Source organism: Sutcliffiella sp. NC1 (genome assembly GCF_027594365.1).
GTDB lineage: Bacteria > Bacillota > Bacilli > Bacillales > Bacillaceae_I > Sutcliffiella > Sutcliffiella cohnii.
This window is the reverse complement of sequence record NZ_CP115153.1, coordinates 4,295,250-4,525,935: the sequence shown is the minus strand read 5'-3', so window position 1 is coordinate 4,525,935 and position 230,686 is coordinate 4,295,250. Positions and strand designations below refer to the sequence as shown.

General features: G+C 36.5%; 186 protein-coding genes, 1 pseudogene and 2 riboswitches (1 of these 189 running past the window's edge). Of the genes and pseudogenes, 154 read left to right on the top strand and 33 right to left on the bottom strand.

Going from position 1 to position 230,686, the window contains the following annotated elements:
* Nucleotides 1-153 precede the first annotated feature (153 nt).
* Together O1A01_RS23240 and O1A01_RS23235 are read right to left on the bottom strand one after the other, a co-directional pair.
* On the bottom strand, nucleotides 154-840 hold the full coding sequence (locus O1A01_RS23240) for a hypothetical protein (protein WP_066415117.1): 687 nt from the start codon (nucleotides 838-840) through the stop codon (nucleotides 154-156).
* Nucleotides 841-1,807: 967 nt separating this feature from the next.
* Entirely contained in the window at nucleotides 1,808-2,392 is a 585-nt protein-coding gene (locus O1A01_RS23235) for a diguanylate cyclase domain-containing protein (protein WP_066415114.1), read from the bottom strand.
* A gap of 462 nt (nucleotides 2,393-2,854) precedes the next feature.
* Here O1A01_RS23235 and O1A01_RS23230 point away from each other — a divergent pair, with 462 nt between their 5' ends.
* The 12 genes from O1A01_RS23230 (at nucleotide 2,855) to O1A01_RS23175 (ending at nucleotide 15,713) form a co-directional block, all read left to right on the top strand.
* On the top strand, nucleotides 2,855-3,784 hold the full coding sequence (locus tag O1A01_RS23230) for a GNAT family N-acetyltransferase (protein WP_066415111.1): 930 nt from the start codon (nucleotides 2,855-2,857) through the stop codon (nucleotides 3,782-3,784).
* Between the two features lie 10 nt (nucleotides 3,785-3,794).
* Nucleotides 3,795-5,003, top strand: a complete 1,209-nt coding sequence (locus O1A01_RS23225) for a nucleotidyltransferase family protein (RefSeq protein ID WP_066415108.1) — start codon at nucleotides 3,795-3,797, stop codon at nucleotides 5,001-5,003.
* Entirely contained in the window at nucleotides 4,960-6,198 is a 1,239-nt protein-coding gene (locus tag O1A01_RS23220; RefSeq protein WP_066415105.1) for an MFS transporter, read from the top strand. The genes O1A01_RS23225 and O1A01_RS23220 overlap by 44 nt, the downstream gene beginning before the upstream one ends.
* Nucleotides 6,199-6,306: 108 nt before the next feature.
* A complete protein-coding gene (locus O1A01_RS23215) occupies nucleotides 6,307-7,380 on the top strand; it encodes a radical SAM family protein (protein ID WP_066415102.1) in 1,074 nt (357 codons plus the stop codon).
* A gap of 95 nt (nucleotides 7,381-7,475) precedes the next feature.
* The gene (locus O1A01_RS23210) at nucleotides 7,476-8,141 is read left to right on the top strand and encodes a hypothetical protein (RefSeq protein ID WP_066415099.1); all 666 of its coding nucleotides are present in this window, start codon (nucleotides 7,476-7,478) and stop codon (nucleotides 8,139-8,141) included.
* Nucleotides 8,117-8,752 (top strand): dTMP kinase, encoded by a 636-nt coding sequence (tmk, locus tag O1A01_RS23205; RefSeq protein WP_066415097.1) that lies wholly within the window; start codon nucleotides 8,117-8,119, stop codon nucleotides 8,750-8,752. Before O1A01_RS23210 ends, tmk begins: the two co-directional genes overlap by 25 nt.
* Nucleotides 8,736-10,448: a (d)CMP kinase gene (locus O1A01_RS23200; protein ID WP_066415095.1), complete on the top strand. Its 1,713-nt coding sequence runs from the start codon at nucleotides 8,736-8,738 to the stop codon at nucleotides 10,446-10,448. Before tmk ends, O1A01_RS23200 begins: the two co-directional genes overlap by 17 nt.
* A gap of 12 nt (nucleotides 10,449-10,460) precedes the next feature.
* The gene (locus O1A01_RS23195; protein WP_066415093.1) at nucleotides 10,461-11,165 is read left to right on the top strand and encodes an alpha/beta hydrolase; all 705 of its coding nucleotides are present in this window, start codon (nucleotides 10,461-10,463) and stop codon (nucleotides 11,163-11,165) included.
* A 10-nt stretch (nucleotides 11,166-11,175) separates the two neighbouring features.
* Nucleotides 11,176-12,321, top strand: a complete 1,146-nt coding sequence (locus O1A01_RS23190) for a glycosyltransferase (protein ID WP_270065134.1) — start codon at nucleotides 11,176-11,178, stop codon at nucleotides 12,319-12,321.
* Nucleotides 12,322-12,367: 46 nt separating this feature from the next.
* On the top strand, nucleotides 12,368-13,666 hold the full coding sequence (gene ptsP / locus O1A01_RS23185) for a phosphoenolpyruvate--protein phosphotransferase (RefSeq protein ID WP_157729296.1): 1,299 nt from the start codon (nucleotides 12,368-12,370) through the stop codon (nucleotides 13,664-13,666).
* A 93-nt stretch (nucleotides 13,667-13,759) separates the two neighbouring features.
* On the top strand, nucleotides 13,760-14,224 hold the full coding sequence (locus tag O1A01_RS23180; RefSeq protein ID WP_066415171.1) for an NUDIX domain-containing protein: 465 nt from the start codon (nucleotides 13,760-13,762) through the stop codon (nucleotides 14,222-14,224).
* A gap of 589 nt (nucleotides 14,225-14,813) precedes the next feature.
* Complete coding sequence (locus O1A01_RS23175) at nucleotides 14,814-15,713, top strand: helix-turn-helix domain-containing protein (RefSeq protein ID WP_270065133.1); 900 nt, start codon at nucleotides 14,814-14,816, stop codon at nucleotides 15,711-15,713.
* Between the two features lie 245 nt (nucleotides 15,714-15,958).
* Here the strand turns inward: O1A01_RS23175 and O1A01_RS23170 are convergent, their stop codons facing one another.
* The 5 genes from O1A01_RS23170 to O1A01_RS23150 all read right to left on the bottom strand — a co-directional run bounded on the left by O1A01_RS23170 (nucleotide 15,959) and on the right by O1A01_RS23150 (nucleotide 20,597).
* Entirely contained in the window at nucleotides 15,959-16,471 is a 513-nt protein-coding gene (locus tag O1A01_RS23170) for a hypothetical protein (RefSeq protein WP_066415085.1), read from the bottom strand.
* A 218-nt stretch (nucleotides 16,472-16,689) separates the two neighbouring features.
* The gene (locus tag O1A01_RS23165; protein WP_066415079.1) at nucleotides 16,690-16,953 is read right to left on the bottom strand and encodes a helix-turn-helix domain-containing protein; all 264 of its coding nucleotides are present in this window, start codon (nucleotides 16,951-16,953) and stop codon (nucleotides 16,690-16,692) included.
* A gap of 156 nt (nucleotides 16,954-17,109) precedes the next feature.
* Entirely contained in the window at nucleotides 17,110-17,628 is a 519-nt protein-coding gene (locus tag O1A01_RS23160) for a competence protein ComK (RefSeq protein WP_270065132.1), read from the bottom strand.
* A 603-nt stretch (nucleotides 17,629-18,231) separates the two neighbouring features.
* The gene (locus O1A01_RS23155; RefSeq protein ID WP_270065131.1) at nucleotides 18,232-19,632 is read right to left on the bottom strand and encodes a sodium/glutamate symporter; all 1,401 of its coding nucleotides are present in this window, start codon (nucleotides 19,630-19,632) and stop codon (nucleotides 18,232-18,234) included.
* Between the two features lie 125 nt (nucleotides 19,633-19,757).
* Nucleotides 19,758-20,597 carry an ornithine cyclodeaminase family protein gene (locus tag O1A01_RS23150; protein WP_443081817.1) on the bottom strand — a complete coding sequence of 280 codons (840 nt, stop codon included), beginning with the start codon at nucleotides 20,595-20,597 and terminating at the stop codon, nucleotides 19,758-19,760.
* A gap of 293 nt (nucleotides 20,598-20,890) precedes the next feature.
* On the opposite strand from O1A01_RS23150, the gene O1A01_RS23145 reads away from it, so the two are divergent.
* From O1A01_RS23145 to O1A01_RS23125, 5 genes are all read left to right on the top strand, one after another.
* On the top strand, nucleotides 20,891-21,973 hold the full coding sequence (locus O1A01_RS23145) for an NAD/NADP octopine/nopaline dehydrogenase family protein (RefSeq protein WP_270065129.1): 1,083 nt from the start codon (nucleotides 20,891-20,893) through the stop codon (nucleotides 21,971-21,973).
* A 23-nt stretch (nucleotides 21,974-21,996) separates the two neighbouring features.
* The gene (locus O1A01_RS23140; protein ID WP_270065128.1) at nucleotides 21,997-22,848 is read left to right on the top strand and encodes a MurR/RpiR family transcriptional regulator; all 852 of its coding nucleotides are present in this window, start codon (nucleotides 21,997-21,999) and stop codon (nucleotides 22,846-22,848) included.
* Between the two features lie 283 nt (nucleotides 22,849-23,131).
* The gene (locus O1A01_RS23135) at nucleotides 23,132-23,458 is read left to right on the top strand and encodes a DUF3139 domain-containing protein (RefSeq protein ID WP_066415067.1); all 327 of its coding nucleotides are present in this window, start codon (nucleotides 23,132-23,134) and stop codon (nucleotides 23,456-23,458) included.
* Nucleotides 23,459-23,622: 164 nt separating this feature from the next.
* On the top strand, nucleotides 23,623-24,024 hold the full coding sequence (locus O1A01_RS23130) for a hypothetical protein (RefSeq protein WP_094366213.1): 402 nt from the start codon (nucleotides 23,623-23,625) through the stop codon (nucleotides 24,022-24,024).
* 69 nt (nucleotides 24,025-24,093) lie between these two features.
* A complete protein-coding gene (locus O1A01_RS23125; protein ID WP_066421928.1) occupies nucleotides 24,094-24,564 on the top strand; it encodes an antitoxin YezG family protein in 471 nt (156 codons plus the stop codon).
* Nucleotides 24,565-24,958: 394 nt separating this feature from the next.
* Here the strand turns inward: O1A01_RS23125 and O1A01_RS23120 are convergent, their stop codons facing one another.
* A complete protein-coding gene (locus tag O1A01_RS23120; RefSeq protein WP_094366217.1) occupies nucleotides 24,959-26,362 on the bottom strand; it encodes an IS110 family RNA-guided transposase in 1,404 nt (467 codons plus the stop codon).
* 789 nt (nucleotides 26,363-27,151) lie between these two features.
* On the opposite strand from O1A01_RS23120, the gene O1A01_RS23115 reads away from it, so the two are divergent.
* From O1A01_RS23115 to O1A01_RS23105, 4 genes and pseudogenes are all read left to right on the top strand, one after another.
* Entirely contained in the window at nucleotides 27,152-27,622 is a 471-nt protein-coding gene (locus tag O1A01_RS23115; RefSeq protein WP_066421925.1) for an SMI1/KNR4 family protein, read from the top strand.
* A 49-nt stretch (nucleotides 27,623-27,671) separates the two neighbouring features.
* Nucleotides 27,672-27,848: pseudogene (locus tag O1A01_RS25375) on the top strand (DUF4274 domain-containing protein); the annotation flags it as partial.
* 448 nt (nucleotides 27,849-28,296) lie between these two features.
* Complete coding sequence (locus O1A01_RS23110; RefSeq protein ID WP_066421922.1) at nucleotides 28,297-28,830, top strand: DUF6932 family protein; 534 nt, start codon at nucleotides 28,297-28,299, stop codon at nucleotides 28,828-28,830.
* 59 nt (nucleotides 28,831-28,889) lie between these two features.
* Nucleotides 28,890-29,327: a helix-turn-helix domain-containing protein gene (locus O1A01_RS23105; RefSeq protein WP_066421919.1), complete on the top strand. Its 438-nt coding sequence runs from the start codon at nucleotides 28,890-28,892 to the stop codon at nucleotides 29,325-29,327.
* A gap of 111 nt (nucleotides 29,328-29,438) precedes the next feature.
* Here O1A01_RS23105 and O1A01_RS23100 read toward each other — a convergent pair whose 3' ends face one another.
* Nucleotides 29,439-30,260 carry a Cof-type HAD-IIB family hydrolase gene (locus tag O1A01_RS23100; RefSeq protein WP_270065127.1) on the bottom strand — a complete coding sequence of 274 codons (822 nt, stop codon included), beginning with the start codon at nucleotides 30,258-30,260 and terminating at the stop codon, nucleotides 29,439-29,441.
* 242 nt (nucleotides 30,261-30,502) lie between these two features.
* Nucleotides 30,503-31,696, bottom strand: coding sequence for an IS4 family transposase (locus O1A01_RS23095; protein WP_094366211.1), 1,194 nt, complete (start codon nucleotides 31,694-31,696; stop codon nucleotides 30,503-30,505).
* 376 nt (nucleotides 31,697-32,072) lie between these two features.
* On the opposite strand from O1A01_RS23095, the gene O1A01_RS23090 reads away from it, so the two are divergent.
* The 4 genes from O1A01_RS23090 to pdxA all read left to right on the top strand — a co-directional run bounded on the left by O1A01_RS23090 (nucleotide 32,073) and on the right by pdxA (nucleotide 37,396).
* Nucleotides 32,073-33,806 carry a sigma-54-dependent Fis family transcriptional regulator gene (locus tag O1A01_RS23090; RefSeq protein WP_066420882.1) on the top strand — a complete coding sequence of 578 codons (1,734 nt, stop codon included), beginning with the start codon at nucleotides 32,073-32,075 and terminating at the stop codon, nucleotides 33,804-33,806.
* 241 nt (nucleotides 33,807-34,047) lie between these two features.
* Nucleotides 34,048-35,025, top strand: coding sequence for a 2-keto-3-deoxygluconate permease (locus O1A01_RS23085; RefSeq protein WP_066420886.1), 978 nt, complete (start codon nucleotides 34,048-34,050; stop codon nucleotides 35,023-35,025).
* Between the two features lie 83 nt (nucleotides 35,026-35,108).
* Nucleotides 35,109-36,401, top strand: coding sequence for a four-carbon acid sugar kinase family protein (locus tag O1A01_RS23080; RefSeq protein ID WP_066420887.1), 1,293 nt, complete (start codon nucleotides 35,109-35,111; stop codon nucleotides 36,399-36,401).
* Entirely contained in the window at nucleotides 36,401-37,396 is a 996-nt protein-coding gene (pdxA, locus tag O1A01_RS23075) for a 4-hydroxythreonine-4-phosphate dehydrogenase PdxA (RefSeq protein ID WP_066420888.1), read from the top strand. The genes O1A01_RS23080 and pdxA overlap by 1 nt, the downstream gene beginning before the upstream one ends.
* Nucleotides 37,397-37,601: 205 nt before the next feature.
* Here pdxA and O1A01_RS23070 read toward each other — a convergent pair whose 3' ends face one another.
* The 3 genes from O1A01_RS23070 to O1A01_RS23060 form a co-directional block, all read right to left on the bottom strand.
* On the bottom strand, nucleotides 37,602-37,805 hold the full coding sequence (locus O1A01_RS23070) for a DUF3951 domain-containing protein (RefSeq protein WP_066420889.1): 204 nt from the start codon (nucleotides 37,803-37,805) through the stop codon (nucleotides 37,602-37,604).
* Nucleotides 37,806-37,942: 137 nt separating this feature from the next.
* The gene (helD, locus tag O1A01_RS23065) at nucleotides 37,943-40,282 is read right to left on the bottom strand and encodes an RNA polymerase recycling motor HelD (protein ID WP_270066457.1); all 2,340 of its coding nucleotides are present in this window, start codon (nucleotides 40,280-40,282) and stop codon (nucleotides 37,943-37,945) included.
* A gap of 494 nt (nucleotides 40,283-40,776) precedes the next feature.
* Nucleotides 40,777-41,181, bottom strand: a complete 405-nt coding sequence (locus O1A01_RS23060; RefSeq protein WP_066420890.1) for a hypothetical protein — start codon at nucleotides 41,179-41,181, stop codon at nucleotides 40,777-40,779.
* A 262-nt stretch (nucleotides 41,182-41,443) separates the two neighbouring features.
* Here O1A01_RS23060 and lspA point away from each other — a divergent pair, with 262 nt between their 5' ends.
* The 3 genes from lspA to O1A01_RS23045 all read left to right on the top strand — a co-directional run bounded on the left by lspA (nucleotide 41,444) and on the right by O1A01_RS23045 (nucleotide 44,054).
* The gene (lspA, locus tag O1A01_RS23055) at nucleotides 41,444-41,926 is read left to right on the top strand and encodes a signal peptidase II (RefSeq protein WP_066420892.1); all 483 of its coding nucleotides are present in this window, start codon (nucleotides 41,444-41,446) and stop codon (nucleotides 41,924-41,926) included.
* 129 nt (nucleotides 41,927-42,055) lie between these two features.
* A riboswitch (SAM riboswitch) is annotated at nucleotides 42,056-42,156 on the top strand.
* 115 nt (nucleotides 42,157-42,271) lie between these two features.
* The gene (locus tag O1A01_RS23050; RefSeq protein ID WP_066420894.1) at nucleotides 42,272-42,460 is read left to right on the top strand and encodes a YezD family protein; all 189 of its coding nucleotides are present in this window, start codon (nucleotides 42,272-42,274) and stop codon (nucleotides 42,458-42,460) included.
* Nucleotides 42,461-42,653: 193 nt separating this feature from the next.
* Entirely contained in the window at nucleotides 42,654-44,054 is a 1,401-nt protein-coding gene (locus O1A01_RS23045; protein ID WP_066420896.1) for an LLM class flavin-dependent oxidoreductase, read from the top strand.
* Nucleotides 44,055-44,081: 27 nt separating this feature from the next.
* On the opposite strand, the gene O1A01_RS23040 is transcribed toward O1A01_RS23045, so the two are convergent.
* A complete protein-coding gene (locus O1A01_RS23040) occupies nucleotides 44,082-44,891 on the bottom strand; it encodes an IS3 family transposase (RefSeq protein WP_094366209.1) in 810 nt (269 codons plus the stop codon).
* A 17-nt stretch (nucleotides 44,892-44,908) separates the two neighbouring features.
* Entirely contained in the window at nucleotides 44,909-45,454 is a 546-nt protein-coding gene (locus O1A01_RS23035) for a helix-turn-helix domain-containing protein (protein ID WP_244905121.1), read from the bottom strand.
* A gap of 383 nt (nucleotides 45,455-45,837) precedes the next feature.
* On the opposite strand from O1A01_RS23035, the gene coaA reads away from it, so the two are divergent.
* The 4 genes from coaA (at nucleotide 45,838) to O1A01_RS23015 (ending at nucleotide 50,142) form a co-directional block, all read left to right on the top strand.
* Nucleotides 45,838-46,761 (top strand): type I pantothenate kinase, encoded by a 924-nt coding sequence (coaA, locus tag O1A01_RS23030; protein ID WP_211290345.1) that lies wholly within the window; start codon nucleotides 45,838-45,840, stop codon nucleotides 46,759-46,761.
* A 99-nt stretch (nucleotides 46,762-46,860) separates the two neighbouring features.
* The gene (gene speE, locus O1A01_RS23025) at nucleotides 46,861-47,718 is read left to right on the top strand and encodes a polyamine aminopropyltransferase (protein ID WP_443081816.1); all 858 of its coding nucleotides are present in this window, start codon (nucleotides 46,861-46,863) and stop codon (nucleotides 47,716-47,718) included.
* Between the two features lie 464 nt (nucleotides 47,719-48,182).
* The gene (locus O1A01_RS23020; RefSeq protein ID WP_270065125.1) at nucleotides 48,183-48,971 is read left to right on the top strand and encodes a DUF2935 domain-containing protein; all 789 of its coding nucleotides are present in this window, start codon (nucleotides 48,183-48,185) and stop codon (nucleotides 48,969-48,971) included.
* Nucleotides 48,972-49,386: 415 nt separating this feature from the next.
* Nucleotides 49,387-50,142 (top strand): transposase, encoded by a 756-nt coding sequence (locus tag O1A01_RS23015; protein ID WP_270065124.1) that lies wholly within the window; start codon nucleotides 49,387-49,389, stop codon nucleotides 50,140-50,142.
* Nucleotides 50,143-50,369: 227 nt separating this feature from the next.
* Here the strand turns inward: O1A01_RS23015 and O1A01_RS23010 are convergent, their stop codons facing one another.
* Nucleotides 50,370-50,759: a hypothetical protein gene (locus O1A01_RS23010; RefSeq protein ID WP_270065123.1), complete on the bottom strand. Its 390-nt coding sequence runs from the start codon at nucleotides 50,757-50,759 to the stop codon at nucleotides 50,370-50,372.
* Between the two features lie 296 nt (nucleotides 50,760-51,055).
* Here O1A01_RS23010 and O1A01_RS23005 point away from each other — a divergent pair, with 296 nt between their 5' ends.
* The 6 genes from O1A01_RS23005 (at nucleotide 51,056) to O1A01_RS22980 (ending at nucleotide 57,785) form a co-directional block, all read left to right on the top strand.
* Complete coding sequence (locus O1A01_RS23005; RefSeq protein ID WP_270065122.1) at nucleotides 51,056-52,549, top strand: N-acetylmuramoyl-L-alanine amidase; 1,494 nt, start codon at nucleotides 51,056-51,058, stop codon at nucleotides 52,547-52,549.
* A 280-nt stretch (nucleotides 52,550-52,829) separates the two neighbouring features.
* Nucleotides 52,830-53,357 carry a signal peptidase I gene (locus O1A01_RS23000; protein WP_270065121.1) on the top strand — a complete coding sequence of 176 codons (528 nt, stop codon included), beginning with the start codon at nucleotides 52,830-52,832 and terminating at the stop codon, nucleotides 53,355-53,357.
* 63 nt (nucleotides 53,358-53,420) lie between these two features.
* On the top strand, nucleotides 53,421-53,939 hold the full coding sequence (locus O1A01_RS22995) for a hypothetical protein (RefSeq protein ID WP_270065120.1): 519 nt from the start codon (nucleotides 53,421-53,423) through the stop codon (nucleotides 53,937-53,939).
* 67 nt (nucleotides 53,940-54,006) lie between these two features.
* Entirely contained in the window at nucleotides 54,007-54,927 is a 921-nt protein-coding gene (locus O1A01_RS22990; protein ID WP_270065119.1) for a hypothetical protein, read from the top strand.
* Between the two features lie 400 nt (nucleotides 54,928-55,327).
* A complete protein-coding gene (gene nhaC / locus O1A01_RS22985) occupies nucleotides 55,328-56,767 on the top strand; it encodes a Na+/H+ antiporter NhaC (protein WP_084380514.1) in 1,440 nt (479 codons plus the stop codon).
* Nucleotides 56,768-57,302: 535 nt separating this feature from the next.
* Nucleotides 57,303-57,785 (top strand): hypothetical protein, encoded by a 483-nt coding sequence (locus O1A01_RS22980; RefSeq protein ID WP_066417921.1) that lies wholly within the window; start codon nucleotides 57,303-57,305, stop codon nucleotides 57,783-57,785.
* 260 nt (nucleotides 57,786-58,045) lie between these two features.
* On the opposite strand, the gene O1A01_RS22975 is transcribed toward O1A01_RS22980, so the two are convergent.
* Nucleotides 58,046-58,924 (bottom strand): helix-turn-helix domain-containing protein, encoded by an 879-nt coding sequence (locus O1A01_RS22975; RefSeq protein WP_066417923.1) that lies wholly within the window; start codon nucleotides 58,922-58,924, stop codon nucleotides 58,046-58,048.
* A gap of 179 nt (nucleotides 58,925-59,103) precedes the next feature.
* Here O1A01_RS22975 and O1A01_RS22970 point away from each other — a divergent pair, with 179 nt between their 5' ends.
* The 16 genes from O1A01_RS22970 to O1A01_RS22895 all read left to right on the top strand — a co-directional run bounded on the left by O1A01_RS22970 (nucleotide 59,104) and on the right by O1A01_RS22895 (nucleotide 75,765).
* Nucleotides 59,104-59,256, top strand: coding sequence for a hypothetical protein (locus O1A01_RS22970; protein ID WP_157076670.1), 153 nt, complete (start codon nucleotides 59,104-59,106; stop codon nucleotides 59,254-59,256).
* A gap of 96 nt (nucleotides 59,257-59,352) precedes the next feature.
* Nucleotides 59,353-60,033, top strand: coding sequence for an ABC transporter ATP-binding protein (locus O1A01_RS22965; RefSeq protein WP_066417925.1), 681 nt, complete (start codon nucleotides 59,353-59,355; stop codon nucleotides 60,031-60,033).
* 15 nt (nucleotides 60,034-60,048) lie between these two features.
* Nucleotides 60,049-60,792, top strand: coding sequence for an ABC transporter permease (locus tag O1A01_RS22960; protein ID WP_066417927.1), 744 nt, complete (start codon nucleotides 60,049-60,051; stop codon nucleotides 60,790-60,792).
* Between the two features lie 47 nt (nucleotides 60,793-60,839).
* Nucleotides 60,840-63,482, top strand: coding sequence for a lantibiotic dehydratase (locus O1A01_RS22955; RefSeq protein ID WP_270065118.1), 2,643 nt, complete (start codon nucleotides 60,840-60,842; stop codon nucleotides 63,480-63,482).
* Nucleotides 63,482-64,660, top strand: a complete 1,179-nt coding sequence (locus O1A01_RS22950; RefSeq protein ID WP_066417934.1) for a hypothetical protein — start codon at nucleotides 63,482-63,484, stop codon at nucleotides 64,658-64,660. Before O1A01_RS22955 ends, O1A01_RS22950 begins: the two co-directional genes overlap by 1 nt.
* A 12-nt stretch (nucleotides 64,661-64,672) precedes the next feature.
* Nucleotides 64,673-66,139: a hypothetical protein gene (locus tag O1A01_RS22945; protein WP_066417937.1), complete on the top strand. Its 1,467-nt coding sequence runs from the start codon at nucleotides 64,673-64,675 to the stop codon at nucleotides 66,137-66,139.
* A gap of 28 nt (nucleotides 66,140-66,167) precedes the next feature.
* The gene (locus O1A01_RS22940) at nucleotides 66,168-68,123 is read left to right on the top strand and encodes a TOMM precursor leader peptide-binding protein (RefSeq protein ID WP_066417939.1); all 1,956 of its coding nucleotides are present in this window, start codon (nucleotides 66,168-66,170) and stop codon (nucleotides 68,121-68,123) included.
* An 11-nt stretch (nucleotides 68,124-68,134) separates the two neighbouring features.
* Nucleotides 68,135-69,052, top strand: a complete 918-nt coding sequence (locus O1A01_RS22935) for a thiopeptide-type bacteriocin biosynthesis protein (protein WP_066417941.1) — start codon at nucleotides 68,135-68,137, stop codon at nucleotides 69,050-69,052.
* On the top strand, nucleotides 69,030-69,857 hold the full coding sequence (locus O1A01_RS22930; RefSeq protein WP_066417943.1) for a SagB family peptide dehydrogenase: 828 nt from the start codon (nucleotides 69,030-69,032) through the stop codon (nucleotides 69,855-69,857). The genes O1A01_RS22935 and O1A01_RS22930 overlap by 23 nt, the downstream gene beginning before the upstream one ends.
* A 24-nt stretch (nucleotides 69,858-69,881) precedes the next feature.
* Entirely contained in the window at nucleotides 69,882-70,778 is an 897-nt protein-coding gene (locus tag O1A01_RS22925; protein WP_270065117.1) for a hypothetical protein, read from the top strand.
* 26 nt (nucleotides 70,779-70,804) lie between these two features.
* Nucleotides 70,805-70,960 carry a thiazolylpeptide-type bacteriocin gene (locus O1A01_RS22920; RefSeq protein ID WP_084380520.1) on the top strand — a complete coding sequence of 52 codons (156 nt, stop codon included), beginning with the start codon at nucleotides 70,805-70,807 and terminating at the stop codon, nucleotides 70,958-70,960.
* 42 nt (nucleotides 70,961-71,002) lie between these two features.
* Complete coding sequence (locus tag O1A01_RS22915) at nucleotides 71,003-71,158, top strand: thiazolylpeptide-type bacteriocin (RefSeq protein WP_084380520.1); 156 nt, start codon at nucleotides 71,003-71,005, stop codon at nucleotides 71,156-71,158.
* Nucleotides 71,159-71,415: 257 nt separating this feature from the next.
* Nucleotides 71,416-72,861 (top strand): hypothetical protein, encoded by a 1,446-nt coding sequence (locus O1A01_RS22910; protein WP_066417950.1) that lies wholly within the window; start codon nucleotides 71,416-71,418, stop codon nucleotides 72,859-72,861.
* Between the two features lie 22 nt (nucleotides 72,862-72,883).
* Nucleotides 72,884-74,173: an aminotransferase family protein gene (locus tag O1A01_RS22905; RefSeq protein ID WP_157729295.1), complete on the top strand. Its 1,290-nt coding sequence runs from the start codon at nucleotides 72,884-72,886 to the stop codon at nucleotides 74,171-74,173.
* Between the two features lie 2 nt (nucleotides 74,174-74,175).
* A complete protein-coding gene (locus O1A01_RS22900) occupies nucleotides 74,176-74,925 on the top strand; it encodes an SDR family NAD(P)-dependent oxidoreductase (RefSeq protein WP_066417955.1) in 750 nt (249 codons plus the stop codon).
* 21 nt (nucleotides 74,926-74,946) lie between these two features.
* Nucleotides 74,947-75,765 (top strand): DUF4097 family beta strand repeat-containing protein, encoded by an 819-nt coding sequence (locus O1A01_RS22895; protein WP_084380522.1) that lies wholly within the window; start codon nucleotides 74,947-74,949, stop codon nucleotides 75,763-75,765.
* A 370-nt stretch (nucleotides 75,766-76,135) separates the two neighbouring features.
* Here the strand turns inward: O1A01_RS22895 and O1A01_RS22890 are convergent, their stop codons facing one another.
* The 6 genes from O1A01_RS22890 to O1A01_RS22865 all read right to left on the bottom strand — a co-directional run bounded on the left by O1A01_RS22890 (nucleotide 76,136) and on the right by O1A01_RS22865 (nucleotide 85,116).
* Nucleotides 76,136-77,626, bottom strand: a complete 1,491-nt coding sequence (locus O1A01_RS22890) for an AbgT family transporter (RefSeq protein ID WP_066417975.1) — start codon at nucleotides 77,624-77,626, stop codon at nucleotides 76,136-76,138.
* A 228-nt stretch (nucleotides 77,627-77,854) separates the two neighbouring features.
* Nucleotides 77,855-79,162, bottom strand: coding sequence for a helix-turn-helix domain-containing protein (locus O1A01_RS22885; RefSeq protein WP_235858181.1), 1,308 nt, complete (start codon nucleotides 79,160-79,162; stop codon nucleotides 77,855-77,857).
* A complete protein-coding gene (locus O1A01_RS22880; RefSeq protein ID WP_066417966.1) occupies nucleotides 79,131-80,396 on the bottom strand; it encodes a M20 family metallo-hydrolase in 1,266 nt (421 codons plus the stop codon). The genes O1A01_RS22885 and O1A01_RS22880 overlap by 32 nt, the downstream gene beginning before the upstream one ends.
* Before the next feature lie 37 nt (nucleotides 80,397-80,433).
* On the bottom strand, nucleotides 80,434-81,732 hold the full coding sequence (locus tag O1A01_RS22875) for an amidohydrolase (protein ID WP_066417971.1): 1,299 nt from the start codon (nucleotides 81,730-81,732) through the stop codon (nucleotides 80,434-80,436).
* Complete coding sequence (locus O1A01_RS22870) at nucleotides 81,733-82,929, bottom strand: M20 metallopeptidase family protein (protein WP_066417973.1); 1,197 nt, start codon at nucleotides 82,927-82,929, stop codon at nucleotides 81,733-81,735. It lies immediately after the preceding gene.
* 339 nt (nucleotides 82,930-83,268) lie between these two features.
* Entirely contained in the window at nucleotides 83,269-85,116 is a 1,848-nt protein-coding gene (locus O1A01_RS22865) for a histidine kinase dimerization/phosphoacceptor domain -containing protein (protein ID WP_270065116.1), read from the bottom strand.
* A 289-nt stretch (nucleotides 85,117-85,405) separates the two neighbouring features.
* Here O1A01_RS22865 and O1A01_RS22860 point away from each other — a divergent pair, with 289 nt between their 5' ends.
* From O1A01_RS22860 to nagB, 16 genes are all read left to right on the top strand, one after another.
* A complete protein-coding gene (locus O1A01_RS22860; RefSeq protein WP_270065115.1) occupies nucleotides 85,406-85,996 on the top strand; it encodes an ANTAR domain-containing response regulator in 591 nt (196 codons plus the stop codon).
* Between the two features lie 390 nt (nucleotides 85,997-86,386).
* The gene (locus O1A01_RS22855) at nucleotides 86,387-87,337 is read left to right on the top strand and encodes an ABC transporter substrate-binding protein (protein ID WP_270065114.1); all 951 of its coding nucleotides are present in this window, start codon (nucleotides 86,387-86,389) and stop codon (nucleotides 87,335-87,337) included.
* Between the two features lie 86 nt (nucleotides 87,338-87,423).
* Nucleotides 87,424-88,920, top strand: a complete 1,497-nt coding sequence (locus O1A01_RS22850) for a sugar ABC transporter ATP-binding protein (protein WP_270065113.1) — start codon at nucleotides 87,424-87,426, stop codon at nucleotides 88,918-88,920.
* On the top strand, nucleotides 88,917-89,879 hold the full coding sequence (locus tag O1A01_RS22845; protein ID WP_270065112.1) for an ABC transporter permease: 963 nt from the start codon (nucleotides 88,917-88,919) through the stop codon (nucleotides 89,877-89,879). Before O1A01_RS22850 ends, O1A01_RS22845 begins: the two co-directional genes overlap by 4 nt.
* Before the next feature lie 50 nt (nucleotides 89,880-89,929).
* On the top strand, nucleotides 89,930-91,006 hold the full coding sequence (locus O1A01_RS22840; protein ID WP_066420783.1) for an alcohol dehydrogenase catalytic domain-containing protein: 1,077 nt from the start codon (nucleotides 89,930-89,932) through the stop codon (nucleotides 91,004-91,006).
* A gap of 65 nt (nucleotides 91,007-91,071) precedes the next feature.
* Nucleotides 91,072-92,613: an FGGY-family carbohydrate kinase gene (locus O1A01_RS22835; RefSeq protein ID WP_270065111.1), complete on the top strand. Its 1,542-nt coding sequence runs from the start codon at nucleotides 91,072-91,074 to the stop codon at nucleotides 92,611-92,613.
* A gap of 137 nt (nucleotides 92,614-92,750) precedes the next feature.
* Complete coding sequence (locus O1A01_RS22830; protein ID WP_066420793.1) at nucleotides 92,751-93,458, top strand: L-ribulose-5-phosphate 4-epimerase; 708 nt, start codon at nucleotides 92,751-92,753, stop codon at nucleotides 93,456-93,458.
* 18 nt (nucleotides 93,459-93,476) lie between these two features.
* The gene (locus tag O1A01_RS22825) at nucleotides 93,477-94,268 is read left to right on the top strand and encodes a Cof-type HAD-IIB family hydrolase (RefSeq protein ID WP_270065110.1); all 792 of its coding nucleotides are present in this window, start codon (nucleotides 93,477-93,479) and stop codon (nucleotides 94,266-94,268) included.
* A 217-nt stretch (nucleotides 94,269-94,485) separates the two neighbouring features.
* Nucleotides 94,486-94,974, top strand: coding sequence for a GNAT family N-acetyltransferase (locus tag O1A01_RS22820; protein WP_066420780.1), 489 nt, complete (start codon nucleotides 94,486-94,488; stop codon nucleotides 94,972-94,974).
* A 311-nt stretch (nucleotides 94,975-95,285) separates the two neighbouring features.
* Entirely contained in the window at nucleotides 95,286-95,780 is a 495-nt protein-coding gene (locus O1A01_RS22815) for a PTS sugar transporter subunit IIA (RefSeq protein WP_270065109.1), read from the top strand.
* A gap of 403 nt (nucleotides 95,781-96,183) precedes the next feature.
* Entirely contained in the window at nucleotides 96,184-97,629 is a 1,446-nt protein-coding gene (gene nagE, locus O1A01_RS22810; protein ID WP_270065108.1) for an N-acetylglucosamine-specific PTS transporter subunit IIBC, read from the top strand.
* A 96-nt stretch (nucleotides 97,630-97,725) separates the two neighbouring features.
* Complete coding sequence (locus tag O1A01_RS22805; protein ID WP_270065107.1) at nucleotides 97,726-98,448, top strand: GntR family transcriptional regulator; 723 nt, start codon at nucleotides 97,726-97,728, stop codon at nucleotides 98,446-98,448.
* Between the two features lie 31 nt (nucleotides 98,449-98,479).
* On the top strand, nucleotides 98,480-99,397 hold the full coding sequence (locus O1A01_RS22800; protein WP_270065106.1) for a DUF7916 family protein: 918 nt from the start codon (nucleotides 98,480-98,482) through the stop codon (nucleotides 99,395-99,397).
* A gap of 110 nt (nucleotides 99,398-99,507) precedes the next feature.
* Nucleotides 99,508-100,200: a copper homeostasis protein CutC gene (locus O1A01_RS22795; RefSeq protein WP_270065105.1), complete on the top strand. Its 693-nt coding sequence runs from the start codon at nucleotides 99,508-99,510 to the stop codon at nucleotides 100,198-100,200.
* A 58-nt stretch (nucleotides 100,201-100,258) separates the two neighbouring features.
* Nucleotides 100,259-101,419, top strand: a complete 1,161-nt coding sequence (gene nagA, locus O1A01_RS22790; RefSeq protein ID WP_270065104.1) for an N-acetylglucosamine-6-phosphate deacetylase — start codon at nucleotides 100,259-100,261, stop codon at nucleotides 101,417-101,419.
* Between the two features lie 5 nt (nucleotides 101,420-101,424).
* Nucleotides 101,425-102,144 carry a glucosamine-6-phosphate deaminase gene (nagB, locus tag O1A01_RS22785; protein WP_270065103.1) on the top strand — a complete coding sequence of 240 codons (720 nt, stop codon included), beginning with the start codon at nucleotides 101,425-101,427 and terminating at the stop codon, nucleotides 102,142-102,144.
* 397 nt (nucleotides 102,145-102,541) lie between these two features.
* On the opposite strand, the gene O1A01_RS22780 is transcribed toward nagB, so the two are convergent.
* Nucleotides 102,542-103,522 (bottom strand): glycerophosphodiester phosphodiesterase family protein, encoded by a 981-nt coding sequence (locus O1A01_RS22780; RefSeq protein WP_270065102.1) that lies wholly within the window; start codon nucleotides 103,520-103,522, stop codon nucleotides 102,542-102,544.
* 557 nt (nucleotides 103,523-104,079) lie between these two features.
* Here O1A01_RS22780 and O1A01_RS22775 point away from each other — a divergent pair.
* The 33 genes from O1A01_RS22775 (at nucleotide 104,080) to O1A01_RS22615 (ending at nucleotide 153,863) form a co-directional block, all read left to right on the top strand.
* A complete protein-coding gene (locus tag O1A01_RS22775) occupies nucleotides 104,080-105,015 on the top strand; it encodes a TraB/GumN family protein (protein ID WP_270065101.1) in 936 nt (311 codons plus the stop codon).
* A gap of 118 nt (nucleotides 105,016-105,133) precedes the next feature.
* A complete protein-coding gene (locus O1A01_RS22770; protein ID WP_443081791.1) occupies nucleotides 105,134-106,117 on the top strand; it encodes a formylglycine-generating enzyme family protein in 984 nt (327 codons plus the stop codon).
* A gap of 234 nt (nucleotides 106,118-106,351) precedes the next feature.
* A complete protein-coding gene (locus tag O1A01_RS22765; protein WP_270065100.1) occupies nucleotides 106,352-107,323 on the top strand; it encodes a LacI family DNA-binding transcriptional regulator in 972 nt (323 codons plus the stop codon).
* Between the two features lie 240 nt (nucleotides 107,324-107,563).
* A complete protein-coding gene (locus O1A01_RS22760) occupies nucleotides 107,564-108,955 on the top strand; it encodes an ABC transporter substrate-binding protein (protein ID WP_270065099.1) in 1,392 nt (463 codons plus the stop codon).
* Between the two features lie 138 nt (nucleotides 108,956-109,093).
* On the top strand, nucleotides 109,094-112,030 hold the full coding sequence (locus tag O1A01_RS22755) for an extracellular solute-binding protein (protein ID WP_270065098.1): 2,937 nt from the start codon (nucleotides 109,094-109,096) through the stop codon (nucleotides 112,028-112,030).
* Nucleotides 112,020-112,907, top strand: coding sequence for a carbohydrate ABC transporter permease (locus tag O1A01_RS22750; RefSeq protein WP_270065097.1), 888 nt, complete (start codon nucleotides 112,020-112,022; stop codon nucleotides 112,905-112,907). The genes O1A01_RS22755 and O1A01_RS22750 overlap by 11 nt, the downstream gene beginning before the upstream one ends.
* A gap of 45 nt (nucleotides 112,908-112,952) precedes the next feature.
* Nucleotides 112,953-113,828 carry a carbohydrate ABC transporter permease gene (locus tag O1A01_RS22745; RefSeq protein WP_270065096.1) on the top strand — a complete coding sequence of 292 codons (876 nt, stop codon included), beginning with the start codon at nucleotides 112,953-112,955 and terminating at the stop codon, nucleotides 113,826-113,828.
* 17 nt (nucleotides 113,829-113,845) lie between these two features.
* Nucleotides 113,846-115,867: a YIP1 family protein gene (locus O1A01_RS22740; RefSeq protein WP_270065095.1), complete on the top strand. Its 2,022-nt coding sequence runs from the start codon at nucleotides 113,846-113,848 to the stop codon at nucleotides 115,865-115,867.
* On the top strand, nucleotides 115,860-118,130 hold the full coding sequence (locus tag O1A01_RS22735) for a DUF5696 domain-containing protein (RefSeq protein WP_270065094.1): 2,271 nt from the start codon (nucleotides 115,860-115,862) through the stop codon (nucleotides 118,128-118,130). The genes O1A01_RS22740 and O1A01_RS22735 overlap by 8 nt, the downstream gene beginning before the upstream one ends.
* Complete coding sequence (locus O1A01_RS22730; RefSeq protein ID WP_270065093.1) at nucleotides 118,127-118,993, top strand: carbohydrate ABC transporter permease; 867 nt, start codon at nucleotides 118,127-118,129, stop codon at nucleotides 118,991-118,993. The genes O1A01_RS22735 and O1A01_RS22730 overlap by 4 nt, the downstream gene beginning before the upstream one ends.
* 12 nt (nucleotides 118,994-119,005) lie before the next feature.
* Entirely contained in the window at nucleotides 119,006-119,962 is a 957-nt protein-coding gene (locus O1A01_RS22725; RefSeq protein ID WP_270065092.1) for a carbohydrate ABC transporter permease, read from the top strand.
* Between the two features lie 140 nt (nucleotides 119,963-120,102).
* A complete protein-coding gene (locus O1A01_RS22720; protein WP_270065091.1) occupies nucleotides 120,103-121,431 on the top strand; it encodes a glucoamylase family protein in 1,329 nt (442 codons plus the stop codon).
* 16 nt (nucleotides 121,432-121,447) lie between these two features.
* Nucleotides 121,448-123,799 carry a beta-galactosidase gene (locus tag O1A01_RS22715; protein ID WP_270065090.1) on the top strand — a complete coding sequence of 784 codons (2,352 nt, stop codon included), beginning with the start codon at nucleotides 121,448-121,450 and terminating at the stop codon, nucleotides 123,797-123,799.
* 39 nt (nucleotides 123,800-123,838) lie between these two features.
* Nucleotides 123,839-126,253, top strand: coding sequence for a beta-galactosidase (locus tag O1A01_RS22710; protein WP_270065089.1), 2,415 nt, complete (start codon nucleotides 123,839-123,841; stop codon nucleotides 126,251-126,253).
* A gap of 283 nt (nucleotides 126,254-126,536) precedes the next feature.
* Nucleotides 126,537-128,723 (top strand): ABC transporter ATP-binding protein, encoded by a 2,187-nt coding sequence (locus O1A01_RS22705; protein ID WP_270065088.1) that lies wholly within the window; start codon nucleotides 126,537-126,539, stop codon nucleotides 128,721-128,723.
* A complete protein-coding gene (locus O1A01_RS22700) occupies nucleotides 128,720-129,217 on the top strand; it encodes a DUF1854 domain-containing protein (RefSeq protein ID WP_270065087.1) in 498 nt (165 codons plus the stop codon). Before O1A01_RS22705 ends, O1A01_RS22700 begins: the two co-directional genes overlap by 4 nt.
* 310 nt (nucleotides 129,218-129,527) lie before the next feature.
* A complete protein-coding gene (locus tag O1A01_RS22695) occupies nucleotides 129,528-130,805 on the top strand; it encodes a hypothetical protein (protein ID WP_270065086.1) in 1,278 nt (425 codons plus the stop codon).
* 1 nt (nucleotide 130,806) lies between these two features.
* Nucleotides 130,807-131,619, top strand: a complete 813-nt coding sequence (locus tag O1A01_RS22690) for an endonuclease/exonuclease/phosphatase family protein (protein ID WP_270065085.1) — start codon at nucleotides 130,807-130,809, stop codon at nucleotides 131,617-131,619.
* A 16-nt stretch (nucleotides 131,620-131,635) separates the two neighbouring features.
* Entirely contained in the window at nucleotides 131,636-133,099 is a 1,464-nt protein-coding gene (locus tag O1A01_RS22685) for a sulfatase family protein (RefSeq protein WP_270065084.1), read from the top strand.
* Nucleotides 133,100-133,499: 400 nt separating this feature from the next.
* Nucleotides 133,500-135,653: a glycoside hydrolase family 3 N-terminal domain-containing protein gene (locus O1A01_RS22680; RefSeq protein WP_270065083.1), complete on the top strand. Its 2,154-nt coding sequence runs from the start codon at nucleotides 133,500-133,502 to the stop codon at nucleotides 135,651-135,653.
* A 132-nt stretch (nucleotides 135,654-135,785) separates the two neighbouring features.
* On the top strand, nucleotides 135,786-139,130 hold the full coding sequence (locus O1A01_RS22675) for a GH36-type glycosyl hydrolase domain-containing protein (RefSeq protein ID WP_270065082.1): 3,345 nt from the start codon (nucleotides 135,786-135,788) through the stop codon (nucleotides 139,128-139,130).
* Between the two features lie 88 nt (nucleotides 139,131-139,218).
* Nucleotides 139,219-139,998 (top strand): alpha/beta hydrolase, encoded by a 780-nt coding sequence (locus O1A01_RS22670; RefSeq protein ID WP_270065081.1) that lies wholly within the window; start codon nucleotides 139,219-139,221, stop codon nucleotides 139,996-139,998.
* A 155-nt stretch (nucleotides 139,999-140,153) separates the two neighbouring features.
* A complete protein-coding gene (gloA2, locus tag O1A01_RS22665; RefSeq protein ID WP_270065080.1) occupies nucleotides 140,154-140,540 on the top strand; it encodes an SMU1112c/YaeR family gloxylase I-like metalloprotein in 387 nt (128 codons plus the stop codon).
* 1,043 nt (nucleotides 140,541-141,583) lie between these two features.
* Complete coding sequence (locus O1A01_RS22660; protein WP_270065079.1) at nucleotides 141,584-142,630, top strand: lactonase family protein; 1,047 nt, start codon at nucleotides 141,584-141,586, stop codon at nucleotides 142,628-142,630.
* Between the two features lie 217 nt (nucleotides 142,631-142,847).
* Nucleotides 142,848-143,822 carry a LacI family DNA-binding transcriptional regulator gene (locus tag O1A01_RS22655; protein ID WP_270065078.1) on the top strand — a complete coding sequence of 325 codons (975 nt, stop codon included), beginning with the start codon at nucleotides 142,848-142,850 and terminating at the stop codon, nucleotides 143,820-143,822.
* An 11-nt stretch (nucleotides 143,823-143,833) separates the two neighbouring features.
* A complete protein-coding gene (gene rbsK, locus O1A01_RS22650) occupies nucleotides 143,834-144,727 on the top strand; it encodes a ribokinase (protein ID WP_270065077.1) in 894 nt (297 codons plus the stop codon).
* A gap of 76 nt (nucleotides 144,728-144,803) precedes the next feature.
* The gene (locus O1A01_RS22645) at nucleotides 144,804-146,048 is read left to right on the top strand and encodes a NupC/NupG family nucleoside CNT transporter (RefSeq protein ID WP_270065076.1); all 1,245 of its coding nucleotides are present in this window, start codon (nucleotides 144,804-144,806) and stop codon (nucleotides 146,046-146,048) included.
* 36 nt (nucleotides 146,049-146,084) lie between these two features.
* Complete coding sequence (locus tag O1A01_RS22640) at nucleotides 146,085-147,023, top strand: nucleoside hydrolase (RefSeq protein ID WP_270065075.1); 939 nt, start codon at nucleotides 146,085-146,087, stop codon at nucleotides 147,021-147,023.
* A 165-nt stretch (nucleotides 147,024-147,188) separates the two neighbouring features.
* The gene (locus tag O1A01_RS22635; protein ID WP_270065074.1) at nucleotides 147,189-148,550 is read left to right on the top strand and encodes a hypothetical protein; all 1,362 of its coding nucleotides are present in this window, start codon (nucleotides 147,189-147,191) and stop codon (nucleotides 148,548-148,550) included.
* Between the two features lie 478 nt (nucleotides 148,551-149,028).
* Nucleotides 149,029-151,425, top strand: a complete 2,397-nt coding sequence (locus tag O1A01_RS22630) for a M14 family metallopeptidase (RefSeq protein ID WP_270065073.1) — start codon at nucleotides 149,029-149,031, stop codon at nucleotides 151,423-151,425.
* 168 nt (nucleotides 151,426-151,593) lie between these two features.
* Nucleotides 151,594-152,049, top strand: coding sequence for a GNAT family N-acetyltransferase (locus O1A01_RS22625; RefSeq protein WP_270065072.1), 456 nt, complete (start codon nucleotides 151,594-151,596; stop codon nucleotides 152,047-152,049).
* Between the two features lie 14 nt (nucleotides 152,050-152,063).
* Nucleotides 152,064-152,900: an arylamine N-acetyltransferase gene (locus tag O1A01_RS22620; protein WP_270065071.1), complete on the top strand. Its 837-nt coding sequence runs from the start codon at nucleotides 152,064-152,066 to the stop codon at nucleotides 152,898-152,900.
* A gap of 114 nt (nucleotides 152,901-153,014) precedes the next feature.
* On the top strand, nucleotides 153,015-153,863 hold the full coding sequence (locus O1A01_RS22615) for an NERD domain-containing protein (RefSeq protein WP_066420423.1): 849 nt from the start codon (nucleotides 153,015-153,017) through the stop codon (nucleotides 153,861-153,863).
* 24 nt (nucleotides 153,864-153,887) lie between these two features.
* Here O1A01_RS22615 and O1A01_RS22610 read toward each other — a convergent pair whose 3' ends face one another.
* A complete protein-coding gene (locus tag O1A01_RS22610; protein ID WP_066420428.1) occupies nucleotides 153,888-154,181 on the bottom strand; it encodes a hypothetical protein in 294 nt (97 codons plus the stop codon).
* A 440-nt stretch (nucleotides 154,182-154,621) separates the two neighbouring features.
* Nucleotides 154,622-156,043, bottom strand: coding sequence for an LVIVD repeat-containing protein (locus O1A01_RS22605; protein ID WP_270065070.1), 1,422 nt, complete (start codon nucleotides 156,041-156,043; stop codon nucleotides 154,622-154,624).
* Nucleotides 156,044-156,446: 403 nt separating this feature from the next.
* Between O1A01_RS22605 and O1A01_RS22600 the strand changes: the two genes are divergently transcribed.
* The 8 genes from O1A01_RS22600 (at nucleotide 156,447) to O1A01_RS22565 (ending at nucleotide 165,512) form a co-directional block, all read left to right on the top strand.
* Nucleotides 156,447-157,508 (top strand): C39 family peptidase, encoded by a 1,062-nt coding sequence (locus O1A01_RS22600; RefSeq protein ID WP_066420600.1) that lies wholly within the window; start codon nucleotides 156,447-156,449, stop codon nucleotides 157,506-157,508.
* Nucleotides 157,509-157,815: 307 nt separating this feature from the next.
* Nucleotides 157,816-158,307 (top strand): CBO0543 family protein, encoded by a 492-nt coding sequence (locus O1A01_RS22595; RefSeq protein WP_066420590.1) that lies wholly within the window; start codon nucleotides 157,816-157,818, stop codon nucleotides 158,305-158,307.
* Nucleotides 158,297-158,758 (top strand): CBO0543 family protein, encoded by a 462-nt coding sequence (locus tag O1A01_RS22590; protein ID WP_066420588.1) that lies wholly within the window; start codon nucleotides 158,297-158,299, stop codon nucleotides 158,756-158,758. The genes O1A01_RS22595 and O1A01_RS22590 overlap by 11 nt, the downstream gene beginning before the upstream one ends.
* A gap of 151 nt (nucleotides 158,759-158,909) precedes the next feature.
* Nucleotides 158,910-160,937 (top strand): prolyl oligopeptidase family serine peptidase, encoded by a 2,028-nt coding sequence (locus tag O1A01_RS22585; protein ID WP_270065069.1) that lies wholly within the window; start codon nucleotides 158,910-158,912, stop codon nucleotides 160,935-160,937.
* Between the two features lie 403 nt (nucleotides 160,938-161,340).
* Nucleotides 161,341-162,480 (top strand): YibE/F family protein, encoded by a 1,140-nt coding sequence (locus tag O1A01_RS22580; RefSeq protein ID WP_270065068.1) that lies wholly within the window; start codon nucleotides 161,341-161,343, stop codon nucleotides 162,478-162,480.
* Nucleotides 162,477-163,235 (top strand): YibE/F family protein, encoded by a 759-nt coding sequence (locus O1A01_RS22575; RefSeq protein ID WP_270065067.1) that lies wholly within the window; start codon nucleotides 162,477-162,479, stop codon nucleotides 163,233-163,235. The genes O1A01_RS22580 and O1A01_RS22575 overlap by 4 nt, the downstream gene beginning before the upstream one ends.
* Nucleotides 163,236-163,444: 209 nt before the next feature.
* Nucleotides 163,445-164,659, top strand: coding sequence for a S8 family peptidase (locus O1A01_RS22570; RefSeq protein WP_270065066.1), 1,215 nt, complete (start codon nucleotides 163,445-163,447; stop codon nucleotides 164,657-164,659).
* Between the two features lie 322 nt (nucleotides 164,660-164,981).
* On the top strand, nucleotides 164,982-165,512 hold the full coding sequence (locus O1A01_RS22565; protein WP_270065065.1) for a DUF5381 family protein: 531 nt from the start codon (nucleotides 164,982-164,984) through the stop codon (nucleotides 165,510-165,512).
* 182 nt (nucleotides 165,513-165,694) lie between these two features.
* Here O1A01_RS22565 and O1A01_RS22560 read toward each other — a convergent pair whose 3' ends face one another.
* The 7 genes from O1A01_RS22560 to O1A01_RS22530 form a co-directional block, all read right to left on the bottom strand.
* Nucleotides 165,695-166,156 (bottom strand): DUF5085 family protein, encoded by a 462-nt coding sequence (locus O1A01_RS22560; protein WP_066419970.1) that lies wholly within the window; start codon nucleotides 166,154-166,156, stop codon nucleotides 165,695-165,697.
* Between the two features lie 2 nt (nucleotides 166,157-166,158).
* The gene (locus O1A01_RS22555; protein ID WP_270065064.1) at nucleotides 166,159-166,617 is read right to left on the bottom strand and encodes a DUF5085 family protein; all 459 of its coding nucleotides are present in this window, start codon (nucleotides 166,615-166,617) and stop codon (nucleotides 166,159-166,161) included.
* A 57-nt stretch (nucleotides 166,618-166,674) separates the two neighbouring features.
* Entirely contained in the window at nucleotides 166,675-167,439 is a 765-nt protein-coding gene (locus O1A01_RS22550) for a hypothetical protein (RefSeq protein ID WP_066419972.1), read from the bottom strand.
* 41 nt (nucleotides 167,440-167,480) lie between these two features.
* On the bottom strand, nucleotides 167,481-168,230 hold the full coding sequence (locus O1A01_RS22545) for a hypothetical protein (protein WP_066419973.1): 750 nt from the start codon (nucleotides 168,228-168,230) through the stop codon (nucleotides 167,481-167,483).
* 9 nt (nucleotides 168,231-168,239) lie between these two features.
* Entirely contained in the window at nucleotides 168,240-169,463 is a 1,224-nt protein-coding gene (locus tag O1A01_RS22540; RefSeq protein ID WP_066419974.1) for a hypothetical protein, read from the bottom strand.
* 110 nt (nucleotides 169,464-169,573) lie between these two features.
* Nucleotides 169,574-169,894, bottom strand: a complete 321-nt coding sequence (locus O1A01_RS22535; protein ID WP_270065063.1) for a hypothetical protein — start codon at nucleotides 169,892-169,894, stop codon at nucleotides 169,574-169,576.
* Nucleotides 169,895-169,922: 28 nt separating this feature from the next.
* On the bottom strand, nucleotides 169,923-170,225 hold the full coding sequence (locus tag O1A01_RS22530) for a WXG100 family type VII secretion target (protein WP_066419977.1): 303 nt from the start codon (nucleotides 170,223-170,225) through the stop codon (nucleotides 169,923-169,925).
* 388 nt (nucleotides 170,226-170,613) lie between these two features.
* Between O1A01_RS22530 and essC the strand changes: the two genes are divergently transcribed.
* The 43 genes from essC to O1A01_RS22315 all read left to right on the top strand — a co-directional run.
* On the top strand, nucleotides 170,614-175,215 hold the full coding sequence (gene essC, locus O1A01_RS22525) for a type VII secretion protein EssC (protein ID WP_270065062.1): 4,602 nt from the start codon (nucleotides 170,614-170,616) through the stop codon (nucleotides 175,213-175,215).
* On the top strand, nucleotides 175,196-175,459 hold the full coding sequence (locus O1A01_RS22520) for a methyltransferase (protein ID WP_157076701.1): 264 nt from the start codon (nucleotides 175,196-175,198) through the stop codon (nucleotides 175,457-175,459). Before essC ends, O1A01_RS22520 begins: the two co-directional genes overlap by 20 nt.
* Nucleotides 175,460-175,486: 27 nt before the next feature.
* Complete coding sequence (locus O1A01_RS22515) at nucleotides 175,487-175,789, top strand: WXG100 family type VII secretion target (protein WP_066419981.1); 303 nt, start codon at nucleotides 175,487-175,489, stop codon at nucleotides 175,787-175,789.
* 26 nt (nucleotides 175,790-175,815) lie between these two features.
* Nucleotides 175,816-176,121 carry a WXG100 family type VII secretion target gene (locus O1A01_RS22510; RefSeq protein WP_066419982.1) on the top strand — a complete coding sequence of 102 codons (306 nt, stop codon included), beginning with the start codon at nucleotides 175,816-175,818 and terminating at the stop codon, nucleotides 176,119-176,121.
* An 88-nt stretch (nucleotides 176,122-176,209) separates the two neighbouring features.
* Nucleotides 176,210-176,473: a hypothetical protein gene (locus O1A01_RS22505; protein ID WP_270065061.1), complete on the top strand. Its 264-nt coding sequence runs from the start codon at nucleotides 176,210-176,212 to the stop codon at nucleotides 176,471-176,473.
* On the top strand, nucleotides 176,466-176,939 hold the full coding sequence (locus O1A01_RS22500) for a hypothetical protein (RefSeq protein WP_270065060.1): 474 nt from the start codon (nucleotides 176,466-176,468) through the stop codon (nucleotides 176,937-176,939). Before O1A01_RS22505 ends, O1A01_RS22500 begins: the two co-directional genes overlap by 8 nt.
* 219 nt (nucleotides 176,940-177,158) lie before the next feature.
* Nucleotides 177,159-177,875, top strand: coding sequence for a BTB/POZ domain-containing protein (locus O1A01_RS22495; protein ID WP_270065059.1), 717 nt, complete (start codon nucleotides 177,159-177,161; stop codon nucleotides 177,873-177,875).
* 12 nt (nucleotides 177,876-177,887) lie between these two features.
* Nucleotides 177,888-178,538, top strand: a complete 651-nt coding sequence (locus O1A01_RS22490) for an Mbeg1-like protein (RefSeq protein WP_270065058.1) — start codon at nucleotides 177,888-177,890, stop codon at nucleotides 178,536-178,538.
* An 18-nt stretch (nucleotides 178,539-178,556) separates the two neighbouring features.
* Complete coding sequence (locus O1A01_RS22485; protein WP_270065057.1) at nucleotides 178,557-179,453, top strand: hypothetical protein; 897 nt, start codon at nucleotides 178,557-178,559, stop codon at nucleotides 179,451-179,453.
* A gap of 15 nt (nucleotides 179,454-179,468) precedes the next feature.
* Nucleotides 179,469-179,690, top strand: a complete 222-nt coding sequence (locus tag O1A01_RS22480; RefSeq protein WP_270065056.1) for a hypothetical protein — start codon at nucleotides 179,469-179,471, stop codon at nucleotides 179,688-179,690.
* A 45-nt stretch (nucleotides 179,691-179,735) separates the two neighbouring features.
* Nucleotides 179,736-180,038 carry a WXG100 family type VII secretion target gene (locus O1A01_RS22475; RefSeq protein WP_270065055.1) on the top strand — a complete coding sequence of 101 codons (303 nt, stop codon included), beginning with the start codon at nucleotides 179,736-179,738 and terminating at the stop codon, nucleotides 180,036-180,038.
* Between the two features lie 12 nt (nucleotides 180,039-180,050).
* Nucleotides 180,051-180,356 carry a WXG100 family type VII secretion target gene (locus tag O1A01_RS22470; protein ID WP_270065054.1) on the top strand — a complete coding sequence of 102 codons (306 nt, stop codon included), beginning with the start codon at nucleotides 180,051-180,053 and terminating at the stop codon, nucleotides 180,354-180,356.
* A gap of 26 nt (nucleotides 180,357-180,382) precedes the next feature.
* Nucleotides 180,383-181,777 carry an FHA domain-containing protein gene (locus O1A01_RS22465; protein ID WP_270065053.1) on the top strand — a complete coding sequence of 465 codons (1,395 nt, stop codon included), beginning with the start codon at nucleotides 180,383-180,385 and terminating at the stop codon, nucleotides 181,775-181,777.
* A 61-nt stretch (nucleotides 181,778-181,838) separates the two neighbouring features.
* The gene (locus tag O1A01_RS22460) at nucleotides 181,839-182,609 is read left to right on the top strand and encodes a PP2C family protein-serine/threonine phosphatase (protein ID WP_270065052.1); all 771 of its coding nucleotides are present in this window, start codon (nucleotides 181,839-181,841) and stop codon (nucleotides 182,607-182,609) included.
* Nucleotides 182,610-182,624: 15 nt separating this feature from the next.
* Nucleotides 182,625-184,310, top strand: coding sequence for a serine/threonine protein kinase (locus tag O1A01_RS22455; RefSeq protein ID WP_270065051.1), 1,686 nt, complete (start codon nucleotides 182,625-182,627; stop codon nucleotides 184,308-184,310).
* A gap of 11 nt (nucleotides 184,311-184,321) precedes the next feature.
* The gene (locus O1A01_RS22450; protein WP_270065050.1) at nucleotides 184,322-184,942 is read left to right on the top strand and encodes a hypothetical protein; all 621 of its coding nucleotides are present in this window, start codon (nucleotides 184,322-184,324) and stop codon (nucleotides 184,940-184,942) included.
* Nucleotides 184,943-184,958: 16 nt separating this feature from the next.
* Complete coding sequence (locus O1A01_RS22445; protein ID WP_270065049.1) at nucleotides 184,959-192,287, top strand: Ig-like domain-containing protein; 7,329 nt, start codon at nucleotides 184,959-184,961, stop codon at nucleotides 192,285-192,287.
* Between the two features lie 14 nt (nucleotides 192,288-192,301).
* Nucleotides 192,302-192,556 carry a hypothetical protein gene (locus tag O1A01_RS22440; protein ID WP_270065048.1) on the top strand — a complete coding sequence of 85 codons (255 nt, stop codon included), beginning with the start codon at nucleotides 192,302-192,304 and terminating at the stop codon, nucleotides 192,554-192,556.
* Between the two features lie 206 nt (nucleotides 192,557-192,762).
* The gene (locus O1A01_RS22435; protein WP_270065047.1) at nucleotides 192,763-196,089 is read left to right on the top strand and encodes an Ig-like domain-containing protein; all 3,327 of its coding nucleotides are present in this window, start codon (nucleotides 192,763-192,765) and stop codon (nucleotides 196,087-196,089) included.
* A gap of 246 nt (nucleotides 196,090-196,335) precedes the next feature.
* Entirely contained in the window at nucleotides 196,336-196,848 is a 513-nt protein-coding gene (locus tag O1A01_RS22430; RefSeq protein ID WP_270065046.1) for a sigma-70 family RNA polymerase sigma factor, read from the top strand.
* 237 nt (nucleotides 196,849-197,085) lie between these two features.
* Entirely contained in the window at nucleotides 197,086-198,363 is a 1,278-nt protein-coding gene (locus tag O1A01_RS22425; protein WP_270065045.1) for an extracellular solute-binding protein, read from the top strand.
* 72 nt (nucleotides 198,364-198,435) lie between these two features.
* Nucleotides 198,436-199,395: a carbohydrate ABC transporter permease gene (locus O1A01_RS22420; RefSeq protein WP_066415477.1), complete on the top strand. Its 960-nt coding sequence runs from the start codon at nucleotides 198,436-198,438 to the stop codon at nucleotides 199,393-199,395.
* Between the two features lie 18 nt (nucleotides 199,396-199,413).
* On the top strand, nucleotides 199,414-200,247 hold the full coding sequence (locus tag O1A01_RS22415) for a carbohydrate ABC transporter permease (RefSeq protein ID WP_066415479.1): 834 nt from the start codon (nucleotides 199,414-199,416) through the stop codon (nucleotides 200,245-200,247).
* A complete protein-coding gene (locus tag O1A01_RS22410) occupies nucleotides 200,244-202,031 on the top strand; it encodes a glycoside hydrolase family 66 protein (RefSeq protein ID WP_270065044.1) in 1,788 nt (595 codons plus the stop codon). Before O1A01_RS22415 ends, O1A01_RS22410 begins: the two co-directional genes overlap by 4 nt.
* Before the next feature lie 74 nt (nucleotides 202,032-202,105).
* Nucleotides 202,106-203,896, top strand: a complete 1,791-nt coding sequence (locus O1A01_RS22405) for a sensor histidine kinase (RefSeq protein ID WP_084380391.1) — start codon at nucleotides 202,106-202,108, stop codon at nucleotides 203,894-203,896.
* A complete protein-coding gene (locus tag O1A01_RS22400; RefSeq protein WP_270065043.1) occupies nucleotides 203,889-205,415 on the top strand; it encodes a response regulator in 1,527 nt (508 codons plus the stop codon). Before O1A01_RS22405 ends, O1A01_RS22400 begins: the two co-directional genes overlap by 8 nt.
* Nucleotides 205,416-205,430: 15 nt before the next feature.
* Entirely contained in the window at nucleotides 205,431-206,705 is a 1,275-nt protein-coding gene (locus tag O1A01_RS22395; RefSeq protein WP_270065042.1) for an extracellular solute-binding protein, read from the top strand.
* 5 nt (nucleotides 206,706-206,710) lie between these two features.
* Nucleotides 206,711-208,378 carry a glycoside hydrolase family 13 protein gene (locus O1A01_RS22390; RefSeq protein WP_270066455.1) on the top strand — a complete coding sequence of 556 codons (1,668 nt, stop codon included), beginning with the start codon at nucleotides 206,711-206,713 and terminating at the stop codon, nucleotides 208,376-208,378.
* Between the two features lie 103 nt (nucleotides 208,379-208,481).
* The gene (locus O1A01_RS22385) at nucleotides 208,482-209,537 is read left to right on the top strand and encodes a Gfo/Idh/MocA family protein (RefSeq protein WP_270065041.1); all 1,056 of its coding nucleotides are present in this window, start codon (nucleotides 208,482-208,484) and stop codon (nucleotides 209,535-209,537) included.
* A gap of 4 nt (nucleotides 209,538-209,541) precedes the next feature.
* The gene (locus tag O1A01_RS22380) at nucleotides 209,542-210,633 is read left to right on the top strand and encodes a Gfo/Idh/MocA family protein (RefSeq protein ID WP_270065040.1); all 1,092 of its coding nucleotides are present in this window, start codon (nucleotides 209,542-209,544) and stop codon (nucleotides 210,631-210,633) included.
* 295 nt (nucleotides 210,634-210,928) lie between these two features.
* The gene (gene wecB, locus O1A01_RS22375; RefSeq protein WP_270065039.1) at nucleotides 210,929-212,080 is read left to right on the top strand and encodes a non-hydrolyzing UDP-N-acetylglucosamine 2-epimerase; all 1,152 of its coding nucleotides are present in this window, start codon (nucleotides 210,929-210,931) and stop codon (nucleotides 212,078-212,080) included.
* Nucleotides 212,081-212,458: 378 nt separating this feature from the next.
* Nucleotides 212,459-216,313 (top strand): S8 family serine peptidase, encoded by a 3,855-nt coding sequence (locus tag O1A01_RS22370; RefSeq protein ID WP_270065038.1) that lies wholly within the window; start codon nucleotides 212,459-212,461, stop codon nucleotides 216,311-216,313.
* Between the two features lie 130 nt (nucleotides 216,314-216,443).
* On the top strand, nucleotides 216,444-217,724 hold the full coding sequence (locus O1A01_RS22365; protein ID WP_270065037.1) for a glycosyltransferase family 2 protein: 1,281 nt from the start codon (nucleotides 216,444-216,446) through the stop codon (nucleotides 217,722-217,724).
* 21 nt (nucleotides 217,725-217,745) lie between these two features.
* Nucleotides 217,746-218,525 (top strand): WecB/TagA/CpsF family glycosyltransferase, encoded by a 780-nt coding sequence (locus tag O1A01_RS22360; protein WP_270065036.1) that lies wholly within the window; start codon nucleotides 217,746-217,748, stop codon nucleotides 218,523-218,525.
* A 166-nt stretch (nucleotides 218,526-218,691) separates the two neighbouring features.
* Nucleotides 218,692-219,858 (top strand): nucleotide sugar dehydrogenase, encoded by a 1,167-nt coding sequence (locus O1A01_RS22355; protein ID WP_270065035.1) that lies wholly within the window; start codon nucleotides 218,692-218,694, stop codon nucleotides 219,856-219,858.
* Nucleotides 219,859-220,086: 228 nt separating this feature from the next.
* Complete coding sequence (locus tag O1A01_RS22350; RefSeq protein WP_270065034.1) at nucleotides 220,087-223,212, top strand: M14 family metallopeptidase; 3,126 nt, start codon at nucleotides 220,087-220,089, stop codon at nucleotides 223,210-223,212.
* 197 nt (nucleotides 223,213-223,409) lie between these two features.
* Entirely contained in the window at nucleotides 223,410-224,399 is a 990-nt protein-coding gene (locus O1A01_RS22345) for a Gfo/Idh/MocA family protein (protein ID WP_066415504.1), read from the top strand.
* Nucleotides 224,400-224,579: 180 nt separating this feature from the next.
* A riboswitch (cyclic di-GMP riboswitch) is annotated at nucleotides 224,580-224,661 on the top strand.
* Nucleotides 224,662-224,699: 38 nt separating this feature from the next.
* Nucleotides 224,700-224,825 (top strand): hypothetical protein, encoded by a 126-nt coding sequence (locus tag O1A01_RS22340; RefSeq protein ID WP_268874270.1) that lies wholly within the window; start codon nucleotides 224,700-224,702, stop codon nucleotides 224,823-224,825.
* Between the two features lie 163 nt (nucleotides 224,826-224,988).
* A complete protein-coding gene (locus O1A01_RS22335; protein WP_066415511.1) occupies nucleotides 224,989-225,930 on the top strand; it encodes a carbohydrate ABC transporter permease in 942 nt (313 codons plus the stop codon).
* Nucleotides 225,930-226,754 carry a carbohydrate ABC transporter permease gene (locus O1A01_RS22330; protein ID WP_066415512.1) on the top strand — a complete coding sequence of 275 codons (825 nt, stop codon included), beginning with the start codon at nucleotides 225,930-225,932 and terminating at the stop codon, nucleotides 226,752-226,754. The genes O1A01_RS22335 and O1A01_RS22330 overlap by 1 nt, the downstream gene beginning before the upstream one ends.
* Nucleotides 226,755-226,836: 82 nt before the next feature.
* On the top strand, nucleotides 226,837-228,105 hold the full coding sequence (locus O1A01_RS22325) for an ABC transporter substrate-binding protein (RefSeq protein ID WP_066415513.1): 1,269 nt from the start codon (nucleotides 226,837-226,839) through the stop codon (nucleotides 228,103-228,105).
* Between the two features lie 162 nt (nucleotides 228,106-228,267).
* Nucleotides 228,268-230,043 (top strand): sensor histidine kinase, encoded by a 1,776-nt coding sequence (locus O1A01_RS22320; RefSeq protein WP_270065033.1) that lies wholly within the window; start codon nucleotides 228,268-228,270, stop codon nucleotides 230,041-230,043.
* Nucleotides 230,040-230,686 carry the 5' portion of a response regulator transcription factor gene (locus O1A01_RS22315; protein ID WP_270065032.1) on the top strand. It continues 79 nt past the right edge of the window, so only the first 647 of its 726 coding nucleotides appear in the window; its start codon is at nucleotides 230,040-230,042; its stop codon lies beyond the right edge, outside the window. The genes O1A01_RS22320 and O1A01_RS22315 overlap by 4 nt, the downstream gene beginning before the upstream one ends.

Sequence of the window (230,686 nt, the reverse complement as noted above, 5' to 3'; positions counted from 1 at the left end):
TTTTGAGTAGAAGTTGCTCAACTTTAAATTTTCATTCTGATTCACTTATAAGTTACCATATACAATAAAATTAAGAAGTTGAATTATAGGAATGTACATAAACATATATTGTTAAAACGAGACACCTTTTTCAGTGTCTCGTTTCAGCCTCTTTTATATATGGTAAGTAAAGTAAATATCAGTAGGTCTCTCGTATACTGTTCCAATTCCTTCTATGAAAATTACATACCCAACTGTTCCTTCAGCCCAAGTATATGCAGATTGCCCGTTTGAAGCGATATTTACACCTTTATTCGTTTCTGTCCATGAAAGTCCCACTGTAAAACCTGAGAATCTTGTAGAAGCACTTCCTTCAGTAATTGATCTAAATGAATTGTAAGAATAGATATTATAAGTTCCAGTTAAAGTTAATGTTGCACCCATCCAAGTACTAGAACTATATGAATGAGTCCTTGTCATGTTAGAGCCCGCAGCAATTCCAATTTGGTCATTATTCTTTAATAATTGATATTTTGCATCTAAAAAAATATCTCCATGTATTTCTGCTGGTTGAGATTCAGCTTCAATTAAAAATTTATGGAAGTCTTCTTTACTTTCAAAATTTAATACTCCTACTTCGGATGATAATTCAGCAAACTCACTTTCATCTAATACTTCAAGTTCATAGTTATCAAATATCTCTTCTAAACTTAAATTCTTATCAATTTGAATCTCATCATTTACTAAGCTACTACCATCAACTTCTTTTTTGGTTAATTCTTGAGCACCAACAGAATTACCACCTACAATTACACATAAAAACATAAAACTAATTGACAATAAAAATGTTAATTTCTTCATTTACTTTCCCTCCTTGTTTTTAAGTACATGAAAATATTACCATATGTATTTAATAATTAAGTATTAATATAGGAATATTCAGATATTAGTATTTGCAATAACTTGAGGTGAATATTTCATTAACGTAAAATAGATTTAGATAAAGGGGGTACTTATTAAATGAATGCAATGGATGGAATATGGCAGTTAATCGTGGTAATTGGATTATTTTCTTTGATGTATTTAGTGTTTAGATTCCTAAAAAAGAAGAAATAGAAATTGAATTGTATAATAAAGACAAAAATAGAACGAGAATATAGATTCTAATTGGTCTATTCGAGTGTGTCTCAGCATGTGTAGAACGAGGTGGCAAAAAGTCGTTCGAGGTAGCCGCCAAGGCTGAAAATAAAATAGAGTGAAGGTTTTCGTCATTAGTTTACCAGATTGGGTGACTATAATGAAAGACGGGGTGACAAGAAATTCATTTACATAAAATCTGGAAATAAGAAATACCATTTCAGTAATTAATCAAAATTTCAACAACCGATTAAAATTTTACCTTCCCCGATCGGAAAAACTCCAAAAACATCACTTGGAACAAGGGGACAGGAATTCACACATATATTGGGAATTAGTAATGGAAGTGATAGTGGATTGCAGCGACCCTCCACGTAATCTAGCCCAAAAGGGCGTTTTTTCAGTATTGTTTGAAGGAAGCTTTTAAATATAGTTCTAATGAAATCGTTAGCCTGCTGCAGCATAAATAGATGTGCCAGCAGGCTTTTTATTTAGTGAAAGCATTTGTTTAATGAAGGGGGGGAACAGGCAACGTTGTTCATATGAATGCGTGCCTGTTTTCTACCCGATATTCCTACGATTCTCAACATAATCATTACACTGGGTCGTTAATCTTTTTCGTAATAAAACATAGAAAGTGTGCCTTGGTGTGTGTGTGTATGTATAGATTTTAAATCACTAGATTCAAAATTTACATATTTCTATCAAGATATTCATCTAGGGATTTTCGTATAATCAAAGCTTCCGACATTTTCTCATTTTTACAATATAATGCTAATCTCTCAAGCTGGGATTTTCTAAGGTAGAATGACTTTAGTTTCATATTCTGCTCATTTGCAATCTCTATATTATTACTACCTTCTTTTTTTGAAGTAAAAAGAGCATCATAAATGCTTGCTATTTTATCATATAGGACTTTTATATCGTTATTAACAATCCCTATTCCCATACAAAATGTAAGTTTTAAATTGGTTCGTTTAGATATTTCGATTTGCAATTGATCTTTCTTTTTTGCAAGTTTTAATAAATTCCCCTCTTTTATAACAAATGCAAAGGTGTCACGTCCAACTCTAAATGCCATATCAGTATTATATATATTTTTTATTGCTAACAATATAACATCTATAATTTCACTCTTAATTACTTCCCCAAAATACTTTCTACTATTATCAATATCTATTAAAACCATGGAGATCTTATCATGTGTTGTTTTTGTGCAATAATCTTTTACAATTTCTTCAATTTCCACTCGAGAGTAAATTTTGTAAGAATTCATTTAACAGCCTCCATATTAATAATAATCTTATTATATCATTTTTTTCTAATTAAATAATTGGATCGTATAATAGTATGAATTTCTTCAAAGAACACAGGTAACAACTGATACTCAATATTAATATCGGAATATTTTAAATATATTGTTGATTTATTAATCTTTTGTTATACAATTTAAGTATACATACATTCATGTATATATATCAATGTATGTATATAGAATTCTGTGAAGGAGGGGATATTTATGTCAGAAAGACAACACGTTGTACGAGTAACTCAAAAAATAAAAAAAATCACTAGACGATAATTTTGAGCGAATTGTAAAAGAAGAGGAGAAATGTTTTCTAATATTTCTCCTTATTTGCGTAGTGCCTTTCTTTTACAACACTATGTTCTGATTAATGTTGGAAAATCCTTATTCCCTAAGATTGTTGTAGTACATAAATAAGAGGGAGGACTATCAATGACTCTATCGTTATCTAGCTTTCAAATAGATAATTTTTTATTGGATAATTATAGAAATGAAATTATATACCATCAAGGTCTTACTAAAATACTAGACGGCAAGGTTATTCCAATTTTAAATAATGATGGATTGGCTTTTTGTTACTTTGGAGAGAATGGCATCTTTGGCCAAAGAGAGGCATATCTAATTGTGTTTATTAATGGAAACTATTCAATGAAGAATATAATTCAAGAGCTTAGTAAAGCATTGGAACAAATGCATTCCATTTCTTTTTCTAATGAAATTGAAATTTTATTTTTAGAAATTTATACAGATGATAAAGACTTAATAGAAAAGCTTTCTGAAATGAAGGAATTTCTAGATATGAGCCGTTACTCTATTAAAATAAGAAAAAAAATAACGGAAAGAACAATGCCATCAAATGTTATTTTAAGTGAACCTTATTCAATTAGGAGAATCTCTAATGAAGATGAATTATTAGTGGAAGAAACTATCGATCTTATTACGAAGGCATTAATAAATGGCTATAAGCTGTTAACTGATAAACCGGTTAATCTAATAAATGTAAAAGAAAATGTAGAAGCAAGTTACTATCCGCTTATTACTGAGAACAGAATCAGCTTATCAGCATTAAATAAACAAGAGTTATGTGGTCATGCAACAGTTGAGATAGATGAAGTGGGTGAGGGCCCAGTACACCGTGAAGCAAATTTACTAGATATTTATATTAAACAACCATTTATGAATCATGGGTTGTCTTCGTATTTATTAAATCAAATTGAGCAAATTTGTTTACAAAATGATATTAGTTTTCTAAACGCGACTGTTGAAGAAAACGATGACGTTAAGCTACAACGGTTATTGTCTATGCTTGATGATAAAGGATACTACAAAAGATCCGTTACATATTACAAATGGAATAATTAGGAGGATAATGTTGTTACTATCAAACTCATTTCTATTTAATTTTTTAACAAAGGAATCGCCGAAAAAAAAAGCGGATTTTAATCCAGATGTTTTAGAACATTGCTATCAACAAAGAGTATTAGACCCAATTATTTTGCTGACGGGTTTCTCTCATAAGGAAAGAAGCAGAGTTAGTATTCAAAAGAAAAATAACGTTAAAAATGAATGCTTAAAACAGTTTCTATTAAAACTAAACGAAACCGATGTCGATTATGTCTGTTTAAAGGGCCTTGCCATGAAGAAGTACTATCCAAAAATGAGTAATAGACAAAGTAATGATTATGACTTTTTGGTTAAGGATATAAATGATTTTTTCAAATGTTATTCAATATTAACCAAGCAAGGTTATACCTTTTATCACTATCCAGTATTTACACGATTTAATAATAAATTAGTAGGTACTGTGAAGTTTACAAAGGTTACCCATGATATAGAAACATTACTAGAAATAAATATAGGTGGTTTTACTATTAGTCAACTAACTTGGATAACGGATGATGACTTATGGGAGCAAAAGCAGTTACTTAAACTAGAAGAGTATTCATATTATGTACCTTCAGATAATAATAACCTATTAATATTTTTAGCGGAGACATCTGGTAGGCTCCCTTCTATATTGAGAGATCATGTCGATTTTTATTATATGTATCAATATATAGGTCCAAAGAAAATAGAGAAACTTCTCAATAATATGAATGATAAACATTTAAAAAATTTATTATCAGAATTTATTAAGTTAGATAAAGGGATGGGTAAGGAATACAAAAATATAAACAAAAAAAACATGGAATGGAAATATAACATCCCAAAGTTTATCTATAGAAGTCCTACAACATTGTTGTTATATTACTTTACAAGAATAGGAAACTACTATGTAGATAACGATAAGAAGTTAAAGTTAATGAAAAAGATGGATGATTTTGTTTCAATCAAATGGCGCTTTGAAAAAGGAATTCCAATCACTTTTATTCCGATTAGCGAGTCAGTTATCCATAGTAAAATAAATTGGTTAAATCTAAAGGGACATAAATTAGCGGTTACCCCAATAGGTACATTTCTACTTAGTGGTTTTTGTATAGTATATGATGATGAGTTCGATCAAATAACAAAATTAGTTGAAGAAGGTGATTTTGCAAATGTCAAATATAGCGACAACTCCAATAAAAACACAGCAAGTTAGCAGTAATGTTCTCAAAAATAAAAATTTTTTATTGTTATGGCTTGGTAGTACGTTGAACTATTTAACGTTTAATATTTTTACCCTTTCATTACCCTTAATGATTTATGATTTAACTCAATCTACATTAGCAATGAGTTCGATGAGAGCGATAGAGTTTTTACCAAATATTCTACTTGCTGTATTTATAGGGGTATTATCAGATCGATATAGTAGAAAAAAAGTAATGTTAAGTGCAGTTGTGATAAAAACATTGTCAATAGGAACAATCTTAACGTTGATTTTATTTACGGATATTAGTATATGGATGTTATATATAATAGGGTTTGTCCTTTATACGTCTACCTACACTTTTGGAAATGCATATCATAGCATAATGCCACTAGTCGTAAAAAAAGATCAACTAACAGAAGTAAACTCCTATTTAAGTTTTACGAGGGAATTGATTAGTATTATAGGTCCAGCAATTGCCGGGTTAATTTTACTTGTAACTACCTACCAATATGGGATTACGATTACATTAGTCGGTTTATTAGTACTCTTAATTGCTGTAAGTTTATTAAACGTTCCAAATGAAGATAAAGTTCCAAAGAAGCGTGAAGGTCTATTTAAGGAAATTAGTGCTGGTTGGGATTGTTTAATTGAAAATAAAATGTTGTGGTCCTTAACTTTAATAGTTTGTATAAGTAATGTTGCTTCTGCAATGACTATTGCAGTTTTTATTTTTTACGCATTGAAATATTTTGGCATCTCAGAATTTTATTTAGGAATAGTTCTTTCTAGTGCAGCGGTTGGGGGATTGTTGGCCGCATCCATAGCTAAGAAATTACGTAAATGGTTCTATAGAGGCCATATGATTACTTTTAGTTTGATATTATCAGCTATTGGTTACTTTATATTGTTCGCTTCAGTGTATTGGGTGTTTTTAGCAGTTGGGATTTTCTTGATTGGATTTAGCGGCACTATTATCGGTATTCATTATTCTACTTTAAGACAAGAATCTACTCCCAATCACTTATTAGGTAGAGTGGCTGGAACGTCTTCTACTATTATGAAATTAGCTACTCCGTTAGCATTTTTGATTGCTGGGTTGTTAGGGGAACTCATAACTGTAAATTATTTATTTTTAATATCTGTATTCATCATTTTTGTTACACTATTTTATTTGTATTATAGCAAAGCATACAAATTAGAATAATTAAATGTTGTTAATATCGCAAAAAATGTCTAAATATTCCGATATTAATTTTACTTATAAATTCTAATTCTATAAAATTATTTATAAATTGATTAGGAGGTTTTAATTATGTCATTACAAATTGTGGAAGAAGAAAATAAAGTACTAGAAAGGATTAATGATTGGTATGACCATATACCTATGTCTGTCAATGATACATATGGAGATCCTTTCATTATTGAGCAGGTAGATAATACTATTAAGAAGCTAAAAATACTATGGAACCATAAAGCACCGATTGCTATCTTTACAAAAGCACCATTTAATCCAGAGGTTATTGAAAAACTTAAAGAAATTAAAAACCATCCCCAGGTTATTGTTATGTATTCTCTAACTGGGTTAAATGAGGCGGGATATTCTTTTGAGAATCGAGTAAATTTTATTAAGGAACTAAAAGAGATTTTTAATGATATTGTCATCCTTACACGCCCTATTATAAAAGGTAGAAATGACGATGAAGAAACTTTACAAAAAATCGTACAAGTTGCAAAAGAACATTGCGGCTATTTAGTTTTAGGTGGACTACATGACCCTTATAAAAATAAGAAGATTGAATCTACCGTTGAAGAAAGGCTAATTGAAATGTGTGATATGGCAGGAGTTAAATCATTCCATAAATCTAGTTGTTGTGCAGCGTATATAAAAGGGGTCTCTTGTTGGATGCATGATTTAAATGAGCCAATAAATTTGGATGTAGCTAGGGCACTTGGATATGAATTTGAAATAGTAAATAATAGTATCGTTTTAAATAGTGGTTCTACTGGTGACTTGAACTTTTTAAGAATGTTAACCAGAGCCAACATTTATAGTAAAGAAATTATTAGTAACTATAATCTATTAACAATAAAAACTGGTACTCAAAAATATGAAAGCACTTCTAGTTGGTATGCTTGGGCAGAAAATATCGAAACTTGTTTAGACTGTGACTATTGTATCATTAAGCAAATAGAATATTTAAAGAAAATGAGGGTGCAAATAGGTACACACCCTAGGGATATGTTAAAACTTGTGGCAGAAAATAATTATGGTCAGAATTTTGAAGAGTTCAAAAGGACGAAAATCAAAAAAGACCGTGATTTAAGTAACCTTAATAGCTATGCTGATGTACGTATTACAAAACCTTGTTTCGCTAAGAGGTATTAGGGGGAAGCCTCATTTTACCAGTCATTAAGCAACTCTCACTAGATTCTAAGAAATTTCATATATTATTATACGAACAATCAGCAAAAAAGGATGTTGTGTTATTTATACATGGTTTAGGTGAAGATCGTACAGGCATTAATTATTTTTTTGCTTCTGAAGCAAAAAAGTTATATAGAATGGGTTACTCTACATGTCAATTTAATTTAATAGGACTTGGAGATGAGAACGGCATTCCGAACTTAGAAACATGGGTGAATCAATTAGATTTAGTGTTGCGCTTCCTTACCTCGAGTTTTCCGAATATATTAATAATAGCAAGGGGTATTTGTAGAGTTTTATTTTCTACAAGTACCTATAACGGAAAAATAATACTACTAGGTCACAGTAATAAAAACGATTATGATCTATCGTATATCAACCGATATATTGATAATGATTGGGTTAAAGTACCTCAAAACGATGTTTATAGTACTAAAGAAGAAAAATTTTGGTTGAATTTGGCAGTTGAGACAAGCTCGATTGGAGGACTACATTTACCACTATCATTGTTTCAACAATTAGAAAGTAAACTAACTAAAAAGTGTTATGTTGACTATTTATTCAGTTTAGGTGATGAGAAAAAAGATAGTACTTTGTTTTATAGGAATTCAATTTCTTTTCCAAATGTAGATCCGTTATTAAGGAAAGAGGTAGAAAGGGAAATTGTAAGTCAGAAAATTAGTGAGGTGTTAATGGAGTGGAAAAGGAAAAAGGGAGATTAATTGTCGTTTGCGGTATTGATGGAACAGGCAAGACAACGATTGTGAATTATATTAACAAACTTATAGAAGAATTAGGGTTTCCTTGTAATAAAATACACTCCATTACAGCTGGGGATAATGCTGGTGAAGTATTTAACTTTATAAGGGAGAAGGTAGATGCAGACTTCGGTAAAATTGAGCAGGCTATTGGAGATTTCCTTTTTATTAACTTTCTATTTCGTTATAAAACAATGATACAACCATCAATTAGCGAGGGAATAAATGTCGTGTGTGATAGGTATTTATATTCTCATATTGCTAATCAAAAGACGTTTGGAGTAAATACAGGACTTTATGAGTCTATTGAAAATGCAATAGAACCGGACTTAATAATTTATTTAGCAAATGATGTTCAAACATCAATTAGTAGAGTTGCATCTAGGTCTAATAAGGATTCGTTGGATAGAAACATAATATTACTAAGCAAAATTAAAAGCAACCTAGAAGAAATGTTAAAAGATAAAAAGGTTGTTAAAATCGATTCTTCAATGAATATAGAAAACGTTAAGTTAAAAGTGCGAGAAAATATTATCAAATTGTTTGAGGTGAATCTAATTGATCATTACAGTTGATGGAACATCAGGAGCGGGAAAGAGTGCTTTTGCAAATGAATTAGCCAATAGTTTAGGAATAAAGCATATAAGTTTAGGCTTTATATTCCGTGCTATCGCTTGGTGTCTCATAAATGACAATTCAGAGAATAAGCTTAGTGTATCTTATACAAATAATTATAACTCTTACCCAACTATAATGTTTGATGGAAAAAATATAACTAGGGAAATTCAAGGGAACTTAGCAATAGAAAAGATAGTATCAAGTGTTGGGGCACAGAAAAGATATGAAGAAATAGCTTATTCTATAATTAAAAAGCACTTGGGTTCAGAATCTGCAGTAATAGAAGGAAGAAATACACATGGCTTTTTCCCAAATGCAATACTTAATATAATTTTAGATGCAAAAAGAGATGAACGGTTTAATAGAAATCGTCGGGAATTGGAAAGGACAAATAAAATTAAAGATATAGAGGAATTCCTTTATTACAATAAAAAAAGAGATGAAAATGATCAAAAACGAAGTGTTGGTTCCTTGCAAGTTACGGAAGATATGTTTTATATAGATACAACTAACACAAGTTTAGAGGAAAATGTAAAAATGGTTATGGACAAGATTGAATGTATAGAAAAAAGAGAAAGAATTTTGGCTTCCGTCATTATTCCAGCATACAATAGATCAAATCATTTAAAAGAGTGTTTGCATTACTTGGAAAAACAAAATATTTCGAGTGTAAAGTATGAGATTATCGTAGTAGACGACCAATCTACAGACGATACTCGTGAAGTGGTAGCAACCTTCCCAGGTGTACGCTACATTCAGAACAATGGAAAAAGAGGCCCTGGAAGTGCAAGGAATAAAGGGGTAGCTATAGCAAGAGGAGAAGTTATAATTTTTTTAGATAGTGATATATTAGTTCAAGAAGATTTTATCTTAACTCACATTGACTATCATAACAAATCTAGTAGAACGGTTGTTTTAGGTGCGAGAAGGCATTTACCTGAGCATATTGATTATATTCCGAAAAATAAAATAAAAATGGAAAGTAGAGAAGTCTTAATAAGTAAGTATTCACAAGATATTAATTATCTAATGCACCCATGGAGTTTATGCTATACGTGTATAGTGTCTTTGCCCTCTTTTCTAGCAAAGAGTACTACTTTTAATGAAGATTTTAAAGGTTGGGGAATGGAAGATATTGAATGGGGTTATCGCCTCCATAATAACAATGTTAGGTGGTTATTTTCTAATAGGTCTATAGGCTATCATCTATATCATGATAGAAATATGAATGACAAAAAATTTAATCAGTGGAAGCTTAATTTAGAACATTTTTTACAGTTACATAGGGGTGAAGATGCTAAAAAATTTGAAATGTTTTCTTCTGTTTTCGATCCCAATATTAAAGCGAATTATATGGAGATTTATGAGGAGTTTAATCCACGAGAAGAATATGGCGAAGTAAAAATACTGAATATTCAAAATGATGCCAATGATAATTTTTTCAACTATATACAAAAGAAGTTCCTTTTAATAAAGGAGGAAGTGGAATTAGTTATTTTGGTAGTGCCTAGTCATCATTTGAATACTATATTAATATATTCCCAGTTTTTGAATAACATTATTCCATTCATAGTATTTACGGTTAATCAGTGGGAGGAAAATAAGGAAACGATATTAGAATCAATAAAGAACAAAATCAATATCCAGTGGTAATGGAGGAGTTGCATGTTTCAACAAGAAGTAATCATCCCACATAGAAATAAAAATGAATGGATTGCTTCTATATTAACAATTCCTGAAAAAGTAGAAGCTATACTAATTATTTGTCACGGTTTAACGGGAAATAAAACTGGGCCACAAAAACTCCAGACTATACTAGCAAATAATTTAGTGGTGGATAATATTCTAACTGTCAGGTTTGACTTTAGGGGTGCGGGTGATTCTAGCGGAAACTTCTTTAGTACTACATTTAGTCAAATGATAGAGGATACGGAACTAGTAATGAAGTATATTATGCAGCTATATCCAGAAAAGGAGATATTTTTTTTAGGTTTAAGTATAGGGGCTATTGTTTCTAGCGTTGTTGCAGTGAAACATAGGAGTCCTGGAAATATAATTATAAGTAGTGATTTGGCTGAAAACCTTAAGTTCTCCGGACAATTATCCATAAGAAGTGGAGAATTCCACCTAAACGATAAGTTTTCTGAAGAAAGATCTAAAATCTTTATAAGGAAATTGATTAAAGAATCAGGTATTAATTGTATCCTTTATTTTGGGAACAAAGACTATAAAGTGCAGAAAGCTGCAGATGAAGTTAGTACTTTTATAAAAATAAAAGGTTATAAAGAAATGGACCATCTGTTTGGCAACTATGAAGTAAGGCAACAGCTATCAAGAGATATATCGAAGTTTATAAAAGAAGTAAAGTAGGAGGATGAAAATGCAAACCCAAACAATTTCACTTTGTTTAATGGTAAAAAATGAGGAGACTTTTTTAAGAAAATGCATAGAAAGTGTCCAAGCAACTGTTAATGAAATTATCATATTAGATACTGGCTCTACAGATAAAACTATCGAGATTGCAACGGAATACACAGACCAAGTAAAATATAAGGTTTTTAATGGGGACTTTAGTGCTATGCGCAATGAAGTGCTAAAGTACGTGCAAACGGATTGGGTACTATTCCTTGATGCGGATGAATTTTTTGATGAAACGGAAATTCCCAAAATAAAGGAAGCTATTAATAAAGTTTCAAGCGATGTGGGGGGGATTCGGTTTTATAGATATAACTTTTTTGCTTCCGGAGGTTGGTATTCTAATAAAGTACTAAAGTTATTTAGGAATAATCCAGAATATAAATACGCTAAGAAAGTAAATGAATCTATTGATACCTCTATTATTCAATCAGGTTATTTAATAGAAGACTCTGACATCGTACTAAACCATATCGGTCATACTCGGTCAAGAGAAGATAGAGATGCAAAAAGTAAAAAGTATATACAGTTGATGAAAGAGCAATTAGAAGAAACACCGAATGACCCTGTTCTACATGGATATATTGGACTTATATCCCGCACATTAGGTGATTTTGATTATGCAATTAACAAGACAACTCATGCATTAAACATTAATCCCAATTCTTCCACTTTACATATGTTTCATGGACACGTGCTTCGTTCCGTAAATAAAAATTTGGAAGCACTTGATACATATAAAAAGGCATTAGAATTACGACCAAATGATGCAGGTGTTCTAAATATGATTGGTGTTATGTATATGACTCTGGGGAATTTGGCGGAGGCAGAAGAGTATTTTGGCAAGGCCTTTGAATCGAATCCTGCCCTAATTCATTCTTTATTAAATAAAGGTATTGTGAGGTTTTACCAAAAAGATTATTTATCAGCATATGAGTATTTTAGTAAGGTGATTGAACGGAACAAATCTTTCCTCTATAAAGATATTTTTGGAATCCTGGAATGTGACCCTTATAAATCGTTTTATTATGAAACATATATGGAATATAGTGGTTTAGAATCATACATTGCTATATGTGAAAGTAAAATGAAGGAGGTGCTTAATTATTAATTATTTTTGTAATGTCCTCGTGGACGGTATTGCTGTGGGTTTCACAGTGAACCTTGAATATGTAAAAAGAAATATCGATGATAAAAGAAGTTTAATTTTGGCAGTAGATGATTTAACCCCCAATGATACTATAAATTTACCACTAGAAAGTGTAGTTGGTATTTTAATAAGAGATGCTTGTCCAACCTCACACGCGGTAATAGTTGCAAAAAATTTAGGGATTCCTGTCTTGATGACAACTAATGTTGAAAAGATGTTAAATAAACTTGTAATATTAGACGGCCTTACTGGTTTTTGTAAAGTGGAACCGGATGAAGTTGAACAAAAAGATGCAAATGACAGGCTTAATGAATACCGAAGAAACCAAAAGGAAATGAAAGAAAGCGTTAAGTCCGTTCAGAAAACACGTGACGGTAAAGAGATTCAGGTGATGGCGAATGTTGGTAGTTTAACTGATGTAGTAAATTTAGATGGTATTGCAGATGGAATAGGGGTTTTTAGAACAGAACTTTTATTCATGAATAGGTTAATGCCGCCTAGTGAAGAAGATCATTTCAATACATATTTTGATGTTTTGAAAAACGTTAAAAAGCCAGTAGTTATTCGGACTTTTGATATTGGTGGAGATAAGCCTACAAAATTCTTTAATCATCCAATAGAGGAAAATCCCTCTTTAGGTTATCGAGCTAGCAGAATTATTAGTAATGATATGGGAAGAAAGCTTTTTAAAGATCAAGTAAAGGGAATATTGCGAGCTGCTATATTTGGAGAAGTATCAATTATGATACCTATGATTTCACACATAGAGCAATTTCTATATGCAAAAAAATTAATAGAGGAGGTTAGGCAGGAATTAATTTCAAAAGCTACCCCATTTAAAATGGTAGATGTCGGGATTATGATAGAAATTCCTAGTAGTTGCTTAATAGCCGAGCATCTAGCGGAAGTCGCGGATTTTTTCAGTATTGGAACAAATGACTTAACACAATACACGTTAGCTGTGGACCGTCAAAACATACATGTTAAATCTTTATATAGTGAATTACACCCTGCTTTATTAAAACTAATTAAAATGACAGTCGATGCTGCACAACTTTATAATAAACCGGTTAGTGTATGTGGAGAACTGGCATCGAACCCAATTGCTCTTTCGTATCTGGTTGGTTTAGGTATTGACAGGCTAAGTATGAATTCTCATTCTGTTCCGATTATCAAAAATGAGATAAAAGGTTTATCTTATAATGAATGTAAAAAAAACCTAGATGTCCTCTACGGGTACTCAAACTTAGAAGATGCTATCAATTTTCTAGAAAACAGAAAAGTATGCTATGAAAGTATAGTTTAAGTACCTAAAAGCACGTACCTATAGGTCGTGCTTTTATTAATAGATAAATTTTGCTTCTAGGGCTAGAAAATATGGTGTTGTGAGGTGTTGAAAATAATTAGAAATGCGGTAGGTGCCATTGTTTATAAAGGAGAAAAATTTTTATTGGTTCATAAGACTAAAATAAATACTAAAGAGGGTAAGGAAAATATTAAAGGAGAGTGGGACTTTATTAAAGGTGGAGTTAAAGAGGAAGATAATGGTCTACAAGATTCGATTATAAGAGAATTAGATGAAGAAACAGGTTCTAAAGACTATACTATTATAAAACAATTTCATGAAAAAATAACCTTTTCTTTCCCTATTGAAATTCGAAAGAAGATAGGTTTTAATAAGCAAGAAACTACAATGTTCTTAGTAGAATATTTCGGTGAATTAGAAACATTAAAACAAAAAGATGACGAGATTGATGAAATTGTATTTATAAACAAAAATAATGTTATGGACCTATTAACGCACCCTGACACAAAAGAGTTTTTTTTAAGAAATATACTGGACGGAAAATTACGAGTAGAATAAAAGGTAGTTGAAATGATTTTCGCAGGAATCTATGGTTGGACCTCACTCTAAGGCAAAACAATAACGAAATTATTTATTTTTGGTCACATCATAAATCTAATAGTAGAAGTACGATCATAAAAATTGAAACTCATAAATTGAAGTTATTTTATTATTATCATTTTATGGATAAGCTCTTTAAAGAGAGGTGGGCATGTGTAGGTTGCCCACCTCATTTTTAATTGTAGGTTTGGGTAAACCACAACTCAAGAAATTGAATAAAAATGGCTTAATCTCCAGTTGCTAAATACATTTCTATTACTCTTTTATTAATTTTCGTAAGGTAGTTCAGTTGGTACGATAGGTACATTATTATCCGCTAAAGTACTGGTGGTAAATCCAAGTATAGAACAGAATAATGTTAAACACATTGTCATCTTAAAAAACCCCTTCACAATCCTCACTCCTTTCTGCATAATATAAATAGGGGAATATTGGAACTATTAATTCCCTGAATTTTTTAATACTTTAAGTCTATTTTACTCTAAGTATGTCGTTTTGTCTTATGAATATAGGAATATTGAACTGGGTTGGGGGGTTTGGAGAAGAGATGAGTGGTAATTTAGTAGGGAAAGAGATTCGTCGTTTACGACTTCATTTAGGTTTAACTCAAGAAGAAGTAAGCAAAGATATATGTAATCAATCAATGCTTAGCAAAATTGAAAAGGGTGAAACATATCCATCTGCAAATATACTCTATCAACTCTCGCAACGTCTAAATGTTGATATGGAACATTTTTTTCTTTTTGCTAATATACAAGATGTTTCTTATATGAAAAAAATTCAATCTTCGCTTCGAGAAGCGGTGAGAAGAAAAGACTATGCAGAGGTTAAGAATATAGTCTTGAAGGAAGAAAACGATTTCAAAAGTGACGATTCTTTGGAATGGAGACAATTTTTGTTGTGGCATAAAGGTATGGCGTATTATTATGCTGACGGCAATCCGGATAAAGCGATTGAAACAATAAAAAGAGCATTAGAAATTAGGGAGAAAATAAAAAAGGTAGAGTTATTTTCTGAGCAAGAGTTAAGTATTTTAAATACAATGGGGGTCATTTATGCAGAATTAAAGGAGCATAAAAAGGCGTATGAAATCTACCTGACTTGTATTGAAGAACTAGAGAAACGTGAGTTATTAAAGGACCTAACAATATACATTAGAGTTCTGTATAATTTTAGTAAAGTCTTAACTCATTTAGGTGAATATGATCATTCAATTACAGTTTGTAAAAATGGGTTAGACCAATGTATCAAAGGAGAATTTCTGTATTTATATGGAGAGTTTGTTTATCATATCGGTTACAATTATGAACTTCAAAACGAGGTTCATCAAGCGATAAAGCAATACAAACAAGCAGTTCATATTTTTAATTTACAAAATAATTTGAAAAATACGGAGTTTATTAGTAAAAAGATTAAAGAATTATCTAATTTAGCAGAATCAAAATAGACGGAAATCCGTAAATTCCTATTTTTGTTAGGGGTAGTAAGATAAGCAAGGTAATGAAAAGATAGTAATCACCTAGAAATATCTCTGAAAAAGTCAAAATCAAAAATATACATAATTTTTACTTTAGAAAAAAACTCAAATGAGCTGGAAATACTTGTAGTGAAAAGTTTTTTAATATAGGTTAAAAGTTTTTTAGGGATGGTTGAAAGATTCTAATAAAAAGAGTTTATAGTTTAATTTAACTTCTAGCTAATTATTATTTTCTTTGAACTTTTGTGCGATCTGGGAAAGTTTTGAAGAGTAATCACGATGGGGAGTTGAATAGGTATTGGAAAAAGTGCCCCTTTCACTAAAGGAAAGAAAGAGAAGGGTTCATTCGTTTGTTGGATGTTTGCTTTCAGCGATAAAATTGAAAACGTTAAAATGGCTAAAACAAAAATAGCTGTAAGAAAACTAATACCAATAAAAGGATTACTTGCTTCCAACATTGCGTTATATTCCGGATCCACACTTCGAAACATGGAGATTACTAGGGAAGGGATAGTAAGAACAGAAAATATAAGACCATAAATGATTGCAAAAACCGGCACCCATTTCCACCTCACACACAATAGAACAATCGCAAAACCTCCAGCAAGTATTGCATTGATCGTATGAATAGGTGGAAAATGCCTTAATATAAACAACCCAGCTATTAAAATTGTTACCACATTCAACACGAGCAACGTTGCGGTAAACCTTGTATAGCTATTAATCATGGCTTTGCTCCTTTCTTCCTATTAAATACGTAATAATGTATTCGGCTACTGGAATTTTTATGATATTAAATTATAGGGAGAAAGGGGAGGAAGGATCTTTCGCGTTTGGCTCGCAAATAGAAAGAAGATGATAACATAGAATCAGTTGTTATCATCTTCTTTAATATGTATAGGCTTGTCCGACAAGGTTACACTAGGGTGTCCCGGGGTTAATGTTGCTATTCGTCTTCATTTTGGTTTTGCTTTTCTTCTTCTTTTTGATAGTCATGGAAAAGTTGTGTAATGTCCATTTTTGCTTCAATGCAGAATTTATATAGAGTCATCGTTTCTGGTATTTGTATGCCGCGTTCTAATCTAGATACTGTTTTTTCATCAATTCCAGTATCTTCAGCAACTTTCCTTTGCGTGATATTCTGCTCTTTTCTCCACTTATATATAAGTTCCCCTAATATTTTCCCATCGAGGTTTTCTCTTTTAGTCAAAGAAAAACACTCCTTTTAGGAACATTATCTAAAGGGGCTAGGAGTAATCACACGTCGAGCTCGTCACCTTTTGTGAATAAATTAAAACTTTTTTCGTGGCAGCCAATTGTGGATTTAATTTTCCCAAATAGAAACAAGCCTGGCTCTTAACCAGGCTTACTTTTCTTCCTTCTTCCTTTTCTTTCTCTTTTTCGGATCCATCATAAAACTAAAGTTAATTTTCTGGTCTGTACAGAAAAGGTTATAAATGACAGCAGCTTTTTGCATTTGTTGTCGCATGACGGCTGCTGATATAGTTAAATCTACTTTTACATTGTTATGAAATAGAATAGTACAGCCTGTACCATTCGGAATAACCTTATGTATATGGTGATACATCAACCAAGCGCAATACATATGATCCGGAGAATGCGTTGGAATCATGATCATTCCTTGCGCCTCCGATATTATCATCGGTGTCTTTTGCTTAAAATTTGTTCTATGTACGATTGATTTCTTTCTTCCTTCGTAAGATGCCCCGTAATGTAAGCAGCTGTTACTAATCGCATCCAACGGCTTATCCTCGATGTAAAACTCCCCATCCCAATCTAACGTTTTAGTTTGCAACCACGGATGGAAGTTAGGAAAAAGACCAACAGTAGCGGAAGTAATAAGATACTCTTCCATCATATCCATTCTAACAAGTCCCCCTTATAAAGATAATTATTTATAGAAAAGAAGACGGAGTTAAGTTAGATAATATTAATAGAAGAAATATGTTTTCTTGATGTTAGTGCAAATGTCAAAGAGGGGATGAAAACATATTCGCCTTCATTACCGTCTTCAAATTCACAATAAAATATGTAGAAATTCTACCCTTCAAGAATATGAACCTACTCCAAAAGTTACCACCCTATCTAAGTAAAAAGACCCCTTTTCCAATATTATCTAAACAAAAAGAAACAAATAAAACGTCGACCTCGCCACCTTCTGAGAAATATTGTAAATTGTGGACGGAGGGACAGGTCCCTCGTCCACACATTTTTTGGAAATTAGTAATAACCTTGCAGCGTTGCTGCAAGGTAAAGAGCGTTGTACGAACTCTATTCCAACCACTTTTATTTTAGTTGACTTAGTATAACTAAAGGTTCAAACAAGATATTAAATTACGCAATGCTAATTGATGGTAATCATCTAAATTTCTTCTCATAGAAACCCGTCGAATCAAAAACTCCAATAGAATAACCTTCTATTGGAGTCTTGTCTATACAATTATGAAGTTATTAAATTTATTATTACCTACGCTCCGACTTTCGTACTTCCTTTATCCATTGTCTTGCTTTGTAAACTGAACAAACCTAATACTTTTGCAACGAGTAGAAGTACGATTAAAATTGCTAGCGCTCCTAGGCCGACTAATCCAGCGCTATACTCAATTACAAGTACTGGTACTAAAGCTGTTAAAAGTCCTCCACCTAAGAACGGACTATAGAATGGGGACCTTAACGCATAAGCTTTCCCTGCATCTGTCTTCATTTCTGGGTCTGCTGTTCTTAGTAACATTAGACCAACAGCTGCTACTCCAGTATAAGATCCATAATGCACAATCGCATTTTCGAACCAGTCTTCATTAAAGATACGCTTTCCTAAGAAGTAGAAATACCATAACATAAATGCCATTGTAGCCGCGATGATAATTAGTAGTGGTAACCAGTACTCCATAACTATTGGAACTTTAATAGAAGCTACTGCTCCGATAATTAAGAAATCTAGGGCAATACCTTGAATTCTTTTGAACGTATTGACATCAATCATGTCAAAGTATTTCGTTCTTGAAATTACTGCATTTACAATTAAACCACCGATCATAGCTAGAGGGAATAACGGTACTCCACTAATATAATCTGCAATGAATTTTTGCATAAACCAACCGATTAGCACAGCAATGGCGATGAGTCCCATGTGGAAAGCGAATCCTTCTACCATATCTGAGTTGACTGTACCAACAGAACTTGATTTTTGCTTTCCGGATGGAATCATATCATCTTCTTTAGTGGAGGTAATTTGGTCTCTATTTTTTAATACGGATGTGTAGCCTTTTTTCACTCCATGATTAATCATGATAATACCAGAGAGAATACCGAGTACGATCCCGATAGTGGCACTCGTAACACCTAATGAAGCTCCATCTTCCCAACCAAGGTTTACATAGGCTTCTGTCATACCAGCGGCAGTACCGTGGCCACCAGCCCAACCTACCTCAACAATTGTACCGAATAATGGATTTAAGCCAAATAGTGGAGCTAATAAAACAGCTACTAGTAAAAGTGGGATGGCTATTTGTAGTAAGCTACCTGTGTAACTATAAATTAAATGTCTAGCTACAAGTTTAGAAGTTTTCCCTTTTTCGCTTTTATTTGATTTCATTCCTATTAGCATAGGGGCAAAAACGATAGTAATTAAAATTCCAGCGATAGAACCCCATGTACCTACCATTTCCTCAGAAAAAACTTTTACACCATATGGCCCAAAAACTAATCCAACAAAGCCGGCAATTAATGATGCAGGTATAAAATATTTTCTAAAAATTCCAACTTTTAAACGTAGAAAAACACCAATAATTAATAAAAGACCTAAAACACCAAAATAAAATAGAAGTGCATTTAACGTGCCGGATGAAATTACCTCATTTGGTAACATCGAAACCCTCCCTAGTTATATTGTGGAATCGCTTACAAAATATGTGTGCATTTGTTTTTATAAAAGTAAGCTGTATATAATACAGCTTACCTGATATATTGATTATTTATGGACTTTTGTATATTTTAAACAAAGGCTGGAACATCACATAGTGAAAGTTTTGTTCCTATTCCTTTTTCTAACGCATTTTTATATATTATAGATGATAAGGCAACATCTTGAATACCTAGGCCAACGCTATTAAAATAAATAATTTCGTTGTCATTTTCTCTACCAGCTTTTTTCCCACTTACTAGTTCCCCAAGGTTTGCGTGTATTTTGGATCCGTCATAGATTCCTTGTGCATACATGATGGAGATTGTTTCTACACCACGGTGTTTTAGTTCTTCCCAATCGTCTACTACAACTTTATCTGCTTCTTCAATTACATCGAATTCACACTCATGGCTACCAACGTGTAAGTATAATGAACCTTTTTCAATCCATTCCCTTTTTACTATTGGCTTTTTCGTAACCGTCGCTGTGACGAAAATGTCAGAACCTCTAACTGCTTCTTCCGCATTCGGAACAACTTGAATGAGGTGTCCTGTCATTTCACTCATTTCTTTAGCGAACTTATTTGCTCTTTCTGCATCTAAATCACAAACTTTAATAGTTTGAATATTTTCCATTACTTCTAATAATGCAAGAAGTTGTGTTCTATTTTGTACTCCTGCGCCAATTAGACCGATTGTTTTTGAATCTTTTTTAGCTAAGTACTTAGCAGCAACACCAGAGTTTGCTCCAGTTCTCATTGCACTTAATAATGTTCCATCCATTACTGAAATAGGAATTAATGTATCTGGATCATTTAAAACAGTAAGGCCATTTGCTCTAGGTAATCCGTAAACTTGTGGATTTTTTGGAGAACTAGCAATCCACTTAATTCCTACAGCTTTAAAGTCCCCACCAATATAAGCTGGCATAGAATTTATTCTTCCAATAGTACTCTCACTATCAAGATCTCCCCATCTTAGAACACTTTTATTAGGAAGAACATAATCCCCTTCATGATGTAGAGCAAATACTTTTTCCATTGTATTAACCGCTAAACCAATATCTTCTCCACCACAATCAATAATGTCTTGTTGACTTAAAAATAAAATTTCAAGACTTGAACTCAAAACTGCTTCCCCCTTTGTCTGAATTGCTATATAATTCAGTATAAAGCAATAATTCTTGCTTATCAACAATAATTTCTTCTTTGGGAGTGGTTTTTTTGAAGGTTACAGTAATTGGGGCGGGGAATGGCGGTTTAGCACTTGGGGGAGTTCTTTCAAATCTTGGCATAGAAGTGAAGCTTTACGATAAATTTAACGAGGTAATTGAGCCAATTAAGAATAATGGAAACAGTATAAAAGTGATTACTGATTATCAAACTTTTACAAGCCAATTTAATATAGTAACTACTAACCTAGCATCTGCTATTGAAGGCTCAAACTATTTATTAGTTGTCACACCTGCTTTTGCTCATAGGGAGCTAGCACAAGAACTTACTACATGTATTAAAGAAGACCAAAGAATTATATTAATTCCAGGAAGAACAGGGGGAGCAATCGAGGTTAGGAACATATTAAGCAAGCAAAATAAACATAATATTGTAGCAGAAACGGATACATTATTTTACGCATGCAGAAAAACAAACCCGACAACGGTTCAAATATATGGGATTAAACGTAATGTTGGAATTGGTTCTATTCCTGCAAGTGCCATAAAAAATATTGTAGATGATTTTTCACATTATTTACCTTATTTGAAGCCGTATGAGAATGTTCTATACTCAAGTCTTAATAATATCGGTGCTATTTTTCATCCAACACCTTTTTTATTAAACATAGGTAATGTGGACAGAAAGCATGAATTCACATATTATCACCAAGGAATTACCCCATTTATTGCAAGCTTTTTAGAAGAAATGGATAAGGAAAGGATAGCAATTGCATCTGCTCTTTCAATTCAACTACCTACTGCAATAGATTGGGTAAAGGAGAATTATAATGTAATAGGGAAAACGATGTATGAAGTAATTCAGGCAAATAAAAATTATGGAGATATTTTAGCTCCAACCGACGTTTTTTCTAGATATACGTTAGAGGACATACCAATGAGTTTAGTTCCGTTGACAGAGATTGCGAAACTTTTAGAAGTGAAAACACCTTACATGAATGATATTATTAATTTAGGATCAAGACTTTATAAAAAGGATTTCCGTAGCGAGGGAAGAAATTTACAACTCTTCGGTATTAATTCAAAAACGGAACTAACAAATATAATTGAGGGTAAATTCATGCCTACGAATTAGCATTGCGTTATAGGGGGAAATTTATGTTATTTGAGAAAATTCAAAGTCAATTACCACATTTATCGGAAGCAAAAAAGAACGTTGCCCATTATTTATTAGATAATTGGCTAGAAGCGTTATTTTTACCCGCTTCCAAAGTTGCAAGACAAGCAAAAGTTAGTGAATCTGTTGTAGTCCGTTTTGCTCAAGATTTAGGTTACTCAGGCTTTCCTGAACTACAACAAGCATTACAAGACATACTGAAAACAAGATTAGTAGGCGCTTCGATGAACACTCCACCTTCAGAAGGAATAGTTTTAAATCAGGATGAAAGCTACCAAAATGTACTTGATTTATCCATGAATAATTTACGTACCACTTTTAATCATAATGAAGTTTCTACATACGAACAGTTTGTAGATAATATTTTTAAGGCGAGAAGAATTGTCATACTAGCTAGAAACAATTCGCTCGGTCCAGCATACTTACTTAATGTTCATTTAAACGAAGTTTTCTCCAATGCTCAAGTGTTAAACGGTGAAAGTGCCGAAACGATTGATATTATAAAAGGATTATCAAAAGAAGATTTAATTATAAATATCTCTATACCTAGATACTCCAAGCGTATGTTGATGATTTCCAACTTCGCGAAAGAAAGAAACATTCCGCAAATCAGTATTACAAATTCTAATAATAATTCATTTGCAAAAAACTCAGAGGCTGTCTTAATAACTTCTGTTAGTTCACTATCCTATTCAAACTCACATCTAGCAACCATATTCATCATAGATTACATCCTGCACCTAATTACAACAAAGGGCCAAGGAAAAACACTTAAATCACTAGAAGAACTAGAGGTCCTAGGCCAAAGATTCGGTTTTAGTACAAACGAGTAGTGGGGGCAGTTTCACTTTCATACTTGAGTTTATGGTATGGGACTGAGGGATAGGAAGTCGTCCACACATATTTTGGGAATTTACTAATGAATTTCTTAAACTTATATATTTTGCATCTAGCTTTAGTGCTCTATGCCTTTAAACCTCGCAGCGGTGCTGCGAGGTTTTTTAGCCCGAGAGGGCGTTCCCACCTAAGGTTTTGAGATAATTGCAGACCATTGTAGGAATGGAAGCTTCTTTCGAGAATATATTAAAATGACTCTTTTTTAAAGGATTGATGTGGATGCTTCGACGATTCAGGTTTAAAGTGCTTCTCATTGTCATTATTATTTCTGTTGTTTTGCTTCCGTTTATTTTTGTAAGTAGCAAACTAAGCTCTCTTGAAAAAGAGGTGGTTGTCTATTTAATGGAACAAAGGGGTTATGGGGATGAAGAGATCGGTAAAACGGAAACAGCTTTTAGGAAACTACCAACCTATTCGGTGTGGGTAACGTTTGCTGATGAACCACAGTTTAAATACCAATATATTAAAAGTGGAGATAAGGTGATGCAGTTGTCTTATACGGTTACGAATATCGGGAGGAATGCAGGGATAGATGTGTTTGAGTAGGATGAGGGGGAGTTGAAGCATTTAGAGTGAACGGATTTATTTGGATTCACAAGGGAAAAATAGGAAGTTAGACCTGCTTTTCTAGTGTTTCATTAACAAATACTTCCTTTTTACCATTTATCTTCCTGTAGGAAAGTATTATTATCAACTACAGGAGGTGTTCCATGCAGAGAATCCAGATAAAACCTGATGTTGTCATGAATTCTAGCAAACTATTACCAACTTCCTCTGTAGCAAATATTCAAGATGATCTCACAAGGGTCCGGGCGAGATTGGACCATCGTATTCGAAGTAGACATAATATAGGCGGTAGGCTGAATAAAGTCATCCGAGAAATAGACGATATAGAAAGAAAAATGCGCAAGATAAAAAACTTCACACAACAATCGATGGAACGGTATACTCAAGTTGAAAGGGATTTAGCGAAATATGTATCTAGGATGGAAAGACTACAAAAACCAATTTCGGTTGCAAATAACAACTGGTGGGAACGGTTTTTATCGAATGTACAAAAGACGAAGGATAAGATAAGGGGAATTCCCAACGCCCAGAAAGTTTTAATATAAAGTATAAAATTGGTGATGACGAATGGGAAATTAGACGATTTGATAATGTACCGGGAGGGTGACAGTTTGATGAATGAAGAACAATTAGATAGCTTATATCAGCAGATTGCTGAGGTTGTTGTAGAAACTATTCCAGAAGAATGGTCTAAGGTATATTTATATGGTGAGGTTGTTCAAGGATCTCAGACTGCTTACTTTTATTATTATCCGGAACGAAGTGATAAAGTAATTTACAGTCATGAAATAACTGAACTATATACAGTTAGTGAACTTGAATACACAGAAAAATGGCATCGATTAGTGGAGCGTATTCAGGAATTGTGGAATACGTTTAATGATAATGGTCAAGAGACTTGGACAAATTTTACTATGGTTTTTGATAAGCAAGGAAAGTTTAACATAGATTTTAATTACGATGATCTTTCAAAAATTGACTCTCATGAAAGAAAAACGATTTGGAAGTATAAGCATCTTGGCATTATACCTAAAAGTAATTCAGGGAAAAAACATTTAGAAAAATATCTCTCTACACTGGAATAATGTCTAATTGTAGTTAAGGTGAGGAAATCAAGAGTGGGACGAGGGGACAGCGTATAATGGCAAATAAGTCAATCACAATTTTTCACTTAAAAAAGGCCGACTTTAAGTAAAACCTCACATTTCCATTTTTTTGAAGGTTCAACTATCACAAAACTTATATAGAACTTCTCTAGGGCGTGAAAGGATCTTGCTTTTTTCATCCTACATTGATACCGCCTAGTGAATATAAACTTAGATTTCACGTATTATTCGTACTTATAGGACAAGATCCATAACGCTGTCCCGCGAGGTCTCTTTGCCTCAGGAAATTAATTCAATGTGATCTAACGTCCTAGAGAAGTTCCATGTTCGAAAATTAACTATCCCGCTATAAATATATTTTCTCTACAAATAATTAACTAGCGCATTTAATGGATGAGACATGTGTTTCAAAGAATTTTTTTACATTCGTTTTACGGATTTTTTTACTAATCTCTTCGAGAAGGACATATTTTTTATCCTCTGTTTGATAGAGAGTACGGTTACGAATCATAGCGAACGCAAGTCTAATCATTCTGTTACCTAAAGCAATATATGCTTGACGCGAATGTTTTCCTCTTTCCCTCAATTTCTGGTACCGTTGGTGCATCTCAGGGTTATTAACAGCTAAGGACCTTCCAACTTGATATACAATATTTCTAAAAGATCGCCTACCTTGTTTGGAAACTCCGTAATAAGATGGTCTGTTATCTCCTGACTGCTTGACGATAGGATTTGTACCAGCCAATTTAATCAGTTGTCCAGACTCATCAAAATCAGAGAGTTCTCCCATTTCCGCCACTAATTCTGCACCTGTTACTAATCCAATTCCTTGTACAGAAAGAACAACTGCGCCATCCATCACTACAAATAAATCTTCTATCTTGCGTTCTAAAATCTTTATTTGATTGTCTACAAAATCAAGCCTATCTAATTTTTGAATAAGCAAGAAAATATCAGCATCTAGCTGTTCCTTAGGAAGGGAGATGGAACCTTCTGCAAATTCTAACAAGAGTTTAATAGATTTATCTCGGAGTTTTAAGTTCTCACGTATTGATAAGTCTCTTAATCCTTCTTCCCCTAACTTTAAGATGTCGGAGGGATGAGGATAGTGCCTCATTAAATATCTAGCTGCTTTACCAAATACATTAGTCAAAGGTTTAGCAAAGCTTTTTTTCCCATTAACCCATACTGTTTTCCCCTGGTACTCTCGAAAGATATGATCCATATGCATTAGGATGAGGTTCTTCGTTTTAGTTCTCTCTGAAATTAGTTCTCTCCTGGCTCTTGTTAACTTTCGGAGTTGAAGTATCTCCCCTGTAGGTAACTCGTTAGAGGTACCCCTACCATGAATGATAGATTGAACAATCGCCATTAAGTCCAGATTATCCGTCTTAGACCAATTCAATAATGCATCTCTTTCTTTGGCAGTAGTAGCTGCATTTATTGTTCGTACATGATACCCCTCAAGGTGACATTTAAAGACTAAATGTTCGTAGTAATGTCCAGTAGTTTCAATGCCGACCACCACTCGCGTATTAGCTCTTACTTTATGTCTTCCAATAAGAGTTTTTAGCTTAGTAAAACCAGACATAGAAGCATCTATATCAAATGGTTTTTCTAATATTTCTCCATAAAACGAAGCAATCATAGCTTTGGGAGTATATTTAGCTGCATCAATCGCTACAATTAAAATATTCTCTACTCCAGTCTCTCTCACAAATTGCGCCCATCGACTTCCAATCTTACCTTGAATATGATTTAATGTTGAATATACCATCGTTTTCATCTCCTTTGGTAGGGAATGTAGTTTGGAAGTTCTGTGATAGGTACTTCTATTTTACAATGAAAACGGTGGTTTTTTATTGTAATTAACTATTTACTATACTAGGAAATGTGCACACGTTTATTGGAAATTAGGAATAGCCCGAAAGGGCGTTCACTGTTGATCTCTCTCAAAGAAAACCATACGAAATCAAAAGCGCATAATAAAAACAAGCAATGTTCTTATTAGGCGCTTTTTTCTTCTCTTTCCATGGCTACAAAAGACATTCCAGCGGCATTTTGGTCTTCTTTATCCAATCGGGCCGGCTCTCTTTCAATAAATGAATCAACCCTAACAGTCCGCGAGATGTTGGCTTTTCTGATGTTGAAAAACAGTCCTTTAATCAAAGATCAATGGAAAAAATAAGTAATGATATAGGAGGATAGTATAATCAATTTTGAGCATATTCTTCTTATTATTGAATTTATGGGACCAGTTCAGTAATGTACGAGGGTATAGGAAAGTGTTCACGTAGGTACTGTAGTTATCGCTATTTAACCAACAAACAAACGATATAGTACATAGAAAGCCCATTCAAAATCAAAAAGACTCCAATAGGACAAGAACTATTGTTCTATTGAAGTCTTTCTATATAATTATGTGTTTTGCCTTACCTACGACCCGGTTGCTTTTTCTAAATAAAGATTAGACCATCCTAGTAAGGAATGAGCCGCTTGTTGTTAATATAAGTGAAGTACTGTAAGCTCGAGATTATGTTTTTTTATGTGAAAATGGAGGCTGAAAATGAGTTTAGCAACATATCAAAAAGCAAAGGAAATTATTCTGAATGAAGATGAAATTGCTGATTTTGTGGGTGGTCATACAGATGATTTGATAAGTTTAGCTGAAGAAAAGTTAGGACTAAAATTTACTGGTTTATATTTAGATTATTTAAAGACATTTGGAGCAGGTAATTTTGGAGCACAAGAGATTTACGGAATTATAAATGCGGATTTTGAAAATTCATCAGTTCCAGATGCTATTTGGTACACATTAACAGAACGAAAAGAAATTAATCTACCTAATAACCTTCTAGTTATATATGATACTGGGAGTGACGAACTATTTTGTTTAGACTATAACCAAAATGATGAAAATGGGGAACCAAAAGTAGTATCTTTTGTGCCTGGAGTTGACTTAGAAGGTCAAACATATGAAATAATTGCTAACGACTTTGGTGATTTTTTAGTAAGTTTAGTGAAGCGAGAAGTATAGGATGTATACCTGCAAAGCCGAAATATAGGAGGATGCTTAACTATGAGACTTTTTGAGTAAAGTTTATAATAAAATAACAAAATTAGAATTTAAAACACAGAATATCTCCTTTGACCCTGAATTATCAAAAATTCAAAAGTATAAGTTGAAAAAAAATAACCCTAACGTTCCTGATATTCTTATTAGTAAATCTCCAGGTGAAGTAATTGATTTACCTAAAATATAACCTGATTTCTTTTAAATCATGACTAGTTAAGTGCTTTTTAAGGTAAGTCATCTACACATCACCCCTTATAGAGGAGACCGGGGCAAAAATGGTAGCATATAAAGCGATGAGCATGATATTGCATTTTGGTATGTTGATCATATCGTTAATACCAGTGATTGTACAATAATCATAATTGCCATACATAGAAAAAAGAAATAATAACTTGACTAGCCGCTCTTCATGCGGCATGCTTCTGCGCTGGCGGAGTGTTGTTGCACTCGGTCTTTTAAGTATGTTCTTAACAAAAAAATAACATTTTATCGATTGTCAAAGTCCACACAGATACTAGAATAAGAAGGATTGAAAAAATAATTATTAATAGCTATAATAAAGTTAACGATATTGTTAACTTAACTTATATGTTAAGTTTTTTCTGTGTAATTACATTTTAAGGGGATGCAAAAGAGTGGAGTTTAATGATTTTGGTTTATTGCCACCAGGAGATTATAAACTTACTATTGAACAATTAAAAAATTCTTTATTGGTTATTGGTCCTCAAGATGGTACTATTTGGGACGCTGAATGGAGGGCTTTTTTAGTAGACCAGTTAGAACTAATGGTTAAGCAGCTTTGGAGTGTAGGTGTAAATGATATATTTATAGACGGTTCATTTGTAGAAAATAAAGCCCATCCTAATGATATTGACGGTTATTTTGAATGTGATGTTAAAGACCTTCAAACATTGGTACGGGAATTAAATATCCAAGAGCCAGATAAAATATGGACTTGGGATAGTAAATCACGAAAGCCCTATAAGGGATATACAAAAAAGCAACTCCCTATGTGGCATAAGTATCGTGTAGAACTATATCCCCATTACGGTTTTGGACCCGGGACAGGAATTCTTGATAAGTATGGAAATAACTTATTATTTCCATCTGCATTTAGACAAACAAGAGATACTTTTCAGCCCAAAGGAATAGTGAAAATTGTTAAGTAATATTAACTGTGTAAAAAATATAATAGAACGACTAAAGAAAATTTAAGTGAGGGGTTCATATGATTAAAACAGAAAGTGCTTATAGAGAAGCAGTAGAAAAGTTAAATCAGGATAAAGAATTTATAGAGCTCGAAAAAAAGAAATTCGTAGAAATGGGCCTAGATAAAGAACATATTGAGCTGGCTATACAACCTTATGTTTCTTTTCATGAACAGCTAAAAGAAGAAGTAGAGTATTACGAGAGGACAAAACGTGGAGAATTTGATACTGTAATAAATTTACGCACATTAGGTAGAACGCTAATAGCATATAGAATATATATTGGTATGTCTCAACAAGAACTAGCTGAAAAATTAGGTGTTTCTGCATCTCAAGTTTCTCGAGATGAAAGAAACGAATATTATGGAGCGACTATCGAACGTATTCAACAAATAATGGATGCATTGAATATGGTTTCTGTTACAAAAATAAACCCTTCGGATGTTGTATCGGCATAACGGAAATAAAGGATGAAAAGACTCGAATCGGAGTCTTTTCATTTGTTTATTTCTCTTAATAACAATTATTGCACGCACAAACTTCCTTCACCCATCCGTGCAGTTTTCCAATTAAACGTTAACGAAATTCTTCAACACAAACTCTTCCACTACTTTCGCTACACCGTCATTCATATTCGTGTCCGTTACATGGTCAGCGATTTTCTTTATATCGTCAGGAGCATTCCCCATTGCAACGCCAAGTCCAGCGAATTCGATCATTTCTTGGTCATTATAACTATCGCCCATCGCAATCACTTCTTCTCTTTTAATCCCTAAATGTTGGATTAATTGGTTTAAGCTTGTCCCTTTTGTTACTCCTTTTTCCGTGAATTCTAGGAAGAAAGGTTTGGAACGCATCACACTAAACTCTTCCGCTAATTCGACCTGAAGCCTTTCGGTAATGCTCTTCATCTTGTCAGGGTCACCAACCATTAACACTTTCACCACTTCTTCTTGGACACCTTCTACAAAACTATTAACGAAATGAATCGGTAATCTAGTTAAATCAGATTCTATTCTAGTATAGGGGTTATCGGACTCAGCAATAATCTCATCGCCCACATACGTATGAATATCAACACCTTCACGTTGGCTTAATTCATACAGCTTTTTAATCACTGGTAAGGGAAGGGTGCTACTAAACATTTCCTCTTTTGTTTCATAATTAATAATTTTTCCACCGTTAAAGGAGAGGATGAAGCTGCCATATTTATCTAGATCAAGTTCATCCGCAATTGGTAGCATGCCATACGTCGGTCGCCCAGAAGCCAACACAACTTTAACACCATTCTCCTGCGCCTTCATTAAAGCTTCCTTCGTACGAACCGAAATCGTATGATCATCCCAAAGCAACGTATCATCCAAATCTAACACAATCATTTTATATGCCATATCTATTATCTCCTTCTAAGTTGTAACATTCCTCTTATTCTACTATTGGTTGTTAGAACTGTCACGTTTTGTGGACATCGGGACACATACCGTGGACGGAGGGGCAGGTCCCACTAGCCTTGCGTGTTTGTTGGTAAATTGAATTTATGTAATTTTTTTTGAGTTGCTTTTATCCTGATAGAGAAAAAAGGGAAACGAGGTTGCATTCGACCTTGTTCCCTTTTTTTACAATTGTGAATTAGTTATCTTCGTTTTCTTTTTTTAATTCCCTTTTTATCCATAGCTACATTACCAAGTTCCGGTGTCAACTTTTGTCTTCCTTTGGACGTTCTTTTCTTTTTGATATTTAGAGCTTTTTCAAATGAGTTAACTGTTTTAAACAGATAGGTTTGTAGTAGTCTAAAGAATTCCCAAGGTGTCTTTTTAGAGTTAGTTTGGAGTTTAACGATTAAAGTTAACCCATATGCAATCAAGGCTAAAAACATTTGATTCCATATTCCTTGCGGCTTTGTACTCCATATTTTTGTAAATCTTAAGTGCTGTTTGATCCATTTAAAGAACAACTCTATCGTCCATCTTGCTCGATATAATTCCATTATTTGTTGATCTGTGAGGTCAAATCTATTCGTTAGAATTCTATACGTTCTTTGTTTTTCATCGATGAATTCTACGTACCGAACTGGTGGTTGAGAAACAGTATAGGATACTTTTGCGTCTTGAACCACGGATGAGTGGGTAGGTGTATATTCTTCCAAGATACCCAATCGCAGTGACTTGGATACCCGTGCTACAAACGATATCTCCTTCGCTTGCCAGGATTGCAGATTCTCTCTTGAAGGGTAGCCACGGTCCATTATATAGATATAGTCTGATTCTTCTATCATTACATCCGAACTTTCAAAATCACTTAACCTTCCGGAAGATGGTACAATCTTGTCTGCATATACAACATCGGGTGACGCAACCATTAGTCTTGTATGCATTTTAACGCCAGTTTTCTTCTTCGAAATCTTTGCCCAGTCACATAAATTATGAGGTAACTTTATTTCAGTAGAATCAATAATTCGTAACCTACCTAACCCATTTGGAAGTCCCTTTAACCCTTTAGTAAGTTGAGAGAGTTTCTCTACAACTTTTATACATAGTTTTTGTACTAGTTCAGTTGGCAGTTCGTTAATTTTACGGCTTAACTGTGATCTACTAATTTCCTCTATCCCAATTTCCATACGAAGCTCTGGATAAGCCCCAAGCTTTTCTTCCATATGGCTATAGGAACTCCAATGATCCAGTTGAGCAGCTACAAAAGTTTTAACCAATGATTTAGTTGAAAGTTTATAGTTACTATAATCCAATAATGGACAATCAAAATCCTCAGTAGGAAGAAGTGATAAACATTGACAAATAAGCATTTCACGTTCTATACTATCTTTATTCATTTTTAAAGCTCCTTTGTAGATGACTTGTTTGTTTAAGGGAACAAAACAAGGTCACACATTCTACAATAGGAGTTTTTTTATTAAATGTAAATCCATAATTATTGAAATTATGGATTTTTTTGAAAGTCATGCAACGCTAGTGGACAGGTCTCGTGTCCGCGCAAATAATGGAAATTAATTAAGGGGAAGTGTAGTCGCACTTCTCTTTTTTATATTCGCTAAATTTAGATGGGGATGGGAAGGATTCGAAGCATTAGAATGTGTAATTTCCAAAAAATGTGTGGACAGCGTGACGCATACAGTGGACGAGGGACCTGTCCCCGCGTCCCATTGTGGTATAATGGGTGTAACAAAATGCAACAGAGGAGCAATTTTTATGGGAATTAGGACGCTTTTTATCGCACCTTATCGTGGGTTGAAGGAATTGGCAACAGTTTTAGGGAAGCAGCAGTCGGATTTGGAGCTTTTAATAGAAGAAGCGGATTTGAGTGCTGCTATCCCTGTTCTGAATGCGTATAAGGATCAAGGGATACAGTTCATTATTAGTCGTGGTGGTACGGCGAAAATCATTAAGCAGTATACAGACATTCCGGTCGTCGAAGTTCATTTGTCTGGTTACGATATGTTACGAACGTTAACGCTTATTAAAGATTACAAAATGAAAGTGCATTTAATCGGTTTCCCGAATCTGTGCAACGGTATTTTGTCTGTCGCTAATTTACTTAACATTCATTTAGAATATACGATGATAGAACAGGAAGCGGAAGTGAAAAATGCCGTGAAGGAAGCGTATGAAAATGGTGCACAAGTAATTTTAGGTGACACCATTACTGTAAATACGGCGGAATCATTCGGTTTGCAAGGGATGATTATGACTTCTGGAAGGGAAGCTGTTCTAGAGGCTTTTCAACAAGTGAAGCACTTGCATTGGGCGGTAGAGCAAACAAAACGTAATCATTCGATTTATCAAGCTTTACTAAACGACATAAATGATGGCATTGCTATTTTCCTGGAAAGTGGAGAAATTACGTATGCCAATAGCGCTTTTTCACAAGCAGTTTATTCAGATAAAAGACCGGTAATTGGTACCTCTATTTTTCAATTACCTAAGGAGTTTGGTCTTGATGCTTTTGATTTTCATCCATCTCATAGAGACTTGGTCATACAAGGGGAGAGCTACCATTTAACAACGGACCAATTCGGACATTTAGGAATTACTTATTACTATATAAAGCTTTCGAAAGTAATAACGGATGAAAGTAGTGTGAAAGTGTCGAGCGACCAGGCTCCTAATACATCATTTGCTCAATTTGTCACTCATAGTGAACAGATGAAATTATTAATTGGCCAAGCAAAATCATTATCACAAACGAATGAGCCTATCATCATAAGTGGAGAAAAAGGAGTAGGAAAAACATTTCTAGCCTCTACTATCCACCGAGAAAGAGAGAAAGGCCCTCACTCTTTTTTACATGTAACGATAGTAGAAGAGTCCGATCATACGGTTTCTGAAATAAGCTCTTCTCTTCAACAGATTGAAAAAGGAACGGTATATATAAAAGGTTTAGAATTGCTTTCCGATCCCGTCCAAAAAAATGTATGGAATCTAATAGAGGTGAACAGGGGAATAAGGTTTATTTTTGGATTTGACCTCGACCGACACGCTCTGGAAACAAAACTATTAGATGACTTTCAAGACGTTAACTTCCTTAACATACCGCCGTTAAGGGAACGAACGGAAGATTTAGAAGAGCTAATAAGAATCTTTATTATGCAATACAATACTCGCTATGGAAAACAACTTGTTGGGATAAAGGAAGACTTTTTACAACAGTTCTTTTCGTATGATTGGCCAGGTAACGTTACGGAGTTAAAAGCAGTCGTGAAGAAAATGGTAAATGCATCGGAAGGAGACTTTATCGATTATCATTTACAAAGATTTCTCCCAGTAGGCACAGGAAAAGCAACTAGCATAGATTTCACCAAAACATTAGAAGAAATTGAAAAGGACATTATTCTTCAAGTGTTAAAAGAAGAAAACATGAACCAAACTGCAGCAGCTAAAAGATTAGGAATTAATCGAACAACATTATGGCGAAAGATTAAATAATGTTGCAATTTGCAACGTTATTTATTTTTTTGTTTTTTATTTGTAATTATGTATTGCTTTTTCAAACAATGAGTTTATAATCAGTAAATGTAAGCGTATTAAAAAATGAATATAAAACAAATTGTTGCATTATTAAACGCATTTTTATTTTTTTACCTAATATTTTATACGCTTTCATTTATTTACAATTTCACACGGACACAATTTGTCCTCAATTTAAATACTTTAAGGGGGTTTCACCATGAAGATCAAACAAACATTAGATAGAATTCCTGGTGGTATGATGGTTGTTCCATTACTATTAGCTGCAACAATCAATACATTTGCACCAGACTTACTACGTATCGGAAACTTTACAGAGGCATTATTTGTAAACGGTGCCAGCACGTTAATTGCTCTATTCTTACTATGTGCAGGTGCTCAAATTAACGTTCGAAACATCGGTGTTTCTGTTGGGAAAGGTGCAACATTATTATTTGTTAAATGGCTTGTTGGTGCCGCAATCGGTTTACTAGCATTCGCAATGGCAGGAAATGACGGACTTTTTTATGGATTAGTACCAATCGCTATTATTGCCGCAATGACGAACAGTAACGGCGGATTATATATGGCATTAGTTGGACAGTACGGTAAAGCAGATGACAAAGCAGCATATTCGGTTCTTGCATTAAACGACGGACCATTTTTAACAATGGTAGCATTATCTATTTTCGGAGCAATGGGATTCGTTGACGGAATGTTCTCGTTAACTTCTTTCATCTCGGTTTTACTTCCAATCGTAATTGGATTTGTTCTTGGTAACTTAGATGGTGAAATGAGAGATTTCTTAAGTAAAGGTAGTGACATGTTAATTCCTTTCTTCGCTTTCGCATTAGGCATGGGAATTAACTATCAAGCAATCATTAACGGTGGATTATCTGGAGTTATAATCGGTATTATGACAGTGCTCGTTACTGGTTCGGCAGCATATTTCGTATTCAAACTGTTCAACTGGAATCCAATCGTTGGTGCAGCAGAAGGGTCTACGGCAGGAAATGCGGTTGCTACACCGGCAGCAATTGCAGCAGCATCACCAGCTTTTGCCGCGAATGCAGAATTAGCAACAGTTCAAGTAGCAGCGAGTGTCGTAACAACAGCTATTCTTTTACCAATCTTCGTTGCTTTCCTTGTTAAACGTTTAGAAAAGCAAGGGAAAACATTGAAAACTGATTTTAAGTAAGATTACTAAAAAATACAAGAAAGTCCATTCATGCCTATGAATGGCTTTCTCTATTATTACGATTTACGTTAGGAGTGACATCTATGAAATTAGCCATCATTGCAGATGATTTAACAGGAGCAAATGACAGTGGCGTCCAACTAGCAAAATACGGCTTAAAAACTTCTGTTTTATTTGGTCAGGACGAAGAAGCTGTTCAACAATCAGAGGTAGTCATTTTTGATACAGATAGCCGTTCTATAAATAAAGAAGATGCGTATAAAAGAACGTTCGAAGTTTCGCAATTACTAAAAAGTCAAGGAATTACTAATATTTTCAAAAAAATCGATTCCACAATGAGAGGCAATATTGGGGCGGAAGTGGAAGCGATATATGATTCCGTTCAACCTGATTTTGTTTTTATTGCACCTGGGTATCCTAAAAACGGCAGGAAAGTAGTTAATGGATATCACTACTTAAATGATGTGCTTTTACACGAAACGGAAATCGCGAATGATCCAAAAACACCTGTAACTGAATCACATATACCTACGCTTTTACAAAACCAAACGAATAAGCAAATTGGTTTAATCGACAAAGAAATATTAACAAGTGGTTTAGAAGCTATTCAAAACGCTTTACGTCAATATGCAGAGCAACAGATTGCTTACATTGTTGTCGATTCAGAAAAGGAAGAAGACTTAGAACTTATTTTATCCTATACGAAGCAACTAACTTACAACATTACTTGGGTAGGATCGGCTGGAATTGCAAACTATTTACCTGCGTATTTTGATTTAGATAATAAAGAACAGGCTTTTTCGATTTCTAAACAAGAAAAACCGGTGTTAACTGTTGTCGGTAGCGTTAATATTAATTCTAGAAAACAGCTAAAAAGAGTACTTCAAAAAGACGGTGTTTTCAGTATTAAAGCTGATTCATATAAAGCGGTATCTGATGAAACAATAAGAACAGCTGAAATCGAAAGAGTTATAAAAGAAGCAAAAGAAGCAGCGCAAAAAGGATTCGACGTGATTGTTTACTCTTCTGGAGAGCAAGAAGATGTTAATCAAGCTCGTGAAGTTGGGAGTAGGAACGGTTTTGATTTTACCGAAACGAGTAATGAAATTGTAAAAATGCTCGGTGAGATGGTAGCTCAATTAATGGAAGAAAATCTTTTCTGCGGTATCGTGATGACAGGTGGAGATACGGCAAAGCAAGTGTGTGAACTATGGGGCGTTAAAGGTTTTTACCTTTATGATGAATTAGAAATTGGCGTACCTATCTCTAAATTTATTGGCCATGATAATATGTATGTTATTACAAAAGCTGGTGGATTCGGAAAAGAGACAGTGTTTGTTCATGCGATTGATAAGTTAAAAGGAGTGTTAAACTAATGAAACCAGTAATCGGAATCACTATGGGGGACGCAGCAGGTATCGGTCCGGAAATAATCGTGAAGTCATTAACAGATAAAGATATTTATGATAGATGTCAGCCAATCGTCATCGGTGACGCTAAAATGTTAGAAAGAGTAAAGCCGATTGTACAAGCTGATGTTGAAATTAACGTTATTACTGAAGTTTCTCAAGCGAAAAATGAAGTTGGCGTCATTGATTGTATCGACTTAAATCTATTGCCAAGTGACTTGCCGTTCGGAGAAGTTTCTGGTGAAGCAGGAAATGCAGCGTATCAATATGTGGCAAAAGCGGTGGAACTCGCAAAAGAGAAGAAAATTAACGCGATTTGTACAGCTCCACTAAATAAAGAAGCAATGCATAAGGGTGGACATTTGTATCCGGGTCATACAGAAATTTTAGCAACGTTAACGGAAACGGAAGATTTCTCGATGATGTTAACGGCTCCTAACTTGAAAGTGATTCATTTAACGACTCATGTTGGTTTAATTAAAGCGATTGAGATGATTAATCCAGAGAGAACGTATCGAGTAATTAAGCTTGCGCACGACACGCTAACACGTGCAGGTATTGAAAATCCAAGTGTTGCTGTTTGTGGTATTAACCCACACGCAGGTGAAAATGGGTTATTCGGAAATGGGGAAGAAGAAGAAAAACTAATTCCTGGTATCGAAAGAGCGAAAAGTGAAGGGATAGACGCTTCTGGTCCGCACCCAGCAGACACATTATTTTTCCGTGCAGCAAGAGGAGACTTTGATATCGTCGTAGCTTGCTACCATGACCAAGGCCATGCACCGATTAAAGTAATGGGAATCGAAGACGGCGTTAACATCACAGTCGGTCTCAAAGGTGGAATCGTTCGCACATCCGTTGACCACGGAACGGCATTCGACATCGCCGGCAAAAACATCGCCGACTCCCGAAGCATGAAAGCAGCCATCAACTCCGCCATCGAACTAGCACCAAGAGACTAACAGCAGAGCGGACGAAGCGTGAACAGCGGGACAGATACCTTGGACATAGGGACTATACTAGGTCCCTCGTCCACACAGAAATTGCAAGTTAAGTGATGGTGTATTTAGATATTGAGGTATACCCTTGTAGTAGAAGTTACAAAGTTATTTTTTGATATCCTACATCCGAATTGATGACCGCGCAAGCCAAACAGACCAAAACATCTCATTTACTATCTTTTCTTTCCTCATATTCAACCCGATGTTTCGTATCTTGAATAGGTTCATCTCGCTTTACATCACTCTTGTTTCCCATCGTTATATCATCAAATGGGGTAAATCGGTTAGATGGTGCTGATTTTCTTTTAAACATTTTATAACAAACAAATCCGATAACTGATACAATCACTAAAGTATAAACGTAGCCCATTTAACGAAAACCTCCTTTTAATAGATATATTCTATTAATGGACGAGAATTCCTTTAATCCGGATGGATGTAACGTAAAATCCATCATCCTCACCACAAAAAAGAGCTTCATTTCGAAGCCCTCTCTCAAAAATCTACTCAATTTCCAAAAAAATGTGTGGACGAGGGACCCCCCGTGTCCACGAGTGGGGTAAGTTTACCTACGCTGTATAGTTGTAGGTGGTGCATTGCTCTTGTGCAGGCGGTGTAGAATGTTCTTAGGAGGCTCTCGTCTCTGTAAACTTCCGCAGATGCGTTATAAATGATGACCGCATCGAACTCAATTCCTTTCGCTAAATAGGATGGGATGACGACAACTCCTTGTTCGTATTCTATTGAGTTATTTCTCAAAAGCTTAAGACCTTCGATGTCAGACAGTGCTTCGTATGCGCGCTTACTTTCCTTGGCTGATTTGCATATAATTGCAATGCTATGGTAGCCGAGACCTTTCCATTCAGTAATCTTGGAAGTAATCGCCTGATGCAATTCTGTATGATTCTCGACTTCTGTTAGTGCTGGGCGCTCACCGTCACGTTCGAAAGGGATAATCTGTTTGCCGTTCGGAATGAGACTCCGGGTAAATTCAATAATCGGTTTTGTAGATCGATAACTACGGGTCATGTTAATTACTTCCGTCTTTTCCTCCCCGTACAAACTCATAAGGATACGAAAATCATTCATTTCGCTCGCGTGTGCAAATATTGCCTGGTTAAAATCACCGAGAACCGTCATTCTAGCCATTGGGAATAAACGTTTTAGAAACTCAAATTGAAACGGCGAGTAATCTTGCGCCTCGTCCACGACTACGTGCTTTATTGCGTTATTCATCTGAAAGCCTAAAATTAGCTCTTTTAAAAGTAAAAACGGGGTGGCATCTTCGTAAAACAGCTTTTCTTCGCCAAGCATTTTCACCGTCGCTTCACACATCTCCGTCCACTTTGCTGGTGTTTCCCCAATTAACTGAGCGAGCTTCAAGGGATCTGCAAAAAGCTGCTCGTAAATAGCATTTATGTCAACAAACTGAAACGCTCGGATTCGTTTTCGCACTGCCTTCAATTTTTGATGGACAATTAATTGGGCAAGCACGACTGGCTCCACCTCGTAATCAGCGATATCTTCTTTCTTGTAGCCTCGTTTTTTTGCTAAAAATGTACGTGCTTTATGATACTCCTCATTACTAAGTAGCTCTATTTCCTCCTGGACCCACGGTTTTCTCCGTTCCATCCTTTCGACCTCTTTTAATTGAACCAAAAGCCATTCCTTTAACTTTTCCAACCTATTAAAGAATTTGAGAGAAGTGTCAGTGGAATAAAACCTTTCTTGTATTTGTTCAGCAGTTACAATTGGCTTCCCTCTAAAGATAATACTCTTGAATTGCATCCCGGCTTCTTCAAGCGACTTTCTGTAGGACTGGATAGCCTCAAAAAATTGAGTGGACGCTTTGTATCGAATGCTGGCAACCCTTGTGCGATAAGTAGGGGTATCATCAGCTGTTAATATATATTCCAATTGGTCGTACGGATTTTCTACATGAAACTCGTCGCTTAGTCGATGGTCTAAATATTCCTGAAAAGTGACCTGCTGCATATTTTCTTCGCCAAGTTCCGGTAGTACGTTAGATACGTAACTATTAAACATCGTATTTGGAGAAAATAAAATAATTTGGTCGGCATTGAGATTTTCTCGATATTTGTAAAGTATATACGCAATTCGTTGAAGGGCAGCTGAAGTTTTTCCACTACCTGCAGCACCGTGAACGATGAGAAGTCTTCCGCGATCATGACGGATAATGCGGTTTTGCTCCTGTTGAATCGTCGCTACGATACTGTGCATATGTTTGTCAGTACCTTTTCCGAGCACTTGCTGGAGGATTTCGTCTCCAATCGTAAGACTCGTATCAAACATCGATTGAAGGGTGCCGTTTTTGATTAAGTATTGCCACTTTTTCTCTAAAACGCCTTCAATCTCGCCACCAGGTGTAACGTACTGAGCGGGACCGGGTTGGCAATCATAATACACACTCGCGATCGGCGCTCTCCAGTCGTAAACGAGAAAATTATCGCCAGTTTCATCTGTAAGGGTGGAAATACCTATATATACTTGCTCTGAAGCGGGCGAGTCGTCTTCTTTAAAATCAATCCTTCCGAAGTAAGGAGATTTCTGCATACGACGTAAAGTGTTGAGCCGCTTCGATGCATGCCGATGTGTGCTTTGACTAACAGCGAGCGCTTGAGCCTCTTGGCGCAAACCGATAATTGTCTCCAAGTAATCATCGAACGAATCCGTATTCACTTTCACCTCATCCCAAAAATGTTTACGAATATGAATCACTTCGTCCCGATGCTGAGAAGTCCTTTCCTCCAACCGACCAACTTGCTCTCTTATCATTTCTATCACACGTCTCAATCGATCTTGCTCCAGTTGAAACTCTGAATTCATCATACACATACACTCCTTCAATAAACGTGGACGAAGGACAGGTTCCTCGTCCACACAGATATTGGAAATTTCGGACGAGGAAACAAGTCTTTCGTCCATGAAAATAAAATTTTTAAGTATTATTGCTTACTGTAATTAACGAACCTCATATGTTGACTTGCGTGATCAAGTAAAGCTTCTCCTTAATATTATCTGTAAATGTTTGTATTCATTCCTACTCTACAAAAACTGAAAATTTATCTTACACACTCACTCCTTAAAAAAGTTTTAAAAAAGAGTTGACTAAAGAATAAATTACATTGTATAATTATAGTAGGGTAATTACGCTTAGTTGAATAATCTTGAGTCTATCTATACTAATTTAACATAAATAAACCGTCCGTTCAATGGATTAGAAATAAAAAAAGCAGTATTTAACGTTTTAAATGTTAAATACTGCTTTTTTGTGAGTGGAGAAAACTTTTCTACTTTTTCTCTAAATTGGAACGCTACTTTTAGCAGCTTGAAGATTTAACTTTTTTCCATTTCACGAAATTTATTAGTTGGATAATCCATATTAAAAGAACAATAACGACAAAAAGGTAACTTACGATTAGCCCCCACAATGGAACTGTATATGTCCCATAAACTAAATGATCCAAAACGATACTTCCAATTATAATAAAACCACAATAGGTGAACGAGTTTTTTAGTAGTTTAGCAGAACTTTTCCATGAATCCTTTAGAAATGTGGCCACTACTTGGATTCCTCCGCAAATAGAAACGATGGCAAACGCCAATTTAAAGAGAAAACGTTCTTCTCCGTTAACGAGGATAAAGAAGCCTAAGCCAAATAATATTAGTCCAGCTATAAAATATATGTACTTCTTAAATCCTTCACTTTCTAAAAAACCTTTCATGATTGCCTCCTAATTGTGGGCAGTGGATAGGTTTACTATCCGTGTATTTAAGCGCCCATAATAATAATACACCCTATATTTTAACAAAGTTGATGGTCAGGATGAGAGGAGGAAATAGTGAATTTTCCAAAAAAAGTGTGGACGAGGGACCTGTCCCTGTGTCCACCTCCCTGTGTCCACCTTGAAGCATCATCTTTGTATTGAAAGCGAGTTTTTCATTATACTGACAGGTAGAGTGCTAATTTCGGAAAGTAGGGTAAAAATGCTATTTTACATAACAGCGATCCTCGTTATTTTGCTTGACCAGCTTTCTAAAAATTTTGTTCGGGCCTACGTAGAACTCCATGAAAGATTTACTATCTGGGGAATACAGTTTACGCATATCGAAAATAGTGGGATGGCAGGAGGGTTGTTTCCGGGTAATGCGCGGCTTTTTGGAGTTGTAGCAGTGTTGTTTGTCATATTTGTTTTATACCTTCGTAAAACGGAAGACATGAAGGGACTGCTTATTGATTTGAGTTTTGGATTTCTCGTCGGTGGGGCAATCGGAAATGCGATTGATCGATTTTTGTTTGGAACGGTAACAGACTTTATTGTTCGTTCTGGCGGGGTTCTGAATATAGCCGACCATGCGATTGAGCTGGGGGTGATTCTGCTTATTATACATTTTGTTGTTAGTTGGTTGAGGCAGAAGGGGAAAGCATCCTCATCTCCAAGCACTCAAAAAGAAAGTGTTGACAAATAATAGAACTTCATGTAAATTAATTTTATTCAGAATATTCAACTATTCCAATACGGATTCCTTCGGATATTCACGAATACAAATTGCACCAACGAATATAATTAATTAATAACAATTAAATAACTATTTTTATTCTTATCCAGAGAGGTGGAGGGACTGGCCCGACGATACCTCGGCAACAGACAGATTGTACTGTGCCAATTCCAGCAAGCTATATGCTTGAAAGATAAGAAGAGAGTATTGAACTATTTACATTTGCCCTCTTCTTTTTTTAGAAGAGGGTTTTTATTTTAGCCAAAATGAACCGAGAACTCATTAGCAACCTATTAATAAACAAGGGGAGATTATATGGCAAAACTTGAAGAGTCAAAAGTGAAACATATTTTATCAACTTTGGAGAGCTTGGAATTTGGAACGATTGAAGTTACCGTCCATAATGGGCAAATTACTCAAATCGATACGACGGAAAAGAAGCGTTTTTCATTGCAACAAACGACACCTAGTAAAAGTGAGAGAACCTATAAAAATAGTAAATAGTTTGCCGATTAGACGACTAAAGGCATCTTTATTTTCAAAGCGTTTTAAAAATAACGTTTTGGATAAAGATGTCTTTTTTTATGAAATTTTTGAATAGAGGAAAGGAGGCGGACAGCGAAAAGAAAGGATGATTAAGGTAGTTTTAGTCAGGTAGATTTAAAAGCAAAAATACTCGAAAAGGGAGCGAATTATTATGACAAAGAAAAGAATTTATTTAAACGCATTTGATATGAACTGTGTAGGGCATCAGTCACCAGGTTTATGGACTCATCCGGAAGATCAATCTCACCGTTATAAGGACAGCGAATATTGGATTGAACTTGCGAAAATTTTAGAAAAGGGTCGGTTTGATGCTATTTTTCTAGCAGATGTATTAGGTACGTATGATGTGTATCAAGGTTCTAGAGATGCTGCTATCCGTCAAGGTACACAAACTCCTGTTAACGACCCATCTCTTGTTGTCCCGTTAATGTCAGCGGTAACGAAGCATTTAGGGTTCGGGGTTACTGCGTCGGTAACCCATGAGCATCCTTACACATTTGCTCGTAGAATGTCGACGCTAGATCATATTACAAAAGGTCGAGTTGGTTGGAATATTGTAACGTCTTATTTAAAAAGTGCGGCTGTTAATATCGGATTAGAGGATCAAATTAATCATGATGAGCGATACGATATCGCTGAGGAATATTTACAAGTTTGCTATAAATTATGGGAAGCTAGCTGGGAGGACGACGCAGTTTTACGAGATAAGGTGAATCGGATTTTTGCTGACCCAAGTAAGGTTCACGATATTAACCATGAAGGAAAGTATTATAAAGTTCCTGGTGCACACTTATGTGAACCGTCGCCACAAAGAACACCGGTGCTTTACCAAGCAGGGACTTCGACTAAGGGAAGAGCTTTCGCTGGGAAACATGCCGAGTTAGTCTTTATTGGTTCACCGACAAAGAACGCAGCTAAACAGTCTGTAAAGAAACTACGTGAAGAGGCAATTCGCTCCGGCAGAGCACCTGAGGAAATAAAAATACTTGCTTGTATTACTCCAATTGTTGGCCGAACGGAGGAAGAGGCTTTTGAAAAATTAAGAGAGTACAAAAATCATATAAGCGATGAAGGTGCACTGGCGCTTCTTGGTGGCTGGACCGGAATTGATTTTTCAGAGTATGGTCCCAATGAGAATCTTAAATATGTAAAAAATGATGCCATACAATCTACGGTGGAAAACTTTACGAAAATAGATTCAGATATTAATTGGACGATAGATGAAATTAAAAAATACACCGGAATTGGAGGGTTAGGACCAGTTACAGTTGGAAGTCCAAAACAGGTAGCAGATGACTTGGAGCACTGGGTGGAAGAAACCGGAGTAGATGGGTTTAACATCGCCTACGCGATTACTCCAGGCACCTTCGTGGACTTCGTAGAGCTAGTTGTCCCAATCCTACAAGAAAGAGGAGTAGTCCGAAAAGAATACGAAGGCGACACATTAAGAGAAAACCTATTCGGCAAAGGCGATCAACTACCACCACACCACCCTGGAAAACAAGTGGGTGGACAGAGGGACACATACCATGGACGGAGGGACAGGTCCTGATGCGACCCCCAAAAGTTAGAGTTTTTATTATGCAGCTAATTGGCTGGTATGGATGCGGAATTGAACCGGACTCATGCCATCCAATTTTTGCTTAATGCGTTTATTGTTATAGTAATCTATATATATATCAATCTTCTCTTTTAATTCTTCAAACGAACACAACGGCTCTCCGTGATACATTTCTTGTTTTAGTATGCCAAAGAAGTTCTCCATTGGAGAATTATCCAAACAATTCCCTTTTCGAGACATACTTTGAAATATCTTATTTTCTTTTAGTGTTTTAACCCACTTTTTGTGTTGATATTGACATCCTTGATCAGAGTGAATAGTAGTTCGATACTTTGAATCTTTTACTATGTTTATTGCCTTCAAAAGAGGCTTCAACGTAAGGTCTAATGTTGGACTAGCTCCTATCTCGTAGGAGAGAATTTCCCCATTAAATAAGTCCATGATAGGGCTAAGATAAAGTTTAACACCATTCGTACATTTAAATTCCGTAATATCAGTAGCCAATTTTTGATGGCATACACTTGTTTTAAATCGTCGATTTAAACGATTTTTAGCTACCTTTCCAACATTCCCCTTGTAGGAGTTGTACTTTCTAGTCTTTCTACTAAACTTTATACACTTAATCCCTAACTTGTTCATGATACGCTGTACAGCCTTATGATTAACCTTATATCCTTTGTTACGTAATTCTAATCGAACACGACGGTACCCAAAATTACCCCCATGCTCATTGAATATGGATAGAATCAAATCCTCTAGTTCCTGCTTTGGATTTTCCTTTTCCATTGCTTTTATATGATAATGGTAAGTGGATTCTGGAATACCCACTCTTACTAAAACATCTTTTAATTAGGTTTCTTTGAGTTCGAATGATAACGCTGCTTGTGCTTTTCGAGATAGCCTTCCGGATCCATCTGAAAAGCTCTTAACTTTTTTAGATATTCTACCTCTAAACGTAGTAGTTCGTTCTCTCTTTCTAACCTTTGTTCATTCGTCATTTCTTCTTGTTTTTTCTTATTTTTAGACATGGGAGGCCGTCCTTTTAGTTTATTCAGGCCTTCCAATCCACCTCCAACAGTGACAGCTCTCATCCACCTAGATACGGTAGTTGAATTAGTAATACCAAAGTGAAGGGCGGTTTCCATAGCTGAAGAACCTGTTCTCTTCATAAAGCTTAATACATCTAGCTTGAATTGAACAGTATATGTTTCTGTATTCTTTCTATTTACTAAACCTTTTTCACCAAATTTTTCATAGGACTTAATCCACCTATGGATCAATGATTTTGATTTAATGCCATACTTATTTGCCAGAGGTCGGATTCCGAGTTTACCTTCTTGATACTCCTTAACAACCATTTTCTTTAAATTTTCACTATATTTCCTTGTCAACCGACTCACCCCAAAGGTTAGATTTTGACTCTAACTTTTGGGGTTCACCACATCCCACGTCCACACAAATATTGGAAAAAAACCATGTACTGTACTCGATTATGCCGACGAACATCATCAAATATATATGCTAAAAAGACCTTGTAGCGCGGCTGCGGGGTCTTTTTTTTGCACATAAGTAAACAGTAGCGAGATAAATGCCTATGTTCCGCGATTCCGACGCGCTAGCTGACCGGAGATAATATCATAAAAGCGACTACACGATAACCTAGATAGAGCTTTAAAACTCCTAAAATGTGAGCGCTTTAAAAATTGTTTTCTAAAACTAGCAGCAATTTGTTAAAATGAACAATGAACGTAAATCCAAATTAGAGGTAATTGCTATGAAACCTTTTACAAACTATATCCAATTTAATAGAGACAAATGGGCTGAACTACGTAATAAAACACCATTGCTGCTATCAGAGGAAGAATTAGAGAGTATACGAGGGATAAATGAAGAAATCTCCCTTCAAGAAGTGGAAGAAATTTATTTACCGTTGACACGTTTAATTAATTTAAAAGTAAAAGCGTCTCAGCAATTGCAAGGAGCAACTAATTCATTTTTAGACTATAAAGCGAAAAAAATTCCTTTTATTATTGGAATCGCAGGCAGTGTTGCGGTTGGAAAAAGTACCGGGGCGAGGGTAATTCAAACTCTACTATCACGTTGGGACAATCATAAAGAAGTCGGTTTAGTGACAACGGATGGTTTTTTGTATCCGAATGCTACGTTAGAAAGCAAAGGATGGATGAGTCGTAAAGGGTTTCCCGAAAGCTATGATACTCAAAGATTAATAAAATTTTTGATGGATGTGAAATCTGGTAAACCGAGAGTCGAGGCGCCGTTATACTCACATCTAACGTATGACGTACTGTCTGATAAAGTAGAGATTATTAATAATCCAGATATATTAATTGTAGAAGGAATCAACGTTTTGCAAGTTAGTAAATCACATTCTGTTTTTGTTAGTGATTTTTTTGATTTCTCCATTTATATAGATGCGGATGTACGGAATATAAAAAAATGGTACATTGAAAGATTTTTAACGTTACAAAAAACAGCTTTTCAGGATCCGATGTCGTACTTTCACCGATATATTTCATTATCGGAAGAAGAGGCCGTTCAAACAGCAACGAGCATTTGGGAAAGCATTAATGCGAAAAACTTACGAGAAAACATTTTGCCAACACGACAACGAGCGGACATCGTATTTAAAAAAGGTCCGGACCATCTAATGGAGAAAGTGTATTTGAAAAAGTTCTAAATTACACTAGAGTGCTTTACAAATCACTTCTCTGGACAAGCCTCCTATCCTCTTCTATCCTTATATATATATAGAAATAGTAGATTAGAATGGGGGATGATGATGGACCTAAATAAACCATACTTATCAAGAAAAAACGGAGACCTATGGCTTACTGAAGATGAATACGATAATCTGAAAGTGAGCTACCGGATAAAAGATGTCATTTATGATCAAAAATCATCTTGCCAGGATGTTATGATTTTAGATTCCTATAATTTTAGAAGAATGCTAGTGTTAGATGGTGTTGTTCAAACGACATCGGTTGACGGGCATATTTATAATGAAATGATTTCGCATGTGCCAATGTCGATTCACCCAAATCCACAAAAAGTACTAATCATTGGCGGTGGAGATTGTGGTGTTGCGAAGGAAGTTACCAGGTATGAAGGTGTCGAACATATTGATATGGTTGAAATAGATGAGCTTGTTGTAAAAGCTTGTATCGAGCATTTACCTGAAGTGTCTGGTCGTCTAGCGGACCCACGTGTTCATTATATTTTCGATGATGGCGTTAAATTCGCAGCTAGTAAGAAAAAGGAATATGATCTCATTATCGTTGATTCATCTGATCCAATTGGGCCGGCAAAAGTATTGTTTGAACAAAGCTTTTATGAGAGCTTGCATGAGGCATTAAAAGACGATGGAATGATGGTTTGCCAAAGCCAATCACCAATCTTTCATGCAGATGTGATGAAGCAATCCTATACACGGATTTCAGGGCTTTTCCCGGAGGTCAAAATGTACACAGCAGTAGTCCCAACGTATCCTGGAGGGCTATGGAGCTTCACCATCGGGTCAAAACAACATATAAAGCCTAACCCAAGTAAAGTTACCAACAAAAATACAAAATACGTAAACGAACAAATCGTGGAAAGCTGCTTTTCACTACCACAGTTCATAAAAGAAATCTTATAAAATGAGGACACGGGGACAGATACCGTGGACGGAGGGACAGGTCCCTCGTCCACACAAATATTGGAAAAATGAAACCTTGCATCCGGAACAGGCTGCAAGGTTTTTTAAATAAATTAGATAGAAAAGATGACAGACTACAAGCGTTCCGTCCCAACCAATACACATAGACTTCGCAAATTCAACATTATATGAAAAAACTTGTACATTTTTTAGCACACAAAACTGGCACAACTTATTAAACTTTCAAGTTCTGCAATGTTCAACCCTCCACCATATTTCCTCATTTACATCCCGATCTACATACACTTATTGATGTTAAGTTTAATCATTTGGAATAACGTATTCTTAATAAACAAGTACCAGGCAACCGAATTCTGAGCTAAATGTAAAATGTTAGAATTAGGACATATTGCTACTACATACTTATATATATGGATGGGGATAAAAATAAGGGGAGTGTCTAGATGGCTAATCCAATTGTTGCTAGGTCATTAGATGAAATCCGATTTTGGTCTAGAATTATGAAAGAACATGCGTTGTTTTTAAGCTTAGGATTTACTTACGAACAAAAGCAATTGATTGACGAAGCAAACCAATTTATTACGCTTTTTGAACGAATAGAAGAAAAGTTATCAAAGTTCTCGGTGAATTCGGATCCAAGGCAAGTTCAAGCATTTAATAGTGAGGTATATCAAGCTGCAGCAGCAATTTGGGGGTATAAAAGAAAAGTATTAGGATTAACTTTACGGTGTGAAATCCGTTCTAACAATTTTGCCTTATTAATTGACCATACTAGTAGGGAAGCCGCTTATTTTGCCAATCGAATAAAAGAACTGAATGAAGGAAAGCTTGCTCCAAGTCCGGATACTATTATTGAGGAGAACGTATTCTTCCTAAAGATAATGGCCGATCACGCTAAGTTCATTGGACATCTTTTAGATCCTTCAGAAAGAAAATTGGTAGAGCAGGCAAGAGAGTTTAGTCATGATTTTGACCAGCTGATGTTCCAAGCAGTTGATTTAGATTCTATGCGCCCACAATCAGAAACAAAACCAATGCTTAGCCAATTTTTAAATCAAAATAAAGTGTCTGTTGCTTCACTACGTGATTTTAAGAAAACAGCTAGAGAGTTAATTGAAGCGTGTCGTATAAAAAGTAACATTCATCCCCTTTTGGCTGACCATACATTTAGAGAAGCTGAACGATTTTTAGAAATTATCGATATGTTTGAAGCGAGTTTGATAAGAAATTAATATTGTATTGTGGGTGCGATTGTTTATTTAGGACAATCGCTTTTTTGTGTTTATTGAAGGGAGGCAGCCCGCAGATAGAATGGAGAAAACCTCCTAAATATTTCTATAAAAGGTATTGACTAAACTAAACGAATCTTATATTATTACGGTGTAGAACGAGTGTTCTAACTTCATTTCTCCCCAACTGCGAACTCCATTTTCTATTACTTCTCTTTTCATTTTCATTACTAAAAAATAGGAGGGTAATGCATTACCGTGAGTAAGTCTATTTTATTCCAATTTTTAAAAGCCTCTGCAAAAAACACCGTTAAGAATCTGCCTTTCCAATACCTTTCGAGTAAAAACTTTTCCGTAATTATTTTTAACCTTTTTTCATTAAATGATCGCCAGTATGTGCAAGGTTGGTGAACGAATCATGCCTAGAACTAGAAGAGAAAAAAGTAGAAGTGGTATTTACCACATTATGATGCGAGGAATTAATCAACAAACGATCTTTGAAGATGACGAAGATAAAACTCAGTTTTTATATACGTTAAAAAAATTTAAAGAAGTCAGTAAGTACGAGCTTTATGGTTATTGCTTGATGGATAACCATGTGCATCTACGAGAAACGGAGGAATCACTTTCGCTAGCGATAAAAAGAATAAGTTCGAGCTATGTGTACTGGTATAACGAGAAATACAATCGTTGCGGACACTTGTTTCAGGAAAGGTTTAAAAGTGAAAAAGTAGAAGATGGTAGGTATTTCTTAACCGCACTCCGTTACATTCACCAAAACCCACTTAAAGCTGGTATTGTAAAAAGTATATTTGAAAGCGAATGGACTAGTTTAAGAGAATATACTTGGAAAGAAAAGCTAGTGGACACGGAGTTAGCGTTAAGTCAGTTTGCTACTAATAAGAAAGCTGCGGTTGATTTATTTCTTAAATATATGATGGAGGAAAATAACGATAAATGTCTGGAATACGAAGTAATAGTAAAGCCAACAGACGATGAGGTAAGAGAGTATTTAAAAAATTTAGGAGTGGAAAGCAGTTCGAGTCTTCAAAAAATGGCAACGGCTAAAAGAAATGAAATACTAAGCAAGCTAAAAAAGCAAAAAGGTGTATCAGTAAGACAAGCTTCCAGAATTACTGGAATATCGAAAAGTTTAATACAGCGGATAAAATAAATGGGACAGAGGGACAGGACAGTGTACGTGGGACATAGGGACATTCCTTGTCCGCTCAAATATTGGAAAGATGGTTTTCTTTAAAAAAACACCGAAATATTCTAGAAAGGTAAACCATTTTTAAGAAAAAACCTACAATCGTTTGTAGGTTTTTTTGCATGAGACGAAGTTAGTGGGAGGCAAGACCTGTCCCTCTGTCCATGGAACGTGTCCCTCTGTCCACATGCTTACTCATTAAAAGAACTTGCATTATCCTGTGCTTGTTGTAGCATTTGTTGTGCTAATTCGACATCTTCTTGTTCTTGTCTTACTTGTTGTTGCGCTTGCAGTAACTCATGTTGTTTCGTTTGAACGAGTTGCTGCGCCTGTAATAATTGTTGCTGCTCCATCTGCAATTGCTGAAATGCTTGTTGAACATCTTGCTGCGCTTGTTCCAGCATTTTTTGTGCTTGCGGAGTAGAAGGTACGATGGTTTGTAATTGGTTTTGTACTTGTTGAATCGTTTCGTGCGCTAGTGCCATTTGAGCCAAGTTTGCACTAGCTGTTGCGTCTTTCACAACTTGTTGTGCTTCTTGAACAGACTCTTCAAGTACCATTAGCTCGTTTTTTTGTGTCATAAAGAAAGCCTCCGATAATGATTATTTTGTGAAAAAATATCCTACATTTATCGTGCGCTATTTTACTATTTCTATCCCAAGTGGGACGGAGGGACAGGTCCTTTGTCCATCCATTTTTTGGTGGGACGCGGAACCTGTCCCTCCGTCCACGGTATGTGTCCCTCTGTCCACATGTTCCATCCTGGTTTTAGGTAAAAAGTAGTAGAAATGTGGTTTAGTTTGACATAAAATAGAATTCGTGTGCATTTTAATTAGTTCGTCTTTACTACTTTAGTCAACTTAGAAGGAGCGTTAAAATGAATCGGTATTTTCAATTGTTTGTCCTTATAGGAATTTTTTTATTTTTTTTAGCAGGTTGCCAAGCGTCCAATGCGGGTGCACCTGATGAAATGATGGTCGATGAAGAAGAGTTACTTTTATCAGAAGAGGTAGAGGTAGTGACACCTTTTGTTGATGTTGCTTTTAATCATTGGGCCGTTGAAGCAATTTTGTCTTTAAACTACGATGGTTTAATAAAGGGATATGAGGATAGTTCATTTAAACCGGACGAGCCGTTGACGGAAGGACAATTCCTTTTATTTGTTTTGTCATTCTATGATGCGTTTGGTTTAGAAGAAATTCCAGTTGAACCGTTAGACCAACATATGCTCGATAACTTGTATGAGAAGGTGGACGATTACAACTTTCCGTTACAAGGATTCAGCAGCAAAGAAAAGATGGAAGAGCCTATAAATATAGAAGCCATTAATGAAACTTTTGCATTGTTGTATAACGATGATATGAAAGATGTTTTAGATCAAGCCTTAGCAAGTTCTTTTGAAAAAAATAAGGTGGTAACTCGTGCTGCCTTTGTGAACTTTTTATATGAAATGAAGAAAAATGAACTACATACTTCAGTTACTACTGATAAGTTATACACTTTAACAAATACATATCTGCTCGAACAGAAAGAGGAAGAGGAACGAGAACAGCGTGAACGTGAGGAAAAGTTAAAAAAAGAACAAGAAGAGCGGGAACAACGTGAATTAGAGGAAGAGTTAAAAAAAGAACAACGTGAATTAGAAGAAAAGTTAAAAAAGGAAGCAGCACAACAAAAACAGCAAAACGACGCGAAAACTAAGACAGAAACGTTCGGTCAAAGTCATAGTGCAGAGAAAGAGAAAGATGAGCCTATACAAGATGTAAAAACGGTCGCTGCCAAACCCAATACACCACCAACTTCCTACAATGCGGGGATTAGCATGACAGACTCGTTACTTCCGTCAGCTAATTCTAGAGAAAGAACTACAGATGTTACGCACGTTATGGTTCATTTTATGAGTAACGGTCTTAATAAGCCTAATGATCCGTTTCATATTCAAGATATTCGTTCTCTTTTTACAAGTTACGGAGTGTCGGCTCATTACGTTATTGATCGAAATGGGGCTGTATATAGATTTGTTCCGGAAGACCGTGTGGCGTTTCATGCGGGAAAGGGGAATCTTAAAGGGTTTCCAGCGTACAAGGACAAAATGAATGATTATTCCATTGGAATTGAACTTTTGGCAATTGGCACGAAACAAGAAATGCTTTCGATGATACCGAATTTCCCATATGATTCAATTGATCCTGCTCATATAGGATATACAGAAGCACAATATGCATCACTCAACAATTTATTGAACGATATTTACAGTCGCTATCCAACGATTTCAAAAAGTAGAAAACATGTAATTGGTCACGACGAATACGCACCTGGGCGAAAAACAGATCCGGGCACTCTATTTAATTGGAGTCGAATCGGCTTCTAATGAAGTGGGACACATGGATGGGACAGAGGGACAGGTCCTTTGTTCATCCATTTTTTGGTGGGACGCGGGACCTGTCCCTCCGTCCACAAAGTAGATGGACGAAGGAACACACTTCCTCGTCCATCTTTTTTTGTAAAAAATGTAGAGAACAAAACATGTCTCCCGCCGTCATATCCGTCTAGATTAAAATATCTTCGTCCGAAAATGGTTGTATTTAAAAATTTATTTTTGTATACTAGGTATAAAGTTGTTCTTTATTAAGAACTAAGAGGTGGGAATTATGCAAAAAGTCCTGCAAAGGTTGGGGAACGTTCTATTAATTTTAATATTAATAATTAGTTTATTAGTATTAGTATCTGTCGTCACAGCAGAACGTGAAATAGACAAACCGCCGTCTATTTTAGGCTATAGTTTTCTCATTGTGCTTACAGGAAGTATGGAACCGCATCTTAGCGTTGGTGATTTGACGATAGTAAAGAAGGTTCCATTTGAAAAGGTTTTAGAAGAAGATGTTGTTACCTTTCGTATGAACAATAGTCAAACCTTTGTGACGCACAGGGTAGAAAGAATTGTTGATAACAGTGCCTTAGAAACGAAGGGTGATGCTAATAATGTTATAGATGATGAATTAGTAACAGAAGAGCAGTTAGTTGGGAAAGTGATGTTTATTGTACCAAAAGCTGGATATATTTTAAACGTCATAAAAAACCCGTATACTATTGCTATTTTAATTTCTGTCGGTGTAGCGGTAATTGTTACTAACTTTGTTAGAGTAATTTTACGGAAAAGGATAGTACAAGAGAGATGAACTACTTATAAGGGGGTGGTTATATAGATAGAAAGGACAAGCATATTAGAGGGGGTGAATAATATGAAAAAATGGATGATAAGTTTATTTGGACTGGCATTCATTATGATTGTTGTAGTGAGTACAATGGCGTACTTTTCTAAAAGTTTCACGAGTGCGAGCAATTCTTTAACTGCAGCAACATTTTCAGTAGATGCAGTTGGACCAGATGGTATTTCTATAGGAGATGCACAATTTGATTTAGCCGGAGATTTTTATCCGGGAATAACTAACAAAGAAGTGTACAGCTTCCAAGTGCGCAATAATGATTCGTCAGTACCTGTAGAGTATATCGTGAACTTTTTAAAAAGTGGAGGTTTATTCCCAGAAAATCACCGCTCACCAATACTAATTACGTTAGAGAAATTAGTAGGGGAGAAATGGGTTGAGCAAGATTACAATAAGCCGATAACGCCAAATAGTGATGTAGAAACATATAGAGTGTTAGTGAGTTGGCTTCATAGCGGCAATGATATTAACTTTCAAGGAAAAACGGGGAAAATTGATTTTGAACTTATAGTCAAACAGGCAGATTTAAAATAATGCACGAGATTTATTTTTTTTGAAATGAACGTTCTTTATTAAGAATTGTATTGGGGGAGATGAATATATGTTAACAAACAAAAAGTTATTATTAGGATTATCTGCGTTATTTTTAATTGTTGCTGTTACTGTTTTTGGAACTATTGCTTATTTTAGTAAAAGTTTCACTAGCTCAAACAATGTGGTAACTGCAGCAACGTTTAATGTTGATGTTGTAAATGCTGATGGACAAACAATAAAAGATGGTGAGTTTCATTTAGATGGAAACCTTTTTCCTGGAATGGAGCCGCTAGAAGCTTATACTTTTCATATAAATAAGAATGAGACGAATGTTCCAGTAGAATATAGTGTGAGTTTAACCCCAACTGGTGAACTGTTAGTAAATGACGAATCTCCATTAAACCTTACATTACAACGTTTAATGAATGATGAATGGGTAACAGTGGATTATGCGGCGACATTTAGACCAGAAAGAGATGTTGAAAAATATCGCGTTATGGTAGATTGGCCTCATGGCAATAATGATATCGCGTTCCAAGGTAAATCTGGCAACGTAAAAATTGAAGTAGTAGCAACTCAAGTTGATCCTGAAGAAGAACCGACAGAACCAGAAGGACCTCCTTACTACACTGGGGAAGTGAAATTTAAAGCAACACATAACGGTAGTACTAGAACGACGACAAATAAAGAAGTTGTTTTCTACACGAATGATAATGGAATGAGAGTAGTAGAAATTCTGATGGGAGACGGAAATGGAGACTTTGAAACGAGAGTCGGAAAAGTAACTGTAACAGAAGAATTGCACAACGGAATTATGTATTTCAGAGTCGTAACGGAAAATGAATATTATGCTAGTCCAACACAAGCATGGAGATCTAGAGTGGACCGACTTGATTTATCAGTTGAGGGCGTTGTCAACTTCCCGGCAACATTATCACCATACCTGTCTATTGAATCAGAAGCACTATACAACTGGTTCCAAAATTAATAAATTATATTAAAAAGGATTGCTATGGCGGTCCTTTTTTTGTTCTACTTGTGTCGCGTACATCCAGTTTTTGGTGGGACGCGGGACCTGTCCCTCCGTCCACGGTATGTGTCCCGCTGTCCATAATGGTGATTATTTTGGATTATATGAGAGGGATTGTATGAGATTTACATCATATAGGGTGGTTAATTCCGTTCTGTTCGAGTATATCGCGTTATACGGAGGATTAACTGAATTTACAGAAAATAGTTTTGCCGTTACCATTAATATATACCTCTTAATCATTTAGAAAAACGCAAGTCTTACGGATCATGCAGTGTACATTCACAATAATGAGCTTTAATTCACTATAATATATCCTAAATGATTGTAGGCTAGAAAAATTTAAAGGAGTGGTTAGTTGGAAGCCGATACGATTATTAAACCGTCGTTTAAGTATTCACTATTGATGTTAATTTCCGCGATAGCAATTATTTCTGTAGGGTTGTTAGTTTTTGGTGCTCCGATTCAAATTCTGATGTTTATAAGTATGCTTGTGATGATTCCATTTATGATGAGACTAGGTTTTTCCTATAAGCAAGTAGAGAAGTCGATGATGAAATCGATGGCAAGGGCGTTACAGCCTGGACTTATTTTATTAACCGTCGGGATTTTAATCGGTGCATGGATTGCGTCAGGTACCGTACCTACTTTAATTTATTACGGTATTGAGGCAGTGTCCCCACAATATTTTTTAGTTACTACGTTAGTATTTTGTTCATTAGTGTCCATGTCGACCGGTACATCATGGGGAACGATCGGTACGGCAGGAATTGCGATGATGGGAGTCGGAACAAGTCTTGGTATTCCAGCTCCAATTACGGCAGGTGCTATTATTAGTGGTGCGTATTTTGGAGATAAAATATCACCTCTATCCGATTCAACAAACTTAGCACCAGCTGTTACAGGTGGAGAGCTATTCACTCATATTAAGCATATGCTTTGGACGACAGTTCCAGCGTATATTATTACGGCCATTATTTTCACAGTGATGGGGTTACAATATAATGCTAGTACGGTAGATGCAACGAGCGTAAGCGCTCTTACCACTTATTTGTCCGAAACATTTAACTTAGGAATTGTTTCGCTTATTCCAATAGTTGTTTTAATTACATTATTAGTATGGAAAAAACCACCGATTCCTTCTATATTTATTGCTTCTGCTGTAGGTGGCATCGTAGCAGTTGCTTACCAAGGATTCGGTTTTGCAGAAACACTAACGATTTTTTATGAAGGCTATAGTGTAACTACAGGAATTGAAGTAGTTGATAGTTTACTTGTTCGTGGTGGATTAGCAAGTATGCTCGGTCTGATTGCGCTATTTATTTTTGCGCTTGGACTAGGTGGAATGCTTGCGGAATCTGGAGCTTTAGAAGCGCTACTTGCCTCGTTTGTATATAAAATTCAACATACAGGCTTGTTAGTTTTCGTAACGATTCTTGTGAGTTACTTTACGTTAGCGATCGGAGGTGCCATTTATTTCTCTACCGTTATGGGTGGAACGTTAATGAGACCAGTCTTTGAAAAGCTCAATTTAAAGCCAGAAAATCTTTCAAGAATTTTAGAGGACACCGGTACACAAGGTGGAGCACTCGTTCCGTGGACGGGAAGTGGAATGTACACCGCCGCAACATTAGGCGTTGCAACAGGCGCGTATCTGCCATTCTGTTTCTTAGCTCTCATTACACCACTAGTATCCTTGTTCTACGGAATAACAGGGTTAACGATGACGAAATACGATGAATCCGAACGTAAAGATAAAGATAGAAAAAGCAACAAACCACGCCCAGTAGAAGCATAATAAGTGGACACCGGGACACACACCGTGGACGGAGGGACAGGTCCCTTGTCCCACCATTTAATGGGAAAATAAATATGATAAATGTATAAATGGGCCGGTAGAGTAGAGTTCCAATATCTCCACCGGCCCAAATTAACTTATAAAACAGAAACTGCTCCTACATATCCACATCCCCGAAAGATATAAAATATCTCAAACAGGAAGTGCCTTCGTCTTTTCCACACAAAACTGTGACTTACTCTAATGTTATTAACAAAAATCGTGCATAACTTGAAATATCCACAGTCATTTTTTAAAAATAAAAGTTATTTTGAAAAATTATCCACAAGTAGCGAAAATCGTCGTATAATGAATTTGTAGAAGGGTGTGTGGACGAAGATGGACGGGGGACAGGATGTTTGTCCCGCCATTTACGGGAACGGACGAAATGTAAATGGAAAACAAAATCGAGGCAGGTATAATGTCTTGCATTGTATTTCTCCATTTTAGATCACTACCTGGTAATACAATTTTTTTATAAAGGGAGCTACATAGAATGAAAAAGCCATTAAAAGCTCTATTAGGTATTATTCCGTTGTTAGTTGTAGGTTACTTTTTTCTACCACATATAAATGGAAATTCCGATGCGATGATGACATACCTAGAAGAGACAGACAAATTTGCAATCAGCTACAACGAGATTATCGAGCAAGAATGGGCAATAGAAGATGAAGAAGAATTACTAGTTTTTACACAAGAGGTTTCGATTCCTAAAATGGAGGAATTGCTAACTGACGCAGAAACGTATGGGCAAGGGATATCGAAAAACAAGTTGAAAGCTGTGCACGATATTTATAACAGTAGCATAAGTAAGCGAATTGAAGCAGACAAAGCTTGGGTAAATGGAGATTTAGCTGATATAGAAGCGTTATATGAAGAAGCGGATTCTTTATATGTTCAATACGAAGAAGAGTTAGAAAAGCTCGCTAATAAATGGGCGGTTGAGATTGTTTGGGAAGATATAAGTGAGAATGAATGATATAAATTGTATTAGCTACCTCTGTTGTCGTTGAGAGGTAGTTTTTTAGTTTTATAGGAGAATAATTAGATGAACTAACGTAATGTAAAAATGGAAATGAAAGATTGGAGTATAGATAGTTTTTACGCTAGGGTACAATCACTCAGGCCACTCTATCGAACTGTAAGGAAGTTATTACCTTTTTATACTTCTATATACCTATACGAAAGTATAGTATATTTAACCTATAAACATTACGCAAAGAAGAAATGGACATGTTGTTAATTTTCTAAATGAGCTAAGTATGTTTCTACATATTTTACATGTATCGAATGGTCTAAAAATTCATAAAAAAACTTTGCTTGTTCAAAATATTGTTTCGTACGTGCCTTATCTTCATTTAGTTGAAAATAGCATAATGCAATTTGGAATAAGAGGTTACCGACGGCGGACATATCTTCTACTTTTTTGGAGTAATGAATTCCTTGTTGAGCAGTTTCAACTGCCAAATGGTATTCTTCATCTTCTACATATAATCTTGTTAAATTATAAAAAACTTTTAATTTTAACTTATTGTATTCTTGTGTATCAACATCATATTGTAGTAATTCTTGATAAATTTGCTTTGCCTTTTCATGCTGTTTATTCTCTGCTAATACGTTCGCCAATACATTTTTAATGCGCAAATCTTGCAACTTAGGGATTTCTTTCTTCTGATGGTTCGTTAAGTTGTTAAGTTCTTCGACGCACTTCTCCCATGAAACTACACCTATGTATTGGGCAGATCGCCAATATTGCCAATGAATATATTGAATATATTTATGGGGGAAAATAGTATATTTCATATTTTTTCTTTCGGCTGCTGTTAACTCATAAACCTCTTCATACCTTTTCTCTTTCGTTAATTTTTCAATCATCGCGACTGTACTATTCGTGTAAATGTTTTGTTCTTCTTCTAATGTGCGAAAAAAGTAATCAATCGTAACTCCTAATCTAGCAGCAATGTAATACATAATGTCGATGCTAGGGAAAACCTTCCCTTTTTCTAAATAACTAATCGTCGTTTGACAACAAATACCGTTTGCTAGTTCTTTCTGCGTAATATTCCTTTCTTTTCTAATCTTTTTCACGATTGCTCCTAATTCTTCATTACTAATCACAACAGCACCTCCGGAAAATATGAAAAATTTCTTATTTTCTGTAAAAAGATTATGTATTAGTAGTAAATGTTACCATAATGACCGTATATTGGCCTATAGGAAAGTTATATGGGTTTCGCTTTTTTTATAACCTTTACTATTATTATACTAGATTAAACAAAATTTGGAGGGAAATAACTATGAAAAAATTACTAATTATTCTAACAATGGGCCTTTTTGTACTATCAGCAGGAATAACAGTAGGTGCTACACCTAATTTAGAAAATAATGAGAATGGTAGTGTCGGAATTTTTGGCGGACCACCATTTGGTAATATTCCAACAGAAGATTAATTTCAAGCCTTTATAGAAAACGCGCTACATTGGCTTGCTAGTAAACATCATTCCATAAAATTCAGAAGAAAGAGTAAGTGAGGTGTAGAGGTTTTGATGTTGGAGATCGTTGATATAAAGAAAAGTTATGGAAAAAAAGAAGTTCTAAAAGGTGTTTCTTTTACAGTAGAGAAAGGGGACTTTTTAGCGATAATCGGGAAAAATGGTGTTGGAAAAACTACACTGACCAATATTATATGTCAGCTCGTCAAGCAAGATAGTGGGAAAGTGAAATATGGCTTTCAAGAAAAAGATATTTATTCTAAGATCGGGGTTCAGACTCAATCTGGTGATTTTGATGATCGTTTAAAAGTGGATGATATGTGTACACTTTGGAGGAAGATTTATAACGTAGACGCGACAAAAGTCGATCAATTATTAGAGCGGTTTGATTTAACTGGTGTTAGAAAACAATACATTAAAACACTGTCAGGTGGCCAAAAGCAAAAATTAAATATTCTATTAAGTTTATTAAATGACCCTGAACTTTTAATATTGGATGAGCTTACAACGTCATTAGATGCTATTAGCAGACATGAAATGAGAAAATATTTAAAGCAACTGAATGAGCAAGGGAAAACAATAGTTATGATTAGTCATTACATGGACGAGGTGGAGGACCTTTGTAATAAAGTAGTTGTTTTGAAAGATGGAGAAGTAGAACAAACAACTAGCCCTAGAGCTTTAATAGGATCCAAATATAATAGCTTACAACAATATTTTGTAGAGTGTGTGTAATAAGGGGAGGAAATCATGAATACAGTTAATGCTCTATTTGAGTTAGAAGTAAAAAAGCTGCTAAGAACATGGATCATATTAGGATTTGGGATTGTCGCTCCTCTTTTTTTCTTAGTCATGCAAACAGAGATTAGTAACAACTCATTAGAATTATATGGTATGGAAATAGCTCCAATTGATTTTACGTTTCCAATGTTTGCTTTCCTCAGTGTCGTCGTCCTCGCGATTGGTAACGTTGGAATTGGATTTTCTTATATGAGAAGTATTTACTTTTTTAGAAGATTACGATTAGCCTCTGTGAAAAGTATTCAATTTATATCAGCAAACTTCCTTGTACAACTATTATGTGCCATTTTTACGATTGTGTTATTAGTAGTAGTAGCAGCAACTAGGTACAATTTAAGTTTTGAAGGAAAAAGCTTCCTCACATTCGGGTCCATTTTATTTCTTTCCTTTATGATGTGCTACTTTATTGGCGTATTTATCGGAAATTTAACAACCGATCCAAAAACATCCCAGACACTATCAATGGCAGTATATTTTGTCATTATCTTTTTAGGTGGCGTAACATTTCCGACGGAATTGATGCCTTCTTTCATGCAAAATATCGCGTCGATCCTTCCAACAACACATGCGGTTAAAGTACTACAAATCTCCTGGAATGGCGGAGATATATGGGAGTCGTACCATTTGCTTTATGTTATTGGAACAACGATTATCACAGGTATTTTATCCATTCGATTTTTTAAATATGACTAATAATAAATCGAATAAAGGTGGGTTGGCGCCAATCTATAGGAGTTGTTATGATGGAAAACAAGCTACCATTATTTTTAGTTAGAAAAAACAATATCCCATTTACGTATACGTTAGAATTCGGGTCTGGGGAACTTTATGAAAAAGTTAGTAACTATCATATCGTTCTTCAAGAACGCTCGGAGAGTATAGATGAACTCATTCGTAATATGGAAGGCAAGATTAAAGAAGTTCAAGATGACCAAGAGCGGAAAAAGCTAATTAATTTAAAACGAGATATCTTTAATCTTCGCCCAAGGCTAGTTAATAGCGTTGATAAGTGTGAGGAAGTACTAGCTCGTTACCGTTTACTAGACGATGCAAAGGCTGTTAAAGCTGTTTACGTGCACTCAAGAAAACTAAAAGAAGAGCTCGAAGAAATCTATGAACATACTCGTTTAAAAGAACGTTCACATCTTCATGATACGTTCGTTAGAGAAGATTCCTTAATGAATGCTTTGAAGTTTATCCAATCTACGATTATGGAAAAGGCTAGAAGTTATTTTAATACACCAATTGAAAAACATGGAGTAAAACAGCGGAAATTAGATAATACGTTGTTGAAAGTGTTAACGAGAGCCACTCATAAAACGAGTCCATTTAGTACGTTAACGAAAGTAGGCGTCGGCGAGTTTACGGACGAAATAGAGGATGCACCACTTTTAAGAGAAGGGGAGCAATATACAATTACGAACATTAACGTTGCTTTTCTCCTTCGAGCATTCGAAAAAGTATTACTTCGTCCGTCTGTCATTACAAAAATGAAATTCCGCTTTAACGAAACGCTTACCATTTTAGAGGATCGATTTTATTGGACAACGTTGGCAGACCAGCCTCAAAAGCGGAAAAAAATATTCCGTACTGCCGATACATTAATGAAAATTAAATATAATCAACTACTTGGAAGTTTGTATGAAACGTTGAAGTCCGAAGAGCCATTCACGTATGAAAAATTAGAGCATGTCTTTCTACAAGTTGGATTGGATAAGACAAAAGCGTTGCAGTACACAATCTCGCTTATAAAGAATGATTTTATTCAGCCGACGAGAGCGTTACGAGAGCAAAGTAACGAGACAATCCCGAATTTTCTAAGCCATTTAGAAGAGTTAGAAGTCATCGAAGAAGATGAAGTAATCAAAAGCGTCTATCAAAATTTAACAGAGATACAATTACAGTTAGATAAGTTTGACCGCCTTAGCGTGAAGGATAGTTTTATTAGTTATCAAAAAATTGTCCGGTTGTTCCGCGAAATTTCCGTACATTTAGAACTGCCAGAGTTGGACGAAAAGCTATTAATCTACCAAGACTTTTTAACGATGGAAAAACGTTATGAAAAGCAAAGTGATTGGCAAGAAGTGGATCAATCTCTTCAAACTTTCCAACATTTATCCGTTATATTTGATGCAGTGTTACGCCTACAATATATTTTAGGAAAATTTGTAGTAAATAAATACGGTAATAAGAAAGTTTCGTTCCAAGATAATGAGCAGGAGGATGTTATTGAAGTTATTCTAAATGCCATTTTGGAAAATGCCGGCCACTTATGGGGAAGTCAGTTTAGTGAAACAGAGTTAACTGATGATGTTGAAGAAATAAAACAATTAGATGCGGCTAAAAATAAATTTATTCAGTTTTTGAAAGAAAAAGCGACGACCAGAGATAGAGAAGATATTGTTATAACTACTGAGTATGTTCAAGAACTATTACAACCATTGTCACATATGTTAAGCGGGTACGTTCAGTCGAATAGCTTTTTCGTACAAGCAAATCCAGATGGAAAAGTCGTACTAAACGATATGTATGGTGGTTACCTCGCCTATTTTTTACGATTTTTCTACAACATGAAAGATGTATTAGAAAACCCAAAATTAGAGAAATACATAAGTGAGACGATCCATTCTAGAAATGTCGTCGATATATATAAATCTTATGGCTTTAATGCAAATGTCCGACCGGCAATTACTAGAAATAGTGTGAATGTACCTAATAGCCGCATTGCTGATTCGGAACATTTCGACCGTATTATTAGCTGGGAAGATTTAGAGATTCAATATAACGAGAATTCAAAGAAAGTAGATGTGTTTGCAAAAGGAGAACAAGTAAATATTTTATTTTTAGGCTCACTCATGACCCGTCTCATCCCGTCGATAAGTGCCATGCTACACGCACTATCTGCTAACGGAGTGTTGTTTAGAGATATAGGCTCTATTCTAATGGATGACTTTCTGCTAAATATGAAAGATGATTTTATCGTCCAACACTTTCCGAGAATAATGCTAAATGACAATCTCGTGCTAAGTAGACGTTGCTGGGTTGTGTCAACGAAAATATTTACAGAATATTCCGACGTTGAATTAGATGCATTTATACATTTTCATCGTTTTTTAGAAGAACAAAAAATCCCGACCAGACTATTTTTGCAAAGCTTAAAGGGACAAGCTTCGGAAGAGGAAAATGCAGAAAAGCTAGAAGGTGTATTTGATAAACCACAATATATCGATTTCACGAGTCCGCTTTTATGGAATTTGTTCAAAAAGGAAATCGAGAATACCCCTTACTTTTTGCTAACAGAAATATTTCCTGACTTCGAAGGATCGGAGAAAAAATATGTGGATGAATATTTAATGGAGTTTACATCCAAAGGAGTTAAGTGATGAACAAAAACGAATTTCATCTATTAAAGGTATTTCTTTATGATACGAAACAGTTAAGGTTGTTCTTTTATGACATGCTGCATATCGTCCGTAAAGAAGTGGTTGAAATAACGGATTGCATGATTCAAAAAAATTGGGTAAAAGGACCTCACATCGCACTATATTTCAAAATCCTTGGAGAAAAGAATGAAAAGGAAGTTCTTGCTAAGCTTGAATCTTGCATTCAGGAAAAGCTGTCGTCCTTTGAAAATTCTGTTACGAACGCTGATTATGAAAAATATGAGCAGCTGTCACAACGTTTAGCTCGTGCAGAACGTTATCCGGGTGATCTTGTTCCGTTAAAAGAAAATAAGACTATCGATTTTTCATTATTTAATCTATCAGACATAAAAACAGTGTATGATGTGTCGCTATATAGAGAGATAGAAGTTGCAAAGACGAAATTTTTCCTAGAGCATTACCCGTTATTAAAGAAAATGACTGAAGAGGAAAAAGAGCTACTTAGTACGAAATTGATGTTAATCGTCGCAAAACAATATTTTATCGAGTTCGATCAGGAAGTATTGAAAGGGATTAAGTATGGATATATGTCTTTTAAATCGCATTATGAAGGATTTAACATGCAATTACTACGTATGGACCCATCAAAACGAACACTCATTGAACAGAAAATAAATGAGCAATCGGACTTGATGCAGCAATTTTTAGCCGATTTTGGAAGCTTTGTTCAGCAAATTGATGATAGTTTCATCCAATATTACGAAAACGATAAAGCTCTGTTGGTAGAGTGGAAGAATGTGACAAGTCGGTTAGATGAGCTGTTTAAGGAAGGATTGCAAAACAAGCAAATCCAATTTGAAGAATATCATGACATCTCATCCTTTGTTCAAAGTTCCAATAAAATGAGTGAATTTCATAACGAGTTTGTGGATGGTGACGGCTTTGCTCAATTTTCTAAATCAATCGGATTTTTAAAATATCGATTATTAGTTAATTTTTTATATAGCGTTTTTCCGTTGTTAAATATTTCACCGTTACAAAAAAACAAGCTTTGTAAAATAATTAGTGATGCATCGGAATCTTATTTTCAATTCTCTTGGAAAGACTTGAAAGCTTTAAGAGGAGACACATACGACGGTGATGATATTTATGAAAAAATAGGAACGAATAGAAGTTAGGAGAAGAAAAATATGATACAACAACTTATTAAAGGAGACGTTTGGTTATCGTATTTAGAAAATAAAATCATCATTAAAACCGCGACTAAAAGATATCAAATAAAAGATGACGATGCTGTCCAAACTTTACTTACGCTCATACCGGCGTTAAAAACGGGTCATGTCTCTTCCGATGAAGTTGGACGGTTAAATATTCCAAAATTAAATGCGTTATTGAATAAATATGCTACAAATCGACCGAGTGAGCAAACTGGAAAAACTCCTTATACGTTTATATCCTTTTTAGAGGATAAAACGATAGACAACATGAAATTAATCGACCTTATTGAAAGCTACAAGGATGAAAAGCTAGTAGTCGCCTTGCCGGTAAATACCGTTCCATATTTGTTTATCGGATTCGCAGACCAAATTGAAAACTTTCTTTTTATCAATAAAATAGATATTCAACATAATATACCGGGTGAACACTTCATAGATGAGCATCTGTTGAAGCAATCAGTCCATTATAGTTTAGCTTCCGATATTCATACCGTTGGGTTGAAAATATATATGTTAAATCGAGATGCTATTGAACGTTTTACACCTGTACATCCGTTGCTAAACTTGCTAGCGACGAGTGAACGGCTGGATGTTCACGACCTTTCTTTCATGCAACCAGAATATTACCATGAACCGATTAATATATTTAAAAAATTCGTAACCGAAACACCATATATTTTTGAGCAATTCGGATATGGAGATCTCAAGCAAATACCGTTTAAAATCGCTTCATTAACTTATAAACTCGAAGACAAACCGGTAGCTGTGCATAAAAGTGATGACCATCCATTAAAAGCGTTATACGAAGTGTTGAAAGATGGACTTTCCTCCTTATTAAATGATCGAGAAAGTAATAACGATGTTACTTGGGTATGCTGCTCTTCCTACGATGAGTTATATGGAAAATCTGTGTTACCAAAAGTTTTTGAATATATTAAAAATCACGAAGGTGATAATATTGCTCGGTTTTGTTCACCGTTATCGAAGCAAACGATTCAATCTTCCTTAATGGATAAGTTACTACAGATTAGCCGTAACAATGCTTTAGAGCAAGTGGAACTAGTTGTGGAACAAATTAAAGGTACAAACTTATATGCTATTTTTATCGTGATGAATGGGAATATACAAGTAGAACAATATGGTCTAAATTTTGATCGTTTAATAGAAGATTCGATTCAACAATTTTATGCCATCTATATACAAAATAAGCAAGCTTTTAACATAGAAAAACCATTTGAAAAAGGAAGTGGAGAGGAAGTTTCCTCGTTAGGTGAGCTAATTTATATTTCCCATAGTAATGAGTTAAAAGAAGAAGTGGACAAGCAGTTAAGAACGTTAGGTATGTCTATTCGCATCTGGAATTGGGAACATAATACGTTATTAGCTGATACAGGAACTAGTTGTTACAAAATTGCACTGGAAAAACTGGAAGAAGTGTAAGTGATTACATGAAAAAGGGGGGAGAGTAATGAAGGTCTTTGTACTAAATCGTCAGACACAATTACAAAACGTATGGCAAAGGCTACATACAAGCTTACCTATCCAAATAGAAGTAGTAGATTCCTATAAAGAGGTAACAGAGAGATCACTAATCGTCGGACTATATGACTTTTTTGATTCCTCTTATGAGAAAGAAGTGGTTTCCCATTGTAGAGAATATAATATTAGCTACATGCGGGCAAATCTTCTATTTGAAACGGCAATTGTTGGACCGCTTTATTCGGGTAAAACGAGTAGCTGTATTGACTGTTTTTATGAGCGAGTTTCTGTAAACCAACCTGAAGAATCGATTGTTTTGTATCGAGACTATAACTATGTAGAAACGAGCAAAGGTTCTTCTTTATGGAAAGATCAATTTCTTGAATTTGTATGCCAGGAAGTGCTAGCGTGGGTGAATCTTTCTGTAAGTGGTAGGTTAGCATTTATCGAAAATAAAGTAATTGTTATAAATGATGACAAAAAAAGTATTCATGAGCATCCTGTTTATAAACATGAATATTGTCCGTCTTGTGGTGAATTACCGGAAGATAGTGAGGAACTAGCGACAATTCATTTTGTACGTCGAGAAAAACCTTCAAGAACTATTCATCGTTTAAAAACTGATTTAGATCCAGAACCATTTAAAAAGAAAATGGTTGATTTGAAAACAGGGAAAACGAAGCATAGCTATTTCGAAGTGGAATCAAAATATGTACCGATGGTTGGAACAGAAAACTATATCGAGAGCGATAAAAACGAAGGTGCATTCGGTCGTACGTTTGATTTTAAAAGCTCGGAAGTTTCTGCGTATTTAGAAGGGTTGGAACGTTATTCGAACGTTTATAACCGAAAATCGAATAGTACCATTTTTGCCTCCTATAATGAAGTAAAGGAATTTGCTATTGATCCGCATGAGCTCACTCTGCACGATGAAAAGCTTATGAACGAACATTTTCGACTTCATCAGTATTCAGAAGATATGAAGTTTCATTGGGTGTGGGGATATTCGTTAAAAAAGAAAAAACCGATTCTTATTCCAGAGCAAATGGTCTTTTACAAAGATGAGATGGTGAGAGATAAATCTAGAAGATTTGTCTATGAAACTTCGAACGGATGTGCATTAGGCTCGACTATTGAGGAAGCGGTTCTTTACGGATTATTTGAAGTGATTGAAAGAGATAATTTCCTCGTGTCTTGGTATAACCGATTACAATTAGTAGAAATCGATATTGACGATTTAGGAGAAGACTTCCGAATATTAAATGAAGTCATTAAAGCCGATGGATACGAAGTTAAGTTCTTTGATACGACAATGGAATTAGGGGTACCGACAGTTTGGGCACTGATGGTTAATACGAATGCCGATGCGGTTGTAAAAACTTACTCTGCAGCTGGGTGCCATTTTAACCCTGAAAAAGCATTAATGAGTGCGTTTATTGAAGTAGTATCTTCTGTGCCTGTCTATAACAAAGTATTCGGGGAAGAGCATTTAGTCCAACGGAAAAATACCATTTTTGAAGATGGAGATAAAGCGACGGAGTTCCAAGATCACGTCCTACTTTACTCTCATCCAGATGCTCTAGAAAGGTTAGACTTTCTGACAAATACGAAGGAAAAGAAAACGTTAAAAGAGCTACATCCTGAGTGGTATGAAACAAACGCATTTAAAAGCTGGGATTTAACGGAAGATTTAGAAACACTCCTTCATAGAATGTATGAGCATTATGATGATGTATATGTTGTGGACATAACGGGAGACTTCATAAAATCATTTGACCTTAGCTGTGTAAAAGTACTCGTGCCAGGAATGTTAACGATGACTTTTGGGCATCAACATCGTCGATTGGATATGGATCGAATTTTGAATGGCCCTGTTATAGCGAACCGTCTACAGCAGCCGATAGAAGAAAAAAATATTAATCCGTTTCCACATCCTTTCCCTTAGGAGGTAAAAGAATGGAAAAGTGGATATCATTGCATATTTTTCACCACAACATGAGAAATTACGATGAATTAATCGTTATACTAAATCAAGTTATGACGGATTTAGAAAACGAGAACGAAGTAAATAAGTGGTTCTACATTCGGTATTGGGAAGGTGGTCCCCATGTACGGCTAAGATTTCTAACTGTAAACGAGAAAAAAACTATCCAAACAATAAGTGAAAAAATACAAGCTTTTTGGAAGGACGCCGAACCGATTGAGTCTTTAACGAAAGAACAATATTACCGTGACCATAAATTTGATGGACAAGCACTACCGTTTGAGAAATTGCCGTGGTATGGTGACCGCAGAATTCAACCTATACCGTATGTACCAGAGATAGAGCGATATGGTGGAAAAGATGTTATACAAAACTCTGAAGCAATGTTTCATAGCTCTAGTAAGCTAGTGTGCTTTATCCTTGAAAAGCTTGGACTAGATCCAGCTAAACGTTTTATTGTTGGTTTAACATTAACTAGACTACTAATGGAGCAGTTACTGGAATTTGATGATATGGAAGATAATATTCAATTTACATCTTTCTACAAAGAGTATTGGGAGTCGTTCGTTGCAGGGAATGAAACAGATGAATTAGTTTTGTTGTTCAAAGCGAATGAAAAAAGTATTAGGAAGTTTTATTCGATGTTAAAGGATAATCCTTTCGTTACCGATCAATTGCTGCGTATGAAAAATGAACTACATGTAGTGAGAGATACCGTTCAAGATGAGTTATACATTCATCGAATTGTAGCATCTCATATTCATATGACAAACAATCGGTTAGGAGTTTCGCCGTTCGTTGAATATTACATTTCAGATTATTTATGTACCTTTTTTGAAGAAATTCACAAAAATGGGGTAGTTACGATTGAAGAAGCTTCGCGAGTATAAAGAAAAAATAAACTATTCGTTTTTTGATCCGAAAACATTACTAAAAATGAAGGAAGAAACGAGAATAATAGGAGATTTATGGGAGGAGCAACGACCGTCCAACCTTTTTGACTTTCCATCAGAGTCTCTTTCTGAGAACAGTGAGTCGATGGAAATTCCGAGGCTCAGTGGGCAAAGTATGTCTGAAAGTGCCCAGCTTTTTTTAAACCGGCGGTCTTATCCTTTACCTGAATTCGATAGTACTTGGTCTAAAGAGGAATTATTTACTTGGATTAGTTTATCTTTTGGTGTTTCAAGTAAAAAAGACATTCCTTACGTAGACAAAAAAGGTGCTATTCAACAAAAAAAATTAAAAGTAAGGACGTATCCTTCAGGGGGCTCCATGTTTTCAGTCGATATTTATTTATATATTACCAATATCGAAGAAGTAACAGACGGGCTATACAAGTTTAAAGGTGAACATCATGTGCTGGAACGAAAAAGAGAGAAAGTGGAATTGGATTGTTTACATTCCTTATCTCCACTAACAATTCCCCAAAACGTATATGGCGAATCGTTTAATAATACGAACATTTTAACCTTTTTAGTTGCTAATTATGATCGTGCATTTGAAAAGTATGGGCTGTTAACAGAAAGGCTTGCCGCTTTAGAGGCTGGCCATATCGGACAAAATATACAATTAAGCTGTACGATGCTTGGGAAGAAATCATTACCAATGTGTGCCTTTTACGATGATAAAGTGGAAGCATTTTTATCACTTGAGAATGAAATGACAAGGTGTATTTATATGGTGGCATTGGGCTAAGATTCGCTAAACAGGAGGATCAGAATGGGTATTCTTCAACAATTAGATGTATATCGTTACACCAGAATAGACCCTTACTACTACTTACAAGTAAAAGACAACCATTTACTTGTAATGAATAAAATGTCGAACGCTCCTAAATACCAAATACATATAAGGGAGAACAATATAGAAAGCTATATTAGTAAGTATAACGAAAAGCTTATTGTAGAAAACGATATTAGAATGCTCGTTGAGTCAGAAGAAGGTTCTTACTTCGTTCATATCATCTATAAGCTAAGAGAAAACATTTTTATAACAGAGGAAATGTTCACTTTAAGAGAATGGATGTTTAATAATCTTGCTAATGTGGATGGAATTAGTCCAAGAGATCACTATCACTTATATCACTACCTCGTTTCAAAGGTGGCGCAGAATACGTTTTTATTTGTTGTAACAGATTCAACTTTAAAGGTTGATAGTATTCTGAAGCCATTTAGTAGAACTATTTTTCTAGACAATTTTCAAGAAAGTACGGAAAAATGGATCATCGTTTTAAGTGATCACGAGTTAAGCTTTGCGGAAAAAGAAAAGCTGTATAGAGCGGTCGGGAGTGACTGTTACGTTCTATTTTTCTTACAAGATATAAAAAACGGCGTGATGAAACTCGGTCCTCGACTCCAATTCCCTGGTCATGGCTGTTTACAGTGCGAAACTCTAGCAGAGGAAAGATTAATTGAACACGATTTACAGTTAGAAAAAGACCCGCGAGACTTTTACGAAATGGTAGATGAGGAGATTTTTCATCTTCTAATAGATGATTATTTTCAACATACAAGGCATTTCTCATCAATCACTAGTAAGCAGTATATATTTGATTTTCAAGAGAATACGGTACTGTTTAAACAAATTAGAAAAAATCCGAACTGTGAAATTTGTTAACCATTACTTGAAAGGAGGTGAAATAAATGGAAAAGAATCTGAACTTAGAATTAGATTTCGAAGTGATCGAGCTTGATGATGTAACTGCTCTTCCAGAAACAGCTGCATCTAGTGGAAGCTCAGGCGACAATGTATATTCTACTTGTGGCTCAAGCTCTTGCTGTTCTTCTTGCTGTACGTAATGAAGAATGTAAATGGATGAACAAAAAAAGGAGGAAATTAAAATGGAAAAAAACTTAAACTTAGAATTAGATTTCGAAGTAATCGAACTTGATGATGTAACTGCCCTTCCAGAAACAGCTGCATCTAGTGGAAGCTCAGGCGACAACGTATATTCTACTTGTGGCTCAAGCTCTTGTTGCTCTTCTTGCTGTACTTGATCAGTTATTAAAAAAAGACTGGCCAATGAACACCCACATGTTCATTGGTCAGTCCCGTAATGAGAATTACATAACTGCCCTTCCAGAAACAGTTGCATTCTAACTTGTTACAGTATACGCAAAATGAAGACCATTTATTCGTATCTGTACACAAAATAGATTGTTACTCTCATTCTCTTAATCTTATCACTGCGAGTTGTCATATGTAAATATTCCATAAGGTTTAGTTTAACTAAGAAGATTGGAGAAAATAGTTCATGAGTACTTATTCTTATGTAGTCGACATTATCGAAAATAATAATAATTTATTAGATGTAATAGTGGAAGTGCAAGGAAATGCCCCAGAAAGTATATTAAACGATATTCCTGTTATACAAACATATAAACAATTACTTTCATTTATTAAAAAGCATCCATTTCATTCCATTCTATTTGTGAAAAGGAAATCGAATGAATTAATAGTCAAACGGATTATCGAGTTATTAAACGAGTATGAAGTGACTAGTAACATAACTGTTCTAGAAGGTATGGAAGATGCAGATACTAACAAGGAAGCGTACGTTACGTTTTTCAATGGAGTAAAAACGTTTATTACTGGTATGTATCCGCAACATTTTCATCATACAAAAATGAAACATTTATTAGTAAAGGATCAATCGGAAATATCCCACGATTTAAAAACCCGATTATTATACTCAAGTAATATTAATTCTTCACTCCTTTTACCGGAAGCTCCGACAGCGCTTGAAGAGTTAGAAAGTTGGTTTGGACTAGCTCAAATAAGCCTCCAAGAAAAAGAGAATCAGCATTACAACGTCGTTATAAAAGAGAAGGCCAATATTCATACGAAGGAAGTTGTTGTCTTATCCTTTCATACATTTACGGAAAACCCATCTGTAAAGGAAGGGGACAATGAAATATTCTTAACGATAGATACGGTGGATGATTATCTTTCTTTTTCAGCTACTGTTAGGCATACAGAGCTAACTGGTACCCTTCGCATTATGCACATACTCCCTCACATAAAAGATGAATGTATGTGGTCCCATAAATCGGTTTGTTCATTAAGAAGTGGGACCCGATTAGCAGTCGGGCAACCTAATGTGTTACAATCTCCCGTCTGCTACTCAATTGGTAAAGAAGAGCTTACGAATAAACCGATTGCTTCTGTTTTTGATAGGGAATTTTCAAAAGCATTTATTTTATCTGGCTGTCATACATGTCGTGCATTGCCTGACTGTCCGAGTTGTATTAAAATGGCCCCACAAACGGAGGAAAAGAAACACTATTGTTCCATTCGGCAAACGCTCCCGTTCGTAACTGAATTTATTACGATACGAAACATTTTAAAGAGCTTTTTTTATGGGCAACAACGTTTCGTTTCACCATCAGAGACTGTTGCTTTTTCAACGAAAGTGAAGAAATTATTTTACGATAAAGAATCGACACGAGAAAAAGCTCTCTCTTCCCAACTATATTTTTTATTTAGTTGGAAGGAGGATGTTTATTTATACATTAAACGGACTATGAAGTTTTATAAAATTAACAACCTACTAGCAACTTATCTAGAAGGGAAAATGTTAGGAGAAACAGAGAAGGAGATACAAGCGTACATACAGGACAAGCACAATTGGAGCTTGGAAATATACGAGCAATTTAACGAGAAGGCAACTTTATTTACTCAAAAGGTAGGATTGTCGTGAAATGAGAGGAGGAGTTTTAAAAGTGAGAAATCATAAAGTAATACACCCTATTTTACCGAGAAGTGAATACGACAACATGATTAATGTTAGAAAAGCTAAAGGTGTTACGATTTACGATGAAAATAAAAGCTATTTAGATGGTATTAGTGGCTTATGGAATGGTATTTTAGGTCATTCAAATGAAGAAATAAATCAAGCGATTTTACAGCAAATGAACGAAGTAAGTTATGTCAATCCGTGGACAAGCTCTACTAATATTGTATATGAATTAGCAGATAAGCTAATTTCTTTTACAGATGATAATTTTGATAAAGTGATGTTCACTTGTACTGGTTCAGAAGCAGTAGAACTTGCGATTAAATTAGTGAGAAGACATCAGTCAGCAAAAGGACACTATGAGAAAAAATATATCGGAGTTTTTGAAACATCCTATCATGGTACACATTATGGTTCGATGACCGCGACGGGAGTAGATAGGGAGTTTTATAAACCGTATGGTCCGATGCTACAAGGGTTTGCGTACTTGCCTATCCCATTTGAAGAGAAAGGAACATTGGATGAAGCTATTCAATCATTAGAAAAATTTTTCGAAGCTTACGGTGATAAAATTGGTGGCTTTATAATGGAACCAATTCTTGGCGTTTCAGGAGTAGTAAAGTTACCGGATACGTATTTAAGAAGAATGAAAGAGTTAAGCAAACAGTACGATGTGCTACTCGTATTCGACGAAATTAGTACTGGTTTTTACCGAACCGGACCGAAGTTTGCTTACGAGGAAACTCCAATCATTCCAGATATTTTATGTTTATCGAAAGGGATAAATAATGGTGTACTACCATTAGGAGCAGTACTTATTGGAGAAAGCGTAACGAAAATGATTAAGGATCATGATTTTATCAATCATTTTTCTACACAAAACGCAAATCCGCTTTGTTGTGCAGCTGCTTTGAAAACATTAGAGCTTCTTGGACGAGATGATTATTGCAAGATTATCGAGACAAAAGGGGATTTTTTTTATCGTCAGCTTTTATTATTAAAAGAGGAGCTTCCATTTGTGAAGAGTATTCGCGCCCACGGTTTAATGATAGGTGTGGAAGTTGATATCGATAACGATTTCAATAAAGTGCTACAATTCTCTAACCTTTTAAAAGAACGTGGCCTTCTTGTTTATCCTTATGCTAATAAATATTCGTCGGGTGTAATGCTAATGCCTGCATATGTAATGGAGTACGAAAACTTAAGTAAGGTTTCATCTATATTAAGAAATTCTATAATTGAATACGTGAACAACCGATATGTTGGGAGTTTGTGAGAATGGAAAAAACAGTACTAATAACTGGGGCAGCGAGCGAAATTGGTCAAGCAATATTAAGGAGATTTTTGGTGAATGGCTATCAAGTAATAGCGACCGAAGTAGAGTTTCAACGAAAAACATTAGAGGATTGTATTCGAAGTATGTCGATAGACGACCAACAAATGATAAAATTTTATTCGCTAGACTTAGAGAAAGATGAAGAAGTGTTGCAGTTCTCGGAGTATTTGAAGGATACGTATACAATCTCAGCGCTTGTTAACATTGCAGGAATAAATATTTTGAAAAACTTTTTTGACTGGAATGTGGAAGAATTACGCAAAGTAGTGGACATAAATTGGATTGGAACCTTTTTATTAACAAAAGCTGTTGCAGAAAGCATGGTAGCAAAATCGATTGCAGGCACCATTACGACCATCTCATCTCAACATGGTATTGTCGTGAATAAAGAAAGAGTTCCATATTGTATTAGCAAAGCGAGCCTTATTCATTTAACGAAAGTACTAGGATTAGAGCTAGCGCCGTATAACATTCGAGTAAACTGTGTTTCGCCAACGTATGTTAAAACAGATAAAAATAGTCATATTTTAAACAGTAACAGGTATATAGATGAAGAATTAGTCAAAATTCCATTAAATCGCTATGCAATACCGGATGATGTGGCAGACGCGGTTGAATTTTTAACGTCACCGGCATCAAAGATGATCACTGGACATAATTTAGTTGTAGATGGAGGATGGACGATTCAATAAAGAGATAGGGAGAAGTTAGTTATGAAGCGATATACCTTTTTTACATTATTGATCTGTTTGTTCTTACTAGCAAGTTGTCAACCGTCAGAGGGAGAAGAGATGAACGTTTTATATGAATTTGATGAAGGTGTAGAACGAGTAGATACGATTTTTATTGCAGCTCCTAGTACAAAATTATTCGTTGAAACAAGCGAAGCTGAAAAAATAACTGTTGAGTTAAAGGGAGTATTTAGTGGAACAGATAAGGAAAAGGAAAACCTATTGAAGACAGAATTGATAGGCGAAGTATTCCAAACTAAAATAAATCCACCTGTAAGCAAAAAATGGGTGGAGGAAGATCTAGAGTTACATATAACAATTCCAGATAAATACTATGAGCAAATAAAAGTAGAGGTAACGAGCAAGCCGATGGAGCTTGGCAAGTTAAATGCTAAGCTATTTCAATTAAATTCCACCTCTGGGGACCATTTTATGAGCGGAATTAACGCTGAGAGCTTCCAAATTGAGGCTACTTCTGGAGATATAGAAATACTTGATTTTACTGGTAAAGGTAATATTGAGATGACTTCGGGTGATGTATTTTTGAACATGCAAGAAATAACGGAACCAATTTCAATTTCTAACACTTCTGGTGATATACTTTTGAATGTGGCGAGCGATGCTGCATTTTTCTTAAACACTAATATTCGCAAAAATAGAACCGAAGTTGAAGGAGGAATTGCAACAAGGTGGAGAGATGATACGAAAAATAATGGTGAAATTAATAATCCACCAACTTCAGGTCCAACCATTCACATCACGACCAATTCGGGAAGGTTGTTAATAGGAAAGATGGAGTGATTGTTGTTCGACCTCTGTTATATTGAAAAATAGGGGAACAAAGTGACGAAATTTAATTAGATGGGGATTTAGTTGAAATAGAAGCGTTATATGAAGAAGCGGATTCTTTATATGTTCAATACGAAGAAGAGTTAGAAAAGCACGCTAATAAAAGGGCGGTTGAGATTGTTTGGGAAGATAAAGTGCGAATGAATAAATGAAACATAAAGAAAACTACCTCTAAAAAGTGTGAGGTAGTTTTTTGTTTTATTGAAAATTGGTTTTGCAAGACAGTTTAGATAACAAGTTCATTGCTCTTCTATATGTATGCAAAGAGTCCTGTTTTTCCAAAAAATGTGTGGACGAGGGACCTGTCCCTCTGTCCACGATTTTATAGGTACATATGCACGCCTGGGCCGAATGGGATGCCTAGTAGGGCGAATGCGATTAGCATGATGATCCATACGGTTAAGAAGATGATGCTGTATGGTAGCATTAAGGCGATTAATGTACCGAGTCCAGCTTTTTTATCATAATCTTTCATGAATGCAAGGACGATTAAAATATATGGATTTAACGGTGTAATAATGTTTGTTGATGAATCTGCGATACGGTATGCTGCTTGGATGAATGCTGGGTGATAGTCAAGAAGCATAAACATTGGGATGAAGATTGGTGCTTCTAAAGCCCATTGTGCAGATCCACTAAAAATTACTAAGTTCAATAAAGCTGTTAATAGGGTGAATCCGATAACGACTGGTAAACCTGTTAATTCCATAGATGTTAAAACCTCTGCTCCGTTCACGGCAATCCACGTACCTAAGTTACTCCAGTTAAAATACGCGATAAATTGGGAAGCGGCAAAGATTAGTACGATGTAAGCGGACATATCTTTCATTGCTTCGCTCATGAATCTTGGAATGTCCTTTGTGCTCGTAATCTTTTTTACTGTCACACCGTAAGCAGTACCTACTGTTAGGAAGAAGAATAACACAATTGGAATGATTCCAGATAAGAATGGGGAAGGAATAATTCCGCCTTCTTCGTTACGTAACGGAGATTCTGGCCAAAATAATACTAAACTAATAAGTCCGATATACGCTAAACCTGCCAATAAACTATTACGTAAACCTTTATTTTCTATTTCATTTACTTCCTCTAGCTTACGATTAGCCTTATCTCCTGTATATTTACCAAGTCTCGGTTCAATTAGTCTTTCTGTTATTATTCCGCCAATAATTGCAAGTACCACTACTGAAGTTGACATGAAATACCAGTTGTCAACCGGTGTCACTAGGAAGTTTTCATCAATTGCTTTTGCTGCTTCTGTCGAGATACCTGCTAATAAAGCATCAGTACCAGCGATAATGAAGTTTGCCGTAAAACCTGCTCCTACTCCTGCAAATCCTGCAGCTAATCCTGCTAATGGATGACGTCCAACCGTTAAGAAAACCATTGCAGCTAGAGGTGGAATTAGAACGAAGGCTGCGTCAGACGCGATGTTACCTAAAATTCCGATGAAAATAACTGCATACGTTACTAACGGTTTTGGTGCATTTAAAATCGATTTTTTGATTGCACTTTCTAATAATCCAACCTTCTCAGCTAGTCCAATCCCTAGCATCATTGCTAACACTAATCCGAGTGGAGCAAAGCCAGTGAAGTTTGTTAGCATCGACGTTAAAATGTACTGCAATCCTTCTCCAGATACTAAACTTTTAATAGGTAGTTCTTCTCCTGAACCAGGATGTACAACTGTTACTCCCATGCTGTTAACTAGCCATGATAAAGCGATTACAAATAATGCTAAATAAATAAACAAGAAAAATGGATCAGGCAGTTTGTTCCCAATTTTCTCAATCCCATTTAAAAACTTCGTCATGGCACCATTTTTTTTCGGTGTATCGTTTGTTTGTAACTGCGCCAATTTAATCACGCTCCCCTTAAAAATTTATATATGTTAACGGAATTATTCCGTTAATATTCCGTTATTAGCTATAAGTATTCTACATAATTAGTCAAAAACCTTTTTAATTTTCAAAAAGTTATGTTAGATTATCTCACATTGTTTAAAAGTTGCATAGTAGATTGAGAAAATTTCCTCAATCTACTAAAGGTTAAACATCAGTTTATATATTTTTCTAGGGCGACCGCGTTGTCCGGATTCTTCACCTGTGACGACCGCTAGATTAGCTTTTTCCAGTTCGGATAAAATTCTCCGTGCGTTTCGTTCGGTGCTTTTTAACCAACGAGATAAATCTTGAGAGGTTAACGTTTCTTTATTGTAATGGTTGGCTAATGACATAATCTTGGAAACGACAGAGGAACTAATATGTGCGTCTTTTATATGATTTTCCCACATATCCCCAACTGATTGAGTTTGAAAACTTAATTGATCTGTTGGGTTTAAACTTACAAGTACTTCTTTCTCTTCAGTAACTTCAATTACAACCGCTTCATCGTACGTTCTTGCATGGTCAAACGCCATTCGAACATTTTGTTCAGCTTCAAGTACCGTTATGCCGTACCCGACTCCGATTCGCGTTTGGAGATTGCTGTTCACGTTAATCTCTTTCATTACTTCATGCAACGAACGGTTCGCTTGGAAGTATTCTAATTCACCTCTTGTTGTGTAAATGAAGTGAAGGTCGTCACCAATTTTTACGATAGAGCCGTTAATATTTTCCGTAAAATCAAGCAGCACTCTTTTTAACTCTAATTCTTGATGCTTTAATTTAAAAGAGTAGTAATTATCTTGTAATCTAGTTGTGTGCATTACTTCGATACCTAATATAACGAGCTGTGACTTTTTATAAAGGCTCACTTGTCCTTTTTCTCTTACTTGTTCTAACGCTTGATGTGTAGCGTACTCTCTCTGAATAACACGGTACACTGGTATTTGTAAGGCTTTCAGCTCATTATAGACGGAGCGGATGCATGTAAAAGCAATTTCGCTTTTTCCTTGCTCATATAGTCGTTGATGGAACTCAATAATATCGTCAGAAGGGATGTACCCATCATACGAATGACATTGAATGGTGAGTCCGTTATTTAACAGCGAAGGCATTGATTGATCAATTTCATTTACTTGAATCGTGTCTAAGCTAATGTTGGAATGTATTTTTCCTTCTTGTAAAAATGCTTCTAAAAGTGTTGTTAAAAAGCTAGATCCGTGTAACGGTATATAACTAGCATTTTCTTCCGTAATAATTCCTTTATTTAAAGCGTAATAATACGGTGATTGACCAGAGAAAAACCACTGATCAACGGAGGTACTATTTTTTGCAATAATATCTTCTGTTTCTTCCGTTTTTTCATAAACAAAAGGGATCAAGTGTAGATCAGGAAAATGCTGGCCTACCTTCATCATTTCTATTAAGGAGTCTTCAGGACCTACTACTCCTACGCGAATGTTCATCTCGTTCACCCGTTTCTATTCTTAAAAATTGGGCTACTATTTCTACCCCTATGTACAAGTCTTCTATCGATGCATACTCTTTTGGGTGATGACTTAACCCGTCTCGACAAGGAATAAAAATTAAGCCTGATGGACATAGTTGCTGCATGTTCATTACATCGTGTCCAGCACCACTGTCCATTAATAAATTAGTATATCCTAAATGGTCCCCGGCTTGTAGTAGTTTCTTTTGTATAGATTCGTCTAAAAGAATAGAAGGGTTGTGAACGAGAACGTCGATTTCGATCGAGCAATTCAATTCTTTCTCGATAGTAAGACATTTGTTGCGAATTTCGTCAGCCACTTTACTTTTTAGCGAATCGTCCACACTTCGAATATCAATTCCTAATTCAACTACGCCAGGTATTACATTCATTGCATTCGGTTTACATTCAATCGTACTAACTGTAGCAACGACTGGTAATTCGCTTGTAGCATTAAGCTTGATCGCAGTTTCTGATACGAACGGGATAAGGTGAGAAGCTGCAAGTAATGCATCTTGTCGTTTATTCATCGGAGTTGTTCCAGTATGACCTGCTTTTCCTTGCACTTTTACTTTTAAACGGATTGGACAAGCTACCCCTCTAACAACCCCGTACTGTTTTCCTGCATCCTCAATAACGGTCCCTTGTTCGATGTGTAACTCTACGAAACTTTTAATGTCGGTTCTTTTTGCTTGGGAAAAATCTTCCCATTGATAGCCGAGTGCTTCCACTGCTTCTTTTATCGAAATTCCATCTGCGTCGGTTACACTGCCGATAGACGGATCAAGGATCCCGGAGATCGCTTTACTCCCAACTGTAGAAATGCCAAATCTTGAAGATTCTTCCGAACGAAAAACGATAACATCGATTGGGTGAGTAGGGGTAAACCCTTCCTCTTTTAAGAGCTTAATAGCCCCTAGCGAGACTAGCACACCAGCTGTTCCGTCATACCCACCACCGTTAGTAACAGTATCAACATGGGATCCAATTGCCACCTTTTCCTCGACACCGTTATTCGTTTCCCAACGAGCAATCACATTACCAGCGGCATCTTCTATAATGTACAAACCTAGCTCCTTCGCAATGGTGATAAAAGCTTGTAGAGACTCGTTTTCTTCCTCTGTATACCCTAATCTAGTAAATCCAGTTGGCTGTTCCATCGTTTCTACTAAATTTAACTGTTTTAATGTAGCGTCAAGCCATTGTTTCATCAAAAATACCCCTTTCTTTTCCCTTAATTAAATCCCCTTATTTATTAATGTGAAGCACTAATCGTGAAATGGCGTCAATTGCAGTTGGTAGCACTTTTTCCTCAAAATCGAATTTTGGATGATGATGACCAGCAGGTAGGGGAGAGCAAAATACCATGTATGTTGCAAGACCACCTTTTTCTCTCACGCGGTTCATCATATACGTTGCGTCTTCAGAAGCACCCATCGACATTTCATCAATTACGTTCGTAACGAGTGAACTATCGGCACTGCTTTCCTTCACAAGTGGTATCCATTCTTCGTCACACGTTGCATTCGGTGCAGAGCCAACAAATGTAATCTCTTCTTCGACATCGAAAAGGTTTGCGGAAGCTTTAATAATTCGAATCGCTTCCTTTACCATATACTCCTCGTTCAATTCCGTTGTAGCGCCTCGTGTTTCTAGTTGCATTTTCGCCAAGTCGGCCACAATATTTCTTCCACTACCAGCTTCGAGTGTTCCGATGTTAATTCTCGTTGCTCCGTCCGCGTGGCGAGTAATTCCATTTAAATGGAGAGCTGCCGATGCTGCTGCGAGTAGGGCGTTTCTACCTTTGTTCGGCTCTAGTCCGGCATGGGCAGATTTTCCGAGATAAGTCACGTCTATTTTGGAACTTGCTAAAAAGTTGTTGGCAGTTGCTGCAATTGTCCCGACTGGATAAGATTGGATTCCGATATGCCCACTTATAAAATAATCTGCATCATCGAGCCAGCCTTTTGCGACAATTGGCTTTGCTCCTCGTCCGCCTTCTTCAGCTGGTTGAAAAATAACGGTAAATCTACCTGTAAGCTCGTCTGTAAATTGATATAAAAATTGAGCGATACCAAGACCGATTGCGGCGTGTCCATCATGGGCACAAGAATGCATCACTCCAGCGCGTTTAGAATGAAATTTTTGTTGAAAAGGAATATGGTTTTCTTCCTCTGCTTCTAAAATCGGTAGTGCATCAATGTCAAAGCGGAAGGCAGTATGTTTGCCAGGCTTTTCAGTATCAAATTGTGCAATAACACCTGTATGACCATTTTTCATTTTTTCAATAAAGGAGGAGGGAACACCCATCTCCATTGCACGTGCTTCATTTTCGGAAATGTCTGTTTGAGAAGGTAAGCCGATTCGTTCCTCTGTAACAAAAATTTCATTCCCGAAATGAATCGTACAGTTTAATTTTTCTAACTCTTTAATAATCTTGTACGACGTCACATACTCCGTCCATGCGACTTCTGGATGTTCGTGAAACTCTCGTCGTTTTTCGATGACATACGGAGTTATTTCCTCTATAAAATTATGAATATCCATCTATTCAGTCTCCTTTTTTAGAAGTTGGTTTAACGTATCGATTGTTACTTCAGTCATAAATTCGATTCCAAGCGGTATTGCTCGTTCGTCTAGCTTGAACTCGGGGTCATGTAACGGTTTTTGTCCTTCTCCAATAGAAGCACCTAACCAATAATACGCTCCAGGATATTTTTGTAGAAAGCGAGAGAAATCTTCTCCACCCATACTTGGTGGTACATCTGGTGCACTTTCTTTTCCGTATAATCTCGTCGCTGTTTGCTTAATACGATTACTCCATTCTGGTGTATTAACGGTAGCTGGATAGCCGTCTAAATATTCAATGTCGATCTCTGCATTCATTGCTTCGGCAAGCCCGTTCAAAATTTTGAAGAATCGCTCTCTCACAACGTTTTTCGTTTCATTGGAAGTTGTACGAATCGATCCTTCTAACGTTACACGATCAGCAATAACGTTATATCGATACCCCCCAGAAATTTTACCAATCGTAAGCACAGCAGGGTTTATCGGGTCTACGTTTCTACTAACAATTGTTTGTAATGTCGTAATAACTTGATTGGCGATAATAATAGCATCGTTCGTTTGATGTGGCATTGACGCGTGTCCGCCAGAACCTTTCACGACAATAGTAAAACGATCGGAGTTCCCCATAATAGGGCCAGGGCGTACACCAAATTGTCCTACCGGTAAATCTGGCCATACGTGCTGTCCTAAAATAACATCTGGTGGGAATTCATCAAACACTCCATCATCCATCATTCGTTGCGCACCGCCAACTGGTGAATTTTCTTCCGCCGGTTGGAATACGAGTAGCACGGTTCCAGCTAAATTTTCTTTTTGCTCATGAAGTAAAATGCCAGCCCCTAACAACATGGCAGTATGCGCATCATGTCCGCAAGCATGCATTTTTCCATCAACTGTTGAAGAGTATTCTACACCAGATTGCTCCTGAATCGGCAACGCATCAATATCGGCACGTAACGCAACTGTCTTACCAGGTTTTGCCCCTTTAATAATTCCAAGTACACCAGTTTTCGCAAACCCAGTTTTAAATGGAATTCCATGCTCCGTTAACTTTTGTTGAATTTTCTTCGAAGTCTCAAATTCCTCCCCACTTAACTCAGGGTTTAAATGTAAATCTCTTCTAAACGCTAAAATTTCCTTTATTAAAGCTTCATTATTTAATGTTGTTTTTGTCATAGTAGCATCCCATCCTCATTAAAGGAAAAATTCCTTATTTATTCCGTTAATATATATACTACTACAAAACTCTGAAAATTCCTCTAAAAAATTGTGGACGGAGGGACAGGTTCCGTGTCCACACAGTTTTTTCCAGTTTGAAATATGTTTCTCGTAGATGCAGATTTCTTTGTCTACCCCCATAATGGTAGGTTGATTGTTTTCAAGAGATATTAGGAGGAAAACGCAAGAAAGAATAGTATCGTAAAAATGAAGCAGGAGACACACGTAAATATAATTTCGTTTAACATAAAAAAAGCTCGCACCAAAATGTTGCGAGCTTTCCTATTTGCACAGTTGTTAGCTATGCAAAAATATCCGATCAGTTGGTAGTTTAATTTCCACTCTGCTACCATCTTTTTCACCGAAGTTTATTTCCCCTTGAAAGTCACTTGTCACGATGCCGTTCAAGATAGACAACCCTAAACTATCGGCTTTCGTAATATCAAAATCCTCAGGAAACCCCCGTCCGTTATCTTGTACAGATAGGAAAATATAGTCATCCATTCTTTTACAGCTAATTTCAATAATTCCAGAATCTTTATCAGTAAAAGCATGTTTATAACAGTTCATTACGAGTTCGTTAATAATAAGAGCAATAGAAGTTGCTTTGTTATAAGGGATGAGAATATCATCTAAATCGAGATGAATTTGAATATCTGGATTACTGTTCATTAGCTCCATTATTTCCTTAATAATTAATTTAACATTAATAATACTTCTTCCTAATTTGTCTTTAGACAAGAGGTTATGAACGGAAGCAATACTTTTAATCCGACTAATAATACTATCTAATAGGTCATCAATCGTTAAATCGGGAGTCTTTTGTACGAACATTTTTTGTAATGTAATTAGACCGACGATCGATTGGAGATTGTTTTTAATTCGATGGTGGCTCTCTTGTAATAAAGTAGACCTACCGAGTAACCTAGTATCTTCGATTGCGATCGCGGCATGACGGGCCAATGCAGCTATATATTTAGATTCTTCTTTTGAATACACATAATATTGTTCGTATGAAATCTGAATGATGCCAGTAACTTCTGATCTTATTAAAACAGGTACACAAATAATTGTTTTTACATTTTCAATGTTTTCAAACATAGACTCGAATTCTTTATTCTTTTTATTGACATAAAAGATATCGCTCTCTTTGGCAATTTTTAAAATGGATTCTTTCGTTAATTGTGCTTTTATTCTTTTGTTTTCATTGTATTCAAAGTCATCTATAATACTTGACGTATTTTCGTCGATTAATTTAATGGAACATCCATCTGCGTTCATAATACGGGTTACTTCTTTTGCCAACAGCATTAGTACATCTTTTAGTTCATATTCAGATGTTAAAAATTCAGCAGCTTTCAAGACAGCATCCAATACGTTTTTTGTGTCGTTTTCGTTATAAAATTCGGTGTCTTTAAAATTATATTCCTCGGAGTCTACTATCAATCTCCGTGGGTCATTTTTAGCTTCGTCTGCTAACATCTCATCTGTAATGGACCCGTTAGATAGTATAGATATCCTGTCTGCAAGCTTTAACGCCTCTTCCCATTGCTTTGTCACATAAAGGATGCTGCCACCGTCTTCTTTAAATTGTTTCATAATATTATATAGCTTTGAGGCATTCTTTGCTGAAAGTCCTTCCATCGGCTCATGCATAATCATCATTTTTGGATTTTGTAAAAATTCGCTTGCTAAATAGACAATTCGTTTTTCTTCATCCGACAAATTGTACACTTTCTTTTTATGATCTATTTCAAAATCTAATTTATTTAAAATATCCTTTGAGCTTCTTTTTATTTTTCTCCAATTGATAAAAGGTAGGAATCGAATTGTTGGAATGTTTACTAAATTAAGATTTTCTGCAACGGAAAAATTGCTTATTAAAAGTGGTTTTTGATGTAACAGACCTATTCTGTAACTTTTCCGAGAAGGATGAAACGGCTTGCTTTCGACTAAAATCTCTCCAGGTATCGTTTGCTCTTCTAGTAAATTTTTAATAGATTCAATAAATACTTTTTGTTCTGAACTATTTTTAACAATCAAGGCATGAATTTCAGAATAACCGACCTGTAAACTAATATTATTAATAAAACCGTTAGGGCTATTATTCGTTACATTTCGACATTCAAATAAGAATTTTGACAAAGTAAAACCTCCACCACTATACAAATAGTTATCATAAGAATAGATTACTTGTTATATAAATATATTAAATTAAATAAAATATAACAAACTACTATTTTTGCCTTTTTGCATTAATTGGAAATGAATTAGTGGACTTCCAAAACGATAAAAAATGCTATATACTCTTTACTAATTAGTACTGGTATGAAGGAAGGTACTATACTGAGTATAATGACAGGAATTAATTTTTTACACAATAAAAAGATAGCGCTTACACCAAAAAGGGAAATCAAAGGGGTGATAATGTTCTATGTCGAAGTCATTGCGAATTCTAATTGCAGAAGATGAGTTTTTAGTGTTAATGGGAACTAAATCGTATGTGGAGAAGCTGGGGCATCAAGTTATTGCGACTGCTACTGATGGAGAAAAGGCGGTAGAACTAGCATTAAAAGAAAAACCTGACCTTGTTATTATGGATATTAATATGCCAAAACTTGACGGGATTGATGCTATTAAGCAAATAAATGATACATACTATATTCCAAGTATCATTGTTAGCGGTTATCATGATGAAAAGCTAATAAAGAGAGCGACTGATGAGGGAGTTCTATATTATTTGCTAAAGCCAATCGATATAGAAGAATTAAAAATAGCCATTAACATTAGTCTAGCAAAGTATGAAGAAATTAAAAGTTTAAAAGAAGAGTTAAATACAACAAAAAATGCGTTAGAAGCTAGAAAACATATTGAAAAGGCAAAAGGAATTCTCATGGAAAGAATGAATTTAAAAGAGCCAGAGGCCATGAAATATTTGCAGAAGGTAAGTAGAGATAAAAATAAGAAGCTAGTCGTTGTAGCGAAAGAAATGATAGAAGCGGATGCTCTATTTCACTCCAAATAATGGATGATAAAAAATATTTAGAAAACTACTTGACTAATAATTATTAGGTAAATATAATAAAGCTAATTAAATCTTCAATAATATCAATTTAATAAAATAAATTTTATACTTACGGCTGGTATAAAATTTAATGGCTATGGGTGCCTTATTTACGTAAAATTATTGCGTTCCTTTTATGGATTGTAATGGTTTGCGTATATAAGGCACCTTTCTGTTTATTTTTGAAGATTGCAAGCGTATTCAAACGTGTTTTTGAAAGAGGTGATTTTGAAAAAGACTTCATTACTTAAGTTGTAATAGAAGAGTATCAATACATTTCTATAAAATGTAAACGCTTTATATCCACTCTTCTTTATATAGCAAAATATTAAAAAAACAGGGGGAAGAAAAATGAAAAGGCTATCAAAGAAATTTTTAGTTGTTGTATTAGCATCCATTCTACTTATCGCTGCTGGCTGTTCAAGTCAAAGTAGCGGATCAGGAGATGCTGCTGCTGAAGGAAAAAGTATAAAGATTGGTATGTCGTTCCAAGAAATGAATAACCCTTATTTTATCTCCATGAAGGAAGCTCTTGAAGAGGCAGCAAAGCAAATTGGCGCAGAGGTTATTATTGCAGATGCGCAGCATGATGTAGCAAAGCAAATTAATGACATTGACGATATGATTCAAAAAGGAATTGATATTTTATTAATCAATCCTACAGATAGTGAAGGAGCAGAAGCAGCGGTAATTGCTGCAAAAGATGCTGGTGTAATTGTTGTTGCGGTTGATGCGCAAGCAAAAGGCCCTCTTGATTCATTTGTTGGTTCAAGAAACTATGATGCAGGATATTTAGCTGGTAAGCAAATGGCGGAAGATTTAGGTGGTAACGGTAAAGTTGCTATTTTAGATGGAATTCCAGTAGTACCTATCCTTCAACGTGTGGAAGGTTTTAGAGATGCTGTATCTGAATATGCAGGAATTGAAATTGTAGATATCCAAAATGGAAAACAAGATAGAGCAGAAGCAATGAAGGTTACAGAAAATATGCTTCAATCCAATCCAGATTTAGATGCTTTATTCAGTGTAAACGATGAAGGAGCTTTAGGTTCTTTAGGAGCAATTGAAGCGTCTGGAAAAGATGTTGCGTTATATAGTGTTGATGGACATCCTGAAGCAATTGAAGCGATTTTAAAAGGTGGAGCATTTAAAGCGACAACTGCACAATTCCCAAGAGACCAAGTAAGAATTGGTTTAGGTATGGCATTAGCGAAGCTTTGGGGTGCAGAAGTAGTACCTGAAGAAGTTCCGATTGATGTTGAACTTCAAACAATTGATAATGCAAGTGATTTTAGCTGGTAATTGGTAATCTTTTTTTCAGAAGGGCGCTTTGCATTATTGAAAGCGCCCACTGAATGAAGAGGTGTAAAAAAAGGAAGGTGATTCCGATGGATAATGTATTAGAGATTCAAAATATCACGAAAGAGTTCCCAGGAGTAAAGGCTCTAAAAGGTGTTAGTTTTGATATTCGACGAGGAGAAGTTCATGCCTTAGTTGGAGAAAATGGTGCAGGGAAATCAACATTAATGAAAATTCTTTCGGGTGTATATGCGCCTACAACAGGGAAAATTCGCTTAGATGGTAAAGAAGTTACTTTTACAGACCCTAAACAAGCACAACAATTAGGTGTAAGTATTATTCATCAAGAATTTAGTTTAATCCCATATTTAAGTGGTGTAGATAATATTTTTCTAGGTCGTGAAAAGAAAGCAAACGGAATACTAGACAGAAGAAAAATGAGAAAAGAAGCAGAAGAAGTTTTAAAAAGATTGGACGCTAATATTGATTTAAACAAGCCTGTAGCACATTTGAGTGTTGCAAACCAACAGTTTATTGAAATAGCAAAAGCAATTGCTATTGATACAAAAGTATTAATCTTCGATGAACCAACAGCAAGTTTAACTGGAAAAGAAATTGAAAAGCTATTTGAGTTAATTGAGAGATTGAAAGCAGATGGGGTAACCATTATATATATATCACATCATTTGGAAGAAATTTTGAAAATGTGCGACCGTATGACTTGCTTGCGTGATGGAGAGTTTGTAGCAACGAAAGACGTAAAAGACTTAACAAAACAAGATATTGTAAAAATGATGGTCGGTCGTGAAATTGTAAATGCCTTTCCAGAAAAACCGAAACGTACTGGTAAGGAAGAGTTACGTTTAGAAGTTAAACAATTAAGTAATAAAAGTGTGAACGATATTCAATTTTCTTTAGGGAAAGGTGAAATCGTTGGAATTGCCGGGCTCGTAGGATCTGGTAGAACGGAAACTGTGCGAGCGTTAATAGGAGCTGACCCAGCGAAAGAGAAAGAAGTTTTCATAGATGGAAAAAAAGTATCTATCAAGAGTCCTACTGATGCTCTAGATTTAGGGATTGCCTTAATCCCAGAGAGTAGAAAGACTCAAGGTCTCGTATTAAATATGTCTATAAAAAACAATATTAGTATCCCGATTTTAAAAGACTTAGGAAATTTTTTGGGGATTATTAACAAGAAAAAAGAAAACATGGTTATCAATCAATCTATTAAAGATTTATTAATAAAAACACCAAGTGGTAACCAACTGGTGAAGAATTTAAGTGGTGGAAATCAACAGAAAGTGGTTCTAGCTAAGTGGCTAAATACAGACTGTAAAATATTAATTTTTGATGAACCGACACGTGGGATTGACATTGGTGCTAAGGAAGAAATCTATAAGCTAATGAGAAACTTGGCTGATAAGGGAATTTCTATCATTATGATATCTTCTGAATTACCAGAGATTTTAGGAATGAGTGACCGAGTTCTCGTCATGCATAAAGGAAAAATGAAAGCAGAAATAGACGGCAAAGAGGCTACCTCTGAAAATGTAATGTATTATGCAACAGGTGGTGTAGATGGATGAGTGATTTGCGAAAAGGGTTAAATGCAAAAGAAATATTTAAATACCCTGAAATGTTAACTTTAATTGGATTTTTTGTACTTTGTATATTTTTTAGTTTTGCTAGTGAACAGTTTTTAACGACAAACAATATTACCAACATAGTTAGGCAAGTCTCCATTAATGGAATTCTAGCAGTTGGGATGACGTTTGTTATTTTAACAGGTGGAATCGATTTATCAGTTGGTGCTGTAATGGCCTTAACTGGAACGATTATGGCAGGTATGATGATCAATTACGGTATGCCGCCAATCGTAGCTGTATTAATTGGTATTTTGTTAGGGGCAGTAATCGGTTATGTGAATGGATTATTCGTATCTCGTGCACGAATTCCAGCAATTATCGTCACGTTAGCGATGATGGAAGTTGCTAGGGGAGCGGCCCTTTTATATACGGGAGGTTATCCTTTATCAGGTCTTCCAGAATCATATGCATTCATTGGAAGAGGTTACTTATTCGGTGTTATTCCAATGCCAGCAGTTATCATGGTTTTAGTGTTTGTAGTTGCTTATATTATTTTAAATCATTTACCAATTGGTAGATATATTTACGCTATTGGTGGTAATGAAGAAGCAGTTCGCTTATCTGGTGTAAAGGTGAAAAGAGTAAAAGCATTCGTATATTTAGTTAGTGGAGTGACTGCTGCGATTAGTGGCTTGATTATGACATCACGACTTTCATCTGGTCAACCAATGGCTGGTGAAGGTTACGAACTAGACGCGATTGCTGCAGTAGTTTTAGGTGGTACTGCTATTGCAGGTGGACGTGGGCATATTTTTGGAACGTTACTAGGTGCCTTATTATTAGGAGTTTTAAGTAATGGACTGAACTTGATGGGTGTTTCTCCATACGTTCAAAGGGTTTTAAAGGGTGTCATCATCGTAGCTGCAATCTACTATACTAGTTTCCGTCAAAAGGATTAAATAGCGCTTTAAAAATATTGAAAATTCTAACACAAGAGGAGCTGTACATTATGTCAATATTACCAGAAACAATGAAAGCAGTCGTAGCACATGGTCCGGAAGATTACCGTGTAGAGGAAGTACCTACACCAAGAGCTGGAAGAGATGAGGTCGTAATTAAAGTAGAAGCTTGTGGTATTTGTGGAAGTGATTTAAAAGCATATCATGGCTCAGCGATGTATTGGGGCGGAGAAGATCCTTGGATGAAAGCACCAGTAGTACCAGGACATGAATTTTATGGAGTAGTGGCAGAGTTAGGGGAAGGTGCTGCTGAAAAGCATGGATTAAAAGTGGGAGATCGAGTGACAACGGACCAAATTAACCCTTGTGGTAAATGTAAGTTTTGTACAACGGGTAAATATTGGATGTGTGATATTCACAATATTTACGGTTTCCAAAAAGATGTTGCAGAAGGTGCAATGGCAGAGTATATGAAATTTAGCAGTACAGCTAGAATATATAAAATTACGGACGGTGTAACAGCAGAAGAAGCTGCTTTAGTAGAACCAATGGCATGTGCTGTGCATACAGTTCAAAGAGCTTCCATTGAATTCGAAGACGTTGTCGTGTTAGCAGGTGCGGGAACTTTAGGTTTATGTATGGTGCAATTAATTGCTCTAAAAACGCCTAAAAAATTAGTTGTTTTAGATTTAAATGAGAAAAGATTAGCTGTTGCGAAAAAGCTTGGTGCGGATATTGTTATTAACCCAGCAAAAGAAGATGCAATCAAAATAGTAAAAGATTTAACAGACGGTTATGGTTGTGATGTTTACATTGAAGCATCAGGGCATCCAAGTGGAGTAACACAAGGGTTAGAAATGATTAGAAGACTAGGTAGATTTATCGAGTTTAGTGTATTCGGTTCAGAGGTAACAACTGATTGGAGTGTTATCGGGGATAGAAAAGAATTAGATATTAGAGGATCTCACTTAGGGCCATATACGTATCCGGTAGCAATTGACTTATTCGAACGTAAATTACTTACAGCGGAAGGTATTGTAACACACAGCTTTAAAGTAGAAGAATTTGCTGAAGCGATGGAAATGGCTCATCACCCAGAAGCTATTAAAGTATTACTTAAGCCCTAACACAAAAAATCATACTAATTTATTGGATTTTAACTAGAGCAAACTTGCGAATGAAGGGTGATTAAATGGAATACTTAATTGGTGTTGATATCGGTACCCAAGGGACGAAAGCGGTCCTTATTGATCCGAAGGGAAAAGTGTTAGCACATAGCTATAAAGGTTATGATGTAGAAACACCGAAACCTTCCTGGGCTCAACAATGGCCTGGACCTTGGGAAGAGGCAACTAATTTTACGATAAGGTCAGTAGTGGAAAAATCAAATGTAGATCCTGAACAGATTAAAGGTGTGGCGATTAGTAGTTTATACGGAGGGTCCGGTATCCCTGTAGATAGAAATATGAAGCCGTTAGCTCCTTGTTTAATATGGATGGATAGACGTGCAGAAGAGGAAGTAAAGTGGGTAAAAGAAAATATTGATCTTGATAAGTTGTTTCATGTAACGGGTAATTCTGTTAACTCATATTTTGGTTTTACAAAAATGTTATGGATTAAAAATAATTTACCGAAAGTATGGGAGCAAATAGAGTACTTCTTACCACCGGCTCCATATATCGTCTATACATTAACTGGTGAGGTAGCGGTAGATTATTCATCGGCAGGAAATGTAGGCGGTGTGTTTGACCTTAAGGAAAGAAAATGGTCTGAGGAAATGTGTGAAAACTTAGGTATTCCTTTTAAGTTTATGCCGGAAAGGCTTGTAGAGTGTACGGATATTGTTGGAGGAATTACAGAAGAAGCATCTGAAAAAACAGGCCTAAAAGTAGGAACGCCGGTTATTTGTGGTGGTGTCGACGCCCCAGTAGCAACAATGGGGGCTGGTGCTCTTGCTGAAGGTAACCATGTAGCGATGCTAGGAACTTCTATGTGTTGGGGCTTTATTACGGAAAAACCAAATTTATCTCCAAATTTAGTTAGCATGCCTCACTGTGTAGATTCTAGCGATATTATCTATACATTCGGAGGAGCTGCAACAGCAGGTGCTATATTACGATGGTTTAGAGATGTAATTGGAACAGAAGAATTAGAAGTGGAAGAGAAATTAGATATTAATGCTTATACTTTGCTAGATTTAAAAGCAAAAGACATTCCGGCTGGTTCAAACGGATTGTTAGTTCTTCCATACTTCATGGGTGAAAGAAGTCCGATTTGGGATAGTAATGCCCGCGGATTAATTCTAGGGCTAAGTTTAGTCCATACGAAGGGACATTTATATAAAGCCTTTATGGAAGGTGTAGCTTATTCATTACGTCATAACATGGAAATGGTATTAGGGACTGAGGCGAAGCTTGATAAAGAACTAATTATTGTTGGTGGCGGCTCTAAATCGATGAACTGGCCACAAATATATGCAGATGTTACAGGGTACCCAGTTCGAATTATTAAAAATGACGTAGAAGCTCCATTAGGGGACGCTGTGCTAGCTGGCATTGCAACAGGAGTTATTTCTGACCCGAATGTTTTAAAAGATTGGCTAGAATTTGATGAAGTTATTCAACCTAATGTTGAAAATAAACTGAAATACGATCAGTATTATGAGCAATATATAAATCTTTATGAAAACACGCAACAAATAATGAAAACAGTAACAGCTATTGAAAATAAATAACTTTATAAATACTAGTAAACTATCAAAAAAGTAGGGGAAGATTCACACAATCCAACCTACTTTTCTTTTGGAAGCCTATTAAATTGTGAATGAGAAATTAAAGTAATTTACTTTGTTTTAGAAACGGAGTGATTAAAATGTTAGAGGAATTAAAAGAAAAAGTCTTACAAGCAAATTTAGAACTACCTAAAAGAAACCTAGTTATTTATACTTGGGGAAATGTGAGTGCTATTGATCGTGAACAAGGGCTTGTTGTAATAAAGCCGAGCGGAGTCCCGTATGAAAAATTAAAACCTAGTGATTTACCAGTCATTGATTTAAACGGTAATAAGGTGGAGGGAGATCTGAACCCTTCATCCGATACGGCAACACACTTAGTTTTATACAAGGCATTTCCAGAAATAGGTGGAGTCGTCCATACTCATTCACCGTGGTGTACGAAGTGGGCACAAGCTTGTAGAGCAATACCTACTTTTGGTACTACCCATGCTGACTATTTTTATGGAGATATACCTTGTACTCGACCATTAACGCCATTGGAAATTGCAACTGAATATGAAAAGAATACTGGGGATGTAATTGTAGAAACATTTAAAAACTTAAATCCAAATGATATTCCGGGCGTTGTTGTACATAGTCATGGTCCTTTTAATTGGGGAAAAGATCCAATGAAGGCTGTTGAAAATGCTGTCATTATGGAGGAAATTGCTAAGTTGGCATTTTACACGCAAAGCCTATCTCCTCACGCTGAACAGATGGATCATCATCTTCTAGATAAACATTTTTTAAGAAAACATGGTAAAAATGCTTATTACGGTCAGAAAAGCCAAAAGGTAAATAATTAAAAAAGTAAGGGTGATAAAATGCAGTATAAATTAGTAGTACTTGACATGGACGGCACCTTACTAGATGATAACCATCAAGTTTCTGATAAAAATAAGGAAGCAATTAACAAATTAAAGAGTAGAGGAATTAATGTCGCGTTAGCGAGTGGAAGGCCTTTTGAATCCATCTATCCGTATGCAAAAGAATTAGAGATCAATACTCCTATCATTGCGACTAACGGATCTTTAGTAAAATGTCCAGTTACTAAAAAAGTATATTCTTCAACGGTATTACCTACGAATTTTGCAAAAGAAATAATTGAATATGGAATGGAAAATGAATATTCTATAAGCTTATACCTTAATGAAGAGGTTCATACTTTTCATGAAAGGATGGTAAAAGTTCATTATGACCTAGAGAAACTTCATGCAAAATTAATCGATACGATTGATGAAGAAAAGGATATTTATAAAATAATATACTCTCATACAGCTGAAAAAATTGAAGATGCCTTCGAGATACTGCATGGTAAATATAATAAAGTTATGTATATTACTAGATCGGATGATATTTATTTAGATATTATGCATAGCAATGTATCGAAAGGGTTAGCTATAGAACAGTTAATGAGTATGTTAAAGATATCCCAAAGCGAGGTTGTTGTGATGGGAAATAGTTATAATGATATAGCGATGTTTCACGTAGCAAATTTGTCAGTAGCTATGGGTAATTCGCCACAGGAAGTGAAAGAAGCAGCAGATTTTGTTTCAACATCAAATGATGATGATGGAGTTGCCTATGCAATAGAAAAATATATTTTTGGAGCATAAACGACATAATTAAAAACAAGAACCAGGCAGATGCCTGGTTTTATTTTTTTGGTAAAGACTTTCTTCTGAATTTTTAAGAAAACGAAAGCAAAATTGTATTATAATAGAAAATAAGGATACAGAATTTTTGAAAAATAGGGATGGGAATGAAAAGGATTCTAAATGAACATACAAGGGATTCGTTTACTTTGCTAATAAGAAAGGGGTATATGCAAAAATGTCTATAACTTTACACGAAGTTTTACAATCTGAAAAGGATGTTTTAAGAAATTTTTATTCGTTATACCTTCATGACCTATCAAAATTCACTTCTACACTTGAAATCAGCGAAGAAGGATACTTTGAGTTCGATGGATTTGAAAAATTTTGGGAAGTGGAAGGAATCGTTCCATATTTTATCAAACTAGAAGAAAGAATTATAGGCTTTATTCTGCTACTAGAACGCCCTTTTTTAAAAGCACTGAATGACTTTGGCATTAATGACATCTTTATTTTAAACAAATATAAAGGAAAAGGTTTGGGAAGAGAAGCCGTAAAGCAGCTTTTTAAAGAGAAGCCTGGAAAATATTTTGTCATGGAGCTAATCGACAACCAACCTGCCGTTTCGTTCTGGAAAAAACTTTATAGTGAACTCGATATTCAGTATGAGGAAAAAGAAGACCACATTGATGATGAGCCATGTTTGATTCAGACGTTTGTTGTATAAAAATTATTGCAGTTTAATATTTGCAAAAGTAATAACCACTACCTGGCACGTGAAGGGTAGTGGTTATTCTGTTATTTTAGTAGAGGAACATCATTGTTTATCGTTTCTCTTTTGGTTTAAAATAGGAGAACTTCTGCTCTTTTTCCATTTTGCGGTTAGATACGCGACTTTTCCAGGCGTGACGAAATCTATAACATACCCAATTTCTTTACTTTTAAATTGTGTTGCTGTACACTACTTTATCAGTTAAACCAATTTTAAGATAAATTACTACATAATTTCATTTATACTATAGTAAAAGGTGGGTTAATATGTTTAAGAAATTATTTAATAGAAAAAAGGAAGCAAGTGACAATTCGGTTTATGCTCCTTTAACAGGTGAAGTTGTTCCGCTAGAAGAAGTACCTGACCCGGTATTTGCTGAAAAAATGATGGGTGAAGGGATTGCGATTAAACCGACAAGTGGTATGGTGGTATCTCCTGTAGATGGTAAGATAGTTCAAGTTTTTCCAACCAAACATGCTGTAGGGATTGAAACATCTAATGGTGTAGAAATTCTTATTCATATTGGATTAGAAACAGTACAAATGAACGGAGAAGGTTTTACTGCCCACGTTCAAGAAGGAAGTCGAGTTAGCGTAGGTGATAAGCTAATAAGTTTTGACCTTTCCATCGTCCAAGCAAAAGCCAAAAGTACGATAACACCAATTATTATTACGAATACAGATTTATGTAAAGAAATTCAAAAGGAAAGTGTCGTGAATGTAACAGCTGGTCAAGAACGCATACTTTCAGTTATTAAATAATTATATATAAGGGATGACAATATAACATAATCGTTTATTGTTATCCTATTTTTATTATATGAAAGTACTTATACTATATGGAACGTATACTCTACTAATGAGGTGTTACTCATAGGAAGCTAGCGCAAGATGTCGGTTCGTCCAAGGACTTGAGAGTTGCGATTTTATATAGTTCACAAAATGTATAAAAATTGGTATATACAACTAGTTTTATATAGTTTAAAATTATATTGAAATAAAAAATTTACGGAAATACTATAATGCAATAATGTAAGCGTATTCCTGCGGTATTGAAAATTGTATTTGTTTGCACAATAATTTATAAGTCATAGGTATTTTGATTTTTTATAGTTTCCGTAATTTACTTACTATTTCACTAAACTTTCATAAGGAGGAATTACAAATGATGAAATATCTCCAAAGTATTGGGCGATCTTTAATGTTACCGGTTGCAGTATTACCTGCTGCAGCAATTTTAATGGGGATTGGTTATTGGATCGATCCATCTGGTTGGGGGTCTGAAAGTGCTACAGCTGCATTTTTAATTAAAGCTGGTTCTTCAATCATTGATAATATTCCAATTTTATTCGCGGTCGGGATTGCACTCGGTATGTCGAAAAATAGAGACGGAGCAGCTGCATTAAGTGGACTAGTTGCTTATCTAGTAATTACTACATTACTTTCTGTAGATTCAGTAGCACTTTTACAAGGTATTGATCCAGCAGAAGTTGACCCTGCTTTTGGAAAAATTCAAAATGCATTTATTGGGATTTTATCAGGTATTGCCGCTTCTATTATGTTTAATCGTTTTAGTCACGTGCAATTACCGGCCGCACTAGCGTTCTTTAGTGGTAAACGAATTGTACCAATTATGACATCTGCACTAATGATTGTAGTTTCAGCGGTATTATTCTTTATTTGGCCTGTAGTGTATACAGGGCTAGTACAATTCGGGGAAGGTATTAGTACAATTGGTGCGGTTGGTGCTGGTATTTATGGTTTCCTTAATAAATTATTAATTCCTATTGGCTTACACCACGCACTGAACTCTGTGTTCTGGTTTGATGTAGCGGGTATTAATGATATCGGAAACTACTGGGCAGGAACTGGTGTGAAAGGGATTACGGGAATGTATCAAGCTGGATTCTTCCCTATTATGATGTTTGGTCTACCTGCAGCTGGATTAGCTATGTATCATACAGCTAAAACAAAACGTAAAAAGCAAGTAGCTTCCTTAATGCTTGCTGGTGGTTTTGCTTCCTTCTTCACTGGGGTGACAGAACCAATCGAATTTGCTTTTATGTTTGCAGCGCCATTATTATATGTTGTTCACGCTGCATTAACCGGTTTATCGATGTTTATCGCAGCTACGTTTAACTGGACAGCAGGATTTGGATTTAGTGCAGGTCTTGTTGACTTTATCTTAAGTTCAAGGTTACCAATGGCTAATCAGCCGTACATGTTATTACTACAAGGTGCAGTATTCTTCGTTATCTACTATGTAGTTTTTAGATTCTTAATAACAAAGCTTGATATTAAAACTCCTGGTAGGGGAGAAGAAGTAGAAGAAGAGACAGAAGAAGCTTCAGAAACGGGTGATAATAAATTTGCTACAATGGCAACGAAGATTTATGAAGGTTTAGGTGGAGAAGAAAATGTTACTGCAATTGATAACTGTGTAACAAGATTAAGACTAGATGTAAAAGATTCATCAGCCATTGATCAAAATAAAATAAAAGCTACAGGTGTAGCTGGTGTTGTGGTAACAGGAAAAAACAATGTACAAGTTGTTGTTGGAACCCAAGTACAATTTGTAGCGGATGAGATGAAGAAAATTCATAAGAAATAAAGTACAGGTGCCCAATTCTTTGGGCACCCTTTAAATCATAAGCTCATACTTAGTGTAGTTTGTGCAATGTTTAAAGAAAGGGCGTGTTCTATTAGGATGATAAACAAAGAATCTCCTGTGCCAATTTATTTTCAATTGGAAAACTTGATAAAAGAGATGATTGATACAAGGGAATTAAAACCTGGAGATGTTGTTCCTTCTGAACGTGAATATGCTGAGAAGTACGGTATTAGCCGAATGACAGTTAGGCAGGCTATGAATAATCTGACGAGTGAAGGTTATTTAGAACGTAAACGTGGAAAAGGTACTTTTGTTGCTATTAAGAAGCTTGAACAAAGTTTAAACTTTTTAACAAGTTTTTCAGAAGAAATGCGTGCTCGAGGTATGGTACCGACAACAAAAGTATTAGACTTTAACATTATCTCTGCAGATAAGTTTATGGCGACGAAGTTAGGAATAGAAGAAGGTTCCCCTGTGTACGAAGTGACGAGATTGCGATTCGGGGATGACATACCAATAGCCTATCAAATCTTTTATACTTCTGTTGATCTCGTTCCAAGTTTAACGAAGGAAATGGCGGAACAGTCAATCTATCGATATATAGAACGTGAAAGTGGACTTTCGTTTTTTTCAGCTGAACATGAAATAGAAGCGAAGGTCGCTTTCCAAGAAGAAGCTAAAGCGTTAGGTGTTAAAGTTGGTCATCCTATACTTTATATTTCTCGAATAGGTTATTCAGAAAATGAAAAACCTTTAGAATACGCAGAATCCTACTTTCGGGGAGATTACTATAAAGTGAAGATGAAAATAAAGGGATAATAGATAACCTGTATAGAAAAGGAGTGTTTTTGTGAAAAGACTACTAGATTGTACAGCTTCAGATTTTCAAAAAATGACAGGTCAAGATTTAAAAAATTCTATTCGCGCATGTGAGGGAAGAGTTATGCTATCAGAGACAATGGCTACTGTTCCCCCATTATATCCAAGTGTTACGAATGCGGAGCTTGCCGCTGCATTCGGTGCTGATTTATTACTACTAAATTTATTTGATGTGTTTAGGCCATCTGTTGAAGGTTATGAAGCAGCTGAAGGTGAATCAATCGTTCAAAAGGTAAAAGAACTAACGGGTCGTCCGGTTGGGGTGAATTTAGAACCGGTGGATTTCCAAGCGGAACAAATTGAAAAGTTAGATTCTGTATCAAAAGGTAGAATGGCTACAGAAGAAACACTAAGAGAAGCAAAAAAATTGGGATTTGATTTTGTTTGCTTAACTGGGAATCCAAAAACGGGTGTAACAAATGATGCGACCGTTGTGGCTATCCAAAAAGCACGTGAAGTGTTCGGAGAAGATGGATTAATTATCGCCGGTAAAATGCATGGTGCAGGTGTAGTAAATGAAACAGGTAGCAGTATAATTTCAGAGGCTGCTTTAAATAGCTTTATTGAAGCGGGCGCTGATGTCATTCTGATGCCGGCTCCCGGAACTGTACCAGGAATAACATTGCAAACTGCTGAGAAATATGTTCAGTTCGTTCACTCAAAAGGGGCATTAGCGATGCTTACAATCGGGACAAGCCAAGAAGGAGCCGATGAAGGAACGATTCGCCAAATTGCTCTTAATAGTAAAATGGCCGGAGCAGATATTTATCATATTGGAGATACTGGCTTTTACGGAATTGCTGTTCCAGAAAACATTATGACCTATTCGATTGCCATCAGAGGAAGACGCCATACTTACGTTCGAATGGCAGCATCTATAAACCGGTAGAAAGTAGAAGGCTTTTATACATGAAGGCAATCTGAAAGTTTTTACCTTTTAGATTGTTCCTTTTTGTGTACCATTGAATGGTGGGGTTCAAAAAGAGGACGGTGTAAGATATGAAAGTATTAGAATTGATTGTACAAAACAAGCTAGAGGCAATGGAGGCAGAAAAATTAGGGGCTCATCGGTTGGAATTGGTATCAGCAATGAAAGAGGGTGGCCTTACTCCGAGTTACGGAACGATTAAGCAGGTAATGGAAAGTGTTAAAATACCTGTACAAATAATGGTTCGTCCCCACAGTTACCATTTCTCCTATACAAAAGACGAATTTAACGTAATTTGTGAAGATATCCACATGATTACGGAACTTGGTAGCAATCGAATTGTTTTTGGTGCCATTCATAAGGACGGTACAGTGAATGAAGAGATGCTAAATGAAATTATTGTGAAATTCCCAACTATTAATATAACGTTTCACCGTGCGTTTGATGAAGTTGTGTCCCAAGAAGCAGCGTATCACACTTTGTTGAAGTACAAACAACATGTAAAACGAATTCTTACTTCAGGTGGAGAGTCAAACTGTATGAAAGGAAAGGACAAGTTAGCTAAATTAGTTAAACTATCACATGAACAAGATGGTCCTATTATCATGCCAGGTTCAGGCCTATCACCAGATAACATTGCTTATATCCATGAAACAGTAGGTGCTGAACAGTACCATTTTGGGAGTGCTGTAAGGATTGAGAGCTCTTTTGCGAATGGGTTTTCTAAAAATGCAGTTGACCAGGTGCTTAATAATTTATTATAAAGTGCTGTCGCGAAATCTCAAATTTTAACTCCAATTTGGAGGAAAGGTTGGAAGAAAGTTGAATCCTATTTTAATTAAAAATGCCACGGTTTATGCAGAAAAAGAAACGCTTAGCAAAGGATATTTGTATATAAACGACGGACGAATCGTGGGTATTTTTTCACATGAGCCTAAAAATATACCAGAAAATACACAAGTCATTGATGGAACAAAACTTCATTTAATTCCTGGTTTTATTGATGGTCATATTCACGGTGGATATGGAAGTGATGTGATGGATGCTACACCAGAAGCATTAGAAAAAATGGCTTCCCATTTACCGTTAGAAGGAACAACGAGTTTTCTTCCGACGACCATCACCCAATCAAAGAAAAGTATTGAGAAGGCATTAATAAATATCGAGTCATATCAAAATAAACCTGGACATGCTGAAATAATAGGAATTCATCTCGAAGGTCCATTTGTGGAAAAAAAACGAAAAGGTGCGCAGCCTGAACAGTATATTATGAAACCAGACTTGGCGCTGTTTCAAAAATGGCAATTGTTGTCGGGAAACATGATTAAAACCATTACGATGGCCCCTGAACATGACGAGAAGGGTGAATTTATAAAAGCGTTATCCCAATCAGGCGTGAATGTATCAGCGGGACATACGGATGTTGGTTTTGAAGGGATGAAAAAAGCTGCTTCACAAGGAGTTCGTCAAGTTACCCATTTATGCAATGCAATGACCGGGATTCATCATCGTGATATTGGTGCTGTCGGAGCCGCATTTCAATTGAAGGAATTAAGTGCGGAGTTGATTTCGGATGGTATTCACGTAGTTCCAGAGATGATGCAGCTTATCTTTCAAACTATTGGTAGTGAGCGACTAATTATAATTACAGATTCGATGCGAGCGAAAGGATTGGAACCAGGGGAGTACGAACTTGGTGGACAGCCGGTCGTGGTAACAGAGGATCGTGCTCTTTTACCGAATGGTACGTTGGCGGGAAGTGTTTTAAAAATGAATGAAGCAGCTAGAGTGATGCTCCAGCTTGATGGTGTTGAGATTAGAGATATTATCCAAATGGCTAGCGTAAATCCAGCGAAGCAAATCGGCATATATGACCGAAAAGGTAGTCTTTCTATTGGAAAAGATGCTGACATGTTATTAGTTAACGATCAAATGAAAATACATTACACCATATGCCGCGGTGTAATAGCAAATAAAGGATGATGAAAATGAAAATAGTAAAAGTAAAAAATTATGAAGAAATGAGTAAACGAGCTTGTTCTATTATTTTAGAAAAAGTAAATTCAGTTGAAAATCCAGTGTTAGGATTGGCAACAGGGTCGACTCCAGAGGGGCTCTATAAATATATAATCGATGCTTACAAACAGAACGAGGTTTCTTTTAAGGATGTTACGACGTTTAACCTTGATGAATATATTGGTCTTGATAAACATAATGTTAATAGTTATTACACTTATATGAAAGAAAAGCTTTTTAAGCATTTGGATATTCGTCCAGAAAATTATCATTTACCTAATGGAAGTGCGGACGATATCAAGAAAGAATGCGAGCAGTATGAAAAGCTAATTGAACAAGCTGGTCACATCGATATTCAAGTGTTAGGCATTGGAGTCAATGGTCACATCGGATTTAATGAGCCAGGTACACCATTTACAAGCAGAACGCATGTGGTTGACTTAGCAGAATCAACTCGTCTAGCGAATGCAAGATTCTTCGATACTTTAGCCGATGTTCCAACGCAGGCGATTACGATGGGTATTGAAACAATTATGGAAAGCAAAACGATTTTATTGCTTGTATCCGGCGAACAAAAAGCAGAAGCATTAGCAAGATTATTAGATGGACCTGTCAGCGAGGATGTACCAGCGTCCATTCTAATGGAACATCCAAATGTTATTGTTATTGCGGATGAAGCTGCTTGGCAGTAAATGAACATTGGTTTTGGTATAACCAAATATTTTTAATAGGTTGCTGGCTGGCTGTAATCGGTATCTTATCCGATTAATGCCAGCCGATTTCTTTGCTTTCAATTAGCTTACTATTCCTTTAATTCTCCAAAATAGAAGAGAACATGAAATACCACTTCCTCTTCTTAGTAGTATTTCATACAATTTATTTTACTGATACCTTTCACTCTATATATTGCCTTAAGGAATCGAACAGTAATAGAGGAGGTAAGCAACTCTTTATATGTTCATGGTTCCTGTTATATCAATTAATTCACTTTGGTCATGTTAACAGGTCAAAGGTTCCAGAATTTTATAATTGTGTATAAGAGATAGACTACTTCAACAGCATGAACTGTAGCGGAGTTATTTCATGACGTTATTTAGTGGAATTGACAAATAGCGGGCTAATCACATCTACCCGATTAGTCCAAATTCCACCGTTATAATTTTTAGGTAGTCGTTCTAAATCTTTTTCTTGATCAAAACCTTCGGACCAATTTCCGGAACCGGCAACGAGAATCACCTTTGTGTCAACAGCGTCCATTCTATTTAGAAATTCCTCTGGATATCCCCAAAGAATTCGTGCGTATGTTTCCGGTATGTGAAGTTGCGTATTTTTACAAGCATCCGGCATATAGCCTGTCCACCCGACTGCTAAATAAGGAATAAGACAGCTTTTTAACGTTTCTTTCGACATAACGCGCATTTGCGGCATTTCTTCTTTTAGCGTCGCAATCGGTAAATCGCCGCCGTAGACTGCAACGTTTTCCAATATGTTTGGATATTTTGCAAGATAGTTTGCTAGTTGTACTCCTTCTTTTGCGTCGTTACTTTTAATGTGGATTAAAAGTTGTTTGTCAGGAAATGCTTCTAACACTTCACCGAGTGTCGGCATTAGGCCAACTCCTTTTCCGCGAAACGGGTATGTTTCTCCGTTATCGGCAGTGTAACCGTAGCCAACATCGAGTTGTTTTAGTTCTGCCATCGTGTGCTCTCGTGTTACCCCTTCACCATCCGTTCTACACTCCAAAGTCCAATCGTGGAATACGGCAAACTCCCCATCTTTCGTAGGATGAATATCCAACTCGACGATGTCTGCACCATGTTCAAATGCTGCTTCCATTGACGGAATCGTATTTTCTAAATAAGGATGCTCTGGCTCGTAAATTATCTCCGCAGTACAAGTTTCACCAGTAATCCCTTCCATTGGGAAAGTTTGTGCCAATCCACGGTGTGCCAAAAGAATAGGATCTCCGGTACGATCCTTTGTAAAAATCGAACTATTATTGAAGAATACAAATAATGTTAATAAGACAATGAAAAATATAAATCTTTTTATAAACTTTTTAATTTTCATATTGAGCACCTCCGTTGGCGTAAATTATTTTATATAACAATATATCTTTGGTGCGGTAAATACAAGGTTGATAGAGTGAAGAAAAGGCCGATTTACTATGTTTTGTAGTCGTTACCTTTAACTTTTTGAACGAATTGCTTAATGTTGTAGTTATTATAGTGTTGATATTTCGAAATTACTTAACAGGTTTTGAAATTTACTTAACAAGTTAGGAGAATTACTTAACAGGTATTCAGAATTACATAACAAGTTTTCGAAATTACTTAACAGGTTTTCAAATTTACTTAACAAGTTGCAGAATTTACTTAGCAGATAGTGAGTCTTACTTAACTAGTCGCGGAATTTACTTAACAAGTAGTCGAATTTATTTAACAAACGTGCAGAATTACTTAGCTTCAGCTAGTTTTTTTATATCACCATCTATTTCTCCACACTCCGTTTCCAATTTTATGAAACTTTTAGGAGGGAAGTCTCGTAATAAGTATAAGGTAGGTCGAAAAAAGAGGTTTACATTAATTAATGTGGGGCATGAAATCAGTCTCAAGATGGGGGTTCAGATGAAAAAGTTTTTTTCGATTTTTTTGCTAGTCTTACTAATGGTTGGTTTAGTAGCGTGTTCCTCGGATCAAGAGAAAGTTGATCATGAGACTTTGACTGAGGATGGGTCGCTAGGTGTTTTTTATAAAGTAAGTGAAGGAGACAATACTGTGTATTTGTTTGGATCTGTACATATTGGCAATGAAGAGATGTATCCAATGCATCCAAAAGTGGAGGAAGCATATAGTAAGGCGAGTGTGCTAGGTGTTGAAGTGGATATAAATAATATTAATCAAATGGAGCTTGCCCAAGCGATGACTGCTATTGCTATTTATCAAGATGGTACGTCATTAAAGGATCACCTATCCACAGAAGTGTATGATGAAGTTGTTTCAATAGGAGCCTCTGTTGGATTGGAAGAATTCATGATTGCAATGTACAAACCTGCCTTCGTTTCTGATTTAATTACTAATTATTATGCAGAGCAAAATGGGTATTCCGCTGAATTGGGGATTGATCAATATTTTCTAGATCGAGCGGCTGAGGATGAGAAGGTAGTGGAGGCACTAGAAAGCTTACAATCCCAGTTAGAAATTATGACTATTTTAGAAGAGGAAACGCAAATAAAAATGCTAGAAGACATGTTAGCGAATAAAGACAATTACAGCCAAGAATTAGATACTTTAGTTAATGCTTGGGTGGAAGGGGACGAACAGACATTTGAATCGATGCGTGCAGCTGAAGATTACGATAGTGAAGACTATCTTCGTTACAAAAAAGCGTTAAGCGATGATCGGGATCAAGAAATGGCCAATAAAATAGAGGGGTTCTTGCAATCTAAAGAAAATAATACCTACTTTGTTGTCGTTGGAACACTTCACCTTGTTGGAGAAAATAGTATTGTAGATGTTTTAAGAGAAAAGGGATATGAAGTGAAAAGTGGATTTGGACAATAGGTCCGAATCCTTTTTTTAGTAGAATGAGAAGTTTGGCCATCCTTTTACTTACTTGTGATAAGATAGAAACTGCACAAAGCGTACAATGTACTAATTCGAAAACGTGGGAGTGTTATTAGTGAAAAATAAGTCATGTTGTGCTGCATCAAGGACGTGTGGGGGGGTAAAAGATAGTGCCAATGAAAATGCCAATCAAGGCAGAGAGGCTACGATACAAATACCTAACCAGAAAAAAATTAGACGTAATCAAAGCCTGGTAGAATTGCCAGGTGGGGAATTTTTTATGGGAACAGACAGTAAGATAGGTTATTCAAGGGATGGAGAAGGTCCAAGGAGAAAAGTATACGTAAAACCGTTTGCGATTGACAGATATGCAGTGACGAATAAACAATTTCAGGAATTTGTAAAGGAAACAGGCTATGTAACAGATGCGGAGCGGTTTGGTTGGTCGTTCGTATTTCATTTATTGGTTTCCGAGAGTGTGAAAAAGAAAGTACAGAATGTGGTCCAGGACACCCCTTGGTGGTATGTAGTGGAAGGTGCTTATTGGAGGAAACCTGAAGGACCAGACTCTACTATTAAAAGACGTCTAGATCATCCTGTTATTCATATTTCATGGAATGATGCAAATGCCTATTGTAAATGGGCAGGGAAAAGATTACCTACAGAAGCGGAATGGGAATATGCTGCGAGGGGTGGTCTCAACAATAAATCATATCCATGGGGAAACGACTTATTAGTAAATGGAAAGCATCAATGTAATATTTGGCAAGGTGAATTTCCAAAAAAGAATACAAAAGAAGATGGCTATTTATCTACAGCACCAGTTAATTCGTACTCTCCGAATGGTTACGGGTTATTTAATGTAGTAGGTAATGTGTGGGAGTGGACAAATGATTGGTTTACTACCAAACATCTAATAGAAGACGTAATAGAAAACCCAACCGGCCCTAGAAATGGTTCGGCCAAAGTGATGAAAGGTGGGTCATATCTTTGCCATCAATCGTATTGTAACCGTTACCGAATAGCAGCTAGAACAGCTAATACTCCGGATAGCTCAACTGGAAATATCGGGTTTAGATGCGCTGTAGATATGGAATAGTTATGTTAATGATAGAATAAAACTTAAAGAGAGTTCAATAGAATCTAGTGACGAACTTTTGAAATATTGTGTAAGTTGTAGAAATTTACAGCGAAATTTGTAGAAATTTTAATGTTCATATATTGTAATCGTTTTCAACTTGGATTATAATTTATTTATTGAAACGTTTCAAAAATATAATCCAAGGGGGATTACGAACATCTAAATTATATATTTAAAAGGGATGAAGGAAAATTGCCAACACTAAAAGATGTCGCAAGAGAAGCTAATGTTAGTGTGTCCACCGCATCTTATGCAATTAATGGAAGCACATTAATTTCAAAAGAAACTCGGGAAAAAGTTATCCAAGCTGCTCAGAAAATTGGATATCGTCCGAACGCTAATGCTAAAAATCTAAAGAAAAATAAAAGTGAAGTAATCGGATTTTTTCTAAGTGGATTTACTGGTCCGTTTTTCAATGAAATATTAGAAGGTGTTCAAGATGTTGTAATTAAAAATGGATACGAAATGGTAGTTTGCGCATCTGACCAAAAACATAGATTGTTAGTTGAAAGCTATGTAGATGGGGCGATTATTTTAAATTTCCATTTAGGTGACCAAATAATTGAAGATCTTGCAAACGAAAAACTACCAATTGTGACTTTAGACCGCGAGATTGAAAACAAGTTTATTAAAAACGTCATTTTACAAAACAAGGTCGGTATGGACCTTGCAGTAAATCATCTAGTAAATAAGGGACATAAAAGAATTGGATTTATTGGAGGACATACAAATTCATATGACGGTGAAAAGCGTTTAGAAGGATTTAGAGAATCATTATCTGCTAAAAATTTACCTTTCCGAGAAAGTGACCTCATTAGGGCGAATTTTACAGAAATCAGTGGTTTGCTTGCTATGGAGCTTTTCATTGAGCTAAATAAAAATGATATGCCTACTGCCTTTGTAAGTGCGAACGATGAAATGGCAATGGGGGCAATAAAGGCATTACAGCAAAACGGTTTTCATGTACCGAATGATGTGGCTGTTGTAGGTTTTGATGATATTGCATTATCAAAATATGCAGACCCTCCGTTATCAACAGTTCGGATTCAAAAAAAGCTTTGGGGAGAAATTGCAGCAAATACTTTATTTAAAATGTTGGACAAGCAATATGAGGATGAGATTCCCGAAGTGCCTATTGAGTTTATCCAACGATCTTCAAGCTAAGCGTAGGAACTATTAATCTTTTAAACGAGCATCTAACCAAATCATCATCTTACTATAAATATTATGTAGTTAAATTTATTGTAAGTGATGTTTTATATACCTTTCAATTGAAACGATTCAATTGTTGTAAAACGTAAGTTTAGGACAGTTGAATGCGTAAAGATGTAAGCGTTTTTCCTTGAGAAAGATTATTAGCCTTATAGGTTAATGATAAATATTATAAGAAAAGGGGATTTTTAGATGAAAAAGTTAGCTTTATTAATCTCTGTTTTATTCTTGAGTGCATTTATTGTTGGTTGTACTTCGAACAATACAGATAACACTGGAAAAGACAATGATTCAAACGACAAAGTAACTGACGGTCAAGAAGAAGTTACGTTAAAAGTTGCTAGTTGGAGATTTGGTACTGAAGAAGATAACAACTTAGAAAGACAAATGATTCAAGCTTTCATGGAAGAGTACCCACATATCACAATTGAAATCGACGAGTCTATCGCTGATCCTTGGAATGATTCTTTAGCAACTGCCGCAAGTGCGGGGAACTTACCAGACGTTTTTGAAATTACAGAAATTCCTGTAGCGCTTCAAAACGAATGGTTATATGACTTAAGTGATATTGTTGATGGAGATGCAGATTTTGATAGCATTTCTGAGTCTGTAAAAGAAGTCTTATACCATGATGATAAAGTTATCGCGCTTCCATCTGGTCAGCATTTCTTAGGTTACTATGTAAACAAAGATCTTTATGATAGAGAAAACTTAGATGCCCCAGAATACGGTATGTCTATCGATGAGTTCTCTGATGCAGTTCGTAGTGTAACAGATATTAACAACGGTGTAATTGGTTTAAACCAACCATTCTCTATTATCGAATGGTACCCAGCTGCTGCAAACGACAACATGGGGATTTACACTTACAATGACGGACAGGTTAACTTAGACAGCAATGAATTTATTCGTGGAATTAACTTTGCAAATAGCATCGTGTCTAACGACTATGTATATGATGTAGCGTTATCAGATGATCAAAAAGCAAACTTCAATGGCGAAAATGCGACAGAAGTTTGGAATCAAGGTAATGTAGGTTTATTCTTCGATGGAACTTGGTCTATCGGTTGGATGGCCGAGCAATCTGACTTTAACTGGGACTTCGTTGGTATCCCTGGAGGAAGAACAGTTGTAGTTAACGACTTCATGGGAATCTCTAAAGCTACTAAACACCCAGAAGAAGCGTACCTTTTCACAAAATTCATGACATTTGGTAAAGAAGGGTTCATGAAGCGTCTAGAAGTTGCAGATGCAAATGGTGAGAAGTTAAACAACTTACCGATTTCTACAGATCAAGAAATACTAGATGAGTTCTTCTCAAGATTAGATGTACCTGGAATTTTAGAAGCTTACAACCACATCGATAACGGTGTAGCAAACTTACCGAAAATCGTACCTGGTTACATTGATGCTCGTTGGAATGCGCCAACAGGTGTTCAATTAAATGCCGATATTCCGAATGCAAGCATTGGTCAATTAATTGATGCAAGTATTAGAGGAGAAGTGAAGATTGAAGACTACATTTCTCAAGTAAATGATTTAGCAAACCAAAAGCTTCAAGAAGGTGCGGATGCACTTAAATAAGCTATTAATAAAGATAAAATAAGAAAAGTTTCAAATTTAGAGAAGAAAAACTAGCCCAGTTCGCATCCATACAATGACTTGCGACTAGCTAGTTTTTCTAAAAAGTATTTTTTATTGAAAGTTGAGGGAGGTAATGACATGAAGAAAAAGGCTTTGTTATGGTCGTTACTATTACTATTATTGTTGCCAAATACAATTATACACGCTGAGAATGGGGATCTTATTGATCAATCGACCGAACAATTAATAGAGCCTCATTATCGTCTTGTCCTCAACGAATGGGAGAAAAAAAATGTAGGTAGCACTGCTCCATTTGAGCGTGCTATCTCTCCTACTTCTTTTGAAAATATAGATGAACTTCAGCTATTAAACGAGTCAAGAAGCAATGGCTACAATGATCGTGTAGTCTATTGGGATAATGAACAAACGGTTAGTTTCGAAGTGGAAGTTGACGAATCTGGGTTGTATGAAGTCGGGTTTGACTATTATCCACTCGGTGATTTGATTATGCCAATAGAAGGTGCAATCAAAGTAAATGGAGAATTCCCATATTTCGAGAGTAGACGTATTGTGTTTCCTGTAGATTGGGAAAACGAAGTAAATGAATTTGAATTAGATCGTTATAACAATGAAATAGTACCGAACCAAAAACCAATTGAGCAATGGTATGAAATGAAGGCAACGGATGCAAAGCATTTTCACGCACGACCGCTTCAGTTTTATTTAGAAGCTGGGAAAAATATCATTTCCTTAACAAATTTAAAGGGTGAAATGTTATTAGGAAGTGCTTATATCACTTCACCAGAACAAATACCTAATTATGAAGATTATATTAGTGAAGCAAATCAAGAGGTAGTTTCCGAGCTTCATACTATCGAAGCGGAACATCCTTTAAAGAAAAATAGCTCGTATATTCGACCTTTTGCAGTAAATAGTATCTCCGCTCATCCTTACGATACGAGAAGGTCTCTCCTTAACACATTTGGAGGCGAGTCTTGGAGTACTTCAGGGGATACAGTAACTTGGGAAATTAATGTGGAAGAAGAAGGATACTATCATCTTTCTTTTAAAGCATTTCAAGATAAACAAACAGGAGCACCTGTTTTTCGAACAATTTATGTGAACGATAAAGTACCTTTTCAAGAGGTAGAACAATACAGATTAGATAACAGTAAAAAATGGTATAACGAAACGGTTAGCGATGAGAATGGAAATCCTTATAAATTCTATTTGAATAAAGGAACGAATACGTTGACGTTAAAAGCAGACGCTTCTCCGTTTGGAAGAGTCATTTTCGCAATTGAAGATACAATGAGAGGGATTGAAGAGCTTTCATTATCGATTCGAAAATTAACTGGTAACCAGCTGGATCAAAATAGAGATTGGAATTTAGGAGAATACCTTCCGGGAATTGAGCAACTATTACTAGACTGGGCAAATCGTCTAGATGAAGAAAGAAAGTATTTAAATGAAATAAGTGGTGGAAAAGAATCAACCGAAAGTGTTTCTTTAAAAATAAGTGTGGACAAGTTAAAAGCACTAGCAGCAAAACCGGATGAAATTCCGTTTAGAATGTCTGAGCTTTCGGAAGGATCTAACTCAGCAGCGCAGTTATTAGGGACGTTAATGATTGACCTGCAAAAGCAGCCACTTTTATTAGATCGTATATACGCACATGGTGACGAAGAATTACCGCCAGCGAATGCTGGAATTTTCGCTAGAGTAAAAGATTCGATTACGAACTTCTTTTTATCATTTAATAGAGATAATTTAGCAACTTCTAGTGTAGAAGAAGGAACAGTGGAAATCTGGGTGAACCGTCCAAGACAGTTCGTAGACTTAATGCAACATATGTTAGATCAAAAGTTTACACCTGAGACGGGAATTGAAGTAAAGCTATCATTAATGCCGGATGAAAGTAAGCTGATTCTTGCTAGTGCCGCGAACAGTCAACCTGATTTAGCATTAGGTATAAGTAACTGGCTTCCGTACGAACTGGCGATTCGTGGAGCGGCAGTGGATTTAAGACAGTTTGATGGATTTGAAGAAGTAGGACGACAATTTTCGCCAGGGGCATTCTTACCGCTGATCGTTGATGACTCGATTTATGCACTACCTGAGACGCAAGACTTCTTCGTTCAGTTTTATCGAAAAGATATTTTAAATTCTTTAAACATCCCAGTTCCAGATACGTGGGATGACGTGATTAGTATTTTACCTGAGTTACAACGCTATGGTTTAAATTATTATACGCCGATTGCTGGAGCGGTAGCATTTAAGCCATTCCAAACGACGGCGCCTTACATTTATCAGTTTGGTGGAGATTTATATAAAGAAGATGGAATAGGCACTACAATCGATAGTGAAGAGTCGCTACGTGGGATTCAATTTATGGCCGAGTTAAATACAATTTACTCTACGCCTTTACAAGTACCGAACTTTTACAATCACTTTAGATATTCGACGTTGCCAATCGGTATTGGAACATTCTCCGAATATGTTCAGCTAACGGCGGCAGCACCTGAAATTTCAGGTTGGTGGGATATTTCCTTACACCCAGGTGTGAAGCAAGAGGATGGATCTGTTGCTAGGTGGGCAACTGGTTCTGCGCAAGCTTCAATGATCTTTGAAGGGGACATGCAAGAAGAAGCTTGGGAAGTATTGAAATGGTGGACGTCTACCGAAACGCAAGTCGAGTATGCGAGAAGCTTACAAACACTTTACGGACCAGAGTATATGTGGAACACAGCGAACTTAAACGCTTTTAAGCAGTTACCTTGGCCGGATGATTTTAAAGATACGATTTTAGAGCAATGGGAATATTTAAGAGAAGTTCCGAAAACACCATACGCATATATGGTAGAGCGTGAGATAAGTAACGTGTGGAATAAGGTTGTTTTCGACGGAGAAAACATTCGTTCCGCGGTTGATGATTCTGTTATAACGATAGATCGAGAAATGAGACGTAAATTAGAGGAATTCGGTTATATGGAAAACGGTAAAGTGGTGAAGCCATATATGATTCCAACGATTGAAAAAGTAGAAAGGTGGCTGGGAACAGATAATGAAAATTAAACAGCATTTAAGTACATCTATATTTCTAGCGCCTTATATGATTCTGTTCACTACGTTTATTATAATTCCAGTAGTTGCTGCGATTGCGTTATCGTTTACGTACTTTAACGCAATCCAAATGCCTACTTTTGTTGGATTTTTAAACTACGTCAACCTACTAACGCAAGATCATATCTTTATGCAATATGTATTACCTAATACATTGATCTTTGCTTTTATTGTAGGACCTGGAGGATATATTCTTTCTTTCATCTTAGCTTGGACACTTGCACAAATTTCAAAGCTTCCAAGAACAATCTTGGCATTAATTATTTTCTCTCCTTCCATGACAGCTGGTGTTGCCATGGGAGTGGTGTGGAAAATCATTTTCAGCGGTGACGAATTCGGCTATTTAAATAATCTTTTAATAAGAATGGGCCTTATCTATGAACCAATTCAGTTCCTTCAATCACCAGATCATTTAATGACAATTATGATTTTAGTAACGTTATGGGGAAGCATGGGTGTCGGATTTTTAGCCATGTTATCTGGAGTGTTGAATATTAACAAAGAAGTATTTGAGGCTGGTTACATTGATGGAATAAGCAATCGATTCCAGGAAATTATATATATTACGATTCCTTCCATGAAACCGCAAATGTTCTTTGGAGCAGTAATGGCAGTAGTAGGAACTTTCCAGGCAGGAGCGATTGGTGTAGAGCTATCAGGCGCGAACCCAACTCCGCAATATTCCGGACAATTAATGGTTAACCACTTAGAAGACTTTGGATTTATCCGTTATGAAATGGGATATGCTGCGGCAATTTCCGTATTACTATTATTATTTATCTACTTATTTGCCAAAATTGCTAGAAAGCTATTTGCAGAAAAAGACTAATCATATTGTCATGTTACCCAATTTTCTTATTAGGAGGGGCTGGTTATGTCATCATTTAATGGGACAAAAATAAATCCAGATAAATTTCATCGCAGTCAGCTGAAATTTTATCTATTTCTTATCCCTTTATCGGTGTTTATGGCGTTGCCGATTATTTTTATCATTATGCACGCATTCAAGCCGATTGATGAGTTATTTGCTTATCCACCGAGATTTTTCGTGGAAAAGCCAACAATGCAAAACTTTGCTGATTTGTTTTCCTTAACGAATGCAACAGGTGTCCCAATTTCGAGATACTTGTTTAATAGTATTACAGTTACGTTAATCGTCGTATTCCTAACAGTGTTAATTAGTACGATGGCAGGATTTGTTCTTTCAAAGAAGCGTTTTCGATTAAAGAAAACTATTTTTGAAATTAATACCCTTGCGCTTATGTTCGTACCAGCTGCAGTAGGGATACCACGTTATTTATTAATTGAAGAAGTTGGTCTACTAGATACGTTCTTCGTACACATTTTTCCATTGCTTGCAATGCCAGTAGGACTGTTCTTAGTGAAACAGTTTATTGATCAAATACCAAATGAATTAATAGAGGCTGCCCAAATGGATGGTGCTTCCGATTTCCGTATTTTCGCCACCATTATCGTACCTTTAGTAAAGCCTGCTATTGCAACCATCGCAATATTGTCTTTCCAAATGGTATGGAATAACGCAGAAACCTCTATCCTTTATGTAAATGATGAGAATTTAAAGACATTTGCATTCTTTATGGGAACGTTAGCATCTGACACAGGGAATTCCGTTGCGGGTCAAGGGATGTCAGCGGCGGCATCTTTAATTATGTTCATTCCGAACTTAATTATTTTCATCTTCTTACAAAGTAAGGTAATGAACACTATGGCACATTCAGGTATTAAGTAATGTTAGGAGGAAGGGAAATGAGGAAAACGTTCATCGTGGTGTTTTGCCTTTTGTTAATAGGTTTGTTTCCCATACTTTCCTCTGCTGCCAGTTCTGTTCCTTATAAGACAGAAACTTTATCGGCTGATGGAAATGTTATTGAAACTCAAACAGCGTATGTTCCGATTGGAATATTTGAAAATGATGCAGAGATTGTGTCTCCAGAGCATGTCTTTATTGATGATCATGATTATATTTACATTGCGGATTCTGGAACACAATTAGTAACGAAGTTTGATGAGCAAGGAAATGAATTATTGAAATTTGGCGAAGGGTTACTTGAACAGCCACAAGGTGTTTTTGTAAGCCACGAAAATCATGTTTATGTAGCGGATTATGCTGCAGAAAAGGTGTTTCGCTTTTCTGAGGATGGAGAGCTTTTGAAGGAATACGCTCGTCCAGACTCTCCATTATTTGGGAAAAGAACTACTTTTAAACCGCAAAAAATCTCCGTAGATTTACGCGGAAACCTTTATATCATTAGTGAAGGATCGACGAACGGTATTATTCAAATGAATCAAGATGGTTCCTTTTTAGGATTTTACGGTGTGAATAATTCACGTCCGTCTATCTTAACTTTTTTACAAGATTTAATTACAACAGAGAGTCAAAAAGCTAGTTTATTTATGAAGGTTCCACCAGCACCAACGAATATTGCAATTGATGAAAAAGGATTAATTTATACAATCACTTCCGGTACAGACTGGGAAGTTATTCGTAAGTTAAATATTGCTGGGGCAAATATGTTGCCATCGGACTTAACAGATGTAACGAATTTACGTGATATCTCGATTGGCCATATCGGCAATATATATACAATCGGTAATGACGGTAAAATTTATGAATATGACCGATTCGGAAATCTTCTCTTCATTTTTGGTGGGAAGGAAGATGAATCGAATCGAAATGGATTGTTTATGCAGCCTTCTAGTATAGAAGTTGATAATCTAGGTCGACTGTACATTGCAGATAAAGAAAAAGGTACTATTCAAGTATTTGAGCCAACTGACTTTACAGCAAAGTTACATGAAGGTCTTGCCCTTTATGCAGAAGGATTTTATGTAGAGAGTCAAGATAACTGGACAGAAATATTAAATCTTAACTCTTCGTTCGGTCTAGCTCATACTGCTATGGGACAAGCTTTTTACAAGCAGCAATTATATGATGAAGCGTTAGCAGAGTTTATACTTGCAGAAAATAAAGCTGGATACTCTGATGCGTATTGGGAAATCCGTCAAAGGTGGATGCAAGAAAATTTAAGTAAAGTGTTTGTGATTTTAGTTGGCTTCTTTATCCTTTGGTCGGCAGTTAAATTTGCTGATAAAAAGAAAGGTGTATTACAGCCAGCGAGAGATGCTTGGACAAAAGTGAAGAGCAAAAAATTAGTTTCCGAGCTTTTATTCATCCTTAAGTTTATTAAACATCCGATTGATAGCTTTTATTACGTTAAGAGAACGAATACAGTATCGGTACTATCTGCAACTATTCTTTATTTTGTTTTATTTATCGAATATTTACTTACAATCTATTGGACGGGGTTCTTATTCTCGGACAGAAATTTAAACGATATTAATCTATTTATGGAAATGGCAACATTGTTCGTTCCTATTTTCCTATTTATTGTAGCAAACTATTTAGTTAGTACAATCACAGATGGGGAAGGTAGGTTTAGAGATATTTATATTGGAACGATCTACTCTTTAGTTCCGGTTATTTTATATCTTGTTCCAATTACGATTGTGTCGAATGCGTTAACGATTAACGAATCATTCGTGTACACGTTCTCGATGCAGATTATTATTGTATGGTCTGCTGTAATTTTATTCATTATGATCCAAGAGATTCATAACTTTACATTCTTTGAAACGGTACGAAACATATTAGTAACGATTTTTGCCATGTTAATTATAATTCTCGTATTCTTTGTAATCTATGTCTTACTCGACCAAGTTATTGAGTTTGTACTATCGATCATTCAGGAGGTGATTCTTCGTGTATAAGAAATGGATATTGCTATTAATTGTTCTTTTATTCCCAATACAAGTTATTGCAACGTCCTTATCTAGTGAAGAACCAGAAACAGAGGTGACGGAAGTACAGGAAGAGTTAGCGAGTCAGACATTACGTTATTCCTCCAATCAATTTACAAGGCCAGAGAAGGAAGCATCTACTATTGAAGTAGATACTAACTTAGAAGGGTTTGAATCTGTAGCGGAGAATGGAACTTTAAAGGTATTTGTTCACCCTGACTCTCTTGCTTTAAAAATTGTAGATAAAAGATCGGGGTACGTCTGGAGTTCAGGTTTAGAGGAAGATGGAGAGTATCGGTTAAACACGAGATGGAGAAATATGGCCAACTCAGCGGTAACAATTACGTATGTGGACGATAAAAATAAGGAAACGAGTGAAGACCTTATTACGAACGGTGTAAAGCCTAATGTACAAAAAGTGGAGGACGGCTTTATTGCTGATATTGAGTATAAAAATGCCGGCATTTCTTTTCAATTGCAAGTGACGTTAGAAGAAGATTCGATTGTCGTACATGTGCCTAAAGAAGAAGTGAAAGAAGAACGAAACACAATGCTTGTATCGATGCGTTTGTATCCTTTCTTAGGTGCAGTTGAATCAGATAATATTGACGGTTATATGTTTATCCCTGATGGTAGTGGTGCTTTAATGCGTTTCGGGGAACGTACAAGTGCAAATTCACCTTATCAAGCGTTCGTTTACGGAGAAGATGAGGGGTTTTCACAAGTTCTTTCGAGTGGAACGGGTGACATAAGCCCGCCGCAAAAGATTACGATGCCAGTATTTGGACTTGTACACGGAGCACAGCAAAATGCACTAATTCACATTATTGAAGGTGGTAACTATAATAGTGAGTTGATTGCATATCCCGCTGGAGTTTCCACTGATTTTAACTGGATGTACTCGGAGTATCATTATCGCTACCAATACTTCCAGCCAACTAGTAGAAGTATGAGTGGTTATAAAACATACCAAAAAGATAGAAATCAGTTCGACATTCAACAACGAATCGCTTTTTTAGCAGACGAAGAAGCTGATTATGTAGGGATGGCTAAATATTATCAAAAATATTTAGTTGATTCTGGAAAGTTAGCAAAAAATGAAGATATTGCGGATGTACGTTTAGAGTTTTTAGGCGGAGAAGTGAAAAAAGGATTAATATGGGATTCTGTTTTAGAAATGACGAGAATAAGTGAACTTCCAACGTATGTCGAGAAGCTTCAACAGCAAAATGTCGATAAAATAAATGTTGTATATCGTGGCTGGTCAAAAGGTGGGCTAACGGGCACGTTACCGAAAAAGTTTCCTATCGAGAAAAAGTTAGGTAGTACGTCTGACTTTGAAGACACGATTAACCGCTTAGAGGGAAAAAATATTGATCTATCTTTCTATACAGATTATACGAAAGCATTTAGAGGAGCTTCTGGTTATTCAGGAAGTACAGATGTAGCTAGAAAAATAAATGGCGAAACGATGCAGTATAAAACGTACGACCGAGATTACTATTTATTAAGTCCTGCTGTTGCGCTTGAAATGGCTGAAGACGATGTTAAAGGTTTCGAAAAGCTAGGAATCTCGAATATCGCGATTGACACAACAACGAATACATTATTTTCTGATTTCAATTCAAAAAACAAAGCTACTCGTTATGACAATGTAGGTTACATTACAGAAATGCATCAATTATTATCAAACGAGATAGGGTCTTTATCATTATATGAACCTAACGACTATCTATGGTCCGTTACAGGACGTTACTATGATATTCCGATGTACTCATCAAATTATAGCTTTGCAACGGATACGGTTCCGTTTGTTCATATCGTTTTAAAAGGTTATGTTCCATACTACGCTCCGTTCTCAAACTTCTACTTCAATAAAGATGAAGAAGTGTTGCGAATGATAGAGTATGGTGCGAATCCATCATTTTATTTAACGACAGAGCCTTCTCATTTATTAATGAAGACACCTTCGAGAGACTTGTATACATCACAATTCTCTGTATGGGAACAGGAAATTGTGAACCAGTATGAGCTTGTTCAAGAAAGTTTAGGACAAGTGGAAGGTGCTACCATTGAAAGTCGATATGTTCATAAAGACGGTGTAGTAGAAGTAACGTATTCAAACGGTGTATCGATCATTGTCAACTATACTAATCAAACGTTTGTTCAAGATGGCATTACAGTAGAGGCAACAGACTTTAAGGTATTAAACAAGGGGGATAAAACATCATGAAAAACCTTTCGATGAAAACGAAGAAAAGTTTAATTGGCTATGCGTTTATTTCCCCTTGGCTAATTGGCTTTGCTCTACTAACGGCGTTTCCAGTGTTTTATTCTCTCTTTTTAAGTTTTCAAAAAGTAAAGGTTACAACCGAGGGAATTCAAACCGAATTTGTAAAGTTTTCGAACTTTGAATACGCATTTGCCGTTGACGCTATTTTCACGCAAAAAATATTAACTTTTATCCAGGAATTGGTACTTTCTGTTCCGATTATTATCGTATTCTCACTAATTATCGCGTTGTTATTAAACATGCCGATTCGGTTTAAAGGATTTTTCCGTACAATCTTTTTCTTACCCGTCATTATTGCGAGTGGACCGGTAATGAGTGAGTTAATGGAACAAGGAGTAACGTCTATTCCTTCGATTGAAGAGTATGCCATATTTAATATGGTGATGTCGGGAACAGATGGATTTTTAAATACAGTTGTTATTTACTTAATGGACAATCTTATTTTTATCCTTTGGTTCTCCGGTGTACAAATTTTAATCTTTTTAGCAGGTTTACAGAAGGTAGATAAACAAATTTATGAAGCAGCAAAAATTGACGGTGCATCAAATTGGGAATGCTTTTGGAAAGTCACACTTCCGAGTCTTATGCCAATGGTCATCGTAAACACAATTTATACAATCGTTATGTATTCAATCTTTGCATTAAACCCTGTAATTGACCATATTCAAGCAAATATGTTCAACATTAATACAGGTCTTGGGTACGCTTCATCACTTGCTTGGATTTATTTCTTAGTTATTGCTGTCGTACTAGCAATCAGTGTAGGGTTACTCACAATGAGAGTGAACAAAAAATATGGATAAGGAGGGATTATAGTGGCAAGCAAAGTAGTAGAGTATAAGGAGAAAATTAGTAACGTCGGTAGTTCGGTTTTACGCTTTTTCTTCGGTAATAGAGGGCAAAATGGCATGATGCTAAAAGCTTTTATTTACATCCTATTAATAGGAATTGGCTTTGTTTATTTATACCCTTTATTATACATGGGATCTTATAGTTTAAAATCACTATCAGACATCTTAAATCCTTTAGTAAATTGGATTCCAACACAACTATATTTAGACAACTATGGAAGAGCCAACGACGTCCTAAAATTCCTTCCGACATTAGTTCAGACATTGTATGTAACAGTTTTACCGGCAGTGGTACAAACAGTTGTAGCGGCGGTAATTGGTTACGGATTTGCTAGATTTGAGTTTCCATTTAAGAAAACGTTGATTGTCTTCGTATTGGCAACGTTTATCATTCCGCCACAATTAACCATGATTCCTAGATACGTATTTTTTAATGAACTAGGGATTCTAGGAAATATTCAGTCTTTCCTAATTCCTGCTTCGTTAGGGCAAGGAATCAATAGTGCGATTTTTATCCTAATCTTTTATCAGTTTTTTAGAATGATTCCGAAGTCGCTTGAGGAAGCAGCACAGTTGGACGGTGCAGGTTATTTCCGCATTTTCTTCACAATAGCAATTCCGATGGCTGTACCAGCGTTCATCATTTCCTTCCTATTTTCGTTTGTGTGGTATTGGAATGAAACGTATTTAGCGGCGTTATATTTTGGTAACTCGTTAACGACGTTACCTCTTGAATTGAATAAGTTCGTCGCAACGTATAATCAGTTGTACGCAGGTGCTGATGGTACGGATAGCAACATTAATGAAGGTATTCGAATGGCAGGTACGGTACTAACGATTTTACCATTGTTAATTGTTTACTTCTTAACGCAGAAGTGGTTCGTGGAAGGTATTGACCGGTCAGGGATTACAGGGGAGTAACTATCAGCGTTTTCAAGCCACATCGTAGAATATGAAACATGTAAATAAGTAAAATGAAATAGTCAGCAATGAAAGTTGCTGGCTACATTTTTAATAATTATTGAAACGTTTCAAATAATAAAAGTTTGGAGACGACAAACATGAAAAATAAAAAACTAGGCTTAATGGTTGGCTCTATTATTGCAGTAGTGGCTATCTTCATTGTTGTATTAGCATTCGATTTAATGGCAGATAAAAACGCCTCCGTAGATGAAAAAGATGTACCAGAAATTATTGAATTAGAAAGCCAAAAAAGCTTCGAGTTTTTCTGGAAAGAAGTAAATGATGACCAAACTAGCCCTGGCTATGGACTAATTCGTGACAGAGCTCCCGGTAATCCGACATTATCTAGTATTGCCTCCATAGGCTTTGGATTAACAGCAATTACGATTGGAGTAGAAAGAGGCTGGATTACGAAGGAAGAAGCAGAGGAACGTGTGAATGGGACGCTCGACACGATGCTAAATAATGCTGAGCATATTAATGGAGTATATTATCACTTCTTAAACATGAACACGGCAAAAAGAGCGGGGACTAGCGAAGTTTCCATCATTGATACAGCTATTTTAGTAAGTGGAGCGTTACAGGCTGGAGAATATTTTCAAGGTGAAATAAAGAAAAAGGCAGAGGAAATTTATAAGCGAGTGGATTGGGAATGGTATCGAAATCCTGACCGCAATATGTTCTACATGTCTTACACGCCAGAGGACGGTTTTTCAGGTGCTTGGGATTTTTACGCAGAACAACTTATGCTATATTTCCTAGCAGCTGGTTCACCAACACATCCAGTAAACGAAGAAATGTTTTATGACTTTATTAGACATGAACAAGCGTATGGAGGCGGGGAGCCATTTATTCATTCATGGTTTGGATCTATCTTTACGTATCAGTTTTCTCATGCATGGTTTGACCTAAGAGGTAAAATCGATCGTGAAGGAGTAGACTGGTTTGAAAACTCGGTCATTGCCTCGATAGCGAGCAGACAATATTCTATCGATAATATGGATCGATTTGAAACATTTGGACCAGATGCATGGGGATTAACAGCAAGTGATGGTCCTAAAGGGTATGAAGGTTTATACGGTTCATCGCCTTCTGGATATGACAACACGGCACATTTTACCGATGGCACAATTGCGACTGCTGGTGCAGCTGGCTCTATCGTATTTACTCCGGAAGAATCCATTGCAGCTCTAGAAAACTATTACGAAAACTTCCCTGAATTATGGGGTGAACACGGCTTAAAAGGAGCTTTCAACTTAGATGTAACACCACATTGGTATGCAAAAGATAGCTTAGGAATTGATAAAGGGATCACATTATTGATGCTTGAAAACTATCGTTCAGGTTTTGTTTGGGAAACAACGATGAAAAATAAATACATTCAAGAAGGTATGATAAAAGTTGGTTTAGTAGATTCAAAAGAGTAATGAGGAGGAAACTTCCATGTCAGTTTTAATGAACAAGAGCAAATTTATCATTGATGGACAAGAAGTATTTTTATATGGTGGAGAACTTCACTACTATCGTGTACCTAAAGAAGAGTGGAGAGACAGGCTAACAAAGCTAAAGGCTGCTGGATGTAATTTAGTAAGTTCGTATGTACCTTGGGTATGGCATGAAATGGAGGAAGGTGTGTACGACTTTACGGGACAAACGAGAGGGGAAAGAGATTTAGCGTCCTTTCTTGAATTAGTAAAGGAGTTTGGACTTTATTGTATTGTTCGACCAGGCCCTTACGTTATGGCGGAGGTTCGCTTTCACGGCGTACCGAACTGGTTACTAGAAACGTATCCGGAAGTCATTGCGAAAACGAAAAGTGGGGAGAATCATCCAACAAGCGTTGTTTCGTATCGTCATCCAATCTTTTTAGAGAAAACGAAAAAATGGTATGAAGCAGTCAATGATGTAATTGTTCCTCATCAAATTGACCGTGGTGGGTCCATCATTATGTATCAGCTTTGTAATGAAATTGGTATGTTCCACTGGGTAACGAATACATCTGACTACAATGAAGAAACGTTGGAAAAATTTGCGGCGTACCTTTCTGACAAGTACGGCACGATTGAAAAATTCAATCAAACGTTTGATTTAAAAGAAAGTTCTTTTACTAGCTTTGTGCCGAAAATTGTAACTGGTTTACCAAGTGACTATCCTTCCTTCCATTATGAATGGAGTGAATTCCGCCGTGAGTATATAAAAGATTATGTTGGAGATTTAAGAAGTTTTGCTAAAGAAACAGGTATTACCGTTCCGTATATTATTAACGTTCACGGTTTTAAAGATTATTCTATTTATAGTCGTGGTGTGGATTATCCTATTGGACTATCCCAACTATATAACACAGCCGAGTTTGAAGATGTCGTAATCGCTGGAGATTTTTATCCAGGTCATATCGGTTACGATAACTATCACGATTTAGTATTAGCAACTACTTACACGAGAGCCATTTCTCAAAAAGACCAACCAGTATTCTCAGCAGAATTTCAGTCAGGACGTTTAGCAGACCGTCCGAGACTATACCCACAAGATTTAGATTTAAATACTCGTACTTGTGTGGCACACGGAATGAATGCCCTAAATTACTATATGTTCGTCGGTGGCGAAAACTATGAAAATATTGGTTTATTTGGCCCACGACACGAGTGGCAAGCACCAATTGATTCGAAAGGTGGCTTACGACCTAATTATGAGAAGGCGCGTCATCTTGGTGAAGTGTTCCAAACAATTGGATCAAAATTAATTAATGCTCCTAAGAAAGTTCATACGTATGTTGGGTTCAATCCAGATGATTATATGACAGAAGTAATAGACGAGCGTGACCAAAAGCTTTTAGGCGATATAGTTGGAAAGCGTGAACAAGCTTCATTTGATGGAATTCTTCGCTTATTAGTAGCTGCGAATATTCATTTTGAAGCAATAGACTTATTAAAAGACTTATCGGTTTCAGAAGTGCCTTCATTATGGGTATTTTCAACAAGGAAAATGAAACGAGAGCTACAAGCACGATTAGCAGCATATGTAAAAGATGGCGGAAAGCTAGTGCTATATCCGGAAGTACCATCCGAAGATCTACAGGGAAATCCGTGCCGACTTTTAGCAGATGAATTGGAGCTAGGTGAGTGGGAGGTTATTGGTGGACACCCAGATTACCTAGATATTTTAAACATAGATGCGGTTAACGTTCGACAACGTCTACGTTTTACTCAATTTGAAGAAACACCAATTGCGACATTTACACGCACTGGTGGTAAAGAAGTTGCTGCTTACAAAAAGCAAGCAGGTAATGGGGAGATACTCGTACTTGGCATCGTGATGGGACATGACTATAGCTATCAGATTGATGCGATAAAAGAAATTGCAGAGAACTTTGGAATTACGAGTCATTTACAACCGTCCAATCCAAATATGTCCGTCGTTGAACGAACGAATGGTAAAGAGTCTTTCCTATTTGTTGGCAACTACGATGAAGTTACGCAAGATACAGTGCTTTATGAAAACGGTGAGGCTCTATTTGGTGGCGAAATGATTGAATTACCACCAAGATCTTCTGTCATAATCGTAAGAAACTATGAACTTCTAAGTGGTGTCCATATCGAATATGCAACAGTAGAAATGACGAAGCTTAATGAAGGAAGTAACCATATCGAACTTAGCGTTCAACCAATTGGTACGAGCGGAGTGTTAAAGCTAGTGACAGGTGGTGAGTGGCAAGTAGTTGGATATGAAGCGACGGAGAATGGTTCTATTATGATAAATGAAATTAATAAACCAACTACTATTAAGATTAGTAAGTGATAAAACTTAAGAAACGTATTAAAGTAGGAGGCTGTTAACGTGATTGAAATTAAAAATAAGCAAATTATCATTGATGGTGAACCGAAAATTATTATGGCTGGTGAAATTCACTATTTCCGTTTGGATCGTGAGGACTGGCAAGATCGATTAGATAAGTTAAAAGAGGCAGGCTGTAATGCAGTTGCGACTTATGTGCCTTGGATTTGTCATGAAGAGGAAGAAGGCAATATTGATTTAGTAGGTAGAACTCGTCCTGAGTTAGATTTAGTAGGATTTATGGATCTTTGTGCAGAAAATGACCTGTACTTTTTCTTAAGACCTGGTCCATTCATCATGGCAGAAATGAAAAATGAAGGTATTCCACATTGGGTTATTGAGAAGCACCCAGAAATTTCTCCAATTACTTGGGATGGAAGAAAGACTATTGCGCATACGCTTGATTACACAGCACCATCTTTTTTAGCTGAAACGAAAAAATGGTTCGAAGCGGTAATGAAGGTTGCTACGCCAAGACTTCATACGAACGGTGGAAACATTATTGCTGTTCAGCTAGACAATGAGATTGGGATGCTTTCTTGGGTAAGTAATAGTCCTGATTTAACAGATAATGTTTTAGAGGATTTTTCTAATTGGCTAACAGAGCGTTATGATGTGGAAACGTTGAAGGAAAGATATCCTTTTGACCTGGAAAATGCAGAAGCACGTAAAGTGGGAATTCGTACGCCACAGGAAGACTATTCTTCTGCACTACACTTGGACCTTGGTTATTACATGAGACATCGTTTTGCAAGATACGTTGCTATTTTAAGAGAGTACTCCGAGGAATTTGGTGTGAAGGACGTTCCGTTTGTTGTAAACATTCACGGTACAGGCGGCGGTCGTGCGTTACAATTCCCAATTGGTATTAGTCAGTTGTATGAATCTTACACACAAGCACCAGGATACATATCTGGTTCTGATATTTATTTTGGCGATTTAACGGTATCTACTTTCCAAGATTTATATTTAATTAACGGATTTATGGATGCGGTTCATAACGAAGATCAACCGTTAACGTCTGTGGAATTTAACTGTGGGAACGGAGACTTTGGTAATAACTATGGAGGTCGTCTAGATCCTTCAGCTGTTGATTTCAAAGCAAGAATGTGTATTGCCCAAGGAAATCGTCTATTGAATTACTACTTATTAACTGGTGGAAGAAACTACCGCATGAGTAAGAAACGTAACGATGGAAATGATCGTATCGCTCACACTGGAGAGCGTCACGGATTTGCGGCTCCTATTAATCCAGAAGGGGAATTAAACTACACGTTCCCAAGAATGGCTCGCTCGATTAAAACCATTATGGCTGTTTCAGACAAGCTTGCTGTAATGAACGAAGAGCGTGATGATGTGGCATTTGCGTTTATTCCAGACTATTATATGACGGAATCTCGCTACCCAACGAGTGAGAAAATGCAAAACATGTACCGTAATATTGAACAAAATAGAGCGCATGCTTCATGGGAAAATATGGCGCGTGCTATGCTTCTAGGTGGATATCGCTTCGGCTCTGTTGATATTCAAAATAAACCAATTGACCCTGCGACAACACCAGTGCTTGCTTTACCTTCTGCAGGCTACTTACATCGTCACGTACAACAAAAGCTTGTTGATTATTTACAAGCTGGTGGTGGCATTCTTCTTTATGGAGAAGTACCACAATATGATATGGAAGCAAATCCATGTACGATTTTAGCTGATGCACTTGGAGTTCAACCGATTAAAGTAGAAAGAGATAGCTTGAATTACAAATTATCCATTTACGCAGATGGGTGGGCAGCGCCAAGACCTGAGCTTCGTACACATAAAGCACAAACCGTTCAAGTGGATGAGAAGGCAGAACCAATCGTTCGTGTATATGGAACAGATGAAGTGTGTGGGTTTGATCGCCAAGTAGGAAAAGGAAGAGCGATTGTCATTACTGGGGTATACACGTGTGACGTCGAATTTTATCGAGAAGCGCTAGAGAAACTAGGCGCAACAGCTACACTTCGTCACGATTGTAAGCACCTCGGCATTTTTATGACGTCCACAGCAAACAGTGCTGGCGAACGCTTCCTTCACATCTTAAACATGGACGGATTCGATAAAGAGATACATGTTTATGACAACGGAGAGAAATTGTTAAATGGTCGCAAGCTTCTTCTACAAAGTATGGATGGGTTAATGCTTCCAGTAAATGTGACGTTTGGTGAAGTTGAAGTTGTATATTCCACTGCGGAAGTTATCAATGTAGATCCTGACAAAATGGAATTCCGTTTAACACAAGTGGAAGATGTAATTGCCTTGAATACGGACCGTGAAATTCTTCAAAGTGATGATTACAAAGTGCAGGAAAAGGATGGACAAAAGATTATTCTGTCAAACAAGCATGCGAAAGTGGATGATCATTTAACAGTCTTTTTTCAATAAGTTAAATCAAAACGAGGTTTGGACATTTAATTTTTAAGTAAATATGAAAAAACGAACAATCTTAGCGGAGGAAATATACGTAGCCTACCGTGGGAGTGAGGCTACCAGTGCGTAAGCATAAGACTCATCACATACCCGTAGAGGGCGAAGTATATTTCCGAAGCGTTTTTTTTAGTTTTTTTCCTATTTCTTCTTAAAGAAAACACTTTTGTCTTAACCTCGTTTTTATTGATATTGAAATGTCATCTTTATGTATAACAAGGGGATCAGGAGTGAAATACATATGCCAATTATAGAAAATCTCCCTAATAGTATTACTATTGAGGAAGACATCCTTTTTGCAGCAAAAGCAGATATGGATGACAAAGGAAATTTTTCTGAGCAATGGTTAGTCATATCGAAAAATGAGGTAGCTGTTTTTCAGCAAGAAGGAACGAAAATATACGCGTGTCAAATAAAGGATATTATTAAAACTTCTCTCATGCACGCTATCGGTGGGGGAAGTCTTTTAGTAGAGACGAAAGAAGAGTCTAAGGTTTTAGTAAGATTCACTTCATCTTTCACGAAAAAATTTGTCATCGCCTCCCAAACGATCGATAGTTTAGTAAAAGGGGAAAGTCTACCTGTTCTAGCTCAAAAAGATAGAATGCGCTTTTGCTCAACCTGTAAACGTCCACTTCACGAAGGAACAGACGTATGTCCAAAGTGCGTGGACAAGAAGAAGGTAGTAGGGCGAATACTACAATATGCAAAGCCATATAGAAAGCAAATGGTGCTCGCCTCTTTATTAATGGTATTTGGTACATTATTGACTCTTGCTCCACCATTCATTACGAAAATTATTGTTGATGATGTATTAGTCGAACAGAAAATCGGCGTGTCTCTATTATTTTTAGTTGTGGCACTTGGTATGACACAAATTTTACATGCATGTTTAGATATTGCGCGAGGATTTGTTGGAGTATGGGTTGGAAGTAAGATAATGGGTGATGTAAGAAAAGATACATATAATTCGTTAATGAACTTATCCTTAAAATATTTTGACCAAAGACAAACGTCTCAATTTATTGGCAGGGTAAACAGTGATGTAGAGGCGTTAAGACAATTTTTAACAGATGGCATTCTTTGGTTAGTTGGGCAAGTATTAATGCTAGTTGCCATTATTGTCGTGATGGTAAGTCTTGATTGGAAGCTAGCTCTTTTAGCGTTGATTCCAGCCCCAATTGTCCTTATTTTATCTAAGATAATTTGGCCATATGTTAGAAACAGGTGGTACAAGCAGTGGCAAGCGATCAACAATTTAAATATGTTGATTGGTGATTCTTTACAAGGAATAAGAGTAGTTAAAGCGTTTGGACAAGAAGCGAAAGAGAAAAGTAGATATGAAAAAGGAAATCATGCGGTAATGGACCAAACGATTCGCACGGATGGAATGTGGCAAGGTATTTTTCCTATCTTCTCTTTACTAACCGGAGCAGGTGCCTTATTAGTATGGTATTTCGGTGGACAATCTGTAATGGGAAATGAAATTACGTTAGGTACATTAATGGCGTTAATTGCTTATTTAGGAATGTTATTCGGTCCATTACAATGGTTTAGTCAAGCAATTAGTTGGATGAGTAGTGCGTTTGCTGCTGCTGATCGGATTTTTGAAATTATGGATACTAAGCCAGATGTGCCAAACCCTAAAAATGGTGCAAGCTTGGAAGAGTTAGAAGGTAAGGTTGTATTACATAACGTTACTTTTGGCTATGAGTCTCATATTCCAACTTTGAAAAATATCAATCTAGAAGTAAAACCAGGAGAAATGATAGGACTTGTTGGGCATTCCGGGGCAGGAAAATCAACATTAATTAATTTGATTTGTCGATTTTACGACCCAAATCAAGGGGAAATCACGTTGGATGGCATCAATCTTCGCGATATTAAACAAGAGAGGCTCCATGAACAAATTGGGGTTGTTCTGCAAGAGACCTTTTTATTTGATGGAACGGTTGCAGACAACATTGCCTATTCTAAACCAGATGCGACACCTGAAGAAATAATGAGGGCTGCAAAGATAGCAAATGCTCATGATTTTATTATTAAGATGGAAGATGGCTATGACACGAAAGTAGGCGAACGTGGTCAGCGTTTGTCTGGCGGTCAGAAGCAACGTGTGGCGATTGCTAGAGCGATTTTACACAATCCGAAAATCTTAATCTTAGATGAAGCTACTGCTTCGGTTGATACGGAAACAGAGAAGAAAATTCAGGAGGCTATCTCTCGTCTAGTAAAAGGTAGAACAACCTTTGCGATTGCCCACAGATTGTCTACGCTTCGTAATGCTGATCGATTAGTCGTTATTGACAAAGGAGAAATTGCCGAGATTGGAAGCCATGACGAGTTAATGGAGAAACAAGGGATTTATTTTAAACTAGTAGAAGCACAACGTGAAATGTCTCAAATAAAAGGAGTGAGTGTTGGATGACGGATGATTTCAGTATTACGTTACTAGATAGTAAGGATGTTTCGTTTGTTAGAGACCGTGGAGGCTTATTAACTGCTCATATTCAAAACAAGCAACATAAAGAAATATATATCTATCGGACATTCCCATATTCCAAACCCTATGAATATATATCTGTGCGAACAAAAGATGATGAAGAACTAGGGATAATAAAAGACATTAGTGATTTGGATCGACAAAGCGAGCAAGAAGTCTTGCAAGAACTTCGACTGCGTTATGTCGTACCGGTGGTTACTCGTATTGCATCCATAAAGGAAGTACCAGGTTTATGGACAATTGAACTGGAAACAGACCGTGGTAACGTATCCCTCTTAATGCGAAATGTTCATGAACATATTCAACAGACACCATCCGGAAGTATTGTCATCACCGATATGGAAGGAAGACGATGTGAATTAAGGGACATAAATCTGTTGGATAAGCATAGTTTAAGAGAATTAAATAAAGTCATTTAAAGGAGTGCATGTCTGGGACAAACTATAGTTTTGATGCGTTTGATTACTAAAAAGCCGTTTGTCCCAGACACATCCGTTAGTTTTGGCTGAAGACTTTCGTCCGTTCCTCAATAAAAAGAAGAAATAGTTTTCAGAAATGGACAAAAAACCTTGATAAAACGCTTTCATAACTTTAGAATGATAGGTAACATCAAGCTATTGAAACGTTTCAATAACTTGATGTCAAGTTGAATAAAATCTTTAATCTAAAGTGGACGATAGATTAAAGATTTTATGCAACCAATATAAAAAAGTAGAGAGGAATATTTAAATGAACCCTATTACAGATTATTATTCGAAACTACCAGAAAACGTAAAAAACTTCTTTGACCGCCAATATCGTGATTCTTATGAATTGTTAGAAGCATCCCGCCATCCGAAGACAGGTCTTTATGCAGATGGGTTTATGACATTAGGGGAAAATCCAGACTACAGATGTTCCGTTGCCGCAACAGGTGTCGGTCTTATCGGACTTTGTGTAGCAGATTTAGAAGGCTGGGAAGAAAATGCGGCGGAGAAAGTAACAACAACTTTACGTGCTCTTCGTGGAGAAATAGAAGGATGTACTGTTGCACGTGATGAGGCAACTGGCTTTTTTGCTCACTTCGTTGATATGGAAACAGGTGAAAATATCCATTCTGAAATTTCCACAATTGATACTTCAATTGTCGTTGCAGGCGCACTTTTTGCTGGACACCACTTTAAAGACAAAGCTCCTCATATTTTGGAGATGGCAGAAGCGCTATTAAAGGAAATTGACTGGAGTGTTGTTGTTGCCGATAAAGAAACAGGCGTTATTAACATGGTCGTGAAAGAAGGAAAGGGCACACTTCCTCTTCCTGCGTATAACGAATACGTCATCGTTGCGTACCTTGCACTATTAGGCCAACCAGAAAACGAGGACATTCAAGATCTTTGGTATAAAAATTTTGCAGAAAATAAAATAAAAGATTTACCAATCGTTAACTATCGCGATATTCCAGTTCTTACAGATAGCGCAGGGAAAAATTTCTTATCTTCTTTTGTACATCAGTTCCCGTTTTACTTAGTACCAAACTATGGGGACAGCCAAGTGTATAGAGAATTTTACGAAAATGCTTGTACAGCAGACCGTTTGAAGTGGAAAGAGCTAGATGATGTTCCTTCTTACGTATGGGGTTATGGTGCTGGTCCGAATGATGGGCTTTTCGGTGGTTATCATGCAGATAAAATTAATAATGCACCTCACGATATTGCATCTGCTTACATCGTGGCAGGTTTCTTACCGGTATATCCTGCAGGTATTCATGATTTATATGCATTATATAAACTTCACATTCCGTACGATGTTTACACGAATGAAAATGACAAGGAAGATGAAAGAAAGTTCCGTGGTGCTTATCAATATGGATTACACAGATATTCATGGTGGCATCTAGAACAGCCTGAGCGCTGGTACCCAACAAAGGTAACGTTAATTGACTGGAGTTCCATGCTATATGGATTAGCTGCATTTAAACGTGGAATGAACTTCTTCACAGATCGTTTAACAAAAGTAGAAGAGAAATAAAATGGTGAACAAGATGGAATTAAAAGTTATGACGTTTAATTTAAGGGTTTTCGTTCCACAAGATGGTGAAAATGCGTGGCCTTATCGGGTTGATAAAGTGTCGAAGATGATACTAGATCATTCGCCTCTCATTGTTGGTACACAAGAAGGTGCTCTTTTCATGCTAGAAGGACTAGAAAAAAGATTACCAGCGTATCGTTGGACCGGTAAAGGTAGGCGAGGCGGTATGGAAGATGAGTTTTGTGCGATTTTTTATCGATATGATGAATTGGAAATCGTGGATGAGGGACAGTTCTGGTTATCGGAAACTCCAGAGGAGCCAGGAAGTATTAGTTGGAATAGTGATTTTCCGCGGATCTGCACATGGACACATTTCCGAGTGAAAAAGAGTGGCCAAGAGTTTATCCACTACAACACACACCTTGACCATATTAGCCAAGAGGCAAGAGAAAACGGAATTCAATTAATTTGGGAACGGATTTCCAAGCACTATGAGGAAAAAAAGCTGCCGATTATACTGACTGGTGATTTTAATAGTAAACCAGATAATCAAGTTGTGCAGTTTTTAAGAGGAGAGATTGCTAGTAGCAAAGCAATGTTGAAAGACTCTTACAGTGTGCTTGAAGGCGATATAGGTCGTACGTATCACCATGAGTTTTCTGGTGGAACATCAGGTGAACCAATTGATTATATCTTTACCACACCAAACGTAGAAATAGTTAAAACAGTAGTAGATAGGAGAAAGATTGAAGAAGCATTTCCATCCGATCATTATCCTGTAGTTTCAACGTTATTAATAGAAAATAAGTATTAGAGGGCGGGGGATATTTATGAAAATACTTTATATTGACATCGATGCTTTGCGTCCAGATCATTTAGGTTGCTATGGTTATCAACGTAATACGTCACCAAATATTGATAGTATTGCAGAGCGGGGGGTACGTTTTGATAATTATTATGCATCCGATGCACCGTGTGCACCATCACGTACTGCACTGTTTAGTTCTAAATTTGGCATCCATACAGGCCTAGTTAACCATGGTGGGGTTAATGCTGATATTCGCCAAATCGGCAAAGATCGGCCTTTTAATTATCACCATACGGATTACCAAGCATGGGTAGATGTACTAAGATTTAAAAAGCATCACACAGCAATAATTAGTCCATTTCCAGGGCGACATGCTGCTTGGCACGTCCTGCAAGGTTTCTTAGAGCAGCATGATACCGGGAAGCATGCAGGGGAAACAGCAGGAGATGTATCGAAAGAGGCATTGCGTTGGCTTAAGGAACGAGGAAGTGAAAAAGAAGATTGGTTTTTATATTTAAACTTCTGGGATCCACATACTCCTTACCGGACGCCTGCAGATTACGGAAACCCCTTTGAGAATGCTCCAGCTCCAGAGTGGCTTACAGATGAAATGATTGCGAAACATCGTGAAAGCTATGGACCTTATAGTGCAAGGGATTTACCGAAAGTTCGCCAATGGCCAGGCATTCCAGAAGAAATTAAAAACCGTGATGACTTCAAAGCGTGGATTGACGGATATGATACTGCAATTCGCCATGTTGATGATCATGTTGGCAAGATTTTAGCAACACTGGAAGAGCAAGGGATCTTAGAAGAAACGATGATTATCATTTCTGCTGATCATGGGGAAAACCAAGGAGAGTTAAATATTTATGGTGATCACCAAACAGCAGACCATATTACGTCAAGGATACCATGTATTATCGCAGGTCCTGGTGTAAAACAGGGCCATGTCGACAGAGACTTCCATTACCAAGTTGACTTAGGACCAACCCTAGCGGAATTTGTAGGTGGAGCTCCGCGTAAAAGTTGGGACGGAAAAAGCTTCTTACCAGCCTTAACGGATGGAGAATCTGCTGGTCGAGACTATTTAGTCGTAAGCCAATGTGCATGGAGCTGTCAACGCGGAGTTCGCTTTGATAACTGGATACTTATCCGTACGTACCACGACGGATTAAAAGAGTTCCCAGAGTTAATGTTATTTGATATTGAAAACGACCCACATGAGACTAAAAACCTAGTTGATGAAAAGCCGGAAGTAGTTGCCAAAGGGCTTCGCTTATTAGATAAATGGGTTGCAGACCAAATGATGACTTCTGATTCACCAATTGACCCAATGTGGAGCGTCATCCACGAAGGCGGACCATTCCATACGAGAGACGATCTAAATCTAGATTCGTATTTAGAAAAACTTCGTCAAGAAGACCGTCACGCCGCTGCAGATAGATTAGAGAGACGTTACCGCCCGGAGAAATTTGAAGTTTAATAGAACGAAGGATACCCCAAGCCATAGCTAATGGGGTATTTTTTGTAATGAGGAATTAAAGTAGAGGCTTTGATAAGGAAAATTGAAATTAGTCCCGATGATAAATAAAATGGAATCGTCAAATGCAATTGCTCCCGTGGGGGAAAGGGTTAATTATGTTTCCACATCAAAAATAAGTGAGAAAAGGATTGAAAACGTATACATTAACTTATATAATGTTATTGAAACGTTTCAATTGAGCGGTAAATAAAACTTTTAAGAAATAAACTATTTTTTTTGAGTCTTCATTGTAACGTTTCAATTGTTGGAATATCAGGGTTTCATTAAATAAAAATTATTTAAAATAAAATGTTGATCAATGTTTATGCAAGTTTAAAAAAAAGACAACGGGGGGAAAAATATGACGAGATCACGAGAACTTTTAAACCAAATGACTATAGACGAGAAAGTAGCGCAACTACTTCAACTTGCAACATTATTTTATAAAGGTTCTTCACACAAGGGTCAAATTACTGGTCCGATGGCAGATATGGGGATTAATGAAGAAATCGTAAATAATAGCGGTTCTGTACTAGGTGGTGCAGGTGCGCAAGAAGTAATGAACATCCAAAAAACATATATGGAGAATAATAGATTAGGAATTCCTCTATTAATGATGGCGGATATTATCCATGGTTTTAAAACGATTTTTCCAGTTCCATTAGCAATCGGTAGTTCATGGGACATGGAGTTAGCAGAAAAAAGTGCAGAGATTGCAGCAATTGAGGCTGCTGTATCAGGTGTACACGTAACGTTTGCGCCGATGGTAGATTTAGTTCGCGACCCAAGATGGGGCCGAGTGATGGAATCTACTGGGGAAGATCCATTTTTAAATTCCGATTTTGCTAGAGCGTTTGTAAGAGGATTCCAAGGTAATGATTTAACGAATGATACAAATCGTGTCGCTGCATGTGTGAAGCACTTTGCTGCTTATGGGGCTGCAGAGGCTGGACGAGATTATAATACAGTTGATATGTCAGAACGCATTCTTCGTGAATCTTACTTACCAGCATATAAGGCAGCACTTGATGAAGGCTGTGAGATGGTCATGACGGCTTTCAATACAGTTGATAGCATACCAGCATCCGGTAATAAAAAATTAATGCGTGACTTACTTCGTGAAGAGTGGGGCTTTGATGGCGTTATTATTTCTGACTGGGGAGCGATAAAAGAAATTATTGCTCACGGCGTTGCAGAAGATGAAAGAGAAGCAGCGAAAAAGGCGCTTGAAGCAGGCGTAGATATCGAAATGATGACACCGTGCTATGTTCACAATTTAAAAGAGCTTGTGGAAGATGGAACGATTTCTGAAAGTTTACTAGATGAGTCAGTACTTCGTATTTTGCAATTAAAAGAAAAGCTAGGATTATTTGAGAATCCTTACCGCGGTGCAAATGTCGAGCTTGAAGAAAAGTTAATTTTAAGTAAAGAACACCGTCAAGTTGCTAGAGAGTTAGCTGCGAAGTCGTGTGTGCTAATGAAAAATGAAAATGTGCTTCCACTACAAAAAGAGCAAAAGATTGCATTGATTGGTCCTTTCGCACATAATGGCGACATTTTAGGCCCTTGGTCTTGGCAAGGTTCAACGGAAATCGCTGTAAAAGTGGATGAAGGTTTCAAGATGAAGATGGATCCAGCCAACCTATTTGTAGCGCAGGGCTGTGATATTGAGACTGTAACAGAACAACAGCTTCAAGAGGCTGTAAAAGCAGCAGAGCAGGCGGAAGTAATTGTGCTTGCGTTAGGTGAGCATTCAAGAATGAGTGGGGAAGCGAAGTGTCGTGCAGATATTCGGTTACCGGAAGTGCAACTTCAATTAATCGCTGAGATAAAGAAATTAGGGAAACCGATTGCAGTAGTGTTGTTTAATGGACGTCCGTTAGATTTACACGGTGTAATTGACGAGACAGATGCAGTGCTAGAAGCATGGTATCCAGGAACAGAAGGTGGTGCAGCGATTGCCGACTTACTATTCGGTGATGCTAATCCTTCAGGGAAAATTACGATATCATTCCCGTATTCGGTTGGACAAGTTCCTGTTTATTACAATGCATTTAACACAGGCCGTCCGAAAGATGAGCCAGTGACAGAATATGTTTCCAAGTATTTAGACATTCCCAATAGTCCACTATTACCATTCGGATTTGGACTAAGTTATACAAGCTTTGCATACGGTGAGTTAACTCTTTCCGACGACAAATTAACAGATGATACGTCGATTTCCGTATCGATAGATGTAACGAATACAGGTGACGTGGCTGGGGATGAAATTGTACAGCTTTACGTTCGCGATGTAGTTGGAGAAGTAGTTCGCCCATTAAAAGAGCTAAAAAGCTACGAAAGAATTACGTTAAACCCTGGTGAAACAAAGACAGTTACGTTCACCATTACAGAAGAAATGCTACGTTACCATCACGCAGATTTACAGTTTGCTAGTGATGCAGGAAAGTTCATCGTATTTGTAGGACCGAATAGTGTGGAAACGAAAGAAAAAGAATTTGTGTTAGTGAAATAAGTAGCTCTATTAAAAAGTAACAGCTAGGCCGAAACAGTATCTAGTCTAGCTGAGGAAGATTCGGTAAAAATCGAAACACAATTTATTAGTACTTATCAGAAAAAAGAGTAGTACAATCCTAAGGAGGCCATCATGACAACAACGACCGAAGCAACTAAACATCAATTAAAAGCAGGTGAAATTAGTTTTACTTTTTTAAACAGTGGGGATTTATTTGAAGCAAATCATGGCTGGGTAATGATTAATCAACTACTAGGAAACCCTGTAGACGGATCTTTAAATAACTTATATTTACGTTTACATCGTAAAGAGGGAATGAAAGTTGTACCCCTTCTAGGTGTAAAATCTCCAAGTACTTTTTACGTATCTGAAAAAGCAATGACTTGGAAAGGTACAGTTGAGGATGTAAATTATGTCGTAACATTCCATTTAACTAACGAAGGTGTTTGGTTTTGGGATGTAAAAGTGGACGGAGCCGATGTTGAAATTGATGTTATATATGGACAAGATATTTCGATTGCAAGTAAAGGTGCAGTTCGCAACAATGAAGCGTATGTGGCGCAATATATCGACCATGCCATTTTTGAATCTACAAACAAAGGCTATGTTGTTTGCTCTAGGCAAAACCAACCACAACCAGGTGGGTTCCCTTATTTACAACAAGGTTCTTTAACGAAAGCGACAGGCTATTTAACAGATGGCTTCCAGTTTTTCGGTTTATCTTATAAAGAGACAGATGTTCCAGAAGTGTTATACAAAGATTCGCTTCCGAATGAAGTGTACCAATTCGAATTTGCTTACACTGCTCTTCAATCCGAAAAGGTGAAGTTAGCTGGCGAAGCACAATTTGTTTTCTATGGCTTATTTAAAGAAAATCATGAAGAAGCAATTACAGATCTTGCGTTTGAAGACGAAGTGCAAAGTGCATGGGAAAGCATTCAAGGAACAGAAGTAGAGATTGGAATAGAGCAACGAAAAGTTAGTGATTCTAATAAAATTGGCGCACCAGTTCAAACGGCAACGTTAACTATGGACGAAGTAAATAAATATTTCCCAATTAGACGTCAAGAAGAGTGGGAAGGTGATACATTATTATCTTTCTTCACAGAAACACATGAGCATGTCGTGTTAAAAGAGAAAGAGCTAATTGTAGAGCGTCCTCACGGTCATATTATTATGACTGGTCAAAATGACAAAATGAAAGAAAATGTGTTCTCGTCTACATCTTACATGTATGGAATTTTCAACTCTCAAGTGGTAGTCGGAAATACATCTTTCAATAAAATGCTTTCTAATGCTCGTAATGCCTTAAATGTATATAAAACATCAGGTCAACGTATTTTTGTAGAAGTAGAAGGAACGTATCAACTATTAACGATGCCTTCTATGTATGAAATTGGCTTTAACTATGCTCGTTGGTATTACAAAACAGCAACAGATATGATCATTATTACAAATTACACAATGGTGGACACGCCTGAGCTTCAATTACATGTTCAGTCAGAAAGTGGAAAACAATATCGTTACCTTGTGACAAACCAAGTAGTGGTGAGTGCGAACGAGTTAGAAACACCATTCTTAATGAAGGAAGAAGACGGTGTTGTGACGTTTACTGCTCATGAATCTTCGATGAGTGCAAATGTGTATCCAGAGTTAACGTACAAGTTCCGTGTGGATGGCACGAACATGAAGATTTCAAATGAGGGAGCATTAGTAGAAAATGCAGATCCTAATTCTGCATCATTAGTAGTTTTAGAGCTTGATAGCACTAGCGATTGGACAATGACAATTCAAGGTTTATTGCATGGTGAGGAAGTTCCATTTACAGAGAAAAATGCTGTAACTGAAATTGCACGTTATCGTGATTTCTTACGTGAATGTATGAATGGCTTTGAATTATCACTACATGGTGGGGAAACAGAAGAGCTAGAAAAAGTGAACAGTGTTGCATGGTGGTACACACATAACATGTTAGTTCATTTTACTGTACCACACGGTTTAGAGCAGTATAGTGGAGCAGCTTGGGGGACTCGTGACGTTTGCCAAGGACCAACTGAATATTTCATGGCTACACAAAAATATGAATCGGTAAAAGAAATTTTGAAAACGGTGTACAGTCACCAATTTGAAGATGATGGAAACTGGCCACAATGGTTCATGTTTGACCGTTATAACAAAATTCAAGCAGGAGAAAGTCATGGAGATATCATTGTTTGGCCGTTAAAGGTTCTTGCTGATTATTTATCTGTAACAAAAGACTTCTCTATTTTAGAGGAACAAGTTCCGTATACTATCCGTGGACAGTTTGACTTAACAGAAGAAACAGCAACAATATTTGATCATGCAAAAAAACAAATTGATTATATGAAAAACAACTTTGTGCATGATACTCATTTAAGCTCTTATGGTGATGGAGACTGGGATGATACGCTTCAGCCAGCTAACGCACAATTAAGAGACTTCATGGTTAGTAGTTGGACAGTATCATTAACTTATCAAGTAATGAAAAAGTTTGCTAATGTACTAGCGGAAGTGAACAAAGAAGAAGCATCAGAGCTTATGACGTTAGCGGAAGGTATTGAAGCAGACTTCAATAAATATATGCTTAAAACAGACGTAATTCCAGGTTTTGTGTACATGGAAGAGCCAGGCAAAGTAGAATATATGGTTCATCCAGAAGATACAAAAACAGGCATTAACTATCGTCTACTTCCAATGACAAGAAGTATGATTAGTGAGCTTTTAACACCTGAGCAAGCGGCGTCTCACTATGACTTAATTAAAAAAGAATTATACTGTCCAGACGGTGTTCGCTTAATGAACCGCCCTGCAAAATATGAAGGTGGAGTAAGTAAGCATTTCAAACGTGCGGAGCAAGCATCTAACTTCGGTAGAGAAATCGGTTTACAGTATGTTCATGCGCACATTCGTTTTGTAGAAGCGATGGCGAAGTTAGGTAAGGAAGATGAAGCTTGGAAAGGGTTAGCAATGATTAACCCGATCGGTATTCAAAACGTTGTACCGAATGCAGAACGTAGACAAAGCAACACATACTTCAGTAGTTCTGATGGTAAATTTAGTACACGTTATGAAGCGCAAGAACAGTTTGGAAAGTTACGTGATGGAAGCGTACAAGTGAAAGGCGGATGGCGTATATACTCCAGTGGCCCTGGAATTTATATGAACCAGCTAATTAGCAACTGCCTAGGGATTCGCCAAGAAAATGGTGGACTAGTGATCGACCCTGTACTTCCAACACATTTAGACGGCTTAAGCTTTAACTTTAAGGTGAACGGATGTCCAGTAACATTTACGTACCACCTTCAAGCAGAAGAAAAGCGTGTTACAGTGAATGGAGAAGCAGTGGAAGCAACATTGACAACTAACCGTTATCGTCAAGGTGGATTATTTATTGATGGCGAAAAACTAGCAACATTACTAAATGAAGATACAAACTCAGTAGAGATTTATTTATAAGATAGAAAACGCGGTGGTCCATTACGACCGTCGCGTTTTTTTGTCAGACAGGCAATACTCTACGTGAAAAATAAGGGAGGATTTTTTGATGGCTGTATTAAGATGTGATTTTTTCTCTGAAGCGTTAGGTTTAAGTACTTCGATGACGGTGATTTTACCTCAGCAACCTTTCCATAATAGAGAGGTGGGTGAAAAGTTCCCTACCCTTTATTTACTACATGGCTATAGTGATGATGATACGATTTGGACACGAAGAACTTCAATTGAAAGGTATGTAGATGGACTAGGCTTAGCGGTCGTTATGCCACAAGTTCATCATAGCTATTATACGGATATGGTTCACGGTCATCGTTTTTGGACTTTTTTATCAGAAGAGTTACCACCTGTTGCCCGTTCTTTTTTCAATCTATCCGATAAGCGGGAAGATAATTTTGTCGCTGGTTTATCAATGGGTGGCTACGGTGCATTTAAATGGGCTTTCCGACAACCAGAAAAATTTGCAGCAGCAGCAAGTCTTTCTGGAGCGTTAGATGTCGTGAATACGGTGGAAATGATGTCTCAGGATGATGCTAGAAGAAAAAGCTTTGAACATATCTTTGGTAACAATAAAGTGGCTGGGACGGAGAATGACCTATTATGGCTATTAGAACAACGTAAGGATAGTAATATGGAAATGCCAAAATTATATCAATGCTGTGGTACAGAAGACTTTTTATATCACCAAAACGTAAAGTTTAAAGAACTATGTGAACAAACAAAACTTGAGCTAACGACCTCTTTTAGCCCTGGAGAGCACGAATGGGGATACTGGGATGCGAAAATTCAAGATGTTTTAAAGTGGTTGCCGATAAAAGCATATGACAATTGAAAGAGCAACAAGAGATAGGTTCAATTCCATCTATTTTAAGTTAGCGCACGGTACTCCTTCGTCTAACCAAAGCTTTTTATCTACAAGGTAATCAAAATAATAGTTTTGATATAATATTGGATAAATAGAAACGCTAATAGAGGGAGTTAAAATGAATGAATATTATTGGAATCCATCATGTAGCAATTATCTGTTCCAATTATGAAAAATCTAAACACTTTTATACAAGGGTACTTGGTTTACCAATAATAGAAGAAACATACCGAGAAGAAAGAGATTCCTATAAACTTGATTTACAGTTGCCAGATGGCACTCAAATTGAATTATTTTCTTTTCCTGACGCTCCAGTCCGACCAAGCTATCCGGAAGCGCAAGGTCTTCGCCATTTCGCATTTAAAGTGGAAAATGTGGAAGATTGTGTTGCAGAACTTGAAAGAGAGGGGATCTCAGTTGAACCAATCCGTATAGATAGTTTAACGAGGAAAAAATTCACCTTCTTTATGGATCCGGATGGGTTGCCCCTGGAGTTGTATGAGGTGTAGGGTTTCAGAGGATGTTGTTAAAGGAAGAATGCCCAAGCGAATAAGTTTTTTTATTAGTAGATTTAATTATTACTCCCAAATTTGTTATAGTAGTATAAATGGGACAGAGGGACAGGTACCTTGTCCGGAGCAGCCGTCAAGGCTGAGAATCTAATGGAGTGAAAGTCTCCTGTCACCAATTGACCAGTTCGGGTGACTAGTATATCCAATGCGTAGGGAGGTAACGAACTACGTTCTGCTTGGAAGTAAAAGCCACTGCGGCTTAACTCTACTCAGAGAGAGTAAGAGTCGGAACAGTTAGAGTGGCGAGCAAATCCAGAGGCCAAAAGGCTTTAACGAATACTGCAGCTCCGAAAATCCTGCCCTTATGAAAACTGTTTTTAAGGGATGTTGTAAAGCGCTGACCTAGTGGACGAGTGGGGAAAGCCGATGTTCTATGGGAAGAAATGGTCACATGCACCATAGAAGCGACCGGAGTATGGGATTTAGCATCTGGAGAAAGGTTCTCAGAGATAACGACGGGAAGGTCCTACTTCCAGCAGGGACTAGCAACAACCTGCAAAGACTTAGCCTTATAAGTTAAATAAAAACGAAATAGGTTGAGAGGATTTAGGATTGGCGCATGAGTTCGTAGTAGCGATGAGTGGAGGGTAATGCCTTCATAAATAGAAGGAAATTCTATTTCTATCAATGTAACACATTGGATAGAGCGAAGGGACTCTGGGTACTTGACGGTTCTAACTAACATATGGTTGAACACAGAGTTAACTTAGTTAAACAAGAACGAGCGGATAAGTAAACCTAATCAGTAATGGGCGTATGTTGGCTAGAACTTAAACCTAGACTCAATAGGGAAGGCTTATCTGTGGCAGGTCAAGGCCGAAACCGGACTCGGGAAATCCGACCGTCCGGGATTGAAGGGGGGCTACAGGAAACGTGGTTCATAATGAATGCGCGCGCCTGTCTTCTACCCGACATCCATTTTTTGGTGGGACACGGAACCTGTCCCTCTGTCCACAAAATAATGTTAGAGGGGTTATACGATGGCAAAATTTATTGGTTATGTCGGTACGTATACGAAAGAAGCGAGTAAAGGTGTTTACAAGTTCGTGCTGGATACGGAAAAAAGAGAGTTATTAGACGTTAAGTTAGCCGCTGAGCTTGATAATCCTACATATGTTACGGTAAGTAACGACAATAAATATTTATATGCAGTGGCAAAAGAAGGGGGAAATGGTGGAGTTACAGCGTTTTCTATTAATGGTGAAACAGGTGCGTTAACAAAGTTAAATAGTCAGGCATCTGCAGGTTCACCGCCTTGCCACGTTAGTGTTAATTACGATAACAGCAATGTAGTGACTGCGAATTACCATACAACGAAAATCGTATCGTATGTGACAAACGAAGATGGCTCTCTTCAACCAGCTGTATCTGTTATTGAGCATGAAGGCTCTGGTCCACATGAAAGACAGGAAAAGCCGCATATGCATTATGCCGGTTTTACTCCAGACGAAAAGTACGTTGTAGCAATTGACTTAGGAAGTGATCGTGTTATTACATACAGTGTCCATAACGGAGAGTTAAAAGAGGCAAGTGTGTTTACGACAAAGCCAGGTAGTGGTCCAAGACATATTACGTTCCATCCGAATGGGAAGTTTGCTTATGTCATGACGGAATTAAGCTCTGAAGTGGTTGTACTTCATTACAATGAGAATGATGGAAGTTTTGCAGCGCAACAATACATTCCTACTATTCCAGCAGATTTCTCTGAAACAAATGATGGAAGCGCGGTTCATATTTCGGCTGACGGGCAATATGTGTATGCAGGGAACCGCGGACATAATAGTATAGCTGTATACAAGGTAGACCAAGATTCTGGACAGTTAACCTTTGTCGAATGGACTTCAACGGAAGGCGATTGGCCGCGTGACTTTGTACTTGACCCTACTGGAGAGTTCCTAGTTGCTACGAACCAAAAGTCAAACACGATGACATTGTTTAGTAGAGATACAACTACAGGGAAGTTAGAAAAAATCCAAACGGATGTAAAAGTGCCAGAACCGGTTTGTGTGAAGTTTTTGAATGTGTAAAAAGTGATAGACTAGTTTCAAACAAACGTTTGATTGAACTAAATACGTTATTAAAAGTGGCTACAAAGGTAGGTATCGTAGAGATTAGATTTTACGCTAATTTTGATACGTTCCAAGTAGTCACTTTTTTGTTTGGAAAAAATCCATTGACATAAATATCAGAAAATTGTACTATGTGTGTAACCGGTTACATAAAGTTTAATGGAGGTAGAAAAAAATGGCAACTATTAAGGAGGTGGCAGCTGAAGCAGGTGTTTCTGTAGGGACTGTTTCACGAGTGTTAAATAATAGTGGTTATGTTGGGGAAGAAAGTAGGAAAAAGGTAGAGAACGCAATTAAGAAACTTTCGTATACACCTAATCGAATTGCACAGGCGTTGAATTATAAAAAGACGCGCATGATTGCCCTAATGGTTCCCGATATAAAGAACCCCTTTTTCCCTGAAATGACTAGAGCGATAGAGGATGTGGCTCTTAGTCAAGGGTATACTGTTATGTTATGCAATTCAGATCAGGATCCTGTAAAGGAAGCAGAATACTTAAATGCATTTCAGCTAAACTATGTCGATGGAATTATATTAGCCACTCATACTCTGGATATTCATAAATGGATGGAAACGACTATACCGATAGTGTCACTAGACCGAGTAAGTGAGCAGCTATTACCGTCGATTACGTCTCATAACTACGATGGCGCTAAGAAGGCAGTACAGTTATTAGTAGAAAAGGGTGCGAAAAATATCGCTCATATTAAGGGCCCGGAACATGTAAACCCTGTTATTGAAAGGCATAACGGATTTGTAGACCAAGCTAATGATTTACAATTACCTTATGTTATTGGTCATTCTGACTTTGAGCTAGAAAGCGCAGAAGAAGTGGCATTTGCATTTTATGAAAACAATCCAAATGTAGACGGAATTTTTTGTAGTAATGACACAATCGCAATTGGTTTTTTAAAAACTGCACTAAAGCTAGGTAAAAAGGTACCTGAAGACTTACAAATTATTGGATTTGATGGTATTACTTTTGGCAAGATGATATATCCCGAAATTTCAACGATTGCACAGCCTATTTATGAAATGGGGAAAACTGCTGCAGAATTGCTTATCAAACTCATTAATAATGAAAATGTAGAACAAACATACTTTAAACTTCCAATAGAAGTTTTAGAAAGAGGAACAACGAGAAAGTAGGAGGCGCACAAGTGAAAAAACCAATAATTTCTGTAGTAGGAAGTATAAATATGGACTTAATCGTCACAACACAAAGGCGTCCTGCTGTGGGTGAAACAATTATAGGAAGTGAGTTTTATACAAAACCAGGCGGAAAGGGGGCGAATCAAGCAGTCGCTGCCGCTAGGCTTGGAGCGGAAGTCCATATGATTGGTAGAGTAGGCAATGACATATTTGGAAACGAATTATTAAGTTTACTAAACAAGGAAAATATTTTTTTGAACAATGTGGAACCGGTTACACATTTACCAACCGGGGTTGCGTCCATTACGCTGAGCGAAGGTGATAATAATATTATTATTGTCCCAGGGGCTAATTCTCTCGTAACACCTGAGTATCTTCATCAACATATAGAGACGATTTTAAAGAGTGATGTTATTATTACGCAATTAGAAATCCCGATAGAAACCGTTGAGGAGCTTAGTAATATTTGTAATCAATACAATAAAACACTCGTCTTAAATCCAGCTCCTGCGCAGCGACTTTCCACGAATGTTATTTCTAATTGCACCTATATAACACCAAATGAAATTGAACTAAATCAGTTGAAAGAACAACATCCTCATATGTTAGTAGAAAACGAAGAGAAATTAATCGTTACAGAAGGAAAAAAAGGATCTTACTATTTTCATCAAGGTGAAGTTCAACGTGTAAAAGGTTTCACTGTTAATGCGGTAGATACAACAGGGGCAGGGGATTGCTTTAACGGTGCTTTAGCCTATTCGCTTGGGATGAAAAAAGACATAGCAGAAGCTAGTCGATTTGCAAATGCTGCTGCAGCTTTATCCGTACAAAATCTAGGTGCACAAGAAGGAATGCCAACTTTAAAAGAAGTGGAGCAATTTCTCGCACAATATTCAGTTTAAAAAGGCGTTCACCTAAATAGAACTAGGTGAATCTCCTTTCTATAATAAAAAATAATAGTTTAGGAGGTTACTATATATGATTCCAATACTGTGGGGGTTAGCAGGCTGTGCAATCCTTGTCGCCATTGCGTATCTTCTATCTGAAAATAAAAAGGCGATTAACGTAAGAACGGTAACAATCGGTTTTCTTCTTCAAGTAATTTTAGGTTTTATCGTATTAAAATGGGAATTCGGAATTGCTATTATCCAAACTATATCCAATGGTGTAAACGCTGTCATGGGTGCGGGTCGAGAAGGACTGAAGTTTGTTTTTGGGGAACTAGCAAATGCGGATGGTCCAGTAGGATCGGTTTTTGTTATTAACGCATTGGCAATTATGATATTTTTAACCGCTTTAGTTGCTGTACTATACCATTATAAAATTATGCAGTTTTTCGTTCGGGTTGTGGGAGGATTTATCTCAAAATTTATGAAAACAGGTTACGTAGAATCAACGAATGCAGTTACAAATATGTTTTTAGGAATGACACAATCCGCTGTTTCAGTAAAGCCGTATATTAGTCATATTTCAAGGTCGCAAATTTTTGCGATAATGGTTGGTGGTTTAGCTTCTGTATCTGGTGCTGTACTATTTGCGTTATCTGTTATGGGAATACCAATTGAGTATCTGTTATCTGCTGCAATTATGAGTGCCCCGGCTGGATTAATGATTGCGAAATTAATGATTCCAGAAACAGAGACAATTAAACAATCAGAATGGAAAGAAATCGATAATTTTAATCCGAATGATGGAGAAGATGGACAAAAATCAACGCTCATGGATGCAATTGTGGAAGGTGCACGCGACGGTGTCAAATTAGCTGTTAATGCTGCCATGGTTCTTGTTGCGATTATCGGTTTAGTAGCTTTAGTAGATGTTATCCTTTCAGGAGCAGGTTCATTAGTAGGTTTACACGGATTATCTTTAAAAGTAATTTTTGGTTACTTATTTGCTCCTGTTGCCTTAATTATTGGAATACCGTGGAGTGAAGCTGTTTTAGCGGGAGCGTTATTAGGGGAAAAAATAATCTTAAACGAATTCGTTGCCTTTGCATCTTTCTCTGGTATGCTAGAAAGTTTTTCAGATCGTTCAGTTGCTATTTTAACATTTGCCCTTTCTGGTTTTGCTAACATCGGTTCTGTTGGAATTACGTTAGGGATTATGTTAGGAATTGCTCCAAATCGTAAGCATGAAATTCAAAGTATGGCTTTCAAAGCTTTAATAGCAGGAACGATAGCTAATCTATTAAACGGTGCAATTGCTGGAATGTTTTTCTTTTAAAAATAGCTATATTAATATAAGATAGAGAGGAAGATAATGATGAAAAAAATTATTCTTGATGTTGATACTGGTGTAGATGACGCTTTAGCAATTATGTACGGTGCAGAAAGTAAGCAATTAGATATCTTAGGTATAACGGCCGTTAGTGGGAACGTGCCGCTTCATATGGTGATGAAAAACTCTCGAAGAGTATTGAAGATGATTGGAAGAGAGGATGTAAAAGTGTACGCTGGAGCCGATCGACCACTATTCCGCGAAGCAGACTATGAATTTAGAGTTCATGGGGAAGATGGGGTTGGCGGAGCACTTGATCATGTGGAGATTGCTGAAGAAGAAGAATCTATGTTTGCTCCAGATTTTATTATCGAACAAGCCAAAAAATATAAAAAAGAATTAACGCTAATTATGGTTGGTCCATTAACAAACTTAGCATTAGCGCTTCGTAAAGAACCTAGAATTGCCGAATGGATTGATGAAGTGGTGATGATGGGAGGTATTGTTTCCGAAGCTGGAAAGGGAAACAAATTACCAAACTCTGAGTTTAATATATATGCAGATGCAGAAGCGGCATCTATCGTGTTTAAATCAGGCGCGAACATGACATTAGTTAGTTTAGATGTGACGTTAAAAACGTTTATGACGATTGAACACATTGACCAACTGAAGGGCACGAAGTATTATGATTTTGTGTTAAACAGTACAGAAGTATTTAGAGGGTTTAGTAAAATGCGCTATGGTAAAAATGGATGTGCATTACATGATCCGTTAACAGTTGGGTACGTTATTGATCCAACATTTTTAGAAACGAAAAAGTATTACGTTGATGTTGAAACAGTAAGTCCATTAGGTTATGGGCAAACAATCTGTGACTTTAGAAACTTATGGGAAAAGGAACCAAATGTAAATATTTGTCTTAGTGTTGATGCAGAACGCTTCCTAGATTCGTTTATTTCAACGCTAAAAGTAACAGAATAGGTTCATGTATGGGGTTTAGCCGAACTGGCTAAGCCTCATCATTTTATTATTTGGGTAGATGTGGACAAGGAAAAGTTCTCCTGTCCATCCATTTTTTGGTGGGACGAGGGACCTGTCCCTCCGTCCACGGTATCTGTCCCGCTGTCCCAAGAAAGGATCCTGCAAATGAAGAGAAATAGTATTTACCATTACTTTTATATGATTTATGGGCTATTATTCGTTTTGTTTTTGATTAATGTATTTGTAGAGTCCGTTGTGTTGACTTATATTGTCGGTGTATTTGCGGTAATGATTGTACCGTTAGCATGGTATCGTGCGAGTCGTCTATTTAAAATCATTGGAGCTCTGTTTTTCCTTACTGGTACTAGTATGAGTATAGCTAGTGGTATTGCTTGGTACGAGATTCCGTTACAGGTTACGAATACTGTCCCGATGCTTTTGTTTTTATCCGTTTTACCATGGATGGCGATGGCGTTTCGAATCGGGGGCTATGATGAGCGGTTAAGTGAAATGATGCACACAGATTCTAACAAGCTATCCTCTATTTATGGCAAAAGTTTAATGACGACGTATGCGCTACTCATATTTATTAATATGTCTGCGATGTTTGTGTCGCAAAATATTTTGAAGGAAAAGCTAAAGGGAGTCCCTCAAAAAATTGCAGAGTCGTTCGTCATTCAAACGACTGTCCGTGCGTTTGCATTAGCGATTTTGTGGAGTCCGATGGAAGTGATTGTAGGTATCGCAGTTGATGCTACTGGTGTTAGTTATTTTGCCTATTTACCTTGGCTGTTACTTATTTCTTTTATAGCCGTTACGCTTGATATTTTAATTAGTAGAAGGAAATATGAAAATGTAATAATTGAGCAGGAGCCTATTTCTTTCTCCAAAAAATTCATTTTAAAAGAAATTAGCAAGCTGCTCGTCGTGCTAGTGTTATTTCTAGCAACTATTATTGTCGTTAATAGTTTAGTAGACTTTAACTTTATGCTTACTGTCGCACTTGTCATTTTTCCTTTTGCGTTTCTATGGTCAGTGGCGATGCGAGAAACTAGTCTGTTTTTAAAAAGTGGTTGGAGAAGCTGGGCGAATCATAACAATGGCATTCATAACTTTTTTGTTTTATTTATTACACTCGCCTTTTTCTCAGAAGGGTTTAATAGTACTAGCTTACCAATTATGCTCCAAGAATCATTGAATCATGTTACAGGCTTCCCTCTGCTTGTTTTAGTATTAATAACAGTGTTTTATTTTGTGATGGCAATGATCGGTGTACATCCAATCGCGACACTTGCGATATTAATTGAAGTGTTAAATCCTTTATTTGCGGTTTGGAATCCAATGAGCATTGGACTGGTACTAATCGTATCGGCCTTGTCCATATCAGCTTCCTCTCCGTACGGACTTATAGCAACTTTAACTGCACATCACTTAAAGGTGAATCCATATAGAATAACGAGAGCCAATCTGGCATTTTCGGCTATGTTGAGCGGAATTAGTATTATTATTGGGTATTTGTTATTGTAATAGGGGCCCTTCCGACACGATAAAAGGGTAGGGGTTCAACCAAGTAAAGTTAAAACTAGGATAATCGTCCTCTCTGTATCTTATTATATAAGAATAACGAGGAGAATTATCCTAGTTTCTTTTAGTTGATAATAGGAAAATATACCTTCTACATTTTTCCCTAAAATAAATGTCTAATATTGCTTAATTTTTGATAAAATCTGCGGGGATATGACATGATTTTCTATGAAAATAATAATGAAAATAATAGGATTATTATTTTTCTAGCATAAAACAACTGTCATCATACACCATCATATTGTCTCTCTCACATCGAAATTAAAATACTCCTATAATTTTTAATTCCTGTCGTATGTTCACGAATGTAAAATAACGTAAAAAGTTTCTTCGGATTCCGAACGATAAAGTGACAAAGCTGGTAACTACTCCATTGCTATAATGTGGTTGTTTTACAACTATTATTTGGGGGTGGAGCTAGATGAAGAGAAAGAGAAACTGGGGAGGAAAGTTTGGGATCGTAGCGGTAATTTCCGTTCTATTGGTTTCGATGCTTTTTAGTGCCCGAGGATCACAAACCTCGGCAGAACCGGAGCCAGGAAAATTAATTGTGGAAGAGGAATTGTTACATGTTCAACTGGAAGTTCCAAATGAAGAAGCGGCGCTAATTATGATGGAACTAGGTATTGAGTTTGATCATGGAATTCATGAGCATGATGGGATTTATGAGGTTGAAGCAATGGTAACAGCTTCGGAGCTAGAAATATTAGAAAGTTACGGAATAGAAGTACACGATGTACTAATGACTCAGCAGCTTTGGGATGAAAGAATTGCTGAAATGAATACGACATTGGATGAAAATGAAAGCGCAATCCTAGCGGAAGAGAAGCTTCAAATTTTGCGTGCGGATCATTATACAAATCAGTCTGCTACCTTCCTCTATGTTGAGGCAAAATCAAGTGCTGGTGCAGTTGCAAGCACAGCATTAACTGCTACTTGGGAAGAAAATGGGGTAGAAAAGTCGGCACCGTTATCACATAGATCGGACTATGGAGAGTACTTATATCACTGGTTTGAGCTTCCAGTTGAAGAGATTCCAGCTACAGTAACGGTTACAAGCAACCAAGGAGGAACAGCGACAAGTCCTGTAACAGAATGGCTAGGAGATCCGAAACCAGGCAATCCAAAACATCATTATGTTTCAGACTTTATCGATTCCTACATGACTCCTACGCAAATTAATGAGCGTATTGAGCAGTTAGCAGCGGAATTTCCGGACCTTTTAGAAGTAATTGAAATGCCATATAAAACAAATGGATACCGACGTCATGCCCAAGCAACGATAGGTAATTTTACGAATACAGCTGTTGTTGTGTCTTCTAAAGCATGGGGGCATGAAGGTGGAAATGGGATTGAAGTGGAGTTTGTGAATCCGGGTGTGGCTAACTCACCTTTAACCGTATCTGTTGAAGAAAATAATATTACTGTAAGTTTAGCGACTAATGCATCCGGTAACCTAGTCAGTACTGCAAGCCAGGTCGTTCATGCGTTAAATGCACATGCTGGTGACGTTGTTTCTGCAAATACGTACCGAGGCAATACAGGAACAGGAGTTGCTCAAGTTTGGTCATCTACTTTATCTGATGGGCTAAATGGTCCTGACTATGTATCCCGTGAACCGGAAACAGTCAAAGCACTTCGTATTGGAAAAACGAAAGACGGTTCAAAACCAGGAGTACTTGGTTATGCACAAGAGCACGCGCGTGAATGGGTAACACCTTTAGTAGTAATGGAAACAGCAGAACGTTTACTACGAAACTATGCGCATGATGGAGATACGAAAAGATTAGTTAACAACTTAGATATTTTCTTAATTCCGATGGTAAATCCAGATGGAGCGAATTATAGTTTTTATGATTACAACATGCAACGCCGGAACATGACAAACTATTGCGGACAGAGCGCAGCAAACGATTTTGGTGCTCGTAATGCATGGGGAGTGGACTTAAATCGTAACCATTCAGTAGGAAGTATTCATGATGGATTTGTGGGAGCTTCTTTAAGTTGTACGAGTGATACATTTGCAGGTCCGGAGCCAACTTCAGAACCAGAAGCGAAAAATATTGTATGGTTAGCAGATGAGTTTGAAAACATTAATTTCGGTATGAACATTCACAGTCACGGTGGATATTTCATGTGGTCACCTGGCGCTTATGATACGAACCGTACAACACTACCTCGTCCAACTGCTGGAGAAGAAGCGTTTTACTGGGGAGCTTCAGAGCATATTTTAAAACGAATTCAAGAGCATCGTGGAACGGTAATTCAGCCAACGAGAACTGGTCCTATCCCAGATGTATTATACTCGGCGGCAGGGAACTCTGCTGACTATTTATGGTATGAAAAAGGGATCTACACGTGGAACTTTGAAGTAGGAGCGCCATTATGGAACCCAGCTACAAATAGATGGGTATCTGTTGGTTTTCAGCCTCCATTTGAAGAAGGTCATGAAGAGGCGTTGGAGTTTGCAAACGGGTTAATTGGTTTATTTGAAGTGGCATATCAACATTCAAAAGACAAACAACCACCTACTTCTAAAATTAATCCAGGTAAAGGTACGTATTCCCAACCTGTTGAAGTATCTTTTGAACTAAGTGAGCCTGCTACCATTTACTATACTCTAGATGGTAGTCGCCCAACATTTGAATCACCGAAACTAGGCCTGTCTGGTACAAGAGAGCCAGCGGAAAAACTACTAATCAATGAAACAACAACGATCAACTGGTTTGCTATAGACCCGGCAGGAAACGTAGAGAAAAACTACAACCCTATTGGAAATGGGAACAACTATAATTCTGCAAAGATTACAATAAAGTAAAAAGGATCTGACCTCACGAAGGGCTGAGCATGGTTGCTCGGTCCTTTTTAAAAAGTAAAATAGGTCTAGTTATTAACACAACAGTATTTTTGCTCGTTGTGTTTTTTGCCGTTAAAAAAGGAAATCTTCTATGAGAATAGTATAAGTATAGAAAAGGGGGATAAAAGTATGTATCAATATTTTAACGGTTTAGTGATTCGAGAAGGTACAGAGGGGGTTCCAGCGGAGTACGTGGAAGCACTTTTTGAAGATGCGGGTTGGGCGCGAAATACTCCAGACTGGCAAAAGGAAAAGTTTTCGTTGATTTTTCAAAACTCAACATGGGCATTTACCGTTTGGGACCGTCAAAAAATGGTTGGTATGGTGCGGGTTATTTCGGATAAAATTATGGTCGCCAATATTATGGATTTAGTCGTGTTAAACGAATACCGTGGAAAAGGAATTGGACAAAAATTAGTAGAGTTATGCGTTCAAAAGCTTCCACATGGTGACTGGTTCGCCCACACTTCCGCTAACAATTTCCCGTTCTATGAAAAGTGCGGATTCGAAGTGAAGGACATAACGAAAAACGGTACTTGTGCTTATTATGGATACATTCAAGCACGGAAGGATGGGCATCGGTGAATGGAGGGGGAAAAATGTCGGCAAGAAGTAATGATGTAGCGAAGTATATTAGTTTTTTAAATTTAGAAGTAGAAGCTCCGTCTTACGCTTATTTAGAGCGGATCTGTCAGGCTCACCTTAATACTTTTCCTTTTGAAAATATAAGTAAACTACTCTATTTTCGTGACCATAACTATGGAAACTTTGAAGTACCATCATTTGAAAAGTTCATTAGAGCTTTTGAAAAGCACCACTATGGAGGAACATGCTACACATTAAACTCTAACCTCATGATTTTATTAAAGAAGTTAGGGTTTACTTGCTATCACATTATGCTTGGAAAGGAGCATATGGGGATTGTTGTGAAAATTGGCGATGAGCGTTTTTATGTGGACTGTGGTGCAACTGCTCCATTTTTTAAGCCAGTTCGTTTTGAGAATGAACACAATAATAAATCGTTTTTTGGGAGCGATAAGGTATCTTTACTTCCGGTAGACCCTGAAAAGTATGAATATAAATATGAACGTTATATTAATGGTAAGCAAAGCGGAAAAACGTGGAACTTTCATTCAAGGCGAGAAATTACTATGGACGATTTCCTCCAAGTTATCGAAACATCTAATAAGCCAGGAGCAACTTTTATGTCGATCCTGAGGTGCCATCTTTACCAAACGGATCAACAAAGAAGTGTTTCGTTAGTAAATAACAAGTTCACAATACGATACTCTAACGGCGAAACTACTGTAACGACATTATTAACACCAGAAGAAATACGATCAGTAATTGCGGATGAGTTTAATCTACCGAAGTTACCAGTATTAGAGGCGGTGAACGTTTTAAAAGAGTTGGATGTAGATATTTTTGCAGAATAAAGTAGTGATTTTCACCAATTAGCTAGAGTGAAAACTTTATTGATTATCCAATTCGTTACCAGTTGTGATACTATTAATCTAGTGAAAAAATTTCCAGTAATAAAGGTGAGAATAATGAAGAGATGGATTTTTCTAATACTAGTTTTATTAATTTTATCACCACTTGTAGCCTTTTTAATTCCGCTCATAACACCGCTTCTTTTAATTGCGGCCATCATTATTTTTAAAGTAAAATTTCCAGAAATTAAAGGTGCAATTGGGGAGAGTAGGGTTAATCGAATATTAAATGAGTTGGGACCAGAATATAAAGTTTATCACGACCTTTATGTACCAAATGAAAAGGGAGGAACATCACAGCTAGATCATGTTGTTACGTCGCCTTATGGAGTTTTTGTTATTGAAACTAAAAACTATGAAGGTTGGATAATAGGGAAGGAACATAATAAATATTGGATGCAAGTAATTTTTAAGCGAAAAGAACGATTTTACAACCCAATTTGGCAAAATTATGGGCATGTGCAAGCTTTGAAGAAATATTTACATATGGAGAATGGGGAAGTTATTCACTCCATCATCGCTTTTTCACGGAATGCTACCCTAAAACTTGAGAATATTAAGTCGGCAAGAGTTATTCACTTCCACCAGTTAAAACAAGTGGTAAAAGAAATGCCTGTTCATAAAATTAATGAGGTTGAATTAAAGAGAATCGATCGTTATCTTGATAGACTTGCAGTTAATGATAAAAAATCAAAAAAACAATTGAAACAACTACACGTAAAGTCTATCCAACATAATGTAAAAAAGAAAAACCAACAAGAGAAGGCGAATTTGCAACAAAATTCATGCCCGAAATGTGGCAGCCAATTGGTAATGAGAAAAGGAAAGTATGGAACCTTTTATGGCTGCAGCAGCTTTCCTAAATGCAAATATACAAAACAGATGGAAAACAAAAAAGTTCTCTAAAATATTTAGGGAACTTTTCGGCAGTTATGCTGTTTCATTTTTTGAAGCATCGAGCATAAGAATAATAGCAGTAATAATGTGCATGATCATTCCGACGATAGGAATCCAAGCGATACAGGAAGTAACAATTCCGAGGACGCTTCCAGACGAACTTTTTCCTTCTTTGTTTGCGATTACTAGAGTGGTGATGTGTAAAGCTAACATAACAGCTAGTGGAGTCCATAAAAAGCTTAGAACGAAAGTACCGCCTATTATTGGTATCCCTAGAAATGCCTCCAAACCACCAGTAACCCATTTAAGGATTCTAGATGCTGACATGGATAAACCTCCTTTCAGTTGTTGGATAAATTAGGAAACTATATGAAAAGTATAATATAATATATTGTTTTAGTCATTGTTTAATTAACGTAACTAGAAATTAGTTATTACATATATATTTAGAAATTTAGTCTTTTTTTATGAGAAATAATGGAGATTGAAAAATGAAAGTAGGGGAGAAACATGCTTTATGACAGTTTTCGAGAAGTTTTAATCGCTTTGCTTTTTTGGTGGGTTATCCTACTAATATCTCGTAGGGTCACTTTTCGATATCCAGAAAGAAACAGTTGGAAAAAAGATTTACTCGTATCTTTAGGTCAAAGTGTATTCGTTATTATTGGGTTTAATGTATTGTCATTCTTCTTATAAGGGTTTATTTCCAAAAAATGTGTGGACGAGGGACCCTCCGTCCACGGGATCTGTCCCTCTGTCCACATTTTTTATGGTGTTGGTGTGTTGCCGTTGCCACCTGCGTTGTTTTTGAGTAGTACTTTTAAGCCACTGTTCATGTCTGATCCTAGTACGTAGTTGCGGTTTACGAATACGCCCCAAGTGTTACCGCGTTCTGGTGTGTATTGTCCGATTTGAACTGGGTTAGTTGGGTCCGTAATGTCTACGGAAATGACGCCTCCAGAGTAGTAGGATAAGTATAATGTGTTTCCTTGCACTTTCGGATCATGTACTGTTTTTGCGAAAGTCGATACAGGTGGGTTTGGAACGTCATATGTTAGGTCTGTTGTGAATTGACTTAATAATACAGGGTTCGTTTTGTCTTTAATGTCGTAAATTCGCGTATAGCCGTATGCTGATTCAAAGCCTTCTCCGACTGGATTCGCTACTTCACGAGTTTCGATTAAAATATTGCCACCTTTCGCTAATGCAGCGGAGTGGGCCGCTCCTTTTACGTGAGGCTCATAGCTTGTTCTACCTAGGTAAACAGGCTCTTCAGGATTTCTAATATCAAAAATTACGGTACCTAAATCCCACATTGATACATATGCATAATGGCCATTGTTGTCTGTAATGACACTATGGTTAAATACTGCACGCGGGCGGTCGTTCGGATCTGTCCAGTTGTACCCGTTCCAATTTTCTGGAACTTCTTCTAAATCTCTAGCATCCCACTCCCATATTTTTTCTGGATTAGTTGGATCCGAAACATCGATAATTTGGAAGTCTCTCTCCGTACCGTGTGTATAATAATCTGCATAAGGATTCGATGTTAATAGAAGTGGACGGTTTCCTTGAGTTGTTAAATATAGTTCATGAGTTCCTGTTACTCTTCGATCTAGTGGATAAAATCCAAGGCGTTCTGGATTGTATGGGTCACTCACATCATATAGTAAAACTCCCCCAACACTGTCAGGTCTGTTGGCATTATTTCGAGAAGTTTGTTGTACACTTACTACTGCTAAGTCTCCTCGGAAGTGAGGTGTGTTAACGGATTTTACGATCACTTTTTCTTGCCAAGTATGAGGAATCTCGTTAGCAAATACTGCAACCTCTTGCGGATCAGATGGATTACTTAAGTCAAATACACGAACCCCTCCATTACCTCCACCAGCTGTATGCGTTCCTGTATAGGCAAACCCTTTATGTGCATATACATCTGCCATGTTTTTTTGTGACCCGTTAATCGGCTCAATTTGTTTGGAAGCTACTTCACTTAAGAAACGAACATTTTTACTACCTTCTGATGTATATCCTAATTGCATTTCCTCAATTTCTTCAGGAGTGAATGCCTCTCCTACTTTATTCCCGATTCCTTCAAGTGCATCATGAGCAAAAGCTGATGGCATTAACGATGAAAATGCAAGCGCTCCTGCTAGAGTTGTTGTAACTAATAGGTTCCTTCTTTTCACTATTACATTCCCCCAACATTTCATAGATTTTTGTACAAGGGAAATTATAGCAACTAGAATTATGGTATACTATTAAAAATATTCTATTAATTTTGACAAGAGTGTCGGTAGATTAGGATAATATCCCTTTTAAGAAAATAGAAATTGAGCAATATGAACGGAATGTGCAATTTTCAGAATAGGTGTATGGTCATAAAATTTACAAAAATACATGTAACAGAAAATTTTCGATTGTCGAAACAATAAATCAATGGAAGTATAAAAGGATAGAAGTTTTATTTTCATCTAGTAAAATTTCCGTTTGTGTTATAATTTACCTATAAAAAAATAAGGGCTGGAGGCACAGGTTTAATTATTTCCACTATTTAGTGGGACGAGAAACTGTCTCCCAAAAGGGGAAGCGATGAAGAAAAGGATTATAGTTACAACTTCAGTTGGTTTAGTTTTAGTCTTATTGTTTTTGAATGCTCCAAAAGATGAGGCGAAGACAGTAAATGAATACGATGAAGAGAGCCTGCAAATAGGGAATCAACATTTGAGGCAGGAAGAAATTGCAGTGAAGGAACGACCTGATGAGCTTTTAGAAAAGTTTGTTCTTCGTGAAGAAATCGAGTTAAAGCTATGGGATGAAGGAGAAGAGGTTGAAGAAATTCAAACGTTATTAAACAAATTCGGCTACTCCATAGAAGAGAATGGAGTGTTTGGATTGCAAATGAAAGAAGCGGTAGAGGATTTCCAAACAAACTTATCACTGGATGCAACGGGATCAATCGATTATGCAACATATAAGAAACTAGTGATAACCGAGTCTAGCAACCTAGCAGATGATTATATAGTTAGTTTACAAAATAAAAGAACGATGCAAGAAACGTTTATTCCGATTCCAACACTTATTCAAACACCTGAGTTGCCGAACGGTTGTGAAATCACTTCGTTAACGACCATTCTTAACTACTACGGTTATGATGTTTCAAAGACAGTAATGTCTGATCACTATTTACCGAAAAAACCTTTTACTTATAAGGATGGTAAACGATTTGGAACGAACCCACACGAATACTACGCAGGTGAACCGAGGTCGCAACATGGTGGATGGTATAGTTTCGCTCCTCCCATTGTCGAAGCTGGAAACATGTATTTAGAAGAACAGGGTAGTACGATGCGTACGATTGATATTACTGGTAGTAGCAAAGAAGATATTATTTATTACGTTAACGAGGGTTTTCCTATCGTTATATGGACAACGTTAGATTTAAGTCCGCCAAGAATGAATTCTCATTGGTATTTGCAAGATAGTGGACAGTATTATGAAGCACAAACGAATTTGCATGTTGTTGTACTGAATGGATTTACAGACGATAAAGTGCATGTTATGAACCCGTTAATTGGTCAAGTTACGTATGATGCGGAAGCTTTCTTTCGTGTTTATGAACAAATGGGTCAGCACGCCATTATTGTGAACTAAATGCCTGTTGGCACCGAGCCGGTTCCCATATCTCCTACTATAGAAAGAATAAGGAGTTAAGCGAAGGGGCTTATGTATAGAGAATCGTTAGTATGAGGTACAGTTTTTAGTTTTCAGGCTTTAATTTTGAATATTATGAGGAAGTTTAGCTATTTTCACTAGCTAAACTCTCTTTTTGTTTATTAGGTGAACGAATAAATATTTGCATAGTATTGAATTATTTCGCGCATGCTACCTCTATGTCGAAAGTTGTCGTTTTGTGAAAAAGAGCATCACAGTTAACACTTTAATATGGTGGTGAAGGCCTGTGAACTTTGATTATTTAGTGCTAATTATGTTGTGGATTATTTTACCGATTATATTATGGAAGGTAATACCTCGCCATCGTTTACGAGAAGCATTGGCAGCACTTTTGTTTTTTCAAATGTTAACATGGGTTTTTAGTATCGGTTTGACCTATGCGGGGTTACTAGAGGCACCAGTTCGATTTTTTAAAGAGGCGACGAAAATAAATTTTACGATGGAATATTTAGTGTTTCCAACAGCGGCAGTATTATTTCAATTATCTTTTCCGCATAAAGCTCGGTACTTTAGACGACTTGTTCATTATTTATTGTGGGTAGGAATTATCCTTTCTTTTATGGCGCTAATAGGGACGTTTACAAATATTATGGATATTAAATGGGATAATCTTGTTCGCAGCTTTTTTAATTTTCTTATTGAATTATGGATATGTCGTCGTTATGTGTTGTGGGTGATGAATCAACCACCAAAAGGATATGATACATATGAATATTGATCTAATGCTTCTGTATTGTTTGTATGCGATTACTATTATTTCGTTAGCATATATCCCAAGGGATAAATGGAGAGAGGCGAGCATAGCCTTTTCTTTTCAACAATGTGTAGCTTGGTTTCTTGGGTTACTTGCTGTACAACTAGGGTTGTTACAATACCCTGTTCGGGAGCTTGCTAGCGTTAATGGGACAAGCTTCTTGTTCGAGTTTGTCATGTATCCAATTATCGGGAGCTTTTTTTGTATATATTATCCGTTTAAAAAACAGATGAGGATAAGGGTTTTATATTTAGTCTCCTTTTGTACCATTTTAACTATCCTTGAAGTCATTTTTGAAAAGAATACAAATCTTGTCCATTATATCTATTGGGATTGGTATGTTACGTGGTCAACCGTTGGTGCAACGTTAATGTTGCTATGGCGGTTTTATAAGTGGTATTTTAAGCTTGGTTAGACAAGTTGTTTGGCAACGGCTTTCAAGTACGGAACCTCCGATCGATAGATTAAATTAATGTTAGTTTCCTTCTTTTTATCATTTCTAGCAGGAATCCTTTTTCGTGTACCGAAATAGTAGGGGTACATAGACGAAGGGGGACTGACTCACGATGACGACTGAAAAATTAAGTGGTGTAATAGAGGATTTTCATGGTACAAAGGTCGCTGATCCGTACCGTTGGTTAGAGGATACAAGTTTAGTAGAGACAAAACAGTGGGAAGAAGAGATGGCAGCCGAATCTACAGCTTATTTTATGGAAACAGACAGTAGTAAGAAAGATAGAGAGCGATTAACCGAGCTTTGGAATTTCCCGAAATTTTTTGTTCCGAAAAAGGTTAATAACAAACTCTTTTACTTAAAAAATGATGGGCTGCAAAACCAGGCGATTCTTTATGTAAAACAAAATAATGAAGAGCGTATCGTGATTGACCCGAATACGTTAACAGATGACGGAACAGTTGCGATGACGAATTATGTGTTCAATAGTGATGGGACTCTTGTTGCGTATGCGACGTCGCGAAATGGTAGTGATTGGCAAGAAATTAAGGTGCGAAACACGGAAACTGGCGAGGATTTAGTGGATCTTATTCAGCATGTAAAGTTCACGAATATCGCTTGGTCACCAGATGATAGTGGGTTTTTCTATAGCCGATTCCCAGAGCCAAGTGCGGTTGTGGAAGAGGGTACGCATAACAAAGTGTACTTCCATAAGCTTGGCACGAATCAAGCAGAAGATACGTTAGTACATGAGCAACCAGAAGACAAAGATTTAATGTTCTCTGCTTCCTTATCTCAAGATAAAAAGTATATAATGCTTCACGTTTATTTTGGAACAGCGTCCGAAAATAGATTTTATTTAAAAGAACTGAATAGTGATGGACCATTTGTACGCCTCCTAGATGAACAAAATGCAGAGTACACGTATATTACAAATGATGGAACGCACTTTTATTTTCAAACCGATTTGGACGCACCGAAAGGAAGAATTATTTCTATCGATGTAGAAAATCCAGCTAAGGAAAATTGGGTAGAAGTTTTACCGGAGCAAGAGCTCGTAGTGGAACGAATCAAATTTTTAAACAACCAATTCATTGTTGTATTCCTAAAAGATGCGCATCACGTTATCCATTTGTTTAACAGGGACGGTTCTTTTGATAAAGAAATAGAACTCCCAGTGATCGGTTCATTAACAGACATAACGGTGAATAAGGACGATAGGGAATTATATTTTGGGTTCACTTCATTTTTACACCCTACTGTTGTATACAATTATCACGTAGTAAGTGGTGAATTACGTTTAGAGGCGCAATCAGACATCGCTTTTGACGTAGAAGGTTATGAAACGACTCAAGTATTTTACCCTTCTAAAGATGGTACGAAAATACCGATGTTTTTAACACATAAAAAAGGGTTAGAGTTAAATGGAGAGAACCCAGTCATGTTATACGGCTATGGTGGGTTTAATGTGAGTTTAACACCAAGCTTTAATCCAGCGGTTCTTCGTTGGTTGGAAAAAGGCGGAGTTTATGCAGTTGCTAATCTTCGTGGTGGAAATGAATACGGGGAAGAGTGGCATCGTGCCGGTATGTTAGAAAATAAACAAAATGTGTTTGATGACTTTATTGCAGCAGGTGAATGGTTAATTGCAAATAAGTATACGTCTACACCGAAGCTCTCAATCATGGGTGGTTCTAATGGTGGTCTACTAGTTGCTGCTTGTATGGTGCAACGCCCAGACTTATTTGGAGCGGTTCTTTGTCGAGTACCGGTAATTGATATGTTGCGCTATCATAAGTTTACGATCGGGAAGTATTGGATTCCAGAGTACGGCAATGCAGAAAACCCAGAACAATTTCCGTTCATGTACGCATACTCGCCACTTCATAACGTAAAAGAAGGGGAAAAGTATCCGCCTGTACTTATTGCGACAGCTGACAGTGACGACCGTGTCGTACCAGCACATGCGAAGAAGTTTACGGCGACGTTAAAAGAAAAAGCGGATAAGAGTTCGACTGTTATTTTGCGCTTAGAGAAAAAAGCAGGGCATGGATTAGGAAAACCAACATCGAAACTTATCGGAGAATGGGTAGACTTTTACGCGTTTCTTGAGAAAGAAGGAGTTGCACGGACGGTTTGAGTTAAACGTTCGAGTAGGAGGGGTTACCCCCTGTTATCGCTAATAAAACTATCGCAAATAAAATCGTGCCACCGCAAATAAAAATGGTTTATCGCAAATAAAATCGTGCCACCGCAAATAAAAATGGCTTATCGCAAATAAAATCGTGCCACCGCAAATAAAAATGGTTTATCGCAAATAAAATCGTGCTACCGCAAATAAAAAGCATACTATCGCAAATAAAAAATTGAATTACTAAAAAACGCAACCCAAAGCAACCATTTAACAAAAGAGCAATGTCCTCACATTGCTCTTTTTGCACTTTCGACATCCACATTTGAAAGGAAACCTACCCAATAATGATGACGAACAGCATTTAGTGTACAATAGAAAGAGTTTTAGACGAGTAGCTGAGGTGTAGTACATGAACATTATTGTAAATAAGCTAAAAAAGCTAACATACATTCATATAATATTTTACGTGGTCCTCGCAACACTGTTTTTATCATCGATATTGTTCGTCCATCATAATCATTCGTTCTATGATCAACCTATTGTAAAGGTTATGGAAGTGGATTTAGAAGATAGTACGGAAACAATCGATATGTTTGGTAATGAGGATGTTCTATACAGTCAAAGTATTGTAGGACAAGTCATGAATGGAGAGGAAAAGGGACGCCCATTTACATTTGTGAATGAATATTCCACATCTGGTGCGTATGACCAGCCGTATAAAGTCGGTCAGGAACTATTTGTGAAAATAGAACGTGTCGCAGAAGACGATGTTTCTTTAACAGGAAATGTAATGGACGTGAAACGTGATAAGCATCTTTTGTTCGTTTCTTGGGTGTTTATTTTCATCCTTCTCATCGTTGGCCGCAAACAAGGTCTTTATTCGATTTTAACACTTGCTATTAATGCGGCCATTATCTCATATACCTTAGACGTTTATTTAAGTCGACCCCATTGGAATTTAGTGTTCATCGCTGGAGTGAGTGTTCTTTTCTTTACCGTTATTTCTTTTTTATTAGTTAATGGGTTTAATGAAAAAACGTATGCAGCTATTGTGGCAACGTTAGTCGCAACGTTTGTGTTAATCGTTATTACGTATCTCGTCATATGGGTAAGTGACAGTCAAGGGCTTCGCTATGAAGAAATGCAGTTTTTGACTCGAAATCCTGAAATGATTTTTCTAGCAGGGGTGTTAGTAGGTTCGTTAGGAGCTGTAATGGATGTCGCGATTACGATGTCCTCTTCTATATTTGGATTGTATGAAAAAAATAACAATATTCCAGTCGAAGCGTTGAAAGCTTCGGGCAAAGAAATTGGCAAAGATATTATGGGAACGATGACGAATATTTTATTTTTTGTCTATATTAGTGGGGCGATTCCGACACTCGTTCTGTATATGAAAAACGATATGTTATGGGGTTATACGTTTACGATGAATCTTTCCTTAGATATAGCGCGGGCACTTGCAGGTGGAATTGGTATTGTTTTAACGATTCCAATCGGCATTTATATTACGATATTTTTCATTAATAAAAAGAGGGTAAGCCAATGAATGTATTAGTAGTATTGACAATTATTTTGCTTATTTTGATGGTGCTGATTGGTGGGAAAAAAGGAGCTCGATCGTTTGTAGCGTTACTTTTTAATTTTGTTGTCCTCTTTTTTACGATTCTATTTATGACGGACCCTAACGCTAATCCGATTATTTTAATTTTACTAGCATGCACACTCATTAGCTGTATTAATTTGTTTTTTATTAATGAAGTGAATATAAAAACGAAAACAGCCTTCGTATCTACGATCGTGACGTTCGTCCTTTTATTATTTTTCATTGTTTTCGTAACCGAAAGTGCCATGATCCAAGGATTTGGTACGGAAGAAATTGATGACTACAGTACGTTCTCTCTTTTCATAGGAATCGACTTTATGAAGCTTGCGGTAGCGGTGATTATTACAAGTACGATTGGAGCAATTGTTGATATCGCTATTTCTATTTCGTCCCCGATGCGTGAAATATCGTATCATAATCCATCGATGGGCAGAAAAGAGTTGTTTCTTTCTGGAATGAGTATCGGTAGAGATATTTTAGGTACGAGTACAAATACGTTATTTTTTGCCTTCTTTGGAAGTTATCTTGCCTTACTAATTATGTTTAAGGACGTTTCATATTCGATTGGACAAATTGTAAATTCAAAAGTATTCGTCGCAGAGATGCTCACAATTCTTGTTGCAGGAACTGGTGTAGCATTTACCATTCCGATAACGGCAGCAATTACGGCTTTTGCTTTAGTGAGAAAGAATGATTAAATAAGAAATCTTGTAGTTTAATTTGCTACAAGATTTTTTTATATCAAACTAATACGAAAATCCCCTAATAAATAACATTGGCCAAGTTGACCATTTTGTTATAGTGTAATTCCTTATTTTACGTACTACTTGGGAAACTTAAAATCCGCCACATTTTTCAGAATAATTAGAGTATACTTGTAACAATCTCAAAAAAGGAGGAATTACATATGAGAAAACTACTAACCTTGTTAACGTTAAGCATTCTTGTATTTTCGATGGTAGTACCAATGTCGATTAGTGCTCAATCACAGGCCGAAAAACAGGAGTACCTTGTTCAATTTAATGACAAGGTAAATAAGGGGATATTAAACGCATTTGGTGTAGATAATAGTGATGTTCTTCATACTTACAATCTACTACCTGTTAATCTAGTAAAAATGACAGAGCAACAAGCGAAAGCATTACAAAATAATCCGCATATTAAAGCGGTGGAACCTAACTTTGAGGCGCAAGCATTTGCTCAAACCGTACCGTGGGGAGTTCCTCATGTTCAAGGTACTGATGCTCATGCAGCGGGGCATACTGGAAGTGGTGTAAAAGTAGCTATACTCGATACGGGAATTGATCGAAATCATGAAGATTTAAATGTAAGAGGAGGGCACTCTGTATTCACAGACAGTGCAAACAGGGATCCTTATTACGATGGTAGTGGTCATGGCACGCACGTTGCTGGAACAGTAGCGGCCTTAAATAATAGTGTAGGTGTGTTAGGTGTAGCCTACAACGCGGAGCTATATGCGGTAAAAGTATTAAATAACAGTGGAAGTGGTTCTTACGCAGGAATTGCTGAAGGAATTGAATGGGCTGTTAATAACGGAATGGACATTATAAATATGAGTTTAGGAGGTTCGATGAGTTCTTCTATTTTAGAAGAGTGGTGTAATATTGCCTACAATTCTGGTGTGCTTGTAGTGGCGGCAGCTGGAAACAGTGGACGTACGAATGGCCGAGGGGATACTGTTGGTTATCCAGCAAAATATGATTCTGTTATCGCAGTAGCAGCAGTTGATTCTAGCAACAATCGTGCAAGTTTCTCTAGTACAGGACCTGCAGTGGAAATTGCTGCACCAGGTGTAAACATTCTTAGTACGACTCCTGGAAACAGCTATGCATCTTACAACGGAACTTCGATGGCATCTCCACATGTAGCTGGTGTGGCAGCGCTTGTCTTGGCAGCGAATCCGAACCTTTCAAACGTGGAGCTTCGTAATCGATTAAACGATACAGCGCAAAACTTAGGTGATGCAAACCACTTTGGAAACGGCTTAGTGCGTGCAGTTGATGCCATTAACGGCACTAGCTCCGGTGATAACGGTGGCGGCGACGATGGTGGAAGCGAACCAACAAAACCAGGTAACGGCAAAGGAAACGGAAGAAACTAATACATGTAAGAGGTCAGAGCTTGCTCTGGCCTTTTTTTGTCGTCAATAAACTCTTAAACTACTCCAATCAATTAGATCGATAGCACTAATTTCATCAAAGGCTTCTTGGACTTAAGAATCATATTGATGGGAATGGTCGAATTGTAATTTTGTTATAGTTAATTTATGGTAAAGTAGAAATGTGTAGTTGTTAAAAGTGACTAGGAGCGGTTTCTTGTTTAAATTATTGTAGAAGATACCGTTTTATTTTTCTTGTTATATTTTAATAATAAATGGGCTAACGAGCGGCGAGTAATTTTGGTCTAGATAGGAGTTCGTACTTATGGATCAAAGAATAGCAGATGCTTATATCAAACAAAACAGTAATAAAGTAGAACTGATTTATCATAATTCTAACGTTGGTTGTTTACTAATAGCGGCGTTTCTTCTGATCGCTATGTGTGTAGGTATTTTCATCTTTTTACCAGACTCTTTTCTAATATCGTTAATTGGAATTATGGTGGCTATCGTTGGCATAATCTTCACCGCTTCTGTCCTAAAGAAAATATTCTCCGTTCGCAAAAGAGGGAACACATTAATAACAATCGAAAATAATAAAATTCGAAATGATCAATACGATTTACGTTTATCCGAAATTACAGAAATCAATTTTGGATGGAGGGACAATACATATAAAAGTGTTATTGTTACAACCAAAAATAAACAAATCTATTATTTTCCCACCTATAATTTAATTTCAGATAGAGTGCTAGAAAAGTTTGTTGATGATTTCGTTTTTCCCTATGTGGCACCAAATGCTACTTATAATAAAGTAGGTTTAGATCATCATCATGTTAAAAATATGTCACAGTAATACGAAGGGGTCTCCTATTTATAAATGTTAAATAAGTGAACGAGGAAAGGAAGTACGATAAGGTTTGGCTGTAGATTATAAGTTTCTAGAAGAATGCAATAAAAAGGGCATTTCATGTTGGTGAACCTCACTTCAAAAAAAGGTCGATTTCCAAATTCTAAAATGCCCGCAACCATATAAATTTACTTCCATGCTTCCTCTAAATTTTGCACGACTCCTATTTTAATAAACATATATTGTAACGTTTCATCCCCTGAAAGAACATGAAAGATAGGAGTAACTTGCTTTAAATAGTTTTCTTCCATATATTGAAACAACATTCCGTAGGCTATCTCTGTATTCGTTTCAAAATTGTTTTGGACACAAATAGAGACCATATTTTCGATATTATAATAGCTTTGGAAATGCATATCATCTAACAATGAGACAGAGTCGTCCTCTATCGGCATGAAAAACTCGACATGTGTGATTTCGTCTTTTGGAACATTATTTAACGTATAAAATAACGGACCTTTTATATTCTGTGTTTGCTTAAACACGTCATTTATAAAATCTTCTATATGTTGATCCATTTCTTCGTAGTGGAACACATACTTTCTCGATAGGACGTTTTTCACTTTAATAGAATCATTCGGATTTATCACTGTTACTCCTCCATTTCAATCGGAGCAAAAATATCAATTATCCCATCACCGTAAACATCTAAATAAATATTATAAAATGGCTCTTTGAGTAAGAAGTTATTTGCCTCAGCACAAGCACGTAAAATTTCGTAAGACTCCTCAATATCTTCATCTAAATCAGCATGCCTTAACAGCAAACCATCCTCATAATGAAGTAACTCATCAAAAGAAAAAGGAGCGTTTTCTTCCATTGTAACTGGTTGATTGATAGGAACATGGAAGGTGTAATCAGCTTCCGGAATTTCCTCACTGCTATCTCCTATATTATCTACCTGATAAATAACAGGTCCAGTTCCGTACAATCCATTATTTATAATTGCGTTTCTTAACGTTTTAGCTTCTTCGTACCATTGGTCCATCCTCGTTCGATACGTTGTTTTTATTACATTGTTAAACATCATACTAGTCCGTTTAATTTTCACTATGAACCCTCCGTTCTATGAGAACTCTAGAATTTTTAGTTTGTTTTGTGAAATTATTCATTCATTATTTGTATCATGTTTTATACTCTCAGGAGGCTCAATATAAAAAGATTTAAATTTAAACTTACAGTAAGCTAACAACAAAAACTCAGGCCACACTAGAGCGATGGCATATTGTATTAAAGATACTAATAAAAGAATAAAATATAACTCTAGCATAATTGTGAAAGGATAAAGTGAATTCTCTAGCATTTTTGGAATAGCCCCTCCAACCATGGTGAGTCCAAAAATAATCGGTATACTAACATACGACTTAGATTGTGAAAAGTTCAGTATACCATTTCCGCCTTCTCGGAAATGGCCATCCTTCACTCGGTTTACAGCTCTTATAATTGAAAGAATAAGAAATACTATTCCCCCCAGCATTATTGATGTACCTAATTGACCAACATAAGTAGGAACAGATTTATCTTCATATGCAGTAAAAAATATATAATATCCTTCCAGTGACATTTTTATTGTTACGAAGCATAAAAAAATACTTTGAAACCTTTGAAAGGTGAACGCTCTTTTTTCATGAAAATAATAAAAAGTTATCACAGCTTGAACTATTAAAATACTAATAGAAACAGGTACAATAATATTCCAAGATGGATGAATAATATTAGGGCTTTGCCATCTAGCGAATAGTAACACAGCATTCATTACAGCACTATACATTAATACGCCTAATAAACCACCAGAAATATTAGGCGGATATAATCTATCGGTTGCAATATCATCAAATAACATAAAATCTTCTTCGTTATATTTTTTTAGCATAATAACTCCTATGTATATTTAATACTATTTATTTACTACATTCACATTTCTATTCGCTTAGGAGGATTTGCCTTGAAGGTTTTAAATCTATGTTTACAGTAAGCTAATAAGAAAAACTCCGGCCATGCTACAGCAATTGCAAATTGTAATAAAGCCATTAAGGATAATATAAAGTAAATCTCAAGCATACTAGATAATGGATGATAGGAATTACTTAACATTCTCATGAATGCTCCTCCGGTAATGGTTGCTCCGAAAATAATTGGTAAGCTAACATACGATTTGGAGTCTTTGAAGTCTAATAATCCTTTTTGGCCTTTTCGAAAATGTCCATCTCTAACACGTTTTACAGCTCTTAAGATGGAAAGAATAAGAAACATTAGTCCACTCACGAGGAAGATGATAGCAAAAAGCCCGAAATAGGACGGTGCAAATCTATCTTCCAAAATAGCAAAATAAACGATATAACCTTCTACAGAAACTTTAAAGGTTACGATACATACAAAAATAGATTGGAAGTTTTGATAGGCAAACGCCCTTTTTTGATTAAAAAAGAATAAAGTAATTATTGATTGAATAATAAATAAGCTGATACAAATAGGTAAGACAAAATCCCAAATTGGATTATTAATATAGGAGCTATACATAACAGCGTATAAAAGAACTCCATTTATTGCTGCGCTAAGGAATAGCGCACCTATTAACCCAACAGAGATGTTGCTTGGTAACAACCTTTCTGTTGAAACTTCCTTTAATTTCAAAAAATCCTTTTCTTCATATTTATTTAACATAAGCTACTCCTAAAAGAAAATTTTGGTCAAGTTTTTACCAATTGATACAACTGCATTATTTCTAATTTCTTTCAAATCATTGCCAATGTCGGATATTTTATTTGCGGCTGTATTTGCAAAGTCTTTTGTATGATCTACAATACTCTTCGGTGGTGGATCACCAAATTTTATATTGACTAGGGAGTGTATAACTATCCCAGTACCTGCTCCTACGACTGTACCAACTGGAGGTAAAAAGAAGGAACCGAATGCAGCACCTGTAGCGAATGAGGTTGCCGCTACAGATAAATCTATAGTAGTATCTACAGCAAACTTTTTTTGATTTTCCTCTGAAAAATTCCAGCCTGTTCCACTACTGTTTTTAAATGTATTAATAAAGTTATCCCCTACAGTTAGTGCTGTTCCAGCAGCTCCGAAGAATTTAGCACCTTTTTGTAAATTACTAACGCCTTTCCAATTAAAATCATCCCAAAACTTAAACCCACCTTTTAAGCTGCTATTAAACGATTGCTTAAAATTACCGATTGGATCAACTCTACTGTTTATATAAGTATTTACTGCAGTATTATTGGAAAATTTGTTGTAATTGTCAGTAATAACTCCTTTCGCTCCTTTACCGGTAACATAAATAGGTATGCCTCCCCCGTTAAGTAAGCGTTCTACAAATCTCCTTTTGTATGTACCGCTTTCTCCTCCAAACTCTCTTACTAAAGTATTCCGGATATCATTATATTGCCTAGAGTTATTGCTTCGCATCTCTTTACCAATCAGTTGAAAAAAGACTTTACCGTCCTTCTTAAATATATTGAATTTCAAGTTTTTCCCTTGTTGTAATTTAACTTTATCGGAAATTGCGTCTTTTGCAATTTGCAAAGCTATATTTCTTGCTAATATCGGATGGGCACCTAATGCAGCTAACGACTTATAAATATTACCAAGGTTGCCACTCTTCCTCAACGCTTTATTAGCTAAAAAGTTATCGATTTCAAAGTATCGTTGGGAAGAAGACGCTACAAATCTTTCTATTCGTTTTATGTTGCTCTCGAGCTGTTTAATATCGGAACACACTTTTGAAATTCTACCATCTGCATTGCTTCTGTTGCGAACTTTCCATTCCATCCTGTTTTTTGTTTGGGTTAAGTTTACTCTTGAATCACCTAACAAAGAAAGGGGTTTTCTTAATTGGTCGTTCGCATTTTTTATTGTATGGTCGTCTAATTTTATTTTCTTCAATGTATATGTCCTCCTTTCTAGGGTTCTATTAATGTTTACGATGAACTAAAGAAAAAATATGTTGGCTCGATTCGACTCGGAGCTCGGAACCAAACGTATTCTTCTCACCACTACTTATTTGCAGCTTTTTCTCTTTCCGCTCTTTCTCTTGCTTCTCTTTCGGCTCTCTCACGTGCTTCTCTTTCTTCTCTCTCAATCTCGTAGGCGGCTGTCATAATCGCATTTTCAATTGATTCCAGTTCGTTCGTTATTCTATTTATTTCTTTATTAATGTTATCGATAGCGATGTTTACATAGTCTATTTCTTTCGCTTGCCAGCCACTATTTAATGTAGTTTTAAATGAATTCAACTGGTCTATTACTCTAGTTAATGAAGAACGATTTGACACAATTTCTGATACCTGATTTCTAGCATAACTAACTGTTCCCATCGTTTACTCCTTTCATATAATAGTTGTCTTAGCTAATTAAACCTTTAGCTTTCGTAATAATTTCACTTTGAGCATCACGATACGTTTTGGCGCAAAATTTAAGATGTTCTGCGAATTCTCTCATATATTTGACGTTTCTTTTAATATCCTTTTCTAAACCTTTAATTTGCCTCTCATAAATGATATGATCTTCTCCTTGCCAACAACCTCTCATTGCATTTACTTCAGAAAGTAACTCATGATAAACACTCTCATATTCATTAGCGTTTTTTTCTAATTTTTTTGCAACGCTATCCAAGTTAGTCGGATCAACAACCATTTTTCTTGCCATGCACATAACCTCCTTTATAAAGAAATTTTAGGTACTATATATCCCTTTCCATATATCCAATACACCAATATGCCTACGCATCAATTCCTAATTCTTTTTAATATTTTAATTATATTTGGGTTATATTGCCATACAAAAATGGGCTTCTTTCAATAACAGGTAAAAAAGACCTACAAACAACTCCGTCACAATAACTACACAGGGATTTCGAACCGGTAACATTTGACCATTTTTCTAGACCGTATCGACAAAGGATAGCGATAAATAATAAGATTGAGTTAACAGGATAATTGTGGAAGAGGTAGGTAAATTAAGTAATAATTCTGAGTCTTATGCATCAAGGAGAATAGTAAGTTTCTAGACTTGTTTCACAAGGGGATAGTAAAAAATGATTGTAACTCTCATTAATAAGCAAACGATAAATTCTATTACGTTACCAGAAAAGGTAAGAGGACAATATTGGACATACGATTCGACAGGAAAAACCCCGAAAAAACTTATTGGAATTGAAGGGGTAAATGGCGAATGGGTGTTAAAGTCGAATAAAAATGTAAAAGTATTGGATCATTCTGGGGACTCCATCCGTAATACAATATTAAGTCCGTTAAGTATATACAATTTAAAGGTGGAAGGGGAGGATGTGAAAACTTTCGTATTTACAGAACCAAATACGGAAGATCGGCAAACGTTTACGAAGTATGTGCTCGAGAATGATTTAGATATAACGATTGGTAGAAGTGAGCAGTGTGATGTTGTCCTTGAGAACCGGTTTGTTTCCGCAAAACATGCGACGCTTCACTTTATTCAAGGTCAATGGAGCATTGTTGACGAAGGAAGTACGAATGGTACTTTCGTAGATGGAAACAAAGTAAAAATAAAAAACTTAAACATTGGCGATATGATTTACATCATGGGCTACAAAATCATCGTTGGAAGCTTCTTTCTTGCTGTTAACAATCCAGATGGAAAGCTTTCCATACGGAGTAAAGCATTAAAACCATTTGTAAATCAGCGAGCAGAAGCAACGGATGAAGAAGAAGAGTATGAAGCACCAGCTGTTGATTTCTTTTATCGCTCTCCACGATTTAAACGTGATGTAGAAAAAGCACTATTTAAAATTGATCCACCACCTCCAAATGCAATCGGTGATGAGACGCCGATTATGTTAGTTGTCGGTCCTTCCATGACGATGGGGATGGCTTCGATGGGAACGGCGATTTTCGCAATTAATAATGCGATGGCGAATGGAAATATTGGGGCAGCAACTCCAGCTATTATTATGTCAGCAAGTATGCTGTTAGGTACTGTCATGTGGCCTATCTTAACTCGTACTTTTGATAAAAGGCGTAGACATAAGAAAGAGAAAATTCGCCAAGAAAAATATAAAAAATATTTAGATCGTTTTGCTGTTTTATTCAATGAAGAATGTGAAAAGCAGGAAGAAATTCTTCGTGAAAATCATGTACCGATATCCGATTGTGTAGAACGGATAGAAAATGTTCAACGTAACCTTTGGGAGCGAGGACTAGGGCAAAATGATTTTTTAAAGTTAAGAGTAGGTCTAGGAAATGGCATTCTTGATGCGGATGTTTCGTATGGGGAGAAGAAGTTTTCGATTGATGATGATAACTTACAAGAAGAGTTATACATGTTAAGTGAAACTCCTAAAGTATTAAAAGATATTCCTATCACTCTATCATTATTTGAAGATCATATTTCAGGTGTCATTGGTGATCGGAAACAAACGGTTGAATTCGCGAAAGGGTTAATTTTTCAATTAGCAGCCCTATACAGTTACGATGAAGTGAAAATGGTATTCGTATATGACGAAGAGGAAGAAACGGAGTTTGGATTTACGAAATGGTTGCCACATGTGTGGAGCAACGATAATGATTTTCGTTTCATTGCGACAAATAATAATGAAGTAAAAGAAGTATCCGCTTTTATTGAAAAAGAAATTGAGTATCGTTCGAAAATAAATGAAGGCGACCTTGAAGACGTTACACCTTATTACATTATTTTTGCAATGAGTAAAACGTTAGCGATTCGAGCGGAAATGTTAAAGCAAGTGTACGCGAAGAAAAACAATATTCATATAAGTGTTTTAACGTTCTATGACGAGCTGAAAACATTGCCGAAAGAGTGCACAATGGTCGTCGAGCTAGAAGAAAACGTCGGAAAGCTTTTTGATAAAAATGATATAACTGGCGAAACGATTACGTTTGCTCCAGATATTTTCTTATCAAAAGATCCGAATGAATTAAGTGTGAAGCTAGCAAACGTACCACTTGATTCGTCAGCGAGTAACTTCCATTTACCGAAGATGGTTCAGTTTCTTGAAATGTTCGGTGTAGGTAAAGTAGAGCATTTAAACTCGTTAACAAGATGGAAAGATAATGATCCAACAAAATCATTAGAAGCAGCGGTCGGAGTGGATACGTTAGGTGAAACTTTTAAACTCGACTTGCATGAAAAGTTCCACGGCCCCCACGGATTGGTCGCAGGGATGACAGGGTCTGGTAAAAGTGAGTTTATTATTACGTACATACTATCGCTAGCAGTTAACTATCACCCAAATGAAGTCGCGTTTATTTTAATTGACTACAAAGGTGGAGGAATGGCAAAGTCGTTCGAAAACTTGCCTCACACTGCTGGGATCATTACGAACTTGGATGGAGCAGCGATTAAACGCTCCTTAATCTCGATTGAAAGTGAATTAAAGCGACGTCAGGCTATTTTTGCCGAGGCTAGTAAAAAGGTTGGCGAAAGTAATATCGACATTTATAAATACCAAAAGCTCGTTCGCGAAGGTGTTGTACATGAACCACTTCAACATTTATTCATTATTTCCGACGAGTTCGCAGAGTTGAAAACACAACAACCAGAGTTTATGGAGCAGCTAGTTAGTGCGGCTCGTATCGGTCGAAGCTTAGGAGTCCATTTAATACTCGCAACGCAAAAACCGAGCGGAGTAGTCGATGACCAAATTTGGAGTAATAGTAAATTTAGAGTGTGTTTGAAAGTACAAGAACGAGCAGACTCTATGGATATGCTTAAACGTCCGGATGCTGCGGAGCTGAAAGATACCGGTCGCTTTTATCTCCAAGTTGGGTATAACGAATTGTTTGAATTAGGGCAATCCTCTTGGGCGGGAGCACCGTACTATCCTTCCGATAAAGTTGTAGTCGAGAAGGATGATAGTGTCGTCGTCATTGATAGAAACGGACGTCCGATTAAAGAAGCAAAAATGGATAAAAAGAAACATACAACAGCGAATCCGAAAAAACAGATGGACGTTATTACCGAGTATTTAGCCCATATTGCGAAGGAAGAAAAGATAAAAATACGTCCACTTTGGTTAGAACCAATTCCGGCAGTTGTTTTACGAGATAAACTAATGGAAAAATATAATGTTTCTCAACAAGAAACACATATGTTAAACCCGATTATCGGTGAATATGATGACCCGGCAAGACAGCAGCAATGCTTATTACGACTGCCACTTTCTGAGGAAGGTAATACCGTTATTTACGGTTCGGCAGGTAGTGGGAAAACCACTTTCTTAACGACGATGATTTATTCGTTAATGAAAGAACATACGCCAGATGAAGTAAACATCTATATACTAGACTTCGCCGCAGAAACATTGCAAGCCTTCTCCAAAGCTCCACACGTAGGAGATGTGATGTTGTCGTACGAAGGAGAAAAAATTAGTAATTTATTTAAAATGCTGTTGGGTGAAGTGGAGAAACGAAAGAAGAAGTTCGCAGACTTCGGCGGGGATTACCACTCCTACAGTAAAGCTACTGGAGAAAAAGTACCTTCTATCGTCGTAGCAATAAACAACTTTGCAGCCTTTACTGAAATATATGAAGAAAAAGAAGAAGCCGTCTCGTTTTTATCTAGAGAAGGAACGAAATATGGCATTTATTTTGTGTTATCTGCACTAAGCACAAATGTCGTTCGGTTCCGGTTATTGCAAAACTTTAAACAGCTATTAACGCTTCAATTAAATGATGAAACTGATTATTCGACAGTTGTTGGTAAAACAGAAGGGCTATATCCGTCTAAGTATAAAGGTCGAGGGCTAGTGAAGACAGATAGAATTTATGAATTCCAAGTTGCGCATATAACGGATCCAGAAAAGACGTTCCAATTCGTGCGCGAAGAATGTGCACAGCTAGCAGAGTCTTGGCAAGGTAATACTGCAACGAAAATTCCAATTTTACCGGAAAATGTGGATATTGAATTTTTATCCGAATATGTAATAAAGGATAAGAGCTTAAACATACCGATTGGGGTAGAAAGAAACTCTTTACGTGTTCATTATTACCCGTTCGGTAAATCGTATATTCACGTTGTGTTATCCAATGACACGGAATTCCATTCGTTTGTTGAAAAATTGTCGGTGTTGATGGCAACGAAAGCGAGGTTAGATGTTTCTGTGATTGACCCGCTAAATGACTTTAAGGATTCTGTTTCCGACACTGAACTTTCTTATTATTCTTCTAGCAAGGAGCTGGAGGATTTAATATCTCAAATGTTTGATTTAGTTGTTTTCCGCAACAACACGTACAAAGATGCATTAGAAAAAGGAGAAGAAGTAGAAAACTTCGAGCAAAAAGTATATGTGATCCATTCTATTTCTGCGCTGAAAAATACGTTAAGTAGTGAAGGGGCTGAAAAGCTTTCCTTAATTCTTGAAAAGGGGGAAGCAAAGTATGGTATTACGTTTATCATTGCAGAACAATCGAACAATCTTTCAGGTGGTATAACTTTCGAAAGTTGGTATAAGAAGCATGTCAATGCAAGTAATGGTATTTGGGTGGGGAGTGGCATAACCGAGCAATATAACTTAAAACCATCCAAAATTACGAGTGAAATGCGTGATGAGATCTCGTCTGATTTCGGCTTCGCTCTTCAGCAAGGTAAAGGTGTAAAAATAAAGCTATTAAACGCTGTAAAGGAGAATGAGGACAACGATGAATAAAATACTTGTTGAAATTTTTCTTCCTGCTGCCAATATGAGCTTTGATGTTTACATACCAGTAGAAAGCAAAATGAGTGAAATACTAACACTAGTATCTTCCTTACTAAGCGAATTATCAGATGGAAAATACAAAGCGACGAAAGATGCAGTGTTATGTGATGCGCAAACAGGAATTATTTTCAATATTAACATGGCTATTTCAGAACTGGGTATTCAACACGGTTCTAAGCTCATGCTGATATAAATTAAAAAATGGAGAGGAGCAAAAATTATGGCAAAAAGAATTAGAGTAACCCCGCAAGAACTAGAAACAGCTTCTAAGAAAATCCAAGGTATTTCAGAATCATACACGGAGATTTATACACAGCTAATGCAACAAGCTAGCACAATGGGAGAGGCTTGGGAAGGTGCTGACAACGTCGCGTTCGTTAACCAAATTACCGGGTTTACAGATGAATTAAGAGCAATGGCAGATAAACTATCTCATGCAAGCCAAGCGCTTAACACAATTAAAACAAACTACGTACAAAGACAAGAGCACAACATTGCTTCTGTTAAAAAACTAGTAAACTAATTTTTTGAAAAAGGAGAGGAACAAATATGGCTGGACATATTAAAGTTAATACTTCCCAGGTTACACAAATCGCAAATACGATCGAATCCCTAAATCAACGACTAGAGAATGAACTAAGAACGAGTCAATCAACAATCAAAAATTTATCTAACGCTTGGGAAGGGGAAGCATCTCAAGCAACAATCGCTGCTTACGATGAGTTCTCAGCAAAATACTTCCAACAATATTACGACATTCTAGACAACTACGTAAAATTCTTACGACTAAACGTCGACCAAGGTTATTTCGAAACAGAAACTGCTAACACTAACTTAGCAGACGCGTTTAAATAATACCGATAGAAGTTACTTAGAATGGAGGCGATGGGTTTCCGTCGCCTCCATATTAGTTTTAAAAGAAAAAAGAAGCTTGAGGTATAGTATGAAAAATATATCGTCCATAATAGTACTGTTACTTTTTGTATTTATTGGTATAAGCGGATGTGCTAAACAAACAACCGAACAAGACGGTAAAGAGAATGAGCAGCCAATGCTTACATATTTAAATGAGAAATATAATACTGAATTTACTACTGTGGAATATATTCCAGCAAAACGTGGCTTCAATGATAGTATGAACCAAAATATTTTAGTTGCTGAGTCTGAGGATGGACTTCGAGTCGAAGTAAGAGAAAACAGTGAGTAACCCTGGTAAATATATGGATACTTATCTAAATGCTTACGCAGCCAAGCTAATTTCTAATAAATTTAACTATAATTCTATTACCAATGTACAATTTGCAAAAACGTATATCAATCTAAGGTCAAGGGAAGTAAGTCTAGAGGATTTGCAAAAAGACAATTTTGTCATCACAAATGATATGGTCATTAACTTCTCTAGCATCATTTCTATATTAGGTGATGTAAGTGAGGAAGCCCTAGTTGAACTATATGACGTATATACTGAACAAGTGGCGTTAGGTTATAAACGTAATGTGTTTGTTGCTTCATTTGGTGGAGATCCAGTCAAATCAGAAAAATATGTGAATAGCTATGCCATTTACGGTATCAGAAATTGGGAAGTATATGATGAATCTGTAAAAGCTGTCATCGTGGTTACGGACAACGGCTTATCATATGAAGAATTTAGGCATCGAGTAATTTATAGGTAGAATTCGAAATTACGAAAACAGGTAACATATAAAACTATTAAAGTTTCTTATCATTATTATGACGATATTAAGTTTAAAAATAGAACAAAAATAATACTGAATTTGAATGTAACTCTTAGGAGTTAATATAGATATGTATTAAGTGCAATTACGTATTTGTTAAGGAAAGTTGTTACAGATAACCGTTTATCCAGAAAAATATTGAAAGTAGGGTTTAAAATGAAACGAAAAATGATGAAAAAGGTGGGAGTTATTCTTATGGCATTTTCCATTTTAGGCATGTTAGGTTGTAACACAATTAATGACAAAACTGCTGAACTAGTACGCAAAGAGTTAAACGAAAAGTATAATCAAGAATTCGAAGTGATTGCTCTCGGTGCGAGAATGGGAACGAAAGATAATAATACGGTTACAAGTTATGTTCAAGACAAAAACGGAGTTGTTTTTTCTGTTGTGATGGATACAAAAGGGACTATTAAATCCGAAAATTATTTACGTCGAAAAGTGGGAACAGCTGCAGGAGTTGTATTAGTCGATGAACTAAACAAACATAACTTGGAATCAAAAGTGAACTTACATGTAAGTGGCGGGAAAGAGATTCAAGACGCGGATATAAAATTGCACGATTATATAGATTCCCATACTCCGGATTATTTTGTAGGAAAACTTTTGCTAAAAGAGACGAATCAGCTGACACATGAGAATGTTAAAAGCGCATATGAATCTACCTATAAACAATTGAAAAATACTCCCCTTCAGACGGACGTCTGGGTCATTGCTAGCGAAGATTATGATAAGGCAGTAACAGAATTTCAAAAAAATCCTGACGTTAGTGAAGAGTGGTTTGATGATTATAAAGTGATATCAAAGTTTTATATTGATATGAGCAATGAAGGTCTAGATTCTGACAATGAAGAAATAAAAGGAAACATGTAGGGGGGATAAGTATTGGCATACTCAGATCAAATGTTAAAAGTTGCTACTGATATAGCGTATGAGGATTTAGATAAAATCATTGATAAGATGCCCCGCCATATGAGAACATCCCCTTCAATTGAACAAATAATAGAGTATGCGCAAAATAACGGCCAGGGGGATTTAGTTACAAGAGTTGAAAATATACTAAGTAATCCCGAATATGCTAATTTGAAAGATGATATTTTAAATTGGAAAATAGTTGATGTACACAATAAAAATGATTTGGATGGAAATGGTTTCTACGGCTGTGTCATTGATACTGGTTCAGGTGGATTATTAACTTCCTTTAGAGGAAGTGAACCAATTACAAATCATCAACACGCAAAACAAGACTGGGTAGACGCGGACATTGGCCTAGTTAATTCTATCTCGACGAAACAGCAGGAAGAAGCTGTTGCATTTTTAGAGAAAATACAAAACTCGGACTATATTAAAAACTACGATAGTATTGCCTTCACTGGGCATTCATTAGGTGGGAATTTATCGTTCCATGCAACGATTATGTCAACACAGTATTCAGAGATTTTTTCTAGACTACAGCAGAGCACCAATTTTGATGGTCCTGGATTCTCCAATGAGTATATTAGAGAACATGTAGATCAAATAGCTCTTGTTGCATAAAAATTAGGCTCTAACAATATGAAGCATTACCAATGGAGTGTCGTAGGGACGATACTCGAACCCCTTCCAGGTGTCAGTTTCGTAACGCTAGATACTAATTTTCCAGATGGAACTATAAAGAAATTTGTTCATTATATCGGAGGAAAACATTCCACTGATACACTAAAGTTTGATCCCTTAACAGGAATGGCAGCAAGAGGAGAAATGACCTTTTATGAATTTACTGTAGGGAAATTCACGGAGTTCACCGACCGAATTCCAGCACCAATTGGTAACCTTTTAACGGATATTTTAAGCGGTATTATTATCGTTGCTACTTGGGATAACACGTTATTTAGAACTGCGGTAGTGTCTGGAGCTATTGGCGCTGGCGTTGCTGCTTTCGTGATTGGAATACCAGCTATCGCATTGGTTGGAAAAGTAGCGTTAGTAGGAGTAGCACTTTTAGCAGCAACTGTCATCATTGGGGCAGCACTGGAAGTAGTAGTGGAAGCTTTGGTTGCTACTGCAACATTAATTGCTCAAGAGGTCGGAAAGTTTCTGAAATGGTCACAAAAACAAATCGATTCGTTAATAGGGTTTATACAAGGAGAAGTGGCTAAACTTAACCAATGGTTTAAACAAACATTTAACGCTGGATATAAATACGCAACAGCTAATCCGGTTGTGAAATTAGAAACATATAAACTACGTGTCTATGCAGATCGCTTGAGAAATGTAAACGCTCGTTTAAATCGACTAGACAGCAGATTAAATTCTCTCTATTGGCAAGTTGGATTTCTAGATTTACTAACTTTAATGCGAGCGGACTTAATGACAGGAGAAAGCTGGAGAATTAAGAAGTGTATTAACTATTTAGAAGATACAGCAAATGATTTTGAAGCAGTAGAAAAAAGAATTATGAGCCAACTTTAATAGGGAGGTATCAGAATGAGTGGTCAACATGAACTATATGCCATTAAAAGAGAGCTTTTAAGTATTATTGATGAGATTGATAGTATTGCAGCCGGAATTAATAAAGATTTTGTCGGAATTGGCAATGAAAAATGTACGTCAAGATTAAACAAGATCGCAAATAATTACCGAAACGTCAAATATAAACTCGATAGAATTGATACATCCAAATTATCCGAACAATTTGCGAAGAAGTAATGCTTATAATCTATTGTTCTATTAAAATAGAAGGAAGGGAAGCGAATGAGCAAAATTAATGTTGATACGAGTGGTGTGATGAGGGCTGCTAAATCAATCTCATCGTATAACAAAGCGATTAGAAGTGACTTTTCAGCAGTAGAATCTTCCGTAAAATCGTTAAACGCATCCTGGGATGGAAAGGCATCAGATAAAGCAATTCAAGCATTTTTCAAAATAAAAGACGGTTACTCAGAGCCTCGATACACTGTAATGAATAACTATGTTAAGTACTTAAACGAGCAAGTTGTAACAGGGTATAAAGAAACAGAAAAAGTGAACAAATCACTTGCTGATTTCTTTAAATAAAGGAGGGGTAGGATGAGTTTTTATATTAAAGTCGACCATAGCAAGTTTGATGCAACAGCGTCAGAAATTGAATCGTATATTACGAAGTTCAAAAAGAATATGAGTAGTGCTGATAAAGAAGTAACAAGTCTTCGATCTTCTTGGGATGGTAACGATTATAATCAGTTCCAAAATCAATGGCAGAAAGTATCTGGAGCAGACTCTACTTCTCAACAGATGTTAAAATCGCTAGAAAACTATGCGAAGTTTTTACGATATTCGTCTAGTCAATATAAAGAAGCACAAACAAAAGCAGTCAATAAAGCTAATTCACTATAAATAGTGTGTAAAAGTAGGAGATATGTATGGGAAGAATAACGATTGAACAAACCTCTAATAAGTGGGCAATAGAAAACCGATTAGTTCATCCGGAAGTAGTAAATGAAAGAGAATTGAAAGCAATTACTGGTGGAAGAATGGATGGTTTAATTCCGGTAAGTACAAAAAGTAACAAAAAAGGTGTTGTTGTCAAAACGGATGTGACAGGGTTAATTCCGTTACGTACTTTTTTTACTGGGGTTGTAAATAAAAAAATGTTTTTAAAAGTAATTTCTCAGCTTATTACGATCGTGAAAAGTTGTGAGAAGAACTTAATGAATGTAAACAACCTTATGTTAGATAATGATTATATTTTTGTAGAGCCAAGAACGAAGAAAATCGCGTGTATTTTTTGGCCAATCGTGAACAATCAAAATGCGCAAACTCCGTCTACGTTTTTTCAAGAAATACCTTTTTCTGTAGTTTTCAATAAACATGAAAACTTAGACTACGTATCAAGCTATTTAAGTTATTTTAAAACGCAAGATCCTTTTTCCATTAATAGTTTTGAAAAATTTGTTTTAGAAATGTTAGGAGAAGTGGTCGAAAATAAATCGTATATTCCATCTGGTTCAACAGGGTCTACGAAGTTTGGAGAGAAAGAACGTTCTGTTAAACAGGATGCAGAAGTAGCAGATGATAAGTCGAAAAATATTGCGTATAACCCGTTACACACTCATAGTGGTGCAAATTCAGCGATGGATCGTTCTAAAATATGCTCGAAGTGCGCAAAAATAAACGTCAATAGCTCGATGTATTGTATTGATTGTGGTTCGACTTTACCTGCCAATCAAATTGATATATCAGGGATATTAAGTGAAGTAGATGAAAAGGTATATCCACCTTTAAAACCGAGTAATTGCCCAACGTGTAAAAAAGTAAACGAACGAAGTGCAAAATTTTGTGCCGACTGTGGTTCCTCTTTAAGTAAAACATCAACAGCAAGTCCGAAAAATAATAGTATGAATACCCTGAATGAACAAATCTCCGGTGATTTCGCAACAGTAGATAAAGAAAACGATACGACTGTTTTAGGCACACATGATCATAATTACGGTGGCACGACGGTGTTAGGTGCAGAAGAGCCTACGTTTCCATACTTAGTAAGAGAGAAAACCGAAGAGAAAATTAGTGTGAACAAGCCAAGTTTTCGAATCGGTAAGGAGAAAAGCTATTGTGATTATTTCGTATTAGATAATAATGCAGTGAGTCGTAGTCATGCAGATATTATTACGAAAGGGGACCGTTATTTTATTGTAGATAATAATTCTACTAATAAAACATATGTGGACGATCGCCCAATCCCTGTTAAGCAAGAAGTAGAAATATTCTCAGGCACTAAGCTAAAACTAGGAAATGAGAAGTTCGTGTTTTATGTATAGAAAAAACTAGATTACTAGAAAAGAAGTGCATTCATCGCATAAAAGTAAGGAAGGTCCTTAAATGGAAGTATTAACGGCAGCATATACCGATGTTGGTATAAAAAAAGCAACAAACCAAGATAGCATATGTTTAAAAATTGCAGAGACCCCTGTAGGAAAAGTCGTCCTAGCAGTGATATGTGATGGGATGGGTGGCCTGTCAAAAGGTGAACTAGCGAGCACAACCGTTATTAACGCCTTTTCCAACTGGTTTGAACACAAACTTCCAAATCAGCTAGTAGAAGATGATTTTAATAGAAATATCCAGTCCTATTGGGATCAAATGTTAAAAGAAATGAACGAGCGTATCGGAGCATATGGAAGAAAGGAAAGAATTCAACTTGGTACAACGGTAACGGCCCTGCTAATAATTGATACAAAGTTTATGCTAATCGGTCATGTAGGCGATTCTCGTGTATATCGTTTAAACGATAGATTACAAGTGTTAACAGAGGATCAAACAGTTGTTGGAAGAGAGCTGAAAAACGGCAATATAACACCCGAGCAAGCGAAAGTAGACCCGAGAAGGAACGTATTGCTGCAATGTATCGGTGCTTCTAAAGTTGTAGAGCCTGACTTCATTTTCGAACAACCGAAGATTGGCGAAGTGTACGTTCTTTGTTCAGACGGTTTTCGCCATATGATTACAGAACAAGAAATATACGACGCCTTTTCTCCTGAAAAAATGATCGATGAAAAGGATATGCAAGAAAAAGCGATAGAAATGGTAGAGCTTAATAAGCAACGACAAGAAACAGATAATATTTCCGTTGTGCTTATTAAAATGATGTAAGGATGTGGAACTTGTTTGGCACATATCGGATCAGTTATAGATGGCAAATATGAAATACTTAAGCTGATTGGTAGGGGCGGAATGTCTAAAGTATATTTAGCGATGGACAAACGCTTGAACAAACAGTGGGCAGTAAAAGAAATTGAAAAACGAGCAAGAGATAAAAATAATGAAGTGATTATTCAAAGTGCTATTGCCGAAGCGAATATGATTAAAAGGCTCGACCACCCGTCCTTGCCAAGGATTGTCGACATTATTGATGATATTAAAGTAATCTACGTCATTATGGACTATATTGAAGGTGAACCACTTAATAAAATTATCGAAGAGTATGGTGCTCAACCACAAGAAGTCGTGATCGAGTGGGCAAAGCAATTATGTGAGGTGCTTGAATACTTACATACTAGTAAACCGAGCATCATTTATCGAGATATGAAGCCAGCTAATATTATGTTAAAGCCCGATGGCAATTTAAAGCTTATTGATTTTGGGATTGCGAGAGAATATAAAGAACAAAACTTAGCTGATACGGTAAGTTTAGGGACGAAAGGTTATGCAGCACCGGAGCAATTTGGTGGGAAAGGCCAAACAGACCCAAGGACGGATATTTATTGTCTCGGAGTAACGCTTTATCATTTAGTAACTGGACATAATCCGAGTGAGCCTCCTTATGAGCTCTATCCGATTCGGCAATGGAACCCACAGCTATCAGGTGGTTTGGAAAAAATTATTCAAAAATGTACGCAGCTTAATCCAGAAGATAGATTTCAGTCATGTGCCGAGCTTTTATACGCATTAGACCATTACGAAGAAGCAGATGATCTTTATCGAGAAAAACAGAAAGCAAAATTGCGTAATTTTAGTTTCGTAACAGGAGCCGCCGTCTTGTTTTTAAGCTTAGGAATATTTGGGCAAGCAATGTCGGCACATACGAACAATACGGATTACGAAAATACGATTCAGTTAGCGGAGAAGTCTTCCTCCCCGAGTGGAAAAATAGATTACTATTTAACAGCGATTGATATAAAACCGTTGGAAGACGCTGCTTATTTAGGATTAATAGACGCCTTTAAATTGGACGCGAATTTTACAGTAGAAGAAGAGAAACAACTAAAAACGAAAATGAATCCCCACCTTCGTGAGTTAAGAAAAACAGCAGAGTATAGCAATTTAGCGTTTGAAATAGGAAAAGCGTATTGGTACTATTACGACTACGGTCGCACTGAACAAAATGATAACCAAATTACGAGAATTACGAGTTCGATTCAATGGTTTGAAGATGCGGTGACGTACGCACCAGAAGGAATGAAATATTTAGATATGGCAAAGATTTATCGAGATATTGGAAAGTTTAATCGAGATATTACTCTTCATATTGTGGAAGCCTCTGATAAGGGAGAGTATCAACCATATTGGGAAAATATAAAAGAATTACTTGCTATTGTTGATGAAAATCCAGATGAAAGTGAAATTGTAATGCTGGAACTTTATAAATTGGCGATGTATTCGATGGAGTCTTATGCTAGAAAGTTTAAATCAGATGGCGTGGAAGAAAGTGATATACGATCCGTTTATGAAGCAGTTAAACAAAGTACACAAGAAGTTGCTGTCACAACAGATAGAACGGAAGAAATAAAAGAAGAGGTCATCGGTCGCTTTGGTACAACAGAAAAAGCGATTGATAATGCCTATCGAAACTAGGGGGGATTCGGATGGATGCATTAACGTGGAAAATTATATCCATTGTCGGTTATTCCCTTTCTGGAATATTTTTTATCATTGCTATTTTTATGTTTTTTAAACTAAATGTTCTAGCAATCATTGGGGATTTAACGGGAAGAACGGCGGCTAAACAAATACAAGCTATACGTGAGCAAAACTCCAATACAGGTCAGAAGCGATACAAACCTGACGCTTTTAATGTAGAGAGAGGAAAGCTAACAGATGCGATTATAAATCGTTCTAAACGTTTACGTAAGACAGGAAATATGGACGAGACGGAGTCCTCCTTGTCTGTAAAAACGGTTAGAACAGAAGAAGTATCAACACCGAGAGTACTACAATCTGGACACCTCGTTCAACGACCACAACCTCTGCTAGAAGTACTATCAGAAGAAACGGAAGTTTTAATAGAAGAAACAGAAGTACTAGCGCTGGATGAAGTTGCTGCTACTGAAACGACCTTACTTTCGGATGAAACAGAGTTGCTGCAAGAAGACGCAACGACAATCTTAAATCCAACAGAGGAATTAACGAGGGAAGATGAAGATAAGGAAAAGAAATTTACTATCGTAAAGGATATTAAAATTGTTCATTCAAAGGAAGAGATTTAACAAAGGGGAGAAAAAAATGTTTGCTAGAAAGAAGTTAATGGCGAAACGCTCTCTAGCCATCTTACTGGCCGTCATGCTAGTCACGTACAGCATACCTTTACACTTGTTTGCAAATGTACTAGCTGAATCAGAGGAAGAAGCGTTTACGCTACAAGTTGTACGAGGAGAAGAACCAGTCTCAGATGCCGATGTAGAAGTAACCAATTCTGGGGACATAACCATTTCTAAAAAGACGAACAGTGAAGGAATTGCTACTTTTCCAGAGCTGACTAGTGCAAGTTTTGTAGAACAGTCAACTTTTAATTTTAATGTATCCCTTGAGGATGAAGAGCCAGATACGTTTTCTATCAGTTTAAAGGAAGGAACAACTGATTATTACATATATGATGTTGTGACGAAAGAATTTAAACTAAAAGAGACGGAAGAAGAAATGGTAGATGATGAAGAGGAAGTCAAAGAAGAGGAACCAACAACTTATCACGTTGTAGTAAATCAAACGGGTGAAGGACAAGTTACTATTAATGATGAGAGTTATTCTAGTAATCTTGAACTTGAAGAAGGAACCGAACTAGTGATAGAAATTACTCCAAATGAAAATTCCTTTATTGAGAGTGTCCGAATTAATGGAGAAGATCGAGCGATTACGAACCGTGAAAGCTTTGAAGAGACGATTGAATCTCTCTCTACTGATATAGAAATTGATGTAGAGTTCGTACTAAAAACGTATACGATCACTTTCAACTATAATGATTTAGGCGAAATAGTAGATGAAAATGGTGAAGTGATTTCAAAAGAAGGAAAAATTGAAGTAGGCCATGGTGAGAATAAATACTTTACTGTTAAACCAAGCGAAGGGTATTATATCAAAACTGTAAAGATAGATGGCAAAGCTGTTGAAGAAATCGAAGAAGATAACTTCAGCTATACGTTTGAAGATGTTATTTCCAATCATGAAGTGGAAGTTACGTTTGCTATTAAAACGTTCACTGTGACAGCTAATGTAGATGGTGAAAATGGAACAATCAGTCCTTCTAGCGAGGAAGTTAGCTATGGAAATGACCTCGAGCTAGAAATAGCTCCTAATACTTCCTATCAAGTAAAGGCAATCCGTGTAAATGGAGTCGAGTTAGATTTAGAAAACAATCCAGATTTTATTTGGAAGGAAGAAACAAACCTTTTTCTTTTAACGTTAACGGAGATTAAAGAAGATATTGATGTCATCGTTGAGTTTGAAGAAATACCTTCCGAAGATGGAAGTTGGAGTGATTATATTGAGATTCAACCTTCCGAGTCGATAGATACGATAATAGTAGATGGAAAAGTAGTTTACGTCTATGCAAAGGGTGAGAGGGTAAGGATATCTCCAAATAAAAATTCAGAATACAGTCACAGAATTAATATAAATCATGACTTCTTTTGGTGGAAAAATTATACCTTTACGAACGATACGAAAATAAATAGTATAAAAGTTGGTAAAAAGTGGGGCAGTAAAGAAATTATCCAAGACCAAAAATTAATTCTCGTTTTCGACACCGAAGCACCTAGCATTGGAGACGTTACGTTACAAGGTGAAAATGAAGTTTTAGTAGACGAAGCTTCATGGTTTAGCGGTGCCGTAACAGTATCTGGTCTCGTGGAAAATATCAAACAAACGTTTGATGGAGTGGAGTACAGTACGGAAGTTGAGGCTGTTTATTATAGTAAAGGAAACTCAACTGAGGAACATCTAGCGGAGTTTGATGCATCAACGAACGAATTTACTTTTGTTACAGATGACGAAGACTATACTGGCGTATATAACGTTTGGGCTATAGATGAAGCAGGAAACAAGTCAGAAGTAAAAACAGTAAATATTCATATCGATAAGACAAATCCAAGTTTAGCGTCTGGAGAAGCGGTCGAGTTTAAAATAAAAGATCAAAATTTCGTCACGAAAGCTCTACACTTCCTATCATTCGGAACATTTTTTAATCAAACGATTGAAATAACAGTAGATGCAGTGGATGCCGCATCAGGAATTCAAGAAATAACGTTACGAGCAACTGATGAGGATGGAGTGGTGACAACCGTAACGCAAGATGATATTAGTAGAGACGGTTTAACGGCAACAGCAGTATTTACGCTTGAAGCAACTAGTTTTCTAGGATCTTTTGAAGTAGAAGTAATCGATAACGTTGGAAACAACTATGAAACAATCATTACGAAAGAAAATTCCAATATCGCTGCGGATAATAATGGCGTTGTCATGATTGAACAAGTGGACCCTTCCGTACAGTTAACGATTCACCATGAAGAGGATAACATCCCTTTTGAAGATATTTATCGTGAGGTCGTCGAGTTTGAAATTCATGCACAAGACGATGAATCAGGCTTGTATGCGGTAGTAGTGGATGTTAATGGGGTCGAAATTACTTCGTCCTACACTGACGATAAAGTAATTAGTGACGAGATTACACTTCGAACAGATGATGAAAGAATAAAAGCGAATGAAGACGGTTCTTACAACATTTCCGTTGAGGTCGTTGATAACGCTGGAAACGTAACAGGTACAAACAAAACGATTTATGCTGATCGTTCGCATCCTGTTATTACACGTTACACTTTCGCCATTGAAAACGAAGATGGAGAGTATGTAGAAGAAGAATATTCTGAGGAACTAACGGAGTCCATTGAACTTGATGAATACGGTTTTTACTTTAAAAATAAAACGAGAGTAACTGTTACGGCTGAAGATTATAAAAGGCCGAATGAAGCAGCGAGTGGTGTGCAATCTATTACTGTCTATTTACAAGACCATGAGGATGAGAAGTTTTACGCCATTCAAGGAGATGGCTCCTATGTGGAAATAGAAGAGGAAGCGATTGAAGGTGTTGAACCAATCGCGACAACTGGTGATTTTACTTTTAATGTTCCAGAAAATTTTAAAGGCCAAATTTTTGCAAAAGCAACAGATAATGTTCAAAATACAGGTCCTTTTACGACAGCAGTTGGAACGATTGTAGAAAGCTTAGAGCGACATGAACAAGATAGTTTTATCGAAATTCAACTACCTGAAACAGCGCATCAAGATAAGAAACAACAAAACTTATATGCGGACAATATCGAGCTAGAAATAACAGTGGTTGATAGTTATTCTAGTATCGAAACGATTGAATGGTTTGTTGAAGCTCCTTACGATCGTGAAAAAGACGATAAGGGTAGCGTTACTTTAGAAACTAATACTAAATATGATGTAGGAACAGTAATAGATGGCTGGGAGCTTACGTCAACACATTTGAATTTAGTAACGGAAATGAAAAAAACAATTCCGATCTCTCACAATAGTAACGATATTGTCGTGAGAGTAGTAATGCACGACAGAGCGGGGCATGTTACGGAACAAGAAGTAACGTTCAGTATCGATAAAGTAAAGCCAGAGCTTGAAGTTATTTATGACAACGACAAGGCTGATGAAGATTTTCCGAATAATTACGACGGGCATCGTGTTGCAACGATTATCGTAACGGAGCGTAATTTTGATCCACAGTTATTATTCGCACAATTAAACGATGAACGGTTAGAGCTAGTTTGGGAAACTAGCTATAATGAAGAAAATCCTGATCAAACGGCACATACAGCAAATGTATATTTTACGAATGATGGTGATTATACGTTTTCTGTTTTGTTTGAAGATATGGCTGGTAATGAGGCTCCTCCTTATACACCGGATTCATTTACAATCGATACTACTCCACCAGAAGTAACAGTAGAATACGACAACAATGATGTCGCAAACGGTAATTTTTATAAAGCACCTAGAACGGCAACGATTACGATAAAGGAGCGTAATTTTGACGCTGCTCGTGTCGAAATAATCGGTTCCGTAGAGCTTGGAGATGTTAGTTTCCCAAGTTTAAGCGATTGGACGACAGACGGTGACACTCATACAGCAACTATTTATTATGAAGAAGATGCATTATACAGCTTTAATATTCACGCAAGAGATAAGGCTGGAAATGCTGCAGCGAATTATGTGAAAGAAACGTTCTATATTGATACAACGGTACCGAAGCTAGTAGAAGAAGAGGCGGTTACGTTTGAACAAACGAATACGAACTTCTTTGCAAAAACAATTAATTTCCTTTCGTTTGGAACGTTCTTTAATAAGGAAGTAAGAGTCGTTGTAAAAGCGGAAGATAATATTGCCGGTATTGAAAGTATTTCCTTAACAGCAAGTGATTCGGATGTGGAATTAGTAGAAGTGAAAAATAGCTTTAAACAAGGCGAAAATAATTTAACTGCAGAAGCGAAGTTTACGATAAATGCAACGAGCTTTACAGGAAACATTTTTGTTGAACTAACGGATTATAGTAAAAACGTCCAGGAATATAAAGTTACGAGTGAAAACTCAAACATTGTTGCAGATAACGATGGTGTTATCGAAATAGAGAAAAATAAACCGACAGCAGAGATTAATGTTATTCCGAATAAAGGTGTTTCTTCGAACGGAAAAAATGTATACAGTGGAGATGTCACGTATGAAGTAGTCGTAACAGATGCTGATTCCGGTGTTAATACGGTAAAAATCGATATTAACGGAAAAGAATATTTACACGATTACTCTAGTGATAAAGAAAAACGCACAAAACCAATTAAATATTCTATTAATCTAGCAACAGAAGACATTCCTATTAATAAGGATGGATCTTACGAAATTTCGGTGTATGTTATCGATAACGCTGGAAATAGTCAATCCAGAAAAACGAAAACATATAAGGATGAAACTAGCCCAATTATTACAGATTTCATTTTCTCAAATAAAGACGTAAACGGCAGCTTTAAGAAAGTAGAAGATACCGATGAGTTTAAGAAATCAGTTGAATTAACTCAATACGGGTTCTATTTCAAACAACAAACTCGTGTAACAGTGAAGGCAGAAGATCCAGAAAAAGAGTATGAATATACGTCAGGGTTACAGTCTATCGTCGTTTATTTAAAAGACTATGACAACGGAACATATTATAGTGTTTTACGAAACGGTAATCTAAAAGAGATTAAAGAGTCAGATGTGAATAAAATTTCACCGATAGCGACGAAAGGTGAAGTTAGTTTTCTCGTACCGGTGAACTTTAAAGGTCAAATTTTCGCTAAGGCAATTGACGGAGTAGACAACACGGTTGGCTTTGAAACACCAGATGGAACGATTGTGGAAAGTGCAGCACAACATGCTAAAGAGACACATATTGATTTCAAAGTCCCAACAACAACTTACCAAGATAATAATGGGCAAGACTTGTATGCTAATAATGTAAACGTAGAATTAACGGTTACTGATACGTATTCTGGAATTGCTCAAATTGAGTGGTCTGTTGTAGCACCGTACGATAGAGATAATAACGAAAGTGGTAGCTTAACGATTCATAACGATAAAACGTATAGTCCAGGTAGTAATTCAGACGGCTGGAGACAAACGAAGCAAGAGAAGAACTTAGTGACTGAAATGAAGAAAACACTAACTGTTCGAAATAATAGTAATGATATTGTCGTCAAAGTGAAAATGACCGATCGATCCGGACATACTTCAGAAGACGAAATTACGTTCAGTATTGATAAAACGACACCAACGATTGAAATAACATATGACAATAACACACCAGATGGAGACTTTACTGATTATTATAAAGCAAACCGTACCGCAACGATTGTCGTTACGGAGCGCAACTTTAGACCAGAAGATGTGGAGTATGTTATTACAAATACACTTGGTGAGCGTCCTTCCTTAGCTGGCTGGACTAGTAGAGTTAATCGAGCTAATCCAGATTTATCAACACATACCGCAACGATAAGCTTTACAGCGGATGGAGATTATACGTTTGATATGAAGTATCAAGATAATGCTAGAAACGCAGCGGCACCAGTTCCGCAGCAAAAGTTTACGATTGATAAAACGGAACCAGTAATTAACGTAGCTTACAGTTCTAGTAGTGCACAAAACGGAAACTATTATAATACGGCAAGAACGGCAACTATTTCAATCACAGAGCGAAACTTTGAAACTAGTCGTATTCAAATTACTGGTACTGCGACAGATGATGGAAGTACGATAGCGTTCCCAGAGGTTAGTCGTTGGAATTCAGTTGGAGATGTGCATACTGCAACGATTCACTATGGAACAGACGGATTGTACACATTTGATATTGCATATACCGATATGGCTGGTAACGTTGCAGCTGAATATACAGTTGATGAATTTTACGTAGACCAAACAGCACCAGAGCTGACAATTTCAGGTGTAGAACATATGTCGGCGAATAACGGTGAGGTAATGCCAGTTATTTCTTATCGCGACACGAACTTCAATCCTAATAATGTAACGATTAGCTTAACTGGTGCTAATAGAGGTCCGGTCAAACTAGTAGGTAGCTATTCCGACGAAGGAAACGGGCAAGTATTTACTTTTGAAAACTTTGAAGAAATGCAAGAAGTAGATGATTTATATACGCTCACGGCAACAGTAGTCGACTATGCTGGAAATGAATCAACCGAAGAAATACGATTCTCGGTTAACCGTTTCGGTTCAGTTTATACGTTAGATGAGTCTATCGTAGGAATTAACGGAAAATATGTTCAAGACGAAGTGGACATTATTTTAACGGAAACAAACGTCGATAGCATTGATGAAGAGTCTGTAACAATCGTCATGACGAAAAACGGTACGCCAACAGACTTAATGAACGGAACAGACTACACGGTTGAGAAAGCTGGTGGAGAAGGTTCATGGAGTCAGTATACGTATACCGTTAAGAAAGAACTTTTTGCTGGCGATGGTCGCTATACAGTGACACTTTATTCTGAGGATGCAGCAGGGAACATTAATGAAAACATCGATGAAACGAAAAAAGCGGAGATTTCGTTCGGTATTGATAAAACAGCTCCAGTTATCGTACCTATCGATTTAGAAAGTGGCGCGCAATATCCGGTAGAAACGAAAGCTGTTACAGTTTCAATAAAGGATAATCTAGTATTAGATCACGCAACGATTTTTCTAAATAATGAAGAGGTAGATTATAAAGTAAGTGGAGAAGACTATACATTTGATATTCCGAGTTCCAATGCGAAGCAAAGTGTCACAATTGTAGCAGTAGATGCAGCTGGAAATGAATTAAACGTTGATATTACGGATCTATTAGTATCGACTAATTTATTTGTACGTTGGTATAATAACACGTCACTGTTCTATGGATCATTAATTGGTATAGGTGCTATTAGTACATCCATCGCAGGTTACTTCGTATTTAGAAAAAGAAAAGAAGATGACGACGATACGGCAAGGTTTGACGAAGAGAAAGAAGATATCGTTAGTTAGGAGGACATGTACTAATGGGTGAATTATTAACCATCACGAATATACTTATTATCATGACACTAATTGTGAATGTTATTACATTGATAGTAGTGGTGATGCATATTAAAAATAGTGCGGAAAAGAAAGAAAGTGTTATCGAAACAGTTGTTCCACCTCTTACTCCATCTACAACGTCTAATGAAATTGGAGTAGTGTTTTGCCGAAGTTGCAATAAACCTTATGACTCAACTCTTACCATCTGTCCGGATTGTAAGGAGTCTAGGTCGTAAATAGTTAATGAGGGTCAGAGCTTGCTCTGACCTTTTTTAGTGCAAAATTTTACGTTGTAATTTTCTTGAAAAAATTTATATATAATTACAAAAAAGTTATAGCTTATTTTTAAAAATCAAGCTATAAATAAAATATAGATTACAGAAATAGAAGGTTCTGAATTACAGCTTTTTGCTTTTATATGACGATAAAGGGGAAATATAGTTTGAAAGACTTTTGTGAAAAATGGATCGTTATTTTTGTCATAACATTGTTAGTATTCAACCCATTATTTTCTATTCCATTAGCTCATGCTAATACGCTTATTAGTCAAACCGAGTTTTCAGAAACAACTCGTAATTTCAATTTAACGAACAAAATAGAGGTATTCCCGCTGCCAATCTATTTAAAGGATCCGATTACGAATGAATGGGTTCCGAATACGACTGGAGATAAGGGTGGGTTTCCACTCTATCAAACTTTTATTTCAGAAGAGTTACCTTCAAGTAATCTATCTAGTGAACAACAGTTAGTCGCAGGAATCCAAAACGAAAAGCAAAACATAACGTTACTTAAGTTTGGAAACTCTCTTCCGGATATAAATGGAGGATTGATTTATAGTGCGAATTTAAATATGTTCGAGATAGATAAGCCTGTTAAATGGGGATATTGGGACCCTACATATATTAATGAAGACTATCAAGTTCTTAAAGTGTTGTCTGCTTGGGACGGTGAGACGGTAACGTGGTCGAATCGCCCAGACCTCAGTAGTCCTTATATCGACAGAACGATGAGGATTGGAGTGGATGGTGGTCATTTTCAATGGGATGTTAGCCAAATAGTTGCGGAATGGTATGAAGACCCAACGACTGATTACGGCTTAGCTATTGTTGGAAAAGAGGAGGATAGCTATCGAAACTTTTATACGAGTAAAGGCTATGCTAATAAAAGCTATGAACAACTAGATAAGGCTCCACGTCTAATCATTAACTATGCCCCTCGACCAGCGATTACGAATGCAATAGGGTATGGACTAGGCGCAAATTCGAGTGAAGGTTACGTCCGCCTGTCTTGGCATACTTCTCCAGGAGTGAAGGGATACAAACTTTCCATTTTTAACGGCGAAGAATATGAAACAATTGATGTAGGTTTAACGAATGAGTGGAGTTCTTTGAATAAAAACTTGTGGCCTAGTAAGGATGAAGTGAGTAATGGCGAATATCGATTAAAACTAGACCAGTCTGGCACTAATTTGCCAGATCATCCAAGTGCACTATATGAAAATGCAGGTGGTACAGAGAAAGACCCGAATCGATATTATTTTAAAATTACTGCGTATAACGAGTTTGGTGAATCAGGAGCATCTGAAGAAGTGAGTGTTGCCATCCCAAATAGAACAGCACCACCTTTCGTTTCCAACATTCATATGACGGAATATGATTTTGGAAAAGTGCATCTCAAATGGGATACATCAAATGAGAACATAAAAGAGTATCAGGTGAAAATAGGCTCAGCTCCTGAGAAATCAGATATTTCGACGGGCTTAAAAACTACTAATAATGAAATATTAGTAACTTCCAATATGCTACTCCCACACAGTACGGTATATGTTTCTGTGAATGCGGTAGATATGGATGGTAACTTTTCTGGTTATACAACACCAGTTCCAATAGAGTTAAGAAAAAGCAAAGATGCATTAGTAACAGCAAGTTCCATTCCTTTTCAAAACTCGGTTCATGTTGACCCGCATATGTCCATTACGATGAAAAATATCGGTACAGAGGCTTGGTCAGCTGAGGAAGGTTTTGAACTTAAACTAGTAAATGAACAGGAATTTTTAGAGGTAGAAGCACTTTCTCCTGGAGAGCAAATAGCACCAGGTGAATCGAAAACGTTCCAAGTTAGAGTAAAAGGACAAAAGCCTTTAGGGACTATTACCCTAGAATGGCAAATGTTTCACCATGAAAGTGGCTATTTTGGAAATAAATTAACTAGAACAATTACGTTTTATGACGATATGAAGCCAGTTGTCATTATTGCTTCGCCTGAACCATTAGCTTCACTTTATAAAACAGTAAATATAATGGGGACCGCAACGGACGAAACACTACAAAATTATCGTTTATATTATGGTATTGGTAGCAGCCCTTCTTCATGGAATCTGATTTTCAGTAGTAGTTCTAAAGTAGAAAACGATTCTTTAGGTACTTGGAATACGAGTAACCTCGATGCTGGAATATACACGTTAAAACTAGAAGCGGTAGATGAAGCTGGAAATATCGATACAGTTGTTCGGGAAGTTTACGTTAATCTTCCAGTTAATATACCAAAAGTAAATAAAGTTACTGACCAATCAACATCTGTAAAAGGGACAGCTGATGCTGGTTTAACGGTGTTTGTCCAAAACGGTATTCAAGTTATTGGTTCTTCTACAGTAACGAGTGCTGGAACTTTCTCTATCACTATCCCGAAGCAAGTAGAAGGGACAGTGTTAGAGGTCTATGCAAAAAATATACACGATGTTTCAAGTGACGTAGCATCTGTAATGGTGGTTGATGGAACACCTCCTTCAGCGCCAACTGTTGATCCTGTCGCAGACAATTCTGTTCAAGTTGTTGGGAGGGCAGAAAAGGGATCAACTGTTATTGTAAAAAAGGGAACATCGACGCTCGGAACAGGGATAACGAATTCTAACGGAGTATTTTCAGTCGCTATAGCTAAACAATCAGCCGGGACTACATTACAAGTGACAGCTAAGGATGCAGCCGGAAATGTAAGTGCGGCAACAACTGTTACGGTAATTGATAAAACCCCTCCGCCAGCTCCGAAGGTCAATACAGTTGGAGATAATGCAACGTCCGTAACAGGGACCGCAGAAAGAGGGGCAACGGTAACGGTTAAAAAAGGAACGACAACGCTTGGTTCAAGTAAAGTCAACACGGATGGTACGTACAGTGTAACAATCCAAAAGCAAAATGCCGGAACAACGTTGAGTGTGACAGCAAAAGATGCAGCCGGAAATGTGAGTAGTGTAACGAATAAAACAGTTGTTGATAAAACTCCACCACCTGCACCAAAGGTTAATACAGTTGGAGATAATGCAACAACCGTAAAAGGGACCGCAGAAAAAGGAGCAACGGTAACGGTAAAAAGAGGAACAACAACGCTCGGCTCAAGTAAAGTCAACACGGATGGTACGTACAGTGTAACGATCCAAAAGCAAAATGCCGGAACATCGTTGAGTGTAACAGCAAAAGATGCGGCCGGAAATGTGAGCAGTGCTACGAATAAAACGGTAGTGGATAAAACTGCACCACCCGCGCCAAAAGTAAATGCCATATATTCCAGCTCTACAGCTGTTACTGGGAAAACGGAAGCCAATGCTACGGTAGTAGTGAAACGAGGCAGCACAACGTTAGGGACAGCGAAAGCATCAAAGACTGGAGATTTTTCAGTAAAAATAAAAAAACAGTCGAAAAAAGTAGTGTTGTCTGTAACAGCAGAAGATAACGCCGGCAACAAAAGTAAGGCAACTTCAGTTACTGTAAAATAGTTTAAAACCGGGGGGCAGCGCCAAAACTGACCTCCTTTTTTTGATCATTTATACTTTTCCCTATTCTTCAAGTTCTCCCCAGTTTCCCCTTACAAAAATGACATTTTCTCTGGACAAAACGTCATTTTTGACACCTTTTCGCACAGCAAACTGCTAGTTTACTAGAAAGACAAATACGCAAATTCGTACTATCTTTGACTTACCGCGGAATACCGAGAAGGTGCACTTTCTAAAAGGAAAGTCAAAGTGGATATTCGTCATGCAAGTTTTACTGATGTGCTAGAGCAATACAGACCAATGATTTATAAAATTATTAATACGCTCCATATTTATCGGGATCACAGCTACTATTTTCACGAAGGAGTTGTTGCTCTCTGGACGGCATATAAACAATTTAATGAAGAGAAAGGTTCTTTTCCAGCTTACGCTTATACAACAATTCGAGGTTCATTGTTGAACGTATTAAAGGCCGAACGGCATTTTGATGATCATCATGCACCTTGGGATAAAGAATTTGAGGAGTTCATTCCTGATAATTCCGTCTCACTTGACGAACAGATTAATCATTTAGAGCCTTACGTGGTATGTCTAACAAATAATCAAAAAATATGGGTAGTAGAACATATATTTTACGGAAAAGGAATAAAAGAAATTGCTAGAGAACATAGAACAACCGAAGCAGCGGTAAAGTCGTGGCGGAGGGGGGCGATTAAAAAAATAAGGGAGGAGATACTGAAATACAAAAAAATGAACGAATAAATTTATTAAGTGATAAATAATCCCTCTATTAATCAATGTTTCAATTTATAGCATCCTAACAAAATGGTGTTTTATTTCTCTATCGAAAACGAGAATATAGAACACCATTTTCCTTTTTATTATAGTTCGTCTTCGTTTTATCAAATATAAGACACCATTCCCTTAATGTAAGCGATTTCAATAAAGCGCTTCATTTTAGATAATAAATGTGTAAGAAACAATAGGAGGTTTGAAAAGATGAAATTATTTAAATCATTAATAGCTATATTATCTGTTTCTGCACTTCTTTTCGTAAGTGCGTGCAGTGGTTCTAGTGACTCTAGTTCTACTGATAAAAGTTCTGGAAAGAAAACAGTAATCGAGTATTGGCACACTTATAGTGACCAAGAAGAAGTAGTATTAACAGATAAAATAAAGCCGATGTTTGAAGAAGCACACCCTGACATCGAACTTAAATTAACTCGTATGCCATACGAAGGATTAAAGCAACAAGTTATTGCTGGTGTATCTGGTAATGCTGCACCTGATTTAATGCGTATGGATATTGTTTGGACTTCTGAGTTTGCTCAAATTGGTGCACTTCAAGATTTAAGTGGTTATGAAGGATTTGAGAATGTAAAAAATAGTGTGTTTGAAGCACCGATGGCAACAAACTTCTATGATGGAAAATATTACGGTTTACCAGTAAATACAAACACAAAAATTGCAATCTATAACAAACAATTATTAGAAAAAGCTGGTTTATCAGAAGCTCCAGAAACAATGGATGAGCTTGTAAAAGCAGCTGAAGCAGCAAAAACTGTAGGTTCTAAAGGTGGAATTGGTGTAGGTGGATCATTCGCATGGGGCTTCCTTCCTTACTTCTGGAGCTTAGGCGGAACATTAACAAACGACGTTTTCACACAATTTGATGGATACATTAACAGCCCTGAAAGTATTGCAGCAGTTGAAACAATGGCAGGCTGGCATAATGATGGATTAACAGCTCCTTCCATCCTTGGTGGAGAGCCAGGGACGTGGGATGGAATGCAAAATCACGAATATTTAATGATTGACGATGGTCCTTGGTTCTTTAGTATTTTAATGAACGAAGAAGGAAATAAATTTGATGCATTAAATGATACAGTTCGTGGATTAATTCCAGCTGGTGATGGTGGAAGCCGTTCTGTAATCGGTGGAGAAAACTTAGTTATTTTCGCAAACTCTAAACATCCAGAAGAAGCTTGGACGTTTGCAAAATGGATGTTAACAGAAGAACCACAAAAATTAATGGCTGAAACAGGATTAATTCCTACTAATATCGATGCGGCGAATGACCCGGCGTTCTTAGAAAACCCATTCATTCAAGAGTACGTAACACAGCTTGAAACTGCCTTACCTCGTACGCCTATCCCACAATGGTCAGAGATTGAAGCAGTTATTAACTTAAACTTTGAAAAAGTAATTCGTGGTGAAATGGACGCTAAAGCTGCAATGGATGATGCAGCAAGACAAGCAGAAGCTTTACTTAAATAAAAAACGAGAGTACTTCACTGGAAAATTTCCAGTGAAGTATCTTTATTCTTAATTTGTTAGGAGGGGAGCCCAATGGAAAGTGGAGTAAATACGAATAAAAATGATGCCGTCGTTATTCCGAAAAAAAGCTTTGCCGAACGCTTTAAAATTGGCGTTAAACAGTGGATCGAAGTCTTTCCATTTATCTTTTTAGGGCTTGTTGGTGCGGGTGTATTCGTAATCTACCCATTGATGAAAGGTATCATCATGAGTTTCCAAGATTACAATATTATGCCTGGAGCAGAAAGTCCTTTTGTTGGGTTAGAAAACTATAAAAAAGCATTTTCCGATCCTGCATTTCGCTATGCAGTACGTAATACATTTTTGAACACAGTTGTAACAGTTCCAATTAACTGGTTTTTAGGGCTTTTCTTTGCTGTATTAATAAATCTTCAGTTTATTAAGTACAAAATTACGTTCCGTACATTGTACTACTTACCAATTATCACTTCTTGGATTGTTGTAGCATTCCTTTTCCGCTATTTATTTGCTGACGGAGAAAACGGTTTAGTGAACTTTGTTCTATTAAATTTGGGCTTTATTGATTCTCCGATTGGTTGGTTACAAAATCAGTGGACAGCAATGGTAGTAATTTGGTTATTCCACATTTGGAAAACAGTTGGTTGGACCGTTGTTATTTATTTAGCGGCACTTCAAGGTATCCCGAAAAGTTTATATGAAGCGGCAGCAATTGACGGAGCGAATGGGGTTAAATCATTTATGTATGTAACGATTCCAATGCTAGGGCCGATTACCGCATTTGTCATCATTAACTTAATTATGGGTGCATTTAACATTTTCCCACAAGTGTATTTCATTACAAATGGTGGTCCAATGGGCCAAACGGAAGTTTTGCAAAGTATGATTTACAAACAGGCGTTTAACAACTTTAACTTCGGTTATTCATCTGCTTTAGGGGTAATGATGGGTCTGACGATCTTCCTCATTACATATACACAGCAGAAAAAACTAGGTAGACAAAAATTCATGTAGGAAAAGGAGGGAAATTCGATGAAAACAAACTTTTTGCCAAAGCTTTTTGTATACACCATTTTAATCATCGGAGTTTTAGTGTTTGTTACTCCGTTTGTATATATGTTAATGACAACATTCGTGAAAAACGCATATTCTCTCCCTAGACCACATGAGGTATTTACAGCGATACCTAGTCTAGAAAACTATGAAATTGTTTGGACGAAAAATAGTTTCTTCCGTTATTTTTTAAACAGTTTATTAGTAGCAACGGTAGCAACAGTTGGTAGTGTGTTTCTAGGAGCGTTAACCGCTTATTCATTCGTTCGATTCACATTCCCTGGAAAAGAATTCGTATTCCGAGTGTTTCTATTTACGATGATGATTCCGCTAGTATTAGCAATCGTACCTCAGTTTACTGTTATCCAATCACTTGGTCTAGTAAACACGTATTGGGGATTATGGTTAATTTACATCGGTGGAGGAGTAGTTGGGTCTACATTCTTCTTACGTGGATTCTTTGAAACAGTACCGAAAGAATTGGAAGAATCGATTGTTATGGATGGTGGAGGAAACTGGACTATCTTTAGAAGAATTTATTTACCTTTATCGAAGCCTGCACTAGGCACAATGGCGATTTTTGCTTTCTCTGGAACGTGGGACGAGTATTTCGTAGCATTAACAATTATTAAAGATGAGGCGATGAGAACATTGCCAATCGCGTTAATGATGTTCCAAGGAAAATACGCAAGTAACTGGGCGTGGATCTTTGCGGCTTCGATTATCGCAATCTTACCTGTAATTATTATTTATATCGTATTCCAAAAACGCTTTGTACAAAGTGGGGATACAGAAGGAGGCGTAAAAGGATGAGGAAGAAATTCGCTAGCCTTTTTATTGCTACTTTACTTATTATATCCTTGATGACGGGTTGTACGAAAACTACTTCCGCCCCTTTTCAATCAGATAGTGTCAAAAAAGGGGACTATTTAAGCTATGTAACAACTGATAAAGCTGTTTATAAGCCTGGGGATAAAGTTACCTTTACGTTAACATTAAATGAACAGATAGAAGAAGGGACGTTACTTGTTCGATACGTCCATTTAAATGAAATAGTAGAAGAGGAAGAAATCACACTAACTGGTGAAGACGCTGTTATGTGGGACTGGATAGCGAAAGAGGATGACTTTAAAGGTTATATGGTAGAAGTGTATATGAAAGATAAGAAAACAATTGTCGATCATTACAACATTGCTGTTGATGTTTCCTCTGATTGGACAAAATTCCCTCGCTATGGCTATTTAGCGGATTTTTATGAATTAGCAAAGGAGGAACAACAAGGGGTTATCGATAAATTAAATCGATTCCATATAAACGGATTACAATTTTACGATTGGCAGTATAAGCATGAACGACCGTTAAAATTAGAAAACGGTAAAGTAGCGGATACGTGGTTAGACATTGCCAATCGAGAAGTTTCTAGAGAAACGGTAGAAAATTATATTGCGATGGCACATGAAAAAAATATGAAAGCAATGAACTATAACCTTCTTTTCGGAGCTTACGAAAATTATGAAGAAGAAGGTGTGAAAAAAGAGTGGGGAATTTATCGAGATCCTCTCCTTGAAAACCAAGATAAGCACCCACTGCCTGAAAGCTGGGCGAGCGATATTTTCTTAATGAACCCAGCCAACGAAGAGTGGCAAGATTTTATTATTAATGCTGAAAAAGAAGTGTTCCAACATTTAGCGTTTGACGGTTGGCATGTCGATCAATTAGGAGATCGAGGTGCATTATGGGACGGAGAAGGGAATCGGTTAGACTTATCTACGACATATGTTCCTTTCTTGCAAAAAGCGAAGGAAGAACTACAAGTAGATTTAGTCATGAACGCTGTATCACAATATGCGGTAGGTTACATCGCGTCACAAGCTCCTGTAAGCTTCTTATATTCGGAGTTATGGGACTCACACCAAACGTTCAGTAGTTTAAAAGATGTAATCGATCAAAACTATCGCTATAGCAACAATGAGTTAAATACCGTGTTAGCGGCGTATATGAACTATGACCTATCTGACTCGATGGGCGAATTTAATACACCAGGTGTGCTACTAACAAATGCAGTTATTTTCGCCGCGGGTGGTGCCCATTTAGAGCTTGGGGAAAATATGTTATCGAAAGAATATTTCCCTCATAAAAAGCTTTCCATATCCGATGAGCTAAACAATCAGTTAATTCATTATTATGATTTCTCAGTAGCTTACCAAAATCTACTTCGCGACGGAGCAATTGAACTCTCAAAAGAAATTACTATTAGTAATGAAGATATTGATGCGTCAGAACGTGCTGAACGCGGAAAAGTTTGGAGTTATGCCAAAGAAAAAGACAACAAAGAAATTATTCAGTTCATTAATATGACAGATGCTACATCTCTTGACTGGAGAGATAATGATGGTTCGCAGGTTGAGCCTTCTGTCAAAGAGAATCTTAACGTTACGGCCGAGACAAACGGGAAAGTGGAAAAAGTCTGGATCGCTTCTCCTGATTTCTTTGCAGGATCCGCGGTTGAACTAGAGTTTAAGCAAAAAGGTGACGAAATACAGTTTACAATTCCACATTTAAAATATTGGGATATGGTTGTTATCGAATATAAATAAAACCGATATTTGCGAACGAGGAGTGGGATAGATATTATAGTAGGAAAATAAGTGTTTTGTAAAAGAGGGTTGAGATGATGTTACGAAGAATGATAAAAAACCGATTTGCAACAAAAGTAGTTTTTGCCCTTTTACTCGTTATTTTCATCTCAACTATTTTTAATAGCTACTTTTACTATCAATCTGCTTCGAACGTTGTAAAGAATAATGTTAGAGAATCATCACTGCAAATTGCAAGACAAGCAGCTGATTCTCTTTCGTTTATTTTCTCCTTAGGTAGCGATACTTCAGATTTACTCTATAGTAATGAACGACTACAGGAAATAGTCGTCGAAGATACGGCTGAAAAGTTATCGTTCTCCGAAAGAGGAAGCAATAATGAATATATGAATACGCTATTAAATTCACATGTATATTCAAGTTCATTTGTTCGAACGATTTATGTATTGAAGGAAGATGGAACTAGCTGGGGAAGTGGTACATTTTCCGCTTATAAGCTTACACAATATAATTTAGCTCAACAAGATTGGGTAAGAGAGTCAGTTGTGAAAGACGGTCAATTAGTTTGGGAAGGGCTACAATATGATCAATTGAGTGGTGCTGGTCAAAATACAGAACTAGTTGTCACTCTTAGTAGAGTGTTGAAGAACTTTAATAACTTACAAAATATCGGATATATACAAGTCGGTTTAGATGGAAGAGTAATATTAGAGAAAATTGATCAAATAAAACTGGGTAAGACTGGACGTTTTTTTGTAGTGGATGAAAAAGGAGAGGTTATGGTGGATTCGGTTTTAGAAAACATCAACCGCCCAGTCAAAAATGATGAGCTCTTTCAATATATACAAAACAAACGTTTGATTGAATTTGAATTTACACATGAAGGAACTCCTTATTATGGTGTAAAACAACCAATGAGTAACGGATGGACAGTCATTGGTATTGTTCCTATTAAAGAAATTACAGGTGAACTAAGTAATGTTCAAATGATAACACTCTTTTCGACAACGATCTTTACGATTGTCGCGATTATAATTGGTTTAGTTGCAGCCCATCGAGTAACAGAGCCAATTAGACTGTTAACACAGCAAATGAAGCGAGTAGGAGAAGGGAACTTTAACGTACGAACGAAAGTTGCTTCAACTGACGAAATAGGTCTCATGAGCCTGCAATTTAATCGAATGATTAATCAAGTCGAAAAACTGCTAGAGCAAGTAAAAGAAGTGGAAAGTCAAAAACAAAAAGCGGAGCTGCGTGCAATTAAGCATCGAATTAACCCACATTTCTTATTTAATACTCTTAGTACAATCCGTTGGTTAATTCAACTTAATCAAAAGGAAAAAGCAAACACAGCAATGTCTGCCTTAATTAGACTTTTAGAAGCAAATATGGGGAAAAAGGGAACCTTTGTCACGGTAAATGAAGAATTAAATATAGTAGAGAAGTTTATGGCAATTATGCAAATACGTTATGAACAGAAATTTTATTTAGAGCTAAATATTGCAGATGAAGTGGAGGATTTCCTAATTCCACAAATGCTTATTCAGCCCATAGTAGAAAATGCTATTTTCCACGGCTTTGTCCCAACAGGAAAAGACGGTACAATTCGAATTACAGGAAAGAAACTAGATGGTGGAATTGTATTAGATATCTGTGATAACGGTATTGGAGTTAAGAAAGAAGCATTAGAAAAAATTAAGGATCAATCACCGAATTCGTTTCTTGGAATTGGACTTACGCACGTGTACGATTCAGTAAACTTATATTACGGACCTGGCTCAAAAGTAGAAATTGATAGTAACGAAAACGGAACAGTTGTAAAGCTTATCCTTAAACAAAAAGGTAGAGGTGGAACATATGTTTAACGCAATGATCGTGGATGATGAACCAGTTATTCGCTTTGGCTTAAAGGCATCAATTAATTGGGAAGAAGAGGGTCTAAATTTAATAGGTGATTTTCCGAATGGAGAAAAAGCACTTGAAGCGATGGAAAATCAGCAAGTAGACCTTTTAATTACGGATATAAAAATGCCTATTATGGACGGTTTAACATTAATGCGAGAAGCGTTAAAGCGAAATCCGAGTGTAAAAGTCGTGTTAGTTAGTAGTTATAATGACTTTGAGTATGTTCGGGAAGGGTTAAAACACGGCGCTGTAGACTATGTATTAAAGCCAACTTTGGAGCCAGAGGAATTTTTACAACTCATTCAAAAATGCGTGGAATTAATGAAGAAAGAGCAAGTAATTGAAGAAAAGCTACATTTAATAGATGAAACGAAAGCGTTTAAAAATCGCCACAGATTAGAACAGCAACTAAAGCGTATGTTGATAAAGCATAATAAGTTGGAATTTTCGTATGAAGGCTTTAACAGCTTACAATCACCGATGATGGTTATATATTTGAAAATGTTTAATCCTAATAGGGTGATGGATCAAAAGGGAAAATTATATATATCATTTATGTTAGATGAGCTTCAAGAACAGTTTTATTTACAGTACGAGGAAGGTATTTGTATCCATATAAATGAGACAGACTTAGTTTTCGTTATTCGTAATGATAAGGATGAGCCACAAAAGCTGAAAGGTTGGCTTCAAGACCAAACTTATATTCCTTTTACTATCGGTTATGATATCGCTTCTAATTTCAAGGAATTACCAGAAAGTATTCATCGAAGTGAAGAAGCGTGTAGTAGAAGGTTTTTTCATGCTGAAGAAGATGTGTTTCCATACTTGCCTCTTGAATATGGACAAGTAAAAAGATTAAAAGGAGAGCAATTAAAGCAGTTTCTTTTACCGTATGACAAACAAAAGGTAACGGAGTTTTTAACAGAACATTTTCAAAAGCGAGAGTTAGAAGAGGTAGATCCTACTGAGATGAAGGATGAGGCATGTGACATCATCACTCATTTATTTGTAGATAAAATAGATGTAACCTTATTGCTAGAAAAATGCTCAATCTTAAAGAAAACAGAAACGATGCAAGAGCTTCATCACTCACTTTTACAACAGTTGGAAGAATGTGAAACAATCGTTGCTAATAAAGGTGATAAGTTGCATGGAGATAATGAGCTAATTGACAGTGCGCTTGAATATATTCACCGTAACTATACGGACGAGTTAACCTTGCAAAAGATAGCAGACCATATTCATATTAGTCGTAATTACTTTAGTATTTTATTTAAACGTTTTTTAAATCAAAATTTTATTGATTATGTGATTGACTTACGAATAAAAAAGGCAAAGGAGTTGCTAGAGCATTCCTCCTTGAAAGTATATGAAGTAGCAGAGCAATCTGGATTTGGAGATGTTAAGTACTTTAGCAAGCTGTTTAAAAAAACAACTGGTCTTTCTCCAGGTGATTACCGAACAGAACAACAAAAATAGTGGAGGTGAGTGAATATGGTTCGTAAAAGTATAATCTTCAGTTTTCTCTTCGTTAGCTTGTTATTGTTAGGAAGTTGTCGAAACTTAAACATCATTAATAATGGCAGTACACCTATTGAAACCCCAGAGGAAAATATCGAGTTGGTTATTTGGCATACGTACAACGAAGAAGAAACGCAAGTGTTTGAAAACGTCCTTATTCCACTTTTTGAAGAAGAACACCCTACTATTTCTGTGAAACCAGTTCGGCAATCACATAATGATCAGTTAAAGTCTGCGCTTATTTCTAGAGCCTCGGCGAATAAACCACCAGATGTTATTCGAATGGACATCGCGTGGATTCCAACATTTGCAGAACTTAACTTAATATATCCAGTAAGTAGATTTGATGACTTTACCAAGATTCGACAGTTATTTTTTGATGTGCCATTACTGTCCAATTTTTACAAAGGAGAGTATTATGGTGTCCCATTAAATACAAATACAAAAATAGCTATATATAATCAAGAACTACTAAAGCGTGCTGGCTATGATACTCCACCAAAAACGATGGATGATTTAATTCAAATGGTGGAGGAACACGACTATACCATTGGTATGAATGGTATTACTGGCTGGGAAAGTCTAGCCTATTTTTACGCTTTAGGTGGCGAATTGCTGGATGAAAAAAATGAAAAAGCATCAGGTTTTTTAGATAGCGAACAAAGTATCGAAGCTGTTCAGAAATTATTAAATATGTATGAGAATGGTCAACTTCCTCGAGGATTGTTAACAGGTAATCCGTCGACGTGGGAAGGTGTGGTTGATGGTAGTTATGCGCTTATTGATGAAGGACATTGGTTCTATAGTATACGTCCAACAGAAGTAGTGGAACAGTTGTATAAGCAGACAGTTTTTGCACCTTTTCCAGTGACGGAAGGAAGAGGATCTGTGCTTGGAGGAGAAAACTTAGTTATTTCAAAAGCAACAAACCATTTGGAAGCCTCTTGGTCGTTTGTAAAGTGGATGACAACTGAAACACCGCAACGATTACTGTTAGAAAAAGGATTAATTCCAACAAATAAAAATGTGGAAGTTACCGCCTATTATGAAGAATACCCATATTTACAGACATATGTGGAAAGTTTAGAGTACGCATTTTTACGACCTCCATTAGCACAATGGAGTAAAGTAGACGAAATGTATACCCAATATATGAGATTAATATTATCAAGAAGTATGACAGTCGAAGAAGGACTGCGTGAAGCAGCGGAAAAGATAGATCACATACTAACGGGAGAGGAAGCGTGACAGATATGGAAAAGAAATGGTGGAAAGAAAGTGTCGTTTATCAAATTTATCCTCGTAGCTTTATGGATAGTAACGGTGACGGAATAGGTGATTTAAAAGGAATGACGTCTAAGCTTGATTATTTACATGAGTTAGGAGTAGACGTTATTTGGTTATCACCTGTATATGAATCTCCTAATGATGATAACGGTTACGATATTAGTGACTATCAAGCGATAATGGATGAGTTCGGAACAATGAAAGATTGGGAAGACCTACTTGCTGGGTTGCATAGTCGTGGAATGAAGCTAATGATGGACTTAGTAGTAAACCATACTTCCGATGAACATAAATGGTTTGTAGAATCGCGTAAGTCAAAAGATAATCCATACCGTGATTATTATGTATGGCGTCCTGGTAAAGAAGATGGAATAGAGCCGAATAACTGGACATCATTCTTTAGTGGCTCAGCATGGCAAAAAGATGAAGAGACAGACGAGTATTTCTTACATTTATTCAGTAAAAAACAGCCTGATTTAAACTGGGAAAATCAAAAAGTAAGACAAGAGATTTATGACATGATGACTTGGTGGTTAGATAAAGGAATCGACGGCTTCCGGATGGATGTTATTAATCTTATTTCGAAAGTAGATGGCTTACCTAGCACACCATCAGGTAAACGCTATGACTGGGGAGGAGATTATTTCATGAATGGTCCTCGCGTTCATGAATATTTACAAGAAATGAACAGAGAAGTTCTTTCTAAATATGACATTATTACAGTTGGTGAGTGTCCAGGAGCTTCTACAGAGGATGCAGCACAGTATGCGAATAAGGAACAAACGGAATTAAATATGATATTTACGTTTGAGCATATGGATATCGATTCTGGACCTGGTGGAAAATGGGATGTAAAGCCATGGGAGTTAAAGGACTTAAAGGATGTTATGACGAAGTGGCAAAAAGGGTTAGAAGGAAAAGGCTGGAACAGTCTTTACTTAAACAATCATGACCAGCCAAGAATGGTATCTCGCTTTGGAAATGATAAAGAATACCGTGTCGAGTCTGCAAAAATGTTAGGAACTTTCCTTCATATGATGCAAGGTACTCCTTACATCTACCAAGGGGAAGAAATCGGGATGACGAACGTACGCTTCGAGGCAATTAAAGAGTACAACGACCTTGAAATTCATAACATGTATCGTGAAAAGGTTACAGAAGGTGGCGAGGACCATCAAAAGGTGATGGAGTCCATTTATGTGAAAGGTCGAGATAATGCGAGAACACCGATGCAGTGGGATGAAAGCCCGAATGGAGGATTCACAACTGGTACTCCGTGGATAAAAGTAAACCCGAATTTCGAACAAATTAATGCAAAACAAGCGTTAGCGGATTCAAATTCTATCTTCTATTATTATCAAAAACTAATTAAACTTCGTAAAGAGCATGACATTATTGTTTATGGTACTTACGACCTTGTGGCGGAAGAGCATGAAGCGATATACGCGTACACTCGTACGTTAGGTGATGAAAAGCTATTAGTTGTATGTAATTTCTATGGGGATGAGGCTGTATTTAATGGTAATTACTCTTTTGATAATGCAGAGTTGTTAATTAGTAATTATGAAGGAAATGAAAATATAAATAATATGACGTTAAGAGCTTACGAAACGAGAGTATATTTACTGAAATAATGAATATTGTGGGACGGGGACATGCACCTCGGCCCACATTTTTATAAAAATATCAACAATTTTTGTAAACGTTATCATAACAGATTGAAAGGGGAATTTTATTATGAGTGAAACGAAAATAGGGTTAATCGGTTTAGGGGGAATGGCGAATCATCATCTTCGTTTACTTTCAGAGCTACAAGGAGTTGTTATTTCTGCACTTTGTGATGTTAATGAAGAAGCACTACATACAATTGGGGACAAGTACGACGTGAAGGTGGAAAATAGATTTACAGACTATGAATCTCTTATTGGGAATGGAGAAGTTGATGCTGTCATATCGATTGTTCCAAATAAATATCATGCTGGGATTATTAAACTTTGTATTCAATACGGAAAGCCAATAATGACGGAAAAGCCTTTTACAGTAACGTTTGAAGAAGCAGCTGAATTAAAAAAAATGTTTGAAAAGAACCCTATTCCTTGTATGGTTGGATTTTCGTATCGCTATATTCCGTCATTCCGTTATGTGAAGCAACTATTAGAAGAGGAGAAGTTAGGAAAACTACGACACATTTCTGTGAACTATTTACAACAATGGGGGTCACCGCTATTTAATGTACCATTTAATTGGCGCTTTAGTAAAGAAATGTCAGGGACAGGTGCTTTAGGTGATTTAGGTTCTCATATGATTGATAGTGCAAGATACTTTGTTGGTGAATTTAAGGCAGTTGCTGGGATGATGACGACATTTGTAGAGGAACGAAAAACAGAAGGCGGAATGCAACAAGTGGATGTTGATGATTTTACTAGTTTTCAAGCAACTTTCCCTAACGGTGTGATGGGGACGTTTGTCACGTCAAGAAATGCGATAGGAGCTGGTAACCAATTGGAAGTGGCTATTTATGGGGATAAAGGAACGGTGAAAGTTTGTTGTGAACAACCCGATGATGTGCAAGTGTGTATTAAATCGGAGGGTAATTTAGATGCACCGTTTGAAACGGTGAAAGTTCCTGAAGCATTTTATTTAAATCAATTACAAGATTTTATCGAATATGTTGAAGGGAAATCGTTGAAATATATACCTAACTTTGAAGATGGGTATGAGAACCAAAAGGTGATGGAAGGTGTTATTCAATCCGCGAAGACAGGTAAATTAGTTGTAATCGAGGAGGTGTAAAAGTTTGAGTAAACTAAAAATTGGTGTTGTAGGTGCAAGCTGGTTTGCTGATTTATGGTATTTGCCAGTACTTCAAATGCATCCTGACGTTACGTTATCAGCGATTTGTAGTAGAACCGGTGAAAGTGCCAAACGGTTGGCAGAGAAATACAATATAGAAAATGTGTATATCGATTATAAGGAGATGTTTGAAAAGGAGAACTTAGATGGTGTGTGTATTGTCACTCCTAACGATTCTCATAAAGATATTACATTGGCCGCTATAGAAAAGGGACTTCATGTCATTTGTGAAAAGCCTATGGCACTTAATGCTGTAGAAGCGGAAGAGATGGAGAAAGCGGCTCGTGCTAGCTCGGTTGTCCATGCGATTAATTTCACCTATCGAGAGCATCCAGGTATTCAAAAATTGTTGGAGCTTATAAAGGACGGTTTAATAGGCAATATTCACGAAGCTTTTTTTGAATATACAGGTGATTATGGATTAAATGGCCCTCCTGGATGGCGTGGTACTATCTCGACAGGTGGCATAGGAGGTGTCCTGCAAGATTTAGGTTCTCATTTAATTGATGTGGCTCAATATATACTGCAGGATGAAATTATAAATGTACACGGATCGTTATCATTTATGGAAGATGATAGGTTAGTAAATGTAAGTAAAAAGCAATCAAAGGACCAAGCGGCAGACTCTGTATCTTTTACGGCTCACTTTTCCAATCTTGTAAGAGCATCCTTTTATACAAGTTGGGTAGCACCACAAGGAAATAAGCATCAGACAATTGACATTAAGTTATATGGAAGTAAAGGAAGTATCCACTTATTAACGTGTGAGCTCGGTACATCTTTACGGTACGCTATGAAGGGTGAAGAGTGGAGAGAGATTAGTCTAGAAGGAGCGACGCCACTTCAATGGGACGAAAAGCCGAGTGAGGAAAAATTCCGTCCTTGGCGAATTACTAACCGTAACGAAGTGTGGAAATGGGTGGACCATATATTAGGTAGAAAAGATAGAGAGCTTGCAACTTTCACTAGTGGTTTAAGTGTACAGCGTGTAATTGATGAGGTAATAGTTTCAGCTGAAAAAAAGATTAATGAATAAGTAATGATTCGAAGTTTAGAAGGAAAATCTCATAAAATAAATGAAGTAGAGGACGGAATAATAAGCTCCGATCCTCTTTTTTCTATAGTTTCAAAGGGTATATTGCTTTTAATAGGTGTGGGGGAGGGGCGATACAAAATAACAAGAAAAGATATAAATGAAAACAAATTTCTATTATACATTCCCTACCAGTTAACAATTGCTTATGGTATAATAGTCCCAACTTTAAGATTTTTTAGAAAGTTTAGACAATAACTGATGAATCGTATACTTAAAGGATTGGGTGATGGTAGAGATGACAAACAAAAAAATAAAAGTAATGACAGTTTTTGGGACAAGACCGGAAGCGATAAAAATGGCACCACTAATTAAAGAATTAAATAAAAACGAACAACACATTCAATCAATTGTTGCTGTCACAGGCCAACATCGTCATATGCTCGATCAAGTACTACAAATTTTTAACATTACACCAGATTATGATCTTAACATTATGAAAAGTAGACAAACGCTAGTAGATGTTACTACGAGTGCTTTATACGGGCTAGATAAAATAATTAAGCAGGTGAAGCCTAATTTAATATTAGTGCATGGAGACACGACAACAACATTTGTTGCAAGTATTGCAGCATTTTATAATCAAGTAGCCGTTGGTCATGTTGAAGCGGGGCTTCGTACTTGGAACAAAATGTCCCCCTTTCCTGAAGAGATGAACAGGCAATTAACAGGTGTGATTGCTGATCTTCACTTTGCACCTACTGAGCAAGCAGCTTTAAATTTAATTTATGAAAATAAAAATGAGAAGAATATCTTTATAACCGGTAATACGGCGATTGATGCGTTAAAAACAACTGTGAATGAAGCGTATACACACGAAGTATTGGAGAAAGTAGGAAACGATCGTTTAATTCTTTTAACAGCACATCGCAGAGAAAATATAGGAGAGCCTATGCGTAATATGTTTAGAGCAATAAAGAGAATTGTTAATGAGCATAAGGATGTGCAAGTTGTATACCCAGTTCATTTAAATCCGGTAGTTAGAGAAATCGCTGATGATCTTTTAAAAGGAGATGATCGAATACATCTAATTGAGCCGCTTGACGTCCTAGATTTTCATAACATTGCAGCACGTTCAACACTAATTTTAACTGATTCAGGTGGTGTACAAGAAGAGGCTCCTTCACTCGGAGTGCCGGTTTTAGTTTTACGTGACACAACAGAGCGTCCTGAGGGAATAGAAGCAGGAACGTTAAAGCTTGCTGGTGTAGAGGAGGAAAATATCTATCAACTTACGAAACAACTATTAACGGACCCACATGAATATAATAAAATGGCATGGTCATCCAACCCTTATGGAGATGGATTTGCTTCAGAACGTATAGTAGAAGCAATTCTTGAATACTTTACTATAAAAAAAGGACAACCTTTAGTAGTTTCGACAAATTAGCTCCAGAAGCAGAATGGATTCATAAAGCTAAAATCATTCACTACGAACAATATTTCGGTTAATTAATACCTATTAATCTCCAAATATTGTAAGAGAATAAAGTTAAAGAAAACAGCTAAATGTGAAAATTAAATTATTATTGTATAACGATTTGGAACAAAGAGTTGTCTAGTGCTTTTGTGGAAAGTTATATTAGTATACATGCAGTATACTGAATCTTTTAAGTTTTGAGAATATTATATTTACTAAAACAATAGGCATATGTTACTATTTATACATTACATTTCCACTGAAATGTAAAAAATTGAGGGAAGGGGTGGTTATATAGGGAAAAACGGTAAATATTCGCGTAGTAAAATAGGAAAAGGGGGAAACGTGTTGAAAAAAGGAAGTTTTAAGAAATTTTTTAGTAGTTTACTAATCATCACAGTAATCTTATCAACGTTTTTAAGCCCAGCAGCAGCATTTGCTACAGACTCTCCTACAAAGAAAACAACTGTTGATGAGCAAACATTACAAATGAAGAAAATTATTGCTCAACAAGAATCACTTCTAGAACAAACTCCAACTTTAGATCAATCTCTACAAGAATTAAAAGGTGATGAGGAAGTTTCAGTAATTGTACAACTATCTGAACCACCAGTAGCATTAGTAAAAGGAAAAAGTGAAGTAGAAGGGAAAAGTTTTTCTGCTTCTGAAGCAAAAGCGGTTGAGAAAAAAGTAGTTTCTCAGCAAATAGCTTTTGAAAAGTCTTTAAGCACGAAGAAAGTTAAATATTCTAAAGGCTTTACATACAACAAAGTATTCAATGGTATGTCTTTGACAATTAAAGCCAGCGAATTAGAAGCACTTTTAAGTGTTGAAGGTGTTGTAAGTGTTGAGCTTGATGAAGAAAGATATGCACTTGAATTACCAAGTAAAGAAGATAAAGTAGATGCACTAATGACCGATAGCACTCCACACCTTGGTGTTCCTGAGCTTTGGGATTTAGGATATGAAGGCGAAGGGGTAAAGGTTGCAGTACTTGATACTGGTATCGATTATTACCACCCTGATTTTGCTGATGTATACAGAGGTGGATATAACTTCATACCACATTCTGGTAATGATTATGCTCGTGACCGGGCTGACGATGATGGATATGAGACGTCTCCATTAGATCGCCCAGATCATAGACCGGAATTTAATGCAAATGGTAGTTCATTCTATACTTCTCATGGTACACACGTAGCAGGTACAATTGTACATTTAGCTCCGAAGATTGATTTATACTCTTACCGTGTATTAGGAGCATATGGTAGTGGGGCAACTGCTGGAATCATTGCAGCAATTGAAAAATCAGTTGTAGAAGAAATGGATATCATTAACCTTTCTTTAGGTGGTAGCAGTAACAGTGAAACGGCACCTGATGCAATTGCGATTAACAATGCGACGTTAGCTGGTGTTACTGCCGTTATCGCAACAGGTAATAGTGGACCTGGCCGCGGCACAATTGGAAATCCGGCTTCCTCTGCGTTTGCTATTTCTGTAGGTAACTCTACTGTTCCTGAAATGCATTTAAGTAGCTCTGTAACTGTAGAAGCTGGTGAATACAGTAAAACAGATACATTACCAATGTTCGGTTGGACGTATCAAGAGGATCCGAGAGATACGTTAACAGGTACTTATGACTTAGTAGCTGTTCCTGGGGTTGGTAACCCGTCTGACTTTGAAGGCATTGATGTAGAAGGAAAAGTAGCACTAATTTCCCGTGGTGAAATTGCATTTGTTGATAAAATTGCAGCAGCAAAAGATGCTGGGGCAATTGCAACAATTATCCACAATAACGTAGCAGGAGCTGGTCCTGCCAATATTTATTTAAGCACTGATTATGGATTCATCCCAACATTTGATATGGCGACTGCGGATGGACAAGCGTTAAGAGAAGCTCTTGGTTCAGAGTTAGGCCAAGTAACTTTCGGTGATTATACTGAGACAATGACAGAAGGTGACGATGTCAATAGTTCAAGTTCTCGTGGTCCAACGAACCCAAATTTTGATATTAAACCAGATGTTGTAGCACCTGGAACTAATATTATGGCAGCTATTCCTGCTTATGAAAAAGATTACCCTGGTGCAGATTATGAGTATGCATATGGGCGTAAAACTGGTACAAGTATGGCTACACCTCATGTTGCCGGTGTTGCTGCGCTATTGAAACAAGTAAATCCGGAGTGGACTCCATTTGATATGAAAGTAGCAATATCTAATACTGCTAAACAATTAAATGTTAGCCAGTACGATGTATTTGCTCAAGGACCTGGACGTATCCAACCTGTAGCGGCTGCTTTCCCAGAAGCGTTAGCGTATGCTTATGATGAAACGGAATTTGAAGGTGAAGTTCATGAAAACGTTAAGGGTACTGTTACGTTCGGTAAAGTAGAGCCGAATGCTCAAAGTGCTCAAACTGTTACGAAGCAAGTTGTAGTGAAAAACATGGGTGAATCAACAAGTGACTTTAATGTTACTGTTCAAACAACGAAAAGTGGGACAGGTGACATGAGTGCTGCTAATGTTGAGGTAGATGTAACATCATTTACACTTTCTGATGAGCAAGTGTTAAACGTTACATTAAATGTTCCAGCTGGAGCAGGTGCTTTAGGAAACGAATTACTAGGTTACATTCATATCCAAAGCGCTACTTCTAAACTACTATTACCATTTGCTGTAGAGTTTTCTGGAGAGGTTCCGAACGGATTAGGTTATTACTTCCTAGAAAGTGATGTTATTTCACCAAATGGAGATGGTGTGTTAGATACTACTAGATTAGCATTCCAATTATTAAATAACCATGGTACGAACTATATTGAACTATGGGATGCACAAAATCCTGAAGGTGGATACTATGGAGATGGATATGTTGGATATTTCCATGCTGGTGAAAGCTTAGGAGCAGGATCTTATACACTTACTATTAATGGTGTGTATAGAGATTGGGCTGATGGAGCACAAAAAATGGCGGAAGATGGAGTGTACACTGTTGATTTTACTGGTGCAAACCCAGTAGCTGGTGTCACATTTGATTGGGCTCCGTTAATCATTAAAACGTCTAATGCGGAAGTAGAATTTGGCGATCTAGGTGAATACCAACCAGGGGAAGAGTTCGAAGTATCAGGTACTGTAGTAGATAGTTTTGTTGATTACAAATCAACTGTTGAAAATGTACTAGGATTAGATTATGACGTTAATGACCAATTAACGGTTGAATATGTGTTATTAGATGCTGATGGAGAAGAACTGGATAGCGCTTCTGTTGAGTTGGACCAAGAAGGTAACTTCGTTTTATCTTTACCAAGTTTACCTGTTGGGGAAAACGAATTAACGTTATCAGTGGAAGATGTTGCGGGTAACTCTTCTGAGCATGTTCTCGATTTAACTGTTGAAGCTCCAAATAGTCCACACTATGACGAAGCTGTTTGGTATGAGTCAGTAAATAACTTCTTTAATGCTGTATACTTTGCAGGATTAGCATTATTAGATGGAGATTCTCGTGCAGAATCATTATTAGAAACTGTATCTGTAGAACTTCTAAATGAAGCTAATACTCAACTAGCAGAAGGTGACTTTACTACTGCTGAATATTCTTATCAGCTATTAGTAGAAACTGAAGGTGTTCCTCAAGCTGTTAAAGAGGAAGCAGCAAGCAAAATTGCTGTGAAATCTGAAGAGTTTGCGATTGCACTTTGGTATGAGTCGCTAGGAAACTATTATAATGCTGTATACTTTGCAGGACAAGCAATTGAAGCAGGGGATGCTCGTGTAGGAGCGCTAATGGCGAACGTAGCTGAAGCTTTATTAGCGGAGGCAAATGAATTATTAGCTAACGGCAACTTTACTGAAGCTGAATTTGCTTATCAATTACTAGTAGAAACTACAGGTGTACCTCAAGACGTGAAAGAGGAAGCAGCAAGTAAACTCGCTGTGAAATCTGCATATCTTGGTGATGCATTATGGTATGAAGAAGTAGGAAACTTATACAACGCAGTACACTTTACAGGTCTTGCTTATAGTGAAGGAGATGCTCGTGCCGAAGGTGTAATGGCAAGAGTTGCTCCAGCACTTTTAGCTAAAGCTGATGACGATCTTGCTAACAATAAATATTTAGAAGCTTATAATGCATATTTCTTACTATTAGCAACTGATGGTGTACCGCAATATATTAAGGATGCAGCAGAAGAAAGAGTATCAAATTAATAAAGTTGGAACAACTGGCAAATGTCAGTTGTTCCATTTTTACTATTTATGAGCAGCCTAAAATTAGTAATTGTTACAACCTTAACGTTGTAAGTGCTTTACTTTATAGGTATAGGAAGGAAGAATGCTTGTGATTAACTGGAACGATATTCTCATAATAAGCTTCTATGGATTGCAAATTGTATTATTATTCTTTTGGATATACTGGTTATTTATCAGTCTATTCGGGTTTGGTAGAGCAAAAAAGTTAGAAAATAAATCCCCTAAAAAGCGCTTCTTAATTTTAGTTCCAGCTCATAACGAGGAAAAAGTAATTGGTAATTTAGTAGAAAATCTTCAAAACTTACATTATCCCAATAAATTATATGATGTAGTCGTTATTGCAGATAACTGTAACGATAAAACCGCCGAAATTTCTAGAAGTCTCGGTGCAAAAGTAATTGAGCATGAAAGTAAACCGGGGGAACTACGAGGGAAACCGTACGGAATTAAGTATGCGGTGGAACAGATTGGAAAAGATTTAACGAAAAAATACGATGCTATTTGCTTTTTTGATGCGGACAATTTAGTCACTTTAAACTACTTACAAGAGATGAACAACCATTTATTAAATGGAGACAGATTAATTCAATGTTATTTAGATTCAAAAAATCCGGATGATAACTGGGTAACTCTTTCTTATGCGACTAGTTATTATTATATGAACCGAGCGTGGCAATTAGGTAAGTCACGATTAGGTCTTGGTAATGCAATTGGTGGAACAGGGTTTTGTGTTGATACGAAGCTTTTCACAGAGGTAGGTTGGACTGCCCAATCGTTAACGGAAGATCTAGAATTTACGATGCAATGTTTGTTAAAAGGAACTCCTGCAAGATGGTGTCATTATGCGAGAGTTTATGATGAAAAGCCTGAGAGTTTTATCGCCTCTTGTATTCAACGACTACGGTGGGCACGCGGTCACTGGGATGTTTGTTTTAAATATACTGGAAAGTTATTGTGGAGATTTATTCGAAAATTCGATATTTTAGCTTTAGATGGTGCCATTTACTTAGTAAACCCAGGGCGTATAATATTAAATTCTTTATCTGGAGCTATCATCCTACTATCCAATTTAACTTTTGCCCAATCCTGGTTCCAAGCAATTTTACCATGGCAAATTTGGTTATTTATGATTATTTTCCAATTCAGTTATGTAGTCTATACATTAATTTCAGATTCTAATAAACGATTAAATAAAATAAAAGGAATATTATCTTTAATACTATTTAATCTTTCATACGTACCATTGTTTTTTTGGTCCTTATTTACGAAGGATAATAAAACTTGGAAGAGAACGGAGCATACAAGAAATATTTTAATAGATGAAATTAATATAGCAAAAGAACAGGTTACCCCTACAAAAGAACGCTAAACTATTAGAGTGGTGAAAAGTATGTTGAAAGATAAAATTAGGCTTTTTGACGTGGACTTTGTTAATAGTAAATTTTCCGAGTTTGCAAAAGTAATGGAAAAGCATGTATTACAGAAAGAAAAAGCCTATGTAGTAACTGGTAATCCTCAAATAATGGTAGAAACGTTCAAAAGTAAGTCATATAAGGGTTGTATTGAAAATGCGACCTATGTAACAGCAGATGGTATAGGAGTTATATTAGCTTCAAAAATATTAACAAAAAAATCGTTACCCGAAAGAATAACAGGGTTCGATTTAATGTTACACTTATTAGATTTTGCCAATCGTAAGAAAAAAAAGGTTTATTTGCTCGGTGCAGAAGAATTGGTTTTAAATCGAGCGATACATAACATAAAAATGAAATATCCCGATATAAAATTAGTCGGTTCTCATCATGGTTTTTTCTCTATTAAAAATGATGGTGAAAAAATCGCGAACGAAATTAGTCAATTGAAGCCCGATTTAACCTTTGTTGCCCTCGGTGCACCAAAGCAAGAAACGTGGATTTCTACGTACTTTTCTATTTTTGAGAGTGGTGTGTTTATCGGGGTTGGAGGAAGTTTAGATGTACTAGCTGGCGAATGTAAAAGGGCACCAATCATTTGGCAAAAATGTCATTGTGAGTGGCTATATCGAATCTCTCAAAAACGAGATAAAATAAGACGGATCTATATTTTATTATTGTTTATAAGAAAAGTGGTTAATTGTTGGCTAAAGAAGCTAAAACTAATTGGATTGCAAGCAATACATAGGAAAGTGTAAAGACTTCACTTTCTTGTGTAGAAGTAGTAAATTGAAAGAGTAGCAGAAGTTGCTACTCTTATTTTTATTGAAAACTTGGATTTCTACCACTAAATATGGTATGTTGAAAAAGGATAAAAAGGAAAAGTTTTTACATATAAACTTGATTTTAAGGTAGGGAAAAGAAATGAAAATAACAGTCGCTGGAACTGGCTATGTCGGTTTATCGAATGCTATTCTTTTAGCGCAACATAATGAAGTCATTGCTCTAGATATTATTCAAGAAAAAGTAGATATGATTAATAATAAAAAATCTCCTATTGTTGATAAAGAGATTGAAGAGTTTTTAGCTACGAAAGAATTAAATTTAAAGGCAACTACTAATAATGAAGAAGCATTTAAAAATGCAGAATATGTTATTATTTCTACACCAACAGACTATGATACAGAAAAAAATTACTTTAATACCAGCTCTGTAGAAGCAGTCATTCAAAATGTATTAGCGATTAACCCTAATGCAGTTATGGTCATTAAGTCGACAATTCCTGTTGGGTATACTGCTCAAGTAAGAGAAAAATTTAACACGGAAAATATTATTTTCTCTCCTGAATTTTTAAGAGAAGGAAAAGCTTTATATGACAATTTATATCCTTCCCGCATTATTGTTGGGGAGCAATCTGAAAGAGCAAAGGTTTTTGCTGATTTGCTCGCTCAAGGGGCAATTAAAGAAGATGTTCCTGTATTGTTTACGAACTCTACAGAGGCTGAAGCAATTAAGCTTTTTGCGAACACTTATTTAGCGATGAGAGTTTCCTTTTTTAATGAGCTAGACTCTTACGCAGAATTAAAAGGCTTGAACGCTCAACAAATTATTGAAGGTGTAGGGCTAGATCCGCGTATCGGTGGTCATTATAACAATCCTTCATTTGGTTACGGTGGATATTGTCTTCCGAAAGATACGAAGCAACTGTTAGCTAACTATGAAGGAGTACCTAACGATATCATTAAAGCGATTGTGGATGCGAATAGTACGAGAAAAGAACATGTTGCAGATATGATTGCTAGCAGAAATCCAAAAGTAGTAGGGATTTATCGATTAACGATGAAAATGGATTCCGATAACTTTAGACAATCAGCCATTCAAGGTGTTATCGAGCGCCTACAAGAAAAAGGAATTGAGATTGTCATCTACGAACCGGTTTTAAAAGACGAAACGTTTAATGGTTCTAGAGTTGTAAATAATTTCGAAGAGTTTAAAAACATTAGTGATGTTATCGTGGCAAATCGTTTATCAGACGACCTTGTTGATGTAAAAGAAAAAGTATATACGCGAGATGTGTTTAGTAGAGATTAAAAAAAACCCTTGTAGTTTAGAGCTACAAGGGTTTTTTGCATTTTTAGAAGAAGAAACGCCTTCTCCCTAAACTAAATGTTTAACATAGGTATATTCTATCAAGACCTTAGTGGGATGTTACGAATTGGTTTTTATGGTAAAAAGAAATAGCGTTAGAATAATTATAAGTTATATTTGTATAATTATTCTTTCTGTTGTCGAAATTTTAACCGGTGGGAGAGGGAGTTTATGAGAAAAATATTGGTGTGTTGGATGGCGATTCTTTTAGTTTTATCTAGTTTTGCACAAGTACCAGTTTTAGCGAATAGTGCTGAAGCTAGCAACCTAGAGCTGGAAACTAGTAGAACATTACTTTCCTTAACGGAAGCTCGTACTGTTGAAGTGCAAGCAGACTTTGGGGAACGAGTAGATTTAGACGAACTACAATTCCAATTTGGTGGGAAAAACCTTTCAGATTGGAAAAAATGGAGTGGGGGTACAAACTATAACGGTGCACCATTCATCACAGTAGTGGAAGAACCTCATTTTGTTGATGATACAACAGTCGTAAAGGCGACACTGCAATTTGACTTACCTTTTGACACTACTAATCTTTCCAATAGAACGATACGTATTCAATACCAGCAATTGATTGGTAATTATGAATTAGCTTTAATTAACACTGTTTCTGGTCAGAAAGCTGCAACAAACGTAAAACTTAATGTGTATGACGAATTTTTATTTTATGAAGAAATAAAGCCTGCAATTGATGAAGTGTTTGCACAAGCCGAGGCGAATGATCGCTACTTAAAATACGAAGTTGCAGGTCAATCGGTTGAGGGACGTGACATCCATTTTGTAACGTTGGCAAAAGACGAATCAGCAGTAAATAAGTACTTAAATGAAACGTTACCAACTGCGTTAGACGATCCTAGTAGTTTACTAGAAAAAATAGAAAATGGGACGATAGGAGACTACCAAATTCCTATTTGGATTAACAATATCCATCCTGATGAAGTAGAAGGTGTTGATGCGCAAGTTGAATTATTAAGGGAATTTGCGCTAGAAGAGGAAATTACATTTACAACACAAGATCCTACTACGAAAGAGGAAACAGAGGTTACATTAAACGTAGACGAAGTGTTAGATGACGTTATTTTCCTATACCTTTTCACTAGCAATCCAGACGGAAGAGTTGCTAACACTCGTGCAAATGCGAACGGTTTTGACTTAAACCGTGACAACGCATACCAAACACAAGTAGAAACACAGCAAGTAAATGAACTAATAGCAAAGTGGACGCCGCTTTCTTTCATTGACATGCACGGCTATGTAAACGGATTTTTAATTGAACCAACAACACCACCGCATAACCCTAACTTTGAATATGATTTATTACATGGAAACATGATTAATCAAGCACATGCGATGGGGCAGGCGGGGATTGGTAATTCAAACTTAGACTCTTACTTTATACCAAAACTGGAGTGGGAGGATGGCTGGGATGATATGACACCAGCTTATACAGCGGTATTTTCCATGTTACATGGATCACTCGGTCATACAATTGAAGTACCTGAATTAGGCCAAGATTCTTATCGTGCCATGTTTGGAGCTGGATTAGGTGCAACTCTATTTGTAACAGAAAATAAAGATGAGCTATATGCTAACCAATTGAGAGTATTCGAGCGTGGTGTGAACGGTGAGGATAATCGAGCGGTTGACCAATATTATGTCAATGCAGCAGGGGAAACGATAGGACGTGTTCGTGGGGAGCATGAAAACTTTTTCCCAGATTATTATGTAATTCCAACAGATACAAAGGAGCAAAAAAATCTATCAGAAGCAGAAAAAATGGTAGATTACTTAATTCGTAACGGTGTAAAAGTAGAAAAAACGACGAAAAGTGTGCATTTGAATGGTACAAAATATCCGAAGGGGACGTACGTAGTACCGATGAATCAAGCAAAACGTGGTTTAGCCAATGCTGTCCTTTATAAAGGAGAAGATGTATCAGATTGGGCAGCAATGTATGATCCAATCGTCGTGAATTTCCCAGATTTACGTGGGTTTACTATTCATGAAGTTCGAGAAAAAGGAGTATTTTCGAATGTGACCAATTCAGTTGATGAAGTTAATTTTACAACTGGAAAAATCGTTGGGAATACACCGAAGCAAGTATTGAAAAATACGAATAACGACACAGTGAAACTAGTGAATGAATTATTAAAAGACGGTAAAACAGTCGAAGTAGCATTAGAAACAAATGCCCGTGTAAACAAAGGTGATTTTATCGTAGAAACGAAGGATCTACGTTCGTATGCTAATGATTATTATTTTGAAGCAATTTCTCTAGGAAATTCAAAAAATATTAAAACGAATGTTTTAGTGCAACCGAAAGTGTCTGTAACAGGTTCTTCTCAATTAAGCTATACGTTGAAGGAATTAGGTTTTGATTTAGTAAGTCAAGCTGATGCAGATGTTATCGTAAGTGACAATACGAGTTTTAATCGAAATAATATTGAAGGGAAAGCATACATCGGATTAGGAGTTTCCGCTTTAAGTGCTGTTAGGTTAAGTGGAATACTACCTGGATATGATTTCGGTTATACGAGAACTAGTCATGAAGGGCTAGTAAAAGCAAATGTAAATGATCATTTATTAACATCCGGTTATGGGAATGACGAGTTGTTGTATGTTACAACTGGTGCGTGGATCTCTTCCGTTCCTGATGGCGCCGAAGTTCTTGCAACTTTTAGTAATGCTGAAGATTTTTACGTGGCTGGATGGTGGCCAGGGCATGAAGGGGCTAACGGTGAAACGTTAGCATTTACAACAGATGTAGATGGGACGTCCATTACTCTTTTTGCTAACTCTTTAGCGTTTAGAGCACATACTGACCATAGTTACCGATTGTTAGCAAATAGCATTTATGCTTCTGTTGGTGAAGAAAACGAGAAAAAGAAACGAGGTAATGCTAAAGGGCATGCGAATACTGTGAATGATGTAAACGTGAAAGTTGAGGGTGAAAAAGTAACAGCAACTGTTGCTGAGAAAGCATTATTAAGTAAGAAGAATGATGCTAATCTATTTACGATTCAAGTTGATCGTCCAACTACAGATGGGTCGGTTGTCGTACAGCTACCGGCAAACGATATTAAACAATTACAAAAATCTCAACCGAATGCAAAAGTAGAAATTCAAACAGAAACGAGCACATTTGTGATTGCACTTACCGATATTGATTTGAAAAAGCTTGGAAAAATAAACGGTAAAGGATATATCAATGTTACGTTTAGTGTTGAAAAGCAAGATAATGGTGGAAAAGCTGAGGAACTAAGTGAAGTAGAATTAGTAAATGTGAACATTGATTAGGTTGTAAGGGTGAAAGTATATATGAGATGCGTCAATTAATCTTTCAGGTGCGTCAAAAACACGTGCAGGTGCATCAATTAACTTTTCCAAACACATCAAAACTACCAATATTCAACTAACCGAATAGTTCATCAAAGAAGAAGGTAGACTAGTCTACCTTCTTTTTCATTGTTAAAATAAGGGGTGAGGTGAAAATAATGAAAATTAAATGGGGTATTCTTAGTACCGCACGGATTGCGCGTACGCAATTTATTCCTGCGATAGATAGAGCGGAAAATGCGGAAGTAGTAGCAATCGCAAGTCGAAACAATAAAGTACATAATATCGCAAGGGAGTTAAATATTCCACGAGCATACGAAAGTTATGAAGCGTTATTAAATGATCCAGACATTGATGCCGTATACATTCCGCTTCCAAATCACTTACATAAAGAATGGGCTATAAGCGCGATTCAAAAAGGAAAACATGTACTTTCAGAAAAGCCTGCTACATTAACAGCGGAAGAAGCGACTGAAATTAAAGAGGCGCTTATTTCTTCTCCAGTAAAATATATGGAGGGCTTTATGTACCAGTTTCACCCTCAACATGAAAGGGTGAAAGAGATAATTGCTTCTGGTGAAATAGGAACAGTGAAGCAGTTCAATAGTAGTTTTTCTTTTCATTTAGGGGATCGAGAAAATTCGATAAAAATGCAAAAGGAATACGGTGGCGGAAGTTTGTATGATGTTGGCTGCTATCCTATTCATGCTGCTCGGATGATTCTTGGAAGCGAACCGATAGAGTTACAGGCATTTAGCCTTAACGATCAAGATAGTGGTGTTGATTTAACAACTTCAACGTTTATGAAGTTTGCGGGAAATGTGATTGCTAAAACGGAAAGTAGTATTGATATGGCAAATCGGGATGAGTATGAAATCATCGGAACGAAAGGAATCGTTAAAGTACCACACGCATTTCGACCTGATAAAGTGGGCGGAGTGGGGACTGTTATTGTGGAAAAGGATAATGAGATTCGCAAAGAGAAATTTAGTGGAGATATATACCGTTTAGAAGTTGAACATTTCTCAAGCGCAATACTGAACGATGGAACTGTTTCGTACACGATTGACGATACAATCAACAATATGAAAGTAATGGATGCATGCTGGGATTCAATTAAAACTGGGAGATCAGTAAATATTAAATAGTAGCATATTCTTGTAGGAATATTAGTTGAAACTGCCGAGATCATTATTTACTATTAACTATAATGTATAAGACAAGCTAATGATAATGTTAATAGGTAAAAAGAACCATGAAAAAAGTTGGTGCTTACGAACTGTTAAAGTGAATCTCGTTTTGTCGATATCAAGATAGAATAATAGTATCGTACGAAAGGGCAAAGTCATTGAAAAATGATGACGCAAAACTATAGGGGCTAAGGGTTAACTATGCTAGCCAGTTACCGAATACTTCCTCCGTACGAACATATAGGAGGTTAACTTGATATGAAAATCTATCATAAGCTGTTTGTTACGTACTACTCCATTCTCATTGAAGACTGCCTTGACGAAGAGTTAAAAATGCAGCTTAAGAAAAAGCTATCGTATCATCATTTAAAATTAGGAATGTAATAATATAAAAAGAGGGATCAGTTTTGACACTGGTCTCTTTTTTCTATTCTAACGAAAACATCCATCAATATAGTGCACCTAAATAGTCAATCTAGTAGACCGTATTATTGAAGCGCTTACAATATAATTTAGGTAAGCGGTTACACAAAAGGCGGTGAAGAGAATGGATGCAAATTTAGAGACAAAGTCAGCGAAAGCTTCTACACAAATTAAAACAGAAAGTAAAAAGAAGCGTAACTGGAAAAAAGGCTTAACGTATTTAGCGTTTGTAGGGCCGGCATTATTATTCTTTCTTGTAATACAGATTGTTCCATTCTTAATGGGGATTTATTATTCCTTTACTTCTTGGAATGGAGTTAGTTCTGCAGTAGAGTGGGTTGGTTTTGAAAACTATAAACGAATTTTTACGAATGATCCAATATTTTTCCAATCGTTTATGTTTACGACAAAATTCATGCTTGCGGCAGTGTTAATAAGTAACTTAATAGGTTTTGGTTTAGCGTTAATTTTAAACGCTGCTCTGAAAACAAAAAATATATTACGAACAGTATTTTTCTTACCGAATGTAATCGGTGGATTATTACTAGGTTTCATCTGGCAGTTTATTTTCGTCAGAGGGTTTGCATCTGTTGGAGAGGCAACAGGGTGGAGCTTCTTCCAGTTACCTTGGTTAGGAGATGAAACGACTGCGTTCTGGGGAATAGTTATCGTATTCGCATGGCAAATTAGTGGTTATATGATGGTTATTTACATCGCAGCTTTACAAGGTGTGGACCAATCATTATTAGAAGCAGCAAAAATTGACGGAGCTTCTACGTTCCAAACAATTACGAAAATAATTGTTCCATTAATTTTACCAGCATTTACTATCTGTTTCTTCTTAACGATTTCGATGGCATTTAAGATTTTTGACTTAAACCTTTCTTTAACTGGCGGTGGCCCGTTCAATTCTACACAGTCAGTAGCCATTAACATTTACCAAGAAGCATTCCAAAACAACCGTTACGGGTTAGGAACTGCAAAGTCGATTATATTCTTTGTAATAGTTGCGATTGTTACAACGTTACAAGTAACAGCAACGAAGAAGAAGGAGGTTGAAGCGTAATGAACAAGTACACGAAAAAAACATTCGTGCTTGAAATATTTGCGATTATGTTAGCGCTTCTGTTCCTCGTACCGTTTTACTTCGTTCTCGTTAACTCCGTAAAAGGGTTTGGCGAAATATTAATTGATGCGGCGGCATGGCCAAAAGAGATTTTATTCTCGAACTATGCAAAAGTATGGGAAATTATTAACTTCCCGAAAGCGTTTATGAATTCTTTAGTCATTACGGTATTTAGCATTATCGGTATTGTTGTGCTAAGCTCGATGGCAGCGTGGAAAATGGTTCGTACACCAAGTAAACTGAGCAAAATTATTTTCATCCTAATTGTATCAGCGATGGTTATCCCGTTCCAAACGGTTATGATTCCGTTAATGAAGCTTGGTGGGACACTTGGTATTATTAATAGTATTCCCGGAATTATCATTATGTATTTCGGATTTGGAGTTCCGCTTTCACTATTCTTATATCACGGATTCGTAAAAGGAATTCCGGTTGAGATTGAGGAGGCAGCAAGAATTGACGGGTGTAGTCAATTCGGAGTGTTCTGGAGAATTGTATTTCCGTTATTAAAACCAATTACGGTAACGGTTATTATCCTAAATACACTATGGATTTGGAATGACTACTTATTACCACTTCTAGTATTACAAGATGCAGAATTACGTACCATTCCATTAGCAACAAGCTCATTCTTTGCTCAATATACGAAGCAATGGGATATGGGATTAGCGGCGCTTGTACTAGGTATCGCACCAGTTATTGTTTTCTTCCTATTCTTACAGAAGCACATTATCAAAGGTATTGCTCAAGGTTCTGTAAAATAAGGATCACGTCAGTAATAAGCTTCTGTTTCCGAGAGAATCAGGAGTTTACTATAAACAAACAACATTTAAGGGGGATTTATCAATGAAACGATTGCTTTTATTATCTATCTCGTTATTCCTAGTAATTGGCATAGTAGCTGGTTGTTCTTCAAGTGGCTCTAGTGACGAAAAGTCCAAATCAGATGGTGACGTAGTAACGTTAAACATGTTCCAATTTAAAGTGGAAATTGCAGACCAACTTGCAGAATTAATTAAAGAATTCGAAGCAGAGCATCCAAACATTAAAGTTAAGCTTGAGAGTGTTGGTGGTGGTGCGGACTACGGTGCTGCATTAAAAGCAAAATTCGCTTCTGGTGAGCAACCAGACATTTTCAATAACGGTGGATTCAAAGAGTTAGAGCTTTGGAAAGAGCATTTAGCAGACCTTTCTAATGAGCCTTGGGCAGAGCACGTTCTTCCAATCGGAAAAGTACCTATGACAGATGAAGATGGCACACTTTACGGTATGCCGGTTAATTTAGAAGGTTATGGTTTCATTTACAATAAAGATTTATTTGCAGAAGCTGGTATTACAGAGCCGCCAACTACGGTTTCTGAGTTAATTGATGCAGCGAAAAAGCTAGAAGCAAACGGAATTACTCCTTTCTCAGCTGGTTACGGTGAGTGGTGGGTAATTGGACAGCATTTATTAAACATTCCATTTGCACAACAAGATGATCCGGTAGCGTTTATCGAAGGATTATATGACGGAACAGAAAGTTTCGTTGGCAACAAGCATTTCCAAGACTTCCAAACAGTATTAGATGCTGAGTTACAATATGGTAACGCTAACCCGATTACAACGGATTACAACACACAAGTAACACAATTTGCAACAGGTAAAACAGCAATGCTACAACAAGGTAACTGGGTAGAAAACATGATTTATGAAATCAACCCTGATATAAACATGGCATTTTTACCAATCGCAATGACAGACGATGCAAGTGCGAACCGTCTTCCAGTTGGCGTACCGAACAACTGGGTTTTAAACAAAAACTCTGACAACCTTGAAGAAGCAAAAACATTTTTAAACTGGATGGTTTCTTCTGAGACAGGTAAACGTTTCATCACAGAAGAGTTCGCATTTATCCCTGCGTTCGATAACATCGAGCCTGCTGGTTTAGGAGATCTTGGTCAATCTATTTTAGAATACTCTGTGGAAGACAACACGATTCCTTGGACTTGGTTCAGATGGCCAGATGGAGCAAACAAAGAATTCGCAGCAACTATTCAAGAATATGCTGCTGGTAAAATTGACTACGATACAGTATTACAACGATTCCAAAGCACTTGGGATAGCTTTAAATAAGTTTCAATTTTAAAAGGTGGTGGCCGAAATGGCTGCCATCTTTTCGGCGTATTTATTACAAATTAGTGCTATAAATTGAACTGAAAAGTGTAAACTCCTCTATGGAAGTCTTCGTTTTTCTATTATAATGATTGATAAAACTAAACTCGAGGTGGTGGGCGTATGTTTAAAGGAAGTATTCGTAATAGACTTATTATTTTACTATTGATTGTAACGGTTCTGCCTTTCGGTACGTCCATCATTATAACGTACTATCACACGAAAGAAGCGTTTAAAGATTTAGTTGTGCAAAATAATAGTAATTTACTATATCAAGGTAAAATTAATATGGAAAGTTACTTAACGGAACTTAACGGACTTACCCTTTCCTTATATAACAATCCTGATTTTATTAATTATATGAGAGCACCTCATAAGGAGGATAATTATTTAACGCTTGGAATCGTAAGAAATATTTTACAAACAGTACTATATGCGGAAGAAAATATAAGGCGAGTAGAAATATCTTTTGCGGATGAGAACCAATTAATTACCGTTTCGAAGCGGTCGAATGTTGTTTTTTCTAATACAGTAACGGATAAATATCAAGATTTATACGAAAGAGCGGAACAGAGTCCAAATAATATGTACTTTGACACGAAAGGCCTTTCTCATGGAACGATCTATTTACATCGTGCGCTCCGGAATGTTCCAAGCGAAGAGGTGTTGGCGTATATTACGCTAGAAATCGCTACAGAGAAAATTCTAGATTTAAGTACGAACCTTTATAATAGTGAAAATGAACAATTTTTCATCCTGTCATCAGAAGGAGAACTAATATATAATTCCATGAACACAGTGATGGAGGAAGAGGAATGGATACAACAAATTGTAAAAGAAGATGTAGTAGCACACGACCAATTCGAGTGGAGAGGCGACGATTTTCATGGTGTCATTATGTACGAGCAAATATCTCCTACTGTTGGTGGTTGGCTGTTAGTAAAACGGGTACCGTATACGTCGCTATACGATAATGCGTTTACCGTAACGAAAATTAACATACTGTTCGGGGTTGTCGGCTTAACGCTCGTTATATTATCTACACTTTTCGTGTCGTTCAAAATTACTTCTCCAATACGTGTGTTAATGCAAAATATTAAACAAGTTGAAAAAGGCGACATGAAGGTACAGTTCGATTCATTAGGTAAAGATGAAATTGGTGTACTAGGTGAACGTTTCAAACAAATGATGGAAAAAATTAATCATTTAATTAATCGTGAATATAGACTAGAGATTGAAAATAAAACGAACCAACTACGCGCTCTTCAATCTCAAATTAATCCACATTTTTTATATAATGCATTACAGTCAATCGGGACAGTAGCGTTGAAAAATAATGTGCCACAAATATATACGCTTATTACCCATCTTTCGAAAATAATGCGCTACGGAATGAATATGGAGGAGGAAATTGTCCCACTCAAAAAGGAAATAAACTACATTCGAGCGTTTTTCCTTCTACAAAAAGAACGGTTCGCAAATCGGTTTGAATATGAGTTAAATATAGAAGAGGAAGCGATGGATGTACCTGTTCCGAAGATGATTCTACAGCCAATTATCGAAAATTATTTTAAGCACGGTTTTGATGGAGGCAATGAAATAGGTAGTATAACGGTGGAAGGTAGTGTTGAGGATAACGAATTAATATTAATCGTGAAAGATAACGGAGTTGGAGTATCAGAGCAGCGATTACTAGACATTTACCGGCATTTGAAAAATGAAGTACGCTTTCCTAAAGAAAATGATGGAACGCATATCGGTTTAAAAAATGTATACATGCGCTTAAAGCTTTATTACGGTGAATCAGCTAGTTTAAAAGTAGACAACCGTAAGGAAGGAGGCTGGATCGTTACGATGAGTATTCCAACTTCTTCTACTAAGGAGGTGGGGATGAAGTGAAAGCGTTAATTGTCGATGATGAAAAGCATGTTCGGGATGGTTTAAACTTATTAGCTGATTGGAAAGGTAACGGGATAGAGGAAGTGTTAGAAGCGGAAAATGGAGAAGAAGCGATAGAGTTAATTGCTACTCATCGTCCTGCCATTGTGTTTTCAGATATGAGAATGCCAAAAATGAATGGTATTGAGCTATTAGAGTGGATTTCCAACTCTAAGTATCGTTGCAAAACAATTGTCGTAAGCGGCTATGATGATTTTGAATATATGCGAAACGCAATTTACTATAATAGTTTTGATTATATATTAAAGCCAATTGATCCAGAAATTTTAAATGAGACGTTAGCAAGAGCAATTGGGAAGTGGAAGGAAGAGTTTGGAGGGAGCGTTGAACTCGAAGATCGCGAAGAAGATGATACGAGCATGAAGGCAATAAAAGACTATATTTTTGAGAACTACCAGTCTGATGTTACACTTCAAGACATTGCAGAAAAGTTTTATTTAAGTCGGGAACATATTTCACGGAAGTTTAAGCAAGAGTACAACGAAACAATTACTGATTATTTAATGAAAATACGGATAGAAAAGGCAAAGGAGCTTTTAACCAAGCCGCAATTAAAAGTGTATGAAATTGCCTACAAAGTCGG

Excerpts from the sequence above, each read along its gene's own strand:
- O1A01_RS23240 (WP_066415117.1), bottom strand. The coding sequence starts at position 840 with ATGAAGAAATTAACATTTTTATTGTCAATTAGTTTTATGTTTTTATGT.
- O1A01_RS23235 (WP_066415114.1), bottom strand. The coding sequence starts at position 2,392 with ATGAATTCTTACAAAATTTACTCTCGAGTGGAAATTGAAGAAATTGTA.
- O1A01_RS23230 (WP_066415111.1), top strand. The coding sequence starts at position 2,855 with ATGACTCTATCGTTATCTAGCTTTCAAATAGATAATTTTTTATTGGAT.
- O1A01_RS23220 (WP_066415105.1), top strand. The coding sequence starts at position 4,960 with ATGTCAAATATAGCGACAACTCCAATAAAAACACAGCAAGTTAGCAGT.
- O1A01_RS23215 (WP_066415102.1), top strand. The coding sequence starts at position 6,307 with ATGTCATTACAAATTGTGGAAGAAGAAAATAAAGTACTAGAAAGGATT.
- O1A01_RS23195 (WP_066415093.1), top strand. The coding sequence starts at position 10,461 with ATGTTTCAACAAGAAGTAATCATCCCACATAGAAATAAAAATGAATGG.
- O1A01_RS23190 (WP_270065134.1), top strand. The coding sequence starts at position 11,176 with ATGCAAACCCAAACAATTTCACTTTGTTTAATGGTAAAAAATGAGGAG.
- O1A01_RS23175 (WP_270065133.1), top strand. The coding sequence starts at position 14,814 with ATGAGTGGTAATTTAGTAGGGAAAGAGATTCGTCGTTTACGACTTCAT.
- O1A01_RS23170 (WP_066415085.1), bottom strand. The coding sequence starts at position 16,471 with ATGATTAATAGCTATACAAGGTTTACCGCAACGTTGCTCGTGTTGAAT.
- O1A01_RS23160 (WP_270065132.1), bottom strand. The coding sequence starts at position 17,628 with ATGGATATGATGGAAGAGTATCTTATTACTTCCGCTACTGTTGGTCTT.
- O1A01_RS23155 (WP_270065131.1), bottom strand. The coding sequence starts at position 19,632 with ATGTTACCAAATGAGGTAATTTCATCCGGCACGTTAAATGCACTTCTA.
- O1A01_RS23150 (WP_443081817.1), bottom strand. The coding sequence starts at position 20,597 with ATGCCAGCTTATATTGGTGGGGACTTTAAAGCTGTAGGAATTAAGTGG.
- O1A01_RS23140 (WP_270065128.1), top strand. The coding sequence starts at position 21,997 with ATGTTATTTGAGAAAATTCAAAGTCAATTACCACATTTATCGGAAGCA.
- O1A01_RS23135 (WP_066415067.1), top strand. The coding sequence starts at position 23,132 with ATGCTTCGACGATTCAGGTTTAAAGTGCTTCTCATTGTCATTATTATT.
- O1A01_RS23130 (WP_094366213.1), top strand. The coding sequence starts at position 23,623 with ATGCAGAGAATCCAGATAAAACCTGATGTTGTCATGAATTCTAGCAAA.
- O1A01_RS23125 (WP_066421928.1), top strand. The coding sequence starts at position 24,094 with ATGAATGAAGAACAATTAGATAGCTTATATCAGCAGATTGCTGAGGTT.
- O1A01_RS23120 (WP_094366217.1), bottom strand. The coding sequence starts at position 26,362 with ATGGTATATTCAACATTAAATCATATTCAAGGTAAGATTGGAAGTCGA.
- O1A01_RS23115 (WP_066421925.1), top strand. The coding sequence starts at position 27,152 with ATGAGTTTAGCAACATATCAAAAAGCAAAGGAAATTATTCTGAATGAA.
- O1A01_RS23105 (WP_066421919.1), top strand. The coding sequence starts at position 28,890 with ATGATTAAAACAGAAAGTGCTTATAGAGAAGCAGTAGAAAAGTTAAAT.
- O1A01_RS23100 (WP_270065127.1), bottom strand. The coding sequence starts at position 30,260 with ATGGCATATAAAATGATTGTGTTAGATTTGGATGATACGTTGCTTTGG.
- O1A01_RS23095 (WP_094366211.1), bottom strand. The coding sequence starts at position 31,696 with ATGAATAAAGATAGTATAGAACGTGAAATGCTTATTTGTCAATGTTTA.
- O1A01_RS23090 (WP_066420882.1), top strand. The coding sequence starts at position 32,073 with ATGGGAATTAGGACGCTTTTTATCGCACCTTATCGTGGGTTGAAGGAA.
- O1A01_RS23085 (WP_066420886.1), top strand. The coding sequence starts at position 34,048 with ATGAAGATCAAACAAACATTAGATAGAATTCCTGGTGGTATGATGGTT.
- O1A01_RS23080 (WP_066420887.1), top strand. The coding sequence starts at position 35,109 with ATGAAATTAGCCATCATTGCAGATGATTTAACAGGAGCAAATGACAGT.
- pdxA (WP_066420888.1), top strand. The coding sequence starts at position 36,401 with ATGAAACCAGTAATCGGAATCACTATGGGGGACGCAGCAGGTATCGGT.
- O1A01_RS23070 (WP_066420889.1), bottom strand. The coding sequence starts at position 37,805 with ATGGGCTACGTTTATACTTTAGTGATTGTATCAGTTATCGGATTTGTT.
- helD (WP_270066457.1), bottom strand. The coding sequence starts at position 40,282 with ATGAATTCAGAGTTTCAACTGGAGCAAGATCGATTGAGACGTGTGATA.
- O1A01_RS23060 (WP_066420890.1), bottom strand. The coding sequence starts at position 41,181 with ATGAAAGGTTTTTTAGAAAGTGAAGGATTTAAGAAGTACATATATTTT.
- lspA (WP_066420892.1), top strand. The coding sequence starts at position 41,444 with ATGCTATTTTACATAACAGCGATCCTCGTTATTTTGCTTGACCAGCTT.
- O1A01_RS23050 (WP_066420894.1), top strand. The coding sequence starts at position 42,272 with ATGGCAAAACTTGAAGAGTCAAAAGTGAAACATATTTTATCAACTTTG.
- O1A01_RS23045 (WP_066420896.1), top strand. The coding sequence starts at position 42,654 with ATGACAAAGAAAAGAATTTATTTAAACGCATTTGATATGAACTGTGTA.
- coaA (WP_211290345.1), top strand. The coding sequence starts at position 45,838 with ATGAAACCTTTTACAAACTATATCCAATTTAATAGAGACAAATGGGCT.
- speE (WP_443081816.1), top strand. The coding sequence starts at position 46,861 with ATGATGGACCTAAATAAACCATACTTATCAAGAAAAAACGGAGACCTA.
- O1A01_RS23020 (WP_270065125.1), top strand. The coding sequence starts at position 48,183 with ATGGCTAATCCAATTGTTGCTAGGTCATTAGATGAAATCCGATTTTGG.
- O1A01_RS23015 (WP_270065124.1), top strand. The coding sequence starts at position 49,387 with ATGCCTAGAACTAGAAGAGAAAAAAGTAGAAGTGGTATTTACCACATT.
- O1A01_RS23010 (WP_270065123.1), bottom strand. The coding sequence starts at position 50,759 with ATGACACAAAAAAACGAGCTAATGGTACTTGAAGAGTCTGTTCAAGAA.
- O1A01_RS23005 (WP_270065122.1), top strand. The coding sequence starts at position 51,056 with ATGAATCGGTATTTTCAATTGTTTGTCCTTATAGGAATTTTTTTATTT.
- O1A01_RS23000 (WP_270065121.1), top strand. The coding sequence starts at position 52,830 with ATGCAAAAAGTCCTGCAAAGGTTGGGGAACGTTCTATTAATTTTAATA.
- O1A01_RS22995 (WP_270065120.1), top strand. The coding sequence starts at position 53,421 with ATGAAAAAATGGATGATAAGTTTATTTGGACTGGCATTCATTATGATT.
- O1A01_RS22990 (WP_270065119.1), top strand. The coding sequence starts at position 54,007 with ATGTTAACAAACAAAAAGTTATTATTAGGATTATCTGCGTTATTTTTA.
- O1A01_RS22980 (WP_066417921.1), top strand. The coding sequence starts at position 57,303 with ATGAAAAAGCCATTAAAAGCTCTATTAGGTATTATTCCGTTGTTAGTT.
- O1A01_RS22970 (WP_157076670.1), top strand. The coding sequence starts at position 59,104 with ATGAAAAAATTACTAATTATTCTAACAATGGGCCTTTTTGTACTATCA.
- O1A01_RS22965 (WP_066417925.1), top strand. The coding sequence starts at position 59,353 with ATGTTGGAGATCGTTGATATAAAGAAAAGTTATGGAAAAAAAGAAGTT.
- O1A01_RS22960 (WP_066417927.1), top strand. The coding sequence starts at position 60,049 with ATGAATACAGTTAATGCTCTATTTGAGTTAGAAGTAAAAAAGCTGCTA.
- O1A01_RS22955 (WP_270065118.1), top strand. The coding sequence starts at position 60,840 with ATGATGGAAAACAAGCTACCATTATTTTTAGTTAGAAAAAACAATATC.
- O1A01_RS22950 (WP_066417934.1), top strand. The coding sequence starts at position 63,482 with ATGAACAAAAACGAATTTCATCTATTAAAGGTATTTCTTTATGATACG.
- O1A01_RS22945 (WP_066417937.1), top strand. The coding sequence starts at position 64,673 with ATGATACAACAACTTATTAAAGGAGACGTTTGGTTATCGTATTTAGAA.
- O1A01_RS22940 (WP_066417939.1), top strand. The coding sequence starts at position 66,168 with ATGAAGGTCTTTGTACTAAATCGTCAGACACAATTACAAAACGTATGG.
- O1A01_RS22935 (WP_066417941.1), top strand. The coding sequence starts at position 68,135 with ATGGAAAAGTGGATATCATTGCATATTTTTCACCACAACATGAGAAAT.
- O1A01_RS22925 (WP_270065117.1), top strand. The coding sequence starts at position 69,882 with ATGGGTATTCTTCAACAATTAGATGTATATCGTTACACCAGAATAGAC.
- O1A01_RS22920 (WP_084380520.1), top strand. The coding sequence starts at position 70,805 with ATGGAAAAGAATCTGAACTTAGAATTAGATTTCGAAGTGATCGAGCTT.
- O1A01_RS22915 (WP_084380520.1), top strand. The coding sequence starts at position 71,003 with ATGGAAAAAAACTTAAACTTAGAATTAGATTTCGAAGTAATCGAACTT.
- O1A01_RS22910 (WP_066417950.1), top strand. The coding sequence starts at position 71,416 with ATGAGTACTTATTCTTATGTAGTCGACATTATCGAAAATAATAATAAT.
- O1A01_RS22900 (WP_066417955.1), top strand. The coding sequence starts at position 74,176 with ATGGAAAAAACAGTACTAATAACTGGGGCAGCGAGCGAAATTGGTCAA.
- O1A01_RS22895 (WP_084380522.1), top strand. The coding sequence starts at position 74,947 with ATGAAGCGATATACCTTTTTTACATTATTGATCTGTTTGTTCTTACTA.
- O1A01_RS22890 (WP_066417975.1), bottom strand. The coding sequence starts at position 77,626 with ATGACGAAGTTTTTAAATGGGATTGAGAAAATTGGGAACAAACTGCCT.
- O1A01_RS22885 (WP_235858181.1), bottom strand. The coding sequence starts at position 79,162 with ATGAACATTCGCGTAGGAGTAGTAGGTCCTGAAGACTCCTTAATAGAA.
- O1A01_RS22880 (WP_066417966.1), bottom strand. The coding sequence starts at position 80,396 with ATGAAACAATGGCTTGACGCTACATTAAAACAGTTAAATTTAGTAGAA.
- O1A01_RS22875 (WP_066417971.1), bottom strand. The coding sequence starts at position 81,732 with ATGGATATTCATAATTTTATAGAGGAAATAACTCCGTATGTCATCGAA.
- O1A01_RS22870 (WP_066417973.1), bottom strand. The coding sequence starts at position 82,929 with ATGACAAAAACAACATTAAATAATGAAGCTTTAATAAAGGAAATTTTA.
- O1A01_RS22860 (WP_270065115.1), top strand. The coding sequence starts at position 85,406 with ATGTCGAAGTCATTGCGAATTCTAATTGCAGAAGATGAGTTTTTAGTG.
- O1A01_RS22855 (WP_270065114.1), top strand. The coding sequence starts at position 86,387 with ATGAAAAGGCTATCAAAGAAATTTTTAGTTGTTGTATTAGCATCCATT.
- O1A01_RS22850 (WP_270065113.1), top strand. The coding sequence starts at position 87,424 with ATGGATAATGTATTAGAGATTCAAAATATCACGAAAGAGTTCCCAGGA.
- O1A01_RS22845 (WP_270065112.1), top strand. The coding sequence starts at position 88,917 with ATGAGTGATTTGCGAAAAGGGTTAAATGCAAAAGAAATATTTAAATAC.
- O1A01_RS22840 (WP_066420783.1), top strand. The coding sequence starts at position 89,930 with ATGTCAATATTACCAGAAACAATGAAAGCAGTCGTAGCACATGGTCCG.
- O1A01_RS22835 (WP_270065111.1), top strand. The coding sequence starts at position 91,072 with ATGGAATACTTAATTGGTGTTGATATCGGTACCCAAGGGACGAAAGCG.
- O1A01_RS22830 (WP_066420793.1), top strand. The coding sequence starts at position 92,751 with ATGTTAGAGGAATTAAAAGAAAAAGTCTTACAAGCAAATTTAGAACTA.
- O1A01_RS22825 (WP_270065110.1), top strand. The coding sequence starts at position 93,477 with ATGCAGTATAAATTAGTAGTACTTGACATGGACGGCACCTTACTAGAT.
- O1A01_RS22820 (WP_066420780.1), top strand. The coding sequence starts at position 94,486 with ATGTCTATAACTTTACACGAAGTTTTACAATCTGAAAAGGATGTTTTA.
- O1A01_RS22815 (WP_270065109.1), top strand. The coding sequence starts at position 95,286 with ATGTTTAAGAAATTATTTAATAGAAAAAAGGAAGCAAGTGACAATTCG.
- nagE (WP_270065108.1), top strand. The coding sequence starts at position 96,184 with ATGATGAAATATCTCCAAAGTATTGGGCGATCTTTAATGTTACCGGTT.
- O1A01_RS22805 (WP_270065107.1), top strand. The coding sequence starts at position 97,726 with ATGATAAACAAAGAATCTCCTGTGCCAATTTATTTTCAATTGGAAAAC.
- O1A01_RS22795 (WP_270065105.1), top strand. The coding sequence starts at position 99,508 with ATGAAAGTATTAGAATTGATTGTACAAAACAAGCTAGAGGCAATGGAG.
- nagB (WP_270065103.1), top strand. The coding sequence starts at position 101,425 with ATGAAAATAGTAAAAGTAAAAAATTATGAAGAAATGAGTAAACGAGCT.
- O1A01_RS22780 (WP_270065102.1), bottom strand. The coding sequence starts at position 103,522 with ATGAAAATTAAAAAGTTTATAAAAAGATTTATATTTTTCATTGTCTTA.
- O1A01_RS22775 (WP_270065101.1), top strand. The coding sequence starts at position 104,080 with ATGAAAAAGTTTTTTTCGATTTTTTTGCTAGTCTTACTAATGGTTGGT.
- O1A01_RS22760 (WP_270065099.1), top strand. The coding sequence starts at position 107,564 with ATGAAAAAGTTAGCTTTATTAATCTCTGTTTTATTCTTGAGTGCATTT.
- O1A01_RS22755 (WP_270065098.1), top strand. The coding sequence starts at position 109,094 with ATGAAGAAAAAGGCTTTGTTATGGTCGTTACTATTACTATTATTGTTG.
- O1A01_RS22750 (WP_270065097.1), top strand. The coding sequence starts at position 112,020 with ATGAAAATTAAACAGCATTTAAGTACATCTATATTTCTAGCGCCTTAT.
- O1A01_RS22745 (WP_270065096.1), top strand. The coding sequence starts at position 112,953 with ATGTCATCATTTAATGGGACAAAAATAAATCCAGATAAATTTCATCGC.
- O1A01_RS22740 (WP_270065095.1), top strand. The coding sequence starts at position 113,846 with ATGAGGAAAACGTTCATCGTGGTGTTTTGCCTTTTGTTAATAGGTTTG.
- O1A01_RS22730 (WP_270065093.1), top strand. The coding sequence starts at position 118,127 with ATGAAAAACCTTTCGATGAAAACGAAGAAAAGTTTAATTGGCTATGCG.
- O1A01_RS22720 (WP_270065091.1), top strand. The coding sequence starts at position 120,103 with ATGAAAAATAAAAAACTAGGCTTAATGGTTGGCTCTATTATTGCAGTA.
- O1A01_RS22715 (WP_270065090.1), top strand. The coding sequence starts at position 121,448 with ATGTCAGTTTTAATGAACAAGAGCAAATTTATCATTGATGGACAAGAA.
- O1A01_RS22705 (WP_270065088.1), top strand. The coding sequence starts at position 126,537 with ATGCCAATTATAGAAAATCTCCCTAATAGTATTACTATTGAGGAAGAC.
- O1A01_RS22700 (WP_270065087.1), top strand. The coding sequence starts at position 128,720 with ATGACGGATGATTTCAGTATTACGTTACTAGATAGTAAGGATGTTTCG.
- O1A01_RS22695 (WP_270065086.1), top strand. The coding sequence starts at position 129,528 with ATGAACCCTATTACAGATTATTATTCGAAACTACCAGAAAACGTAAAA.
- O1A01_RS22690 (WP_270065085.1), top strand. The coding sequence starts at position 130,807 with ATGGTGAACAAGATGGAATTAAAAGTTATGACGTTTAATTTAAGGGTT.
- O1A01_RS22685 (WP_270065084.1), top strand. The coding sequence starts at position 131,636 with ATGAAAATACTTTATATTGACATCGATGCTTTGCGTCCAGATCATTTA.
- O1A01_RS22680 (WP_270065083.1), top strand. The coding sequence starts at position 133,500 with ATGACGAGATCACGAGAACTTTTAAACCAAATGACTATAGACGAGAAA.
- O1A01_RS22675 (WP_270065082.1), top strand. The coding sequence starts at position 135,786 with ATGACAACAACGACCGAAGCAACTAAACATCAATTAAAAGCAGGTGAA.
- O1A01_RS22670 (WP_270065081.1), top strand. The coding sequence starts at position 139,219 with ATGGCTGTATTAAGATGTGATTTTTTCTCTGAAGCGTTAGGTTTAAGT.
- gloA2 (WP_270065080.1), top strand. The coding sequence starts at position 140,154 with ATGAATATTATTGGAATCCATCATGTAGCAATTATCTGTTCCAATTAT.
- O1A01_RS22660 (WP_270065079.1), top strand. The coding sequence starts at position 141,584 with ATGGCAAAATTTATTGGTTATGTCGGTACGTATACGAAAGAAGCGAGT.
- O1A01_RS22655 (WP_270065078.1), top strand. The coding sequence starts at position 142,848 with ATGGCAACTATTAAGGAGGTGGCAGCTGAAGCAGGTGTTTCTGTAGGG.
- O1A01_RS22645 (WP_270065076.1), top strand. The coding sequence starts at position 144,804 with ATGATTCCAATACTGTGGGGGTTAGCAGGCTGTGCAATCCTTGTCGCC.
- O1A01_RS22640 (WP_270065075.1), top strand. The coding sequence starts at position 146,085 with ATGATGAAAAAAATTATTCTTGATGTTGATACTGGTGTAGATGACGCT.
- O1A01_RS22635 (WP_270065074.1), top strand. The coding sequence starts at position 147,189 with ATGAAGAGAAATAGTATTTACCATTACTTTTATATGATTTATGGGCTA.
- O1A01_RS22630 (WP_270065073.1), top strand. The coding sequence starts at position 149,029 with ATGAAGAGAAAGAGAAACTGGGGAGGAAAGTTTGGGATCGTAGCGGTA.
- O1A01_RS22625 (WP_270065072.1), top strand. The coding sequence starts at position 151,594 with ATGTATCAATATTTTAACGGTTTAGTGATTCGAGAAGGTACAGAGGGG.
- O1A01_RS22620 (WP_270065071.1), top strand. The coding sequence starts at position 152,064 with ATGTCGGCAAGAAGTAATGATGTAGCGAAGTATATTAGTTTTTTAAAT.
- O1A01_RS22615 (WP_066420423.1), top strand. The coding sequence starts at position 153,015 with ATGAAGAGATGGATTTTTCTAATACTAGTTTTATTAATTTTATCACCA.
- O1A01_RS22610 (WP_066420428.1), bottom strand. The coding sequence starts at position 154,181 with ATGTCAGCATCTAGAATCCTTAAATGGGTTACTGGTGGTTTGGAGGCA.
- O1A01_RS22600 (WP_066420600.1), top strand. The coding sequence starts at position 156,447 with ATGAAGAAAAGGATTATAGTTACAACTTCAGTTGGTTTAGTTTTAGTC.
- O1A01_RS22590 (WP_066420588.1), top strand. The coding sequence starts at position 158,297 with ATGAATATTGATCTAATGCTTCTGTATTGTTTGTATGCGATTACTATT.
- O1A01_RS22585 (WP_270065069.1), top strand. The coding sequence starts at position 158,910 with ATGACGACTGAAAAATTAAGTGGTGTAATAGAGGATTTTCATGGTACA.
- O1A01_RS22580 (WP_270065068.1), top strand. The coding sequence starts at position 161,341 with ATGAACATTATTGTAAATAAGCTAAAAAAGCTAACATACATTCATATA.
- O1A01_RS22575 (WP_270065067.1), top strand. The coding sequence starts at position 162,477 with ATGAATGTATTAGTAGTATTGACAATTATTTTGCTTATTTTGATGGTG.
- O1A01_RS22570 (WP_270065066.1), top strand. The coding sequence starts at position 163,445 with ATGAGAAAACTACTAACCTTGTTAACGTTAAGCATTCTTGTATTTTCG.
- O1A01_RS22565 (WP_270065065.1), top strand. The coding sequence starts at position 164,982 with ATGGATCAAAGAATAGCAGATGCTTATATCAAACAAAACAGTAATAAA.
- O1A01_RS22550 (WP_066419972.1), bottom strand. The coding sequence starts at position 167,439 with ATGCTAAAAAAATATAACGAAGAAGATTTTATGTTATTTGATGATATT.
- O1A01_RS22545 (WP_066419973.1), bottom strand. The coding sequence starts at position 168,230 with ATGTTAAATAAATATGAAGAAAAGGATTTTTTGAAATTAAAGGAAGTT.
- O1A01_RS22535 (WP_270065063.1), bottom strand. The coding sequence starts at position 169,894 with ATGGGAACAGTTAGTTATGCTAGAAATCAGGTATCAGAAATTGTGTCA.
- O1A01_RS22530 (WP_066419977.1), bottom strand. The coding sequence starts at position 170,225 with ATGGCAAGAAAAATGGTTGTTGATCCGACTAACTTGGATAGCGTTGCA.
- essC (WP_270065062.1), top strand. The coding sequence starts at position 170,614 with ATGATTGTAACTCTCATTAATAAGCAAACGATAAATTCTATTACGTTA.
- O1A01_RS22520 (WP_157076701.1), top strand. The coding sequence starts at position 175,196 with ATGAGGACAACGATGAATAAAATACTTGTTGAAATTTTTCTTCCTGCT.
- O1A01_RS22515 (WP_066419981.1), top strand. The coding sequence starts at position 175,487 with ATGGCAAAAAGAATTAGAGTAACCCCGCAAGAACTAGAAACAGCTTCT.
- O1A01_RS22510 (WP_066419982.1), top strand. The coding sequence starts at position 175,816 with ATGGCTGGACATATTAAAGTTAATACTTCCCAGGTTACACAAATCGCA.
- O1A01_RS22505 (WP_270065061.1), top strand. The coding sequence starts at position 176,210 with ATGAAAAATATATCGTCCATAATAGTACTGTTACTTTTTGTATTTATT.
- O1A01_RS22495 (WP_270065059.1), top strand. The coding sequence starts at position 177,159 with ATGAAACGAAAAATGATGAAAAAGGTGGGAGTTATTCTTATGGCATTT.
- O1A01_RS22485 (WP_270065057.1), top strand. The coding sequence starts at position 178,557 with ATGAAGCATTACCAATGGAGTGTCGTAGGGACGATACTCGAACCCCTT.
- O1A01_RS22480 (WP_270065056.1), top strand. The coding sequence starts at position 179,469 with ATGAGTGGTCAACATGAACTATATGCCATTAAAAGAGAGCTTTTAAGT.
- O1A01_RS22475 (WP_270065055.1), top strand. The coding sequence starts at position 179,736 with ATGAGCAAAATTAATGTTGATACGAGTGGTGTGATGAGGGCTGCTAAA.
- O1A01_RS22470 (WP_270065054.1), top strand. The coding sequence starts at position 180,051 with ATGAGTTTTTATATTAAAGTCGACCATAGCAAGTTTGATGCAACAGCG.
- O1A01_RS22465 (WP_270065053.1), top strand. The coding sequence starts at position 180,383 with ATGGGAAGAATAACGATTGAACAAACCTCTAATAAGTGGGCAATAGAA.
- O1A01_RS22460 (WP_270065052.1), top strand. The coding sequence starts at position 181,839 with ATGGAAGTATTAACGGCAGCATATACCGATGTTGGTATAAAAAAAGCA.
- O1A01_RS22450 (WP_270065050.1), top strand. The coding sequence starts at position 184,322 with ATGGATGCATTAACGTGGAAAATTATATCCATTGTCGGTTATTCCCTT.
- O1A01_RS22445 (WP_270065049.1), top strand. The coding sequence starts at position 184,959 with ATGTTTGCTAGAAAGAAGTTAATGGCGAAACGCTCTCTAGCCATCTTA.
- O1A01_RS22440 (WP_270065048.1), top strand. The coding sequence starts at position 192,302 with ATGGGTGAATTATTAACCATCACGAATATACTTATTATCATGACACTA.
- O1A01_RS22425 (WP_270065045.1), top strand. The coding sequence starts at position 197,086 with ATGAAATTATTTAAATCATTAATAGCTATATTATCTGTTTCTGCACTT.
- O1A01_RS22420 (WP_066415477.1), top strand. The coding sequence starts at position 198,436 with ATGGAAAGTGGAGTAAATACGAATAAAAATGATGCCGTCGTTATTCCG.
- O1A01_RS22415 (WP_066415479.1), top strand. The coding sequence starts at position 199,414 with ATGAAAACAAACTTTTTGCCAAAGCTTTTTGTATACACCATTTTAATC.
- O1A01_RS22410 (WP_270065044.1), top strand. The coding sequence starts at position 200,244 with ATGAGGAAGAAATTCGCTAGCCTTTTTATTGCTACTTTACTTATTATA.
- O1A01_RS22405 (WP_084380391.1), top strand. The coding sequence starts at position 202,106 with ATGATGTTACGAAGAATGATAAAAAACCGATTTGCAACAAAAGTAGTT.
- O1A01_RS22400 (WP_270065043.1), top strand. The coding sequence starts at position 203,889 with ATGTTTAACGCAATGATCGTGGATGATGAACCAGTTATTCGCTTTGGC.
- O1A01_RS22395 (WP_270065042.1), top strand. The coding sequence starts at position 205,431 with ATGGTTCGTAAAAGTATAATCTTCAGTTTTCTCTTCGTTAGCTTGTTA.
- O1A01_RS22390 (WP_270066455.1), top strand. The coding sequence starts at position 206,711 with ATGGAAAAGAAATGGTGGAAAGAAAGTGTCGTTTATCAAATTTATCCT.
- O1A01_RS22385 (WP_270065041.1), top strand. The coding sequence starts at position 208,482 with ATGAGTGAAACGAAAATAGGGTTAATCGGTTTAGGGGGAATGGCGAAT.
- wecB (WP_270065039.1), top strand. The coding sequence starts at position 210,929 with ATGACAAACAAAAAAATAAAAGTAATGACAGTTTTTGGGACAAGACCG.
- O1A01_RS22360 (WP_270065036.1), top strand. The coding sequence starts at position 217,746 with ATGTTGAAAGATAAAATTAGGCTTTTTGACGTGGACTTTGTTAATAGT.
- O1A01_RS22355 (WP_270065035.1), top strand. The coding sequence starts at position 218,692 with ATGAAAATAACAGTCGCTGGAACTGGCTATGTCGGTTTATCGAATGCT.
- O1A01_RS22350 (WP_270065034.1), top strand. The coding sequence starts at position 220,087 with ATGAGAAAAATATTGGTGTGTTGGATGGCGATTCTTTTAGTTTTATCT.
- O1A01_RS22345 (WP_066415504.1), top strand. The coding sequence starts at position 223,410 with ATGAAAATTAAATGGGGTATTCTTAGTACCGCACGGATTGCGCGTACG.
- O1A01_RS22340 (WP_268874270.1), top strand. The coding sequence starts at position 224,700 with ATGAAAATCTATCATAAGCTGTTTGTTACGTACTACTCCATTCTCATT.
- O1A01_RS22335 (WP_066415511.1), top strand. The coding sequence starts at position 224,989 with ATGGATGCAAATTTAGAGACAAAGTCAGCGAAAGCTTCTACACAAATT.
- O1A01_RS22330 (WP_066415512.1), top strand. The coding sequence starts at position 225,930 with ATGAACAAGTACACGAAAAAAACATTCGTGCTTGAAATATTTGCGATT.
- O1A01_RS22325 (WP_066415513.1), top strand. The coding sequence starts at position 226,837 with ATGAAACGATTGCTTTTATTATCTATCTCGTTATTCCTAGTAATTGGC.
- O1A01_RS22320 (WP_270065033.1), top strand. The coding sequence starts at position 228,268 with ATGTTTAAAGGAAGTATTCGTAATAGACTTATTATTTTACTATTGATT.